112 protein-coding genes, 2 tRNA genes and 1 pseudogene are annotated in these 163,151 nt (G+C 52.5%); 70 read left to right on the top strand and 45 right to left on the bottom strand.

The window, feature by feature from the left end; genetic code table 11:
• Positions 1–445: 445 nt before the first annotated feature.
• The 6 genes from FUA23_RS06080 to FUA23_RS06105 all read left to right on the top strand — a co-directional run bounded on the left by FUA23_RS06080 (position 446) and on the right by FUA23_RS06105 (position 8,677).
• On the top strand, positions 446–862 hold the full coding sequence (locus FUA23_RS06080; RefSeq protein ID WP_147929839.1) for an acyl-CoA thioesterase: 417 nt from the start codon (positions 446–448) through the stop codon (positions 860–862).
• Positions 849–1,844 carry a YihY/virulence factor BrkB family protein gene (locus tag FUA23_RS06085; protein WP_246144052.1) on the top strand — a complete coding sequence of 332 codons (996 nt, stop codon included), beginning with the start codon at positions 849–851 and terminating at the stop codon, positions 1,842–1,844. The genes FUA23_RS06080 and FUA23_RS06085 overlap by 14 nt, the downstream gene beginning before the upstream one ends.
• Positions 1,845–2,103: 259 nt before the next feature.
• Positions 2,104–2,607: a hypothetical protein gene (locus FUA23_RS06090; RefSeq protein WP_147929840.1), complete on the top strand. Its 504-nt coding sequence runs from the start codon at positions 2,104–2,106 to the stop codon at positions 2,605–2,607.
• Positions 2,608–2,693: 86 nt separating this feature from the next.
• Entirely contained in the window at positions 2,694–4,253 is a 1,560-nt protein-coding gene (locus FUA23_RS06095) for a flotillin family protein (protein ID WP_147929841.1), read from the top strand.
• 292 nt (positions 4,254–4,545) lie between these two features.
• A complete protein-coding gene (locus tag FUA23_RS06100) occupies positions 4,546–5,274 on the top strand; it encodes a LolA-like protein (protein WP_147929842.1) in 729 nt (242 codons plus the stop codon).
• 220 nt (positions 5,275–5,494) lie between these two features.
• Entirely contained in the window at positions 5,495–8,677 is a 3,183-nt protein-coding gene (locus tag FUA23_RS06105; RefSeq protein WP_147929843.1) for a WD40/YVTN/BNR-like repeat-containing protein, read from the top strand.
• 76 nt (positions 8,678–8,753) lie between these two features.
• Here FUA23_RS06105 and FUA23_RS06110 read toward each other — a convergent pair whose 3' ends face one another.
• Positions 8,754–10,001, bottom strand: coding sequence for a THUMP domain-containing class I SAM-dependent RNA methyltransferase (locus FUA23_RS06110; RefSeq protein ID WP_147929844.1), 1,248 nt, complete (start codon positions 9,999–10,001; stop codon positions 8,754–8,756).
• 198 nt (positions 10,002–10,199) lie between these two features.
• Positions 10,200–11,054 carry a C40 family peptidase gene (locus FUA23_RS06115; RefSeq protein WP_187270910.1) on the bottom strand — a complete coding sequence of 285 codons (855 nt, stop codon included), beginning with the start codon at positions 11,052–11,054 and terminating at the stop codon, positions 10,200–10,202.
• A gap of 194 nt (positions 11,055–11,248) precedes the next feature.
• Here FUA23_RS06115 and FUA23_RS06120 point away from each other — a divergent pair, with 194 nt between their 5' ends.
• Together FUA23_RS06120 and FUA23_RS06125 are read left to right on the top strand one after the other, a co-directional pair.
• Positions 11,249–12,307: a PorP/SprF family type IX secretion system membrane protein gene (locus FUA23_RS06120; RefSeq protein WP_147929846.1), complete on the top strand. Its 1,059-nt coding sequence runs from the start codon at positions 11,249–11,251 to the stop codon at positions 12,305–12,307.
• A gap of 156 nt (positions 12,308–12,463) precedes the next feature.
• Entirely contained in the window at positions 12,464–12,982 is a 519-nt protein-coding gene (locus FUA23_RS06125; protein WP_147929847.1) for a thioredoxin family protein, read from the top strand.
• Between the two features lie 42 nt (positions 12,983–13,024).
• On the opposite strand, the gene mqnB is transcribed toward FUA23_RS06125, so the two are convergent.
• From mqnB to FUA23_RS06140, 3 genes are all read right to left on the bottom strand, one after another.
• Complete coding sequence (gene mqnB / locus FUA23_RS06130) at positions 13,025–13,708, bottom strand: futalosine hydrolase (protein WP_147929848.1); 684 nt, start codon at positions 13,706–13,708, stop codon at positions 13,025–13,027.
• A 72-nt stretch (positions 13,709–13,780) separates the two neighbouring features.
• Positions 13,781–14,746, bottom strand: coding sequence for a succinylglutamate desuccinylase/aspartoacylase family protein (locus FUA23_RS06135; RefSeq protein WP_246144053.1), 966 nt, complete (start codon positions 14,744–14,746; stop codon positions 13,781–13,783).
• Positions 14,743–15,636, bottom strand: coding sequence for an ATP-grasp domain-containing protein (locus FUA23_RS06140; RefSeq protein WP_147929849.1), 894 nt, complete (start codon positions 15,634–15,636; stop codon positions 14,743–14,745). Before FUA23_RS06140 ends, FUA23_RS06135 begins: the two co-directional genes overlap by 4 nt.
• A 215-nt stretch (positions 15,637–15,851) precedes the next feature.
• Between FUA23_RS06140 and FUA23_RS06145 the strand changes: the two genes are divergently transcribed.
• The gene (locus tag FUA23_RS06145; RefSeq protein WP_147929850.1) at positions 15,852–16,148 is read left to right on the top strand and encodes a type B 50S ribosomal protein L31; all 297 of its coding nucleotides are present in this window, start codon (positions 15,852–15,854) and stop codon (positions 16,146–16,148) included.
• A gap of 110 nt (positions 16,149–16,258) precedes the next feature.
• Complete coding sequence (locus tag FUA23_RS06150; RefSeq protein ID WP_147929851.1) at positions 16,259–17,458, top strand: GlmU family protein; 1,200 nt, start codon at positions 16,259–16,261, stop codon at positions 17,456–17,458.
• A gap of 69 nt (positions 17,459–17,527) precedes the next feature.
• On the opposite strand, the gene FUA23_RS06155 is transcribed toward FUA23_RS06150, so the two are convergent.
• A complete protein-coding gene (locus FUA23_RS06155; protein ID WP_147929852.1) occupies positions 17,528–18,622 on the bottom strand; it encodes a PorP/SprF family type IX secretion system membrane protein in 1,095 nt (364 codons plus the stop codon).
• Positions 18,623–18,657: 35 nt separating this feature from the next.
• Positions 18,658–23,406, bottom strand: a complete 4,749-nt coding sequence (locus tag FUA23_RS06160; RefSeq protein ID WP_187270911.1) for a proprotein convertase P-domain-containing protein — start codon at positions 23,404–23,406, stop codon at positions 18,658–18,660.
• Positions 23,407–23,652: 246 nt separating this feature from the next.
• Between FUA23_RS06160 and FUA23_RS06165 the strand changes: the two genes are divergently transcribed.
• Positions 23,653–24,522 carry a bifunctional 5,10-methylenetetrahydrofolate dehydrogenase/5,10-methenyltetrahydrofolate cyclohydrolase gene (locus FUA23_RS06165; protein WP_147929854.1) on the top strand — a complete coding sequence of 290 codons (870 nt, stop codon included), beginning with the start codon at positions 23,653–23,655 and terminating at the stop codon, positions 24,520–24,522.
• Positions 24,523–24,757: 235 nt separating this feature from the next.
• A complete protein-coding gene (locus FUA23_RS06170; RefSeq protein WP_147929855.1) occupies positions 24,758–25,825 on the top strand; it encodes a tetratricopeptide repeat protein in 1,068 nt (355 codons plus the stop codon).
• A gap of 54 nt (positions 25,826–25,879) precedes the next feature.
• On the opposite strand, the gene hemE is transcribed toward FUA23_RS06170, so the two are convergent.
• Positions 25,880–26,911 (bottom strand): uroporphyrinogen decarboxylase, encoded by a 1,032-nt coding sequence (hemE, locus tag FUA23_RS06175; protein ID WP_147929856.1) that lies wholly within the window; start codon positions 26,909–26,911, stop codon positions 25,880–25,882.
• A gap of 459 nt (positions 26,912–27,370) precedes the next feature.
• Here hemE and FUA23_RS06180 point away from each other — a divergent pair, with 459 nt between their 5' ends.
• The 5 genes from FUA23_RS06180 (at position 27,371) to FUA23_RS06200 (ending at position 35,483) form a co-directional block, all read left to right on the top strand.
• Positions 27,371–30,406, top strand: a complete 3,036-nt coding sequence (locus FUA23_RS06180) for a SusC/RagA family TonB-linked outer membrane protein (RefSeq protein WP_147929857.1) — start codon at positions 27,371–27,373, stop codon at positions 30,404–30,406.
• A 199-nt stretch (positions 30,407–30,605) separates the two neighbouring features.
• A complete protein-coding gene (locus FUA23_RS06185) occupies positions 30,606–32,114 on the top strand; it encodes a RagB/SusD family nutrient uptake outer membrane protein (RefSeq protein ID WP_147929858.1) in 1,509 nt (502 codons plus the stop codon).
• 379 nt (positions 32,115–32,493) lie between these two features.
• Positions 32,494–33,216 (top strand): FadR/GntR family transcriptional regulator, encoded by a 723-nt coding sequence (locus FUA23_RS06190; RefSeq protein WP_147929956.1) that lies wholly within the window; start codon positions 32,494–32,496, stop codon positions 33,214–33,216.
• Positions 33,217–33,328: 112 nt separating this feature from the next.
• Entirely contained in the window at positions 33,329–34,093 is a 765-nt protein-coding gene (locus FUA23_RS06195) for an SDR family NAD(P)-dependent oxidoreductase (protein WP_147929859.1), read from the top strand.
• A 133-nt stretch (positions 34,094–34,226) separates the two neighbouring features.
• A complete protein-coding gene (locus FUA23_RS06200) occupies positions 34,227–35,483 on the top strand; it encodes an Nramp family divalent metal transporter (RefSeq protein WP_147929860.1) in 1,257 nt (418 codons plus the stop codon).
• A 31-nt stretch (positions 35,484–35,514) separates the two neighbouring features.
• On the opposite strand, the gene FUA23_RS06205 is transcribed toward FUA23_RS06200, so the two are convergent.
• The 3 genes from FUA23_RS06205 to FUA23_RS06215 all read right to left on the bottom strand — a co-directional run bounded on the left by FUA23_RS06205 (position 35,515) and on the right by FUA23_RS06215 (position 38,877).
• The gene (locus FUA23_RS06205; protein ID WP_147929861.1) at positions 35,515–36,279 is read right to left on the bottom strand and encodes a cupin domain-containing protein; all 765 of its coding nucleotides are present in this window, start codon (positions 36,277–36,279) and stop codon (positions 35,515–35,517) included.
• A gap of 275 nt (positions 36,280–36,554) precedes the next feature.
• Positions 36,555–37,064, bottom strand: coding sequence for a lactoylglutathione lyase family protein (locus FUA23_RS06210; protein WP_147929862.1), 510 nt, complete (start codon positions 37,062–37,064; stop codon positions 36,555–36,557).
• A gap of 181 nt (positions 37,065–37,245) precedes the next feature.
• Positions 37,246–38,877, bottom strand: coding sequence for an acyl-CoA carboxylase subunit beta (locus tag FUA23_RS06215; protein ID WP_147929863.1), 1,632 nt, complete (start codon positions 38,875–38,877; stop codon positions 37,246–37,248).
• 150 nt (positions 38,878–39,027) lie between these two features.
• Here FUA23_RS06215 and FUA23_RS06220 point away from each other — a divergent pair, with 150 nt between their 5' ends.
• The 5 genes from FUA23_RS06220 to FUA23_RS06240 all read left to right on the top strand — a co-directional run bounded on the left by FUA23_RS06220 (position 39,028) and on the right by FUA23_RS06240 (position 43,697).
• Complete coding sequence (locus tag FUA23_RS06220; protein WP_147929864.1) at positions 39,028–39,255, top strand: hypothetical protein; 228 nt, start codon at positions 39,028–39,030, stop codon at positions 39,253–39,255.
• A gap of 214 nt (positions 39,256–39,469) precedes the next feature.
• Complete coding sequence (locus FUA23_RS06225) at positions 39,470–39,733, top strand: hypothetical protein (protein ID WP_147929865.1); 264 nt, start codon at positions 39,470–39,472, stop codon at positions 39,731–39,733.
• Between the two features lie 190 nt (positions 39,734–39,923).
• Entirely contained in the window at positions 39,924–40,925 is a 1,002-nt protein-coding gene (locus FUA23_RS06230) for an SIMPL domain-containing protein (RefSeq protein WP_147929866.1), read from the top strand.
• Between the two features lie 160 nt (positions 40,926–41,085).
• Positions 41,086–42,939: a tetratricopeptide repeat-containing sensor histidine kinase gene (locus FUA23_RS06235; protein WP_147929867.1), complete on the top strand. Its 1,854-nt coding sequence runs from the start codon at positions 41,086–41,088 to the stop codon at positions 42,937–42,939.
• A gap of 11 nt (positions 42,940–42,950) precedes the next feature.
• On the top strand, positions 42,951–43,697 hold the full coding sequence (locus FUA23_RS06240) for a LytR/AlgR family response regulator transcription factor (protein WP_147929868.1): 747 nt from the start codon (positions 42,951–42,953) through the stop codon (positions 43,695–43,697).
• Between the two features lie 211 nt (positions 43,698–43,908).
• On the opposite strand, the gene FUA23_RS06245 is transcribed toward FUA23_RS06240, so the two are convergent.
• Both FUA23_RS06245 and FUA23_RS06250 read right to left on the bottom strand, forming a co-directional pair.
• Positions 43,909–44,292, bottom strand: coding sequence for an ACT domain-containing protein (locus FUA23_RS06245; RefSeq protein ID WP_147929869.1), 384 nt, complete (start codon positions 44,290–44,292; stop codon positions 43,909–43,911).
• A gap of 2 nt (positions 44,293–44,294) precedes the next feature.
• On the bottom strand, positions 44,295–45,866 hold the full coding sequence (locus FUA23_RS06250; RefSeq protein WP_147929870.1) for a carboxylesterase/lipase family protein: 1,572 nt from the start codon (positions 45,864–45,866) through the stop codon (positions 44,295–44,297).
• A gap of 174 nt (positions 45,867–46,040) precedes the next feature.
• Here FUA23_RS06250 and FUA23_RS06255 point away from each other — a divergent pair, with 174 nt between their 5' ends.
• Positions 46,041–46,613 carry a hypothetical protein gene (locus FUA23_RS06255; protein ID WP_147929871.1) on the top strand — a complete coding sequence of 191 codons (573 nt, stop codon included), beginning with the start codon at positions 46,041–46,043 and terminating at the stop codon, positions 46,611–46,613.
• A gap of 78 nt (positions 46,614–46,691) precedes the next feature.
• Here the strand turns inward: FUA23_RS06255 and carB are convergent, their stop codons facing one another.
• Positions 46,692–49,529 carry a carbamoyl-phosphate synthase large subunit gene (gene carB / locus FUA23_RS06260; RefSeq protein ID WP_147929872.1) on the bottom strand — a complete coding sequence of 946 codons (2,838 nt, stop codon included), beginning with the start codon at positions 49,527–49,529 and terminating at the stop codon, positions 46,692–46,694.
• Positions 49,530–49,731: 202 nt separating this feature from the next.
• Here carB and FUA23_RS06265 point away from each other — a divergent pair, with 202 nt between their 5' ends.
• The 3 genes from FUA23_RS06265 (at position 49,732) to FUA23_RS06275 (ending at position 52,411) form a co-directional block, all read left to right on the top strand.
• Positions 49,732–50,574: a hypothetical protein gene (locus FUA23_RS06265; RefSeq protein WP_147929873.1), complete on the top strand. Its 843-nt coding sequence runs from the start codon at positions 49,732–49,734 to the stop codon at positions 50,572–50,574.
• Positions 50,575–50,677: 103 nt separating this feature from the next.
• The gene (locus FUA23_RS06270; protein ID WP_147929874.1) at positions 50,678–51,496 is read left to right on the top strand and encodes a hypothetical protein; all 819 of its coding nucleotides are present in this window, start codon (positions 50,678–50,680) and stop codon (positions 51,494–51,496) included.
• Between the two features lie 387 nt (positions 51,497–51,883).
• Positions 51,884–52,411 carry a hypothetical protein gene (locus FUA23_RS06275; RefSeq protein ID WP_147929875.1) on the top strand — a complete coding sequence of 176 codons (528 nt, stop codon included), beginning with the start codon at positions 51,884–51,886 and terminating at the stop codon, positions 52,409–52,411.
• Between the two features lie 84 nt (positions 52,412–52,495).
• Here the strand turns inward: FUA23_RS06275 and FUA23_RS06280 are convergent, their stop codons facing one another.
• Positions 52,496–52,750 carry a hypothetical protein gene (locus tag FUA23_RS06280; RefSeq protein ID WP_147929876.1) on the bottom strand — a complete coding sequence of 85 codons (255 nt, stop codon included), beginning with the start codon at positions 52,748–52,750 and terminating at the stop codon, positions 52,496–52,498.
• A 119-nt stretch (positions 52,751–52,869) separates the two neighbouring features.
• Here FUA23_RS06280 and FUA23_RS06285 point away from each other — a divergent pair, with 119 nt between their 5' ends.
• Positions 52,870–54,135, top strand: coding sequence for a metal ABC transporter permease (locus FUA23_RS06285; RefSeq protein ID WP_147929877.1), 1,266 nt, complete (start codon positions 52,870–52,872; stop codon positions 54,133–54,135).
• A gap of 2 nt (positions 54,136–54,137) precedes the next feature.
• Here the strand turns inward: FUA23_RS06285 and FUA23_RS06290 are convergent, their stop codons facing one another.
• Positions 54,138–54,995 carry an alpha/beta hydrolase gene (locus FUA23_RS06290; RefSeq protein ID WP_147929878.1) on the bottom strand — a complete coding sequence of 286 codons (858 nt, stop codon included), beginning with the start codon at positions 54,993–54,995 and terminating at the stop codon, positions 54,138–54,140.
• Between the two features lie 524 nt (positions 54,996–55,519).
• Here FUA23_RS06290 and fmt point away from each other — a divergent pair.
• From fmt to FUA23_RS06305, 3 genes are all read left to right on the top strand, one after another.
• A complete protein-coding gene (fmt, locus tag FUA23_RS06295) occupies positions 55,520–56,458 on the top strand; it encodes a methionyl-tRNA formyltransferase (protein ID WP_147929879.1) in 939 nt (312 codons plus the stop codon).
• A gap of 78 nt (positions 56,459–56,536) precedes the next feature.
• A complete protein-coding gene (locus FUA23_RS06300; RefSeq protein ID WP_147929880.1) occupies positions 56,537–57,442 on the top strand; it encodes a class I SAM-dependent methyltransferase in 906 nt (301 codons plus the stop codon).
• A 185-nt stretch (positions 57,443–57,627) separates the two neighbouring features.
• Positions 57,628–59,607 carry an OmpA family protein gene (locus tag FUA23_RS06305; RefSeq protein ID WP_147929881.1) on the top strand — a complete coding sequence of 660 codons (1,980 nt, stop codon included), beginning with the start codon at positions 57,628–57,630 and terminating at the stop codon, positions 59,605–59,607.
• Between the two features lie 48 nt (positions 59,608–59,655).
• On the opposite strand, the gene FUA23_RS23000 is transcribed toward FUA23_RS06305, so the two are convergent.
• From FUA23_RS23000 to rlmH, 3 genes are all read right to left on the bottom strand, one after another.
• Complete coding sequence (locus FUA23_RS23000) at positions 59,656–62,151, bottom strand: PKD domain-containing protein (protein WP_147929882.1); 2,496 nt, start codon at positions 62,149–62,151, stop codon at positions 59,656–59,658.
• Between the two features lie 187 nt (positions 62,152–62,338).
• A complete protein-coding gene (locus FUA23_RS06315; protein WP_147929883.1) occupies positions 62,339–62,869 on the bottom strand; it encodes a ligand-gated ion channel in 531 nt (176 codons plus the stop codon).
• Positions 62,870–63,000: 131 nt separating this feature from the next.
• The gene (gene rlmH, locus FUA23_RS06320; protein WP_147929884.1) at positions 63,001–63,474 is read right to left on the bottom strand and encodes a 23S rRNA (pseudouridine(1915)-N(3))-methyltransferase RlmH; all 474 of its coding nucleotides are present in this window, start codon (positions 63,472–63,474) and stop codon (positions 63,001–63,003) included.
• Between the two features lie 159 nt (positions 63,475–63,633).
• Here rlmH and prmA point away from each other — a divergent pair, with 159 nt between their 5' ends.
• From prmA to FUA23_RS06375, 11 genes are all read left to right on the top strand, one after another.
• Positions 63,634–64,458, top strand: coding sequence for a 50S ribosomal protein L11 methyltransferase (gene prmA / locus FUA23_RS06325; RefSeq protein WP_147929885.1), 825 nt, complete (start codon positions 63,634–63,636; stop codon positions 64,456–64,458).
• 8 nt (positions 64,459–64,466) lie between these two features.
• Positions 64,467–69,146, top strand: a complete 4,680-nt coding sequence (locus FUA23_RS06330; protein WP_147929886.1) for a hypothetical protein — start codon at positions 64,467–64,469, stop codon at positions 69,144–69,146.
• Positions 69,147–69,345: 199 nt separating this feature from the next.
• Entirely contained in the window at positions 69,346–70,437 is a 1,092-nt protein-coding gene (locus FUA23_RS06335) for a hypothetical protein (RefSeq protein ID WP_147929887.1), read from the top strand.
• Between the two features lie 89 nt (positions 70,438–70,526).
• Positions 70,527–70,946, top strand: coding sequence for a hypothetical protein (locus FUA23_RS06340; protein WP_147929888.1), 420 nt, complete (start codon positions 70,527–70,529; stop codon positions 70,944–70,946).
• A gap of 127 nt (positions 70,947–71,073) precedes the next feature.
• On the top strand, positions 71,074–73,656 hold the full coding sequence (locus tag FUA23_RS06345; protein WP_147929889.1) for a lamin tail domain-containing protein: 2,583 nt from the start codon (positions 71,074–71,076) through the stop codon (positions 73,654–73,656).
• Positions 73,657–73,889: 233 nt separating this feature from the next.
• Positions 73,890–74,663 carry an exodeoxyribonuclease III gene (locus FUA23_RS06350; RefSeq protein ID WP_147929890.1) on the top strand — a complete coding sequence of 258 codons (774 nt, stop codon included), beginning with the start codon at positions 73,890–73,892 and terminating at the stop codon, positions 74,661–74,663.
• Between the two features lie 135 nt (positions 74,664–74,798).
• Positions 74,799–75,923 carry a cysteine desulfurase family protein gene (locus FUA23_RS06355; protein ID WP_147929891.1) on the top strand — a complete coding sequence of 375 codons (1,125 nt, stop codon included), beginning with the start codon at positions 74,799–74,801 and terminating at the stop codon, positions 75,921–75,923.
• Between the two features lie 4,476 nt (positions 75,924–80,399).
• Entirely contained in the window at positions 80,400–80,768 is a 369-nt protein-coding gene (locus FUA23_RS06360) for a DoxX-like family protein (protein WP_147929892.1), read from the top strand.
• A gap of 70 nt (positions 80,769–80,838) precedes the next feature.
• Positions 80,839–81,585 (top strand): DUF2071 domain-containing protein, encoded by a 747-nt coding sequence (locus FUA23_RS06365; RefSeq protein WP_147929893.1) that lies wholly within the window; start codon positions 80,839–80,841, stop codon positions 81,583–81,585.
• A gap of 203 nt (positions 81,586–81,788) precedes the next feature.
• A complete protein-coding gene (locus FUA23_RS06370; protein WP_246144067.1) occupies positions 81,789–82,505 on the top strand; it encodes a class I SAM-dependent methyltransferase in 717 nt (238 codons plus the stop codon).
• Positions 82,489–82,887, top strand: a complete 399-nt coding sequence (locus tag FUA23_RS06375; protein WP_147929894.1) for a hypothetical protein — start codon at positions 82,489–82,491, stop codon at positions 82,885–82,887. Before FUA23_RS06370 ends, FUA23_RS06375 begins: the two co-directional genes overlap by 17 nt.
• 26 nt (positions 82,888–82,913) lie before the next feature.
• Here the strand turns inward: FUA23_RS06375 and FUA23_RS06380 are convergent, their stop codons facing one another.
• Positions 82,914–86,336: a DEAD/DEAH box helicase gene (locus FUA23_RS06380; protein WP_147929895.1), complete on the bottom strand. Its 3,423-nt coding sequence runs from the start codon at positions 86,334–86,336 to the stop codon at positions 82,914–82,916.
• A 192-nt stretch (positions 86,337–86,528) separates the two neighbouring features.
• Between FUA23_RS06380 and purL the strand changes: the two genes are divergently transcribed.
• Together purL and FUA23_RS06390 are read left to right on the top strand one after the other, a co-directional pair.
• Complete coding sequence (gene purL, locus FUA23_RS06385; RefSeq protein WP_187270912.1) at positions 86,529–88,769, top strand: phosphoribosylformylglycinamidine synthase subunit PurL; 2,241 nt, start codon at positions 86,529–86,531, stop codon at positions 88,767–88,769.
• Between the two features lie 339 nt (positions 88,770–89,108).
• Positions 89,109–91,589 (top strand): T9SS type A sorting domain-containing protein, encoded by a 2,481-nt coding sequence (locus tag FUA23_RS06390; RefSeq protein WP_147929896.1) that lies wholly within the window; start codon positions 89,109–89,111, stop codon positions 91,587–91,589.
• Positions 91,590–91,683: 94 nt separating this feature from the next.
• On the opposite strand, the gene FUA23_RS06395 is transcribed toward FUA23_RS06390, so the two are convergent.
• Complete coding sequence (locus tag FUA23_RS06395; RefSeq protein ID WP_147929897.1) at positions 91,684–92,220, bottom strand: DsrE family protein; 537 nt, start codon at positions 92,218–92,220, stop codon at positions 91,684–91,686.
• A 225-nt stretch (positions 92,221–92,445) separates the two neighbouring features.
• Between FUA23_RS06395 and FUA23_RS06400 the strand changes: the two genes are divergently transcribed.
• From FUA23_RS06400 to FUA23_RS06425, 6 genes are all read left to right on the top strand, one after another.
• Entirely contained in the window at positions 92,446–96,201 is a 3,756-nt protein-coding gene (locus FUA23_RS06400; RefSeq protein WP_147929898.1) for a BamA/TamA family outer membrane protein, read from the top strand.
• 104 nt (positions 96,202–96,305) lie between these two features.
• Complete coding sequence (locus FUA23_RS06405) at positions 96,306–97,241, top strand: SdiA-regulated domain-containing protein (protein ID WP_147929899.1); 936 nt, start codon at positions 96,306–96,308, stop codon at positions 97,239–97,241.
• Between the two features lie 10 nt (positions 97,242–97,251).
• Positions 97,252–98,460 (top strand): Pycsar system effector family protein, encoded by a 1,209-nt coding sequence (locus FUA23_RS06410; RefSeq protein ID WP_147929900.1) that lies wholly within the window; start codon positions 97,252–97,254, stop codon positions 98,458–98,460.
• 461 nt (positions 98,461–98,921) lie between these two features.
• Complete coding sequence (locus tag FUA23_RS06415) at positions 98,922–100,268, top strand: (Fe-S)-binding protein (RefSeq protein WP_147929901.1); 1,347 nt, start codon at positions 98,922–98,924, stop codon at positions 100,266–100,268.
• Positions 100,269–100,444: 176 nt separating this feature from the next.
• The gene (locus FUA23_RS06420) at positions 100,445–101,221 is read left to right on the top strand and encodes a (Fe-S)-binding protein (protein ID WP_147929902.1); all 777 of its coding nucleotides are present in this window, start codon (positions 100,445–100,447) and stop codon (positions 101,219–101,221) included.
• Positions 101,222–101,413: 192 nt separating this feature from the next.
• Positions 101,414–102,607, top strand: coding sequence for a hypothetical protein (locus tag FUA23_RS06425; RefSeq protein WP_147929903.1), 1,194 nt, complete (start codon positions 101,414–101,416; stop codon positions 102,605–102,607).
• Between the two features lie 66 nt (positions 102,608–102,673).
• Here the strand turns inward: FUA23_RS06425 and FUA23_RS06430 are convergent, their stop codons facing one another.
• From FUA23_RS06430 to FUA23_RS06445, 4 genes are all read right to left on the bottom strand, one after another.
• Positions 102,674–104,605 (bottom strand): maltotransferase domain-containing protein, encoded by a 1,932-nt coding sequence (locus FUA23_RS06430; RefSeq protein ID WP_147929904.1) that lies wholly within the window; start codon positions 104,603–104,605, stop codon positions 102,674–102,676.
• A gap of 177 nt (positions 104,606–104,782) precedes the next feature.
• A complete protein-coding gene (locus FUA23_RS06435; RefSeq protein ID WP_147929905.1) occupies positions 104,783–106,933 on the bottom strand; it encodes a S46 family peptidase in 2,151 nt (716 codons plus the stop codon).
• Between the two features lie 40 nt (positions 106,934–106,973).
• Complete coding sequence (locus FUA23_RS06440; protein ID WP_147929906.1) at positions 106,974–108,182, bottom strand: NAD(P)-dependent oxidoreductase; 1,209 nt, start codon at positions 108,180–108,182, stop codon at positions 106,974–106,976.
• 505 nt (positions 108,183–108,687) lie between these two features.
• Positions 108,688–109,404, bottom strand: a complete 717-nt coding sequence (locus FUA23_RS06445; RefSeq protein WP_147929907.1) for a phosphatase PAP2 family protein — start codon at positions 109,402–109,404, stop codon at positions 108,688–108,690.
• A gap of 375 nt (positions 109,405–109,779) precedes the next feature.
• Between FUA23_RS06445 and FUA23_RS06450 the strand changes: the two genes are divergently transcribed.
• From FUA23_RS06450 to trpA, 4 genes and pseudogenes are all read left to right on the top strand, one after another.
• Positions 109,780–111,207: an anthranilate synthase component I family protein gene (locus FUA23_RS06450; protein ID WP_147929908.1), complete on the top strand. Its 1,428-nt coding sequence runs from the start codon at positions 109,780–109,782 to the stop codon at positions 111,205–111,207.
• 59 nt (positions 111,208–111,266) lie between these two features.
• A pseudogene (locus FUA23_RS06455) lies at positions 111,267–111,830 on the top strand (anthranilate synthase component II); the annotation flags it as partial.
• Positions 111,831–112,060: 230 nt separating this feature from the next.
• Entirely contained in the window at positions 112,061–113,257 is a 1,197-nt protein-coding gene (trpB, locus tag FUA23_RS06460) for a tryptophan synthase subunit beta (protein ID WP_222706995.1), read from the top strand.
• A 156-nt stretch (positions 113,258–113,413) separates the two neighbouring features.
• On the top strand, positions 113,414–114,196 hold the full coding sequence (trpA, locus tag FUA23_RS06465) for a tryptophan synthase subunit alpha (protein WP_147929910.1): 783 nt from the start codon (positions 113,414–113,416) through the stop codon (positions 114,194–114,196).
• A 386-nt stretch (positions 114,197–114,582) separates the two neighbouring features.
• On the opposite strand, the gene FUA23_RS06470 is transcribed toward trpA, so the two are convergent.
• Complete coding sequence (locus tag FUA23_RS06470; RefSeq protein WP_147929911.1) at positions 114,583–115,407, bottom strand: aminotransferase class IV; 825 nt, start codon at positions 115,405–115,407, stop codon at positions 114,583–114,585.
• Between the two features lie 474 nt (positions 115,408–115,881).
• Between FUA23_RS06470 and FUA23_RS06475 the strand changes: the two genes are divergently transcribed.
• Entirely contained in the window at positions 115,882–116,685 is an 804-nt protein-coding gene (locus FUA23_RS06475) for an OmpA family protein (protein WP_147929912.1), read from the top strand.
• Here the strand turns inward: FUA23_RS06475 and FUA23_RS06480 are convergent.
• From FUA23_RS06480 to pyrR, 4 genes are all read right to left on the bottom strand, one after another.
• The gene (locus tag FUA23_RS06480) at positions 116,660–117,904 is read right to left on the bottom strand and encodes a 1-acyl-sn-glycerol-3-phosphate acyltransferase (RefSeq protein WP_147929913.1); all 1,245 of its coding nucleotides are present in this window, start codon (positions 117,902–117,904) and stop codon (positions 116,660–116,662) included. The genes FUA23_RS06475 and FUA23_RS06480 overlap by 26 nt on opposite strands.
• 116 nt (positions 117,905–118,020) lie before the next feature.
• Positions 118,021–119,943: a hypothetical protein gene (locus FUA23_RS06485; RefSeq protein WP_147929914.1), complete on the bottom strand. Its 1,923-nt coding sequence runs from the start codon at positions 119,941–119,943 to the stop codon at positions 118,021–118,023.
• A gap of 264 nt (positions 119,944–120,207) precedes the next feature.
• On the bottom strand, positions 120,208–121,152 hold the full coding sequence (locus FUA23_RS06490; protein WP_147929915.1) for an aspartate carbamoyltransferase catalytic subunit: 945 nt from the start codon (positions 121,150–121,152) through the stop codon (positions 120,208–120,210).
• Positions 121,153–121,160: 8 nt separating this feature from the next.
• Positions 121,161–121,700, bottom strand: a complete 540-nt coding sequence (gene pyrR, locus FUA23_RS06495) for a bifunctional pyr operon transcriptional regulator/uracil phosphoribosyltransferase PyrR (RefSeq protein WP_147929916.1) — start codon at positions 121,698–121,700, stop codon at positions 121,161–121,163.
• A 282-nt stretch (positions 121,701–121,982) separates the two neighbouring features.
• Between pyrR and FUA23_RS06500 the strand changes: the two genes are divergently transcribed.
• Positions 121,983–122,519 carry an NUDIX hydrolase gene (locus FUA23_RS06500; protein ID WP_147929917.1) on the top strand — a complete coding sequence of 179 codons (537 nt, stop codon included), beginning with the start codon at positions 121,983–121,985 and terminating at the stop codon, positions 122,517–122,519.
• Positions 122,520–122,554: 35 nt separating this feature from the next.
• Here the strand turns inward: FUA23_RS06500 and FUA23_RS06505 are convergent, their stop codons facing one another.
• The 4 genes from FUA23_RS06505 to FUA23_RS06520 form a co-directional block, all read right to left on the bottom strand.
• Positions 122,555–123,178, bottom strand: coding sequence for a porin family protein (locus FUA23_RS06505; RefSeq protein WP_187270913.1), 624 nt, complete (start codon positions 123,176–123,178; stop codon positions 122,555–122,557).
• 156 nt (positions 123,179–123,334) lie between these two features.
• The gene (kdsB, locus tag FUA23_RS06510; protein WP_147929919.1) at positions 123,335–124,075 is read right to left on the bottom strand and encodes a 3-deoxy-manno-octulosonate cytidylyltransferase; all 741 of its coding nucleotides are present in this window, start codon (positions 124,073–124,075) and stop codon (positions 123,335–123,337) included.
• Between the two features lie 44 nt (positions 124,076–124,119).
• Positions 124,120–125,829, bottom strand: a complete 1,710-nt coding sequence (locus FUA23_RS06515) for a dynamin family protein (RefSeq protein WP_147929920.1) — start codon at positions 125,827–125,829, stop codon at positions 124,120–124,122.
• A 748-nt stretch (positions 125,830–126,577) separates the two neighbouring features.
• Positions 126,578–127,681: an amidohydrolase family protein gene (locus tag FUA23_RS06520; protein ID WP_147929921.1), complete on the bottom strand. Its 1,104-nt coding sequence runs from the start codon at positions 127,679–127,681 to the stop codon at positions 126,578–126,580.
• A gap of 513 nt (positions 127,682–128,194) precedes the next feature.
• Between FUA23_RS06520 and FUA23_RS06525 the strand changes: the two genes are divergently transcribed.
• The 5 genes from FUA23_RS06525 to FUA23_RS06545 all read left to right on the top strand — a co-directional run bounded on the left by FUA23_RS06525 (position 128,195) and on the right by FUA23_RS06545 (position 136,650).
• Positions 128,195–129,937, top strand: a complete 1,743-nt coding sequence (locus FUA23_RS06525; RefSeq protein WP_147929922.1) for a peptidase domain-containing ABC transporter — start codon at positions 128,195–128,197, stop codon at positions 129,935–129,937.
• Between the two features lie 99 nt (positions 129,938–130,036).
• Positions 130,037–131,380, top strand: a complete 1,344-nt coding sequence (locus FUA23_RS06530) for an HlyD family secretion protein (protein WP_147929960.1) — start codon at positions 130,037–130,039, stop codon at positions 131,378–131,380.
• A 94-nt stretch (positions 131,381–131,474) separates the two neighbouring features.
• On the top strand, positions 131,475–132,821 hold the full coding sequence (locus FUA23_RS06535; RefSeq protein WP_147929923.1) for a TolC family protein: 1,347 nt from the start codon (positions 131,475–131,477) through the stop codon (positions 132,819–132,821).
• Between the two features lie 382 nt (positions 132,822–133,203).
• A complete protein-coding gene (locus tag FUA23_RS06540; RefSeq protein ID WP_147929924.1) occupies positions 133,204–134,388 on the top strand; it encodes a HEPN domain-containing protein in 1,185 nt (394 codons plus the stop codon).
• Positions 134,389–134,481: 93 nt separating this feature from the next.
• Positions 134,482–136,650, top strand: coding sequence for a hypothetical protein (locus FUA23_RS06545; protein WP_147929925.1), 2,169 nt, complete (start codon positions 134,482–134,484; stop codon positions 136,648–136,650).
• Between the two features lie 73 nt (positions 136,651–136,723).
• Here the strand turns inward: FUA23_RS06545 and FUA23_RS06550 are convergent, their stop codons facing one another.
• Complete coding sequence (locus FUA23_RS06550) at positions 136,724–137,107, bottom strand: phage integrase N-terminal SAM-like domain-containing protein (protein ID WP_262713696.1); 384 nt, start codon at positions 137,105–137,107, stop codon at positions 136,724–136,726.
• 277 nt (positions 137,108–137,384) lie between these two features.
• Here FUA23_RS06550 and FUA23_RS06555 point away from each other — a divergent pair, with 277 nt between their 5' ends.
• The 10 genes from FUA23_RS06555 to FUA23_RS06600 all read left to right on the top strand — a co-directional run bounded on the left by FUA23_RS06555 (position 137,385) and on the right by FUA23_RS06600 (position 149,206).
• Positions 137,385–138,464 (top strand): hypothetical protein, encoded by a 1,080-nt coding sequence (locus tag FUA23_RS06555; RefSeq protein ID WP_147929927.1) that lies wholly within the window; start codon positions 137,385–137,387, stop codon positions 138,462–138,464.
• Between the two features lie 28 nt (positions 138,465–138,492).
• Positions 138,493–139,047 carry a GNAT family N-acetyltransferase gene (locus tag FUA23_RS06560; protein ID WP_222706996.1) on the top strand — a complete coding sequence of 185 codons (555 nt, stop codon included), beginning with the start codon at positions 138,493–138,495 and terminating at the stop codon, positions 139,045–139,047.
• A gap of 424 nt (positions 139,048–139,471) precedes the next feature.
• Positions 139,472–141,631: a S9 family peptidase gene (locus FUA23_RS06565; RefSeq protein ID WP_147929928.1), complete on the top strand. Its 2,160-nt coding sequence runs from the start codon at positions 139,472–139,474 to the stop codon at positions 141,629–141,631.
• A 526-nt stretch (positions 141,632–142,157) separates the two neighbouring features.
• Positions 142,158–143,510 carry a site-specific integrase gene (locus FUA23_RS06570; RefSeq protein WP_147929929.1) on the top strand — a complete coding sequence of 451 codons (1,353 nt, stop codon included), beginning with the start codon at positions 142,158–142,160 and terminating at the stop codon, positions 143,508–143,510.
• A 353-nt stretch (positions 143,511–143,863) separates the two neighbouring features.
• Positions 143,864–145,348 (top strand): hypothetical protein, encoded by a 1,485-nt coding sequence (locus FUA23_RS06575; RefSeq protein ID WP_147929930.1) that lies wholly within the window; start codon positions 143,864–143,866, stop codon positions 145,346–145,348.
• A 158-nt stretch (positions 145,349–145,506) separates the two neighbouring features.
• Positions 145,507–146,229: a hypothetical protein gene (locus FUA23_RS06580; protein ID WP_147929931.1), complete on the top strand. Its 723-nt coding sequence runs from the start codon at positions 145,507–145,509 to the stop codon at positions 146,227–146,229.
• Positions 146,230–146,338: 109 nt separating this feature from the next.
• Entirely contained in the window at positions 146,339–146,626 is a 288-nt protein-coding gene (locus FUA23_RS06585; protein WP_222706997.1) for a helix-turn-helix transcriptional regulator, read from the top strand.
• Positions 146,627–146,748: 122 nt separating this feature from the next.
• A complete protein-coding gene (locus tag FUA23_RS06590) occupies positions 146,749–148,329 on the top strand; it encodes a hypothetical protein (protein ID WP_147929932.1) in 1,581 nt (526 codons plus the stop codon).
• Positions 148,329–148,859 (top strand): hypothetical protein, encoded by a 531-nt coding sequence (locus tag FUA23_RS06595; RefSeq protein ID WP_147929933.1) that lies wholly within the window; start codon positions 148,329–148,331, stop codon positions 148,857–148,859. The genes FUA23_RS06590 and FUA23_RS06595 overlap by 1 nt, the downstream gene beginning before the upstream one ends.
• Before the next feature lie 44 nt (positions 148,860–148,903).
• Positions 148,904–149,206, top strand: coding sequence for a DUF5681 domain-containing protein (locus FUA23_RS06600; RefSeq protein WP_147929934.1), 303 nt, complete (start codon positions 148,904–148,906; stop codon positions 149,204–149,206).
• 530 nt (positions 149,207–149,736) lie between these two features.
• Here the strand turns inward: FUA23_RS06600 and FUA23_RS06605 are convergent.
• The 10 genes from FUA23_RS06605 to FUA23_RS22550 form a co-directional block, all read right to left on the bottom strand.
• Positions 149,737–149,810: transfer RNA gene (locus FUA23_RS06605), tRNA-Pro, on the bottom strand.
• Between the two features lie 51 nt (positions 149,811–149,861).
• Positions 149,862–149,936, bottom strand: a tRNA-Val gene (locus FUA23_RS06610).
• 231 nt (positions 149,937–150,167) lie between these two features.
• Entirely contained in the window at positions 150,168–150,506 is a 339-nt protein-coding gene (locus FUA23_RS06615) for a DUF3467 domain-containing protein (protein WP_147929935.1), read from the bottom strand.
• Between the two features lie 137 nt (positions 150,507–150,643).
• Positions 150,644–153,235, bottom strand: a complete 2,592-nt coding sequence (topA, locus tag FUA23_RS06620) for a type I DNA topoisomerase (protein WP_147929936.1) — start codon at positions 153,233–153,235, stop codon at positions 150,644–150,646.
• Between the two features lie 52 nt (positions 153,236–153,287).
• Positions 153,288–153,824 (bottom strand): NADPH-dependent FMN reductase, encoded by a 537-nt coding sequence (locus FUA23_RS06625; protein ID WP_147929937.1) that lies wholly within the window; start codon positions 153,822–153,824, stop codon positions 153,288–153,290.
• Between the two features lie 485 nt (positions 153,825–154,309).
• Positions 154,310–155,356: an OmpA family protein gene (locus FUA23_RS06630; RefSeq protein WP_147929938.1), complete on the bottom strand. Its 1,047-nt coding sequence runs from the start codon at positions 155,354–155,356 to the stop codon at positions 154,310–154,312.
• 183 nt (positions 155,357–155,539) lie between these two features.
• Positions 155,540–156,988: a tetratricopeptide repeat protein gene (locus FUA23_RS06635; protein WP_147929939.1), complete on the bottom strand. Its 1,449-nt coding sequence runs from the start codon at positions 156,986–156,988 to the stop codon at positions 155,540–155,542.
• A 53-nt stretch (positions 156,989–157,041) separates the two neighbouring features.
• A complete protein-coding gene (locus FUA23_RS06640) occupies positions 157,042–159,855 on the bottom strand; it encodes a TonB-dependent receptor domain-containing protein (RefSeq protein ID WP_147929940.1) in 2,814 nt (937 codons plus the stop codon).
• A gap of 327 nt (positions 159,856–160,182) precedes the next feature.
• Positions 160,183–161,835 carry a DNA polymerase/3'-5' exonuclease PolX gene (locus tag FUA23_RS06645; protein WP_147929941.1) on the bottom strand — a complete coding sequence of 551 codons (1,653 nt, stop codon included), beginning with the start codon at positions 161,833–161,835 and terminating at the stop codon, positions 160,183–160,185.
• Positions 161,836–162,959: 1,124 nt separating this feature from the next.
• Positions 162,960–163,151, bottom strand: a 192-nt coding sequence (locus tag FUA23_RS22550) for a hypothetical protein (protein WP_222706998.1), incomplete at its 5' end; no start/stop codon positions are given.

The following is a 163,151-nucleotide window of genomic DNA, read 5'->3' on the forward strand; positions in this document are numbered from 1 at the left end:
GAGTATCAATTTACACGCTGATGGACCCAGTAAAGCTGGTGTTAAGCATAAACGAATGCGAGCGATGTGGTCCGATAAGGCCCGTGATAAAGTTTTTCTAGATAGTATGCGTTAGCCCTGCCCCCGGCCCCTCTCCTCGGGAGAGGGGAGACGTGACAAGCGGCAAGTTCGTGATAGTAGTGCATCTCGTGATACACACCTCCTCGGCCAAACGGCTCTCCGAGCGAGAGCGGTCCGGGTATTCTCCGGGAGTGACCTGTCAAGATACGTCTGCGCCCGGAGCGCGCGTCGACCGTTTGCAGCCGGAGACTGCTTCAACCGGGGAAGATACTTTGTCTTTCAACCATCTTTGCACCTGCGTTCGCGCCCTATTGTTGTTCTGATTCGTTAGTATGTTGGTATTTTGCGCCCAACGTTCCAATACTCCCAACGAACCAACATCCCAATGTATCAAACTTCCACCACCCATCGCGTACGCTACGGCGAAACCGACCAGATGGCTTACCTTTATTACGGCAATTATGCGTTGCTCTACGAAATCGGTCGGGTAGAAATGCTGCGCGAACTCGGGCTTACGTACGCCAATATGGAGGCCGAGCACGGCATCATGCTGCCGGTAATGAGTCTCAACCAGCGCTTCGTTCGCCCCGGCCGTTACGACGAATTGCTTACCATAAACACTACCTTGCGCAAGCTGCCGGTCGATACAATTACCTTCCACGTCGAAATTCACAACGAAAAAGGAAAGTTAGTCAACGGAGGGAGCGTAAAATTGTGTTTCGTCGACATGAGTACCGGACGGGCTGTTCCCGCTCCGGAATACCTTTTGGAAAAACTGCGCCCCTACTTTGAAGAAGCTTAAACTGCCTTCAATTGCGGATATTAAAAATTACTTCACCCAGCACCCGGTCTGGCTGGGAATGCTGAAGTACAGCAAGGAGAATTCCTTTATCGGCTTCCACGGCGTTCCTATTTACGACGTTATCGTATTCGTTTACCACGAATCGCTGCGCGATGATTTGTTTACCCGCGCAAATAGCGTAGCGTTCAGCTTTTTCCTTTCGCTTTTTCCTTCTTTGCTCACCATCTTTACCCTCGTTCCCTTCGCCCTGAACGCACTGGAAACCTGGTACCCCGGCCTGAAGAATTTTCAAAGTACGCTGGACGAGGAAATCAGCCAGGTGATGCCCGGTCAGGCCGGAGAATTTGTGCTCGCTTTCGTTCAGGAGATCACCAATTCTCCCCGGTTGGGCTTGCTGAGTTTTGGTTTTCTGTTGGCCATCTATTTCAGTAGCAACGGCATGCTGGCCCTGATGCAGGCTTTCGACAAGAGCTACGTCAAAACCTTTAAGCGGCGCAATTGGGTGGCAAAGCGCCTCATTGGGGCGGGCCTGACGCTTCTGATCGGCCTGTTCATCGTGTCCAGTACCGTTTTTGTGATTATGGGTGACTACATCATCTACTGGGTGGCCGAAGCACTGAGTCTGGGAAGCCTTACGGCGTTCTTTATCGGTCTCTTGCGGTGGGTGATAATGCTCAGCCTGTACTACGTTACTATCGGTACGCTTTACCGTTACGGCGCGGCTACGCACAAAAAATTCAGCTACTTCAGCCCGGGCGTTACGCTCGCAACGGTGCTCTCCCTGACGACCTCCGTGGCGTTCAGTTTTTACATCGATGGCTTCGACCGTTATGATACTTACATCAAGTTCTACGGTTCTATCGCTACCATCATCATTGTTATGCTGTGGTTGCAACTCAACGCGCTTATCCTTATTATAGGGTTCGAACTCAACGCCGCAATTGCGGTACGCAGGGATCTGACGATGGTGGAAGAGGAGTAGTTAGAAGCTAGGAACTAGAAACTAGGAGCTAGGGGTTAGAAACTAGAAACTAGAGAACTAGAAGCTAGCTCATAGCTCCCTAGCTCCTAGTTCCCTAGTTCCTAGCTCCCTAGTTTCTAGCTCCTAGTTCTCTAGTTTCTAGCTCCTAGCTCCTGGTAACCGACCAACCTAGCACCTTCCTCGACGAACGACTAACCCAAAACCGTGTGTTTGTGCGTTCTTGTGGCATAGTTACGAAACACCATAAAAGCAAACCGTCATGATCTTGATTCTCACCTATATAGCACTGATTTGTGGCGGTCTGCTGCTGGTCTTGCTTTTGCTCTCCATCATCGGAGGTCTGGACCTCGACCTGGACGTAGACTCCGACGGACTCGGAACTATGAAAAGCGTTCTGACCTTCTTTTCTATCGGATCGTGGGTGGTACGGTTGGTTCTCATTTCAGAAGCTAACCCGGTGCTTGCGTTTGTAGTGGGCGCGGCCGCAGGTGCAGTGGGCGTTTACCTGCTCAGTCTGATCCTGAAGTTCCTGCTCTCGCAGCAGGCTAACGTAAACTGGACGGTGCACGACGCTATCATGGAGAAAGGAACGGTTTACCTGCGCATCCCCGCCGGTGGCGAGGGCATTGTCCGGGTAAACGTAAAAGGAACCAAACGCGAGCTTAAAGCTCGCTCTGTCGCTACGGAAGACATCCCAACGGGGGCGCCGATCGTAGTGGACGAAATCGGGGGAGACGGCATTGTCGTCGTCAGCCCGGCATAAGGGTTACCGGCTCATCGGCCGGCAATCACGAAAAAATCACACATTCACCTCCCCGCGCAGCGGGGAAAATTAAACCCCATTATATCATGCTAGAATTAATTGGAGGCGTTGCCTTATTAATCGTTCTTTTCGTCTTTTTTCTGGTCAGTCGCTACAAACGCTGTCCGTCGGATAAGATTCTGGTTGTCTATGGTAAAACCGGTGGCGGAGCATCCGCTAAGTGTTATGCCGGTGGTGCCGCTTTCGTCTGGCCGGTCATTCAGGACTACAAATTTCTCGATCTCACCCCGCTGAGCATCGACGTGAACCTGAAAGACGCACTCTCGAAGCAGAACATCCGCGTGAACGTCCCTTCTCAGTTCACCGTTGGTATCGGAGAAGATGAGAACCTGATGCTGGCTGCTGCCAACCGTCTCCTTTCCCTAACCCGCGAGCAGGTTGCCCGCCTAAGTCAGGACATCATCATGGGCCAGATGCGCCTCGTGATCGCCAATATGGACATCGAGGAGCTGAACACCGACCGCGACAAGTTCGTCTCCAGCGTTTACTCCAACGTAGGCGAAGAGCTTCACAAAGTAGGTCTGCGTCTCATCAACGTAAACGTAACCGATATTCAGGACGAGTCGGGCTACATCGCTGCCCTTGGTCAGGAAGCTGCCGCTCGTGCGATCAACGAAGCCGAAGTAAAGGTTGCGCAGGAGAAGCGTACCGGTAGCATCGGTCGTGCCGAAGCACAGCAGGAGCAGCGTACGAAAGTAGCCGCCCTTACCGCCCAGGCGGAGATCGGTGAAGCAGAAGCTGCTCAGCAGCAGCGCATCAAAATCGCCGACGCCAACGCCCGTGCGATGGTCGGTGAAGCTGAAGCGACCCAGGAGCAACGGATCAAGGTAGCCGACGCCAACTCCCGTGCCGAGATCGGAGAATCGAAGTTTAACGCCGAAGCCCAGGAGGGTAAGAACGAAGCGGCCATCAAGATCGCTGAGTCCAACGCCGCCCGCGACGTGGCCCTCGCAGAAGCCAACCGCCGCGCTGAAGCTGCCCGCAAGGTCGCCATCGCAAAGGCCCAGGAAGAATCCTACAAAGCCCAGGAAGCGGCGGAAAAAGCCCGCGCCCTGAAGGAGAAAGCCGAGAAGGAAGCCGAGCAGGTCGTTCAGGCCGACATCGAGAAGCAGAAGGCCATCATCGCCGCCCAGGCAGAAGCAGAGCGCCGTCGTGAGATCGCGAAGGGTGAAGCCGACGCAGCCCTCGCTAAGTACCAGGCAGAAGCCCAGGGTATGGAAGAGTTGCTGAAAAAGCAGGCTGAAGGTTTCCAGAAACTCGTTGCTGCTGCTGGCGGAGACGCCCAGAGCGCCATCAATTACCTGATGCTCGATAAGCTCGAAGCCCTCACGAAGATTCAGACCGACGCCATCAAAGACATCGAAATCGACAAGGTGGTGGTCTACGACAGTGGCAACGGACAGGGCGTAAGCAATTTCGTCTCCGGCCTCTACGGGATGGTTCCTCAGCTCAATGACTTCCTGAGTCAGAGCGGAATGAGCCTGCCTGCCGGACTCGTGAAGCAGGAATCCGCTAAGGACGCCGAAACATCGGAGCCCGAAACGGTAAAGCCATCCGCTACCCGGCCCACGCCGCCAAAGAGTTAATGAGTAGTTTGATTCGTAGTTTTTGCCCGCCTCTTCGGTTTTACCGCAGGGGCGGGCTCTTTTGGTTTAGGCCGGTCCGTAATCCGACACGACGCCCCGCCAACGCTGAATTTTATTGCCGCCGGAGGCCGGTTCTGCATAATTACCATGTTCCGCGGCGGTGTAAACATTCACTCATCGAAGAAAACCTGCCTTCCGTCCAACAAACCTTCTTCCACGGCTTGGCGATAGTAAGTTTGTGAGCAACAAATTAACCGTAGCCCTTGTGTGGGCTGCATTAACCAACAACACGATGAAGAAGTTATTTACCCTGACCCTTATGCTGGTATTCGTTACCGGCCTGTTCGCGCAAAAAGCCCCGACAGCCGAAGAAATTGCCGCAACGTACATTGAAAACATTGGCGGTGCAGATGCCTGGAAGGCGCTGAAAGCCACTACCATGAAAGGCACCGCAAGCATGCAGGGAATGGAATTCCCCATCTCCATCACCGCCGCCGAAGGCGACATGCAGTACGTGGAAGTGAACGTGCAGGGGCAGAAGATCGTCCAGGCGTACGACGGCGAAACTGCGTGGCAGATCATGCCTTTTCAGGGCATCACCGAGCCTACGGAAATGCCGGAAGACCAGGCTGAGCAGTCTAAAGAAATGCGCTTCCTTTCTGAGTTCATTGACTCAAAAGAGCGCGGCATCACGCTGGAAAGTGTAGAGGGTAAAGAAGTAGAAGGAACCCCTACCTACGGCGTGCGCGTGACCGATGAAAAAGGTATTGACCACACGTACTACTTCGATCAGGAATACATGATTCCGGTTATGATGGCCAGTTCCGTCAAGTCTGGTCCGCAGAAAGGTGCTGTTGTTGAAACTTACATGAGCGACTACCAGGAAGTAGAGGGTCTGGTGGTACCTATGTTCATGGAAGTGAAGTTCAACGGAAGTACTATGCAAAAAATGACCTTTTCCGAAGTAGTACTCAACCCGGAAATCGATAAGGCGATGTTCTCCATGCCCAAAAAAGACTAATACAGCTCTTTAGGTATTCATTCCGGCCGGATTTTCCAGTACAGGAGAACCCGGCCGTTTTTTAGGCGCTGACGCAGGTGCAGAGTAGGGAGTACGGTAACTGATGTACGGGGCGGAAACCCAGCCCTTCAACCTGCTTTGCACCTGCGGCCGCGCCTGCTTTAAAGCCCGTTGCACTCAAGGCGGCACATCCACGAACTGCTACAACCCACTTACTATCATGAGACAAACGTTTACCCTCCTGCTGCTGGCCTTTGCTGCGGCACTGTCGGCCCAAAGCGAATTCAAAACCACTTCTGCTTTGTTCGGCGACCTGCGGGCCAGGCAAATCGGACCGGCCGTAATGAGCGGCCGCATCAGTTGCCTCGCCGTAAACCCTGAAGATGCCACCACCGTTTTCGTGGGCGCCGCCGGCGGCGGCGTCTGGCGGACCACCTCCGCCGGAGGGCAGGTCCAGCCCGTCTTCGATGACCACCCACAAAGTATCGGGGCGATAGCCATCGCGCCGTCCAATACCGATGTCGTGTACGTCGGTACCGGAGAACCGTGGACCCGCAACAGCATCAGCGTCGGAGCCGGTGTCTTCAAATCAACGAACAACGGTACGAAGTGGAAGTCCATCGGCCTTGAAAACACGGAGCGGATTGCCGACATTTCTGTGCATCCCGAAGACGAGAACGTTCTCTACGTCGCTGCGATGGGGCACCTCTGGGACAGCAACGAAGAGCGTGGCGTTTTTAAATCCGTTGATGGCGGCGCAAACTGGGAAAAGGTGTTGTACATCGATGAAGACACCGGTGCTGCCAACCTGGCCATGGACCCCAATAACCCCGAAGTACTCTACGCCGCAATGTGGAGTCACCGTCGTCTACCCTGGACGTTCGACTCCGGCCTGCACGGAAAATCAGGTCTCTACAAAACAACCGATGGCGGTAAAACCTGGAACAAACTGACCAATGGCCTGCCCGATGAAAAGCTGGGCCGTATTGGCGTCGAAGTCGCTCCGAGCAACAGCAACATCCTGTACGCCAGCGTAGAAACCGGCACAAACGAAACCAAGGGAATGTACCGCAGCGAAGACGCCGGTGCCAGCTGGAAAATGATTGGCCGTAACCAAAACACGGGTATTCGTCCGTTCTATTTCAGCGAACTGGAAATTGACCCGAACAACCCCGACATCGTGGCTAAATGCGGGCTCAACGGAATCATCAGTGAAGACAAGGGAAACATCTGGCGTAGCTTCGACCCCGCCGTTCACTCAGATTTTCACGACATCTGGTTCGACCCCGCCAACAGCAAGCACATCCTGGTTGGTACCGACGGTGGCGTTTACGAAAGCTACGACCGGGGCTATACCTTCAAGATGTGGATGAACCTGCCGGTAAGTCAGTTCTACCACGTCAGCGTCGATAACGCGAAACCTTACCGCGTCTACGGTGGGTTGCAGGACAACGGTTCCTGGTTCGCGCCCGCAACGAGCGCCGGAGGAATTACCAACTCCGACTGGAAAAAGACCTTCGGGGGTGATGGCTTCTACAGCTTCCGGCACCCAACCAAAGAACACATCGTTTTCAGCGAATACCAGGGCGGAAAACTCGTTCGCTTCGACGAACGAACCGGGCAGGCGAAGTCGATCCCTCCCTACGCAACCACGGGGGAGGACCCGCTTCGCTTCAACTGGAACGCTCCCGTACACATCAGCAAAGATGGTAAGCGGCTCTACTTCGGCGCTCAGTACCTCTACCGCTCTTCAAACGACGGCGACAGCTGGGACCGCATCAGCCCTGACCTGACGACCAACGACCCGGAGAAACAAAAGCAACACCTCAGCGGAGGCCTCAGCATCGACAACTCCACCGCCGAGAACCATACCACTATTTATGTCATCGCCGAAAGCCCCCTGGACCAAAATACAGTGTGGGCCGGAACGGACGATGGTAACCTGCAGGTTACCCGCAACGGAGGGAAGACCTGGGCCAAGGTAAACGAAAACATCCCCGGGCTGCCGGCAAATACCTGGGTAACTTTCGTTGAGCCCAGCCCGCACGACGTCAATACCGCATTTGTGACCTTCGACGGCCACCGGACGGGAGATATGAAAACGTACCTCTACAAAACAACCGACGGAGGAAAGAGCTGGACGGACATCGCCGACCCTTACGCAAGCGGCTACTCCCTCAGCGTTCGCCAGGATACTGAAAACCCCGATTTGCTGTTTTTAGGTACAGAGTTCGGTTTGTACATCAGTCTCGACGGCGGTGCCAGTTGGGCTCCTTTCAACAACAACCTGCCGATGGTTGGTATCCGCGCTATGGTGATTCAGGAGCGGGAGTCAGACCTTGTTATGGCTACGCACGGCCGTGGAATTATTATTCTGGACGATCTCGAAGCATTGCGTCAGCTGACGCCGGGAATAACCAGTAAGAAGTTCACTTTCCTGAAGGTGAAGCCTGCCTACCTGGGCAGCGGAACCGGTATGGGAATGGGAGATTTTGGCGGCAGTGGTACGTTCGTGGGGCCCAATCAGCCGCGTGCAGCGCGGATCATGTACTACAACCAGCGTCGTCACATGTTCGGCAAAATGTACGTGGAAGTCTGGAAGGATGGCGAATTGCTCCGCACCCTGCCCGCGGGTAAAGGCGCCGGCCTCAACGTGGTGGAATTACCCACTTCTATTGAAAAGCCGAAAGCTGCGCCGACCAACAACCGCATGGCTTTATTCGGCGCGCTCTCCGGTCCGAATCTTCCCGCCGGAGTCTACGATGTAAAACTCATCAAGGGAAAGGAAACTTTTGAAACTCAAATCGAACTAACCGTTGAGGAAGGAGACGTCTACGGCGTAGCGGAACGCGAAGCCCAGCGGAAGTTACTCATGCAGGTGTACAACGATACCGAAGAACTGGCCTGGATCTACGATACCTACGAGAAGGTGGAAAAGCAAGCCGAAGCACTGATGCCAGAGAAGAAAAAGGTGGCAGAAATGGCCAAAATGATCGCTGAGTCAGCCGCTAAAACGAAAGCAGGACTCGTGTTTCTGGGTGGAGACTTTTACGTCGATGAAGGCGCGCGCCTCCGGGAAGAGATGGGCAACCTATACTTCGATATAAGCACCTTCCCCGGCAAACCCTCCGGAAGTCAGATGCAGGAAGCAAAGCGCATCCACGATGAAATGGCGAAAGTGAAAGCAGAGTTTGAAAGCATGCTCAATACCTCGGTTGCAGCATTGAACGAGAAGCTGCCAGAAGGGCAGCGTATCAGCTGGCCCTCAAAAGCAGACTTTCTGGCTGCGGAGTCCACCGGTTCCGACGCGGGCTCACAGCGCCAACGTTGGAAAAGTAACACCCTTTGGAAGAGTGCCCTTGCCAATCCCCTTGGCGAAACCTGGGTGCAGTTGCTTCACTAAATCCGGATGCTGAGATTGACCGTCGCGGAGTGCAATTGCGCTCCGCGACGGTGTTTTATGCGGGAAACACTCCCGTTTATTCTTCTTCGCTTTTATGCTTCCGCGAGCCCGCGTAGAGGTCGTAACGGACATATCTCACTTCGATCGGCCCGTTCATCAGCGGAATCCGGCGGCTGGTTTTGAGCCCTACCGACTTCAAGCCTTCGGGGCTACCCGTGATCAACCACGCAGAGTAACCTTTCCAGTTCGTTTTAAAGGTGTCGCCGATCATTTCGTACAGTTCTTCGATGTTGCCGGTTTTGAGGCGAACTTCGTAGGGCGGATTGGTGACGAGGATTCCACCTTTTTCGGTCGCGGGCGCAGGTGCAGAGAGCTGGTTGAAAGGCAATGACTCGAAGTCGATGTGCTGAATCAGGCCGGTTCGCTCCAGAGAAACCTTGGCGAGGTGCAGCGTGAGTTCATCAATATCGTTGGCAAGAATAGGCTGGGGCGGGGTGCGAACCTTGTCGCGTGCTTCCTGGCGGATGGAAGCCCAAAGCCCGGCGTCGAAATCCGGCCAGCGCTCGAACCCGAATGACCGGTTGAGGCCCGGCGCTTGCCGGGCTGCAATCATTGCAGCTTCCGCTACGATGGTTCCGGACCCACACATCGGGTCGCAGAACGGAACTTCGCCGTCGTATCCGGAGAGGGTAACCAGGCCTGCTGCCAGTACCTCATTGATGGGCGCACCTCCGGTGCGCTTGCGGTAACCACGCCGGTGAAGGCTCTCGCCCGAGCTGTTGAGGCTTACGCTCACTTCGTCGTTGCGCGTTACGTGCAGGTTCAGGGTAAGGTCTGCGTTTTCTTTGCTTACGCTCGGGCGTTCACCCGTCTTTGCCCGGAACTGATCCACGATAGCGTCCTTGAACAACTGGCTGAGGTAAACCGCGTTGCGGTGGTAGTCGGATTGTGTATTGGCGTCTATCCACAGGAAACCGTCTACTTTGAGGTAGGGGCTCCAGTCAATTGCTTTCAGTTGATCGTACATCGCCTGCTCGTTGCGGGCCCGGAACGATGCAATTTCGGTAAGTACCCTGATGCCTGTCCGCAGGTTCAGGTTTGCGCGGTACATAAAGGCTTTATCGCCTTTACACATCACAACCCTGCGGCCTGGTTCGACGTCAGTTGCACCGAGGGCTGTAAGTTCGGCGGCCAGGATTTCTTCGAAGCCTTCGAAGGTAGTGATTGCGTAAGTTTTGATGGCTGAATGTTTTTTTTCTCGGTTCGGGGTGAAGGTAGTGAACGGTAACGGGAAAACCCCGGACTTAAGCCTGATGGTGTGCATTAGACCTTACAGGCCGGCCGGGGATGAGGCTCCTTTTGCTCAACAGACGTTGTTAAACGCACGGAGCACTGACCAGAATCCGACGCCTTCGTAAAAGCAGGTGCGCAAGGACCGGAATTCTATTTAAAAGCTTTTTTTGCACCCGCGTTCGCGCCATATGAACAACCTGAAAGCGCGACAGGGCTAATGCCGATCGTTCTAAAAGATTGCCATCTGGTTTTCGTTGGCTTCAACCTTTTTCTGCTTGCGCATTAAGACGTTCGGGATGTCCATATCAGGGAGCAGCCGCTTTACGATGCGCAGCCGGTGAGAATACCGTCCGGTTTCCTGGTTGAAAATTCCGTAATGGTCAACGCTATCGATTCTCACCCGGTCTCCGACGTGCAGGATTTTGCTGTCGGGCAGTAACAGCCCAACGTGTTCGATGTGGCCTTTTCGGTTGTCGAAGAAAGCAAGGTCTGCCGGTTGGGCCTGAATCACGAAGTCCACCATCCGGCCGTGATTGCTCATCGCGTCGGCGGTTCGGGGGAGTTTGATGTTGATCAGCCGGGCCACCAGTTGAATGAGTGCTGCGGGATCGATGCCGGTAGGCGTGCGGCCACCGGCGAGACCGGGGACAAAGAGCCAGCGCCGGGCAAAACGAATCATGAGGTCCGCTTCGGTACGGAGGTCTTCGGAAAGCGCGGCCTGGCCGGAGTAGTTGAAAACGTGCTGGCCGTGAAGCAGGCGCATTCCGTCGAAACCAGGTAAGCGTGCCCCGAAGGTAATCGGAACGGCCGCTTGCTCGCCCAGAATAGCCGACCACAAGTCAAGGGCAAAGGCAGGGTTGTCGCGTTGCAGCCGGAAGGTTCGCTCATCGGCAGTAAGGAGTTGATCGGTACGTACAAAACCCTCGAAATCATCATCACAGCATCGGATACGGGAAAATGTTTTTCCCGGTTCCAAAATAGTAACCGGCTCTCCCAGCAGCAACTGGGACATCATTTCAGATTTAGCCTTGGCGTGGCTCCGGATGGCGGCAGCAGTAAAGCGACCGAGGGCAAAGTTTGACATACGGCTGCAAGATAAAATAAATTGCCGGTTGTCGACGGTTCTGACGGCCGGATGCACCACAAGGGCGCCAGCCATACGGACATTCATGAGCCTCGCCTTTTGGTGAACTGCAATAAGCCGGGCCGAATTCCGTTGGTAAAAGTGATGTGGCCGCCAAGGTCCGACGTACCTTTGCGGCCTCCCAAAATTACCGTATGAAGTTTCCTTTACTGGTCCTTACCTTTCTGTTGTGTGCAAGCGGACTTTCTGCCCAGGATTATCACTTTTCCCAGTTTTTTGCAGCACCTCTGACCCTGAACCCGGCCCTGACCGGGGCTTTCCCTGGTACTTATCGTGTCGCGTTGTCGCATCGCAGCCAGTGGGCACAAACCCTGGAAACACCGTTTTCTACTACCGCCTTCTCTGCCGACTTTAAGTATTTCGTCAACCCTAAGAAGCGGCGTTACAAAGACGCCTTTGGCGTCGGCGTATCTTTTGCCAGCGACCGGTTGTCTGAATTTAATTACAGTGTCAACCAGATCATGGTCGGCGGAGCTTTTCACAAAGCCCTTGACCCCCGGAGCAACCAAACCCTTAGCCTTGGCTTTCAGCTGGGTGTGGTACAGCGCAACGTCAGTTACGATCAGCTTACCTTCGAGGACGCCTTCGACGGAACATCTGTATACGTAGATGGCGCTTCTGCCGAGGAACTCCCGGCCAATAATTACGCCTTCGGAGACTACCAATTGGGCTTGAATTATGCCTACGCGCCCAAGAATAAAGTGGCCGTTTATCTCGGTGCAGCGGTCCATCACTTCAATCAGCCCGAGCAGAGCTTCTATGCTGAAATCACTCAGGGAGAAGACGTAGAGGTTACTCAAACGCTTTACCGTCGCTACAGCGGATACCTGAACCTCAGGCTTCCGATCGGGAGAGATGTGAGCCTCAGCCCCAGGGTTTACGCCTACGCTCAGGGACCTCACCTTGTTACCAATGCGGGCAGTAACCTGCGTTTTTTGCTAAACGACAGCAACGGAGCTGCACTGCACCTTGGCGCTTATGTGCGGGGAGTTGGCAGCGATGTAGAGTACGGTATCGATAGCGCAGTTGGCATGTTCGGGGTCGAATTCAACAGCTTTCTCGTCGGGATGAGCTACGATGCCGGACTGAACGGCCTGCAGACCAACCGCCGCCACCAGGGGGCTTTCGAACTCAACATCGCCTACCTCGGAAAGACAAACGATGACGAAGCGGTACCGTGTCCTAAATTCTGATGTTTCCTACACCATGGTACTTCTACCGTGTAAATAAGAAGGGGAATTGCCGTCATTTAACAGAGTGGTAGGTTTTTCAAAAGGTTAGTTAACAGGGTGATTTCGTAGCTTTGTGTCCTCTCTGAAACAATTAACCAGAATAATAGAATCGTTCCTATGTCGCTTTTACGCTTGACTCTGGCCTTTGTGGCCGTGCTTTCTTTTACGTCAACTACTTCCGCTCAGATTAAATGGATGAGCTGGGATGAAGCTATTACTGCCAACAAAAAAGAGCCCAAAAAACTGCTTGTCGATGTCTACACCGAGTGGTGCGGCTGGTGCAAAAAGATGGACAAGGCTGTCTTTACGGATCCGGTAATTGAAGCTTACGTAAAGGAGAACTTCTACGCCGTAAAGTTCGACGCCGAGCAAAAAGGGGCCATCAAATACGATGGCTACACCTTCAACTTCAACCCCGAAGCCACCCGTCGTGGAGTTCACGATCTGGCCGTGGCTCTGCTGGACAGCCGGATGAGCTACCCGAGCATTGTTTACCTCGACGAGAACCGCGACCGCATTTCCATCAGCCCCGGTTTCAAGCCGGCCAATAAGTTCATCAACGAGCTCAACTTTATTCAGGGCGGTCACTATAAGACCAAGACTTATCAGGAATACCTGAAAACGATCGGTAAATAATAAAAGGAAGTTTCCGGCGCGGCCGCAGGTGAAAGCCCGTTTTTAAGGAGCAATAAATGCACCCAGCAGTGCCTGTAATTGCTCGTTTAAGGCCAAAATCGCCTCTTTCATCTGCCAACTGTCCCGATCACGGGGGGCAACGTAATTACTGACGGCCCTGAGTTGTAGCGGTTCGATTCCGTTCTGAAGACAGGCGTAAAAGAAGGCTGCTCCTTCCATACTTTCAACCTGTGCTTCGGGGAAACGTGCTTTCATCATGGCGATGCTTTTTGCGGATCCGTTGACCCTGTTTACCGAGATGGCTGCCACATGGGGGAAGGGTAGGGAGGCCAATCCTGCGGGCGATTCCAATACTTCCTGCTGGTTAAAGGGCAGGCCGGGATGAAGACCGATTTCCGCCAGGCTCAGGTGCCGTCCGTCCTTGTCCTCGGCACCCAGATCTCCGAATCTTTCTGAGCTTACCCGGACAACCTGACCCAGTTCGAGGTTTTGATCTATTGCACCGCCTACTCCCGCCTGGATGGCCAGGGAGGGCAGGTTCCCCGCCCCAAACCTTGCGCCCAGCGCGTAAGCGGTCGCTGTGAGCCCAACTCCGGTAAAAACGACCTCGATGGTGACCTGGCCAAAATTGAGGACGTTGCCGGTTTCCGTTTCTGCACGCGCCCGAAGCCAATTAACGGTCGGCTCTATCTCGAAGAGGGTCGCAGCGGTAAGAAGGATATTCATTTCTGAGGAGTTGAGGCTGTTGCACCTGCGGGTTTGCGATTGTAAGTGCTGTTATCTGGCAGAGTAGCTCCGCTACTGCTTCCAGCCAATATGAAAGAGTGCATCGCCTTGGCTTACGACCGCGGAGTTGGCGTGCCCGATGATGATACCGTCGCGGGGAGAGGCAATGCGCTTGTCTTTCCGGATAGCCTGCGGGTCTACGATTATGCCAATAACTTCCCCTTTCCGTACCGGGTAGCCCGACTTTTTTGTCCACTGAAACAATCCAGCCCGACTGGCCCTGATCCAGACACTGCTGTTGAGATGAACAGTCTTGCGTACCGGGTCGGGTGGTTTTACCTGGATCATCTGTTGATCATACAAAAGGCGGTGGAGCCCGGCAACTCCAGCATCGATACTGGTAGAGTCGTACCTCAGGTTTTCTCCGCCCTCAAAAGTGAGCACACTCACCTGATGGTTTTTAAGCGCCGACCGCCGGAGTGATTTAGCCGGAGCCTTTTTCCCCAGGATCAGGGGAGATGCAAAAGCCCGGGCTGCGCGTTCTGCTTCGGGGTCCTCGGGGTTATACCGTATTTGTGGGAAGTTGTACGTTCCCCGGCCACCCGTATGGAAGTCTACGGCCAGATTGAGGTGAGGCAGAATATTTTTACTTAGCCCGTTGGCAATCCGGCTGGCCAAGGAGCCGGTGGAGGTGCCGGGGAAGGCGCGGTTAACGTCTTTGCCGTCAGGAACGTCACGACTGAAGTTGTTGAAGCCGTAAACGTTCAACAGAGGGATTGCGATAACGGTCCCGGCGGTAATCTTATCGAACATTTTATTGCTCAGGCACCGCCGTACGATCTCAACTCCGTTGACCTCGTCTCCGTGAACACCAGCCAGAAACATCACCGTAGGCCCGGGCTGAAAAGCCCGGAAAACATGGGCGTTTATAGAGACCTGATTGCCGCTGGGCAGCTGCCCGGCTACAACTTCCACCGTGCCGGACTGGCCGGGGTAGAAGGTTCCCTCCGCAATGATCATTGGTTGGATATCTTTCATAGGTTGAGGTCGAGTTTAAAGGCTTTATTGACGGCGTACTCCACAATGACTCCGGCAATGTCTATACCCGTATGGGTCTCGATTCCTTCCAGCCCGGGGCTGGCGTTGACCTCCATGATCAAATGGCCACGGTTGCTGGGTATTAGGTCTACGCCCGCTACTTCAACGCCCACGATTTTGGCCGCCCGGATGGCAAGTGCTTCGTCTTCGGCGGAGAGTTCTACCTGGCGGGCTGTAGCCCCGCGGTGCATGTTGGCGCGGAACTCGTCTGGTCCGGCTTTGCGCTCCATCGCAGCAACCACTTCGTTGCCGACTACAAATGCCCGGATGTCTCTCCCGTCGCTTTCGGCTATGAATTCCTGCAGGATCACCCGGTCCTGAAGCCGGAGAAAACCTTCCGCGATCCGCTCTAATTGGTAAGGGGTGTGCGCCAGCGCAACTCCTACGCCATGCGTGCTTTCCAACAGCTTTACAACAATAGGATAGGAGCCCATCGTCTTCCCGGCCCGGCGAACTTCGTGGAGGGTGAAGCACAAAACCGTACCCGGCACCTGCACGCCGTTGCCCGCCAAAACCTGAAGGCACGACATCTTATCGCGCGCCAGCAAAAGACCATTCGCACTAATCGTCGTCGGTACTTTGAGTACTTCGAGCTGACGGATAATAGCCGCTCCACGGTTGGTGATATTGGCCCCAATGCGGGGAATGGAAACGTCCGGTTTAGGTATAGGTGTCCCATTCAGCAATAAAGAAGGGCCATGCTCCCCCAAACTGGGGCTACAAAGACCGTGGTCGACAACGGTCGTCTGATGCCCCCGCTCTACACCGGCTTCCACAAGTCGTTGAGTAGAATAAAGGGAAGGGCCGCGGGAAAAGATATTGATCGTCATGGTTGAAACTGGTAGGAAAGCGTAAAGCTAAGTCTTAGGATGGGGAATGGTATAATTTGTATTGTATCTTGCGGGTTCAACAACGACCCCAGGCAACGAAACGACACAAATCAACCGTTTTAGTTCAGCTGCTTCTTTTATAAAAACTTTCCCAACGAAACGTTTGGTAATGATAAATGAAAGAAGTACCTTTGCGGTCCGAAAATATAAAGGAAATGAAAAAGGAACTTCATCCCGAGTCTTACCGTACTGTAATCTTCCGTGACATCAACGCCGACGTAAGCTGGCTTGGTCGGAGCTGTGCTAAGACACGCGACAGCGATACATTTGAAGATGGTAACGAGTACCCGCTGATCAAACTGGAGATTTCCAGTGAGTCGCACCCGTTCTTTACCGGTAAGATGCAGTTTGTTGATACCGCTGGTCGTATCGACAAGTTCAACAAGAAATTTGGCAAGAGCCGCTTCGCTAAGAAATTGGGTGAAGAGGAAGCTCCTGCAACCGAAGCCTAAATTTTCCATCTGCGTGAAAACGTGGCTGAAGCCCGAAGTGAACCCGTGTTTACTTCGGGCTTTTCCTGTTGCCCCTGCCTGATACAGAAAGCCAATAAGTACTCATTCCTATGTCCCACATTATCCTCTTCGACGCTGAGGTTCGTATTCATCTGTTGCCGCTTACTTACGCCCGCCCCGTTGGAGATTTACGCGTCGGAATCCTGACCATTGCTGAAAAATGGGAGCGCCACCTGCGCATGCCGGTATCTTATCTGACCCAGGATTATCTGCAAGAACTTTTTCCCCTGGCTTACGGCGAACAAAACCTGCTGGTTAACGGCAGTATCTTACCTACCCCTGAAATCGTAGCACTAATTCTCGATCTTTCTCCCGGAGAAGCTTACATCAAGGACGGCGAGTTGATTGCTGCCTGCCTCGATGAAGCTGCGGTAGCAGCTTTGGCCGAAGACCAGGATTTTGATGAACTGGATGCTTTTGATTTGGGTGATCAGCCGCTGCTTCGCATCAGCCGGCCGGCCGATGTCTTCGGTATGAATGACCTGGCCCTACGGGAAGACTTTGCACTCCTTACGGCTGGTCGGACTTCTGAGGAGCCCTCTGCGACGAACACCATCATTGGCCCCCGGGAGAACCTTTTTCTGGAAGAAGGAGTGAAGATGGAGGCGTGTATTCTGAATGTGGAAGACGGCCCGGTTTATATCGGTAAAAATGCCGTTGTCCTGGAGGGAAGTTTGCTGCGCTCGCCGTTGGCCCTTGGCGAAAGCAGCGTGGTGAAGATGGGAGCCAAAGTTTACGGAGGTACCACCATCGGGCCAAAATGTAAGGTGGGCGGCGAGGTCAATAATGTCGTTTTTCAGGCCAACAGCAACAAGGGCCACGATGGCTTTCTGGGCAACGCTGCCATCGGCGAGTGGTGCAACATAGGCGCCGACACCAATGCCTCTAACCTTAAGAATGATTACGGAGAAGTACGCGTTTGGTCTTATCCGGAGGGGCGTTTCGCCAAGACCGGTTTGCAGTTCCACGGGTTGGTGCTGGGCGATCATTCTAAAGCCGGAATCAATACGATGTTCAACACCGGTACGGTGGTTGGTTTCTCTTCCAACGTCTACGGAGAGGGCTTTCCCCGCACTTTCCTGCCCAGCTTCATCTGGGGCGGTGCTGGCGGAGTGATGACCTACAAAATCGAAAAAGCCAAGGCCACGGCAGAACGTGTAATGGCAAGACGGAAGGTAGAGTTTACCGACGCGCACAGCCGTATGTTCGACGCTATTTTCGATGAAAGTAGTCAGTACCGAAAAAGCTAAATCCTTTGCTGGCGCGGCCGCAGGTGCAGAACCAGGATAAAATGGCCCGGTCCCACCCGTTAACTCTTGCTAGAACTTCGGACAAATAACCCGGCTGCGGTATTTGGCGGGTTGGGTATAGATGATGCCAAGCTCCCAGCCGCCACGGCTGTTGGTGATTGTACCGACTTCCCCCGCGGAGATATCGTAGCTGACGGCAAATTGTACCTTTTCTGTTTCCAGGCCTACTGAGACAATGATCGCATTCAGGCCGGGGCTGTCTTCGAGTTGGTTACTCATTTGGGCCCAGAGGCCGGCACGGAGGGCTACTTCACGCCAGTTGCGTTCGGTGTACCTGATGTTGGTACCGAAGAGTGCTTCGTAAGACGGTCCCTGGGTCATAAACCGGGCAGCGGGCAAGAGACTCATGTCTCCGCTACCGAGCGGAAGCTCACCACCACCGTGAACGACATAACGCTGATCCAGCGGATCAGTGTTGCCGGTGATGGGAGAAACGTCGGGACTGTTGAGGTGGTAGGCCGCAAGACCAAAGTAAGCCCCGCGCCGGTCACCGAGGTTGGCAAACCAGCCCAGCCCGGCGTTCACGTCAAGGTAGAGGCTGTTGCCGCTTCCGGATACGCCCTCTCCGGTGGGGAGGTTAGAATCGATGTAGGCTTCCCGGGTGGCATCGTTGACAAAGTATTGGTTGGAGAACCAAAGTTTGTTGATATCCAGGCCCCGGGTGCCGAAGCCGACGGATGCTCCGCCGGCAAGAAAGTGTCCGGTTCCTCGTCCGGCAAGTCTTCCCAGGTCCTGTTGGTAGCTGAAACTGACGAGGCCCTGGTTGCGCTGAAAATCGCTGGTGCCCGCTTCGTCTTGCTGGAGTTGAAAACCAATGCCTACAAAATTGCCGTTTCCAGCCTTTCGACGCAGCTCGAGGCCGGCGCCGTAACTTTTAAAACCTTCATTACTCAGCTGGCTGGAATACAGGTCGCGGAAGTTGGCCGTGAGCCGTAGCTGACCGTTCATGAGGCCCGTCATTGCCGGGTTGGTCAGTTGGGGCGAAGCAGCGATCTGACTGTACCTTGCATCCTGCGTCCGCGCCAGAGAAGGCGTAAGGAATGCGATTGTTAGCGGTAGGACGAAGAAAAAGGCAATGCGCTGGAGGGTAGAAAAAAAGGTCATATTAACGTGGAATTCCGGAAGCGATTGAATAGGGTTTAGCGGATCAAGGTAGTTTCTCCGGAGAGCACTTCTTCGGAATCGTCGTCGTAGCGGACTACGATTTTGTACAGGTAAACGCCAGCATTGACCGGTTCCATATTAACCGTTCCGTCCCAGCCCATTGAGGCATCGTTGACGGCAAAGTCACTCGCTTCGTAGAGGACGTTGGCCCAGCGGTCAAATACGGTGAAACTGACAACCTGGGTGCCCGGACGGCCATGAACGATAAGTACATCGTTGGATGCATCTCCGTTAGGAGAAAATCCGGTAGGCACGGCTACTTCACGAATCTTTCTTACGCTTACCCGGAAACGATCTTCGGCGGTACAGCCGTTGGCGTCCGCAACCACGAGGCTGTAATCGATCTCATATTCCGGCATCGCGTTGGGAGTCGGGCAATCCTCGCAGTCCAGGGTTCCTCCGTAGGAGCCCGTCCAGTTGTAAATCAGAGAGTCGATACCGCCAACGATGGTGGGGATGAGATCAATACTGTCACCGAAGATTATGGTCGTGTCGGCAGGGAGCATCAGGCTGAATTCAGGCCCGTCACTTACCTGAACCACCGAACTGGTCTGGCAACCTGAACTGTCACGCACGAAAGCGATGTACTCGCCGGCCTGCAGGCCAATGAACATTGAATTGCGGGTGAATCCCTGGTTCTCGAGGCCGTAAACGTATGGTTGTCGTCCACCACCACCGGTTATGTTGATGGTGCCCGTAGCTTCACCTTCGCAAATAGCAGCGGTACTGGTAGCTGAGATAGAAATAGCTGAGGGTTGGACGATCTCGACGGTCGAAATGTCCTCACATTGATTACCATCCGTGACGGTTAGCTCGTAGCTGCCGGCTGGCAGGCTCACGATTTGGTTCTGGCCGCTGCCGGTGCTCCATTCGTAGATATAGCCACCCGCTCCGCCGTTGCCCAGGGCTGAGATGCGGCCGTCCGTTTCGCCGAAGCAGCTAACGTCGAATTTGTTGATGCTTGTGGTTAATTCTGTGGGCTCCGTAATCCGGAGGACAGTGTCGATCGTACAGCCATCCACATCGGTGATCCGGAGGGTGTAGTTGTCTCCCGCGGGTAAACCGGACACCATTGCTGCGGTGCTGTTGCCAGCTTCAGGTCCCCATTGCAGGTCATAGTTGCCCGGGTTTGGTCCGGAAATGTTGGCAATGGTAAGCGCTCCGTTGGATTCACCGAAACAGGTTACGGGAGTCTCGTCTGCCGTAAAAGTAATGGGAGGCGGAGCATTGAGGAAACGCTCACCTTCTCCTGTACAGCCTCTTGGGCCAGTGACGGTAACACGATAAAGCAAATCGCCGGGCAGGTTGGAAATGGCTACGCCTGATTGCCCGTTAGACCATTGGTAGGTGTAATCAGACTCTACGGTGCCCGCTCCACCCATTGGTATGGCACCAAGACGGCCATCGGTACGGTCGTTACAACTGGGGAGATTCGCAATGATGTTTACGGTGATTTCAGGTAAGTCTTCAAGGGTGACGGAGAAGGTCTCGACACATCCGCCATCGTCGGTTACCATAACTGTATTTAATCCCGACGGTAAAGCGAGTGCCGTGGCGGTCGTTTCGCCGTTGCTCCACAAGTAAGAATACCCGGGAGTACCTCCGGATGGGGTAACGGTAGCCTGGTTTGCAGAAGCTTCGAAACAGCCCTGACGATCCTGTACAACAGTTGCCGTCAGCGGTGTTGCGGGCTGGTCGATGGTCACGGTATTTGATGCGGTACAGCCGTTTGAATCGGTTACTGTTACCTCATAAGTTCCTGCTGTCAGGTTGAAAACACTGTCTTGGTCGGATCCAGTTTGCCACATATAGGAGTAAATCCCATTGCCACCCGTAGGCAGAGCGACGGCGTTGCCATCGTCTCCGTCGCGGCAGGTAACGTCGCTGGAGCGGAAAGTAATGGCGAGCTGATCGGGCTGATCAACAACGGCCTGCAGGGTCGTGGTACACCCGAGAGCGTCAGTAACCAGCAAGTTGTAGGTTCCCGTTGTCAGTGCGCCGGCATCTTCGTCTACCTGGGCGTTGGGGTCGTCCCAGGAGAAGGTATAGGGCGGGGTACCTCCGGTGGTTGTTACACGAATTTCACCGTTGGAAGCCCCGAAACAACTGGCATCGATAACTTCATCGAGGGTAGCCACCAGCGCCGGACGTTCGGTGAGCATGTATGAAAATGTTTCTTCACAGCCCTGGTCGTTAGAGATCGTAAGCGTGTAAGTACCGGCTCCGACGAAAGTACGGTCTTCAGTGATTACGCCATCGTTCCAAATGTAGTTGTAACTCGGGGCACTGCCAGTAACGGTTACGTCTATAGCTCCGGTCATAGTACCGGGGCATGAGGGATTGGTGAGGACTTCAGTCACGGAAATATCCAGCGTACTGATGCTGACGTTTACTGTTGCCATGTCCGTACAACCTGCTGCGGTCATCACGTTCAGGGTGTAGGTAGCGGGGCCATCCGGGGTAATGGTAGGATTTGGACAGTCGGTACAGGAGAGGTTGCCATCGTTGGGCAACCATTCGTAAGTAAAACCACGGTCGTAGTTGAGGGACAGAGACCAGCCTATCAGCTCGCCGAGGTCGTTGCCCTGGCGGTCAAAAGCCAACAGTTGCCAGGTACCGTTGATGGGGGAGTTGTTGAAGGCTGTCCAGTTGCCGCCAATCGGGGCAAAAGTACCTGTGTACGGAGCCGTGCCACTGCTCAGAGGAGTTGTTGCGGTAGGACTGAAACAGGTTTGCGTAAGGTCTTCTCCGTTGCCGCCAAAGTTCTCCACCAGCGTCAGCACCCTTCCGTTGGGAGCAATGATCTGAATAGTGACATCGTCGAGATCGCCGGTGTTTTCCAGATTGACACAAATTGAGCTCAGGTCGGCGGCTACGTTCGTGATCCGGTCTGGGGTAAAGTCGGTGATTACAATATCATTCAGGAAAGCCGTCATGTCATCCGGATAGAAAGCGTTGCCGAAGGGAGCATTCGCAAAAGATTCGAAAGTGATGAAGGTGTCGGTGGCCATCGCTCCGATGACGTCGGGAGTAAAGGATTCTCCGAGGCAGATTGAGGTGTCGAGTACTTCCCGGTCTACCAGCGGGCCACAATTAGCACATGCAGGGTCATACGGAGGAAGAATGTTGATCGTGACGCTGGTGTCGTACACACAGCCGTAATCATCGGTGGAAACGATCCGGATGGAGTTCGGGCCGGGGTTCTGACCGGCAAAGATTACGCTGTCGGTGCCGTAAAAGCTGAAGTTGTCGAAATCCTCAAACCTGAAATCATTGACCGGTACAACGAAGGTCTCCTGATTGGGGTACAGGGAGTTTACGAACTCGATGGACCACTCGTAGATGTACCCGTTGTCGTTGGTAAGGTTATCACGGATATTCAGAGCCCATTCTCCGTTCAGCGGACAACCGACAAGGGTGTTGAAGCTTTCCTCAGCGGCGTAGTCGATTTCCGGCATGGTCTGATCGGATCCGATGTTGAACTGGCTGACGTGCTGGGCCATGGTCCTTGGGGCTGTGGCGGTCCAGCAGTACCGTCCGGGCGGGTCAGGAGTATTGGTGTCCTGATCACCCTGGCCGAGAAGTTGGCGCTGAACATCATCGGAGGTAGAGTACCGGTGAAGGTCGAGGATGCTGCCGTCGGGGCAGGTAATCCAGATATCCAGGTCGCCGAGGTAACTGTGCTCCATGGTGGCACAAATACGGACGAGGTCACTGGCCTGACCCAGGGTCTGGCCCGGGTTGAAGTTGGAGAATACCAGCGGGCTGGAATATTCCGATCCGTTGCCATCAGGCAGGAAGGTAAGTTCGGTGAAGCTCTGGCTGGTGTTGAACGAGAACTCTACCGGAGTCGGGTTATAATCAATGGAATTAGGGCTGCCATCACGGCCAACGGTTAGGATCACTTCCTCGCCGACGCAAAGGGAGGAGGGAAGATTATCCGGGGAAGAAAAAACGGGAGGCGGTGCAACCCGCACGCGCTGGCTGATACGGGTGCTGTTTTCGCACCCGTCGGCATCCCTGATGGTGAGCTGGGCAAGGTAGCCCCCGGGGTCGTCGTAGATGTGGGATATTGAAGTAAGGCCGAAACCTTCTTCGATGGTGCCATCCTGAAAGTTCCAGGAAAAGAAAGACGTGGCGTCGCTTTGGGTGTAGCGCAGGTTGTTCTCGGCGTAAACCCCTTCGGCGGTAAAGATGATCTCATCGCCGGGGCAGATGTCGACATAGCCGTTCGTTGCGGGCATCTGGGCCGGTACCGTTGTGATTATTCCGTCGATGGACTGACAGGACCGGACACAACTGATGGAGGCGGACCAGCCCGCTCCCGTTCCGGTACTGGTAAATACGAAAGTGAGGCAACCCGTTGGGTTGCTCTGGGTTGCGGTTACGTTGAAACCGGGAGAATCTCCGGAGTTGATGGTAGTTTGTACGGGAGCGGAAGTATCGTCTCCGCCGTAGACGGTCAGTTCTCCGTCTATATTCAGTTCTGTGAAGTCTACCCTGATGTGGCTCAGGGCGCCACCGTCGTCTGAGCAGATCGTGATCTGATGCGTCGTGCCGTTGGCGGCGTGGTCTCCTCCCGCGCCTCCGGAATCGAAAAGTACCCCCGTGCAGGTATTAATCCGGCCACCCTGAGATATCCGGATGTTTTGAGCATCCACTGCCGAAGACAGGGTGAAAAGGCCAAGAAAGAAAAAAAGGAGACGAGCGTAGAATTGGGGCATCGGAGAGATGTTAGATCGGTCATTCATTGCACCTGCGGCCTCGCCTGAAAATGCTCGTATCGTAAAGAGGATCATCAGGGAACAGCAAATAGTGCCGGGAGACAAAGGTAATTTATGAGAGCTGAAGCCACGGACGCGCTGGCGACAAAACCCAAGGGCTGTTAGGGGAGCTTGCCCGTCATTGAACATCCCGTTGGACGAAACTTTGAACGGACGTACTATCTTTGGCGGAAAACGAAATTTAGTATGAAAGTATTGGACGGTAAGGCGCTCGCGGCCACAATTAAAGAAGAATTAAAGCAAGAAGTTGATACTATTCGCCTTGCGGGCGGAAAAATCCCTCATTTGGCTGCTGTTTTGGTTGGCGAAGATCCGGCCTCTCAGGTGTACGTGCGCAACAAAGTGAAGAGTTGCGAGATGGTGGGGTTCCAGTCGAGCCTGATTCGCCGGCCCGCGGAGATTACACAGACGGAGTTGCTGGAAATCGTGGACGAACTCAACAAGAACCCGGACATTGATGGCTTCATCGTGCAGCTTCCGCTGCCCAAACACCTGGACGAAAACACGATCAACCTCGCCATCGATCCGAAAAAAGACGTCGATGGCTTCACGCCCGTAAACATCGGCATGATGACGCTGGGGCTGCCTTCTTACCTGCCTGCTACGCCAAACGGCATCGTAACGATGCTCGACCGTTACGGCATCGAAACCAGCGGTAAAGAAGTGGTCGTACTCGGTCGCTCTAACATCGTAGGAACCCCGATGACGATCCTTCTGAGCCGCAAAGGGAACCCCGGAAATGCCACCGTTACTATGTGCCACAGCCGCACGAAAGACCTCGCCTTCCACACCAAACGCGCCGACATCCTGATTGCCGCCATCGGCATCCCCGAAATGGTGACCGCCGATATGGTCAAAGAAGGCGCTGTAATTATTGACGTCGGGATTAACCGCGTCGAGGACGCTTCGCGCAAAAGAGGATACCGCCTTTGTGGTGACGTCGATTATGCCGGGCTCGAAGGGAAAGTGGCCGCCATGACTCCCGTGCCGGGTGGGGTAGGGCCAATGACGATCGTTTCTCTGATGATGAATACCCTGGCGGCGTCTAAACGCTAAGGGGGGAAACACCGGGCGCGGCCGCAGGTGCAATGAGCGTTTTTATAAAGTACGTAACCTGCAATTTAGTTACCTCTCCGCGGGCTCATTAGCGGGCCTTGCGGAGAGGTGCCCGGAACGCTGGTGCAAGTTTTTTGGCGGACAGGCGACCGACACGGAGAAATAACTTATCCGTTAACCGGCCTGCCCAACATTTTCCCGGCTCGACACATCTACAAATTAAAACCTGAACCCGATGCGTATTCTCTCTCTCATTTCCTTTTTCTTACTGCTAAGTTTTGCGCTCCCGGCCCAGAACGAAGAAGCGCTGGAAATGGCCAAAGCCGCCATCACTAAAATGGACGATGGTGATATAAGCGAAGCACTGGAGCTTCTGGAAAAGGCCTGGAAGATGGATCCGGGAAACCAGTTGTATCCTTACGAGATAGGCTACGCTCACTACCTCAACGAAGACTACGCAGCGGCCGTTAAGGTGCTGAAGAAACTCTCGAAAAAGCAAGGAGCGGGCAAACAGGTGTTCAGCCTGCTGGGCAATGCTTATGACAACCTTGACAACCAGAAGAAGGCGGTAAAGGCGTACAAAACAGGTATAAAGAATTATCCGGAGTCTGGCATATTCTACGTCGAACTAGGCATTCTGGAAGGCCGGCGCAACAACTGGAACGAAGCCGGAAAGTACTGGGAGCAAGGCATCGTTACCGAACCGAACTATCCTTCCAATTACTTTCATCTCGCCAACCTGTTTGCTCAGACCGATAACCGCATCTGGGCGTTACTCTACGGTGAAATCTTCATGAATCTGGAGCGCAACTCGAGGCGGACGCCGCTGATGAGCGAGAGCCTCTATGTTACCTGGCGCGAATCCGTAAAACTGGAAAAGGACAGTGCTACGGTAGACCTTTACCAGTCCATCAATTGGAGTATGACGGACGCAATGGAGCTCAAGTTTCCTGCCCCGCTGATCTATTCCACCGCCGTTACTTTTGGTACTACGGCGGTGACGGGCAAAACGGACCTGAACAGCACAACCCTGCACGAACTCCGGGCTCAAACCCTTAGTTACTGGGAAGACAAGGGGTACTTCAGTGAATACCCGAATATTCTGCTGGACTACCAGAAAACGGTGCGCGATGCCGGCCACTTCGAAACTTACAACTACTGGCTTATGAGCCAGGGAGATCCGGTTGGCTGGGAGTTTTGGCTCGATGGGCACCAGGAAGAATTCGATGCCTTCGTGAGTTGGTTCAACGCCAACCCGCTGGAAATCCCCAAAGAGAAAGTAATGGTTCGCTCAACTTTCTAGCAAAGCGGCCTTCTGTTTCCGGACATGGTGATTCGCAGAGAGTTCCCTTTGCCGTTAGTAGCGGTAAGCCTTCACGGTGTCGACAAAGGCTTTCACGCCGTCGAGCGGTGTATCGGGGTATACGCCGTGACCGAGGTTGACGATGTGGTTTCCTCCGAAGGTGTCGATCATGCTGTTGGTTGCAGCGATGATTTCGTTGTGCGGAGCGTAAAGCTGAACGGGGTCGAGATTACCCTGAAGCACCTTGCCCTGCACCTGCGTGCGCGCCTGAACGGGGTCGGCAATCCAGTCCAACTGCACGACATCGCAATTTAGCTGACCAATCTGAGGGAGTGCGTGACGGGCATCTTTCGCAAAAACGGTGACGGGGACCTCGCCACCCAACTCATCGATAATGAGTTTGATGTAGCGAAGGCTGAATTCTTTGTAGTGTGCGGGAGGCAGGACGCCGGCCCAGCTGTCGAAAATCTGAATCAGGTCGGCTCCGTGGTGGATTTTACCTTTCAGGTAGGCAGCCGTTGCTATGGCAATTTTTTCCAGCAGGGCATGGGCAAGCTTGGGGTCGCGGTAGAGCATGGCGCGGGCCTTGCTGAATGTTTTGCTACCGCCGCCTTCGGTCATGTAGGCGAAAAGCGTCCACGGAGCGCCGGCGAAGCCGATGAGTGGAACGCGGTTGTTGAGTAACTTCTTTGTGGCATCCAGTGCATCGTACACGTACCCCAGGTGGCTGGGAGCGTCGTGGGCCGGGCGTAGTTTTTCTACATCGGCCATTGATTTGATCACTTCCGGGAAGCGGGGCCCCACTTTCTCGACCATTGTATAGTTAAGGCCCAGGGCTTCGGGGATGACGAGAATGTCACTAAAGATAATTGCGGCATCGACGCCCAGTTCGTCGACAGGCTGAACGGTTACCTCGGCTGCGAGATCGGGCGTGGTTACCAGTTCGATGAATCCACTTAGTTGGGCCCGCAGGGCACGGTATTGAGGCAGAATGCGGCCGGCCTGGCGCATCAGCCATACTGGTGGGCGTTCTACTTGTTCGCCGCGAGCGGCCCGGAGGAATAGGTCGTTGTCGTAATTAGTCATCGGCCGCGAAGGTAGCAGATAAGAGGGAGTGTTAGTAGGGGAGGAGGTAAAGTTGACAATTCTGGGACGTTTGTCTTCGGAATATGATTCCGGGCGCGGAGCGCAGGTGCAGGGGAAGCTTTGATAAATTGCTCTTCAGGAATGAGTCCGTCACTGCCGATACGGGGACCTTTAGGTCACCGAAAGCGGTGTAAAATCGTGGTTCGGTATAAAAAATTGCGTGTTGAGGCTCTTTAAGAATTAAAAAAGATTGGAATTGTCAGAGTTGGGTGTATATTTGGCGAACCAAACTGGTGCACCAATTTGGTTTACCAGTTTAATTTTCGATCATAGCTGCCTTAAAGGATAGAACGTAAAAGTTGTAGTGGATTTTCCAGAGAGGGCTCGTTCCCTTTCCCCATAGCTTTGATCATGCAAAACTTGATTCTTTACTCACTACAAATTCAAAATTCATTACGAATGATTTTAAGGACCAAACTGATGTTGGTTGGACTGTTGTTCCTCAACATTTCACTATTCGCGCAGGATACACGCGTTTTAACCGGAACGGTTTCGGATGCTGACGATTTTACACTGATCGGCGTCAATATTCTCGTTACCGGTACATCCCGGGGTACTTCTACAGACTTTGACGGGAATTACGAATTGGAGGTAAGCACCGGAGACGTGCTTCAGTTCTCCTACACGGGCTATGTTTCTCAAACGATCACCGTCGGGAACCAGACTGAACTGAACGTGACGTTGGCCGGAGACGCTGCGGTACTTGAAGAAGTTGTAGTTGTTGGTTACGGCTCCCGGAAGAAGAGTGATATCACGGGCGCTGTATCCTCGGTCAAGTCCGAAGAACTCAACGCTTTCCCCGTACTGGATGCTGCTCAGGCACTTCAGGGACGCGCGGCCGGTGTGGTTGTTCAGTCTAACAATGGTGGTGAGCCAGGTGCTCCGATCAACATTAAAATTCGTGGTAACACCTCTATCAGTGCCAACAGCTCACCGCTGATTGTTGTTGATGGATTTGTTGGTGCTACTATGCCACAGGCGAACGATATCGCTTCCATGGAAGTACTGAAGGATGCATCTGCGACCGCTATTTATGGTTCCAGAGGATCGAACGGTGTAATTCTGGTAACGACCAAAAAAGGTAAGAGCGGACGTTTGTCTATTGAGCTTAATTCAACTTATGCAACACAGAACACTGCAAACGAGCTTGACCTCCTGAATGCAGACGAATTTGCCGACTACCAGAACCAGATCAGAGCAAACAACGGCATTTCTACGCCTTATCCACAAGGCCCTGCCGATACAGACTGGCAAGACCTGATCTACCAGTCGGGTAACACCCAGAACCACCAGCTTTCACTCTCCGGTGGATCAGATAAAGTGAACTTCTACGCCTCCGGTAACTTCTTCGATCAGCAAGGAATTGTGGTGAACTCCGGTTTCGAAAGAGCTACCTTCCTGTCTAACATCGACGCGCAGGTGAATGATAAATTCAAGCTGGGGCTCAATCTTTTTGGTAGCCGTGGCACCAAGGACGGAGTAACAACTCAGTCTGACGGTTCGGTAACGGTTGGTGGTGATGATGTTATCTCACTTGCGATGCGGTTTGCACCGGACAAGCCCGTACAGGACGAAGACGGGAACTTTACTACCAACGACGTAATTGGTGACGAAGTAGACAACCCGTTTGCTGTTGCCACTCAGCGCGTTGATGAGACCGTTACGGATAACTTCCGGGCTAACGTTTACGCTAACTACGACATCTTAAAGAACCTGTCGTTTAAGACCACTTTCGGTCTGAGCAGCGAGAACGTATCCCGCGGAGTTTACCAGCCTTCTTCGCTTCAGATTACTGCCTCGGCAGTAGGCGGAAGAGCCAGCGTGGTTAATACTAAAAGAACCAGCGTACTCAGCGAAAACTACCTGACTTACACAAAAGAGATCGGCAAAGGTGCTTTAACATTGTTGGGTGGATACTCTTACCAGAAAAACAAAAACGAGGCATTCGCTGCTGCCGGTACCGGCTTCCTGTCTGACGCATTCTCTTACTACGCCCTGAGTACTGCTACCGGTCTGCTCCAGCCAGCATCTTCTCTTTCCGAAACAGAGATTCAGTCTCAGTTCGGACGACTCAACTACGACTACGACAACCGTTACCTCGTTACCGCTACGGTAAGAAGAGACGGAGCTTCGAACTTCGCTGCGAACAACAAATACGCTGTTTTCCCATCTGCTGCATTGGGGTGGAAAATCTCTAATGAAGACTTCCTGATCGACAACGAAACCATTTCCAGCCTCAAACTGAGAGTGAGCTACGGTGTTACGGGTAACCCTTCCATCAGCCCCTACCAGTCACTTGCCCGCTTTGCGAGCCTTTACGCTTCCAGAAACGGACAGACTGTATTCGCCATCACACCAGACCAGCCAGCTAACCCTGACCTGAAATGGGAATCTTCTTACCAGACTAACATTGGTGTAGACTTAGGCTTGATTGACAACCGCGTTAACCTGTCGGTAGACTACTACAACATCGATACCAAAGACCTGATCCTCGGAAACAACGGTATTCCTGAGTACTTCGGCTTCCAGAACGATGAGATCCTGACCAACCTCGGTGAGATCAACAACAGAGGTTTTGAAATCTCCCTTAACACCAAAAACATCGTGAAAGGTGATTTCCGGTGGAGTACCGATTTCAACCTGTCTGCTAACAAGAACGAGGTTGCGGCGTTGATCAACGATGCTGACCTGTTCGGCAACGCAGCACCGAGTTACTTCAGCCATGACCGTAGCTACGTTCTCCGCGTTGGAGAAGAAGTAGGTCTTTTCTGGGGATACGAGTACAGCGGTGTTTACCAGGGAGGCGACCTGCCTGCCGGAACACAAACACTTACCGGCGGTGTAGCCGGCGATCCACTGTTTGTAGATACTGATGGTAACGGTGAGATTACTGAAGCCGATAGAACCATCATTGGTAACCCGAACCCTGATTTCACTTTCGGTTTCACGAACAACTTCACGTACAAAAACTTCGACCTCAATATCTTCTTCCAGGGGGCTCAGGGAGGTGATATTTTTAACATGACCAACGTTCAGCTGAACAACGGTGATGCAAATACCACCCGTGACTACTTCAACAACGCATGGACTCCAACCAACACCGACACCGACCAGCCTCGCGTTGGTAACAACAGCAACCGGGAGATCTCTTCCCGTTTCGTTGAGGACGGTAGCTACATCCGCCTGAAGAACATCGCTCTTGGTTACAACCTGCCTACAGCAACTGTAGAGAAACTGGGTATTGGTGGCATCCGCCTGTCGGTAAGCGCTCAGAACCTGCTGACTATTACAGACTACTCCGGCCTTGATCCTGAGGTAAACTACTTCGGTGCCAGTGGCGACAACAACACTTCCAGTAACACGGTACAAGGTTTTGACTTTGGTAACTACCCAACGGTAAAATCATTCAATTTCAGCCTCAACGTTCAGTTTTAACTCCATCGGGCGAAGACCAAATCATCCCCTTTCAGGCTCCGCAGGAGTACGAAGCGGGTGATTTGGCTTACGCCCGGTGTAATCCGAAAAAGAACTTAAACCGTAACTGTGTTAATGCATTAGTCAACATCAACAACCCTTTCGGGGGGTAGAGAATGGAGGCTATTCTAACTTATTATCATTTTTTAAATAAAAAAGCATGCAAAACTTGAAATATTTAATCCTGTTGGTGGGATTTGCAATGGTCGGGTGTTCCGACCTGGTTGAAGAGCCGGTGGGCCTGTTAGCTCCGGATGGTTTCTTCAAATCTACAGACGATATTCAGACAGCCGTTGATGGCTCTTTTACCCACGCTATCAATGAGAAGTTTTGGGGACGGAAGTTGTCCATCGCACTCATGTTACGTTCTGACATGGTAGACCTTGCTTCAAACGAAACAAGAAGAGTGGAGAATAACGAATTCACCACACTTGCCAGCAACGGAATGATCAGCGAGTTTTGGCCTAAAACATACCAGGGCATCGCTGCCGCCAATCAGGCAATCGCGGGTGCTGAAAATGTTGATGTAGCGGAAGAACTCAAAAACCCGGTAACAGCTCAGGCTTACTTTATCCGTGCATTTTACTACTTCCATTTGGTACGTCTTTTCGGAGATGTTCCTTACATCGATGCACCCATCGCTGATGCCGCTGCGGCAGCATCGATCAGCAAAACTCCTGCTGCTGAAGTTTACCAGAACATCATTTCCGACCTGGAGTACGCAAAGACCTGGTTGCCTAACACCCAGTCTTCACGTGCTATTCCTGCCAAGTCAGCAGCGAGTTCTTACCTGGCTTTAGTTCATCTGACAATGGGGAACTACGATCAGGCATTCGCTGAAGCCAAAGAGGTTATCGACAATGCGGCAACGTATGACCTGGCCCTTGAACCAGATTTTCAGGTTCTGTTCGACGCTAATCAGATTGATGGTTCTAAAGAGCCGATTTTTGCACTGGACTACAACAACGTTGAAGCTCCTAACAATGCTTACGATCAGATTGCTCCCATGACCGGTATCCGGGGTGATGACAGAAATTCAGGTGGCGGATGGTCCGTTGCTGTTCCTACCCTCGAAGTTTACACGACCTGGCCCGCAGGTGACTACCGCAGAGCCGTTAGTCTGGACGAAGAGGTTTCAATTGGTGGTACTCAGGTTAGCTTCACTAACTTCGACATCAGCGGTCACCAGTTCGCTAAGAACAATCCGTACATCGCTAAGTACACTCGCTTCCCCGGCCCTTTCGCCCGCGGAAACGCACGGGCAACGAGCCATAACTACTCAATGATTCGCTACGCAGAGGTACTCCTGATTGCTGCCGAGGCCGCAGTTGAACTCAACGATAATGCATCTGCAACCAACTACATCAACCAGGTCCGGGCTCGTGCACGCTCTGGTGGCTCGTGGAATGATACTGAACCAAGTGCTGTTCCTGCAGACATTACCGGAACCGTTACCGTAGATGACGTCCTGGAAGAACGTCGTTACGAACTCGCTTTTGAGTGTAAGAGATGGTACGATATTGTACGTCGCCGCATCGGGGACGAAGTTTTCAGCGCATCAGGTCTTGAAGGTGAAAAAGAGTTCTTTACTGCCGATGATTACCTGCTGCCACTTCCTGCTGATGAGCTGGAGCGTAACCCTAATCTGACCCAGAACCCAGGGTACTAGGAAATCAACGTCGTCTAGGCGGGCAATTCGTATTCTGTAAACAGAGTATAGCTGCTTCAACAGCACTTCCTCTTCTTAGCACGTTTTATTAAGAGGCGTTTTATTGGCCTGTCTGGCTTGTAGAACGCCTCTTTACTTAGAGATCGATTGATCTGAGTCTTGTATCTTGCGCGATATTTGCAGGTTGAAAAGTAAGTCTGAAGGGTTGTTTGCTCTTATTGCTTCTTCAACCTCAGAGTTGAGCAAACTGCAGTTGTCCCAGGAAGCAATTGTCTCTGCTATAAGTAAAACGGATCATCCGGTTATGTGAAATATGAGCAGATAATCGCTTTCGGGTATATGAGCTAATTATTTAAAATTGAATAGATTGCCTTCAATGATGAAACTGGACTTAAATACAAAAAATGATAACCACGATATCCAAAACCTTATTATATCGAAAATAAGGAATTTAATTAATCACAAAAATCTGGAGCCAGGAGACAAGCTTCCATCGGAACGGGTATTATCGGAAAAATTTGGTGTCAGCAGAAGACACGTCAGAGAAGCGATACAAAAGCTTGAGCTTTATGAATTGGTAGAATCAATTCCTCAGTCCGGTACATTTGTCGCAAATATTGGCCAAACAGCATTGAATGGAATAATTAACGATATTCTACGATTAAGAAGACATGATTTCAAATCATTGGTGGAAACCAGGATTTTGTTAGAGCTGAGAATGGTCGAATTAGCAGCTAAAAGAAGAACGGAAGAAGATTTGAAGGCAATTGAAACAACATTTGACGCATATAAAGCAAAAGTGGTAAATCGGGAGGATGCATTACAGGAAGATTTGTTGTTTCACCTGGCCATCGCAAGGGCTAGCGGGAACACAACAATGAATGCATTGCTACTACAGATTACACCTAATATTATTAATGTTTTTGAAACGAACCGAGTATGTAAATTCGATGATAATATTTTGGAGCTTCAGAAGCACCAAGCTATCTTTGAGGCTATTGCAAAAAGAGATTCAGCCATGGCAATCGAAAGTATGGAAACTCATTTTGACCGTTTAATGGAGTTTTGCAATAGATTTGAAAATCAAGTAATAAACGATTAAATAGTACGCAGTGTACTATTACACAATTTATTTCCAATTGTCGCCGGTTTATCATCCCTACCGGTTGAGTTTTTGGAAATATCACTAAACCATCAATCAAAACATCACATCAATGATTAATTTAAATGGAAAAGTGGCCATCGTAACTGGTGCCACCGGAGGAATCGGTTTTGCAGTAGCTAAAAGATTAGGCCAGGACGGATACACCGTTATTTTGAACGGCATTCGGGATGAGGTTGGAGCTGAAAGAGTTCAGGAACTGGTAGCAGAAGGCATCAAAGCCGAGTACTACGGTTTCGACGTTACGAATGAAGAAGCAGTAACCGAAAACATCACCAAAATCGGCGAGAAGTACGGCCGTATCGACGTGCTGGTGAACAACGCCGGTGGACTGGGAGGACGGTCCCGTTTCGAAGACATGACCACTGAGTTCTACCGGTTTGTTATGGCCCTGAACCTGGATTCCGTTTTCTTCGCATCACGTGCAGCCATTCCTTTCCTCAAGAAAGGAGAGAACCCGACCATCATCAACTACACCTCTAACGCTGCATGGAATGCAGGAGGTCCGGGAGCTGGTATCTACGGTACTTCTAAAGCTGGCGTTCAGACCATCACACGCGCCCTGGCCAAAGACCTGGCCGAGTACGGTATTCGGGTGAACGCAGTATCTCCGGGTACTATCGACACTCCTTTCCACCAGCAGATCAAATCCACCAAGCCTGAAGTATTTGCTTCGTGGGCAAACAACATCATGTTGGGCCGACTCGGTCAGCCAGATGACGTTGCCGGAGTTGTGGCTTTCCTGGCAAGCAAAGATGCTGCCTTCCTCACCGCCGAAACCGTACAGGTCGGAGGTGGCCAGGCACTGGGAATCTAAAAGCGTAACCGATTACGTTTCAACCTCAGGTTGATAGGGTTTTCCTTTATCTATAAAATTTACGGAAAATAGCAAGTGGACCATACCAGGGATTTCTTCCAGGTTGGTCCACTTGTGTTTTAATAAGAGTCGAATGGCAACTACAAAAGACAAAATTTTATCGGGCCTGGCAGCTTTTCTCCCCGGTATTTTCCTCTTAGGATTCAACATCGGTACCGGCAGCGTTACCGCAATGGCAAAAGCAGGGGCAACCTACGGTATGTCTCTCCTCTGGACGATTGTTGCTTCCTGTCTGACGACTTACTTCATGATCAATCTTTACAGTCGCTATACTCTGGTGACGGGGGAGACTGCTCTTCATGCCTTCCGAAAACACATCCATCCGGCGGTTGGTATTTTCTTTATCGTTGCCCTTACCGCCGGTGTGATGGGAAGCGTAATGGGGGTAATGGGGATTGTGGCAGACATCAGTTTTGAATGGTCCAAGAGTTTCGTGGAGGGAGGAATCGCTCCGGTTTACTTCGCGCTTGCTTTCATTTCTTTGGTGATTGTCATTTTCTGGAATGGTAAAACGCAGTTCTTTGAACGAGCCTTAGCGGTGATTGTCGCTATCATGTCCGCCTGCTTTGTCGCTAACTTCTTCATTCTGATGCCTCCGCCGCTGGAAATTGTCAAAGGTTTGATTCCTAACATCCCTGAAGTACCGGCGGATCAGGGGAAAGGACCGTTTCTGGTCATCGCTTCCCTGGTGGGAACTACCGTTTTTTCAGGCCTGTTTATCATTCGGACCACTTTGGTTAAGGAAGCTGGCTGGACGCTGAAAGACATGAAAGTGCAGCGTAAAGACGCAATCGTGTCGGTAACCTTGATGTTTCTGATCAGCATGTCGATCATGGCTGCTGCTGCCGGAACACTTTACGTAGCCGATATCGGTCTTACCAAAGCATCACAAATGATTGGTTTGCTGGAGCCTCTGGCCGGCCCGCTGGCCACCGCAATATTCGCCTTCGGAATTATTGCTGCCGGCGTCTCCTCCCAGATCCCCAATGTACTCATGCTGCCATGGTTGCTCTGCGACTACAATCAGTCGGAGCGCGAAATGACCCGTCCTAAATACCGGATAATGGTGGTTCTGATTTCTCTGTTGGGCCTGGTGGTCCCAATCTTTAATGCTCCTCCTGTATTCGTGATGATTGCTTCTCAGGCGTTTAACGCTGTGATTCTTCCAGCCACGGTGGCTGGGATTTTCTACCTGGGCAACAGGAAAGACCTCATGGGGGTACACAAAAACAGTACAGCTACAAATGTAATCCTGTTTCTGATTCTTCTGTTCTCCATTTTTACCTCAGCGGTAGGAATCAGGGGAGTATGGCAGCTGGTAGCGGGCTAAAGCATTCTGCCTGAAATCTCGGATATGCCGGTTAACTCTCTTCGTCAACGATGTGGGTCTTCAGCCATTCTTCCCCTTTGCTGTCCATGAAGAAGTCCATCCATACGTAGTGGAGGGTTTCTCCTTCGTCTACGGTGACGGAGTGTCGGGAGCCAAGCGGGATGTGGAGCAAGCTGTGTTCCGGGAATTCAACCTGAGCATCGTCGGCGTAAACGGTACATTTATTGCCCGCGAGGCCTAAGAACAATTGCTCCAGCATGGGGTGCTCGTGCGCCCCAACTTCATCAGGTCCTTTCGTTTGTACAGTACCCATTGCTACCCGGGGAATAATTTTATTGGGAAGAATGGTCCTGCTGATCGTGCCCGGACTTTTGATGGGTTCGGTGTACGATTGACAGTCGCTGAACTTGGCGTAATAGACGTTCTGCGTGTCTTCCGCGGGGAAATCCTCCAGTTCTTTCTGGTCCTGTTCCGATAGCTTACTTGTGATTTTCAGGTAATGAAGGGGAGCGGCTTCATCTGCTTTGATTTCAATGCTCTGAATAATATTAGGGAGGAAAATCGTTTCCGGAACAATCTCATAATTTTTGTCCTCCGCAATAATGCTTCCCGTGCCTTTTGTGAATATGTAAATTGATTTGTAACCTTCTTTGGTTGAGTCGGTTATGGTTAATCCTGCTGTATTCGAAATGTGTTCGATTTCAATGTCCTTAATTTCATTTTCCATAATTAATATGGAAGATGAAAGATCATTTTTAGCGTTTAAATTGACAATTGGAATTTCCTGCTTAGACATATTCAATAGTTTTGGACAAGGTACTGATTTTGCGCTTTCCCGATACTAAGGCGGTGGTCTTTTTCTTAACAAGAATGCACCTTCCGGAGATGGTTCCGAAAGGTGCATTTATGAAATTTAGATACGGTTTGCGGAGGCGCAACAGTTTGTCGCTCACCCCCCTCCCAGCCTCTCCATATCGCTACGCTGGGGGAGGAGCAGTCGCGACAATCTGGTTTGCGCCCGTAAGCGAAGCGCTTTGTTATCAGCTTCTTCGTTACAACAATATCCCTCATTTAGTCCTGGTAAGCTCCTGAAGAGTAAGTCAGTTCGTAGCTATGGGTATAGATTTCGAATACGATACCGAAGGGGTCCTGAACGTAGACCATTTTGTAGGGCTTGTCGTTCGGGTAATACTCCCGGATGGGCATCCTTTGCTTGCCTCCGTGATCCACAATTTTCTGGGTGAGCCCCTCGATGTCCGGATCCTGAACACAGAAGTGAAAAAGGCCGGTGTTGAAGGGATTGAACTCTGGTGCTTCCTTTACGCCGTGAGGGAAGGAAAAAAGTTCGATGCCAATTCCATCGGAAGTTGACATATGAGCGATTTCGAATTCTTCCCAGTCGTCTCCGAAGACATCGATACACATCTGACCGATGGCCGTGTCTTTCTCCTTTTTGATTTTGGAAGGCTTCATGATGACGTACCAGCCCATCACATTTTCGTAGAAATCCACGGCTTTTTCCAAGTCAGGAACGGTTATGCCGATGTGTGAGAAGGATCTGGGGTATTTTACTTTTTCCATTTCGAGTCGCAATTATTGTTTGATTGAATAGAATGTCGACGGGAACAATATTAGATGGGGAATAGATGCACCGTCGATCTATTCCCCGTGTTAAATATTGATCCGTCTTGTTTCAAACGGACTCTGCACCTGCGTGCGCGCCGGAAAATATTAGTTGCTCCACAGAGTTCTTCCGGTAGCATTAGGTTTGCAGAACCCCCATTTTCCACTCTTCGAGCGGAGCAAACTGGGCGGCTTCTACTCCGGTCGAGATCCAGTCTCGGGTTGTCCGGGGATCAATGATCTCGTCTATCCACAGTCGGGCAGCGGCGTAGTACGGGCTCGTTTGAGCATCGTAGCGGTCGGTGATTTTCTTAAGCAGGGCTTCTTCTTCGGCGGCGGAAACCACTTCTCCTTTAGCCTTGCGGCTACCCACCTGAATCTGCAGGAGTACTTTTGCTGCCTGGGCTCCGCCCATTACGGCGAGGCGGGCGCTGGGCCAGCTGAGCATCAGGCGTGGATCGTAGGCACGGCCACACATGGCGTAGTTGCCGGCACCGTAGCTGTTGCCGACTACAATGCTGAACTTAGGCACCACGCTGTTGGCCATTGCGTTTACCATTTTTGCTCCGTCTTTAATGATTCCGCCCTGTTCGGAGCGGCTGCCCACCATGAAACCCGATACGTCGTGCAGGAACACGAGAGGGATTTTCTTCTGGTTGCAGATCATGATGAAGCGCGCGGCTTTGTCGGCAGAATCCGAGTAGATCACTCCGCCGAATTGCATTTCTCCTTTGCCGGACTTTACGACCAGGCGGTTATTGGCCACGATGCCGACGCTCCAGCCATCGATGCGAGCATAGCCGCAGAGCAGGGTCTGGCCGTATTCTTCTTTGAATTCGGTAAACTCTCCGTTATCTACCATTGCCTTGATGAGGTCGATGCCTGCGTAAGGTTTTGCCCGGTCTTCGGGGAGCACCTTCATGATGGCGTCGGAGGTTTCCGGCAATGCGGGTTCGGCACGGTTGAAGTTGGTGAGTATGGTTTCCGGCATCCGGCCCACCAGGTCGCGGATGGTGGAAAGGCATTCGTGGTCGTCTTTGCATTTGTAGTCGATCACCCCGGAAACGGAAGCGTGCATTTCGGCTCCGCCGAGGTCTTCGGCGTCTACTTTTTCGCCGATGGCTGCGCGGACGAGGTAAGGCCCGGCCAGGAAAATACTTCCGGTGCCTTCAACGATCAACGACTCATCAGACATGATCGGGAGGTACGCGCCTCCGGCTACACATGAGCCCATCACGGCCGCAATCTGCGGCACCCCCATTGCGCTCATTTTTGCGTTGTTACGGAAGATGCGTCCGAAGTGCTCCTTGTCGGGGAAAATCTCGTCCTGCAACGGAAGGAAAACGCCTGCGGAGTCAACGAGGTAGATGATCGGCACCCGGTTTTCCATGGCGATTTCCTGAGCGCGGAGGTTCTTTTTGCCCGTGATCGGAAACCAGGCTCCGGCCTTCACGGTGGCATCGTTGGCAACGATGACGCACAGTCGGCCCTGAACACGGCCGTATCCGGTTACGACACCGGCTGCCGGGCAGCCGCCGTACTCCTTGTACATTTCGTAGCCGGCAAAGGCCCCGAATTCCATAAACGTGGTGTCGGGGTCGATGAGTTGAGCAACACGTTCTCTGGCGGTCAGTTTGCCTTTGTCGTGCTGTTTCATGATGCGTTTCTTACCGCCTCCTTCTTTTATTTTCTCCAGCCGGTGATTGAGGCGGGAAAGAGAGAGTTGCATGGCGTCTTCGTGCTCCAGGGCAGCTTGTTCTTGTTTAGTCATTTCGTGGTGGTGGTGGTTAGGGTAGGGGAGTGCGCAGCGGTTGGTGCTTTACGTCCGGGCCACGTCATGTTCAGCAGCCAGAACCTAAACTACAATCGCTTAACACTACCAAAGGTCGCCAAGATAGAGCGCATACCTTACATTTGCCGTATGACTTCCAGTACTATCAGCTTAATCATCGAAATTGCCCTCTTGGCGATTGGTATATATATCTACTTGTTCGCTCGCGGACTTGTTCGCATGGGCAAGCCGGAAGCCCGGGCTCGGGCCGAGGCTTTCCGGCAGGAAAACGGTACCTGGCTGCGTTTACTGGGGCTGGCGCTTGCCGCCATCATGGCGATGAACGTGATGTTTCACGTCCGGGAACTAATGGGATGATGGACGGTTTTCGGGCGCAGCCGCAGGTGCATACCGGGCTTTAAGGAGCAAAGTGGCTTTGCGGTCCGCCGCTATCCAAAACGGATACATGCCCTCAGGTTCCGCATGCGCTCTCACTGGCGCGGCACCTGAATTGCCTCAACTTATGGCTGAAGGCATCTCCACGGGAGCGCGGTAGTCATAACCCCTCAGGTAAACTCAAACCACACCCCGAATGAAACTTAAAATCACCCGTATCTTCTGTGTATTTCTGCTGATGATCGCTCTGATCGCTTTTGGATTACTGTTTACCCTCGTTGCGGAAGAACAGGCCTTTAGCCAACTGATGTGGTTCGGGCTGGCGAGCAGTACTTTGGTCAGTATCGGGTATGGTTACTTACTGCTGCGGTACTGGGCTAAGCCTGATAAATTGCTGGTTTTTGCTGGCGTTTATGCGGTTGTTTTGCTCCTCTTACTCAACACGCTCGGGCTAACCTGACCGGCACTTTATCAATCTGATCCTTCACTTTGTGAAGCTGACCGGTCACTGGGCAGAGGTGGCCAAAGGCCACCTTTTTTGGCTGTCCCGCGGTGATGGCCTCAGGTTTTGCACCCTAGTTTTGCTGGCAGAAGCAATGGATTTTCAGCGCTTCTTTCCTTTACCAAACTGTTCAAAACCAGATTGCACCATGCGCACCTTTATCCTTCTGCTCAGCTTTGTCCTCACCGCCGGCCTCTCCGCTCAGGTGATGGGCAACTACCAGTCTCAAAACCAGAATGTCCGGATCCAGAACTACCAGCCAAAGTTTCGCGGGGTTCAGACGGCGGCCAACCTGAACCCCAACGCAAACGTCATCGAAATGACGGTCAACGCCCTAAGCAACCAGCCAGCAGATTCTTACAACGCCCTCTTCAGCGTTTTTCAATCGGGTAAAACCGCACGTGAAGTAAACGAAGCCATGAACCAGCGGCTGAATGCGGTCAAAGCCGGGCTGAAAAAACTGGGCATCGCCCCGGAAGACATTTACATCGACATGGTCAATTTCCTGCCGACTTACGCTTTCAACACCGAAAAGAAGATCTTCTCGAAGAAAACACTGACGGAGGTGCCAACCGGGTTTAACCTCCAGAAGAACATCCACGTTCGTTACCGTAAAGCGGAGCTGCTCGATGAAATCATCACGGTTGCAGCCGAGGAAGAAATCTACGACATCATCAAGGTCGATTATGCGGTCAGCGAGCCTCAGAATGTGTACCGGGAATTGCGCGAGATGGCATTTACCTACCTCGACGGGATCAAGGAACTGTACGCCGAAAACGGAATCGCACTCGATACGGCCCAACAGCACGTGGGCGAAAGCGCCTGGGTCGTCTACCCCGGTGACCGGTACGAAAGTTACTCAGCCCATGCATCGCAGAAACTAAGCAAGCAGGATATGGAAAATGCCCTGGTCAGCAAGGTCGATAAGCCGACACTCCGGTTCTATCAGGCGATCCCCGCCAATGATTACGACCTGGTGATCAATCCTGATTTGCTGGAGCCGGCAGCTCAGTTTTCTTACAGTCTCAAGGTCCGGTTTACGCTTTATCCGCCTAAAGCTCCGGCAAAACCACGAACAATCACTGAAGTGAAAAAACAGTTTATGTACCTTACTCCTGATGGTAAAGTTGTGCCGCTCGTCCTGCAGTAGGCGCTGTGCGTCAAAGCTTCGTTTTCGGGTTGGTGCGCTAAGCGACTCCCGACTCCCGACTCCGAACTCCCGACTCCCGAACTCCCGACTCCCGACTCCCGACTCCCGACTCCCGACTCCCGAACTCCCGACTCCAGAACTCCTTATCTTACCTCCCGTAATGTCAATTCGCCTCTTCATCCTTGCTTTTCTTTTCAGCGTGGCCTCTGCGCTGACTGGGCAATCTGTGGAGTCATCGCTGAAAACGAGGACTAAGAAGGTGAGCCGGCTTCAGCAGGCAACTGACCTGAGAGAAAAAGACCCGGCTGAAGCGATCCGCCTGCTGAATCAGGTTATTCAGCAAAAGCCGGGGGCTGACGAACTGACCGATGCATTCATCCTGCTGGGAGACATCTACGCAGACATCGGTCAGGAGGACCTCGCTGTCGGGCGTTACGACCGGGCGCTGGAGGTGATATCGGTAAAGGACCAGGAGACCCAGGCCCTGGTGATGCTTCGGCGGGGTACGGCTTACCTCCGGCAGGAGAACTTTGCTGCTGCGCGCGAGAACTTTGCCCGTTGTCTCGACCTTGCACCTGCGTCCGGCGCCCTGCACGCTGAATGTACCGAAGGACTGGCGGACCTCGAGTCGCGTCTGAACAACATTTCGGTCAGTAACAGCTACTATGAGCAGGTGAAATTTGCTGCACCCGATAGCCTGACGCAATCACGCGTCAACATCAAACAGGCAAGTAATTATCTGCAGCAAAACAACATCGAAGAGGCCAACAACAGCCTTAACGAGGCGCTGACGCAGGTGCCGAAGAACGCTAAAATGAGCAAGGAGGATGCCGAGGGACTCTACGCGGTGAACTCAAAAGTACGTAGCGCGGTGATCAAGGAAGCTCCTAACCTCGACGTCGACGTTGTGGAGGCGCTGCCCGCGGCTCCGCTCGACCTCGTCACTGCCGATAACCTGACCCGTTTCAAGGCCCTGCGCGATGTCGGCAAAGTCAGAGAAGCTGAGGACAAACTGGAGATCGCTCTGAAAACGGTCGACAGTGAAACACCCGCCACGATTGCATCCGAACTCTACGCTGCCGGCGCTGATTTTTACCTCGATCGCCGTCAGCCCGGCCGCGCAGCGGAGGTTTACCGCAACTATACCACCGCCAACGATCAGCTGCTGGCCGAGCGCCGCAAAGAAATTGATCAGCAGGTAGCCGTGCTGCGCGAGCAGCAAAAGATAGACCTTGGCCTGAAAGACCTCCGCGCAGCGGAGGTGGAAGGAGCACTGCTGAACGACCGGGTAAACCTGCAACGCTGGCTGATTTATCTGCTGGGGGCATTGCTGATTGGCGCGCTGCTCTCCGTGTTCCTGATTCTCCGCAACGTCGGTAAACGCCGCCGCGCTAATCAGGCTTTGTTGCTCCGCAACCTGCAAACCCGGATGAACCCTCACTTCATCTTCAACAGCCTCAACAGCATCAACAATTACATCGCGCAGCAGGATGAGCGGAGTGCCAACCGCTACCTGGGCCGCTTCGCAAAACTGATGCGCAACGTGCTTGATCAATCGGGCAAAGACTTCGTTTCCCTGAGCGAGGAACTGGAACAACTCGCGCTGTACCTCGAACTGGAAAAGGAGCGGTTCACCGGGAAGTTCGATTACCTGCTCCCCGATGCATCCGGTCTGGAAGACGTTCAGCTGCCACCGATGATTCTGCAGCCTTTTGTCGAAAATGCCATCTGGCACGGTTTACGCTACCGCCCCTCGGGAGGCCAGCTTTCCGTAGATGTTGAGCGTGACGCCGAAAGTGTGTTGATCCGGATTACGGATAATGGAATCGGCCGAAACCAATCCGCTAAACTGAAAACGAAAAACCAGCTCAGTCATAAGAGCACAGGGATGGAAACGACCGCTCAGCGCCTGGACCTCATCAACGCATATTACGGAAAGAACTTTTCCGTGGAGGTGGAGGATGCCTTCCCCGGAACAGAATTTCCCGGAACCCTGGTCCGGTTGAGGGTATAATACAAGCAAGCATGAAAACCCTGATAATCGATGATGAACAGCCAAGTCGGGAAGCCCTGCGCCATTACCTGGGGAAGTACTGCCCGGGCGTCGAGGTGGTCGGAGAAGCCCAAAGCGTCGAAACTGCTCTGGAAGCCATCCGTAAGCTCCAACCAGAACTTCTGTTTCTGGACATCGAAATGCCCTTCGGCAATGGCTTCGACCTCCTCGAAAAACTTCCGCCCGATCATAAGCTGGAAGTCGTCTTCGTAACGGCCTACGAGCAGTACGCCTTGCGGGCGCTCCGGCTCTCCGCCGCCCACTACCTCCTCAAACCGGTAGATATCGACGATCTGATCGGAGCCGTGGCCAGGGTGAAGGAACGTCTTGGTCTGCGGGAGCAGGGCCGGGTCACCCGGGCGCTGTTGGACAACCTCAAAACCGGTGGACAGGAAGCGCCCAAGCGCCTGGCGCTGCCCCTGATAGACGGGCTGGAAATCATCACTCCCGAAGAAATCCGTTACCTCGAAGCAGCCGACAATTTTACTTCGTTCCACCTCACCGACGGACGCAAACTCCTCATCTGTCGTAAGCTGAAATTCTACGACGCTTTACTGTCTGTCGCTGGTTTTTGCCGCATTCACCGGTCTACGGTGGTCAACCTGGCGTTGGTCCGCCGTTATCACCGTGGCAAAGGAGGGTCTGTAACGTTAGAGGATGGGACGGAATTGATCGTTGCTGCTGCACGGAAGCAGGCCTTGCTGGAGGCACTGGTGTGATATCCTTTATTGCCCGAATCTTCTGACCTGTGTGAACAGGAAACCCTCTTTTATTGGCCCTTCATGTTCATTAACGGAAATCCTTGAGGTATTCTCTCATTCACAGTACATTACATTTTTGGCTCCCTCTCCGCTGAGCCTTAGGCGAAGCTTGTTGGAGAGGGCGGGGGGAGAGGGGGGAAATCAAAAATGTAGAGTAGCATATCTCTCATTATAAATTTTGGAGCACATCCATTGCCAGAGCGGCATCCTTTTTCGCAACGAATAAATGGTCGTGGTGAAAAGCCGCTACAACGTTGCAACTGATGTTGTGCCGGCCCAAAGCAGTAGCGAAGGCGGCCGTGAAGCCTACAGCGTCCAGCGCGGAATTAACTTCCATAGTGATCCAGGCGGCAACGTATTCGTACTGCAAACCAAGCTGATCGGCGACGCTTTGCCTCAGGATGAAGGTCATACCTTCGTCTTCCTGAAAGGACATCAGAACGTCCTTCAGGGGCAGGTCCGGCCAGTCCGGGAGGCTGACGAAGACGAAAGCTCCCGGTTGGAGCTTTGGTTGTGCGTGCTGCAACAGTTCGTTGAGGTCGTGAATGGGCATTGTTATTGTTCGCCGTGGTACATCCGGTTGAGGAAGCGGTAACGCGCATCATTCTTAGCAGGAACAGCTTTGCTCTCCACGTCGATGACCATCACCGGTGGACTATCATCACCGGGGGCGACCTTAGGCCACCCGGGGAGATCTTCACCGTTGGGGTCTCCGGTTTTGATGAAGTTAGCGAAGTAACTCTTCATGGTCGAGGAGACTTTGTAATCGTCCTCGGTCCATTGCCAGCCAGGGACAAGGTGCAGGTTGCCCAGGGCGTACTCGATCTCGCACGCATGGGGAGCCCCGATGGCTGCCGGACGCTCTCCGGCGGCGTTGGCGGGGCGGAGCTTAGAGTATAGGTAGCGGTAAACCGGCTGGTTGCTGTTTTTCCGGTGTAGATCGAACCATTTCCAGGTGCTGAAAACAATCCAGTTGTCGGAGCCGAAGTCGGAGATGGTTTGTTCCAGCTCGGTACCGGACTGGCCGGCGTAGAGTTTGAGTGCCTCATCGGAGCTTTCGCTGATTCGCTGCTTTACAATTTCTTCGAAACCGGCACGGGTGAAGGGCGGCCGCAGGAAGGCCGCGGCTGGGAGTTCGGCAGAGTTCCAACCGAGCAAGAGGGGAACCATTGCTTGCTCCCTGGCTTCAAATATAGCCGGGAGCGTCTTTGGCAACAGGTAACCGTCGAGGACCATCGGCAATTGAGGCCGGTATTCATTGTACAATTCGAAAAGCTCAGCGGTGCTGAGCTTGCGAAACTCATCCCAGGAGTAGCCGGTTTGGGCTACGAATGCTGCTCCGGTCTGCTCGGCCTCCTTGAGGGGGACGGGCGTTCCGGTAGGATTGATGAGGGCTCCGCTTTCTCCGATGGCCCCGGCGATGTTGTCGCGTGAGAGTGGAGAAGCCATGTGCAGGCTGGTGGACATAGATCCGGCCGATTCTCCGGCTATGGTGATGTGGTCGGGGTCGCCGCCGAAGGCGGCGATGTTGTCTTTTACCCACTGCAGGCTGGCGGATTGATCGAGCGCTCCGTAGTTGCCGGATGCACTGTAAGGGGCTTCTTTAGAGAGTTCCGGATGGGCGAAGTAACCGAAGAGATTGAGGCGGTAGTTTACGGTAACGACAACGATGCCTTCTTTGGCCATGCTTTCGCCGTCGTAGCGGTATTCTGATCCGTCGCCGGCAACGTGGCCTCCGCCGTAGAAGTAAAGGAGAACCGGAAGCCCTGTTTCTTTCTGTTTCCGGGGCGTCCAGACGTTGAGGTAGAGGCAGTCTTCGCTCAGGCCGTCAGAACGGAAGAGCATGTCGTCCCACATGTGTTTCTGGATGGCGCGCGGACCAAAATTCTTCGCCATTTTCTTTCCGGACCACGGCTTCATGGGCTGCGGTGCCTTCCAGCGGAGCGGGCCCACCGGTGGCTGGGCGTAAGGAATCCCCAGGTAGGTCTGGATGCCCGTTTTGTTGTCATAATCTCCCTCAAGGATACCGCCCTGAACGGTGGTGTGAACGGGAAAACCATTTGGGTTTTGAGCAAAGAGCGCACTGGCGATAGCTACGATCGCCAGGGTAAGAAAGAATGTTTTCACGACTTTAAATTTTGGGGAAGATACAAAGGGCGCGGTCGCAGGTGCAATATAAGCTCTTCAAATAACAGAAACCGGACCAATAACTCACCCTGTATCCTGCGGCCGCGCCACAAATATGGACACATCGCGTAACGCTACCGTATCCCGGCGTATAGAAAGGTACAAACGCAATTTATGAAATCTCTCTCATTGGCTCTCCTTTTCTTTGTCTCCCTATCCTGCGGCGATAAGAATGCCCAGACAGCAGCTGTTGCTGCTCCCGCCACCGCCCAGCCCGCCATCGCCGTTTCTGTGCAGGAACCGATCGATCCTCCCTGTAAAACATTTTCGCACGATCTCGTTGCGGAAACCTTCGGCTGGGCGGGTTCTGGCGAAGGCCAGCCCAATAGCATGAGCGACGGGCGCGTTCAGAACTGTACGTTTATGTCTACCGACAATTCCGGACTTGCTCACATCACCATCAGTAAAAGCGATGAACGCACGATTGAAATGAAATACGTGGAGCGTGCTTTTATCAGAGACTTAGAGCGTGAAGATGATCGCATTTCCTCGATAGAACTGCCCGCTGAACTGGGGGACCAAACTATCTACACTACCGGGCAAAAAGGGCCGCATTACCTCTACGTTTTGCGTTGGAGGGTCGGTAATCTGATCGATTACAACATCACGCTGAGGACGAACAAACGGCAGGAAAAAGATGCGGTACTGAAACAATTGAAGTCGCTCGCCGCGAAGTTGACGGCATAAAAAAACTGCGCCGTTGTGTTCGTAATCAGCCCGGGGGCTACTTTACGGAACACAACGACGCAGTTGTTTTGCCGGGCGTTACCGGGTAAGGTAGACGCTGCGGTTACGGTCGAGTTCGCGGAAGAACGGATCGGTCATGTCCTTCACGAAGCGGATGGCTTCTCCGGTTGATTTCATCTCAGGGCCGAGTTGTTTGTCCACGTTCGGGAACTTATTGAAACTGAAGACGGGAACCTTGATCGCGTAGCCACTTGGCTGCGGATTGATGACAAAGTCTTTGAGTTTGTGGCTTCCGAGCATCACCTTAGTAGCGATGTTGAGGTAAGGTACCTTGTACGCTTTCGCGATGAAAGGTGTCGTCCGGGAAGCCCGTGGGTTGGCTTCGATAACATACACATTTTCCTCTCCGGTTTCCTTGTCGGTCTTGATGGCAAACTGTACGTTGATCAGGCCCTTGGTCTTGAGGGCGAAGGCTAGCTTTTCGGTGTACTCCCGCATCTTGTTGACAGCGTTGACGCTGAGAGAATAGGTAGGAAGCACCGCAGAGCTGTCTCCGGAGTGAATACCAGCGGGTTCGATGTGCTCCATGATGCCCATAATGTGGACTTCGTCGCCGTCGCAGATGGCATCTACTTCTGCTTCCTTGGCCCGGTCGAGGAAGTGATCCACCAGCACCACCATGTTAGGGTCTTTTTTGAAGATGCTCAGTACGTGGCGCTCCAGTTCGTCGTCGTTGATAACGATCCGCATGTCCTGACCGCCGAGTACGTAGCTGGGGCGAACAAGCACGGGGTATCCAACCCGCTTGGCAACATCGAGCGCTTCGTCTGCATCTTTAGCTGTGCCAAAGTTAGGGTAGGGGATGTCGAGTTCTTTGAGGAGGTTACTGAACCGACCCCGGTCTTCGGCAAGGTCGAGGCTTTCGTAGCTCGAGCCGATGATCTTGATGCCACGGTTGTGGAATTCCTCGGCAAGTTTCAGGGCGGTTTGGCCACCGAGCTGAACGATCACGCCTTCGGGTTTTTCCAGTTCGATGATTTCCCGGATGTGCTCCCAGTAAACGGGCTCGAAGTAGAGCTTGTCGGCCTGGTCGAAATCGGTGGAAACGGTTTCCGGGTTACAGTTCACCATGATGGCTTCGTACCCGGCTTCCTGTACTGCCCTCAGGCCGTGGACACAACAGTAATCGAATTCGATACCCTGGCCAATCCGGTTGGGCCCGGAACCAAGGACGATGACTTTCTTCTTATCGGTAACAATGCTTTCGTTTTCGCTGTCGAAGGTAGAGTAGAAGTAAGGCGTCTGTGCTTCGAACTCTGCGGCACAGGTGTCTACCATTTTGTAGGTCCGCTTGATACCGAGTTCATAGCGGCGGTTGGTAACGGCTTCTTCGTCTACGCGCAGCAGGTAGGCAATTTGTGCGTCGGAGTAACCGAGCTCTTTGAGCTCGCGGAAGAAATCAGCGGGGATGTCTTCGGGAACATTGTACCGTTGTACGCGGAGATCGTAATCTACGAGGCGTTTGATCTGGTTGATGAACCAGGGGTCGATCTTCGTGAGTTTGTGGATCGTTTTGCGGGGAACACCGAGGCGAAGGGCATCCTTTAGGCGGAAGAGCCGGTCATCGGAGACGTTCTCGAGACGGTTGAGAATGTCGTCGGTTTTGATCCATTCCTTCTTGTCTGATCCCAATCCGGCGCGTCCGTTTTCGAGGCTTTGACAAGCCTTTTGCAGTGCTTCGAGGAAGTTGCGGCCGATGCCCATAACTTCTCCTACCGACTTCATCTGAAGACCGAGTTTGTGGTCAGCTCCGGGGAATTTATTGAAGTTCCAACGTGGAATCTTAACGATCACGTAGTCGAGAGTAGGCTCAAAGAAGGCCGAGGTCGTTTTGGTGATCTGGTTTTTGAGTTCGTCGAGGTTGTACCCCAGGGCCAGTTTTGCGGCGATTTTCGCGATCGGGTATCCGGTTGCTTTAGAGGCCAGTGCCGAAGACCGGGAAACACGGGGGTTGATCTCGATAACGATGAGTTCTTCGGTCTCAGGGTTTTGGCTGAACTGGATGTTACATCCACCAGCGAAGTTGCCCATGCCCCGCATAGCGATGATGGCCTGGTTACGCATATCCTGGTATGCTTTGTCGGACAGGGTCATTGCGGGAGCAACGGTGATGGAGTCTCCGGTGTGGATACCCATCGGGTCGAAGTTCTCGACGGTACAGATGATAACAACGTTATTAGCGGAGTCACGCAGTAGTTCGAGTTCGAATTCTTTCCAGCCCAGAACAGCTTTATCGATCAGTACTTCGTGGGTCGGGCTGGCGTCGAGGCCGCGCCGGAGCATGTCGGCGTAGTCTTCCTGCTTGAAGCAAAAGCCGCCTCCGAAGCCGCCAAGGGTGTAACTTGGGCGGATAACGAGGGGGAAACCAATTTCCTGGGCCGCTTCCATTCCTTCGAGGAAAGAGTTGGCAATCATGGCCGGAGCACAGGCGAGGCCGAGTTTTTCCATGTGCAACCGGAAGAGCTCCCGGTTTTCTGCCAGGTCGATAGCGTCCAGATCTACCCCGATCATTCGGATGTCGTACTTTTCCCAGAGGCCTACCTCACCACATTCGATGGCAAGATTAAGTGCGGTCTGACCTCCCATAGTAGGAAGGACGGCGTCGATCTGGGGTTGTTCGCGTAAGACTTGTTCAACGGACTCAGGAGTAAGGGGGAGAAGATAGACGTTCTCCGCAGTGGAGGGGTCAGTCATAATCGTTGCCGGGTTAGGGTTGATTATGGTGACTTCAATGCCTTCTTCCCGAAGACTGTGGCTGGCCTGAGTGCCGGAATAGTCAAATTCGCAAGCCTGACCAATGATGATCGGGCCTGAACCGATAATGAGGACTGATTTGATGGATGTATCCTTTGGCATGCCTGTGGGGTAAGTTAAAATTCGCGCAAAGATAAGCGATCAGAGGCAGTAGGACCGAAGCTTTGGCCTAAGGTTTTGCACAAAAAATCATCTCTTCGGATCATAAATGCCACTGGAAGATGTCAGCGCTCAAGTGAAGAAATTTTCGACTTTTGCTGGAATTTAATGATCTTTATACTGTTTTGGTGTTTATAATGTTATCATGAAAAATAATCTTTTCAGCCAATCATACACGTTGCTGTTTGAGGATACGGGTGATCCTACCTTGAAGTCTAGTGCAGAACTACGCACTATACAAAGGAACTGTGTGGCCCGCAATAACCCGAATACTTTCTATGCAACGGTCGATCCAAGGCCTGAACCAAAAGTTGTGTGGAGCAGCAATACCAGAGCTCACTTTGGCCCTAAGGAGTTTACCTATAGCAGGTTCTTTGATGCGATTCATCCTTTCTGGCTGCCCATCTACGTGGGCATGGTGGAATCAACCTACCGTCTTGTCAAGCCTACTGTGAACATAGATGGAGTACGGGAACTCATCATGACCGGGAACTTCCCATTAAGAATTGAGAACGGGAAGTATTTCTGGTATAACCAGGTCTCGATGGCCGGAACTTTTGATGAGAAAGGAGCGCTGGTAGAATACTTTAACGAGTTTCATCGCCTGTCGGAGTTCGACCGTATGGTCCCGGATAAGCCGTCTCTTACTTACCAGGGAAATACGTTGGAAGCTTATGAAGTGCAATTCAAACTGGACGTAGGACCTGTTCTGGAACAATGCCTGAAAGACCACTTTTCACCCGCTTCTTATAAGATTTTACGGGCATACCGAACCCTGAAGTTCGAGGGTAGGGGAACAAGCCGGGAGGAAGTTGCTGATTTCCTTGGTATAAATGTCCAGGCCCTGGATAAAGGAAATGGACGTCTTCTCTCTCAGGCGAGGCTTGTTTTTCCCAAAGCAGTACTTACTACTGTCTGCAATCTGGCATCCTTTCTCAACGACACTTTCGGTATGCCACTAAAGAGTACAAGCAGAAGAACGCTTTAGTGTTCTGACGCAGAAAATTATTACCTTGGATAGGAAATCCTGAAGACTCTGTGAGTGCTGTCAAAATAGAAACTGATTCTTGGCTTTACAACATAACACACGGATGATTGACGTAAATGAATTCATGGATTTCCTTCAGAAAATAGGTCCGCCAACCCAGGATTCGGTTGAGAATCTTCTGGCTTTGGAAAGAGATTGTGAGAATAGGAAAGATCCTAACTCCTTTTATCTCACGTTCAACATAAGCAGTCCTCCATCGATAAGCTGGGACTATAACGTAGATCATCTTCTGGGGGTGCCTACGCTTACGTATGACTTATATACCTCTCTCATTCACCCTGATTGGGTCCCGCTGCACGTAAGTTTTGGTGCCGCCGCCTACCTTGTTGCCCGAAGATTTGCACAAAAGAGGTTCAATAAGTTAACCGTTTATACCACAAATGTGCCAATCAGGCACCAGAGCGGTAAGTATCACTGGTACAAACAAGTTTCTTTCCCAGCAGCGGTCGATAGTAACGGATACATAATTAATCACCTTAATCAGTATCACCGCCTGTGTGATTATGATAAACTGATCCCCATCAGGCCGAAAATTACAGTAGATGATGTTTGGCTAAGTGAATATGATCTCGATTTTGTCCAGGCCGGGAACTTCGCTTTGGAGGGAATGCTGAAGGGAATACTGACGCCAGCAAACCACCTGATCCTTAATACCTACCGTACGCTGACGACATCGCGTGATGGGAAGTGGATCTCTCCGTCAAAAAAAGCCGTCCGGGAACGACTTTCTTCGTCGGCGAGTGCAGTCAATAAAGCAAATGTGCGGATAATTCAGGCTGTAAAAGGCAGATTTCCTGATAGTGTAACCCACGATGTGGCAACTTTTTCTGCTTTTTTAAACGACCTCTGCGGGCTCCCTTAGCTGAAATAACCAGGCGGATCTCTGCGGGCGCAAGTGCAATATGTTGTTTTTCAGTTACTTGTGGGTTTGCTTGAACTGAGTTAACGTGGAGTTTACAATAGTCTCACTTAGGACATTTTTCTCGTTTCATGAAAAACACACGATTGTATCTTTGTACTGTTCATAGTGTTTGTCATTGTTCAGCAGCAACGTCTCTCATCCATTAAGCCACCCTGTTGGTGGTAGTTTTAATTTAAGTGCTGTTCAAGTTTTAAGTGTATGAATCGTACAGTCAGTTTATGACTGTACGATTTTTTTTTGGTGTTAATTCATCCTTAAAGGCAGTGATAGAGATGACCTTTCTTCGGCCTCATCCGTCCTAATAGCGTCAACACCAATGATTTAGTTATGCGCTACACCTTACTGGTTTTTCTTGCTTCGTTTGCGTCCCTGGCCTTTTGCCAAACACCAGCCGCGATTCCTCATGACTCGATATTTACCACCCCTGATTGGGTGGAAGTCTCTGAAGGAGAGCGAAAAGGCTACGTACTCAGACTGACCAAAGAAGGAAATTTTGAAGAAGATGCCGGTGAAGACCGCCAAAGACCATACCGGTACCTGATGGGGCGCTGGAAGGTTGACTCTGCCGCCCAGACGTTTACCCTGTCCGTAGACGGGCAGATGGGGAAGTCGGGAGTCCACCGTCGGTACCTTCAGGGAAGGGACTTTTACCTGATCTATGATTTCAATTCGCTCGAAGACGGAAAACTGGTGTTGACCGATCAGCTCACCGGCGATCAGCGCGTTTTTATGGCTACCGAGCGTAAAGAATACGAAGAACCCGCAATGCGCCGTCTTCCGAAGCCAGGGAAAAAACAAGGGGGCTTCAAACTACCCGATGGTTGGGGTGGATTTACGGGAAGAGCGTCTTTTTAAAAACCTTCTTTGCACCAGCGTTCGCGCCATAATTATTTCAGGGCGCTGCCGCAGGTGCAGTGAAAAGGACGGAAGAGCAATGATCTAAGCGTCGTTTTTATTCGCGTTCCGGCGCTGAAAGTAGCTTTGTGCCCACCAGGCTGTAAAATGTGACCCGGCGCCAATCATGAACCACACGGCGAAATTTACCAGCCAGTTCTCCGAAGGAGGTGAGCCTTTACCACTGTATTCAACCAACCAGTAGACTCCACACATCAGCAGACTAAAGGCCAACCCATTGATAAGGATCAGTTTCCAGGGAGCGGATTCTCCGGAGGTGGTATGCTCGTTTTTTATCATGGGGCGTATAGCTAGACGGGATCTCAACCCCTGGTAAGCACAATAAACAATCAACAGGAATAATTTGTTGGAGGTTAATTGTTAGATTAGTCTAACTTTGTGCCAATTATCCACCTGCTATGACTGAAGCCAGTTTATTTGAAATTCTCTCTGAAGTTTGGGCCATCCGCGCCATCGTTGCCTCCAGCATGGTAGGGCTGATGTGTGGTGTGCTGGGGTGTTTTATCGTACTCCGCAATATGTCTCTGGTGGGCGATGCTTTGGCCCACGCCATTCTTCCGGGAGTGGTGATTGCATTTCTACTGGTAGGGTACAGTGCGCTTGCCTTCTTTGCCGGTGCGGTGGTTGCCGGACTGGTAACGGCCTTTCTGATCACCTGGATTCAGCAGCGGGTGAAGACCAAAAACGACGCGGCGGTAGGGATTGTCTTTACATCCATGTTTTCTCTGGGGGTAATTCTGATCAGCCGGATCGCCCGCAACGACGGGGTTCATCTCGACCTCAAGGACTTCCTCTTCGGCTATGCGTTGGGTGTTTCGGATACGGACTTACTGCTGACGGGCCTCGTGATGTGTTATGTGTTGCTTTCGGTTGCGGTCTTTTACCGTTACCTGTTTGCCTCTACTTTTCAGGACGTAGTGGCCCAAACTATGGGGATCCCCGTAAAACTCCTGCACTACTTCCTGATGTTGCTTCTTAGTTTCGCGGTAGTGGCCAGCCTGCAAACCGTTGGTGTTATTTTGGTTGTAGCTATGCTGATCACGCCCGCTGCTACGGCTTTGCTTATCTCTCAACGACTCAGTCGGGTGCTCTGGATCGCTGGCTTTGTGGGCATGCTTTCGGCCATTATCGGTATGGTTGTCGCGGTATGGCTCAATACACCTCCGGGGCCGGCAATGGCTCTGGTGGCAACGATGTTTTATCTGCTCACAGTGGTGTTTGCGCCCCGTCGTGGTCTGGTAGCAAAAGCCTGGTATCGCCTGCAACGTCGCCGGCTTACGATGAAAGAAGACATCCTGAAACGTGTTTTTCGCCAAAACCAGAAACATGGTTCTGCCGATGGCAAACAGATCCGGGAAGAACTCGACCTGGGGCGTACAACCTGGAACCGGCAAATCACCGCATTACGGTCTAAGGGCCTAATGGAGAAGTCGGAACTTCGCCTCACGGATGGCGGAAAACTATTGGCCATCAAAATGGTTCGTGCTCACCGCTTATGGGAGACCTATCTTTATCAGGAAGTAGGTCTGACTCCTGATCAGATCCACGCCGAAGCCGAGCGCCTGGAACACCTCCTGACCGACGACATGCTCGACCGGGTAGACGAAGAACTGGGCTATCCGGAAATGGACCCCCACGGTTCGGTAATTCCCTCTAAACAGTAACTTTACACTGACTTGGGCACCCGATAAACCGCGTCCATATTTTCTTCTAACCAACTGAGAACGTAGCGGAACACATCTTCTCTTTCCGGCTCGTTATGGAGTTCATGGTAGAGTTCCGGCCACGATTTAAAAGTTAGCCCTTCCGGGTTACGGGCGGCAAAATCTTTACTGCCGTCGTGGCTGGTGAGGCCATCGGCCTCGCCGTGCATCAGAAGTACCGGAACATCGATACCTTCATCGTATTGGTTCAGTTCGTCGGCGTTTTCGAGGATGTCAATACCGGTGCGGCTGGTGATTTTTGCGTGGACGTAAGGATCGGCTTCATATGTTGCTTTTACGCCCGGGGTTCTGCTTAGCATATTGGTGTCCAGCTTGTTTTCCTGCGTGAAAGTAGGGTAGAGGTTACGCAGGATTTTTCCTATCCCCACCAAGACCGGATTAGGCTGGAAAGAAAGGCGGATGTGCGGCGCAGAAACTACCGCTCCGCTGATGTTTGGATGGCGGCGGATCAGGTAGCGCAGCAGCAGGTGACCGCCCATGCTGTGGCCGTACAGAAATACGGGAAGATCGGGGTAGCGTCGTTCGCATTCGATAAGCAGATGAGCTATTTCGTCGATGTACTCTTTATAGTTTTCGGCGTAACCTTTGCGCCCTTCGCTGCGTCCGTAGCCCTGCCGGTCGTAGCCCACCATAGCGATGCCGTGGGCGTTGTACCATGCGGCCATTTCATCGTAGCGCCGGCAGTGTTCGCCTACGCCGTGCACCAGGCCAATGACGGCGCGGGCTTGAGGTACCGGCCATTCCACGGCGTAGATCTGGTTTCCGTTATCGTTCTTCCAACTGAATTCGGCTGCTTGCATACTGGTAAATGTACGGGCTGTTGATGGGATTTTTAAGGGGTAGTTTAACGTTGTCTGTTTGAGTATGGTATGGCGGCGCGTACGCAGGTGAAAAGATCGTTTGAGGCAAGGGAGACGATAAATACCAGTCCTGCTCATGGTCTGCGCTTCTTCCCGTTTTGCCTGTTCATTTTTTTGATGAACAACGAACCAAAAAATCAAGACTACGCCACCGGCTGATCGTGAAATCCGATTTCCGAAGCCTGAAGTGGAAAAATTCACGTCGGCGTTGGGTTGCTTCTGGATTCTGTGGTCGGTTGAAGTCTGGGGTAGCCGCTCTTTGTGCTTTGGAAACGCTCAGACCGCTTCCATTTTTTTACGGCTTCGGACAGTGAATTTCACTGCCGGTACCGAGGCCGAAGGGACTGCATTCTGTGCTCTGCGTTCTGGTTGCGACTCCTGAGGAGCTGAGCGAATGCCTGGGCTCCATATCCAAACTGATTCATCCCACTTCGATAATCCGCCCTGTTCTCTATCTTCGGCCCATGGAAAAACCCCGAATTGTCTTTATGGGCACGCCCGATTTTGCAGTGCCCAGCCTTGAAATCCTGATTGCTGCTGGCTATCCGGTGGTCGGCGTTATCACCGCTACCGATAAGATGGGCGGGCGCGGCGGAAAGCAATTGCTGGAATCTGCCGTAAAGAAGTGTGCCGTGAAGCACGGAATCCCCGTTTTGCAACCGCAAAAATTCAGAAATGAAGAATTCCTCGCCGAGCTACGCGCCCTGAAAGCGGACCTCCAAATCGTTGTCGCCTTCCGGATGCTGCCCGCCGTGGTATGGGATATGCCCAAAATGGGCACATTCAACCTTCACGGATCTCTCCTGCCAAAGTACCGGGGCGCAGCCCCGATCAACTGGGCCGTCATCAAAGGTGAAAAGGAGACCGGATGTACCACCTTCTTCCTTACGCACGAGATCGATACGGGCGATGTCCTCCTCCGGCACCGCATCCCCGTAGGACCAAACGACACCGCCGGTGTCGTTCATGACCGGATGATGCTGGAGGGCGCAGAACTTGTCTTAGACACGGTGAAACTCATCCAGTCCGGGAATTATGAATTGCAGGCGCAGGACGACAGCCTGGCCACCCCGGCACCTAAAATTCATCGCGATACCTGCAGAATCGACTGGGATCAGCCGGTGCAAACTGTGCATGACTTTGTGCGCGGGCTGAGCCCGTGGCCCGCATCGTGGACGACACTGGACGGAGCTACGCTCAAAATTATCCGGGGCGCAGCCGAGAAAACTGAGCACGACAAGGTTCCCGGAACCGTTGTCTGCGATGGAAAAGACGTCCTGAAGGTTGCCTGTAAAGGCGGTTACCTCAGCATTCTGGAGCTCCAGGTAGCCGGCCGGAAGCGAATGGACGTAAAAACCTTCTTGTTGGGTAGCGGCATTGAGTCCGGAACGGTTCTTGCCTGATCAACGCCAGCTGTACTCAGCGGGTGCCAACCAATATTTGCTACCTTACGCCTCCTCCTTTATCACCAAATTTTTCCAGTGTCCATTCTCCACTACGATGTTTGCCCCCTATGTAAGTCCAGTGCCATCGCTGAAGAGCGAAAGGTGAAAGACCACAGTATAACCAAGGAGGTTTTTGCCCTTTGGCGCTGTGCCGCCTGTGATTTTCTCTTTACCCAGGATCCTCCTGTGGCCGAAGAAGCGGGCCGCTACTATAAAGGAGAGGAATACATCAGTCATTCCGACAACCAGGAAGGTTTAGTCAACAAACTGTACCACAAAGCCCGTGATTTTATGCTGGCCCAGAAGTACCGGCTGGTAAACCGTGTAGCTAACGGGAAGCGCCTCCTTGATTACGGAACCGGAACCGGCTACTTTACCGATTTTATGGTTCGGAAAGGGTACTCCGCCGAAGGGATTGAAATCGACACCGAGGCCCGCAAGTACGGTGCTGACAAATTTGGTATCACCATCCGCCCTCCGGGCGCCCTGTTCAATGTGCTGCCCGCCGATTCGCTGGATGTGATCACCCTGTGGCACGTGCTCGAGCACCTTTATGAGCCGCAAACGTACCTGGCCCGCTTCCGGGAATTACTCAGTGATCAGGGCAAGTTGATCGTTGCGGTACCCAACCACAAGAGTAAGGATGCCAAAGCCTACGGGGCTTACTGGGCGGCGTACGACGTCCCTCGCCATTTGTGGCACTTCAGCCCGGCGACCATGCGCCGGATGATGGAAAGCTCCGGCTTCCGCGTGGTGGAAACCCACCACATGCCATTGGATCCCTTTTATGTCTCTATCATGAGCCAGAAGTACAAAACCGGCGGTGGTCTAGTGTCGGGTGGATTAAAGGGGCTGGGCTCTTTCTTCTCCAGTTCTGCCGATGCGGAGCGGGGCAGCTCGGTCATTTACGTAATTGAGAAAGGAGACCTTAGCCCGGCATAGTTTCGGGAAACGATGCTTTCTTTCCGAACCGGGCCTTTTAACAGCCCTTGGCACCTGCGACCGCGCCCCTTTTGCCGCCATTGAACGCATAAAAACCGTCGGCATTTGTGCAATACACAGCCTTAGCTGCATCTATCTGGCAACAATCACCCCTGCCAGCCGTTTTTTTGGAAAGATCGTTATTTATGCGCCACCTCTGCCTGCTTCTCTTGTTGTGCTGCTCCATCAGCTGCACTTATACCGCTAAAATTACTGACGGCGCAACTGCTGTGGACCGGAAGCAATACGACGTAGCTGTTCCGATGCTGGAACGCGAATATAAAAAAGCAAAAACCCGTAAGGCAAAGGGCGAAATTGCGCTGAACCTCGGTAAATCGTACGTCGAAACCAGTAACGATGAGGCGGCGATTGAATGGTACCAGAAAGCTTACGATAACAACGCAGGTCCGGAAGCACTGCGGGAAAAAGCCGCTGCGCTGAAACGGTTAGAGCGCTACGACGAAGCAATTCAGGTCTATACCGATGCTGGTTTCGAGATCGGGTCTAAATACGAGTTCCGCAAGGACATCAGCGGAGCAGAACTTGCGCAGAAATGGCTCGCGGAGGAAGCTGAAGGCAAGGAGCGGGAATTTACCGTTGCTCCGGCTGGTTTCAATAGCCGGCAGGCAGATTATGCCCCCGTGCCGTTTGAGGAAAGGCTGGTGTTTACCTCCGACCGCGCTGCCGCTGCCGGCGAGGAAAAATTCAACTGGACGGGCCGTGGCTTCACCGACCTATTTGTAACCGATCTTGAGGGCAGTTCTTCGGTCGATGCTTTTGACAGCCGTGTAAACACCCCCGATCATGAAGGAACCCCGGCCTTCAGTGCCGACGGCCAGGAAATGATCTTCACCCGCTGTTCTTCTCCCGGTAAGCGCGAAGACGCTTACTGCGGACTTTACCGATCCGAACGGGTAGGGGAAGGCTGGGGGCCTGCAAGCCTGTTGTCTTTTGTCCGGCCGGGAGCCAATTACATGCATCCGGCACTCTCCGAAGACGGACAGCAACTCTTTTTCAGCGCGCTGCTCGAAGATGGCTGGGGAGGGTACGATATCTACCTTAGTAACCGCCAGGAGGACGGTAGCTGGAGTGACCCGATCCTGATGAACCGCGCCATAAACACCCAGGGCAACGAGCAATTTCCCACCCTCGATGCCGACACGCTCTACTTCAGCAGCGATGGCCTGGAAGGAATGGGCGGCCTGGATATCTTCCGTACATGGCCAACGAATAACGGCCGCTACGCTGCACCCAAAAATCTGAAGATGCCCGTAAACAGCGGCGCAGACGATTTTGCCTTCTCGGTCGTACGGAGACAGGGAAGTGGATTGGACCATACCACAACGGGCTACTTCAGCAGCAACAGGCCCGGTGGAGAAGGCAGCGATGACATCTATATGTACACCAAAAAAGTGCTGCCACCGCCGCCACCGGACCCTACTCCTGTAGTGTACAAAAACATTCTGGACGTAACCGTCGTCGAGAAAATCTACGAAGACCCAACGGACAATAGCAGCCGGATTCTGGGCGTCAAGCCTGTTCCGAATGCGACCATCATTGCCAGCATCGGAGACCAGTCGCGAACGGTAAATACCGATGAGGAAGGAAGACTGAGCCTGGTGTTGGTAGACGACCAGAACTACCAGTTCCGTGCCGAAAGGGACGAATACCTGGCCGATGAAGGTAGTTTCTCAAGCAGGAACCTGCCCAAAGACCCGGAAGCCCCCGAACAGCGGTACGAACTGGAACTGGAGCTCGATAAGATTTTCCGTAATCAGGAAATCGTTCTGAAGAATATCTACTACGATTATAACGAAAGCTTCATCCGCGCCGATGCTCAACCTACCCTGAACAACCTCACAACTATTCTGGAACGGAACCCAACCATTAGGATCGAGATGGGCTCGCACACCGACTGCCGGGGCAAACCCGGGTACAATCAGGAGCTTTCTCAGGCGCGGGCGCAGGCTGCAGTGGACTACCTTGTGGAGCAGGGTGTCGACAGAGCTCGTCTCGAGGCTAAAGGCTACGGTGAAGAAAGCCCGATCGAAAGTTGTATCTGTGAGCGTTGCACTGAGGATCAACACCAGAGAAACCGACGGACTACCTTCCGGATTCTGGAATAAGAAACGGCGCTCCGCCCCCCCTGTCAGGGGCAGCGCGCCGTTTCGCATTTACCGCCTGATGACCCGAACCCAATGGGTTCGCCCTTCGGCAGTTACCCCCACCATGTAGGTGCCCGAAGGTAAATGAGAGAGGTCGGTATTCCGTTGTCCTCCTTCAAGTACTCTCCGCCCCGAAACATCGAACACACCGAAGATGGTTGCCGGGCCGGTTAGGTTCAATTGGCCTGAAGTAGGATTAGGGTACAACCGGACACCCAGCTGTTCGAGGTCGGCCAGGCCGCTTAGAACATCGATAACGACGTCAAAACGGATACTGTCGGTACACGGCGAGTTGTCTGCGATCAGGGTTACGGTATAAGTTCCGGTTGCTTCGTAGGTGTGTACCGGCTCGGCCTCAGTGCTTGTATTGTTGTCTCCGAAGTCCCACAAGTAATCAGTTGCGTCGGTTGAGTTATTCGTGAAAGTCGCAGTAGAAGTATCTACTGAAACACTTACGTCCGCAGCAGGCTGTGCAAAAACGGCAACAGGAACTATGCGGATGGTGTCCGGGCCAAATGCGCCCAGTAAGGTTAGGGTTGCGTCGTATTCACCCGGCTCGGAGTAGGTTACCGTCGGCTGTACTGCATTGGACGTCGCGGGGGTTCCTCCGGGAAAGTTCCAGCGGCGGTCTTCGTAGTAGCCGGTGCTCACATCTGTGATAGTAAAGGTAAGTGGAGCACATCCTTCGGCAAACTTCAGGTCGGTGTTTACTGCCGCAAATTCACGTACGATGAATGGCCTGCTCACTACAATTTCGTTTCCGCAGTTTTCGCTGAGTAAGGTGACGAAGATCTGATAATCGCCGATTTCGTCATAAACGTGGCTTAGGCTGGTTACTGTAGTATCTACGCTGTAACCGTCTCCAAAATCGTACCGGATGGAGTCGAAGCCGATGGCATCCTGAAGAGTAACAGTTACCATTTCGCCGTTGTTGACCACCGAAGCTGAGGTTATCGAGGGGGAGGGAGATACAGTGAAGTAGGCGGTGTCACCGGGGAAGGAGATACCGTCGACGATCAGCATTTGAACGGCGCGGAAGGCGCCCCCGGCCTCCGGCGCAGTGATTACGCGCAGGCTTTGACCGATAACGTCTACGCGCAGGTCACTGCTTTGTGGGGTTACTTCCCATTCTACGCTGTTAGCACCATTTGAGGCATCGGTAAGCAAAAGGATTTCGCCGCCACAGAGTACATCGGTGTTTTGTACGAAGCCACCACTGGGGATGATTGGGGCAATAAGTTCCTCTTCGCCGTCTTCGCCAACTCCTCCGGGTTCATCGTTTGGGCCACATTCATTGGAGGTGAGTCGTTTGCCGAATTCTCCGCCTTCAAGTGATGCGTCCGGACTATAATCGTCGGTTACTCTGGCGGCGTTGAGCAGACGACCTCCGCCTCCTCCGCCGCCGGGTCCGAAGCAGCGGGAAGGCTGGTTGGTAACGTCTCCGCCGTTTCCGCCCCGGAGGGACAGGTCCGGAGAGCCCACCAACGTGTCGGCGATCAGCAGTATTGATCCTGCGGCACCGCCGCCGCCGCCGCCGTCTCCGTCTACATCCGCACCATCCTGGCCGTTGACCGTGAGTGTTGAGGACGCTCCGAAATCAATAGTTGGAGCCCAAAGGACGATGAGCCCACCGCCATTACCGCCGTGGGCATTGGTTGTATTGTTGGCGTGGCCGGCTCCGCCGCCGCCACCGAAGTATACCCTTTGATCGTCGTTGTCGAGGCCGGACCCCGCCAGCCCGGGGTAATTCCCGCGGCAGGCGTTGTTGAACAGTCCCATCACCACGTTGCGTGCTCCAACACCACCCTCGGTGACGTTGCCGCCGCCGCCACCGCCGGCGTTGTGGTCATTACCGCCACCGCCGCCGTTGGCGGCGGCCGCACGACCGAAAGGCTGGCTGGCCGGCACACCGGCAATGCCTTCTCCGCGCGAAGAACCCCGCCAGTTGCCGGGGCCGTAGGTCAGTGAGCTGGCAATGGTTAGTCGGTTACAGTCACTGTCCGATTCGGTGCCTTGCCCGCCCCTGAAACCAGCATCGGAAGCGTCCAAAGACGCGCCGGGACGAAAGAGAATTCGTTCTTCAGCCGCAATGAAGGCAACACCTCCCAGGGCACCATCAAACGGCTGGCTGACAACCTGGTCTCCGTTGACAGAAACGGTGGGAGAAGTTTCGAAAAGGACTACCTGGGTATGCAGGAAGCTGTAAGTATGCCGGATGGGGAGCGTCAGGAAAACAGTATCGCCGTTGACCCGGTCTACCCGGTTGAGGTCGTAGTGGCCTGCACCATTATAGTTAGTAACCTGACCGGTGTTGCCTCCTGAGGTAGATATACTCGCTCCGCCATGTTGGTAGATCAGCAGGCTTGTGCCCGGGGCTGAGGCCTGAGCGGCAGCGCTCCGGAGCCACTGCTGTCCACTGTTCAGTTCAGTAACCTGATGGTAAGTGTTCTGAGCAAAAAGAAACGAAAAGCTCATTATAAACAGGCCGGTAACAAATATTTTCATTCAAGGATTACTTTGAGTAGGGAGCAATATTCGGGCAAAGATAAGTCTTGAAAGCACACAACTAAGCAATCGGGCCGCTACAACAAAGATTTGAAAGCCTTGCCAACTTCAGTTAAATCCCTGAATCTCAAAATACTCAAGCCTGCTCGCTGCTACACGCAATCCTGCTACCGAGGGATTTCCGGCCCTAAAGCGGGGACAGCTGGAAGCTGACCGTTAGTTCTGCGGTTTTAGGCTGATCATCGCTGATTCGGCGGAGCTCATATGTGCCACTAGCGTCAATGGTTCCGTCTTCATTGATGGTGATCTCATCCAGTTGGTAGACTTCCGCATTCTGGTGGCTTATCATCTCCATCTGGCCGTCATCGAACGTCCAGCTTCCCTGGCCGATGCCGGAGGCCTCGACCGAGACGCTGGAGGTCACTTCGTTTGCGGTGTAGACATAATTAACGGTATAGGTGCCTTCGGAGTAGTAACTGGCCGGGTTGTCGGTAAAGGTGATTTCCAAATCGTTGTTGGTCACCGTTGTGGTGACCGCTCGTTCGCTGAATGTCCCATCGTTGTTCAGAGTGGTTTCGGTTCCGCTGGTGGTGAAGTCATTGACTCGCCAGCGTCCGGGGAGGTCCGAGCGAAAAGCTTTTTCGGATTCATTTTCGCAGCCCGAAAGGCAAAGGGAGGTAAAGCTTAAAAGAAGGAAGTAAGTCAGCACGTTTCTCATGGGTCCGAGGATTTTTATGTTTCCTCAGAGACCTTCGGTCTGATGTTTCAGGTTGGTTGGGGGGCAGATTTTTAATTTCGGGCGGGTCGGAAGGCTAGGGAGGGGGGGGCATCGTAAAAGTACTGGTCGCCTTACTCGTTGTGGTATTTTTCTCCTCTCAGAATCGTCATTCCCCGGTAGAGTTGTTCGGCAAAGAAAAGGCGGATCATCTGGTGGCTGAAGGTCATTTTGCTCAGCGATAGCTTGCCGTTGGCACGTTCGTAGACAGCGGGAGGAAATCCGAAAGCACCGCCTACCAGAAAGACGAGCCGGCGGTACGGTCTTTGCAATTGTTTGTCGAGCCAGTGAGCAAAATCGACGCTGCCAAACTGCTTGCCTCCTTCGTCGAGCAGGATCAATCCGTCCGAATTTTGCAGGCGGGAGAGGACCATTTCTCCCTCTTTTTCTTTCAGTTGTTCGGGGCTCATTTTTCCGGCTCCCTTCACGTCGGGGAGGACCTCGAAGGTGACGGGCAGGTAGTGTTTGAGGCGTTTGGCGTAGATGGCTTCTCCCTCCCGCAGGTAAGCTTCGGATGTTTTACCGATGTAGTATACGTGTACCTTCATATCCGGCAAATATAGGCGTGGCAGATCAATGGCTCTCCGGGCGACGGAGCGCAGGATGCAAAGTTAGTTGTGAGGCTGTGTTTGTGCAGCTGGCAACCTATTCGTGTACCTTGCCCTGCACCTGCGGCCGCGCCCTTATCTTCGTGCAAATTTTCGACCATGATCTTTCAGCAATATACCCTTGATAATGACCCTGCACTGAACGAAGTTCTGGTGGCTTTTCTCTCGGAGGCGGGGTTCGACTCTTTCCAGGAAACCGATGAGGGCCTGTTGGCTTTTGCTCCCGCCGAAGACCACGCCCGCTGGGTGCGGGAACTGGACGAACTCTCAGGCCAGTTCCCTTTCACTTATACCTCCCATCCGCTGGAGGATAAAAACTGGAATGAAGAATGGGAAAAGCAATTTCAGCCCCTGCAGATTGGTGACCGGCTTTACATCCGAGCTGATTTTCATCCGCCTCACCCAAACATCGAACAGGAGCTCGTAATTACACCGAAGATGGCCTTCGGTACGGGCCATCACCCCACCACGCACATGATGTGTGAGTTGATCTTCGAACAGGACCTGGCCGGGAAACGGGTTTTCGATTACGGCTCGGGTACCGGGGTGCTCGCCATCCTCGCCAAGCGTCTCGGCGCAGCCGAGGCCGACGCGGTGGATATTGAATCCTGGTCGGCTGAGAATACCCTGGAAAACGCCCGGAGGAACGGCGTTGAGATGGACCAGATAATCCACGGAACCCTCGACGATGTACCCGCCGGAGAACCATATGATCTGATCCTGGCAAACATTAACAGAAATGTAATTTTAACCACCGCCGAAGCGTTGTACCAGCGACTTCGCCCCGGAGGAACAGTTTTGTTCAGCGGTATTCTCGACACCGACGAACATTTACTGGTCTCCAGCCTTTCCAGCCTTGGATTTGTCCATCAGGAAACCCGGCAGCGGGCGGATTGGCGAGCCTTCGTTTTTACCCGTAATTAAGAATTTACATGCGTTTACTATTCTTCCTTCTTACCGCTCTTTTGGTGTCCGGCCAGTCTTTCGCTCAGAAGCTGACCGATTTACCCCCGGATACCGATCCTGCTGTTTTTTCCGAATCGCTGGAAGAGTTCATGAACGCATCGGGAAATAAAACCGCGAAGGACGCTTACGCCAACTTCTCCGGTGTGTTTTTCGGGGGAGGCTTCACCGAGGAGCAGCAAAAACGAATTGCCAACACCTCTGTGTTGTTAGCGCAAAAACGCATCAGTTCGGCGACCGGCTTCAAATCTTATCTGGAGCTGCTCCCTTTCCTCGGGGGAACACCAGAAAAAGAAAACCCCGCTTTTGCCGGTTTTCACGATGGCCTTGACCTGTTGCTCAGGGACGAGAGTTCCCGTACCGGAGAAATCGTGAGGGCACTGCAAAACGCCTGGAGCTACCTTGCTCACCAACGACTCGATGCCAACCTCGGTGATGACGGCTGGCTTGTGGTGGGCGGAGCGCCCGTCTTTTCGTTTCAGGACGGGAACCTGATGATGAAACTCGATACCGTGCAGCAGTTGGTCGGGATCGGCAAACGGGACACTATTTACATCGACGAAACAGAACTGCTCGTTAACCTCGGAGAAGGCAACGCGCGCGGATCAGGAGGTAGAACGGACTGGAAACGGCAGAACCTCCCCGAAGAGGTTTTTGCGATTCTGGTGAGTTACGACATCGAGTTGAACAGGACCCTCTACAAGTCCGATTCGGCTCAGTTGCAGTTTCCGGAATACTTTGATAACAAGATCCTTATCGGGAAATTTACCGATAAAGTAGAGCCCGGCGGCGCGCGGTCCGGCGGGGAGTACCCTCAGTTTATCTCCGACGACGGCTTTGTAGAAATTCAGAACGTCGGGGAAGGAATTGACCTGAAAGGAAACTTCGAACTTCGTGGAAATACCGTTTATGCCATCGGAACGAGCGGCCGTAAAGCCCAGGTAACCCTTGGCGTTCAGGACGGTTCGGGAGATAAAAAGATAAAAGCTCAGGCCGACCGGTTTGCGATAAAGGCCGGCGAAACGATTGCCGGACAGGGCGTGAAAACCACGGTTTACTTTGGGGAGGATAGCCTTTATCACCCCAGTGTAACGCTACGGGTACAGGTCGCTGAGCGGATCGCTCAGCTTTCCCGGTCGGAGTCGAGTGCCGACCGTAGCCCGTTCAACCACAGCCTCAACAATATGCAAATCTATGCGGAACGCATGGATGTATACCTTGATCGGGACAGTGCCGTAGTTGGCCGGAAAACGGTTTCTTTCGAAGAAAAGCCCGACGTTGTTTTTGAAAGCAAAGACTTTTTCGACGAAGGCGATTACAACCGCCTGCGAGGTATCGCCGGCAGTAACCCGCTGGACGTAATCTATGCCTTCCGCAACAGCCCCGAGGGCGGTAACGACATCATTGATGCCAATGTATTGGCCAAGAAGTTCAACCCCCGGATGAAAGCGGCCGACATTCAGCCGCTCTTGTTCGACCTGCAAACCAAAGGGTTTTTGCTGTACGATTCGGAGTCGAAACTCATCGAGTTGCTGCCTAAAGTCGGGCACTACGTCAGAGCCAGCCGCGAAGAAATCGACTATGATAAACTCCGGCTGATCAGCAATACATCAAGCGTAAATGCTTACCTCGACCTGAAAAGCGGGGAGGTACGCATCGATGACGTGAAACCCATTGAGTTCAATCGCCAAAAGCAAATTGCAATCAAGCCTCTGGGCAACCAGTTGACGGTGAAGGGCGATCGGAACTTCGACTTCGACGGCGATATATACGCCGGAGGTATGGTGTTTCAGGGTAAAGGATTTCATTTTGAATATGAGCCCTACCGGGTGAAGCTTGACTCCGTCCGTTACTTCGACCTCTTTCTGCCGGTAGACGATACCTTCGGGGAAGGAATGAAACGTAAGAGTACCGGCAGCCGAATTGAGCACCTCAGCGGCTACCTGCTCATCGACGCACCAAAAAATAAATCGGGTACGGAGGACATCGCCTACTTCCCCTCCTTACAAACCCAGGCAAAAAGTTATATATACTACGACCGGGCTGATACATCGGCATCTTACAACCGCGAAGACTTCTACTTTGAGCTGGAACCTTTCAGCCTCAACGGAATGGACAGCCTGATCTCTACCGATGTGGAACTTGAAGGTAAGCTCTTCAGCGGAGGAATTTTTCCCGATATGGAAGAGTCGCTGACCATTCAGGAAGACGGGAGCCTTGGCTTCGTCACCCAAACTGCCGAAGGTGGCCAGGATGCTTACGGAAACCATGGCAAATACGAAGGAGAAGTTAGCCTGAGTAACCGGGGTTTGGCGGGTAAAGGCCGTCTTACCTACCTGGAGGCAAACATCGACAGCGAAGACCTGAGTTTTCAGCTCGATCGTACCACCGCAACCTCAAAGAGTTTCGAACTGCAGGAAACAAGCACTTCGGGAAGGGAAATACCTCAGGTAAAAGGTACCGAAGTGAATATCGAGTTCAAACCCTACGCCGATTCTCTGATCGTTAACTCTGAAGCCGGAGCACCGTTCGAGATGTTCAAAGCCGGAGCGCACGAATTTCAGGGAGGCCTCGTATTAACACCCGAAGCGCTGAAAGCAAACGGTACCCTCAGCTGGGATGCTGCAGATATGAGCAGCCATGACCTGGACTTCAGCACCTTCGGTGCTCATGCTGATACGGCTAACGTTTCTATCAAGTCGTTGGCTGGGGATGATCGCCTGGCCCTCAAAACCACCAACGTAAAAGCAGACGTTGACTTTGAAACCCAGGTGGCTTCCTTCGAGAACAACTCTTCCGATTTGGCTACCGCACTGCCGTACAATGAGTTCAAAACCAGTATCGACCGCTTTGACTGGAACATGGCGGGCGGCAACGTTACTTTTCAGGCCAAACCCGGCAAAGACCGCTTTACGAGCACAAACCCGGATCAGGATGAGCTTAATTTCACAGGGACGGATGCAACCTTCGATATCAATACCAGTATCCTGAATGTCGATGGTGTACCTTTTGTGAAAAGTGCTGACGCAAAGATTATTCCCGGAGACGGTAAGCTGGAAATCGGTGCCGGCGGTGAAATTGCGGAATTGACCGACGCAACCATCGTCGCCGACACAATCAACGAATACCACGTGATTGAGCGGGCAACCGTAAAACTCAAAGGCCGTAAAGAATATACGGCCTCCGGGTTTTACGTTTACAACGTAGGTTCTCATACCCAGGAAGTCGAATTTCAGGATATTGTCGGTACACGTATCGGTAAAGGCAACCGCGACAAAAAGGCAACTGCCACGAGGGCCGAAGGCGAAGTAGCTGAAGGAACACCTTTCTTCATCGACAACAAAACCCGCTTCTACGGTACCATCAACCTCGATGCAGGAAGCAAGACTTTATTCTTCGACGGCTACGCCAAGATCGAGGCCGAAAAATTACCGGGGGCACAGTGGTTCACGATTCGCTCCGAAGGAGACAAGAAGAACCTGGCCCTGCGGGTGGCTGAACCGAAAGACCGCGAAGGCCTGCCTCTATTCACTGGTATCTACCTCAGTAAGCCTAACCGCCAGATTTACCCGAGCTTTGTACAAACGCTTGATTTCCGCAAAGATCACCCCATTCTGGACTGCAACGAGCTGATGCTCTACGATGAAGTCCGCGATGTTTTCCTGTTCGGAGACAGTGCGCGCGTTTACAACCCCGCACTTACGGGAGGCAACCTCATGGAGTTCGATCATGCCAACGGAAAGGTCAGCGGAGACGGAGAACTTGGCCTCGGAGGGCGCCTGAAGTACATCAGCATGAAGTCCTACGGAACAGTAGAGATGGATCTCCCTACCGGTAGTCGTCGTCCTCCGGAACCGGAGCCCGTCGCACCCGCCGAAAAAGAGGAAGAAAAGAAAGAGGACAAGCCGAATATGTTCTTGCTGGAAGAAGAAACCAAGCCCGATCCGGAAGCGGCTGACTCTACGGCAACCGACGGTAAAACCGGAATCACGATCGAGGGAGCTATCGCTGAGCGCTATCCGGACGTGGACGTCAAGGCAATGGCCGCTATCGACCTGATCCTGCCCAACAAACTGGTTAACATGATGGCGACCGACATCATCTCCGGTGGCTACGCCGCCCCGGGGCTGAACGTGGTTACCGACAAGGAGTTTTACCGCGCTGGGTTGGAAACACTTTTCCCCGTCTCAAAAGAAAAGGACGAAGCGCTGGCGAGCCTCGACGCAGCGGTCTTGCGGGTACCTGAGAAAATCAACGACCATACGTTCCTCTTCAGCCAGCTGAACATGCGCTGGTCAAACGATTACCAGTCGTTTGTTACGACCGAGAAACTTTCTGGCGTAGCCAGTATCAAGGGCAACCCTATCGCTAAAATGCTCGAAGTACGCGCCGAAGTGAAAATGACCACCGGCGGCGACGACCGCCTGTACATCTACGTCAAGTCACCCAGTGAACTGTACTACTTCTTTGGCTTCAAGGATGGTATCATGAACGTGGTTTCCAATAATACCCAGTTCATGAACGAACTGGAAGGTATGAAAGCTAAAGACCTCATCATGAAGATGGACGATGGAGAGACCTACGAAATTCTGCCGGTGAGCCCGGGCACCGCCCAGACATTCCTGCGCAGGGTAGAGGCAGCCTTCTAGTGGCCGGGCCACAAGGTCTTCAGAAATGAACTGTTATACCTTCCGCGCTTTATGCTAGCCTGATTACACGGCGCGGACGCAGGTGCAGTGAAAAGGTTTAAGGGGGCCTGGACTTCCAGAAAGCTTTCGTTCGTCGAAAACATTCCCCGGTTCCTCCCGAAAACCTTAAATTACAACCCAAACAAAACAACTACTTGCAATGGCCATCTTCAACGATCTCAAAAAACTATTCTTCGGCGCAAAATCCGTCGCTAAGCACCAGGCTTCGAAAGCCAGTGAAGCCGCCGGAGGATTGGCCGATGAACTGAAAGACAAAGCCGGAGACCTGCTCGACGATGCAAAAGCTGCAGCCTCTGATCTTGCCGATAAGGCGCCCGGCTACGTAGATCAGGGTAAAGAGGCTCTGGAAGACTTAAGCGATAAAATCTGGCGCGAAGCCGATGCCGCTGTTGATAAAGGAAAAGAACTGAAAGACAAGGCCTCCGAGGCCATCAACGCTAAGCTTGACGACCTGAACCCGAAGCCCGAGCCCGTTGACCTCGACGCCGAAATCGGCCTTTCCCTCGAAGACCTGGGGATGACGGAAGTCTCCCAACCCGCCGCGCCAAAATCAGGTAGCATCGATTTCGAAGAAGGACTCATCGAAGATTCAATGGGTAAGGTCAAGGACGCCGCTACCGGCCTTAAAGACGCTGCCGGCGATGCTTTCAACAAAGTGAAAGATGCCACCGCCGGAGTCCGCGGAGCAGCAGCCGAGGCTGCTGATACCGGATTGAACGCAGCGGCTAAAGCGGGTGCTGGCCTCAAAGATCAGGCCGAAATCCTCGCCGGGAAGGTTGGCGATGTCAGCGAAGTCGTTGGTGCTAAAGTCCTTGAGAAAGGCAGCGATATTCTAGACCGGGGCGCCGAAATCGGCGCCGACCTGAAGGGTAAAGCATCCGACTTCATCGACCACGCCAACGTGGAAGCCGAGAAGATGAAGATGGAAGAAACCATCGAAGAAGCAAAACGCGCCGCCGAAGTAGCCGAGGCACGCGCCCGCGCATTCGACGGGAAAGAAGGAGCGCGCGACACCTCAGAATCGACCCTCTCGGGCACCGATTCTTTCTTCGACCGTGCCGCACGCTTCGCCGAAGGCGACTACGCCAACGAAGGAGGTAAAGACATGCAGATTAAGGACAATCCCGACGCTAAACCAAAAGAGAAGGGCGGCCTCATCGCCGGCTTCCTCGACTCCGACGGTGATGGCGACAGCCTCATCGATGACGCAGAGGTCATCGACGAAGAATAACAGGGTTGAGCGCCTCTGGCGCGATTTTTGTTGCCCTGGAGTCGCTCATCCCTGTACGTGTTTAGGATTTTGCACCTGAAATATGAGTTATGAAACCTATTAAATTCCAGGAATTGTCTTTCAATGGAAGCAATGCCCCGTGGCTGGTGCTTATGGTAACAGGCATTGTCTTTATCATGCTCAATCTCTTTGAGGTATTCTCTTTCATGGATCCTACCGTTCTGAAATTTCTCAATGCAGGCAGCTATTTGCTTGCCTTTTCTGTTCACGTTCGTCCTTTTCTGTACCGGAATTACGTGGAATGGAACAAGCGTGGTATCGTGATCCGGGTCAACAGTTTCTTCGGGGTAAACTTCAGTTTTGCTGACGTTAAGTCGATTGACTATTCGGACGATGCTTACAGGATCTACACCCATAAAGGTGGCAGCCCGAAAACCATTCAGCTGGCAGGAATTGAGGCCGGTAGCCGCAACCGGTTGAAGGAAGTATTACAACAGTACGTTCGATAGCCGCCTTTTTCACCTCAGGCTGTCTCGCCGGAGGCGGCCGAAGATAGAGGCGAAAGTGACCGGTTGGTGCAGGAAAAGTTAAGCTCCGTTTGGCCAACCAAAGCTAAGAGCGGCTTACCTTAGCCCCATGAAGCTACGACTACCGTTCCTCTCCCTGCTCCTTACCTTTCTCTGCACCTGCGTCAGCGCCCAAACAACTGCTGATACTTTCGAAGATGGTGATCTGCTGAACCCGACCTGGACGGGAGACAATGCCAATTTTGTGGTTGCCGATGGCCGGTTACAACTGATGGCTCCCGACGCGGGAACATCAGAACTCGGGGTGGCAACACCCATCAATTACGACGCTCCAACCACAGTATACGAGTTTCTGGTACAAATGGATTTTGCGCCCTCGGCCAGCAATTTCTCCACCGTTACGCTCATCGAAGCGCGGGCGTTGCCCGAGGTGCGGCAGGTGGAAATGAAATTTGGCGGTATTTCCGGCAGCGATGACCGGCTGGAGGTAAGTTTTGTGGTTGGCGGCACCGAAGTCGCTACTATGGAAGGAACTCTTGGTGCCCTCGGCTCTAATCCGGCAATTGCCCGTTTCCGTATGGAGCATGCGGGAAACACCTGGACGCTCTCGGCCGATTATACCGGTGGCACTAATTTTGTTCTTCAGGACCAGACCACGGTAGATATGGCCATCAGCCCCGATTCGCTGGCGCTTTCTGCCCGTTACACCGCCACCCGGTCTGACCTGATGAGCTGGGATGATCTGTTGGTCACCTCGGAAGTAGCAGTAGATGAAACCGCTCCCGTTCTCATCAGCAGCACCCTGACCAACCCCGATGAGATCACGCTGATATTTGATGAAGTCATCGCGCAGACCCCGGCGGGATCACCCGCCAATTACAGCCTCTCGGCCACCGGCCTGAGTGTGAACAGTGTTTTGGTAGACGGAGCGACGGTTACGCTGAGCCTCTCGGACGAACTGCCCGACGGCGAAGATGTCACCCTTACGGTCAGCACGATCACGGACGAGTCCGGCAACATTCTGAGCGACCTCAGCCTCAGTTTTCGCTACGATATTACTGCAACGCCGACCTCCCGCAACGTCGTCATCAATGAATTTATGGCCGACCCCAACCCGGTAGTCGCCTTGCCCAATCAGGAATATCTGGAACTGTACAACCCGACGGATACAGTAGTGGACCTTACCGGCCTGGAAATTGCTAGTGGCGGCAGCCCGGTAACCCTGCCGGAAGGCAGCAGATTGGCCGCCCGGGGTTACGTCGTGATCACGGGAAATGAAGAGGCAGACGGCTTCCGCGCCCTCGGCGCAGCAGTGATTGAAGCCTCGCTGCCAACCCTGAGCAACGCCGGAGATGAAATTTCGGTAGGTTATCAGGGCCAGAATATTCAAACCATCAACTATACCGACGATTGGTATAACGATACTGAACGCGACGAAGGTGGTTACAGCATAGAGTTTATCGGAGAGGGCGCAGACGCAGGATGCAGTGCCAGTTGGAGGGCAAGTCTGGCCCTGGAGGGTGGTACTCCGGGAAACGTGAACTCCGTTCTCGGCATGTCGTCCGACGTGACGGCCCCCGGCATTGCAGAAATCGAAGTCGGAGACTTCGGTATCACGCTCACCTTCGATGAGGCCATCGACATTAGCGACTTTACCGTCGATTTGTTCAGCTTCAGTCCGGCCATTGAGTTTTTCCGGCCGGCGTCAATAAGCGATAATTCATTCTTCCTTTCCGCTGACCTGGAGGAGAACACAGTTTATACGCTTACCATCCTGCCCGACTTCATGGATTGCGCCGGCAATGCTCCCAGTGAGGCCATAGTGCTGACGGTCGCCATCCCAACCGTTCCCCTGCCGGGCGACGTGGTGATCAACGAAATCCTTTTCAACCCCGCTACCGGAGGCTCCGACTTCGTGGAGCTCTACAACTGTTCCGACAAGGTGTTCCAGATCGAAGGTTGGTTGATCACCAACCTGCTCTCGAGCAGCTCTACGGCGACGCAGGAGATCACCACTTCGCGGCTGTTTCTGCCGGGCGACTACCTCACCTTTACGCCCGACCGTGAAGACATCCTGGCGCGCTTTCAGGATGTGAACCCGGAGTTGCTCATCGAGCAACGCCTGCCCACCCTGAGCGACGATGAAGGAAACGTTACCATCGACGCGGGCATCGTCCGCCTGGATGCGTTCGATTACACCGAAGACTTTCACTCCGAGCTCCTGAGCCCCGACGATGGCGTCAGCCTGGAGCGTCTGCGCCAGAAATCTACCACCCAGGACGGCAGCAACTGGTTCAGTGCCGCCTCAACCGAAGGCTTTGGTACCCCGACGCGCGAAAACTCTCAGGCCCGCTCCGGCCTGGAACCCGCAGGCGAAGAGACGTTCTCGATCGTCAACCCGACCTTCAGCCCCAACGGCGACAGCTTCGAAGATTTTCTGGAACTCAGCTACACCACTGATCGTACCGGTTTCCTGGCGCGGGTGCGCATCTTCGATGCGCAGGGCCGCCCGATCCGGACCCTCCGCCTGACCGAACTCCTGGGGGGAACCGGAACCCTCCGCTGGGATGGCGACAACGACGAAGGCCAGAAAGCCAAAGCCGGTTTGTACGTACTCTTCGTGGAGCTCTTCAATCCGGACGGAGAGGTGCGGGAAGAGAAGTTGGTAGGGGTTTTGGCGGGGGAGCGGTAGGCCTTCCGGCCAATGCTCTCCGCCCGGCTGTTTTGAGTTTTGTAATTATGGGTCATGGATTAGGCTCCGGGGCCGCCCGCCCGGGAAATTGATGAGCGCCATTTAAACTCATTGCCCGTTAAAACCGTTCCTTTGCACCCGCGTTCGCGCTAATTAACAAGTCCTTTTTTTCGAAGAGCTAGGATTGAAGTCTTGAACCGCGCCGACCAACGAACCAAAAGACCAACGAACCAATGAGAATAGCATCCTACAATGTAAACGGTATCCGTGCCGCCCAGAAGAAGGGCCTTGCAGACTGGACGGAGCAGACAGGCCTCGATATCCTTTGTATTCAGGAAACCAAAGCGCACCGCGAACAGGTCGATATGAGTGAGTTCGAAGCCCACGGCTACACCCACGCTCAGTGGCACAGCGCCACGAGCAAAAAAGGGTATAGTGGTGTACTGACGCTGAGTAAGGTCGAGCCGGATTTTGTGCAATTCGGTTTTGGAATGGAATGCTACGACTGTGAGGGCAGGGTAGTCAGGACGGACTTTGGTGACTTAACCATCTTCAACTGCTATTTCCCGAACGGTGGACAGGGAGATGAGCGCCAGGCTTATAAGTACCGTTTTCTCGATGACTTTCTTGCCCACATCGTTGAATTGAAAAAGACCCGCCCGAATATTCTGGTGGTGGGAGATTACAACATTGCCCACGAGGAGATCGACATCCACGCCCCGAAGCGGAACGAAAACAATTCGGGCTTCCTCCGCCCCGAACGTGACTGGATGACGAAGTGGTTCAGCGAAACCGGACTCGTGGATACCTTCCGGGCCCTGCATCCGGAAACAGTAGCCTACAGCTGGTGGAGCTACCGTGCCAACGCCCGCAACAACAACAAAGGCTGGCGGATCGATTACCTCAGCCTGAGTAAGGAGATGATGGATCAGGTGGTTTCGGTCGAACATCGTAAAGATGATGTGCACTCCGATCATTGTGCACTCGTGCTGGAACTCGCCGATTAGTACGAAGGCCGATGAATGAGAAGTGGTCTACACGTTTGAAAGTGGTGGACTACCAGTTGGCGACTAATTGCCTTGTCTTCGTAGTCCAATGCGGTTACTTTTGCGCAATATTTACTCAGTTTTAAGACCATTGCTATGTCCCGCATCTTTTTCGACAACGCTGCAACTACACCAATTGACCCGGAAGTGATTGCCGCCATGACCGAGGTAATGACGAAGAATTACGGTAACCCTTCGAGTATTCACTCCGAAGGGCGGAGCGCAAGGGCGATTATCGAACAAGCGCGAAAAACGGTGGCCAACGCACTGAACTGCAGTATCGGCGAGATCTTTTTCACCTCCGGAGGTACAGAAGCCAACAACATGGCACTGAAAAACAGTGTGCGCGACCTCGGTGTGACCCGCATCATTTCGTCGCCTTTGGAGCACCACTGCGTGTTGCACTCGCTCGACGCCATCGTTGCCAGCGGAAGCGCCAGGGTGGAAATGGTCCGCATCGACGAAAAAGGAAGTGTTGACCCTGAGGACCTGAAAGCGAAGCTTGCTTCTTCGGACGAAAAGACACTGGTGAGCCTGATGCACTCGAACAACGAAATCGGCAACTTGCTACCGATGGATGAAGTTGCTGTAATCTGCGAAGAAGCAGGTGCTTACTTCCATTGTGACACGGTACAAACAATGGGGTATTTCCCGATCGATCTGGATGCAACCAACGTGAGCTTCCTTTCGGGCTCAGCCCATAAATTTTACGGTCCCAAGGGCATCGGGTTTGTGTACATCAATAACGACAACATCATCAAGCCCTACCTTGACGGAGGCGCTCAGGAACGCAATATGCGCGGCGGCACCGAGAATATTTACGGCATCGTTGGCCTGGCTAAGGCTATGGAGAAAGCCGTTGCCGAGCGGGAAGTCCGCGCGGAAAAAATAAGCTCTCTCAAACGCTACTTCATCGAAAAGCTGACGGCTACCTACCCTGAGGTTACCATTAACGGTAACCCCGATCAGAGCCACTTCAAAGTGCTGAGCGTCAGCTTCCCCGAGAGTGACAAAGGTGACCTGCTGCTGATGAATCTGGACCTGCACGGCATTTCCGCCTCCGGCGGATCGGCCTGTTCCAGCGGCATAGACGTTGGCAGCCACGTGATCGGTCATCTGCACCCGGACTCGAAGCGGCACACGATTCGTTTCAGCTTCAGCCATCACAATACCACGGATGAGGTAGATGTAGTGGTAGAGAAACTGGGAGGGATGCTTTAGTGAGTCTGGAGTTATGGAGTCGGGAGTCGGGAGTTGCTGCTGCAAATGCCACTTGCTGCGCTACGTTTGCATATCGTACTTAGCGGTGTGTATCACAATGGTCCGCTACAGTTTGTAGCCAATGAGATGACTTTACTTCCGTGCTCAGCAAATCTTGCAGGGTGGCAACAGCGTCATATCTCGTCATACATCTCGTCTCACCTTACCTGCCGGCGGCCTTCTTTCGCTGCGCGTCTTCTGCGGGGTAACAGGGCAAAGAAGCAACACCCTCGGGCTGTGTCTCCGGCCAAAGTCGCTTCGCAATGAAAATAGTCGAAAGTGTCGGTGGAGGAGTTTCACTCCGATTGAGCCCGCGCTACATCCCGTCTCACCTTGCCTGCCGGCGGCCTTCTTTGACGGGGCAAAGAAGCAAACCCCTCAGGCTGTGTCCCCGGCTGCTCACTAATACGGTCACTGCTGGCCTAAAAAGCAAAAACTCGCCTCAAACTGATCCTTCGAAGTCTGGAACTGTCGGGAGTCGAAGCCCTTCGGAAATGCAGCAACTCAGTGTTGGCTCATACAACTTGCTTTTCTTAACGGCCACCAGCAACCGCATTAGTAGCCGGGCCCAAGGCCGAAGTAGCTGCGCAATAAAAATAGTTGAAGACACCGGAGGAGGAGTTTTACACCGACAGAACCCCTACGCGCCAGTTACGCGACCAGAGGTCGCTTATCCCTGCTGTTCACCAGAGGTGAAGGCGGCCGGACCAAAGCTTATACTTGATACTCCAACTTTCGTAATTGAAAGCAACGCACAGTACTCCGACATTCCGGCTTCGGCCTTGGCACCGGCAGTGGAATGCAGTTTTTGAAGCCGTTAAAAAATGGAAACTGTCTGAGCGTTCTCAAGGCATAGGACGCAGCAACCCAGATTTCAATGAACCGATGGGCTTAGAAGCAACCCAACCAACGCCGACGCGAGTTTTTCCATTTTAGGCTTCAAGAATTGGATTCCACGATCAGCCGGTGGCACAGCCTTGATTTTTTGGTTCGTTTTTTATCAAGAAAAAATGAACGGGCAAAAGGGGAAGAACTTAGTCCTCAGGCACCGGAGGAAGAATTTTACTCCGATTGAACACACGTCACCGCTCGTCTAACCTTGCCTGCCGGCGGCCTTCTTTGTCAGGGCAAAGAAGCAAACCCCTCAGGCTGTGTCCCCGGCTGATCACTAATACGGTCACTGCTGGCCTAAAAAGCAAAAACTCGCCTCAAACTGATCCTTCGAAGTCTGGAACTGTCGGGAGTCGAAGCCCTTCGGAAATGCAGCAACTCAGTGTTGGCTCATACAACTTGCTTTTCTTAACGGCCACCAGCAACCGCATTAGTGGCCGGGGCCAAGGCCGAAGTAGCTGCGCAATAAAAATAGTTGAAGACACCGGAGGAGGAGTTTTACACTGACAGAACCCCTACGCGCCAGTTACGAGATCAGAGGTCGCTCATCCCTGCTGTTCACCAGAAGTGAAGGCGGCCGGACCAAAGATTTTCCTGAATGCTCTAAGCTCCGTAATTGAAAGCAAAGCACAGAGCTCCGACACTCCGGCTTCGGCCTTGGCACCGGCAGTGGAATCCGATTTTTGAAGCCGTTAAAAAATGGAAACTGTCTGATTGTCCTCAAGGCCTAGGACGCAGCTACCCAGATTTCAACGAACCGATGGGTTTAGAAGCAACCCAACCAACGCCGCCGCGAGTTTTTCCATTTTAGGCTTCAAGAACTGGATTCCACGATCAGCCGGTGGCACAGCCTTGATTTTTTGGTTCGTTTTTTATCAAGAAAAAAATGAACGGGCAAAACGGGAAGAAGCGCAGTCTTGGGGCATCGGTTGAGGAGTTCTATTCCGATTGAGCCCGCGCTACATCCCGTCTCACCTTGCCTGCCGGCGGCCCTCAATGCCGAACTTTAACTTTTCAGGAGAGTCGGACCGGATCGGGATTCTAAATATTCGCTCAGCAATCAAAGTATAGAGTGCAGAACGCAGAGTTCAGTCCCTCCGGCTTCGGCCTTGGCACCGGCAGTGGAATCCGGTTTTTGAAGCCGTTAAAAAATGGAAACTGTCTGAGCGTTCCCGAAGCCCGGAAATCGGCGCCAAAGATTTCGACGGACCAACAAGCCAGGAAACAACCCGACCAACGCCGACGCGAGTTTTTCCATTTTAGGCTTCAACAATCGGATTCCACGATCAGCCGGTGGCGCAGCCTTGATTTTTTGGTTCGTTTTTTATCAAGAAAAAATGAACGGGCAAAACGGGAGGGAACGTAGATTTTTAGTGGGGACATCATCTTTGCATTACCTCCCATCTTACCTTGTCTGCCGGCGGCCCTCAATGCCGAACTTTAACTTTTCAGGAGAGTCGGACCGGATCGAGATTCTAAATATTCGCTCAGCAATCAAAGTATAGAGTGCAGAGCGCAGAGTTCAGTCCCTCCGGCTTCGGCCTTGGCACCGGCAGTGGAATCCGGTTTTTGAAGCCGTTAAAAAATGGAAACTGTCTGAGCGTTCTCAAAGCCCAAAAATCAACATCAAAGATTTCGACGGACCAACAAGCCAGGAAACAACCCGACCAACGCCGACGCGAGTTTTTCCATTTTAGGCTTCAACAATTGGATTCCACGATCAGCCGGTGGCACAGCCTTGATTTTTTGGTTCGTTTTTTATCAAGAAAAAATGAACGGGTAAAACGGGAAGAAGCGCAGTCTTGGGGCACCGGTTGAGGAGTTCTATTCCGATTGAGCCCGCGCTACATCCCGTCTCACCTTGCCTGCCGGCGGCCCTCATTGCCGAACTTCAGTTTTCAGGAGAGTCGGACCGGATCGGAATTCTGAATATTCGCTCAGCAATCAAAGTGTAGAGTGCAGAACGCAGAGTTCAGTCCCTACTGCTTCGGCCTTGGCACCGGCAGTGGAATCCGGTTTTTGAAGCCGTTAAAAAATGGAAACTGTCTGAGCGTTCCCGAAGCCCGGAAATCGGCGCCAAAGATTTTGACGGACCAACAAGCCAGGAAACAACCCGACCAACGCCGACGCGAGTTTTTCCATTTTAGGCTTCAAAAACTGGATTCCACGATCAGCCGGTGGCACAGCCTTGATTTTTTGGTTCGTTTTTTATCAAGAAAAAATGAACGGGCAAAACGGGAGGGAACGTAGATTTTTAGTGGGGACATCATCTTTGCATTACCTCCCATCTTACCTTGTCTGCCGGCGGCCCTCAATGCCGAACTTTAACTTTTCAGGAGAGTCGGACCGGATCGGGATTCTAAATATTCGCTCAGCAATCAAAGTATAGAGTGCAGAACGCAGAGTTCAGTCCTTCCGGCTTCGGCCTTGGCACCGGCAGTGGAATCCGGTTTTTGGAGCCGTTAAAAAATGGAAACTGTCTGAGCGTTCCCGAAGCCCAAAAATCAACATCAAAGATTTCGACGGACCAATAAGCCAGGAAACAACCCGACCAACGCCGACGCGAGTTTTTCCATTTTAGGCTTCAACAATCGGATTCCACGATCAGCCGGTGGCGCAGCCTTGATTTTTTGGTTCGTTTTTTATCAAGAAAAAATGAACGGGCGAAACGGGAAGAAGCGCAGTCCTGGGGCATCGGTTGAGGAGTTCTATTCCGATTGAGCCCGCGCTACATCCCGTCTCACCTTTCCTGCCGGCAGCCCTCATTGACAAATTTCAGTTTTCAGGAGAGTCGGACCGGATCGAGATTCTAAATATTCGCTCAGCAATCAAAGTGTAGAGTGCAGAACGCAGAGTTCAGTCCCTACTGTTTCGGCCTTAGCACCGGCAGTGGAATCCGGTTTTTGAAGCCGTTAAAAAATGGAAACTGTCTAAGCGTTCCCGAAGCCCGGAAATCGGCGCCAAAGATTTCGACGGACCAACAAGCCAGGAAACAACCCGACCAACGCCGACGCGAGTTTTTCCATTTTAGGCTTCAACAATTGGATTCCACGATCAGCCGGTGGCACAGCCTTGATTTTTTGGTTCGTTTTTTATCAAGAAAAAATGAACGGGCAAAAGGGGAGGACTCAGTCCTTGGGCATCGGTGGAGGAGTTTCACTCCGATTGAACCTCGTACGTGCCAATTACGCAACCAGAGGTCGCTCATCCCCGCTATTCACCGGAGATGAAGGCGGCCGGACCATAGCTGAAACTGTTGCGCAAAGGAGAATAGCCGCCGGCAGGCATACAAGACGGGCTGTTAGCTTAGGCTTCTTTAGTGAGAAACCGATTTACTTACTAATGATCGCTTCATTCTCCGCCGGACGAAAGAGCACTAAAACGCAGGTGTTGAATATTCCCACACACGCCTAAAAGGCAAGTAGTGATCAAGGAGCTTAAGTTGTTTGGAGCCAGGGCGGCCTGAAATCGTAGCGGACCATTGTTATACACACACTACTTAGCGAAGCAAGTGACATCAATGGCAGCGACTTCCTATCTTTCCGTATGCTTAGAGCACTCACTTATTTCGTTGCTGCTGTCTGGCTGGCCAACGGCCTGCTGGCTAAAGTACTGAACCTGGTTCCCCGCCACACCGAGATTGTAGCGGGTATTCTGGGGCCAGCCCACGCTCGAACACTAACGATCATGATTGGTGTGTCGGAGATCGCGATGGGGTTATGGATTTTAACGGGACGGTACCGTAAGCAGACGGCAGTTATTCAGATCGCCATTATTCTGACGATGAATACCCTGGAGAGTATTTTGGTACCGGAACTATTGCTTTGGGGGTACTGGAACCCGGTCTTTGCGCTTCTGTTTTGTGGTGTTGTTTGGTGGTGGGGAACACAACCCGAGCGAGCGAGCCTTTCATGACCAGAACCCATAGATACGGGCTTGAAGGTTGGCGCGCGCGATCCCGGAGGGATCGCTTAATTTTGCACATATGAACCCCTTGAAACGCCACCCATTTCCCGTTGCTGCCCACTTCCGACAATCGCTGGTGCTCACGTTCGCGCTGCCGCAGGCAGCGCTGGCGAGAAGGCTCCCTCCGCCGCTACGATTAGATACTTTTGAGGATCAACACGCCTTCGTCGCCGTGGCAATGGTGCAAACCGAAGCGCTGCGACCAAAAGGCTTCCCGCGTTGGCTGGGTAACGATTTTTTCCTCGCCGGTTACCGCATCTTCGTGCGGTACACCAGTGCGGCGGGTAAAAAACTGCGTGGACTGTACATCCTTGAATCCCAAACCGATAAACGCAAGATGGAGCTGATGGGTAACCTGATGACCCATTATAACTACACGAAGATCGGGGTGGAGCAGGTTTACGGAGAAGAAGAAGGACGGAAGACTTACGGGGTACGAAGCCCTACGGAAAACTTCGTGGTGAAGGTCCGCTACGATGACGATCCGGCGCTGCCGGAGGGCAGCCCGTTTGCGGACTGGAAAGAGGCGCGCCGCTTTGCGGGGCCGCTGCCATTCACGTTCACCTACGATGCTGAAAACCAAAACGTATTGATCGTAGAGGGCGTCCGGCAAAATTGGAAGCCGCAGCCGGTAACGGTGGAACATTACAGCTTACCGTGGCTGAACCGGAACGGCCTCTCCGGTGCAGTACTTGCTTCAGCCTTCGTGGTGGAGGATATTCCCTACTGGTGGCGAAAAGGCAAGGTAGAACCGTGGGAGCATTAGGGCGCAAAGGTAGAGCGCGTCTGAAAATTGAGAAACCGGACTTCTGACGACGGGGGAGGCCTGAAAGTCGGCGAACTTCGCCTTTACGGTTGTATCTTACCTTCACGTTACATCTCCCGCATTCAAATCACGCATCGAGAATCAAGCATCGAGGATTAAATACCGCAGGTCATCGTTCTGCCTTTCAGGGCGTAGCCAACATCGTGCGCTTCAACTGGCATTTTTACGTGCTGGCGGTGGTTGGCGTTGCACTGGGCTTGTTGGTGGCCAGATGGTTGGGCGGATACTGGTACGTAACGGGAATTTGTGTCGCCATCGGAGTTTTGGCAACGACCCTGATTTCGCTGCTGGTCTCCTGGTACGTCTACGATAAGTCGGAACTATACCGCTTTGAGTGGTTGCCGAACATAAGCGCCGGAGCTAAAATCGTCAACATTCACGCGGGATTCGATGAGACAAGCGTATTGTTAGCGGATAAATACCCAACGGCTGAACTTACCGTGCTCGACTTCTACGATCCGGAACTGCACACCGAAGTCTCCATAAAGCGTGCCCGGAAAATGTACCCGTCTTATCCCGGAACAATACGGATCACTACGGACGACCTTTTACTGGAGGATGATTCTGTAGACGTGGTTTTTCTGCTGATGGCTGCCCACGAAATCAGGGACGCGGAAGAAAGAGGACATTTTTTCCGGAGGATCCACAGAGGGCTGAAACCGGGAGGCCGTGTCGTACTCACTGAGCACCTGCGCGACGGCCCGAATACGTTGGCGTATTCCTTCGGCGTGTTCCACTTCTTACCGTACGAGGAGTGGCACCTTACCTTTTCGCTGGCGGGCTTTGAGGAGATTTCGGAAGAAAAAATTACGCCGTTTCTAACCACCTTCACCCTGATAAAAGATGTGGATTCACCTTAACGTCATCGGCTGGTTGCTCATGCTCCTGTCCCTTTTGCATTATTTCGTACCGGGCTACCTCGACTGGAAAAAAGACCTCGCACCCATCGGTCTGATGAACCGGCAGATGATGCGCACCCACATGATTTTTATCGCCATTACAGTCTTCGCAATTGGCCTGCTTTGCGTCACTTCCACGGAGGATTTACTGACAACGCCCCTCGGCAACAGGCTCTGTTTGGGGCTTTCGTTCTTTTGGGGATTACGGCTGTTTTTCCAGTTTTTTGTGTATTCCTCCGAGCTGTGGCGCGGCAAAAGATTCGAAACTTTCATTCACGTAATCGCCGTAATTTTCTGGATTTACATGACGGTAATTTTCGGGCTTTGCTGGTGGTACGCTTAGCCGGAGGCCGGTCCAATCCTTCGTCCTTACTCTGCACCTGCGCCCTCGCCCACAAAATCGAGAAGGTCGGAATAGACCATGCTCTGGCGCAAAATATCCGGACAGCCAACAATGACGAGGTGTTCGCGTGCACGGGTCATGGCTACGTTCAACTTGCGGTCTACGCCCTCGTCGCTGATCTGTGAGAGCATCTGAATCTGGCTGAACTCATTGGTACACAGCGACATGAGGACAATTCGTTTCGCCCCGCCCTGGTACCGTTCCACGGTGTCTACCTGATAGTCGTCGGCGGTTAAATTGGCGTCGCGGAGCCGACGCCGGATGTGGGCAATCTGAGCGCGATAGGGCGTAATGATGCCGATGTCTCCGGCCACTAACGGTCGGTCAGTTGCTGCGTACAGGCGGGTGTAGGCGGCGATCAATTCCACCATAAGGTCTGCCTCGAAACCGTTCACTTTGGGGTCGGCGTGGGTGTGATCCGGCTGCGTTGGCAGGAAAACGAGACGGTTCCGGCTCAACTGTTTTTCGAGTTCGGAAGCAGGGGTGTTCTGGGGCGCGGCCGCGGGTGCAAGGGTTAGTTGACTGAGCTGGGTAAGACGGTGAGGTATGCCTTCCGGCAGTATTCGGAGTTGCTGGTCGTAAAAGGCTCTGGCGGGAAAGGCCATGATGTCCTGGTGCATTCTTCCCTGGTGGCTGAGTTGGTCGTAGGCCCAGGTCCATCCTTTTCGTTGTGCAGTTAGGTACAGGCGTTCAAACAAACTGGTGGACAGGCTTTTAAGGCCAATTTCAGTCAGTTTTTCATCGTAAACCCGGGTATCCTGAGCACGCTGCTGCACCACCGCGGGCAATTGGCGGTGGTCTCCGATGAGTAATGACCGGGGGGCGCGGGGCAATAGACCTGCCAACAAAGGTTCCAGAATCTGGCTCGCTTCGTCCACGATTATCCGGTCGAATTGCTTGAGCTCAAACAGCTCATGCTTGCCGCCCACACTCGCAACGGTACCTACGAAGATCCGGGTGTTCTGGATCAGTTCTTTCAGCTCCGCTCGCTTGTTTACTTTTTCGCTCTTGAGCTGTAGCAACTGGTCCTGAAAGGCGGGGTCTACGCCGTACCGGCTCCCAATCCGGAGGTAATCTCTGAAGCTGCTGCCGTCGGCCTTGGTGATGCGTTCGATGCTTTCACAGATTTCATCTACCGCACGGTTGGTATAGGCAACCAGAAGCAGGCTTTCGCCGGTGTTGTTGAGCAGGTGACGAACGAGGTGATGAAGCATCTGGCTCGTTTTTCCCGTTCCGGGAGGCCCCCAGAGCAGGAAATAATCGGGAGCGGTGATGATGCTGCGAAGGATTTTATTTTGCTCGTCGGTAAGCGTTGTGGCAATGTCTTCTCCGTAGGGCTCCGCTTGCCGCGGAGCGGCCTGGCCGAGCCACTTTTGCCGTAGTGCCGGTTCGGCGGAGGCCCAGATGAGCATTCCCTGATAATGGTTCCGGAAACTACTGTCGAGGACGTCTTTTTCGATGCTCCAGAATTTCCCCCTGCGGAAGGCCGTGTCGTTTAGCTGCTGACTGCGCAGCCGAACACTTACGGTTTGGGGATCAACGTTTACGATGGTCGATTTCAGAATCTGGGAAGCGAGGACATCGCGCGGGTTGGCGTTGGCCTTTGGGGTGGCGTAGAGTGCGATGATGTCTCCCTGCCGGAACTTCACCAGGCGCTCGTCTTCGGCGGGTCGAAGGAGGGTAAGGACGGCTGTTTCCTCGTCGTAACTTTCGAAGCTCAGCCCGTCGAGTAGCTCGAAGCGCTCTGTTTTCTGGAGCCGGTCGTCCAGCCAGAGGCTGGCCAGGCCGTTGACGCCCTCGAGGCGCTGCTCGCCGGTTTTGGCCAGGCGTTGCTCGCGGGCGGTGAATCCGAGGAAGGCCCCGAAGTACCTTTTTTCGAGGCCGGTAAGTTTGCTGAATTTGCTGAGGACGGCTTCGTGGTCCCGCTTAGCGAAACTGCTGAGGTCTTTGAGGCGGGCGGGCTGCAGCCGGTTGATGAGTTTGGTGGTTTGGGCCTCCAGGTCTTCGTCTGGTGAAGCACCCAACTGGCCGAGCAGTAGTTCTACGCCCAGCAGTTGGTTGCGGGCGGCGATGGCTTCCAGCTTCTGGAGGTTTTCCGGCGGAGCGTACTTAAGGCCGCCTTCGAAGTCGGCGCTGTACAGGATGTAACTACGAACGTTGGCTCCCTCCCCGAGTGCCTGATTGATCATCAGGTCGTAGAGCAGCGTCTGGATGTAGTTGGTCTGATTGATGCCGTGCCGGTTGGTTTTCCAGTACTTGCTGGTTTTCAGCTCAACGATGGTGGTGGGGGCATCGCGGTCTTTGCCCGCCTGCAGGAGATCAAGTCGACCCTGTACCCCGTAGTTGGGGCTCAGGAAGGTCGGTTCAAGGAGGATCTGCTCCCGGTCGATGTCGATGCGTGCGAGGTCCTGCCGGACAAACTTCTGCAGGGTGACGAAGTGGGTGTTGAGCTGGCCGATGAGCTCTTTTATCTTTTGGTCGTCGAAGAGGCAGAGTGCCAGCGGAGCGGTCTGGAAGATGCTCCCGATGAGTTCCCGGAAGCTTACCTCGGGGTCTTCCACCAGGCGGTCCAGGAAAAAGTTTACAAGGTTCCCCCGCACCAGCGGCAGCGCCTGTTTCATCGGCACCAGTTTTTTTGCGACTGCCGTCCAGGGTTGGTAGTGGTGGGTTCCGCTGAAACTCTCGGCTACGGCGGTAACGTCGATCAGGTAGTCGGGCTCAACGACCATCTGGGAAGGGTAGAGGTGGTCATCATCGCGCAACTCGGCGTTGAGCAGGTTGAGCGTACGGGGAAGCCCGCTGACCTGCTTCACGATGGCGATAGCCTGAGCGATGAAGGGATTGGGAACCTCTTCGGTTCCGTAGGGGATGCTGTACACCTGCTCCGGCCGTTCTTCTTCTCTGACGTAGAGCAGTTCGTCCTCTTCGGAGAACTCAACGGCTACGACCCGCAGTGCGGGGAAGTGCTGCTTTACTTCAGCCTTTACGTAGGGAATGGGGTAGGGCAGGGTGAGGTAATCTACCCAGGGCTGGGGAACGGCCCCGCCAAACAGGGCCCGCGTTAGTTCGGTCGCGACCCGGTAACCGGTGGTGAGGTGATCGGCCAGTTCTTCGGCGTTGAGTTTTGCCGGCCGGCGTTGCCGGAAGCGCCGCTCCTGGTAAATATGGACGTTGGGGATGCCAAATTTATGGGCGGTATAGCTGATTCGGGCAAAGTTGGTACTGAAGTGCAGTTTGTCCTTTTCGGTGGCCCGCTCAAACAACTCGAGGTTGAGGCGGCGCAGGGCCAGAGCCCGTTCTACGTCGGAATAATCCGTATTTGCCGCAATCTTGTCCAATTGTCGGTAAAAGTATTTGCGAAAGGCATCCTGGCGTTGAGGGTCAGTCATCGGCGCAAAGTTAGGAACTAGAAACCAGCTGACTAGAAATTAGTAGTAAGTGAACTGGAAACGAGGGGACTGTCTGCGAACGATCATGATTTCAGCCTCCCGGATTTCAGCCTTCTGATTTCTGGTTTCTGATTTCTAATTTCTAGTTCCCTATTTCCTACCTTTGCAGCTTATCCAAAATCCCCCTTCCCCATGGCGGCAGCCCACGAAATTAAAGCAGACGTAGAAGTAGCAAAGAACCTCGGCCTTACGGCAGAGGAATACGACAAAATCGTTGAAATCATGGGTCGGGTACCCAACTTCAATGAACTGAGTATTTTCTCGGTGATGTGGTCAGAGCACTGTAGCTACAAGAACTCCATCATGTGGCTCAAGACCTTGCCCCGCGAAGGCGATCGTCTGCTGGTGGAAGCCGGAGAAGAAAACGCCGGTTTGGTTGATATTGGTGACGGTTTGGCTTGTGCCTTCAAGATCGAATCCCACAACCACCCCTCTGCGCTGGAGCCCTACCAAGGCGCTGCGACGGGCGTTGGTGGCATCCACCGCGATATCTTCACGATGGGCGCACGGCCGATTGCGAGCCTGAACAGCCTCCGTTTCGGTGATCCGAGCCTGCCGCACACCAAGCACCTCGTGGATGGTGTTGTCCGTGGTATTGGCGATTACGGTAACTGCTTCGGCGTGCCGGTTGTCGGCGGCGAGGTGGTTTTCCACCCGGTTTACAACCAGAATATTCTGGTCAACGCAATGTCCGTTGGTTTGGTGAAACACGGTGAAACGGTTTCTGCTGCGGCTGACGGACCGGGTAACCCGGTCTTCATCGTCGGTTCGGCAACGGGCAAAGACGGTATCCACGGCGCTACGTTCTCTTCGGCTGACCTCACGGAGGACAGTGCCGAAGACCTCCCGGCCGTTCAGGTGGGGGATCCTTTCCAGGAGAAACTGCTTCTGGAGGCCAGCCTCGAAGTGATCAAAACCGGTGCTGTTGTTGGCATGCAGGACATGGGCGCAGCGGGAATTACCTGTTCTACCTCCGAGATGTCGGCTAAGTCCGGTACCGGAATGCGGATCGACCTCGACAAAGTACCTACGCGCCAGGCCAACATGAAGCCATGGGAAATCCTCCTCAGCGAAAGCCAGGAGCGGATGCTCATCGTCTGCAAGAAAGGCATGGAGAAAGAACTCCTGGCCGTATTCGATAAATGGGACCTTGAATGTGAAGAAATTGGTGAGGTAACCGACACCGGCCGCCTGCACTTCTACGCCGGCGGCGAACTCGTTGCTGACGTTCCATCGGAGCCACTCGTCCTTGGTGGCGGAGCGCCGGTTTACGAGCGCGAAACCGCCCGCCCGAAGTACATGGACAAGATCGAAGCCTTCAAGGCCGAAGACGTCGCAGTACCTGCCGACCTGAAGGCAACCGCCGAGGAACTCTTCATCAGCCCGAACCTGGTTTCCAAGGCCTGGGTTACGGACCAGTACGACGGTACGGTACGGACCAACTCCATGTCGGAAAACGATAAATCCGACGCAGCGCTTGTCCGGGTAAAGGGAACCGATAAGGCCCTTGCTGTAACCACCGATTGTAACTCAACCTACGTGTACGCTGATCCGTACAAAGGAGCCATGATCGCGGTTGCGGAAGCCGCCCGAAACATCGTTTGTTCCGGTGGTGAGCCCGTAGCCATTACCAACTGCCTTAACTTCGGTAACCCTTACAATAAAGAGGCCTTCTACCAGTTCGTGAACGCCATCAAAGGTATGGGCGACGGTTGCCGTGCCTTCGGCACGCCGGTTACCGGCGGCAACGTGAGTTTCTACAATCAGAGCCAGTACGAAGGCGGACGCGTAGAGCCCGTTTACCCAACACCGACCATCGGTATGCTGGGGATCGTTGATAACGTAAAGCGACGCATGACGCTTGGTTTCAAAGACCGTGGTGATGTGATTTACCTTGTGGGAGACAGCCAGGATTGTATCGGCAGCTCTGAGTACCTGCGCCGGATTCACGGCGTTGAGCACAGCCCCGCTCCTCATTTCGAGTTGGAAGAAGAGCAGAAACTCCATAAGGCCGTTGCGGGTCTTATCCAGAAAGAACTCATTAAATCGGCCCACGACGTATCCGACGGCGGCCTGTTCCAGGCCGTTACCGAGTCTGCACTGGAAGGTGGCCACGGCTTCACGCTGGATACCGATCCTGCTTTCCGTAAAGACGCCTTCCTTTTCGGTGAGGCGCAGAGCCGGGTTGTCGTTTCTGTGGATGAATCCCGGACGGGAGACTTCGAAGACTTTGTGCGTGAGCACGGTGTCGGCTTTACCGTTCTCGGCCGGGTAGATGGTATGGACGTAGTTGTCGACGGCGAAAACTGGGGAGACCTGGCGCAGTGGATGGTGCGGCATGACCTTACGATGAAGGCAGTGCTGGAGGAGTAATTCCGCTTAGAGCAATTTAAAACATACGAGTTCCGGCGAAAGTCGGCGTGGGAGCAAGCCAGAATCAGAGCGACAGATAATGGCTTGCTCCCTTTTTTTTAGCTACCGGGCCACGGTGCAAATTTCTGCGTGCTTCGCGGCGTTTTTTGTGGTTTACAAGAGGATGTATTTGTAAAAACGCTATGCGTTTTGGGGTCAGACTTGTTACCTTTAACCGTGCCTTGTACCTGCGTTCCCGCCCGGGTTTGGCGCTGAAATAATTTATCTACTTCACACTCACCTGTTACCGCCCATAAAACCTGATGTTGCTTTGCGGTGGTAGCCGTTCAACTCTATTATATGCGTATAATGTTACGTTTTGCCATCGTTCTTTTGATGGCTCCCATTTTCCTGACTGCCCAGGAAGAAACTTTCCGTAAATACTACGGCCTCCCTTACGCTTTTGCCGACGAAGACGGATTTTCGATTGAAGAAACAGGCCCCGGAGATTATGTCCTGATCGGGACGAGAGAAAACGCTGCGTCTCAGGGTATAGACATAGCTTTCTGGACCTTCGGTGACTTTGGAAATTTCCGGGACAGTTCCGTGTATGTTTTGCCGGGAGACCAGCAGATCATCGGAACCTTCGCTGGCCCGGACGGAGGTTTTCTGGTTTCGCACTTTACGTACGATACCTACACCCGCGATACCGTCCAATTCTCCTACTTTAACCCGGATGGCTCACTCAGCTGGAACCAACCGTTTATTCATTACAATGATTTGCGCGAAGGAATTCGCGGAGTTGAATTTGTTAGCCCAACTGAATTCGTCGTGCTCTATGCTTCTTACGGCAGCTGGCCGGAATATGGTTCGCGCATCGCTACGGTGTCTGCTACGGAGGGTGTTACCGAGCTTTTCCTCTACCAAAATATTGAGTATTCTGAGGTGAACAGCATCGAATTGCAGGCCGACGGAAACTTCTTGCTGGCCGGAGAGACAGGCTCTGAGGTTTTTGTCACGCTGGTTTCTCCTGAAGGTGCGGCGATCTGGGAACAGCAATTTTCAGAGACCATTTATGAAGCATTCACTGACCGCTATGAATACCTGACCGGAGCCCACCGCCCAGCCGGTGATACCGTAATTCTGGTTACCGGTAAACGCCCGCAGGGCCGTGCTTTTATCGTTATGGACACACTTGGTAACCGCCTGGAAGAATACCTTGAAGGGAGTCCCCTGATCGAGAAAGGAGAAGTAGCTCACTGGTACGAAGACAATGTTTTATTTGTAGATAATCAAACTACCAGGTATTTTGAACTTTATGACCTGCAGGCTTATGCCCCCACGGGCAACTCATTTTCGGGCGAAGGCACCGCCGAAGGCGTTTCAGTCCGGAGTTCTCATTACCTGGCCGATAGAGGTGTGGTTCTCTCTGCTCTAAGCACTGTACGTGACAACCAGGCATTCTTCCGGTTCAATAAAAATACGTTCTCGTATGAAGTCATTGAGGGAGGAATCCCGAGTTACGGGAGTGACGAGGAAGCAAAAGGTATTGCCGCTTTGCCTGGTGGCGGGTTCCTGCTCCAGGCCAATGCCGCAAACGGATTTATCGAGTTTTGGAAAACGGACGAAGAAGGAAATATCCTCGATGAGCAATTTGTTACCTCCGCTAATTCTGAGATTGTTACGGCTCAAGACGGCAACTACCTGCTTTACCGCAGCGGCTTCAGAAACACAACTGTCCAAAAGGTAGATACCTCCGGAAACACCATCTGGACGGCTGTAATGGATTCCGAATTATTCCAGTCTGTAGTTACCACTGTCGCTGATCTCGGTGAAGGAACATTTGCATGGACAGAAACAGACGTTGACTATGACGATTTTTCCAACCCATACCTCGCAAGCTCGATCACCCATTCCGATTCTACGGGAGCAACCATTAACAGCTTCACGACGAACCGGACCGGAGCTGTTTTAGGAATGGTTACCGACGGAGCCGGGAACGTCATCATTACGGGGTCTACTTATTCGATCGACAGTGCCCTCATCGCAAGTTACGACCTGACAACGGGTGCCGAGAACTGGCGCTACACCGACCTGAACGAAAACTTCGCTCTCAGCTCGGCTTTTTCTCCGGTTGTTTTTGCTGACGGATCGATTGGGGTGGTGACTTCCGGTCATAACAGGATGCAGGACGAAAATCGAGTGGTTTATCTGGATCTCGTCAAGCTTGCGGCAGACGGGACGGAGATGGCCCGGCTCCCACTGGAAATTGGTGGCGTGGAGATACTGAGCGTAGAGGTTGCCAGCCGTGAAGATGGTACGCTTACGCTTGCCTACGGCTTCAATACCTTAGGCGAAACCGGTTCGGAAGTACTACACATCAAGGAAATTGATCCGGTGACGTTCAGTTTAGTCAATGAATTCGAACTGTCCAGCCCTTACGGAAATACAGAACCTGTCGGAATTGCTTTCCCGGACGAAGAACGGACCGCTATCATCGCAACCGCCATGGGGGCGGATACAAGCTTTTCCAACGATGTACTGCTTCTGGTGCTTGACGGTGAAGGCCAGATCACAAACATCCGTGGTCGTGACGTACTTCCTTTCGACATCACCATGGGGCCTAACCCGACGACCGATGTTCTGCACGTCAGCATTGCTGATGCAACTCTCGAAATGACCGCCCGGGTATTCGACGTATCCGGAAAGGAGCTGCTGCGTCAGTCGTTCCGCGGTGGCACTACGGAGTTGGACATGAGCACTCATCGTGCCGGTACTTACTTCGTAATGCTACAGGATGCCACAGGGCGAACCCTAACCCGCAAGGTGGCCAAGCAGTAGGATTGGCATTGGCCCGGAAGTAAAAACGGTTCACTGAGTTGCTGCTCAGTGAACCGTTTTTTTTGTAGCCTTCGCTGCGGAAATACAGGTAAGCTTAAAACTGGAAAACCGCAAAGCCCTTCATCTGGCAGGTGGCAACGGTGGTAAGCATCGAAGTTGCTATTTCGACTTCAGGGAGCACCGTTTGGGTATCTACCTTTCTTCCTTTAAGCGATTGCCCGCAAACGGTGAGTTGAACTCCTGCCACCTTGAGCTCGCGGATCAGGTCGATGTTGGGGTTGTCGACGCCGAATTTCTCCTTGTAGGCGTCATTGCTTAGTACAGAATAGGTGGCTCCGCCGTGGATGGCCAGCACAACGGTCATTTGGTCATTGAAACCGCCTCCTGCTTCGTGGAGGTTGAGCATTCTGGCAACGTTATGAAGGCCAGCGCTGTATTGATCTGGTGCTTCGCTGCCGGTTTTCACGTCTACCACTATTTTGTACTCAATGCTACTGTCTGGGCGGACAGTAGCTTCGGGGATGGCGTAGATGCCACCAAAACTCGGTACGACGGGATTTATTTTCCCCTGGGCGCGGCCGCAGGTGCAAACAAAGGTCAGGAGGAGCAGTGTTTGGAGTAGTCTTGTCATTTTTTATCAGCTGGTTAGTGTCGCTATATTACAATTAATTTGGGCAAAGTCAACAAGAGGAAGGAGGGAGGCCTTTACTCCGGTTCGCACCCGGCTATTTACCTTTCCTTTGCACCCGCGCTCCGCGCCCGGCTTGTTTTCGTTGATCTTGCGCCTTTCCAAATTGAATGAAACTGAACCCAGAGGAGGAACAGGAGGTTATACACCCAACATCAATCTACTACTTTGACTCACTCTTACTCCCCAATTAGTTCTCTTCTCACCGTTACACTTGCACTGCTGCTTGCAGGATGTGCAAACTATCAGATTCATACGCTGGAAGACGAGCCGGGCCTGACGGCTGACGTAACTCCGGTGGGAGAACCCGAATATTCAACCTTTATGGTCGGCGATCTGGGGTACGATTATGAGCGTGGCCTCACCACGCTCGACGCCATGGTTCGGGCCATGCCCCCCGGCAAGAAGAAGAGTTCGCTGATGCTCCTCGGAGATATTACCGGCGAGAAAGGATTGCGTAAAAAAGACGGCGATGAGCGGGATCACCTCGATGCTATCGGTAAACTGCTCGGCAAAGTACCGGGCAAGGTGTTCTACACGCCCGGTGAGAACGAGATCGGTAACGACGGAAAGTTTGGCCGCCTGGACCGCCTGGAGGATTACTTCGACGACAACGAAGAGAAATTCGGCAAAAAGGTCCGTTTTATGCCCAACAACGTTTGTTCGGGGCCCGATGATGAAGAAATCTTTGAACGCGTCGGCTTGCTTGGTATCAATACTGCATGGTACATGGCCGACTGGACCCGCGACGAAGAAGTGAGCGAAGGTTGCGATTACCGCAACCGGGACGCCATGATGTTCGCCCTCATCGACGAAATAAAGGGCTACCGTGATCAGGTCAAAATTGTGATGATGCACCATCCGTTGCAGAGCAACGGCAACCGGGGCGGTAAATTCAGCCTGAGCCAGCATTTATTCCCGCTGGCCGACGTGATCCCCGGCGCTTACGTGCCTTTGCCCGGGGTTGGTTCGGTTGTTCGTGCCGTTCAGAGCGTTGGTGGTGGCCCGCAGGATATCCACAACCTGCGCTACCAGCAATTCATCAATAAGCTTAAATCAGGTATCGACGATGAAATCAACGTGATTTTTGTCAGTGGGCATGAGCATAACATGATGTTAGCGCACGAAAAAGAATACGTGAAAATAACCGCAGGGTCCGGCAGCGTTCGCGGTCCGGCAAACGGCGGAAACGATGCCAACTTCGTCGCCGGGCAAATCGGATACAGCCGCCTTGATTTCTATCCCGATGGCTCAGTATTCACCGGTTTTTATACCGTCGATGAAGCAGGTAACGATAAACGCGTTTACTACCGCCGGATCATCGAAAACCGCCACCTCCAACAAGACGAAAACATCGAGGAGGTACCCGTCGAAAAGCTCACAGACTCTCTGGTAATGGCATCTGTTTTCGGAGAAGAAAACCAGGAATCAACTGCTGCAGCCAAAACGATTCTGGGCCGCCACTACCGTGGCTTGTACAACGTACCCATCAAAGTTCCGGTGCTGAACGTGGAAGAGATCAACGGAGGCCTTACCCCTTACCGCCGCGGAGGGGGGATGGCAACCATGAGCCTTCATACCGCAGGGGGAGATGGGCACTTGTATCAGATGCGTTCGGTTCGGAAAAACCCGTCGCAGCTGCTGCCCAGCCTGCTGGAGCAGTCCTTCGCCGCAGACCTCGTGGCGGATGTCTTCACTTCCGTTCATCCTTATGCGCCGCTGACGTTACCACCGATGCAGAAAAAGCTTGGGCTGTACGGAGCAGACCCTGGCTTGTATTACGTCCCTAAACAGACAGGCCTGGGCGATTACAACACTAATTTCGGCGGAGAACTCTATTGGCTGGAGCAGCGACCGGATGAAGACTGGAGCGGTACCGAATTCTTTGGTGGAAGTAAAGAAATCATCAGTAACAACAGCATGCGCGAAGAGGTGCGCAAGAGCTGGAAAGAATACGTAGACGACAAGAACTTTGCCCGTGCCCGCCTCTTCGATATCTGGATCGGAGACTGGGACCGTCATCGCGACCAGTGGCGCTGGGCTGCCTTCCCGGACGGGAAACGCACCCGTTACGTAGCCGTTGCGCGCGACCGCGATCAGGTTTATTCCAACTACGACGGTCTGTTGCTCGGTATCGCCCGGGTATTTGTGGGCGAAGCCCGGAAATTCAGACCGTTTACCTATGAACTCGATAAAGTTAAATGGCGGGCTTTCAACGGTAAGTGGAACGACCGGGTTTTCCTCAATCAGATCACCCGCGAAGAAATGAAGGCCGAGGCGGAGACCATCGTGAATACCCTAACCGATGATGTAATTGACGAAGCCCTGGATAAATTTCCACCGGAAGTCAAAGATTACAGCCTCAGGAATGAGCTCATCGGTGAGAAACTGAAGTCACGCCGGGAAGCCCTCGTTAAGACCGCCGACGACTACTACCTCAACCTCGCAGCCCGCGTCAACGTACTGGGAACCGAGAAGGATGATTATATCACGGCTGAAGGACTGGAGAACGGCGATCTTCACGTACGGTTGTACGACGCCAAAAAGAAAGGGGGAGCAGACGAACTATACTACGACCGGGTTTTTCACGGAAACGAAACGAAAGAAGTTGTAATCTACGGCCTCGATGGCGACGATCATTTTGTGTTGGATGGTGCTAAAAGCACCATTTCCCTCCGCCTGATAGGCGGCACCGACGGAGATCTGGTAACTGCGAATGGAAGGCTGCGCGCCCGCGTCTACGATGAAGTGGATGGCATCAAGATGAAGGGGGAAACCAAAAACCTTATGGACAGGACCAGCGACGGGCATCCGGACCTGAACCAGTACGACTTTGAAGAATACAAACCTAATACTACAGTTCCCGTACCGGCTATCGGGTTCAACGTAGACGATGGAATATTCATCGGCGCAGGTTTTTCTACCACCCTCAACGGGTTTAAGCCTGATCCTTACTCCACGCGGCACACCTTTCTGGCTACGTACAGCACCAACGAATTCTACAAGCTCAAATACGACGGTATCTTCAATGACTTTTTCCACCGGAAAGTCGATCTCACGGTTAAGGGCCGTTACAATAGCCCCGGCTCCGTCGCCAACTTCTTCGGGATCGGCAACGAAAGCCCCGGTCAGCCCGAAGAAGGAGAAATCCCAGGACTGGACGAGGACGATGAACTGGAATACAACCGTGCCCGCCGCGAAGAGGTGCTCCTGAATCCTGAAATACGGTTCAGAGGCGAGAACAGCCGTCGCTCTTTCAGTGTAGGACCGTTTTACCAGTCTATCGGCCTGGATGATGATACACCGGAATATACCCTGATCCGAAATACTGATGGAATCCCCGATCGCGTATTCGACAAGCAGAACTACGCAGGTATCGGCGCTCACTTCTCGGTCAACAGCCTTGCTATTCCGCTCATGGCCGATAACGGGCTGAAGTATGATCTCTACGCAAAGCATACCTGGAACCTCGACAACAGCGACCTGACGAACTTCAAGATTGGTGGTCAGTTCAGTTTCTACCGGATGGTCACCAAAGCGATCAACTTTGCTACCCGCGTAAGTTTCGAACACAATGAAGGCACACCGGAGTACTATCAGCTGGCCAGTATGGGAGGAGGCGTGAACTACCGCGCCGCCCGTGCCGACCGCTACCTGGGCCATACTTTGTTTACCCACAACGTCGACCTGCGTTTTCTCGGCTTTTCGCTGGGTAAGAAAGAAGCGCCAACCATTGCCGGCTTTATTCTCGGTTTCGACTATGGTCGCGTTTGGCTTGAAGGTGAAGAAGAAAGCGACATGTGGCACATCGGCTACGGTGGTGGCCTGTGGGCCGCCCCGCTCGGAGCAACGATCTTAAGCCTCACTTACTTTCAGGACAGTGAGCAAAAGCGAATCGCTTTTGCCGCGGGCTTCCCTTTCTAAGCAATCACTTAATAATACCTTTGATGTCGACTACCGGTACCAAACCGGCAGCTTCCCGCTACGAACCTTAACTTACCCGGGTTAACACGATCCAATACTCGTTTATGAGCCTTTTAGAAAAGCCGAATCTTATCTCACTTCTTATTCTGAGTGGTGTTGTGATCATCGCCGGTGGCTATGGCCTCATCACTTATACCCAGGGCCCCGAGATGGAACACTACGACGTCGATGCCGATCATGAGTTCGGTTTTGACTTCGAGCGCCCCAGCAATTCGGTGGACCTGCCCAATGATCTCGAAGAAATCAGCGGGCTTGCCAACTGGTTCGTCGAAGACGATGTAATCGCTGTTCAGGACGAAGACGGAATCCTGTTCATTGTAGATACCCAAACCGGGAATGTCAAATCTGACTTTAAATTCGGGAAGGACCGGGACTACGAAGGTCTCGCAAGGGTCGACAGCATGGTGTATGTCCTCGAAAGAGATGGCGACATTCACCATCTTAAATACCAACCCGGGCAGGAAGTCTACGAATCTAAGAAACTGGAAACCGATTTCAGTTACCGCAATGAAACGGAGGGAATCTGTTATGACGAGCGCACGAACAGCCTCCTCATTGTACCCAAAGATCAGGAACTGAACCCTCAGGACGAAGACTACCGGCACGGCGTTTATGCGTTAGATCTCGAAACGAAAGAACTGGAACCGCAACCACGGTTCTACGTCGATGAATTTGCCATCGGCGAAGTAGTCTACGGTAAGCGCAAACCTTACAAGATGAAACCCAGCGGAGTGGCTGTGGATCCACTAACCGGAGATGTCTACGTAATTGCTTCTGTCGGTAACATCATGGTAGTGATTGACCGGGAAAGTAACATCAAGCAAATCGAACTGCTAAAAGAGAAAACCCTTACTCAGCCCGAAGGTATTACCTTTAACCGTGCCGGAGACCTGTTCATCAGCAGCGAAGGCCGTGGTGGTAAAGCGGTAATTGTTACCTTCCGGCGGAATGAAACAAGTGGCAAATCAAAGCCGAAGTAAAAGCAACCTAATGAGTAAGGACGACTCGAAGAAAAATGAAAAGCCGGAAGTCAGCCAAACACTGGCTTCGGCAAGGGCTTATGTGAAGCGCCGCTTCAATGAGGAGCTTGCGCCGATCTACCTGTTTCATAACTTCACGTATTCGGTAGAAGTAGGCGAAAAAGCAGCAGAGCTTGCGAAAAAGTCAGGCCTCGGTGAAGCGGAGGCCGAACGGCTTCATATCGTAGGTTTATTTTATCCTTTAGGCTTCATCGGCGGCGAGAAGGAAGTATGGCTGCGGTCAGGTACTGAAATGCGGAAGTGGGCCAAAGACGCCAACTACTCCCTGGAGGGGGCTGATAAATGGATCACCGCTGCGCAAAAGGCAACCGAGGAAAGCCCTCTGCCTGTACGGCTCCTGCACGATGCCGCGTGGGGATGGTTGGGCCGCAAACGCTACGACCGGCGCTATGATCTCCTGCAAATGGAACGGCAGGGCCGTACCGGAAAGGAAGGGGACCCGGTCGCTTTCGGGCAGGAAATGCAGGAAAAACTATTGCATTTCAGATACCTCACCACCGCAGGGCGCGAGGAATTCGACAAGCGCCGCCGCAAGAATGCCACCGATCAGCACAGCGACAACTACAAGATCACTCAGGATGAAATGAAAGCCCGGACGGGCAAAAATTTTGGCCGGGGGATCGATACCATGTACCGGGTTTCCTTCCGGAACCACATCACGCTCAGCCGCCTGGCCGACGGAAAGGCCAATATGATGATCTCGATCAATACCATCATCCTATCCATCGTCATCACCGTTTCCGGAGCGAGTCTCAGCTTTTTCGAAGAAACATTTTTTGAAAATCCCGAGTTCCTGATCCCAATCATCAGCCTGCTGCTCAGCTCTCTGATCGCGGTTGTTTTCGCTGTTTTTTCTGCCCGCCCCAGTGTAACCGAATATAGGGTGAAGAAGGATAAACTGATCAAAAGTAAAGAGGCAAGTCTGCTCTATTTCGGCAATTTTCTCAAGCTCGAAAAGAATGAGTTCATCGAATATATGTCGACGATGAAGCTCGATCAGAACTCGCTGTACGATGACCTGGCCCGCGACCTTTATGACCTTGGTGCAGTCATGCACAGGAAATACCTGCTCCTCACCATCAGTTATAATACGTTCGTTGGCGGATTAGCACTGGCAGTGCTCTCTTTCCTTACGGTTTACCTCCTGAACATTCTCTGAGACTGAAGCGGATCGGTAATCTTCTGTTTATAGTTTTCAACGGTCTTCCCGTCCGGCGCGAACGCAGGTGCAAAGTAAGTTGGCCGGAAGTAGATCAAGACTGGAGTGATTTTTCTTTCTCAGCACAACAAGCTATAAAGGCTTGGAGGAGCGAAGAAGCTGCTGTTGGAAGTATTAGGCCTTCAAGACATAATTGGTCTAAATACAATATGGGCAAGCTTAATACAAGGCAACGCTGAACCTGTGATCTCCACTATGGGTCACCGTAAATAGCATCGTTGTATCTGAAAATCAGTGGTTTATAGCGTAAGTGCTTTTCGGCGGCCATACTGATTACAGTAGGTGCTGAACCGGTATAGTACCAGGTGTAGGGGGCTGTTCCATGGTGACGCAATCGAATTTAGCGAAATTTCGCTAATCTACTCTTGCTAAGCACGGCCACATAGTTTACCTTTGGCGACATGGTACAGTCGATCATTTTTATTTTAGTTTCCGTTGCTGCACTTGGTTATGCATTCTGGCAGTTTCGACAGGTTTACCTCAACATTCAGTTGGGCAAGGAAGAAACCGTTGAAGGTCCGGTCGCTGAGCGCTGGAAAAATATGTTCCTCGTTGCGATGGGACAGAAGAAGATGTTTAAGCGGATCATCCCTGCGGTTCTTCACCTGATGCTTTACGTAGCGTTTGTGTTCACCCAAATTGAACTGCTTGAAATTTTCATCGACGGGATATTCGGTGTTCACCGCTTCTTTGCCGAACCGCTCGGAGGGCTCTATACCTTTATCATCAGCACCATCGAGATTCTCTCGGTTCTTGCTTTTGTAGCGACGCTGATTTTCCTCATCCGTCGTAACATCCTGTTCATTCCCCGCTTCAATAAGCCGGAGATGACTGGTTGGCCCAAACTCGACGCCAACCTTATCCTGATCTTCGAACTCATCCTGTTGCTTTGCATTTTTACCATGAACGGTACCGATGAAGTGCTGCAGCGACTAGACCCCGCGCATTACCCGGATACCCACCTGGCCATCACCGGCTGGCTCGGCCCGATGATTTTCGGAGGACTGGAACAAGGAACACTCGAAGTGCTGGAGCGCATCGGTTGGTGGGGCCATATCATTATGGTCTTCGTGTTCCTCAATTACCTGCCTAAGTCCAAGCATCTGCATATTTTGCTCGCGTTCCCTAATACCTGGTACGCACGCCTGAAGCCTAAAGGCGAGATGATCAATATGCCGGAGATCATGAACGAGGTGAAAACAATGATGGGCCTCGGCGATCCCGATGCCCCGGAACCAGATATGAACGCTGAACTCCCTGAGTTCGGTGCTAACGACATCTTCGAAATGAGCCGCATCGACCTCCTGGGCGCTTACAGCTGTACCGAATGTGGGCGTTGTACCTCAGTTTGCCCGGCCAATATTACCGGAAAGAAGCTGAGCCCCCGGAAGATCGTGATGGACGTACGCGACCGCAGCGAGCAGGTTGGTGCCAACATCCGTTCCGGCAACGCTGAATTCGCTAAAGACGCCAGCCAGCCCGTTTCTGCGGACAACTACGACGACGGTAAGAACCTCTGGGACTTCATCACCCGCGAAGAGATTCACGCCTGTACCACTTGTAACGCCTGTGTGGAAGCATGTCCGGTACTGATCAATCCGCTGGAGATGATCATGAAGCTCCGCCGTCACGAAATACTTACGGAAGCCGCCGGCCCTCAGGATTGGCTGCCTCTGTTCAACTCAATCGAAAACCAGCAGCGCGCCTGGTCGGTTGGTACATCCAGAACCGCCTGGGCTGAGGAATAAGTAAGTGGACAGGGTCATGTGCTTACCGCCTCGCACATGTATCCTCACCCGAAGTGTGAGCTCCTGTACAGGAAACGGGAGTCACACCGTTCTTACCAGAAGTGCCGCTACTAAAGCCTTTTCTGTCATCACTTCCTTACCTCCTTTATCTCCTTAATGTCCTTTATTCCTTTGCTATGACTGTTAAAACAATGGCCCAGTTTGCCGCCGAAAATAAAATCCCGGAGATTCTTTTTTGGGTTGGTTGTGCAGGCTCTTTCGACGACCGCGCCCAGAAGGTTACCCGCGCCTTCGCAGAAATACTGACCTCTGCCGGCATCGAATTCGCGGTTCTCGGAGATGAGGAAGCCTGCACCGGCGACCCCGCCCGTCGGGCAGGGAATGAGTTCCTTTTCCAGATGACGGCCCTCCAGAATATCGAAACGCTGAATATGTACGGCGTTAAGAAGATGGTCACTGCCTGCCCTCATTGCTTTAATACCATCAAGAACGAATACCCCGCACTCGGAGGACATTACGACATCGTGCATCACACCCAGTTGCTGCAGGAACTCATCGACAACGGCCGCATTAAGATGACCGGCGGTGGCGAGTTCAAGGGCCGTCGTATTACCTACCACGACAGTTGCTACCTCGGTCGTGCCAACGGTATCTACGAAGCACCCCGCGATGTACTTCAGTCTCTCGATACCCAACTGGTGGAAATGAAGCGCTCCAAAACCAACGGTCTGTGCTGCGGCGCCGGTGGCGCCCAGATGTGGAAAGAGGACGAGCCGGGCGACAAGCGGATCAACATGGAGCGCGTCGAGGAAGCGCTCGGTACGGGAGCGGATGTGATTGCTGTCAACTGCCCCTTCTGTCTCACGATGATGTCTGACGGTGTAACCGCCAAGGAAGGCGGAGCAATGGTTTATGACCTGTCTGAGTTGATCGTGGGCGGAATGGCGAAATAAGCTCTTTAACAGCACATTACTCTGCATTTTGGGCTCCCTCTGCGCTGAGCCTTAGGCGAAATTTGTTGGACAGGGTGGGGGAGAGTTGGAAAATGATAACCGTAGAGTAGTGTGGTTTAACAGACCTTAACCCAACCCTAACAGAATCAGAAAGGGAGGCAGTTTATCTTCATCCGGGAAACCTGACCCGAGATGAAACACCTTTACTTTTTTGCCCTGCTTTTAACTTTTACCGGCTGCTTGTCCGTCCCCGAGTTGCTTGAAAAGGGACGCTTTGCGGAAGCGTACGAACTTGCTTACAAACACTGCACCCGCGGCCGCGCCCCTTCGGTAAAACAGTTGGATCAATTCGTTGCTGCCTACGCTGCCGTCCAGGCCAGCGATCAGGCGTCGGCAGCTTCGTTGGCACAAAAGAGTGACCCCAAAAAGTGGGCACCGCTCTACGAGATTTATAATGATCTTTACCAACGGAGCATCGATGTTATCAACATTGTTCCGTCTGCGGCGCGCTTTGACCGCTACCCGAATCTCGCTCCGGCTCACCTGGAGCAACTGAGGGAAGAGGCACGCAAGAAGGCGGGAAGGTATTATCTCGCTTTAGTGGAACAGTTGCTTCCGGCGGCGCGCGCCATGGAAAAACCCGCTGCCCGCGAGGCTTTTTGCCTGCACGAACGGATTGCCTATTTTTTGCCGGAACGCAACGAAGAATTTGCTCCGCTGCGCGACAGTTTGGTCGACATCGGTACCCTCCGGATTTTACTTTATGCCCCGGAAGGGGATTATGCGCAGGAAATGCACAACGTACTACCGTTGCTAAAGCCGATCTCCCGTAGCTGGACCGAAATATCAACCTGGCAAACTGGCAAACGTATCGACCTTGAAGCCGAACTTGTATTCGATGATTATTCCGATAGTGGTGTTCAGGAGCGGTGCTCAACCACAGAATACGAGGAAGAGGTGCTTGATTACGTAGAGAAAAAAGAAGAAGAGGTTCGCATCAATGACAGCACGGTGATAACGAGAGTGGTGGAAATAAACCATTACAAAAAGGTCTACGCCTCGGTCACGGCGTGTAGACAAACCTGCAACGTCCGGGCCTACGGAAAACTGGATGTGTACTACCCGGCCTCGAATAAACCCGAGTGGCGTACCAGGGTAGGCGGATCGGCTAATTGGTCGAACAAGTACAGTTACGGAAGCGGTGATAGCCGGGCGTTACCGGCGTTTGCAAATTCGGGGCGCCCGTCGCACCCGCCATCCCTCGGTAGCATGCTGGCCAGTGCTGTTGCTGATCTTCCTTCTGCTGCACAGCGACAGCTGGCACAGCGGTATGCACCAAAAAATAAGAAATTCGCAAAGGCACAAAAAGCTTATTCCTGGCAATAGCGAAACTGCGTACGACTCCCGGGAACCAGGGCGCGAACGCAGGTGCAATGCTTGCTGTACAGTCGGTTAAAACTCTACCTTGAACACGTGCGCGGGCCACTTCCACGGATCGAGTTCCACGTAATTGGAATTGCTGTTCCACCAGTACTGACTGCCGGTCAGCAAATCTGTAACCCGGAAGCCGTTCTCCCCGAGCAGGTCTTTAGGAACCCGGACGTGGCCACCCTGGCGGTTGTCCTGATCGAAGTTTACGATGGTCCAGATGAAACTGGAGCGATCTTCGGACCACTTGATGTAACTGAGCAGGTTGGGGTTTTCGGAGCTTGTAAAGCGGATATTATTGGTCTGCTGCAAAGCAGCGTTCTCCCGGCGGGCTCTGTTGATGATCCGGTAAGCCTGCGTGATCCGGTTTTCGTACGTCCAGTCGTAATGGCGGACCATGTATTTTTCCGAATCGTAGTATTCTTCTTTGCCGTTGGTGTTGCCGCGGTTTTCCATTAGTTCATAACTCGGTCCGTAAAGGCCGTAAGAACTGGAAAGCGTTGCTGCGAGCAGTAGCCGTTTGATGAACTGGGGCTGCTTGGCGCCCATCATTTCGTAAGCCAGGATGTCGGGCGTGTTGGGCCAGAAGTTGGGCTGCATCGTTTGGGACAGCTCACCTGAGGTGAGCTCTTCGAGGTACTCCTGCATTTCGTGCGGGGTGGTCCGCCAGGTGAAGTAGGTGTAACTCTGCTGGAAGCCCCGTTTAGCCAGCTCGGCCATGATGGCCGGGCGGGTAAAGGCTTCGGCCAGGAAGATGACATCCGGGAACTTCTTGTTCGTCTCTTCGATGATGTATTCCCAGAAGCGGTAGGGCTTCGTATGTGGGTTGTCGACCCGGAACACCGTAATACCGGCTTTGCACCAGTAAATCACCACCGAGAGTAATTCTTTCCACAGGGCTTTATGGTCAGATGTCTCGAAGTTGATCGGGACGATGTCCTGGTATTTCTTGGGTGGGTTCTCGGCGTACATGATTGTTCCGTCCGGCCGCCAGATGAACCATTCGGGATGTTCCTCGATGTACGGGTGGTCCGGAGCGCACTGGAACGCGAGATCGAGGGCGATGTCGATGCCGTAGTTCGTCTTCGCGTTATTGATCAGTGCTTGGTAATCGTTGATGTCTCCCAGCTCGGGCAGGAGTGCTTTATGGCCGCCTTCGGCGGCACCGATGGCCCAGGGGCTTCCCGGCTCACCTTCCAGCGCGTTGGTTGCGTTGTTACGGCCTTTGCGGTTCTTGCGCCCAACGGGGTGAACGGGAGGCATATACAAAACGTCAAAACCGAGGTCGCTGATTCGGGGCAGCAGGTTCTCTACGTCTTTAAAAGTGCCGGCGCGGTTAATATCGGGAGAGGCTGATCGCGGAAAGAGCTCGTACCAGGCGCTGAAGCGCTCCCGCTGGCGACCTACTTTTACTTTAAGGTCGTGGTCGTAAATCGTTTCGTACTGGCGGAGAGGATATTTTTTGAGCAGCTCAGCAAACGGACTGCTGAGTACGTAATTGACTGCCTGACTTTCATCTTCCTGCCCAAGGCTCTTCACCGCATCGTTTACTTCAAGTGCTTCCTTTCCTTTTAGCTTGTTGGCTACTTCGTTGAGGAAGTTAGCACCAATTACGAGTTCCACGCCCATTGGCTGGCCGTCGGCCTGCTTCTTCTTGAATCCGCTGAGCCATGTCTTCAGGTGGTCCACCCAGGAAACGAGCCGGTACTGATAAACAGCCTGTTCGGTTACCTGAAAGCTGGCCGACCAGGCATCGTTGCCTTCGTCTTCCATTTCAACGGATGTCCATTTGCGGGCTTTAGCCGTCTTGTATTCAACTACAGCACGCAGGTAGTCGTGTCCGTCTCCGAAGATATTAGCAGTGACGTGAACCCACTCGCCTACAACTTTTTGAATCGGGAATCTGCCGTTGTTAACCTCGGGGCTTACGTTATCAATTACTGAACGGTTCTGCATAGCTGAAAGATAAAATTTGAAGGTCCAATGTTAGCTAAAAATGTATAAAGGAGGATGGCGGCGGATGTTCGTTTTCTGAGTGGATAATTCAGTGGCCGCAACAGGAAATTGCAGCGTTGTGGTCAGTGCTTCCGTAATCGGGGACGATGACCACAACGCTGCGCTTCAATAATTTCGTTATTTGACGAGTGTCATTTCTTCCACCAGGTGAGGCGCGCCGCCCAGTTTATCGATAAGGAAGAGAACGTAGCGGATGTCGACCATGATGTTCCGGCAAATAGACGGGTCGTAGTTTACATCGCTCATGGTGCTCTGCCAGGTCCGGTCAAAGTTAAGCCCCACGAGGCGTCCTTTGGCGTCGAGTGCCGGGCTACCGGAGTTGCCACCGGTAGTGTGGTTAGAACCGAGGAAGCAGACGGGAAGCTTACCGTTTTTCATTGCGTACTTTCCGTAATCTTCGTTTTTATGCAGTTCGATGAGGTCGAGCGGGAGGTCGAATTCGTAGTCTCCGGGTTGGTACTTGGCGATGACGCCGTCGAGATCAGTGATGTAATCGAACTTCTTGCCGTCCAGCCCGGTGAAACCTTCGACCTTACCGTAGCTCACCCGCATGGTACTGTTGGCATCGGGGTAGAGGCGTTTTTCGGGGAAGAACAGCATGAGCCCTTTCATGTACTGGCGTTGCAGCGGCTCAGCCCGCTGCTGGATCTCGTTGTAAATGTTGATCACTCTTTTCTCGTTGTGCTGGTTGAGTTGTGCAACGTAGACATAACCCATATCGCCACGGAGAAGGTCAAGCGCATTTTCGGGGTCGTTCTTCAGCAGGGCAATGAGCCGGTCACCTTTGGTAAGATAGCTGCGCTGAAACAGGTCGGTGATCATCCGGTCCATGCTGCCCGCAAATTCCACCTGGTCGCGGGAGTGGAAACTCAGGTGCTTTTCCGGTACGTTCTCGTAGTAGACGGGGAGGAGTGCTTTAGCGACCTCCATATCTACCTTAGGATTGTAACCTTTATAGAATCCTTCCAGGTAACCGATGATAGCCGGCAGGCGCTGCTTAAAGGCTTCGATGCCATTGTTGTCCGCAATCTTTACCTGACGGCGCAGGATGTTTGCGATGCGGAACATATCGATGTTGTAGTTCAGTTCGCCGGAGTAAGCATTGGTTTTGGCTACTTCTTCCTGGCGGGTTACGAGGTCGTTGATCTGACCAAGCAGGGGAGTGTAGATTTTAGACTTTACGGGCTTGGGCTCCAGGCGGTTCATGAACTCGCGCTCCATTGCCCGACGCTTTTCTATACCATTTACAGCAGCTACGCCTTCGCTTTCTCCCCGCCATTTTTTCCAGGCGTTTGCGATCCGGGCCTGCTTGCTGGCGTAGTCGATTTTGATTTGTGCGTCGGCGCGCATAGCTGAGTCGATTACCGCAAGGCTGAGGTCCCGCATCCCGATCCGGATCGGGTTGATTACTTCGGTCCGTTGCTGCATCGCATCTGCGGAGAGGTACTGATCGGTACGGCCGGGAAACCCGAAAATCATGGAGAAATCACCCGGCTTCACACCTTCCAGGCTTACTTCCAGGTGCTTCTTTGGCTTCATGGGGATGTTATCCGCGCTGTATTCTGCCGGGCTACCGTCGGGAGCGGTGTAAATTCTAAACAAGCTGAAATCACCGGTGTGCCGTGGCCATTCCCAGTTGTCGGTGTCGGCACCGAATTTGCCGATTGACGACGGCGGCGCTCCCACAAGGCGTACATCGCTGTAGCGCTTGGTGACGAAAGCAAAATACTGATTGCCGTTGTAGAAAGGCTTAACGATCAGCTCTTCGTGTGCTTTCAGTTCAAAGTTCTCTTTGGTGCTTTTCAGGTTTTCAGCAATCAGTTTGGAACGCTCATCTTCAGACATGTCGTCGTAGACGTTGTTCAGGACTTTGCCCGTCACGTCTTCGATTCGCTCGATGAACATCACGTACAGGCCCGGGTTGCTTTTTTCTGCGGATTTTGATTGCGCATAAAAACCATTTTCCAGCAGGTTGTCTTCCAGAGTCGAATGGTCCTGAATGGCACTGAAACCGCAATGATGATTGGTAAGCACGAGGCCCTGGTCAGAAATTACTTCGCCGGTACAAAAGCCACCAAAGTGGACGATTGCGTCTTTCAGACTCCCCTGGTTGATGCTGTAAATATCCTCGGCAGTGATTTTCATCCCCATTCCTTTCATTTCCTCTTCGTTGAGGTTTTCAAGGAGAAGGGGCAGCCACATTCCGCCTCCGGCGGAAAGAACCAGGGGCAGCAAAAGGAATGGAAGTGCGAACAATAGTTTACGCATGATTGAATTGGTTTTATTTGGTTTGTCAGAATCGGGTTCTCTATGCTTCTATCCCTGCGTATTCCCGCAGGTACTGGAAGTCAGGCCCCAGCTCTCCGTTTATGGTTACACTGGCCCGTTGCAAAATGTCAGAATGCTCTTTTTTGAACTCGGGAAGGATTTTTTCGATGAAGGTTGCACCGAAGGCTTCGCTGGCGTCCCGGGGCAATTCGCTCGGTAGATTGTCGATCGACATTACATCTACCGCTGAAGGGGTGAATGCGTCTACCGCTTTTCCCGTCTTAGGGTCGTAGCCGAACACAGGGTCGGCGATGGTGGATGCAAACAGAGTGGATGGAACGCTGGCTGCGGGCGCAATATCGCAGGTTACATCACCAATTACCTGAATATTGAAGTCCTCTTTTTGCATGTCTTCGGCGGTGAAGAAGGCGGGGGCTTTGCCGTCCCAAAATATACCGTTTATGAACACGTCCGCCACTTCTGTATAGGGTAAAAATGCCGATTGGTATTCTTCGCTGTTGCGGTAGAAATGGTATTTATCGATTGGCTTCCCGTCGGGGTGTTTCGCATAGTCCCGGACGTGCAGCTGGGTGAAAACGGCTTCGCCTTCTCCGTTGAGGAAGTCGCGCGGACTAACTTTTTTCAGGCCAATGTCTTCCAGTACCCGCGCGGCTCCCTTGCCCACGCGGCCGGTTCCGGTAAGGACCACCCTGAAGGGAGGCAACTCAAGCTTCGCGTACACTTCTTTGGCGGCGGCGTAATCATGGACTGCGTTGAGGCGGGGGAGCGTGAAGGTACCCGTCCGCTGGGCGTAGGTCCAGATCGCGTTGTGGGCACCTACCATGCCCGCCCAGTAGCCGAAGGCAATCAGGCGGTTACCTTTTTCTTCGGTCAGGTATTCGTAATCGATGTGGGTGATGCCTTTGTCCAGAAAAGCCCGCATCAGCTTCTGGTTATAGGGTTGCTCCTTGGCCACATGGGCAAAAAAGCAGTAAGTTTTACCGGGGATCAGTTTGTCAACCGGGACTTCTTTTACGCCCAGTAAAAGATCCCGGTCATCAATTTTTTCCACAACAGGAACTCCCAGGTCGGCATATTCGTGGTCTTTGAACGTACGTCCCTCACTGGGTTGTACCACAATATCTATGCCATCGTTACGCAGTTGGGCAACCTGCTTTGGGGTCAGCGGAACCCTGGCGTCGGGCGGATTTTTTTCTTCACGGATTACAGCGATGGAAGGGTAGGGCATATAGACTCTTGGTTAGGTGAGCGGATAATTGTGGTGATTTTGCCGCTCTGGTTTTGGTTGGGGCGCTGCATTTTCAGGCGCGAACGCAGGATGCAAGGTACGGTATCGGCAGCGTTTTTTAACCGAGACTTAGTCGTCCTGCAAACACCCAAGAAATCAATCCTGAAGTGGCCAGCGGACGTTGCTGAATTAGGGCCTGATTTTGTTTGGGACAACAACGGCCCGCTTCTGTTTTAGGACGCTCTGGTTTCAAGCTAGTTGGGGTCCTTTCATGCCTTACGGCAATTGAAGTTGCCGCCTGTAATCAGCAAAATCCCTTCGGGATTGTTCAGGACTAGACTACGGGTATGCGATCGCTCTACCTGTGTCTTTACTCCGAATTCGATGGTCCGGACGTAACTATAAACGTCAGTTGGGCCACATCTCATTTGCTGGAAGTTTCAGATGACCAGGTGAATGGCCGCAGGCAGAACCCTCACAATTACGGGCCGTCCGGATTATAGGCTCAGGATTTCCTGAAGTAACTGAGCCAGCCATTGTCTATCCACTTGTGATCGGGGAAAGATGATTTCTGAATGTAATACACTACCGCGCCCAGGCAGAGCCCCAACGCTGCGCCAACGGTTACATCGCGGAGGAAATGGAACAGAAGATACATCCGGCTGAAGGCCACCATGGTGGCCAGCAAAAAGCAGAAAGCACTGATGGAAAGCTTGCCCCTCCGGGCATTGAAGGCCAGGAAGCTATACAGCGCAAAGGCCGAAGTCGCGTGTCCGCTGGGGAAGCTGCTGCCTGCATCCCAGCTGCGCCATTCTTCTTCGAACAGGTTCAGCGAATGCCAGATTTCCTCGTAATTGTCGAAGAACCAACGCATCGGCCGGGCCTGGGCGAAGATGATCTTAAGTGTGCCGGCGGTAACGCCGGCAAAAACTCCCGTCAGGACGATGAAAATGCCTTTGCGGTAACTGAAAGCAGTGACCATGATGATGGCCAGCAGGTAGGCTTCAGGCTCAGCGAAGTGGGTCCCGATCTTGAAAAACACATCCCAGAACGGGGTTCGCATTTTATTGATGGCTACCAGGGTGTCTCCCTGATTGCGGGAAAGCAGCATGATGGCGTTGTAGATCAGGTACAGTAGTGTACCGCCTATAAACAACCAATTGTTGCGAAAGAGACGTACTATACTCCGTTCGGCTTTGGAGTCGGGGGGCAGTGTCGACATAACTGCAAGGTATAATGCAATGGTCGGAGATCGGTAAGGCCAAAGAGGAAATTCGGTGGGAGTGTCGGCATTGTAAGTTTCTCGTGGGTGTTCTACACCCGAGCAGAGAGGAGTTTAGCGGAATGAAAACTCCCCGGCAATTTGGAAATTCCGTCTTTGCAACCCTACCTTGCAGCCATGCAAACAATAACCCGTAACAACTGGTGGTGGCTTCAAGATACTCTCCGAGCATCCTGAACGGCCTTCGTTTGTGTAAAACAAAGAAATTTTAAGCCCGTCGGATTTGCTCCGTCGGGCTTTTTTTTTTGCCCTTAAACTTACATTGCACCCTGCGGCCGCGCCTGATATGCCCCGGTCGCACAGCGAAAAATAATTATGTCAACGATTACAGCTACTCCTCCTAAAACAAAAATCAACGTCCGTACCAAACGGATGAATGCCGATCATCTGACCCCCGTGATGCTTTATCTGGCGGTACGCGATGAATTTACCGACCCTGTTCTGCTGGAGTCCAACGAGGCCCGCGATAATGAGCACTACTACTCGATTGTCGGCCTCGAAACGCTCGCTTCTTTTTCTGTTGATGATCGTATCATCACGACCCGCAAGCACGGGCAGTGGGCCCACGAAGAGGCCGTCGGAAATGCAGATACTGTGTCGCACCGGCTGCACGATTTTCTCGGTGGATTTGAACTCGATTACGCCGATACAGACCCCATCGTAAAGCAATTTAACGGACTGATCGGGCATACCAATTTCGAAGGCGTTCAGTATTTCGATACATTGACCTTCGATAATAAAAAGGTGTTGCGGGCACCGGATATGCGGTACCATCTGTACCGTTACATTCTTATTTTTCACCACTACCGCGACGAGCTGATCATAATTGAAAATCAGCCCGAGGGCGAAGAGAGTGGATCCGATAAAGTTGAAGCTGCTATAAAACGGGGCGGAGGCGTTCATCCTTTTCGGCGCCACGGCGAGGACAGCAGTAACATGACGGATGAGGAGTACATGGAAATGGTGAAAACCGGGAAGCACCATTGCCGTATCGGAGACGTATTTCAGATCGTGCTCAGCCGCCAGTTTCAGCAATCCTTCCGGGGCGACGAGTTCCAGGTCTACCGGGCCCTGCGGAGCATAAACCCATCGCCGTATCTCTTTTACTTCGATTACGGCGATTACCGGATAATGGGGTCGAGCCCCGAAAGCCAGATGGTTATCGGTGGGGGAATCGCGCGCCTGAACCCTATTGCAGGAACCTATCGCCGCACGGGAGACAAGGCAAAAGACGAAGCGGCCACCAAAGAACTACTGGCAGACCCGAAAGAAAACGCTGAGCACGTGATGCTGGTAGACCTGGCGCGGAACGATTTGAGTCGGCACACCAAACGGGTGACGGTGAAAAGCCTGCGCGAGGTTCATTACTACAGCCACGTAATTCACCTTGTCTCTACGGTGGAAGGGGAGCTTGACCGTACGGACCAAACCGTCCGCATCTTCGGGGATACCTTCCCCGCCGGCACGCTTTCTGGTGCCCCGAAGTATAAAGCCATCGAACTGATCAATAAATACGAAAACCAGCAACGCGGTTTTTACGGAGGGGCCATCGGGCTGATCGATTTTGCGGGAGGTATGAACCAGGCGATCCTGATTCGGTCTTTCTTCAGCCAGGACAACACCCTGTACTACCAGGCCGGAGCGGGCGTGGTCGCTGCCAGCGATGAGCACTCCGAAATGAGGGAAGTGTACCACAAGCTGGGCGCGCTGACCAAGGCACTCGACAAAGCAGAAACGCTTTAGAAAACCATTTTTGCCAAGCCAGGCTTTAAGGGCCGTAAACTTAGCCGTAAACAACGACCATGAAAATTTTAATTCTAGATAACTACGACTCATTCACCTACAACCTCGTGCAGTACATCGAGGAAGAAACCGGCGGTGAAGTAGATGTTTTCCGTAACGATAAAATCTCCCTCGAAGCAGTTGGTGCTTACGATCTTATTGTGTTGAGCCCGGGCCCCGGCATCCCCGCAGAAGCAGGGATTATGCCCGAACTGATTAAGAAATACGCAAGTGAAAAAGTGATTTTCGGGGTATGTCTCGGTCACCAGGCGATCGGTGAAGCCTTCGGTGGTGAACTGATTAACCTCGCTGAGGTTCATCATGGTATCGAAACCGAAATGACGCGTACAACCACCGATGATGTCCTCTTCGCCAATGTCCCGGAGACCTTCAACGCCGGCCGTTACCACAGTTGGGTGATTGATCCGAAAACGTTGTCTGAAGAACTCGTCGTAACCGCTACCGGAGAATACGGCGGCGTGATGGCACTACAGCACCGGTCTTTTCCAATCTTTGGTGTCCAGTTTCACCCCGAGTCTATCATGACGGAGCACGGACGACTGATGATCCACAATTTGGTGCAGTTCACCAAAGACAGACTTGAAGGGAAGGAGTGGGAAGGTATGACTATCCACGGTCGCCCGCCACTCAAGTCGGACTCAACGAGCTCTATATACGGCCGGTTCGGCAACATTTCCGGCTCAATAAACTTATAACGCGAATAAGGCGGAACCCCGCCTTTTTACTGATCCCCTCCCAACTCCGCCTGAGCCTGTTCTCAGGCAAGAACAGGGAGGCTGCAAAAAAAACTATTATGTCAAAAAATATTCACACCGAAATAGACGACCGCGGCTACTACGGTCGGTTTGGTGGCGCTTTTATCCCTGAAATGCTTCATCCCAACGTTGAGGAACTACGGACCAAGTATCTGGGAATGATTGCGGAGCCTGACTTTAAAAAAGAGTTTGACGCGCTCCTCAAAGATTACGTTGGCCGGCCCAGTCCGCTTTACTTCGCCAAGCGAATGAGTGAGCATTATGGGACCAATATTTACCTGAAGCGGGAAGACCTTAACCACACCGGAGCGCACAAGATCAACAATACCATCGGGCAGATTCTGGTCGCCCAGCGCCTGGGTAAGAAACGAATCATTGCGGAAACCGGAGCTGGTCAGCACGGTGTGGCAACCGCCACGGTTTGTGCCCTCGTTGGTCTGGAGTGCATCGTCTACATGGGAGAGATTGATATAGCACGCCAGGCACCCAACGTTGCCCGTATGCGGATGCTGGGGGCGGAGGTGCGCCCTGCGTTATCTGGTTCTAAAACCCTGAAGGATGCTACCAACGAAGCTATCCGCGACTGGATCAACAACCCGGAAGACACGCATTACATCATCGGCTCGGTGGTGGGTCCGCATCCTTACCCGGATATGGTTGCGCGCTTCCAGAGCGTAATCTCCGAAGAGATGAAATGGCAGCTGCAGGAGCACACCGGCCGCGACTATCCCGATGCGATCGTAGCCTGCGTTGGAGGAGGAAGTAACGCCGCAGGTGCTTTTTACCACTACCTCAACGACCAGCGGGTACGACTCGTCGCCGTTGAAGCGGCCGGCATGGGCGTTGATACCGGAGAATCTGCCGCTACTTCGGTGCTGGGCACCGAAGGGATCATTCATGGCTCCCGTACCCTTTTGATGCAAACCGAAGACGGACAGGTAATCGAACCTTACAGCATTTCGGCGGGTCTGGATTATCCGGGAATTGGTCCGCTCCACGCTTTTTTGATCGACTCAAAGCGGGCCGAAGCCATTGCCGTTACCGACGAAGACGCGCTGGCAGCAGCACTCTTTACGGCCAGAACTGAAGGCATCATTCCCGCCCTGGAAACTGCCCACGCGTTTGCTGCTCTCGATCAGATGAAATATGGTAAAGACGACGTAGTGGTCGTATGTCTTTCCGGACGCGGCGACAAAGACCTGGCGGCCTTCACCACCTACCTGGACGGGCTGTAGCCATAAGAATGGTTCCTACCTGCCTTCGGGCCGGACGGCGCACCGCGCCAATCTCTACTGCTTTGCTGTACGTAAGGTAGTAGCGGTTGTGTGTCCGCCACGCCTACCGCCTCCGAAGGATCAGAGAACCAATTCACTTCCTCAAAAAAAATATCAATGAACCGACTCAGCAAGCTATTTACAGCGAAAGATAAAAACCTCCTGAACGTTTACTTTACTGCCGGCTACCCGGAACTGGACAGTACCGAAACCATCATCCGCAGTCTGGCGGAGTCCGGAGCCGACCTGATCGAGGTTGGTGTACCTTACTCCGACCCGATGGCAGACGGAGAGACGATCCAGAACTCGAGCATGCAGGCGCTCAAAAACGGGATGACACTGGACATCCTCTTCCAACAACTTACATCGGCCCGTGAGCACACGGAGGTTCCTATGGTGATGATGGGCTACTTCAACCAGGTGATGCAGTACGGCCCCGAGCGTTTTTGTAAAGCAGCGCACGAAGCCGGCGTAGACGGGCTCATTCTTCCGGACCTTCCGGTGTATGAATACGAGACAGAATTCAAAGCCATTGCCGAGAAGTACGACCTTCAGGTAACGTTTCTGATTACCCCTCAAACGTCGAGCGAGCGAATCAATAAAATCGGAGCCCTGAGTACCGGTTTCATCTACGTCGTTTCGAGCAGCAGCATCACCGGTAAAAGCGGAGGGATTACGGAAGAGCAGAAAGCTTACTTCGCACGCATTGCTTCGCTCAACCTTCCCCAACCCCGCCTGATTGGTTTTGGTATCAGCGACGCTAAGAGTTTCCGGACCGCCTGTGAGTACGCAAACGGTGCCATTATCGGGAGTGCATTCATCCGGGCTTTAGCGGGAGAACATGACGTGGCGGCTGCCACAGCCGCTTTTGTGGGCCGCATTCTGGGGCCGGTGGAGTAAGGCTATAACCGTCACCTTTCACTAATTGCGTACAAGCTGATCAGGAAAAATATAACGACTTAAATTGGCCCCATAGATCAAGCCTGTGATCGTATCTTTTATTTTGTTAAATCGTAAGTGGTTGTTTTATAGTTCTTTCAGCAAAAGAATTACAAAACTTCGCCAAGGATTATTTCAAGACTTTTTGCCCGTTTCATTTGTGAGCGCGGCGGCTGTGTCCTAATTTTACCAGCGGAAGGATATCAAACCTCTGGTTCTCCTTCCCAGATTTAGCAGCTTAACGGCTGTCTGAGATTTATTTGGTATCAGTAAGTTGGAACGAGCCCCGCCGGATGTACTGGCGGGGTTCTTTGTTTGTTACCGATGAAGGAGTTATTCGCTGGCCATCAACCTACGTATTCCGTCCATGCTTCCATCAATTGCCGGGTAATCGGGCCTGGCTTTCCGTCTCCGACTACCTTGCCGTCTACTTTTGTAATCGCCATTGCTCCTTTGGTCGAGCTGCAGATGATCACTTCGTCCGCATTTTTGAGCTCGTTTACTGATACCGGCCGTTCATCCACGTAAATATCCAATTTTCGGGCAAGCCTTAGCAGGTGCTTGCGGGTAATACCGAGGAGAATGTTGTCCGCAGGTGTGATCAGCACACCGTCCCGAACGATCATGAAATTAGACCGGTCCGATTCACGAACGTTGTAGTCGCGGTCTACGTAGAGCGAGTAATCTGCGCCCTTGGCTTTCAGCATTGGCTGAATGCGAATACCCTCGAGGTAATCGATGGATTTCACTTCGGGGAGCTGGCGCTCGTAGTGGTGGAGGTGGATGGAAACGCCCTGTTCGTACTGCTCTGCCGAAGGAGCCTGAAAGGGGTAGGCCATTGCTACCAGGTTAGGGTTGGTTGGGGTATAGCCATCCGGTGAATAGCCTCCGGTAAGGACGAAGCGGATGCCGCCGGAAGGCTCACCGTTGCGTTTGATCAGCTCGTGGACGGCGTCGCGCAGTTCATCCCGGGAAGCTGGCATTTTCAGGTCGAGCAGCTCAGCGCTACGCAGAAAACGATCGAGGTGATCTTCGATGAAGCGCGGTTTTCCGTCCGCGTAGCGGAAGTAATCAAAGATGCCGAAGCCGCGCAGGATGGCGAGGTCGGCTACATTCAGGTCGGCTTCTTCTTTGGGCAGGTACTGGCCGTTCAGGTAGACTATTGGGTACATATTGATTCGTTGGGGTGTTGGTACTTTGGTTCGTTAGGGCGTTGGTTCGTTGGCACTTTGGTGCCTCCCAGGACAACCGCAAACGCGTGAGTTTTATTTTTCGAACAGTCCTGAAGGGGCTTTGCTCATTACAGGCGGCAACTTCAGTTGTCGTAAGGCAGCTAGGACTTTGCGATGGGCGCAAACAAGATTGTCGCTTACCCCCTCCCAGCCTCCCCACATCGCTACGCTGGGGGAGGAGCAATCGCGACAATCTGGTTTGCGCCCTTTGCGATTGTCCCGCGCAGCCTCCGGTGTGTATCACGAGATGCACGGATCCCCCTCTCCCCCGGCCCCTCTCCTCGGGAGAGGGGAGACGTGACAAGCGGCAAGTTCGTGATAGTAGTGCATCTCGTGATACACACAGCCTCCGGAAGTGGTCGCAATATAACGGGCAAATTAATACCTTTAGGCTAACGAAACCCTATTTACACGATGATACGTTTTACCCTGGCTGCCGCGCTCTGTCTTGTGGCGGTTTTCACCATCAAGGCCCAACAGCTTCCCTCCAATCCTGACCCTGATAAATGCTACGTGCGTACTGTTACACCCGATGTATACGAAGTTGAATACGAGGATGTACTGACCTACTCGCGGGAGGAAGCCATGAAGTATGCACACACTTTTCTGGAGATTGAGCTAACTCCGGAATACAGTCAGTGGGAAACAACCACCTATGAAGGTGGTGAAAGTGACGACCCCAACGATTGTCAGGTGCTCTGCTACCGAACCTACCCCGCAACCTATGATACCATCTACAAGCCCGCAGTTGATTCCGTAGGTAACCCGTTTTACAGGGAGATAGAACGCATGTTTCTGGTTGAGCGGGGAGGCCTGTCCAGCTACGAAGAGATCGACTGTGAACTGACCAGCTCCAATATTTTGCCGGTACACTTTGACCTTGGCAGTGCACAGTTTTCGGATCCGGAAAATGCCAAACGCGTTTTGGATAATCGGCTTTTCGGGTTACTGCGTGACCGGCCCAATATTCGCATAGAGATTGGCGCGCATACCGGTTCTCGTGGATCTGAATCCGGAAATCAGAGGCTTACTGAACGTCGCGCCAACTTAATCGCGAGTTATCTAATTTCCCGTGGCATCCATCGTGATCGTTTGGTCGCAAGGGGTTATGGAGAATCCCAATTGAAAAATGGGTGTGCCGACGGAGTGGATTGCTCGGATGATGAACATGAGGCAAATCGTCGGGTGGAGTTCAGGGTCCATAATATCTATTATTGAGTCCTTCCACCTCAGCCATCAGCCCTTTTCGTTCAGCATCCACCATTCGCTCTACCTTCCGGCGGCGGTACCAGTGCTGGAGGTTGTCCAACTGGCGGGCTGACCAGTTGACCGTCAGGAGCGCAACGACGAGCCAGATCTTTAGCGGCCAGGGCAGCAATAACAGTAGGATGGGGTAGAGGAGGAAGGTTCCTCCGGTTACGACAGCGAAGCGTACGGGGCTGTAAAACTCAATGTGTTTTGGCTTGGAGCTGCCGATGTATTCAGCCAGAACCCAGAGTGGGATTTGCGGTAGTTGGAGCAAACCAGCCAGCAATAAACGAAGCCAAATGGGACTTTGCTTCACCACCCGCCTTGCACCTGCGACCGCGCCCACATGAACCCCTTGCCGGTCCAGACGATTGAAAAAACGGGTCAGCGGGGCATCTTCTGCGGGGGTATTGGCGGCAATTTCCAGTTCGCGGTCCAGCTGCGCGCCGTCGTGCGTGATGCCGTGCACGAGGTCCGCATTGTGCCTGGCGCGGTCGAGCTCCAGCCGGGCTTCACCAATAGCTGCACGCTCCCCGTCGGGGAATTGCACGACCAACGGGCTCAGGCGCGAACGCAGGTGCGAAGTGAGGTTTTTGATGGCGGTTGCTTCGCTGCTACGGAACTCGTCCATAAACTCCGAAGCAAGGATCGGCTCCCCGAACCGGATCATCACCTGGTCGCGGACCCGATCAGCGTGCGTGAAGTTACAGCCGACCGGCACGATGTAAACCTCCCGCAGGGTCGCGTCGCGCTGCATTGCCCCCAGGGCAAGGCGTGCCGTCCCTTTCCGCATCGGCCGCAACGCCTTCTCGTGAATGCACCGCCCCTCCGCCAGGTTCATGATGGCTTTGCCCTGGCTGAGTGCCCGGAAGCATGCCTCGAAGGTGCCGAAGTTGTTCTTCAGCTTTCCGTAACCGCCGTCTTGAATTCTGAAGACCGGCAGAATATGAACCGCCGAAAGTAAACCCTTATAAAAACCGTTTTTGAAGAGGTTGCCCCGCGCCAGAAACCAAAGCGTCCGCGGTTGAAAACAGGCCAGGATACAGGGTTCGATAAAAGCCGTCGGGTGGTTCGCCGCCAGCACCACCGCCGCGTCTTTAGGGATGTTCTCCAAACCCGTCAGGTCGATATTGCGGTAATAATAGCGCAGTACATAGCGGGCTACGGGACGGACAAGTTGGTAGATCATTGAGTTGGTTGTGGTTTTCGAAGGCCCGGGGCTGCGCCTCCTGGTACTTGCTGCGTAGTAGCCCGGATGGACAGTTTTTGACCGTATGGGGCCAAAATACAACCCCGCCGTAAAACTCACTTCGAACCTCTTCCGGCGGTAAGCAATTCCGCATCGTAGTTTCGTACCACCATGCTGTCCTGACACAAGTTCCAGAGGTATTGCTTTACAACATCGCCCTCCTGCAATCCGGGTAGGCTCAGGTTGAAACGGAGGTAGTCGTCTTCCGGCGTATCCATCGTCGGCGGTATCCTGACCTGAACCCACTTCAGGGTCTCCGCTCCGCGGCGGTGTTCGGTTACAACGGAGGGGAATTTCCACTTGTCGTAACTGTCGCCGTAGTACGAAAAGGCAAGGCTGGTACCGAGCCAGATGGTTCCTGCTGCTTCTGTAGCCGTAACCTTGTGCTCCAGCAGATTGGTAAATTCCCGGCTGGATTTCGGCGCAACGCTGACGAGGGTGTCGGTTGTCAGCAGTTCAGTAGTGACGTATTCTCCCACGGGCATTTTCTCGTCGGTGTCCAGGTAAACCCGGTCTTTTTTGTCGAGCGAGGTCTTGCCGAATACCTCCCAGTAGTAGGTTCTGTTGGTGAAGTCCAGAGGAATGATCCTTTGGTTGTATTGCCAGTGCTGGAAGAGGTTCAGGAAAATGAACGGCAGAAGGAGTAAGGGAGCGAGGGACCGCAGGTGCAAAGAGCGCTTACTAGTGAAGCGGCCTGTATGGCCTGTACCACCTTCCACGTCTCCCCTCTCCCGAAGAGAGGGGCTGGGGGAGAGGGCCACGTTACCTCGCTCTGCACCTGCGTTCTCGCCCAAAACCCACGCAACAAAAGCCGCCAGCGGCAAAGCCAGTAAAGCGTAGCTCTGCGTAACCGGCCGGCTCCCGAAGGTGTTGCCGTACCACCAGATGTGCCAACTGAAGAGTATGTACAGATTGCCGATCAGGAAAATCACCACGGGAAGTATCCACGCTTTCGGCAAGCGAAATATACCAACGAAAGCCAATGTCATGATTGGCGTATACACCAGCCAACCGCGCCGGTAGCTGAAGAGTCCATCCAGCAAATGTGGTTCCAGCCAGTCGAAACTCAGCCCTGCGTAACCATCCTGCCACCAGCTGCCCGTCCCGACTTTATAATAGATCAACTGGATCGAAAAGACAGCCAGGGCGGCTAAGAATATGGGCAGCGTGCGTTCGAAATTGCGCTTGAAGGTATCCCAATTCTTCAGACCGTAAAAGGCCGGGATCGCAAACACCACAATCTCGGAACTACGCACCAGGCACATCAGACCGATCAGGAGGCCTAATAGTAAGTAGTGGGTAGCAGGTAGTGGGTAGGCGGACAGTGGAGGCGATGTAGACGTTGCGGACGTTACACCTATGGACGATTTCGTCATCACCAGTTTGCTGAAGTAATAAAGAAACACCGAGTACAGCGCAAACAAATATCCGTGCGTCATGTCCGGCTTTTCCACGATGTAGTAGAAGATGTTGGTGCCCAGCCCAACGGCAAGAAGCGTAATCCCCACCACTAAATCAGAAAAGAAAAGCGCTAAGAATCGCTTCAGGTAAAGCAGCCCGAGAAAGGCGAACAGCAGCCCCATCAGTACTACCATGAGCTGGTAGGGATAGCTCATTCCGTCGGCCGGCGCAATGCCCGTCGCCGAAACGATGCCGTGGGTCACCAAAAAAGCCGGCGTCCAGATGACCGACAAGCCGATGTTGTAGATCGGGAAGCGGCCGCCGTCTTCGGTAGGGTTGAGCTGGTAGATGCTGCTGCTGATGTCGTAATCTTCGAAGTGCTGCTCCGCAAAGGCGTAGTGCTCAATGTCACCGTAGATGAAGGCTCCGGGCAGGTAGGCGTAATAGCCGTAGCCATCCCAGGTTATTACGTTGGTCGTGCCCCGAAAGACTTCATTGCGAATCAGGGAAGTGGCCGCCATCACGAGGAAGACGAGCAGAAAAGCAAACCGGGAAATTCTGTTGGGAGATCTCAGCACAGATGCAAGGTAGTGAGCAGGGGACACATTTTTTTTGGGGGAGGATGGTGGGGCTAACGCATAGGCTAGTTAAGCCGTGTTAAACCCCCACCTCAGACCCCTCCTCACGGGGGATGGGCTAGTGAAAACGCTACGCGTTTTTAGGTCAGGATCATTCCTGAAAATTCATTATATGTTCGTGTAAGGAACTTAATTCCTCGAAAGCCAAGAGGGATGGCAGGCGTATAAATCTTGCTAAGCAAATCAAGGATCAAAGATCAAAGATCACCCTTCCTTCCGGCGCGCAGCCAGCAGGTACAGCACGGCCATACGAACGGCAACGCCGTTCTCGACCTGTTCCAGAATGATGCTGTGCTCGGAGTCCGCTACTGCGGTGTCGATTTCCACCCCGCGGTTGATCGGGCCGGGGTGCATGATCACGACGGGTTTGTCGAGCTTATCCACCCGCTGGCGGGTGATACCGAACTGACGGTTGTATTCGCGTAGGCTGGGGATGAATTTAGTGTCTTGTCGCTCCAGTTGGATGCGCAATACGTTGGCTACGTCACACCAGGCGAGGCTTTCGTCTACGTTGTAACTGACCTCGACGCCCATGCTGCTGATGTGCTTCGGGATCAGGGTTGGTGGCCCGCAGACCCTTACGTGTGCTCCCAGTTTGCGGAGGCAGAATATGTTGGAAAGTGCCACCCGGGAGTGGGTGATGTCTCCGAAGATGCAGATGTTTTTCCCACGCAGGTCTCCGCCAACGGCGTCGCGCATCGAGAAAGCATCGAGCAGGGCCTGAGTCGGGTGCTCGTGGGTGCCATCTCCCGCATTGACGATGCTGGCGTCTATCTTGGAAGCAAGAAAATGGTGGGCTCCGGGGGCGGGATGCCGCATCACGACCATGTCGACTTTCATCGCCAGGATGTTGTTGACGGTATCGAGTAGTGTTTCGCCTTTTTTGACCGAAGAACTAGCCGCGCTGAAGTTTACCGTATCTGCGCTCAGGCGTTTCTCGGCAAGCTCGAAGCTGATGCGGGTCCGGGTACTGTTTTCGAAGAAGAGGTTGGCTATCGTCACGTCCCGCAGGCTGGGAACTTTTTTGATCGGCCGGTTGATGACTTCCTTGAATTCACGGGCGGTGTCCAGAATAAGCTCGACGTCTGCGGCGGTCAGGTATTTGATGCCGAGAACGTGCTTGGTGGATAGTTGCTGGTCGGAGGGCATCTGATTGATTAGGAGGTTCGGAGGATGATCTGGTCTTCGCCGTCGGTTTCGGCCCATTGCACCTCAACGTACTCATTGTCAAGGGTGTCGACGGAGAGCCCGCGGTAGTTGGCGCGTACGGGGAGGGTGCGCCGGAAGCGGCGGTCTACCATAACCAGCAGCTCGACCTGGGCGGGGCGGCCGTAGTGGTTGAGCGCGGTGAGGGCACTTACGGTGGTTCGTCCGCTAAAGAGGACGTCGTCCACCAGGACGACCCGTTTGTCTTCTACCAGGAAGTCGATTTCGGTGGGGTGGGGGGTGAGCCCACCCTTTGCGGTCCGGAAGTCGTCGCGGTAAAACGTGGTGTCCAGTTTGCCGTAATCGTAGTCGGTTACGCCCATTTCGGCGAGGCGTTTTCGGAGGCGTTCAGCCAGTTCCACTCCACCGGTTTGGATTCCGATGAGGCAGGTATTGGAGAAATCACCGTGCTCCTCGATCAGGTGGCTACAGAGGCGGGTGATCGTGAGGGCGAAGCGTTCTCGGTTGTGTATGATGCGCTGGGCTGGCATAGGGGCGAAGGTAATCCGTATGAACGTAAATATGTTAGTATTTCCGGCATTTTAGTATCAGGGCGCGGCCGCGGGTGCAGTGAAGGCTTAAGAGCATCGTTTCCCGGCCCGAAGAATATTGCCGTCTCAACCTGCTCTCCCCGGATAATCGACAGCGTAACCATCCGGGAGGCTGAAACACCGCTTACTCACCGCAAGGTCAGGCTTCTGATGCTGTTATGATCGTTACACCCGAGCTGATAGGGCCCGGACAGGCAATCTTTTTTTCCTACCTTAACCGGTATGAATTTCTGTTCCAACTGCGGCTCGAATACGATAGGACTGATTGTTCCCCAGGGAGACAACCGCGAACGTTACGTTTGCGGAAACTGCGGGATCATCCACTACCAAAACCCAAATATTGTCGCCGGCTGCCTGCCCGTGTGGGAAGACAAAGTGCTGTTGTGCCGGCGGGCGATAGAACCCCGCCTCGGTTTCTGGAACGTACCCAGTGGCTACCTTGAAAACGGAGAATCCGTTGAAGACGGCGCTAAACGGGAAGTATGGGAAGAAGCCGCCGCAAAGGTGGAATTAGACTATCTCATCACGCTTTACAATCTCCCAAAGATCAACCAGATTTATCTCCAGTTTGTCGGTGAACTGGTAGGCGGAGCGTTTGGTGTAGGAGAGGAGAGCTCGGAGTGTGCTCTTTTTACCGAGAAAGCCATCCCCTGGGAGGAGATGGCTTTCACTTCGTCTACGTTTACCCTCCGGCGCTATTTCGAGAACAGACGCCTGGGTAAAAAAATACTGCACCGGGGGGCCTATCCGGATCTCTGATCGAAATCCGGAAACGAGGCATCCCTGGTTTTAATTTAGTTGCCGAGGGGCACAAGTACGCCGCCATTGATACCAATGTAGCGCTGCCGGATTTCGGAGTCGTCCAGGTCTGACTGATCGGTGAAGCTGCCATTGTAACGGCCTTCAACGAACAGTTTCAGCCCGATATCGATCGTGAGGCCGCCTACTGCGGTGAACTCGAGGCCACTGCGGTTGATACGGTCGGCATCGAAGTCCACATCCCGTTCGCCGTTGAGGTCGGTAACGGTTCCGGACACAGCGTAGGAGAAGGACGGCCCCGCACCAACGTAAAAACCGATCCCCTCAGGACGGCCGAAGTTCAGTTTTACCAGCGCACCGAGATCGACAAAGGAAACGGTACGTTCGAAGGAAGCGATGGAGCCCAGGGAAGCATCGATGGAGTAGCCACGGTTAAGGTAGTTGAGTTCGGGCTGAATGCTGATGATGTCGGTACCGAGGGGAATGTCGAGGAAAATACCCAGCATCAGGTTGGATTCACCGTCGGTTTCTATTTCGGCATTGTCGAAATCAATGGAAGCGTCGGTAGCGTTGACGCCAGCGCGGAGCCCAAAATATTGAGCAGACAGGGGAGCGGCCAGAAAAAGAACCGCCAGGAGAGATAGGAATGATTTACGCATGGATTTGCTTGATTTAAATGATTGAATCATCCGTAAAACGTGAGCCATTTTACCCGTGTTCGACGCTGAAATGTTAAGTGTCAAACATCTCTTTGCACCTGCGGCCGCGCCCCTTCCGAGGGCTTCTTTCAAGCAGTCAAATCCGGTTCTCTGCTTTTACTCCTTGCTTAGCATCGTTACCGCTCTTTTTAAATCCTCAGGAGTGTCGATCCCGATTGCCGGAAGATCGGTGAGGCCCACCTGAATCGAGTACCCCGCCGCCAGCCAGCGGAGTTGCTCCAGTGATTCGTCTCCTTCCAGCTCCCCTTTGGGCAGCGAGGTCAACTCCGGTAATATCTCCGAGCGGTAGGCATAAAGCCCCAGGTGCTGCAGGTGTTTCTTCTGGTCGATCCACTTGCCTACCGGTACATCGCGCAGGAACGGGATGGCGTGCCGGCTGAAGTACAATGCGCGGCCCGAGCTGCTGCGTACCACCTTCACCACGTTGGGCGAAAGTAATTCCCGCTCCTGCGTTATCGGCCGTGCGAGGGTGGCAATGGCAACTTCGGGGTCGGCAAAGGGCGCTACAACCGCTGCTATTTGCAAAGGGTTGATGAAGGGCTCGTCTCCCTGTACGTTTACGATTATTGTAGCCTCCGGGAAGTGCGCTGCGACCTCGGCAACGCGGTCTGTTCCACTGGGGTGATCGTTTCTGGTCATCATCACTTCTCCGCCGAAGCTGAGTACGTGATCGAAGATTCTCTGGTCGTCGGTAGCAACGACGACCCGGTGGATGTCTTCGGTACTGCTCACGCGCTCGTACACGCGTTGGATCATCGTTTTACCGGCCATGTCGGCCAGGGGTTTGCCGGGGAAGCGGGTACTGTTGTACCGGGCTGGTATAATTGCCAGGGTCATAAAGAGCGTATTTAGCGTTTTGTGGATTGGGCGGGTGCTAAGCGCTAAACGACCATCTCCGCCAGCTCTTCCCGGATTTCAACGTGGTTGCCTTCCAGAATAGCGAGGTTCTTTTCTTCCCTGGCAAGCGTATCGTCGAAGCGGGCGAAATTACCTTCGATTCTTACGCGCAGGTTGGCGATGTAAGCTTTCAGTTTTTCTTCGAGTTCGGCGGCCAGCTTTTGGCGGCCAACTACTATTTCTGCTTCGAAACCGTCTACGATGCGTTTGCGCTTGCCCCGGGTGCTGAAGCCCGCGAACAATACACCGACGGTAGTGAGTATGCCTCCGGAAATGTCGAAAACAGAAGCCGAAGAGAGGGCCATCAGCACAACGCCAAGTGCTGCGATGCCGCCGCCCGCGGCGAGGTTCGGCGTCAGGTTTTCGCGGTCGGCGAAGAGTTCTTCGTCGGTGAAGTTTTCGGTTTTGGAGACGAAGCGATTGAACTGGTCCTGCAGGTCGCGGAGTACGTTTTCGCGCCGCTCGGCGATGTCGCTGAAGATTTCGTGATCGTTCTTCAGGATGGTTTCGCTGCTGCGGATTTTCAGGTCGATCACCTTCACCATTTGTTGGATGGAATCGGCCAGGTCGATCACGTTATCGTTCAGCCGGGCGCGCATTTTGGTGTTGAGCTCTTCTTCCAGGTCTTTGGCGAGGTTGCCGAGCCACGTCTTGGCGTCGGGCGTGGAGCCGAACGTAGCCGAGAGGCTACGCTTCATGAGTCCGAAAATGCTGAGGCCGCCCTTTAGCTCTTCGAGTTTGCTGCGCGTGATGCCGTCGTACGTCAGTAGCAGGTTCTCGACCATGAGGTCTACCTGTTTGTTGCTTTGGCTGGTTTGTTCGTCCAGCGTTTCCTGGATATCCTGACGGAAGAAAGTATCGGCTTCGAACTGGCGGCGGCGCAAGAGTAGCCCGTCGGCGATGCGTTCGTTGATGGTTTGCGCCGTCAGGATGCTGTTGTTCAGTTTCAGGCCGGGGGCTTTGCCCCCGGTGATGTTTTCGGTAATGTATTTACGCAGCGGAGCGTAGCCGCTGTCGGCGTCTCCTTCGTCTTCGGCCTTTGCACTGACGGCAAACACTTTGGGATCATCGATGCCTTCTTTACGGGCTTTTTCGGCTACGCCTTCGAGGTTTACTTTTAACTCGTTTTCGTTGGCGAGGTCTTTTTGTTGCAGTACGAAGATGGTCTTCTTGCGCCAGTCGCCGTGGATGTATTTGAAGAAGTCCCAGGCCGACTGCCGGTAGGGGTTTTTAGCTTCGAAGACGAAAACGATGAGGTCACTGGCCGGGATGAACTGCTCGGTGATTTCCTGGTGGTGCTCCACGATCGTGTTCGTGCCGGGCGTATCTACAATAGCGATTTCCTTTAGGATTTCGACGGGGATGAAGATCTTCTTCAGGTACTTGTTGACCGTTACCGTCCGCTCTTCTTCGCCATAGATGATTTGCTGGATGGTGTCCGTCATCGGTTGCGGAGCAGCCTTGGTGATCTCCCGGCCGGTGGCCAGCAGGGCGTTCACGAAGCTCGATTTCCCGGCTTTCACTTCGCCTACAATCACGAACATGAAGGGCTCGAAAATACGGTTGCGTAGTTCACTGACCGTTTGGGCCATCTCTTCATGCCCGATGCGCAGCGTCAGTTCGTGGAGGTTTTTGATGATCTCTTCGAGGCGGGCGCGTTTGGCCTGTAGGTTAGCGTCGATCAGATTTGCCATATATTAGTAGGTAGTTCGTAGTCGGTAGTGTGTAGTGCGGGCAATGGTGGGGCAAGGTACGAAGTCTTCGGGAGTCGAGAGTTTGGAGTCTGGAGTCTGGAGTCGGGAGTCTTGAGTCGCTGCCGCGCTGGCCGTTCGCTGCGCTACGCTTGCTCACCTTTGGCCGAGTTTGGAGTCCGGAGTCGGGAGTCGGGAGTCTTGAGTCGCTGCCGCGCTGGCCGTTCGCTGCGCTACGCTTACTCACCTTTGGCCGAGTTTGGAGTCCGGAGTCTTGAGTCGGGAGTCTTGAGTCGCTGCCGCGCTGGCCGTTCGCTGCGCTACGCTTGCTCACCTCTGGCCGAGTTTGGAGTCGGGAGTCGGGAGTCGGGAGTCTTGAGTCGCTGCCGCGCTGGCCGTTCGCTGCGCTACGCTTGCTCACCTTTGGCCGAGTTTGGAGTCGGGAGTCGGGAGTCGGGAGTCTTGAGTCGCTGCCGCGCTGGCCGTTCGCTGCGCTACGCTTACTCACCTTTGGCCGAGTCGGGAGTTGGGAGTTGGGAGTCTTGAGTCTTGAGTCTTGAGTCGCTGCCGCTGTTTCCACTCACTGTGCGGGGCTTGTTCGCCTGAGGTGAGCAAGCGCAGCGCAGCAAACGGCTAAAGCGGTAGCGACTCCCGACTCCTCGCGCAGCGACTCCCGACTCCCGACTCAAGACTCCCGACTCAAGACTCCTCGCGCAGCGACTCCTCACGCAGCGACTCCCGACTCAAAGACTCATTCCCACATCTCCGCTTCCAGCCCCGCAATCAGTCGTACGGCGTTTTTCCAATACAGTTTTTCCAAAACGGACACGGGCAGATCCAATCCGTACATTTTCCAGAAAGCGTGATAGCGTTTGTAGTAGGGGAAGTATTCATCGTCGGACTCCAGTACGCGGAAGTAGGTGGCGTACTCGCCGGGATTGTAAGCGTCTTTGCCGAAGAGAACCCGATCCTGGTATTTCTCGAAGAACCGGTTGGCGGCACGGGGCTGACGGCCCAGTTCGGCGATGACGGCACCAATTTCGACGTTTACGTTGGGGTTGTCGTCCAGGAAGGCGCCGAGGCGGGTCAGGTCGTTGCCGTACCAGGCCATGTGGGCGGCGATGAAGTTGGTGTTGGGGTGTTTTTTGAAAAGATCGTGGGCTTCGCCCGCGATGGTTTCCCAGCTGACGCGTTCGTTTTCCTGCTTACGGTTGGGTTTGAGTTTCAGCTCCAGCCAGCGCTCGTTGTTTTCGTCGTGGGGTTGCCAGAACTGCTTGGGGTCGGCGTAATGAATGAGTACGGGCCAGTTGAATTCTCCCGCGAGCTCGAAAATAGGGGCCAGCCGGGGATCGTTGATTTTGATCCGGTTGCCTGCGTTGTCGGTGTGGGTCATCCCTTGTGATTTGTAGATCTTCAGGCCCCGTGCACCCACGCTTTTATCGAACCGCAACTGGGCGAGGGTAGACTCCAGGTAGTCAGGGTCATCGATGCTGCGGATGTTGATATTGGTGAAGCAGATGATCCGGTCCTGGTACCCGCTTTTATTGATGTTGTCCATCATGCCTTTCAGGGCCTCGCCGCCCCGGCCACTAAGGTTCACGATGGCTTTCATGTTCAGCTCGTCCATCTCACTGATCAGTTTGTCCAGATCCTGGGTGCCCAAGCGCCAGTGGTGACTGTGGACATCGACGAAGGGGATGCTGGCCGAAGTTATAATGTGCTCGGGCACGACCAGGCTGCTGGGTGGGTCGTAGTCCTCGAAACTTACCGTTAGGGTAGAGTCTACTTTTTTGCGCTGTTGGGAAAAGAGAAGTACCGGAAGGACGAAGAGAAGGAATAAGGATAGAAGCCGCATATTGTTGATTTTGTCGGGGGGCAAGGTAAGGTTAATATTACGTTTGTAGTACAACCGGTTTGTCGTAAGCGTAACGGGAGCCAACCAGATTGTCGCACAACCCCTCCCTGTTTCCCCAGGTCGCTACGCTGGGGGAGGAGCAATCTCGACAACCTGGTTTGCGCCTGCGTCCGCGCCGCTTTATACGCGAACTACTTTGTTCGGGTAATAAAAATCGATGGGTTCAGGCATCTTCCACTTCTTCGCCGGGAGATATAGTCTTCAGCAGACAAAAAGCCTTTGGTGGTGCGTCAACCATTTTGTCTCACAACCCCTTCCCAGCCTCCCCACATCGCTAAGCTGGGGGAGGAGCAATGACGACAAACTGGTTTGCGCCGGCTCTAGAATGGTGTATTTGGTGATATCTGTGAACGTATTAACTATTTTCTTACACTAAAATAACAGAGCATCTGAACAACGGTCCATCAAAATTGTCTTGGTGTAACGACTAATTCCTGGACAGTAAACTTTTCTATGGCGTCATCCTCAGACCCAACTCCACTTAGCCGATTTTTTTCTTTGCTGAGACCTGACCGAAAAGACATCGGTTATGTTTACCTGTACGCCGTACTGATCGGAATCCTCTCCCTGGTGAGCCCTCTGGGTGTTCAGGCGATTATTAACCTTATTGCAGGTGGTAGCTTCAATGCTTCGCTTGTTATTCTCGTAGCCGTGGTAACCGGCGCGTCCGTACTGGTCGGAACCCTGAAAGTGATGCAATATGTAATTGCGGAAACCCTTCAGCGGCGCTTGTTCAGCAGGGCTTCATTCGAGTTTGCTTACCGGCTGCCCCGGATAAAACTTGAAGAACTCAAAAACGATTATCCGCCGGAACTCGTCAATCGCTTTTTCGACGTAATCACGGTCCAGAAAGGGATGCCCAAAATTTTGCTGGATTTCAGCGGTGCCGTAATGCAGGTCATCTTCGGCCTCGTGCTGCTGTCGTTGTACCATCCCTTCTTTGCTGCCTTCGGTGGAGCTTTGCTACTGTTGCTCTTTTTGATTTTGCGGGTGATGGCACCTACCGGGCTGGCCACCAGCCTGAAAGAAAGTAAATACAAGTATAGGGTAGCCGGATGGCTTGAGGACATCGCCCGGGCCAGCAACACTTTTAAACTGGCCGGCGGGGAACGCCTGACCATGTCGCGGACCAACGAGTTGCTGGAAGGTTACCTCGATGCCCGCAAAGCGCACTTCCGGATACTGTTGTACCACTACGGAGGCCTGATCGGTTTTCAGGCGCTCGTGACGGCTTGCTTTTTGCTGTTGGGAGGGATTTTGGTCACCGAAAACCAGATAAATATCGGCCAGTTCGTTGCGGCCGAAATCGTGATCCTTCTCATCATCAGTTCTGCAGAGAAACTGATTTTTACCCTCGATGCCGTGTACGATACCCTTACGGGTGTCGAGAAAATCGGTACGGTCACTGACCTGAAGCTGGAAGGGGAGGGCATGCTGAATTTTGAAACCGTTGATACCGGCAGCGGCATAGCGGTGAAGGCCGCTAACCTGAGTTTTGTATATGGTGACTCCGGCACCCAGGCCATCAAAGGAATCAGCTTCGATATTGCCGCTAACGAGCGGATATGTATTGCCGGCTACAATCGCTCCGGTCGTTCAACGCTCGTTCAATTGCTTTCCGGCATCCGGCAGGACTTCTCCGGATCATTGGCTTACAACGGGGTACCGATTGCAAACTTCCAACTGGAAAGCCTGCGGCGGGCCATCGGTGATTATACCACTGAGGAAAGCATTATTCCCGGGACGATCATCGACAACATCTGTCTCGGGCATCCCGACGTAAGTTTTGCTGATGTGCAGTGGGCGCTGGGCGTTGCCCAGCTCAACTCCTGGATGTCTGAACAACCACGTGGTTACGATACCGAACTGATCACCGAAGGCCTTAATGTACCCAGTTCGGTACGCAGGCGGTTGTTACTGGCCAGAGCCATCGTGCGTAAGCCCCGCTTGTTGGTACTTGGCAACCTGCTCGACCAACTGGAGCCGTTGATTCGCCGCGAGATCGTGACACAACTCGCGGATAAACGCCAGGCCTGGACGTTGGTAATCCTGAGCAACGAGCCCGAAATCGTAAAGGCCTGCAACCGGGTGATGGTTTTCCGTCGTGGGCAAATCCTGCTTGAAGGTACGCCCGATGAGGTGTTGAACCACCCGCCAACGAAAGAAATCTGGAATGTAACCAACGGTACTTCCTGAGCCCCTTGATACCTTCTGAACCCGGGGCTGAAGCCCGATCATATTTGGTAAATTATGTTGAACCTCTCCCGACAACGTGTACTACATAACGTGACTTCCATGAACCTGTCTGCTTTAGAAAAAGTGGACTTGCCCAATGGTCAGTACTTATTCCGCAGGTGGATCATGGTAGGCCTCATCTTCTTCCTCATCCTGTGTTTTATGCCCTGGACTCAGAATTTCCGGGCAAAAGGAAATGTCACCTCGCTGGGGGCCGCTGATCGTCCCCAGTCGGTCCACGCAACTATTCCCGGAAGAGTAGAAGCCTGGTACTTGCTTGAAGGAGATACTGTGCGAAGAGGCGACACGATCGCCCGCCTTAGTGAGGTGAAGTCTGACTACTTCGATCCCCAACTCATTGAACGAACTGCGGCTATGCGCGACGCAAAAAGCAACAGCGCCGATGGCTACCTGGCTAAGGCTGCTGCACTCGACCGGCAGATTGCTACTATGCGGCAGGAACTGGTCCTGAAACTGGAACAAGGGCGTAATAAACTCGAGCAGAGCAGGCTCTACGTTTCCACCCTGGAGGCCGATCTGGCGCAGCAGGAAGCCCAGGTGGCGGTTGCTGCCTTTCAGGAAGCGCGTACCGATAGCCTGTACGGGCGCGGCCTGAAGTCGCTGTCTGATGCCGAAGCAAAACTCCTGAAAACGAGAGAAGCAAGGGCCAAACTGACGGCACTGCAGAACAAACTCGATCAGGCGAAAACCGAAGTGGAACAGACCGAGCTGAGCCTCGCCACAATTGAACCGACCTATCAGGGTAAGATCGCTAAAGCACAAGGTGATCGGCAAAGCGCCATGACGCAGTATTATACCGCAGTTGGTGACGTCGCTAAGCTCGAAACCAGCGAAACGAACTACCGTATCCGTCGCGACTTTGGCTATGTTACCGCGCCTCAGGACGGTGTAGTTGGTAAAATTCTCACCCCCGGTATCGGCGAAACGGTCAAGGAAGGAGAGGCTATCGTTACGATTTTGCCCAGAACTTTCCGCTCGGCAGTAGAAATGTTTGTGGAACCCTTCAATTTACCATTGGTGAGCATTGGCCAGGAGGTTCGCTTCATCTTTGACGGTTGGCCCGCCGTTGTGTTCAGTGGTTGGCCAGGCATGAGTTACGGTACTTTTACGGGGAGTGTGGTCGCGATCGACAATACCGTTGACCGCAAAGGACTTTACCGGGTACTTGTTGCTCCGTCAGAAGATGGCCGGTCCTGGCCAACCGCGCTGCGACCGGGCTCGGGGGCGGAGGGAGTTGTATTGCTGGGCAATGTGCCATTGTGGTACGAAGGATGGCGTCAGTTGAATGCCTTCCCGCCCGACTTTTACCAGGTTGACCGTTACCAGACCAAGTCTGAAGAAGGCCTGAAGGTTAAAGCGCCCGTTCGGACGGTTATTAAGTAACATATAATCCGGCTTGAGGACGAAGAGCCGGGGCAGAGATAATCAGGCACGAGTGCAGGTGCAGAATTTCGTTTTTAAATAGCAATGTAGGCCGATGAGAAAGATAGTTTTGTTTACCCTGCTCCTTACAACTTTCACAGCTCCTGCGTCCGCGCAAAATATACTTTCGTTGGAGGAAGTAAAGGCCTGGGTTATGAGTAATCATCCGTTGGCACAGACGGCAGACGCCGTTGAAGAACGGGGCATCGCAGAGGCGCTGGCCAGCCGCGCAGCCCTCGATCCCAAAATAGATATTGCGTACGATCGCAAGGATTTCAAGGGCACGGAATACTACGATTACGGCAAGGCGGAGGTCAGCTGGCAAAGCCCGTATGCACTGAAGATTGCCGGGGGCTACCAAGTGGCCGAAGGCACCTACCTCAACGCAGAAAGGACCCTGCCGGAGCAAGGCCAGGCCTACCTGGCGCTTAAATTACCATTGCTGCGCGGGCTCCTCACCGACGAAACCAGAATCGGCCTCCGAAAAGGAGAACTGGCCGCCGACCGCCAGCGTGCGGCAGCCGATGTGATCCGTAATGATTTGCGGTACGACCTTCGCGTACGCTACCTGGAATGGGCTTTTACCGACGCTTCCGTTATACTGAACGAAGAAATAGAGGCCGCACTGCAACAACGTCTGGTGGATTACCGACAACTTGTACGGCAGGGAGATAAGCCTGCCGTAGACACACTGGAGGCGACCGTTTATCTCGGCCTTCAGCGCCAGGCGGTAGCCGCCGCACGGGTAGACCGCGATCTTGCCGGCCAGGCACTGGCCGAACTGTACTGGCCACTCACCCCCAACGACAGCCCCGAAGCTTTTCCCGTCTCCGTAGGGCCACTCCCTGATACCTCCGCGCTGGCCAGGCATCCACAACTGACCGAGCTTTCCCTCGCATTGGCCGACGCCAGGCTCAGCCTGGAACTGAAAAACGAAGCCCGCAAACCAACCCTCAACCTGGAATATTACCTGCTGGGCGACGGCTTCGATCTGCCCGAAACCGATAACGTCCTGTCCGAAGCCTATAAAATGGGCTTGACGGCAAGCTATCCGTTGCTCAACCGCAAAGCAAGAGCCGGAGCGCAGTTGGCTCAGCTTAAAGTAGTTGAATCCGGAAACAAACTGACCGACAAGAGTCAGGCACTGCGAACAAAAGCACTCGCCTATCGCCAGGCTATCGAGGATTACACCAGCCAGATCGCCTCCGGCGAACTTTTGGCCGATCAGGCCGCCCGCCTACTCGCCGCCGAACAGGAACTGTTCGCGCTGGGGGAGAGTACCCAATTCTTGGTCAATACCCGCCAGCAAGCCCTGCTCAAAGCACGGTTGAGTGTGGTGAAACTACGCTTCGCACGGGAGAAGCTGGTAGCTACCTACCGTTTCCTTTTGGCAGTGGAGTAGCGAAAGTTGGGCCTCCGGAAATCATTACTTCGTTACAGGCGGTTTCTCTTTGGTGATTCGCCTGAGAGATAAGTAGGGCATGCCCCGCATCGTTGCGCCCTTCAGGGACTGTCGGGCCGTGCCTACAGCACCACTGCCCCAATTTACCCTCACATCTCCACGACTAAGCGTCAGCGGGAGATTAGCTCGTTGGATCGGTATTGAGTAGCGGGATATTGGCGGTAATCACGCCGTTACGATTTCATCCGTCAGGAGTGATAAGTTGCGTGTTTACTGTATATTGGCAGGGCTAAAGCGCAACTGGTGTACAGCAGAGATATGAGGTATACGCGCAATGCGTGTGTAATTGTGTTAGCGGCAACTAAGAAAAACAAAAAAACAAATGAATTATATATTAACAACATATATTCATCCTTTAGAAAATAGGATTCTATTAAGTGAGAATAGAAAACTATTCCTTGATAATCTTAGGACAGATGAGGAGATAGAAGAACTATATGAAATAATAAATACCTCTTACAATAATGTACCTGAAGCATACTCCTTTGGAGATATGAGATTCCCTCCTGAGCATGAAAATAAAGACATTATCACGATTGAACTTACAATTAATCGATTTTTAGAGAGCCTGCCTAAATCGGAATACGTTGAAAAATTCAAGGACAAATTAACTCAAGATAATAGCCTAAAAAACCTTGCTCAAATGTGGGTGGTCATAAGATACGATGCAGATGAATCACATTCTCAACCAAGTTCAAAACTCATAATAAACACGAAGTTCTTAGTAGATGAAGAATCAGACACAAAAGAGCTAAATTGGTTTGACGGTACACATATTAGGTTTAAGAAGTTTGAAGAAGCATATCACTATTCTTCATTTCTTTCTCACTTAATAGTACCAGACCAAGACGACGATTATTACGGAGATTTAATTGTGCCATATGAACAAGACTTTAATCAACTTAATCACATCAATAGAGAACTGAATAGAAATATAGTTTTTTTCTGCTTATCACTTCCAAGAGATAATTCTGAACATTCTCCTCCATGGAAGTATCAATTATCAATTAGTTTAAATAATATAATTGACTGGGCAAATCAAATAGAGCCAATTTTAAATGACGAATACGATACTATTATGTATATCGGTTCTTTATTAGCGAATGTCAATAGCAAAATAAATGATGATAAGCAAAAACTGGTTTCTTTAGTAGGTGTGATAGAACTTCTATTAACCCATAACCCTAATTTTAATCGATTCAATGTTGAAGATTCAATTAGCAAACAATTCAAATTAAAGACTTCGATTTTGTTGTACAAGAATGATGATTCAATTGACCTGATCGAAACGAAAAAATTATTAACTACAATTTATAATCAGAGGTCAAATATCGCTCATGGTAATTTTAAAGCAATAAAAAAATATATTAAATCATTAGGGAAGTATGATGACGGAGACGAGAAAGGATTTGATGTATTAGTTGGTAAAGTGTATGAGATTTTAAGGGTTGTTCTGAAAGAATATATAAAAGACCCAAAATACATACACTTCTTAAAAGATAATTAAAAGATGCACCGAACAATGGCTAAAACGGCAAGTGGGGCTATGCGCCCCACCTGCGTTTAGCCGGGACGTTGGCTGCAATAAAAAAATAGAATCATGGTTGATAATTTATTAAGATCACTTAAGCAGTGTAAGATAAATAATGATTATTCATTGATAATTGATCAAGTCAGCAAAGTTTCTAAGTCTAGAAAGAAGTCAATAATTAAGGATGTTGAAGCTACCATTACTGATATGATTGTAGTACCAGGCAAGGTAAATTATATCTCATCCTTACTAATTGTCGGATATTTTATCGATGAGAAGGAATTTAATAATAGAGTTTTGAGAATGTCTGTTTTAAGGCACAGTACATATATTAACAAATCTTCATCACCTATTAAGTATTACATAGAAAATTTACAGAAAATAAAATCGCTAATTATTGTTCCGGAAATAGCTGAATACTTTGAAAATTTAAAAAAAATGGAAGTTCTTTATGACGAAATGAAATCTACATATAAAGGTATTGTAAAAGAGTTACAGAGAATCAATTCAAGGTACAGAAGATCTTCAGATAAATTTATTAGAACGATTTTAGGATATGCTGAATATATATTTGAGCCACTTAATGTAGGCAATAGGAATGTAGATGCAATAATAGACTCACAATATTTCAATAAAGAGCAGTTACTTGAAGGTATATCGTTTCTTATTCAAGAGTATGACGATAGATATGAACTTACTGCACAGGACACTAATGGAGTCGATAAAAGTCTTATTGAAAATGGCACACTAGAAAAATTGACATTTGAGGCAACTATTTTAAAACTGTTAATGGAACAAGAAATTATGGTCGAATCATTAGAGTACAGTTGTACTGTTGATGACGGTCGCCTTATCTTTTATTGGTCTAATGAGAGAGCCGCAAAATGTTCGAGTATCCAAGGAATATTTAGTCAATCACAAAATGTTGTTGATTATAAACGGAATATGAAGAACTTGGAGGGTGCATTATCAGATGAACTATTTTTACAGTATATATGGGATCACGTAGAGAATGTTGTAATATTTTTGGAAGAACCTTATTCCAGATATGTTCCAAAGATAGATTCTACTCTTTTGAGTTTAGCATTTTCTCAGGATAAAAGAACATTTACTCAGCAGGAGTGGGCTAATGAGATAGCAATTTCTAAGCAGATGAATATGACGTATGATCAAATTCGAGATTTCAAGGTGTCTAATTCGCTTACAATGTTTGAGTTTACTGTCTTGAATAGGATGTTTAGGTTGATGTATTTTGCGTACTCACTACGGCTACGTACGACAGATGATTCATCGACTACGATCATTAGCTATCCGCTGTTTTCATTTGAGAAAGATATTTATAGTCTTTTTGAATATTCAATGCTACCTCAAAGCAAAATAGATGAATATTTGGATTCTTTAACTTGGGAAGCAGGAAAAGATAAATTTCTTGATTTGCAATATAATCCTATATTGTTCATTGATGGAATATATATTTACTTGCCAACTGTGGGTTATGAGTCAAATTTAGGGAGAAACGTTTTTTTAAATCAAGCACGTAAGAAAATTAACCTAAATTCACTTAAAACTAAATCATATGATCAACTGATAAGCAGAATAGAAAAATTGCTATCAGCTAATGGATTTGATGTTTTAAAAGAGGTTGATGTGAAGTTCCTTTATAAAGGAAAACCAAATTCTGATATAGACATTTTTGCAGTTAAAAATAATTTAGTTTTAGTAATCGAATGTAAAGACGGGATTGAGCCGATTTCTGTATATGAAGATAGAACAGTCCTAGGAGTTATGCAAAAGGCTGGTTCTCAGTTAGAATACAATTGTGCTGCTTTAGATGATGATAGAATATGGGAGCAGTTCGCTAAATTGGTCAAATTAGGAGACAGGAAAGACTATAAAGTTAAAGGATTAGCTGTAACTACTAATAGACGCATGTGGGGATTCGAAGCTAATGGATTCAGTGTAAGAACAATTAATGAACTTGAGAATTTTTTTGAGAGGGGGACGTGGAGGCTCGCCCAGCTAGATGGAAAGATATCAAGCTTTAAGTTAAGAGATGGTGAAAATTGGACTCTTAATGACTTGATTAGGTTTATTAATCCCAAGACTTCTATTCATAGACATGCTTATGATAGCTCAAGTTATAGCATATTAAACGTAAGAAACAATATCTATTTGCAACAATGGTATTTAGATTATGAAGATCTAATTAATAGATTGAATGCCTATGAAGAAGAATAATTATATGCAGCCAACACTTAAAGCTCAAAGGCAGCCCTGACGCAGTCGGGCCTGCCGTTGCGCTTTTGTTGGACTAACCCGCCATCCCACGATCCGGCCCTATGGGCATTGAACCAAAGCCGCCTGTCCGGATCGTGGGAAAGGAGGCGCAAAGCCATGGTTCACAGGGAAGAACAAGAGGCCGGTAAGTCAAAAATCCAGGCTGGAATCCGTTGATTTTAGCTAAAATGCGGTCGGGGTCGCCGAGGACTTTGCCGTAGAAGTATTTCAGCGCACAGCAAAGGGTGTTGAGGGTGGATTTTCCTGTTGATTTTTCCCGCTCGGCAAGAAAGACGAGGATATCCCGGGCGGTGATGGCATCGGCTTCCGCATGGTGGTATTCCATAAGGTCGCGCAGCGACCGGGCGTAGTTGATAATGGTACTCGATGTCATATCCGCAACCCGTAAATGGGCCACGAACCGGTCGAGATCCGGCTGACAATCGAGGTGGTGGGCTATCTGAGCCCGGGACTTTTTTTAGTCACGATGGAATGGTTTGGTTAATAGGTAAGATAGGGGTATTTTTAGGAGGCGGGTTGGTCATGGCGCGGTAGCGGTTGGCGCGAAGCGGCTTAGTTCAACACAGCGCCACCGTCAACCGGGCTAAGGCCCGGCTGCGTTGGTGCATCCGTTGTACGAAACAACAAAATAGTATAATTGAAGATTAAGCTATACTCAATAAATTACATGCTAAATGAAACACTTGCTGCTAACAGCTTCACTATTATTGCTTTCCACTAGTTTCTTGATGGGGTATGATGTAGAATATACTGTCATGGCTCAAAGTGGACTTCAACTGCGTGAAGGCCCTGAGATTGATTCAAAGGTTTTAGTATCCATACCTTTTGGTAAGCATGTTTTAGGAAAAGGGATGCCATTCGATGTACAACAATATTATGAGTATGGTGAATTAGATGCTATAGATGCTAAATACAGGTTTACTTCAGAGGGGCTTAATGGTTTCTGGCATCATGTTTCATTCGAGGATATCGAAGGATTCGTTTTTAGTGGGTACCTAATAAGAGGAAGTTTTATTACTGAGCCTAACGATACATTGTCCTATGTGATGTTTGAGCATGGTTTCAGTTGCGACCCTATTGAATTTTCTAATAATTATAACTACTATGAATTATCCCATACTTCAGACTCTATTAAGTTGAGAGAAATATACATCCAGTTCGAGTTGAGACAACATTTCTCAACTGAATTGAAAGAAAAATATGACGATATATGGTTTAATTTCCCATTCAGAATAATTGTAAATTCGGAATTTGGGAATAGCTTTATTTTGGGGTCAGCAAATAAGCTAGAAACATACGAAGATGAAAATCTATTGAATGAATATCAAAGTGGCTATAATGACAGGTGTAAAGAATTTGGATTTTTGTATCCAGAGCAGACGTACAAATTTTATTACAGAAATACGAACCATGTGTTGCGAGGTGTTGCATTCGTAGATGCTAATGATAGCAAAAATGAAATTAAGTATGGTATTTCGTATTCAGTTACCAATAGGAGTTTTAACCTGAATGAGATACCGTTAGAGTTAAGGGGTCAGCAGAGTTTAAGACGCCACGCTGACTTTAATACGCCAATTATCATATTAGTGACGGATGTCAATCAGGATGGAATTCTTGATGTGTTAATTGCAAGTCATACTATGACCGAGAGTTGTGGAATTTGTTGGTACAAGGATCTTTATATTTCTGAGAGAGGCAAAAATATCACGATTAGGCATGCAAGCAGATCAACTGTCTGTAATTGTGTGACCTAATCAAAGTGGAATTCATATAACACAGGCTATGACGTCCATGCTCCTGCGTCGCACGGCGCATAGCCAACCGTTGGCATCAATTAAAAAAAAGAAAAAATCAATGCAAATTAGAGAAGCTACAGAAAAAGATTTCGAGCCAGTCTGGGAAATATTCAGAGAGGTAATCAAAACTGGCGATACTTATACTTTCTCACCAAAAACGCCAAAATCTGATTTGAAAAAATATTGGTTTGCAGATTATATGAAAACATTTATTGCAGAGGAAGGAAACAAAATATTAGGCACCTATATTATCAAGCCAAATCAAATTGATTTAGGAAATCATATTGCTAATTGCAGTTATATGGTTAATCCAGAAGAACAAGGAAAAGGCATTGGGAAAAAGTTATGCGAGCATTCAATTTCTTTTGCTAAAGAAAGTGGGTACTTCGGAATACAATTCAATATTGTTGTGAGTTCAAATATAGGAGCTGTAAAATTGTGGAAAAAATTTGGATTTAGAATAATAGGTACAACACCGAAAGGATTCAGACATGCCAGATTAGGTTTGATAGATACCTATATAATGTTCAAAGAGTTATAGCTTCAAAGCTTAAGAAATAACAAAAAAAGAAAATTCACCCAACACTTAAAGCTCAAAGGCAGCCCTGACGCAGTCGGGCCTGACGTCGCGCTTTTGTTGGACTAACCCGCCATCCCACGATCCAGTTTGCGCCCTTATCTTATGGTAATTTACACTTTTGCCGCTGAAAATCACTTACGGATCTTACGGTTTTACCGTACTTTGCGAGCGGCCGGATGGCTGGTACCTTGCTGATTTCAGGATCGTTAATTGGTTTGAGCCGGGGCTTTGTCTTCCCAACTTTCGTTCCACATTAGAGAGGAGGTGACAAGAAAACCAGGAGGAACAACCTGATGGAGCCATAGAAAGCGCACGCTTCAACGGCGGCGGGCGCCTGTTTGAGCCGTACAAGGCAATTTTACCAGACCGTCAATAAAACAAACACATGCATCATACCTCTTTTTGGCAAGTATTGATAGTAACCGGCTTACTTATGGCGATGTCCGCAACGGCCTCAGCGCAGCAAGGTGAACTGACACTCGATGAGCTATTCGCAACGCCAAAACTGACGGGAACAAGCCCGTCCCGGCCTGTATGGGCTCCGAACAGCGAGCATTTCGCTTTCTCCTGGAATGAACCAGGAGGTTCCGGCCGTGGTCTCTGGGTATCCCCAAGCAACGGGGAGAGGGTACGCCTCAGTGCCGATACTGCATCCGCCTCAGTGCGCGATATCGTTTGGGCCGACGCGAACACAATTGTCAGTCTGCGGGGCAACAACCTGTGGCAGACGTCGCTGAGCCAGGAAGAAGACCTCCCGCTTATGCCCGTCGGGGCTGGTGCGCATAACCTGTCACTATCGCCCGTTGGCGGCCAGGCAGCGTACATAATAGACGGTGACTTGTGGCTGGCTGACTTCCATTCGGAAGAGAACCGTCAACTTACTGATATCGGCGTCGCCAGTATCTCGGGCGTACCGCAGGGGCGCTACAGCCGGCCGGACCGTGAAATCGGTCCGGGCATCTGGAGTGGGCCAGCGTACAAGTGGTCTCCGGACGGCAAAACCATAGCGTTTCACGCCGTCGACCGGCGCGAGATGCGAAAGGTGCCGTTCCCGGATTACCTCGCTGCCGAAACCAACCCCAACGAGGTACGCCGGGCGTACCCGGGTGATCCGAACGAGATTCGTAGGGTTGGTCTGCTCGATGTAGAAAGCGGTAATATCACCTACCTCGATTTACCGGACCCGCATGCCAACCAAATCGTTGACTTCAACTGGTCACCGGAAGGTGCGCTGCTGGTTGACATCGCCTCCGACACGGCGGTTGAACGCAAGTTGTTCGTCGTTGCACCCGGAGAAAGCCAGGTGCGCGAGATCTGGCGGGGCGTTCGGGAGAGCCGTATGTATACCTCCTTCGGTTCTGCGTGGCATCCGGATGGAAAACAGGTCATTCTCTTAAGTGACATGGGGGATCGCTATGGCCTTTACGTCATTGATCCTTCGTCGCCCGGAGATGAGCCGCAGCTCCTGACGGACCCGTCTTACGATGTTCTGTCCGCCCCCGCAATTGCTGGTGGCACAATGTTTTATCCTGGCAACGGTGTTAATCCCTACGAGCAGCACGTGTACCGCCTGAATACATCCGGCGGCGACCCCGAGCAGATAACGCGCCTTGCTGGCCGTAACGATGGCTACCCCTCACCGGATGGCCGGCACCTGGTGTTCACGCACAACGACGACACATCACCGGCCGAGCTTTACGTAGTAAGCAGTAATGGTGGTGACGCTACGCGGGTAACTCACTCACCCTTGCCCGCCTTCACGGAGCGGACATGGGCCGCTGCTGAATACGTCAGTTTCCCCAGTCTCATTGATGACTACACGCTGCACGCCCGGATTCTGAAACCGGCTAATATGCAGCCCGGTAAGAAATATCCAGTGGTGTTCGGGCCTGTGTATTCGAATACAGCGAGGAATCGATGGGCCGGTAACTACAGTCTTGTGCAACAGCTGATGGTCCAAAAGGGATATATCATCGTGCAGGTGGATTCCCGTGGCAGCAACGGTTATGGCCGGGCGTTCCGCGAAGAATTTTTGCTGGGCTTCGCGGGGGAGGACATCGATGATTACGCGAGTGCCGTTGCCTTCATGGAGTCGTTGCCTTACGTAGATCCCGAGCGCATCGGTATCTGGGGCAGCAGTTATGGCGGCACACTTTCCGTTTATTCTATGCTGATGAAGCCGGGATTATTCCAGGTAGGTATTGCCGCCGCCGCGGCGGTCGATCCGGTGTTCTTTGGCACCGATGATGTTGCAATTGTTCGTCGCCCCGAGACGCACCCGGATATCTTCGAAAGGAAAGCGCTCAAATATGCGGCGAATCTGGAAGGGAAACTCCTGTTCATCCACGGTATGCAGGATCATGTGGTGCCATTCAAAACTACGGCTACATTAGCTGAAGAATTGATTAAGCAGGGGAAAAACTTCGACTTTGCGTTTGCGCCAGGGGCTACGCACGCATGGAGCCGTGAGCGCCATTATGATCGTTACCTGTTTGGCAAAATCATCGAATACTTTGACCGGCACCTGGCCGAGCCGTCTGAGTAATGCTTGCCGCAGCAAGCAGAACGGCCGGTGGAAAAACACAAACGACGCCGAATTGAAACATCACCCTAACCGGATCGATGAGACGTTTGAAGCGTTTACCCGCACGAAAAAATAGGCAGAGATTGAAGAGAAAAGAAATAGGTGGCGCGCACGCAGGATGCAATGGAGGTTTTAAGAGCAAGCAAAGCCAATCACGAACTCCCGCGCAAAAAGCTATCGGTATGTGACGGTTGGCAGATCATCGCTTTCAACCTCCCCTCGCGCCCGAACTTTTAGCGGCCATTGGAGGATGGCCATTGGAAAATAAAAAAGACCTTTCAGTCGAAACTGAAAGGTCTTAGTGGTCGGGATGACAGGATTCGAACCCTGTATTTTGCTTTGTTACTGATGATGATGAGAGTTTAGTAAAAGTCCAATAAATACTGGTACTTTGAAAAAAAAAGCGACTAAAGACAAAAAATAGTAGGCAATTACTTGCACACTAAATTGCTCACCTGCCTAACTTTGGTGTGCAATACTTAGTAAAATGAAAAGACAACGCCGACAGAGGGCCGCGAAGGCACGGTTTGAACTAAAAGACTACCAAAGCGCAAATACGCTTATTAGTTTAGTAATAAGCATTGACCGTAAGCGGGTCAAATGGTCAACCGGGGAAAAGGTCAACCCTAACAATTGGAGTAAGAAAACCAACCGTGCAATAGTACGCGCCCGCGATACTCAAACGCAAGCCCTAAACGAACGCTTAAACCGTTACGCCGCCGCCGCCGTCACCCTGTTTAATGATTGGGAACTTAACACCCCGGCGGGGCTGGCGAACTACAACGCCGCCAAATTCAAACAGGAATTAGAATACCGCTTAGGGTTTGCAGAACGCCCGGAGGATAAAACGGAAAAGCTAGATACCTCCGATTTTGTACGGTTTGCCGAAGACGTTAGGAATCATCGAAAAGACAGCACCGGGATTAAACGCGGGACGTGGAAAGTATTAAACAACCATGTGAACTTGCTAAGAGAATTTGCGGACCTCCGGCACGGTGGAACGGTAGCTTTTAAAGAGGTAGACGAAATATTTATTGAGGGCTTTAAAAAGTTCCTTTTTCGCACGAAAGGCCACAACCGGCGCACAGTTCATAAAGTAATGGTTACGTTACGCAGCATAGCTAGTAGGGCCGCAGATCGGGATTTAATGACCTACGGGCGGCGGTTCCGTAGTTGGGCCAAACAGGACTTTAGAAAGATGCCCCAACCCGCCCTAACCCGTGCCGAACTTGATAGGGTTATAGCTTTGGACTTATCCGACGCGCCGCGGTTGGAGCGGGTACGGGACTTGTTTTTGATCGGAGTTGCAACGGCTCAACGTTGGAGCGATTACAGTATTTTGACCCCTAAGAACTTCCGCCAGTTGCCCGGCGGCGGCTACCGCTATTTTATCCAAAGCCAACAGAAAACAAGTAAAGAGGCTGGCGGGCCTGTTATGGATTGGGTTGTACCGACGCTGGAAAAATACGGTTATATCGGAGGACGTGAATTTAACCCGCCAAAGATCAGCGGGCAACGTTTTAACGACTACTTAAAAGAGGTTGTAAAACAGGCTTTGCCAGACGCTAAAATTACAGTCTATAACGACCGGGAAAAGGTAGATCACAAAGGAACGGAGTTCCTCAAATGGGAAAAGATAACAAGCCACGCCGCCCGCCGGACCGCCGTTGGGTTACTACGATCAATGAAAGCCCCCGACGATCAGATACAAAAAATGACCGGGCATACTACGTTGTCAGAGCTTGACGGGTACGACGTTCGCGACGCTGAAACTCTGGCGTTAGAATTGGGCCGTGACCTTAACGACGCATGGAATAAAGGCAAATTAAGAGCAGTATAAACCACAACAAAAAAGGGCAGCCCCGCAAAGGACCGCCCGTAAAAAAATACTTAGTAAAGCCCAAAGATAGGACTTTGCGATTCATTTAACCCGGCCGAACAACGGCCACCACCCCCCTTTAATATGCAAGCGAATACAAAACACCCCACCACCCCAACCCGCACCGATACCGCCGCCCAAATTGCCCGTATTCGCGCCATCCGTAAAGAGGCGGAACGGTACTTAGCAGATTTACGGAGAGATCAGAGCGGAAGCGCACAATCCTAAACAAAAACGCCCCGCACCTTTAGCGAAAAGCCTGGAAAGCGGACTAAAGGGCGGGGCTATTACTAACTAAAGTAACAGCCACAAAGATGAAGCTATTTTATAACGTCCCCAAATCGGAGGACACGCAACAGTTCTACACCCGGTACGCATCCTTAGTACCGACCCTTAACAAGCTAGGATATTTAGCGCAAATTGTAAGCGCACTAACAGAGGCCGGAATACTGTACGCCGTGGTTTACGGCTCAATAGTACCGTTTTGGCCTGACGTTGCACCTACCACCGCCGTAGCCGGTTCCGCCGTCGGTACGTTGTTCCTGGAACTAGGTTTGCGGAAGTTCGTACCGTTCGGGGCGCGGGCAATTATTCATAAAAGGTACAAAGGTTGGGACGGATGGATAACCGCGTTTGTATTAGCCGTTGCCGCCGGGCTTATTGTAGCCTCCGGCCTGTTATCGTTTAAAGGTTCCGGGCTATTAGTGGAAAGTGTAGCCCCGCCGCCGGAGACGATCAGCACCACCGCAACGGATAGCACGGCCACAGCTGAAACCGCCGCCGCCGTTGCCCTGCTAAATGACGGAGAGGCCGCCACCCGCGCCCGTTACGCCGCTTTAATTAAAGCAGTAGAGCAAACCGCCACCGCCGATTTAAGGCAGCTAACAGGCCGTTTACGACGCTTAGAGGATAAAGAGGACCGTACCGGCAAAAGCTACGTTACCCGCAAAGCACAAACGCGGGCGGATATAGACGCCGCTACCGCCGCCAGAGATAAAAAGGTTGCAGAATTACGAACCGCCGAAGCTGACGCCGTGGCCGCCCTGCAAAGTAGCCACCGGGCGAAGTTGGAGACGATCAGTAAAGACAAACGCCAGGGCCGCGAAACCATAGCCGCCAGTAACGACCGCGCCCGCGCCGCTACCGCCGCCAGGGTAGCAAACTATGGGGGCGGGCTGGCGTACTTTACTCTATTCTGTTTGTCCGTCTTTATCCTTTCGGTTATCATTCAGGAATTACACCGCGCCGGGGCCGGAATAGAAGAACAGATTGAGCCGGGCGCGTTTGATTTTGAGGCCGGGCCGTTTGCCGCCTTTGCCGTTGCCGTCTCCGGCCGTTTCAATCGGTTCATTTACGGGCTAATACACCGCATAGAACAGCGTACAACGGACGCGCCGGAACCCGTAGCCGCGCCCACCGTTTGGAGCCGTGACGCGGCCACCCTACGCACTAATAAGACGCAAGGAATAAGACGCAAAATAAAGCCCACTAACGGACGCAAAGCCCCGGCCGCTAGTGCTGAGCCAGGACGGCGGCAAATTGGGTTTGCGGGCCGTCAGCAGCCGCCAGAGACGCAAACAGACGCAAGCCCGGCGGACAATGCGTTAACGGATTGCGTTAAGGACGCAAGCCAGACGCAACCAGCAAGCCACGAAATAGGGGTTTGCGATCATTGCGGAAGCGATTACCGGAAGCGTACAACGTGGCAACGGTTTTGCTCTACTCAATGCCGTAAAGATTACCACGCGGAAAAGCACGGCGGAACCCCATACGACCCAACCCGTAAACCGTGGAACTGATGCCAACCAATACAAAAAACCAACTTTGGACGCGGGCGGATAGTTGGGCCGTTGCCGCCGTTACCGTTGCCCTACTTTTAACGCTGGCTACCGCCGGTTAAGATCACACACAAACCCGCCGGGGCGGACCTATACCGCCCCGGCGCAAACGCTCAAACATGGAATTGACTAAAGACGAACGCGCTGCACTAGCTGAGGACTATATTACGATAATCCTGGATAAGTATAAAGCCGACTTTACCGACCGGTACAACCGAAGCCAGGAACCGGACCAGCTGTTAAATAGAGAGCGGGAAACGTATAAACGCGCCGCCTTCGATGAAGACGCGGGGACGCTTGTAGGGCTTGTAACATACCGGCGGGCGGGCGGTAGTTGGTCCCCGGCATTAGGGGCGAAGTACGGTAACCTGAACCCCTACGGATGGGAGAATGATATAGCCGGTTTGGTTTGTCAGTATGTCATCCGCGCCGGAGACATTACCCGCGCTGTAGACTTTACGGAGGTTGTACCCGGAGAAACCATTTTTAAGCCAGGGGATGCCGTAGCCGTATACCGTTATTTTAAATGGTTGGAGGCGGGGAAGATAGGGCCGGAGATCACCACCAAACCGGACCCTAAAGAGCAGATTTTAAAAATGTTCCTTGCACGTCGGGACGGCTCCGGCGGGTCTAATGACCTTTACCGCGCCGTAGCTGATGCGGTACCAAAGGTTGACGGGGGCCGTCGTAGTGATAAATCAGTTAAGACGCTTTACAGCAAATGGAAAGCCCGCCCGGCCTGGATAACGCCGGACGTTACCGACCGCATTGTCAAAGAGTTGGAGGATGAAGGTAAACCGATAGACAATCAATATCTATTCGAGATAACCGGCCGCTACTAAAAAAGTACCAAAAAAGTACCCGGTACCCCTTTGGAGGTACCGCCAAAGCCGCCCAAACTTTGGCCTAACAAAACGCAACCCGATGAACCGACAGTTAACCCCCCTTACCATGCTAACCGACTTTGTAGTAATACCCGCCGATCAGTTACGCCAGCTTGTAACGGATGCCGTTACCGTAGCCATGCGTAAAGCAGCGGAGACCACCCCGCCCCCCGCCAGCGGCAACGACCATCTACCTGAACTAATAACGAAAAAGCAAGCCGCTAAAATGCTACAAGTAAGCACCGGAACCGTAGACAACTACGTTGCTGACGGCTTATTGAACAAGCTAAAAATAGGAACGCGCAACGTAAGATTTGAGCGGGGCGAAGTTGAAAAACTAGCCCGGAGACTATAAACAACAAACCCCGCCTATATCGGGCGGGGATAATTAAGGTTCACGTTAAATAAGCGGGGCCGGTTCACGTCGCCAAACAATGAAACCGACCCCAACAAAAGCGCGGCCACTAAGTAACCACAATGGCAAATTTACGCCAAAGTGGGGACGGCTACCAAATGGTAAGCCCGTCCCCGTTTTCTATAATGGAACCCGGAGCCGATCAGTACGGCGGAACGTGGCCGCCTGACGGCCCCGGAGGCGATCAATTAGAGGACAACGCCGGAGACGATGACAACGCGACTACACCGGCCCCGGAGGCCGTCACCGGGCCGCCCGTCAATAGCCGCCCCGGCGCGTTTGGTCAACCCGTACTTACCCGGCTATCAATTCACGATGACCGCTTAAAGGTTTGGGCCGAACTACCCACCGCCCGCCATTGGGCCGGGCTGGATATCGACCCGCCCGCCGTCACAAAAAACGGGCCAACCGATAGCCGGGGCAATAGTCGTTTGTTATTTGCTGAGCACGGCCAAAAGATAAAATTTGGATCCTTTACCCTAATCCATGACGGCCCGGCCGCCGGGGTTTGTTCCCGCCTTTACCGGGTTTATCATTCCCATCATTCCGACCAAATAGCGACCCTGGAAAGCCACCCCACTAAAGGCAGTGAAAACCGGGTTTGGTTTACCCCGGAAAACCATTTACACTACACCCGCCAGGCCGTACCGTTAGGGCTGGAATTGATAAAAGCGTTAGGGATAACAGAGCACGGTTTAAGCCATTGGGAGATAGCAGCGGACGCGCCGGAGGTATTCAAAGTTGCTGAATTTATTCTATCCGCCGGGCTGCACCGTAAACACGGCGGTAGGGTTACGGAAACCCGGACCGGCTCCGGCCAACTTGTACGGCTAAACGTTGGGGCCTCCACATCAGACCGGTATCTAAACGTTTACAGTAACGGACCGGGCCTAAGCCGTAGGAACAAAAAATACATTGGTGACGCGGCCGCCAGGGCTGGCGTAATACCCCCAAACGCGCCCCTAACATTGCGCCGCCTGGAATGGAATTTGAAGCCTAAGAAGATAAAGGGTAGTCACACCTTTAATGGGGAGCCGGTAACATTGGAGACGTTAACTAACCCGGCCGCCCGGTTAAAGACTTTTAGAGATCACTGTGAAACCGGGTTTAGTTTCCGCCAGCCCGATACTAAAAAGACGGTTCCATTCTTTGATTGGGAAGCGATCACCGCCAACTATAAAAAGCAATGGGGAACCGTAAACGATAAACGGCCCGCCAAACTGGAACGGATAACAGCCCGCAAATCAAACGCAACCTACGGAGCAAAACAAGCAGATAAAAAACTAATGGCGGATGGCCGCGAAGGAGATTATTTAGTAGAAGTCACCCGGCCGGAGTTGGAGCGAATGACCCGCGCCGTATTACTTGACCCGCAATACTTAAAGCCCCTTACCGATACAATAGCCGGGGCCGGTTGCGGGCTGCCTGACGGGCTTATAAATTCAATTATAACCGATCACCTACGGAACGCGGCCGGAGCCGTTGGGGCCGCCATTGCAAAGCGGGGGCCGGAGTTATACGCCCGCGCAATTGCGGCCGAACATAACATAATGCCCTATCACAAAAAACAGGTTCACGCCGCCCGGCTATTACCGTCCGTTAACCGGCTGGCGGATTCACTTGTACCGGTAAACTGGGACTGATGACGCGGGACAAATCCAAAAGGCGCAAAAGGAAGATAAAGCCGGAATTTGCAGACCTTGCCACCACAAAACAAGGGGCCGCCGGGGAAGCAATAGCCTTGCAATACTTTGCGGGCCGTGGTTGGATAGCTTACCCCGTAGGCGTTGAAGGCCCGCACCCGGTCGATTTTATAGTGTACAACCCCGCCAGCGGTAAACTTATAGCCGTAGAGGTAAAGACGTACCCGCGCCTGTTTTCATCGGAGGAAACCGGTATAGACTTAGCGGATTATAAATTCTACATTGATTTTGAAAAGCAAAACGGGATAGAGGTCTGGTTACTGTTTGTAGACGTTTTTGAGGAACGTATGTACGGCGCGTTTATATCCTACCTTCGGCCCGGCGCAAGATCAGCAAACGGCAAAAAATACTTTCGGTTGGGCCGGTTCAAAAAGTTACCCCGGTTGACTCCGGCGGAACTGGAAACGTTGGAGCCGCCACCAAACCCAGCCCGGTACAGATACTTAACCCCTTACTTTCCTAAAGAATAGAACTATCTTGATACTATTGCTAGCAATGTAAATAACAACAGATTATGCCATTTGTAAAAGGTCAGAGCGGAAATCCTGCCGGGCGCAAGCCCAAAAAACAAGATAAACAACTGATAGACCGGTTAACCCCCTTTGATGATGAAGCATTTAAACAACTAGAGGTTAGTTTAAAGGCTGGCGAACGTTGGGCCATTAAGATGTTCTTTGAATACCGATACGGCAAGCCTACGCAACGTATTGAGCAGAACGGACCAAGCGGAGGCCCGGCCACTATTGACATTAGGGTTCTGCCCGGTCCGCCTATCCCTACGAGCGAGGACGATATAAACGAAGATATACAGCCGTAGCCAGAGCCGCCGTAGTTGCGTCTTTACTGTAAGCAAGGTCACTTTGCAGCCGTGCCCGCTGAAGCTCACCACCGCGCCCGCCGTGGCCGTTACTTATTTGGAGGAACTACCCGCACCAACCCACCCACCGCCGAAGGCCCGGAGCCGCGCCGCCGTAGATCAGGTAGCCAGAGCCGCCGTAGTTGCGTCTTTACTGTAAGCAAGGTCACTTTGCAGCCGTGCCGGATGATCGTTACGTCTCTATTGTATTGATGACGCCGACGCCGACGCCGTTAACCAGCTGCAGCGTTAGCCAGAGCCGCCGTAGTTGCGTCTTTACTGTAAGCAAGGTCACTTTGAGCCGTTTCCGGATGATCGTTACGTCTCTATTGTATTGATGACGCCGACGCCGACGCCGTTAACCAGTTGCAACGTTAGCCAGAGCCGCCGTTTTTACACAAAAAAGCACTATTTGCCCACCTATTTGCACCCTTATAAACAGAAAAAGCCCCTAACTAATTGATAGTCAGGGGCTTTGTAAAACAAGGTAGTCGGGATGACAGGATTCGAACCTGCGGCCCCACGCCCCCCAGGCGTGTGCGCTACCGGGCTGCGCCACATCCCGAGTGGATGAAAAGATCGTGGCCGGAGGCCACGAACGGGGGTATTTAAGGGGTGGTCGATACAGGGCTCGAACCTGTGACCTCTGCAATGTCAATGCAACGCTCTAAACCAACTGAGCTAATCGACCCGGTGTGCTTTTATACCTTCCAACAATGCTCGTTCGTTCACGAAAAGTTGCCGGAGTTCAGGCACAATGCCTTAAGCGGCTGCAAATATACGACGGTCGGTGAAAGAAGGAAATAGTTAGCGAATTTTCTTTGCCTTAATCCCAACTTACTTTGCACCTGCGGCCGCGCCAAAGAAACGCACAGCATTCAGCCCTGTTCAGAAGTACCGGGCTGAATACTGAACGAACGGGTTACGCCTGGGCTGTTGGTGTAAAGCTCATCGGCGGGAACTGAGGTCCGTTGTTGCCGCTGTTTCCGCCGGGGTTACCGATGGGGCCGAACTGGTTTTCGTACTTCTGGATGTTGTCGGCGAGTGCAGCGGCTAACCGCTTTGCGTGCTCAGGGGTGAGAATCACCCGGCTCTTCACCTTTGCCTTCGGGGCGTTCGGGACGATGCGGACGAAGTCTACCACAAACTCACTGTTGCTGTGAGCAATAATGGCGAGGTTGGAGTAAACGCCTTCCGCGATGTCTTCGGGAAGATCGATGTTCAGTTTGTTGCCCTGGGGCTTTTTCTTTTCGTCAGCCATGATTGGTGTTTTGGGACGTTGGTAATTTGGTCTGTTGGTTCTTTGGTCTGTTAGAACACTGGTAATTTGGTAGGTTGGTGATTTGACTGCTTAAACGGCCAGATTATGACCAACGAACCAAATCACCAACGACCCAATTACTTTTTCTTCGCCGGAGCCTTTTTCTTCGCCGGCGCTTTCTTTTTTGCTGGCGCTTTTTTCTTCTTCGGCTTAAAGGCCGTAGGCATCACTTCCTGAATCGCTTTGATGCATTCTTCAACGGTAAGCTCAGCTGCGGCCTCGCGGGTCATCCGTTTTCCATCTTCGTCTTTTGGGAGCTTGATGGACTTTTTCTTATAGCGGATGAACGGTCCCCAGCGGCCTTGCTCCACGTCGATCTTCTCGGCTTCGAAACGCTGGATGTAGCGATTGGCTTCTTTTTCCTCTTTCGCCATTATGAGCTCGGTCATTTCGTCCTTGCTCAGGTTTTCGGGGTCGTAGCGCTTGGGGATGTTGACGAAAAGGCCGTTCCACTTGAGGAAGGGACCAAAACGGCCCTTGCCCTGGGTTACGTCCAGACCTTTGTAGGTCATCACGGGCGCGTCGGCTTTCTTCTTGGCAGCGATGAGTTCTTTAGCCCGGTCCATTGTAACGGCATGGACGTCTTCTCCTTTATCGAGGCTGATGAAGGTTTCACCCCAGCGTACGTAGGGTCCGAACCGGCCGATACCGACTACGGTTTCTTTCCCTTCCACTTCGCCGAGGGTTTTCGGCAGGGCGAACAGTGGCATGGCTACTTCCATGGTCACTTCTTCCATGCTCATGCCATTGGGCAGGTTGGCGTATTTGGGCTTTTCGTCCGGCAGGAGCTCGTCTGGTGCTCCGATCTGGAGTACGGGGCCGTTGCGGCTCAGGCGTACGAGTACGGTTCTGCCGGTATCCGGGTCGATTCCGAGTTTGCGTTCGGCGGAGACGCGCTCTGCGTTTTCGGTGGTGTCTTCTACCAGCTCATGGAAGGGGAAGTAGAAGTCTTTGAGCATTTGCGTCCAGGAGATTTGCCCTTCTGCGATTTCATCGAACTTCTCTTCCACATCAGCGGTGAAGTTGTAGTTCATCACATTTTCGAAGTGCTCATCGAGGAAGTCGGAGACGGCAAGGCCGATGTCACTGGCGAACAACCGGTTCTTGGTTGCTCCGGTCATTTCCGTTTTGGCTTCGGAGGTAATGCTACCTTCTTTCAGGGTAAGCACGTCGTATTTGCGCTCGGTTCCTTCTCTTGTCTCGGAAGTTACGTACCCGCGTTTGGGGTCCATAATCTTAGACACCGTTGGTGCATAAGTAGACGGGCGGCCGATGCCGAGTTCTTCGAGTTTCTTTACCAGGCTGGCCTGGGTGTACCGGCTGGGTGGGCGGGTGAAGCGCTCGGTAGCGGTCATTTCGTTCAGCGGAAGCACCTGACCTTTGCTGAGGGGTGGGAGGATGCCTTCGTCTTGTGCGTCGTCGTCATCGTCGTCGTCTTTACTTTCCAGGTACACCTTCAGGAATCCGTCGAATTTGAGTACTTCGCCCTGGGCCCGAAGTTTGGCATCCGGTACGGTAGAAATGCCAATGTTGACGGTGGTTTTTTCCAGTTCCGCGTCTGCCATCTGGCTGGCGATCGTCCGTTTCCAGATCAGTTCGTACAGGCGCTGTTCGTCGCGGTCTCCACTGGTGATGGAGTGGCGATCGATGTAACTGGGGCGAATAGCTTCGTGCGCCTCCTGTGCATCTTTTTTCTTGCTTTTGAAGCGGCGTACTTTGCTGTATTTATCACCGAAGGAAGATTTCACCTCCTTTTCGATGGCCGCAAGGGCCGTTTCCGAAAGGCTGATGCTGTCGGTACGCATGTAAGTGATCAGACCCGCTTCGTAGAGGCGCTGAGCGACGCGCATGGTGCGCTCTACGTTCATGTAAAGCTTCCGGCTGGCGTCCTGCTGGAGGGTCGAGGTCGTAAAGGGAGCAGCGGGCTTGCGCTTCACCGGCTTCACGTCGATTTCGTTGATCTTGAATTCAGCTCCGACGCATTTTTTCAGGAAATCCTCGGCACCGGCTTTGTTATCGAAGCGGTCGGGGCTCTCTGCTTTAAGGAGTACCGTTTTGCCCTGTTCGTTGCGAACGCTGAAAATGGCGTTTATCCGGAAAAACGGTTTGGCTTCGAAAGCCATGATTTCGCGTTCCCGCTCTACCACCAACTTTACGGTAACCGACTGCACGCGGCCGGCGCTCAGGCCGAACTTTACCTTGCGCCACAGTACCCCCGAGAGCTCGTAACCAACAAGGCGGTCGAGTACGCGGCGCGCCTGCTGTGCGTTGACGAGGTTCACATCCACCAGTCTCGGACTATTGATTGCCGCGGTAATTGCCGGAGCGGTGATTTCACGGAAAACGATCCGCTTGGTGCTGTCTACGGGGAGCTTGAGAACTTCGCAAAGGTGCCAGCTGATGGCTTCTCCTTCGCGGTCTTCATCCGTCGCGAGCCAGACGGTATCGGCCTTACTCATTGCTGCCTTGAGGTCTTTTACCACCTTTCTCTTTTCGGGAGAGACAACGTACTTAGGTTTGAAGTCCTTTTCGACATCAACTGCGCCATCACCTTTGTCCAGATCACGCACGTGACCAAAAGAAGACTTTACGGTATAATCTTTACCGAGAATTTTTTCAATTGTTTTCGCTTTTGCCGGCGACTCGACGATCAATAAATTTTTAGACATGGGATCAGACTGTGTGGACTATTTTAATGTCAGGGATAGTAAGGTTACGATTTCAGGCAGCAATAAGTTGTTCCGCATGGGATTTCAGAGCATTTATCGTCTCTGAGTCGGTCAGCTTACCGTCTTCCAGCAGGTCTTCGACGTTGCTCAGGGGTAATTTGTTGGGCAGCAGCCAACCTCCCATATGATTTATCGAAGCTCCCAGGTGGTCCATTCCCCTTAGGTTTCCGGCCCGCCCGGAGGCGATACCAACCAGGGCAACGTGCTTGTTTTTGAAGTTGCGCGGGTACTCGTTTACGGAAATTCCGTCGATGAACATTTTCAGTACTCCCGGGTAACTGCCGTTATATTCGGGCACAAAGATGGCAAACTTCTCGACGCCCAGAACAAATTTGTGCTGCAAATCTAATAGTTCCGGAGCCATTTCACCAGCATCGTACATGTTTCGGGGGAAGAATTCATGGCGAAGTTCCGCGAGATCGAACAACTGTGCATCCTGCCCAAGGGCCTTTAATTGCTCAACAAAATGAGCAGCAAAAAGCAGGGTGCGGCTGCCAGAACGATTAGTACCAGAAATAACGGTGATCATAGGCTTTAGGGAATAGTTACCGAAGCGCAAACCTACGACAAATGATTATAGTTGACCGAAAAGTACTTTAATTGTATGAAAAACAAGTGCTTCCCCAATAGAAAAACCTGAGTTCCGGCAGGCTGTTCCGGCCAGTGATCACGAGCCGGTTAGGAGTAAACGCGGGTTCCTGATACCCAAATGTGTCAGAGGGCGCGGCCGCAGGTGCCGAGCAAGGGTAAAGGGTAGGGGACGTAAGCTTGCCGTCAGCGTCTTCGACGATTTATCGCTTCCATAGTTGCCTCAGCCACCCCGGGTGATTTTTGGTGGCCGCTTTTATCATCTGGCCAAAATTTATCCTTGATGACCGGGGCAACTATAAAACACGTAGCGTTTTCACTAGCCCATCCCCCGTGGGGAGGGGTTGAGGGGGGGGGTAACACGACTTAACTACCCTATGCGTTAGCCTTAGGGGGAGAGGGGGCTCTTCAATAAAGTCCCTGCTCCTAATTCCCGGGTTCAACCACCTCCAATACCCTGATTTCGACCCGGCGGTTGGCCCGCATTTCTTCTGAGTTCTTCGGTTTCGGGTTCACCATCTCCCAGTTGGAGTAGCCCTTGAAGGAGAGGCGTTCTTTCGGGATCCCGAATTTTACGAGGTAATCGTAAATCACCTTTGCCCGGTTGATGGCGAGGTTGTAAGACCATGATCCCGGCCCCTGCGGTTCGGCGGGGTTGTTGACGTGGCCGCTGAGCTCGATGCGCAGCTCAGGTGTGGTTCGCATAAACTGAAGCAACCGGGGCAGGGTTGGTGCGGATTCCGCCAGGAGATTCGTCTGGTTACCCACGAAGTAAAGGTCCTCCACTTTCATCTTACTGCCAACGATTGCCGGAGATAGCTTCGTAACCAGCGGCGGCACGGGCTTGCCCTCAGACAGAATAAGGGTCTGGCTCGAAAAGAAGTGCCCCCTGGCGTATATGTCCAGCCGGATGCCCATGTCAAGCGGAAGGATGAGTTCATAATATCCCTGATCATCGGCCCGGACGGTGTCCTTGAGGTAGCGGCTGCGGGCAATGGCTCCTCCGGGGATCGGGGTGCCGTCCTCGCTGGTGATTCGCCCGCGGAAGCGGGCGTACCGCCGGGGTAGTCCCGACCGCAGGAGCACCCTGCGGTTGAGCCGCTCCTTGCCCGCCGAGCGGACTGCCAGTCGGTTTTCTCCGAAGTACCGAAGTTCTACTGCTTCTTCCGGCCAGCCGGCGGCGAGTACGCTCTGGCGGGTGTTCTCGCTACGGCGGCGGGCCAGGTCATCGTTGGCCTGATCGGAGCCTACGGCGTCGGTATGTCCTTCCAGGTAGAGTTCTAACGCACCGGGACGGTCGGCAGCGAGGGCGTTTACCGCCGTAAGGGCCGTGTCGTCCAGTTCATCGCTGCCAAATTCAAAATAGATGGTATCCGTCCGGTGAACCTCGACGCTGTCGACATAGCCCATTACCTGCGCCCATAGCAACAGGGGGGAGGTGTAAACTAAAAGGGAAAATAGTAAACGGAGCATGACGGACGACTGGCTTTTGCTAAAGATAATGGCTTTAGGGTTAAGATTTGGTGTGGGGTTTGCTTTTTTTAACAAAGGAGAATCCCTGACTGTCAACCTGCTTTGCACCCGCGATCGCGCATAAAAAAACCCCGCTTCATAACCTGAAGCGGGGCGAAAACTAGTAATCAACTAAAATGAATATTATTCGAATGGGGCAATGAGGTCACTGCCACGGTTCTCTGAAATCAACCGGTTAAGGTTGTTGGTAACGGTTGCTGTCTCAGCACCGGTGTCGTAAGTGAACGCGTCAAACTCCGCTTTGATGGGTTCGAGCCATGATGGAATGGTAGGCTCGAGATCAGCATCGGTGATGTTGGGGTTACCTACTTTTTCGGTAAGAGAAACCACCAGGCGGATGCCCAGGTCAGTTACGCGGCGACCTTCGGCGAAGAAGATCTCCTGGCGCATGCGGTAAAGGCTTTCGTAAGCGAAGTCGATGTCGTCGATTGCGTCGATTTCGTCCTCGGTGTAGTGCGTTCCGCTTACGGTTGGGATGGTAACATCTTCAGCGCCACGGTCAATCACGAGTCCGGACATGAGCGGAAGGTCGGGGCCGGCTGCTACCATAATAGAAGAGTTGTCAGGGCGGCTACCCGGGAAATCCTGGGTGCGTCCTTCTACACCGTCGTTGAATGTGTCTACCGGGCGGGTAGCCACGAGGCCAACGATGTTCTTCATGATTTGCTTGGCGTCGTCGAGGCTACCGTCAGACAGTGCTGCTTCAGCCAGGATGAGGTGAGCTTCCTCGATCTTCAGCAGAGGAATGTTTACCTCAACGTTAGGCGTGGCACCATTGTACTTAGGGTCCAGAAAATCCATAGTTGGCAGTGGCTGGAGGTCATCGAAGCTACCACGGTCCCACAGTGCGTCCTGCATTACGTTGCCAGGTCCCTGAACACCGTCGTAACGGGCGAAGTAAACGTAAGCAGGCGTGTTTGCAATCGCAAGTGTTGCGTCGGCAACCGCCGCAGACTTGTTGCCCAGACGGTAGTAGGCGCGGGCACGACCAATCAGTGCACCTTCGGAGTACTGGTTGCTTCCGAGGTCCATCGCAGCACTGAAATCAGCAATCGCAGCGTTGAGGTGATCGGTAGCCGGCAGGGCAGGGCCCATTGGCTCGCCGGGTAGAGTGGTGAAAAGCTCTCCTCCAAGAAGGTAAGCAACACCGCGCAGCATGTAGAATCCGGCAAGCTGCTCATCGGTAGAACCCTCGTCAGCAGGTACGATATCGTTGATACCGGCGCTGGCGAGTTCACGCAGACGTGCGATGGAGTACTGAATCTCTTCGATGTCTCTGTCGGTCGGGTCAATGGCCAGGTCGTCGAGGAACTGATTGAAGAAAGTCTGAGTGTTCTCGTAGTTGTCGGTGGCGATTTCCATCGGTGCGACAATTTCGTTCATCGTCAGGGCCAGTTGGCGCTCGGTACCGTTGAGGAGACGTGCGCTTGATTCGATGGTACCCAGTACGTTGTCTGAACTCAGGTTGGGGTTGGTAGGTTCGAACGTTTCGTTCGGGTCTTCACAAGACCAGGTCAGGGTTGCAATTGCAGCAACGCCGAGACCATATTTAATACACTGAATGAGTTTCATTCTGATTGATTTATTGGTTGAAATAAGGTGATTCGTTGTTCAGCAGAGGTTTCTTAGAAACCAAAGTCGATGCTGAACAGGTACTGCTTCGGTGCGGATTCCGTACCGTAGCCGAAACCACCTGCGGCGAAACCACCCTGTGAGCCGATACCGGCACCAGTTACTTCCGGATCGAAAGAAGAAGACGCGAAAATGAATGGGTTACGCATGTTGAAACCAATTTTCAGGTAGCTGAAAGTTGAGTTCTCAACGGGGACGTTGTAAGAAAGACCAACGTTGCGGACCTTCAGGAAATCGGTATCTTCCACCCAGTAACCAGCGAGGTCAAAGAAGCTGCCAGCCTGAGCTGCTGCCTCTTCGGGGATGCGGCCTTCGTCTTCAACACCGCTGAAGTAACGCAGTACATCATCCACTGCTACACCCTGGGCGCCGTACTGGTAATCAGAGCTGGCGAAAAGGTTGAAACGCTTGTAACGGAGGTTGAAACCTACAGTACCGTAACCGTCGGGGTTAGGCTTACCGAGGTAAGAGTTGCTTTTAGCGGAGAATTCACCGTTTTCATCGATGGTAGCGAGGGCACCACGCAGGTAACCCAGGGGCTGACCTTCGGCCACGAAAGAACCAAGGAAGGTGAAACCACCTACGGAGAACTCAGGAGAGCCACCCGCGTCGGTTACGGTGTTTTCGTTGGTGGTAAGCGAGGCACTTACGGTAAAGTCGACGTCTTTGGTCTCCACGATGCTGAAGTTGGTCTCGAATTCCCAACCTTTGTTTTCGATCTCACCAACGTTGGCTTCCTGAGCGAGCTGTCCGCTGGATGGAAGACCTGCAGGAGTGAAGATGGCATCTTCGGTAATCGTGTTGTAGTAAGTCACGTTTACACCGATCCGGCCACGGAGGAAGCTGAAGTCACCTCCAAATTCGAGGGACTTAACGATCTCAGGGCCAAGCTCTGAGTTACCCGGGTTGCCGAAGGTGTAAGCGGGAAGGCCGAAGTAAGCGTTAGAGTTGAATACCTGGTCGCGCGCAAACGGAGTCGGGAAGTTAGACGCTTCACCGTAGTTGGCGCGGAAACTTGCGCGGGTAACGATGTTGGAGATAGAACCGGTCTGCATGAAGGCTTCGTCGGTCAGGCTGTACCGGAGACCGATACGCTTAAGGTTTATGAGGCCGATGTCATCACCGAAGGCGGAGTTGAAATCCCAACGGGTACCGAGGTCAAGGAACAGTTTGTTCTTGTAGCCAATGTTTTCGGCGAGGTAGAAACCACCGAATGCGATGGCGCGGAAGAACTCGGTAGTGGTACGCTCGGCTGTGTTGTTGAAGCTGGTAGAACCTTCAACGAGGTTGGTACCACCAAGAAGCAGCTGCTCATCCTGATTACGGAAAAGCTGAGCACCAGCACTGGTCGTGAAGGTGAAGTCACCTGCGTCGAATTCGTAACCGAGCGCAAGGTCACTGGTGAAGGTGACGAAGTCACGGGTAGCGCGGGTAATAGATCCCTGGTCAGCAGTACCTTCAGCTACAGCACCTTTAGAGATGAGGAGTGCGTTGGTAGCAATTTCGTCCTGGCGGCTGCGACGAGAGTCGAGACCGAGAATCAAACGGCTGGTGAAGCCACGGAAAGGCTTGTAAGTCAGTTGCTGTGAAGTCTGGAAGCGACGAACCGCTTCGGTGATGTCAGTCAGTTCACCAGCAAGGCGAAGCTCCTGAGTAATAGTGTCGATGCGGCCGGCAGATGCTTCGTTGATCAGGCCGTAGTTACCACCCTCGATACCACCGAAACGAGCGAAGCTGGTGTTGGCGTTGTAATCACGGGTGAAGTAGTTGCTGGAGAATGCAGCAGAACCGTTGTACTCGAGCTTAGAGTTCAACTTGGCAGATGCACCGAAACGAGCGTTGATGCGACGCTGAGAGTTGATGTCGTTGAAGCCATCGTCGTCGTAGAAGCTACCGCTGAAGTTGTAGGTAGCTTTGTCGCTACCGCCGTCAACACCAAGACGGTACTGCTGAACGAGACCTGGCTCGAAAAGGATGTCTGCCGTTTCTTCGAAACGGAGGAACTTCTCTTCTCCTACCATGGAGCCGACAAGAACACCACCGGAAAGACGTGCCTGACCGGCAGTACCTTTCTTAGTAAAGATCTGAATCACACCGTTGGCGGCATCCGCACCGTAAAGGGTAGTGGCAGCACCACCGCGGATGAATTCAACGCGGGCGATAGATTCCACGGGGATATCGGCCAGGGCACTGGAGCTCGCACCACCAGTGTCGAGACTGAGACTGGCGTTAGAGTTCAGGTTGTCTACCCGTACACCATCGATGATGATTACCGGAGTAGATGAGCCATTAGCAGAAAGAGGGCCACGGTTACGAATGATAGACGCCGTACCGGGCTGACCGGAAGACAGGCGAATCTGAGCACCGGGAATCCGGCTCTGCAGGATCTGGTCGAGCTGGGTTACCGGAGCAAGTTCGAGTTGCTCGCTGGTAATTACGTCTACCGTAGTGGTAAGACGCTTGCGCTCGATACCGACACCCTGGCCGGAAACAACGATCTCCTGAAGGTTTACACCTTCGCTGAGGACGATGTCATAAACAGTCTGGCCCTGTACCAGCGGAATCCGCTGAGTCTCGAAACCAGTGTAGGTTACCATCAGGTTCTCGGCGTTGCCGGGGATGGTAAGGGAGAAGTCTCCGTCAATTCCTGTAACGGTACCGGTAGTGGTGCCTTCTACGAAAACTGAGGCGCCGATTAGGGTTTCTCCGGAATTATCGGTGACCGTACCGGTCACCGTATTTTGGGCCTGCAGAGCGGTAAAGCCGCTGAGCATCAGTACCCAAAACAAGAGGTTAAATCTATGCATATTTGGTTATTAATTGAATAGTGAGGTAAATAGATGTAGCATCCGGCAATGCGTGCCGGACGTAATTATTTTATGCTGAGAATGTTAATAAATAGGTCTTCGTTAATTCGGGTTTGGCACAAAATGCCAATTGCAATGAATCTTACTTTAAGTCAAAAACTGCGGTGTCAGAACGACAAAAGTACAAGAAGGGCTGCTTGGTTCTGTGCTCCAAACCGGCTAATGTCTCGGGCCTGACAATCGATATTTAAAGTCAAAACTTTAACCGTTTGTCACCGAACAATGTGGTGGATGTAGTGCGTTTGCGATGGGTTTTGGCCCGTGGTATTACATACTTAAAGTGCCTGCATTCCAGCAGTTTTTTGCTTCTAGTCCTCCTTTTCTTGCTGCGTATACCCCATATTTGATGTCGTTGATTCCTCCCACGGAGTGTGCGTCGGGGTTGATGCTGATGGGGACGCCTCTTTCGATTGCGTAGGGAATCCATTCCCAGTCCATGTCCAGTCGGTAAGGGTTGGCGTTCAGCTCAATCACCACGTCGTTTTCGGCACAAGCATCGATAATCCGCTTATGATCAAGCGGGTACCCGGCCCGGCTCAGCAATAAGCGCCCGGTTGGGTGCCCGAGTACGGTGGTGTAAGGATTTCGGATAGCCGTAAGGATGCGTTCGGTTGCCTTCTCTTCATCCATATTCAAACCTGAGTGAACGCTCGCAATTACAAGGTCAAAACCCTGCAGAATCTCTTCGTCGTAATCGAGGCTTCCATCCGTGAGGATATCTGATTCTATAGATTTATAAATGCGGAAAGGCGCCAGCTCCTGATTCAGGGCGTCAATTTCCTCCCATTGTTCTTTTACACGCTCCACGCTTAGCCCGCCAGCATAAACGGCGGTTTTGGAGTGGTCCGAAATGACCAGGTAATCGTAGCCTTTGTCCCGTGTCGCTTCCGCCATCTGCCGGAGGCTGTGAATTCCGTCGGAGTAAGTAGAGTGACTGTGGACCACGCCCCGGATGTCTGAAACTTCGAGCAATTCTGGTAACTGGCCGTTGCGGGCCAGGTCTATGTAGGTGTCGTCTTCCCTCAATTCTGCGGGGATGGGGCCACAGGCCGCTTTGGCGAAAACCTCAGCCTCGGTGGCGCAATCCTGAAAGTCTACGCCGGGAAATGCCGCAACGAAGGCATTCAGGAACTCCGGGGTTCCGGTATGCCGGAATTGTTTACTGCCGAAGTTCTCTTTGGTACAGTGATAGAGCCGGACGGGAAAGCCATCCACTTCGAGTTTCGTTACGGCACTGCCGGAATCCTGGGTTGCAGACTGGGCAGCAGCTTCAATTACTTCGGCGGCTTTGATGTTTTGCGCGGCCGCAGGTGCCAGCGAGGTTAAAATAGCAATGTTGGTGAGGGTAGGGCACAGGCGCCGCAGGGCGCCGGTTCGTTCAAATACTTCTCCGGGAAATTCTGTTCTCAGCTGGGTAAGCAGGGCCGTGGCCGCAACGTCAAGTGTGCGGAAAAGAAACTGGCCCGAACTCCGCTGATGAAACTCGAGCTTTTCCCGCAGGGTTTCCTGGGTTTTTGCTCCGAAGCCTTTCAGCTCCACCAGTCGGTTTTCGTTGATTGCGTAGAGCAGCTGGCCGACGGTGGTGACGCCGAGTCCGTCCCAAACAGCTTTTACTTTTTTAGGTCCGAATCCGCGGATAGACAGCATCTCCTGAATTCCTGCGGGCGTCTTTGCCTTCCACTTTTCAAGGGTTTCCATCTTGCCGGTGGTGCACAGTTCAAATATTTTCGCTGCAATGGCTTTACCCACGCCTTCAATTTCCTGCAACTCCTTTTCGGACTTACCCTCCAGTGGCTCGTCCATCTTGCGCAGTTTGTTGTAAGCCGAGACGTACGACCTGATTTTGAAGGGATTGTCTTTGTGCAATTCCATCAATTTGGCAAGGGTGTTAAAGTGACGGGCAATTTCCGGATTCTTCATGGCCGCGAAGATACCTCAGGCGGAGTAGAATGGGTACGTGTCTTATGGACAATCGCCTTTAGAGATTATCAGAACAAGTGTCATAAAGCGATGAATATTGAGGTTTCACCGTTCTAATGGTCTGTGGAGGTGCGGTTTCGGGGAAAACCTAAGCGATTTACATGTGAAAGTTAGCCTAATGTACTATTAGTCGCGTTGAGCAGAAACTATACCAAAGCCCGAAAGACTGCATTCTGTACTCTGCGTTCTGATTCCACCCCATGAGGGTCTTGAAGCGCCCTGTCATCTCATTTGTCAGGCCGTGGATCCGAAAGCTGCGTTTCTTCCTGTTTTGCCCGTTCATTTTTTCTTGATAAAAAACGAACCAAAAAATCAAGGCTGTGCCACCGGCTGATCGTGGAACCCGATTTCCGAAGCCTAAAATGGAAAGAACTCGCGTCGGCGTTGGTCGGGTTGCTTCTGAACCTATCGGTTCGTTGAAGTCTGGTTGGTTACTTCTTGGGCTATAGGGAACGCTCAAACAGTTTCCATTTTTTAACGGCTTCAGAAACCGGATTCCACTGCCGGTGCCAAGGCCGGAGCTACGGAGACTGCATTCTGTACTCTGCGTTCTGGTTCCTGCATTCTGTACTCTGCGTTTTGCACTCTGCACATAGATCACTGAGCAAGTATTCGGCATCCAGATCCGGGTTGATCTCTCTGAAAGGTAACCCGGTTAAAGAAGGCTGTTGGCAGGCAAGGTGAGGTGAGCGATGCAAAGATGATGTACTCACCCCGAAAGCTGCGTTTCTTCCTGTTTTGCCCGTTCATTTTTTCTTGATAAAAAACGAACCAAAAAATCAAGGCTGCGCCACCGGCTGATCGTGGAATCCGATTTCCGAAGCCTAAAATGGAAAGAACTCGCGTCGGCGTTGGCCGGGTTGCTTCTGAACCTATCGGTTCGTTGAAGTCTGGTTGGTTGCTTCCTGGATTATAGGGAACGCTCAAACAGTTTCCATTTTTTAACGGCTTCAAAAACCGGATTCCACTGCCGGTGCCAAGGCCGGAGCTACGGAGTCTGCATTCTGTACTCTGCGTTCTGGTTCCTGCATTCTGTACTCTGCGTTTTGCACTCTGCACATAGATCACTGAGCAAGTATTCGGCATCCAGATCCGGGTTGATCTCTCTGAAAGGTAACCCGGTCAAAGAAGGCTGTTGGCAGGCAAGGTGAGGTGAGCGATGCAAAGATGATGTACTCACCCCGAAAGCTGCGTTTCTTCCTGTTTTGCCCGTTCATTTTTTCTTGATAAAAAACGAACCAAAAAATCAAGGCTGT

The organism is Neolewinella aurantiaca (assembly GCF_008014675.1).
Classification (GTDB): domain Bacteria; phylum Bacteroidota; class Bacteroidia; order Chitinophagales; family Saprospiraceae; genus Neolewinella; species Neolewinella aurantiaca.

What these genes read in the sequence shown, in the direction of transcription:
- FUA23_RS06255 (WP_147929871.1), top strand. Translation starts at nt 46,041, where the DNA reads ATGAAATCTCTCTCATTGGCTCTCCTTTTCTTTGTCTCCCTATCCTGC.
- hemE (WP_147929856.1), bottom strand. Translation starts at nt 26,911, where the DNA reads ATGACTAATTACGACAACGACCTATTCCTCCGGGCCGCTCGCGGCGAA.
- FUA23_RS06395 (WP_147929897.1), bottom strand. Translation starts at nt 92,220, where the DNA reads ATGACAAGACTACTCCAAACACTGCTCCTCCTGACCTTTGTTTGCACC.
- FUA23_RS06505 (WP_187270913.1), bottom strand. Translation starts at nt 123,178, where the DNA reads ATGCGTAAATCATTCCTATCTCTCCTGGCGGTTCTTTTTCTGGCCGCT.
- FUA23_RS06570 (WP_147929929.1), top strand. Translation starts at nt 142,158, where the DNA reads ATGAAAAGACAACGCCGACAGAGGGCCGCGAAGGCACGGTTTGAACTA.
- FUA23_RS06490 (WP_147929915.1), bottom strand. Translation starts at nt 121,152, where the DNA reads ATGCCCTCCGACCAGCAACTATCCACCAAGCACGTTCTCGGCATCAAA.
- FUA23_RS06205 (WP_147929861.1), bottom strand. Translation starts at nt 36,279, where the DNA reads ATGTCTAAGCAGGAAATTCCAATTGTCAATTTAAACGCTAAAAATGAT.
- FUA23_RS06105 (WP_147929843.1), top strand. Translation starts at nt 5,495, where the DNA reads ATGAGACAAACGTTTACCCTCCTGCTGCTGGCCTTTGCTGCGGCACTG.
- FUA23_RS06525 (WP_147929922.1), top strand. Translation starts at nt 128,195, where the DNA reads ATGGCGTCATCCTCAGACCCAACTCCACTTAGCCGATTTTTTTCTTTG.
- FUA23_RS06100 (WP_147929842.1), top strand. Translation starts at nt 4,546, where the DNA reads ATGAAGAAGTTATTTACCCTGACCCTTATGCTGGTATTCGTTACCGGC.
- FUA23_RS06140 (WP_147929849.1), bottom strand. Translation starts at nt 15,636, where the DNA reads ATGACGATCAATATCTTTTCCCGCGGCCCTTCCCTTTATTCTACTCAA.
- FUA23_RS06590 (WP_147929932.1), top strand. Translation starts at nt 146,749, where the DNA reads ATGGCAAATTTACGCCAAAGTGGGGACGGCTACCAAATGGTAAGCCCG.
- FUA23_RS06115 (WP_187270910.1), bottom strand. Translation starts at nt 11,054, where the DNA reads ATGTCAAACTTTGCCCTCGGTCGCTTTACTGCTGCCGCCATCCGGAGC.
- FUA23_RS06335 (WP_147929887.1), top strand. Translation starts at nt 69,346, where the DNA reads ATGGCCATCTTCAACGATCTCAAAAAACTATTCTTCGGCGCAAAATCC.
- FUA23_RS06585 (WP_222706997.1), top strand. Translation starts at nt 146,339, where the DNA reads ATGCTAACCGACTTTGTAGTAATACCCGCCGATCAGTTACGCCAGCTT.
- FUA23_RS06120 (WP_147929846.1), top strand. Translation starts at nt 11,249, where the DNA reads ATGAAGTTTCCTTTACTGGTCCTTACCTTTCTGTTGTGTGCAAGCGGA.
- FUA23_RS06230 (WP_147929866.1), top strand. Translation starts at nt 39,924, where the DNA reads ATGCGCACCTTTATCCTTCTGCTCAGCTTTGTCCTCACCGCCGGCCTC.
- FUA23_RS06330 (WP_147929886.1), top strand. Translation starts at nt 64,467, where the DNA reads ATGCGTTTACTATTCTTCCTTCTTACCGCTCTTTTGGTGTCCGGCCAG.
- FUA23_RS06580 (WP_147929931.1), top strand. Translation starts at nt 145,507, where the DNA reads ATGGAATTGACTAAAGACGAACGCGCTGCACTAGCTGAGGACTATATT.
- purL (WP_187270912.1), top strand. Translation starts at nt 86,529, where the DNA reads ATGGCGGCAGCCCACGAAATTAAAGCAGACGTAGAAGTAGCAAAGAAC.
- FUA23_RS06110 (WP_147929844.1), bottom strand. Translation starts at nt 10,001, where the DNA reads ATGCACACCATCAGGCTTAAGTCCGGGGTTTTCCCGTTACCGTTCACT.
- FUA23_RS06245 (WP_147929869.1), bottom strand. Translation starts at nt 44,292, where the DNA reads ATGCCCATTCACGACCTCAACGAACTGTTGCAGCACGCACAACCAAAG.
- topA (WP_147929936.1), bottom strand. Translation starts at nt 153,235, where the DNA reads ATGTCTAAAAATTTATTGATCGTCGAGTCGCCGGCAAAAGCGAAAACA.
- FUA23_RS06470 (WP_147929911.1), bottom strand. Translation starts at nt 115,407, where the DNA reads ATGTACCCAATAGTCTACCTGAACGGCCAGTACCTGCCCAAAGAAGAA.
- FUA23_RS06125 (WP_147929847.1), top strand. Translation starts at nt 12,464, where the DNA reads ATGTCGCTTTTACGCTTGACTCTGGCCTTTGTGGCCGTGCTTTCTTTT.
- FUA23_RS06315 (WP_147929883.1), bottom strand. Translation starts at nt 62,869, where the DNA reads ATGAGAAACGTGCTGACTTACTTCCTTCTTTTAAGCTTTACCTCCCTT.
- FUA23_RS06340 (WP_147929888.1), top strand. Translation starts at nt 70,527, where the DNA reads ATGAAACCTATTAAATTCCAGGAATTGTCTTTCAATGGAAGCAATGCC.
- FUA23_RS06555 (WP_147929927.1), top strand. Translation starts at nt 137,385, where the DNA reads ATGAAACACTTGCTGCTAACAGCTTCACTATTATTGCTTTCCACTAGT.
- FUA23_RS06425 (WP_147929903.1), top strand. Translation starts at nt 101,414, where the DNA reads ATGAAACACCTTTACTTTTTTGCCCTGCTTTTAACTTTTACCGGCTGC.
- FUA23_RS06450 (WP_147929908.1), top strand. Translation starts at nt 109,780, where the DNA reads ATGTCAACGATTACAGCTACTCCTCCTAAAACAAAAATCAACGTCCGT.
- FUA23_RS06540 (WP_147929924.1), top strand. Translation starts at nt 133,204, where the DNA reads ATGAATTATATATTAACAACATATATTCATCCTTTAGAAAATAGGATT.
- FUA23_RS06435 (WP_147929905.1), bottom strand. Translation starts at nt 106,933, where the DNA reads ATGCGTAAACTATTGTTCGCACTTCCATTCCTTTTGCTGCCCCTGGTT.
- FUA23_RS06285 (WP_147929877.1), top strand. Translation starts at nt 52,870, where the DNA reads ATGACTGAAGCCAGTTTATTTGAAATTCTCTCTGAAGTTTGGGCCATC.
- FUA23_RS06405 (WP_147929899.1), top strand. Translation starts at nt 96,306, where the DNA reads ATGAGCCTTTTAGAAAAGCCGAATCTTATCTCACTTCTTATTCTGAGT.
- FUA23_RS06270 (WP_147929874.1), top strand. Translation starts at nt 50,678, where the DNA reads ATGATTGACGTAAATGAATTCATGGATTTCCTTCAGAAAATAGGTCCG.
- FUA23_RS06560 (WP_222706996.1), top strand. Translation starts at nt 138,493, where the DNA reads ATGACGTCCATGCTCCTGCGTCGCACGGCGCATAGCCAACCGTTGGCA.
- FUA23_RS06095 (WP_147929841.1), top strand. Translation starts at nt 2,694, where the DNA reads ATGCTAGAATTAATTGGAGGCGTTGCCTTATTAATCGTTCTTTTCGTC.
- FUA23_RS06195 (WP_147929859.1), top strand. Translation starts at nt 33,329, where the DNA reads ATGATTAATTTAAATGGAAAAGTGGCCATCGTAACTGGTGCCACCGGA.
- fmt (WP_147929879.1), top strand. Translation starts at nt 55,520, where the DNA reads ATGGAAAAACCCCGAATTGTCTTTATGGGCACGCCCGATTTTGCAGTG.
- FUA23_RS06615 (WP_147929935.1), bottom strand. Translation starts at nt 150,506, where the DNA reads ATGGCTGACGAAAAGAAAAAGCCCCAGGGCAACAAACTGAACATCGAT.
- FUA23_RS06475 (WP_147929912.1), top strand. Translation starts at nt 115,882, where the DNA reads ATGATACGTTTTACCCTGGCTGCCGCGCTCTGTCTTGTGGCGGTTTTC.
- FUA23_RS06280 (WP_147929876.1), bottom strand. Translation starts at nt 52,750, where the DNA reads ATGATAAAAAACGAGCATACCACCTCCGGAGAATCCGCTCCCTGGAAA.
- FUA23_RS06420 (WP_147929902.1), top strand. Translation starts at nt 100,445, where the DNA reads ATGACTGTTAAAACAATGGCCCAGTTTGCCGCCGAAAATAAAATCCCG.
- FUA23_RS06530 (WP_147929960.1), top strand. Translation starts at nt 130,037, where the DNA reads ATGAACCTGTCTGCTTTAGAAAAAGTGGACTTGCCCAATGGTCAGTAC.
- FUA23_RS06575 (WP_147929930.1), top strand. Translation starts at nt 143,864, where the DNA reads ATGAAGCTATTTTATAACGTCCCCAAATCGGAGGACACGCAACAGTTC.
- FUA23_RS06080 (WP_147929839.1), top strand. Translation starts at nt 446, where the DNA reads ATGTATCAAACTTCCACCACCCATCGCGTACGCTACGGCGAAACCGAC.
- FUA23_RS06305 (WP_147929881.1), top strand. Translation starts at nt 57,628, where the DNA reads ATGCGCCACCTCTGCCTGCTTCTCTTGTTGTGCTGCTCCATCAGCTGC.
- FUA23_RS06170 (WP_147929855.1), top strand. Translation starts at nt 24,758, where the DNA reads ATGCGTATTCTCTCTCTCATTTCCTTTTTCTTACTGCTAAGTTTTGCG.
- FUA23_RS06545 (WP_147929925.1), top strand. Translation starts at nt 134,482, where the DNA reads ATGGTTGATAATTTATTAAGATCACTTAAGCAGTGTAAGATAAATAAT.
- rlmH (WP_147929884.1), bottom strand. Translation starts at nt 63,474, where the DNA reads ATGAAGGTACACGTATACTACATCGGTAAAACATCCGAAGCTTACCTG.
- FUA23_RS06515 (WP_147929920.1), bottom strand. Translation starts at nt 125,829, where the DNA reads ATGGCAAATCTGATCGACGCTAACCTACAGGCCAAACGCGCCCGCCTC.
- FUA23_RS06135 (WP_246144053.1), bottom strand. Translation starts at nt 14,746, where the DNA reads ATGAAAGATATCCAACCAATGATCATTGCGGAGGGAACCTTCTACCCC.
- FUA23_RS06410 (WP_147929900.1), top strand. Translation starts at nt 97,252, where the DNA reads ATGAGTAAGGACGACTCGAAGAAAAATGAAAAGCCGGAAGTCAGCCAA.
- pyrR (WP_147929916.1), bottom strand. Translation starts at nt 121,700, where the DNA reads ATGCCAGCCCAGCGCATCATACACAACCGAGAACGCTTCGCCCTCACG.
- FUA23_RS23000 (WP_147929882.1), bottom strand. Translation starts at nt 62,151, where the DNA reads ATGAAAATATTTGTTACCGGCCTGTTTATAATGAGCTTTTCGTTTCTT.
- FUA23_RS06160 (WP_187270911.1), bottom strand. Translation starts at nt 23,406, where the DNA reads ATGCCCCAATTCTACGCTCGTCTCCTTTTTTTCTTTCTTGGCCTTTTC.
- FUA23_RS06265 (WP_147929873.1), top strand. Translation starts at nt 49,732, where the DNA reads ATGAAAAATAATCTTTTCAGCCAATCATACACGTTGCTGTTTGAGGAT.
- FUA23_RS06235 (WP_147929867.1), top strand. Translation starts at nt 41,086, where the DNA reads ATGTCAATTCGCCTCTTCATCCTTGCTTTTCTTTTCAGCGTGGCCTCT.
- FUA23_RS06155 (WP_147929852.1), bottom strand. Translation starts at nt 18,622, where the DNA reads ATGACCTTTTTTTCTACCCTCCAGCGCATTGCCTTTTTCTTCGTCCTA.
- prmA (WP_147929885.1), top strand. Translation starts at nt 63,634, where the DNA reads ATGATCTTTCAGCAATATACCCTTGATAATGACCCTGCACTGAACGAA.
- FUA23_RS06645 (WP_147929941.1), bottom strand. Translation starts at nt 161,835, where the DNA reads ATGAAGAATCCGGAAATTGCCCGTCACTTTAACACCCTTGCCAAATTG.
- FUA23_RS06210 (WP_147929862.1), bottom strand. Translation starts at nt 37,064, where the DNA reads ATGGAAAAAGTAAAATACCCCAGATCCTTCTCACACATCGGCATAACC.
- FUA23_RS06380 (WP_147929895.1), bottom strand. Translation starts at nt 86,336, where the DNA reads ATGACTGACCCTCAACGCCAGGATGCCTTTCGCAAATACTTTTACCGA.
- trpB (WP_222706995.1), top strand. Translation starts at nt 112,061, where the DNA reads ATGTCAAAAAATATTCACACCGAAATAGACGACCGCGGCTACTACGGT.
- FUA23_RS06220 (WP_147929864.1), top strand. Translation starts at nt 39,028, where the DNA reads ATGACTTCCAGTACTATCAGCTTAATCATCGAAATTGCCCTCTTGGCG.
- FUA23_RS06625 (WP_147929937.1), bottom strand. Translation starts at nt 153,824, where the DNA reads ATGATCACCGTTATTTCTGGTACTAATCGTTCTGGCAGCCGCACCCTG.
- FUA23_RS06440 (WP_147929906.1), bottom strand. Translation starts at nt 108,182, where the DNA reads ATGCCCTACCCTTCCATCGCTGTAATCCGTGAAGAAAAAAATCCGCCC.
- FUA23_RS06215 (WP_147929863.1), bottom strand. Translation starts at nt 38,877, where the DNA reads ATGACTAAACAAGAACAAGCTGCCCTGGAGCACGAAGACGCCATGCAA.
- FUA23_RS06165 (WP_147929854.1), top strand. Translation starts at nt 23,653, where the DNA reads ATGAAAGTATTGGACGGTAAGGCGCTCGCGGCCACAATTAAAGAAGAA.
- FUA23_RS06430 (WP_147929904.1), bottom strand. Translation starts at nt 104,605, where the DNA reads ATGCAGAACCGTTCAGTAATTGATAACGTAAGCCCCGAGGTTAACAAC.
- FUA23_RS06415 (WP_147929901.1), top strand. Translation starts at nt 98,922, where the DNA reads ATGGTACAGTCGATCATTTTTATTTTAGTTTCCGTTGCTGCACTTGGT.
- FUA23_RS06360 (WP_147929892.1), top strand. Translation starts at nt 80,400, where the DNA reads ATGCTTAGAGCACTCACTTATTTCGTTGCTGCTGTCTGGCTGGCCAAC.
- FUA23_RS06240 (WP_147929868.1), top strand. Translation starts at nt 42,951, where the DNA reads ATGAAAACCCTGATAATCGATGATGAACAGCCAAGTCGGGAAGCCCTG.
- FUA23_RS06090 (WP_147929840.1), top strand. Translation starts at nt 2,104, where the DNA reads ATGATCTTGATTCTCACCTATATAGCACTGATTTGTGGCGGTCTGCTG.
- FUA23_RS06445 (WP_147929907.1), bottom strand. Translation starts at nt 109,404, where the DNA reads ATGTCGACACTGCCCCCCGACTCCAAAGCCGAACGGAGTATAGTACGT.
- FUA23_RS06365 (WP_147929893.1), top strand. Translation starts at nt 80,839, where the DNA reads ATGAACCCCTTGAAACGCCACCCATTTCCCGTTGCTGCCCACTTCCGA.
- FUA23_RS06345 (WP_147929889.1), top strand. Translation starts at nt 71,074, where the DNA reads ATGAAGCTACGACTACCGTTCCTCTCCCTGCTCCTTACCTTTCTCTGC.
- FUA23_RS06565 (WP_147929928.1), top strand. Translation starts at nt 139,472, where the DNA reads ATGCATCATACCTCTTTTTGGCAAGTATTGATAGTAACCGGCTTACTT.
- FUA23_RS06635 (WP_147929939.1), bottom strand. Translation starts at nt 156,988, where the DNA reads ATGAAACTCATTCAGTGTATTAAATATGGTCTCGGCGTTGCTGCAATT.
- FUA23_RS06640 (WP_147929940.1), bottom strand. Translation starts at nt 159,855, where the DNA reads ATGCATAGATTTAACCTCTTGTTTTGGGTACTGATGCTCAGCGGCTTT.
- FUA23_RS06185 (WP_147929858.1), top strand. Translation starts at nt 30,606, where the DNA reads ATGCAAAACTTGAAATATTTAATCCTGTTGGTGGGATTTGCAATGGTC.
- FUA23_RS06390 (WP_147929896.1), top strand. Translation starts at nt 89,109, where the DNA reads ATGCGTATAATGTTACGTTTTGCCATCGTTCTTTTGATGGCTCCCATT.
- FUA23_RS06200 (WP_147929860.1), top strand. Translation starts at nt 34,227, where the DNA reads ATGGCAACTACAAAAGACAAAATTTTATCGGGCCTGGCAGCTTTTCTC.
- kdsB (WP_147929919.1), bottom strand. Translation starts at nt 124,075, where the DNA reads ATGACCCTGGCAATTATACCAGCCCGGTACAACAGTACCCGCTTCCCC.
- FUA23_RS06600 (WP_147929934.1), top strand. Translation starts at nt 148,904, where the DNA reads ATGCCATTTGTAAAAGGTCAGAGCGGAAATCCTGCCGGGCGCAAGCCC.
- FUA23_RS06290 (WP_147929878.1), bottom strand. Translation starts at nt 54,995, where the DNA reads ATGCAAGCAGCCGAATTCAGTTGGAAGAACGATAACGGAAACCAGATC.
- FUA23_RS06355 (WP_147929891.1), top strand. Translation starts at nt 74,799, where the DNA reads ATGTCCCGCATCTTTTTCGACAACGCTGCAACTACACCAATTGACCCG.
- FUA23_RS06225 (WP_147929865.1), top strand. Translation starts at nt 39,470, where the DNA reads ATGAAACTTAAAATCACCCGTATCTTCTGTGTATTTCTGCTGATGATC.
- FUA23_RS06180 (WP_147929857.1), top strand. Translation starts at nt 27,371, where the DNA reads ATGATTTTAAGGACCAAACTGATGTTGGTTGGACTGTTGTTCCTCAAC.
- FUA23_RS06275 (WP_147929875.1), top strand. Translation starts at nt 51,884, where the DNA reads ATGCGCTACACCTTACTGGTTTTTCTTGCTTCGTTTGCGTCCCTGGCC.
- FUA23_RS06375 (WP_147929894.1), top strand. Translation starts at nt 82,489, where the DNA reads ATGTGGATTCACCTTAACGTCATCGGCTGGTTGCTCATGCTCCTGTCC.
- carB (WP_147929872.1), bottom strand. Translation starts at nt 49,529, where the DNA reads ATGCCAAAGGATACATCCATCAAATCAGTCCTCATTATCGGTTCAGGC.
- FUA23_RS06630 (WP_147929938.1), bottom strand. Translation starts at nt 155,356, where the DNA reads ATGCTCCGTTTACTATTTTCCCTTTTAGTTTACACCTCCCCCCTGTTG.
- FUA23_RS06480 (WP_147929913.1), bottom strand. Translation starts at nt 117,904, where the DNA reads ATGATCTACCAACTTGTCCGTCCCGTAGCCCGCTATGTACTGCGCTAT.
- FUA23_RS06595 (WP_147929933.1), top strand. Translation starts at nt 148,329, where the DNA reads ATGACGCGGGACAAATCCAAAAGGCGCAAAAGGAAGATAAAGCCGGAA.
- FUA23_RS06350 (WP_147929890.1), top strand. Translation starts at nt 73,890, where the DNA reads ATGAGAATAGCATCCTACAATGTAAACGGTATCCGTGCCGCCCAGAAG.
- FUA23_RS06520 (WP_147929921.1), bottom strand. Translation starts at nt 127,681, where the DNA reads ATGCGGCTTCTATCCTTATTCCTTCTCTTCGTCCTTCCGGTACTTCTC.
- FUA23_RS06145 (WP_147929850.1), top strand. Translation starts at nt 15,852, where the DNA reads ATGAAAAAGGAACTTCATCCCGAGTCTTACCGTACTGTAATCTTCCGT.
- mqnB (WP_147929848.1), bottom strand. Translation starts at nt 13,708, where the DNA reads ATGAATATCCTTCTTACCGCTGCGACCCTCTTCGAGATAGAGCCGACC.
- FUA23_RS06535 (WP_147929923.1), top strand. Translation starts at nt 131,475, where the DNA reads ATGAGAAAGATAGTTTTGTTTACCCTGCTCCTTACAACTTTCACAGCT.
- FUA23_RS06500 (WP_147929917.1), top strand. Translation starts at nt 121,983, where the DNA reads ATGAATTTCTGTTCCAACTGCGGCTCGAATACGATAGGACTGATTGTT.
- FUA23_RS06190 (WP_147929956.1), top strand. Translation starts at nt 32,494, where the DNA reads ATGAAACTGGACTTAAATACAAAAAATGATAACCACGATATCCAAAAC.
- FUA23_RS06150 (WP_147929851.1), top strand. Translation starts at nt 16,259, where the DNA reads ATGTCCCACATTATCCTCTTCGACGCTGAGGTTCGTATTCATCTGTTG.
- trpA (WP_147929910.1), top strand. Translation starts at nt 113,414, where the DNA reads ATGAACCGACTCAGCAAGCTATTTACAGCGAAAGATAAAAACCTCCTG.